The organism is Cupriavidus nantongensis (genome assembly GCF_001598055.1).
GTDB classification, from domain to species: Bacteria; Pseudomonadota; Gammaproteobacteria; order Burkholderiales; family Burkholderiaceae; genus Cupriavidus; species Cupriavidus nantongensis.
This window is the reverse complement of sequence record NZ_CP014845.1, coordinates 2,105,012-2,330,994: the sequence shown is the minus strand read 5'-3', so window position 1 is coordinate 2,330,994 and position 225,983 is coordinate 2,105,012. Positions and strand designations below refer to the sequence as shown.

The 225,983-nt window shown below is 68.2% G+C and carries 197 protein-coding genes and 2 pseudogenes (2 of these 199 running past the window's edge); 110 read left to right on the top strand and 89 right to left on the bottom strand.

The genetic code is table 11. The annotated features are described in order from the left end of the window. From A2G96_RS31300 to A2G96_RS31275, 6 genes are all read left to right on the top strand, one after another. A protein-coding gene (locus A2G96_RS31300) for a helix-turn-helix transcriptional regulator (protein WP_062803982.1) crosses the window boundary here: on the top strand, positions 1-85 show its 3' end. It extends 896 nt beyond the left edge of the window; only the last 85 of its 981 coding nucleotides appear in the window; its start codon lies beyond the left edge, outside the window; it ends in the stop codon at positions 83-85. An 85-nt stretch (positions 86-170) separates the two neighbouring features. Beyond that, positions 171-1,124 (top strand): glycosyltransferase family 2 protein, encoded by a 954-nt coding sequence (locus tag A2G96_RS31295; RefSeq protein ID WP_062803981.1) that lies wholly within the window; start codon positions 171-173, stop codon positions 1,122-1,124. 107 nt (positions 1,125-1,231) lie between these two features. Then, complete coding sequence (gene gmd, locus A2G96_RS31290; RefSeq protein ID WP_174549337.1) at positions 1,232-2,440, top strand: GDP-mannose 4,6-dehydratase; 1,209 nt, start codon at positions 1,232-1,234, stop codon at positions 2,438-2,440. 28 nt (positions 2,441-2,468) lie between these two features. After that, positions 2,469-3,461 carry a GDP-L-fucose synthase family protein gene (locus tag A2G96_RS31285; protein ID WP_062803980.1) on the top strand — a complete coding sequence of 331 codons (993 nt, stop codon included), beginning with the start codon at positions 2,469-2,471 and terminating at the stop codon, positions 3,459-3,461. Between the two features lie 22 nt (positions 3,462-3,483). Next, positions 3,484-4,734, top strand: a complete 1,251-nt coding sequence (locus tag A2G96_RS31280) for a glycosyltransferase WbuB (RefSeq protein ID WP_062803979.1) — start codon at positions 3,484-3,486, stop codon at positions 4,732-4,734. 41 nt (positions 4,735-4,775) lie between these two features. Next, entirely contained in the window at positions 4,776-5,555 is a 780-nt protein-coding gene (locus A2G96_RS31275; RefSeq protein ID WP_062803978.1) for a class I SAM-dependent methyltransferase, read from the top strand. 71 nt (positions 5,556-5,626) lie between these two features. Here the strand turns inward: A2G96_RS31275 and A2G96_RS31270 are convergent, their stop codons facing one another. From A2G96_RS31270 to A2G96_RS31250, 5 genes are all read right to left on the bottom strand, one after another. Further along, a complete protein-coding gene (locus tag A2G96_RS31270; RefSeq protein WP_062803977.1) occupies positions 5,627-6,844 on the bottom strand; it encodes a glycosyltransferase in 1,218 nt (405 codons plus the stop codon). 124 nt (positions 6,845-6,968) lie between these two features. Then, positions 6,969-8,345, bottom strand: a complete 1,377-nt coding sequence (locus tag A2G96_RS31265; RefSeq protein WP_062803976.1) for a hypothetical protein — start codon at positions 8,343-8,345, stop codon at positions 6,969-6,971. Next, positions 8,339-9,529, bottom strand: a complete 1,191-nt coding sequence (locus A2G96_RS31260; protein WP_062803975.1) for a glycosyltransferase — start codon at positions 9,527-9,529, stop codon at positions 8,339-8,341. The genes A2G96_RS31265 and A2G96_RS31260 overlap by 7 nt, the downstream gene beginning before the upstream one ends. Beyond that, entirely contained in the window at positions 9,526-10,791 is a 1,266-nt protein-coding gene (locus tag A2G96_RS31255) for a hypothetical protein (RefSeq protein WP_062803974.1), read from the bottom strand. Before A2G96_RS31255 ends, A2G96_RS31260 begins: the two co-directional genes overlap by 4 nt. After that, a complete protein-coding gene (locus tag A2G96_RS31250) occupies positions 10,788-11,996 on the bottom strand; it encodes a glycosyltransferase (protein ID WP_062803973.1) in 1,209 nt (402 codons plus the stop codon). The genes A2G96_RS31255 and A2G96_RS31250 overlap by 4 nt, the downstream gene beginning before the upstream one ends. A gap of 282 nt (positions 11,997-12,278) precedes the next feature. Between A2G96_RS31250 and A2G96_RS31245 the strand changes: the two genes are divergently transcribed. Continuing rightward, positions 12,279-13,004, top strand: a complete 726-nt coding sequence (locus A2G96_RS31245) for a polysaccharide deacetylase family protein (protein ID WP_150124295.1) — start codon at positions 12,279-12,281, stop codon at positions 13,002-13,004. On the opposite strand, the gene A2G96_RS31240 is transcribed toward A2G96_RS31245, so the two are convergent. After that, positions 13,001-14,125, bottom strand: a complete 1,125-nt coding sequence (locus A2G96_RS31240) for a glycosyltransferase family 4 protein (protein ID WP_062803972.1) — start codon at positions 14,123-14,125, stop codon at positions 13,001-13,003. The two genes, A2G96_RS31245 and A2G96_RS31240, sit on opposite strands and share 4 nt — an antisense overlap. 236 nt (positions 14,126-14,361) lie before the next feature. Between A2G96_RS31240 and A2G96_RS31235 the strand changes: the two genes are divergently transcribed. The 4 genes from A2G96_RS31235 to A2G96_RS31220 all read left to right on the top strand — a co-directional run bounded on the left by A2G96_RS31235 (position 14,362) and on the right by A2G96_RS31220 (position 19,021). After that, entirely contained in the window at positions 14,362-14,916 is a 555-nt protein-coding gene (locus A2G96_RS31235; protein WP_062803971.1) for an LbetaH domain-containing protein, read from the top strand. 242 nt (positions 14,917-15,158) lie between these two features. Then, complete coding sequence (locus A2G96_RS31230; RefSeq protein ID WP_470290498.1) at positions 15,159-16,268, top strand: polysaccharide biosynthesis/export family protein; 1,110 nt, start codon at positions 15,159-15,161, stop codon at positions 16,266-16,268. 3 nt (positions 16,269-16,271) lie between these two features. After that, positions 16,272-16,775: an arsenate reductase/protein-tyrosine-phosphatase family protein gene (locus A2G96_RS31225; RefSeq protein WP_082819171.1), complete on the top strand. Its 504-nt coding sequence runs from the start codon at positions 16,272-16,274 to the stop codon at positions 16,773-16,775. After that, positions 16,772-19,021: a polysaccharide biosynthesis tyrosine autokinase gene (locus A2G96_RS31220; RefSeq protein WP_062803970.1), complete on the top strand. Its 2,250-nt coding sequence runs from the start codon at positions 16,772-16,774 to the stop codon at positions 19,019-19,021. The genes A2G96_RS31225 and A2G96_RS31220 overlap by 4 nt, the downstream gene beginning before the upstream one ends. A 471-nt stretch (positions 19,022-19,492) precedes the next feature. On the opposite strand, the gene A2G96_RS31215 is transcribed toward A2G96_RS31220, so the two are convergent. The 4 genes from A2G96_RS31215 to A2G96_RS31200 form a co-directional block, all read right to left on the bottom strand. Next, on the bottom strand, positions 19,493-20,752 hold the full coding sequence (locus A2G96_RS31215) for an IS256 family transposase (protein WP_062803969.1): 1,260 nt from the start codon (positions 20,750-20,752) through the stop codon (positions 19,493-19,495). Positions 20,753-21,208: 456 nt separating this feature from the next. Beyond that, complete coding sequence (locus tag A2G96_RS31210) at positions 21,209-23,047, bottom strand: alpha/beta hydrolase family protein (RefSeq protein WP_150124294.1); 1,839 nt, start codon at positions 23,045-23,047, stop codon at positions 21,209-21,211. Between the two features lie 119 nt (positions 23,048-23,166). Then, positions 23,167-25,509 (bottom strand): polysaccharide biosynthesis tyrosine autokinase, encoded by a 2,343-nt coding sequence (locus A2G96_RS31205; protein ID WP_062803967.1) that lies wholly within the window; start codon positions 25,507-25,509, stop codon positions 23,167-23,169. A 111-nt stretch (positions 25,510-25,620) separates the two neighbouring features. Then, a complete protein-coding gene (locus A2G96_RS31200; RefSeq protein WP_410170663.1) occupies positions 25,621-27,195 on the bottom strand; it encodes a mannose-1-phosphate guanylyltransferase/mannose-6-phosphate isomerase in 1,575 nt (524 codons plus the stop codon). Between the two features lie 365 nt (positions 27,196-27,560). On the opposite strand from A2G96_RS31200, the gene A2G96_RS31190 reads away from it, so the two are divergent. After that, on the top strand, positions 27,561-28,634 hold the full coding sequence (locus tag A2G96_RS31190) for a DUF1839 family protein (protein WP_062803965.1): 1,074 nt from the start codon (positions 27,561-27,563) through the stop codon (positions 28,632-28,634). A gap of 76 nt (positions 28,635-28,710) precedes the next feature. Here A2G96_RS31190 and A2G96_RS31185 read toward each other — a convergent pair whose 3' ends face one another. The 9 genes from A2G96_RS31185 to A2G96_RS31145 form a co-directional block, all read right to left on the bottom strand. Then, the gene (locus tag A2G96_RS31185) at positions 28,711-29,433 is read right to left on the bottom strand and encodes a Crp/Fnr family transcriptional regulator (protein ID WP_012354880.1); all 723 of its coding nucleotides are present in this window, start codon (positions 29,431-29,433) and stop codon (positions 28,711-28,713) included. A gap of 608 nt (positions 29,434-30,041) precedes the next feature. Continuing rightward, on the bottom strand, positions 30,042-31,022 hold the full coding sequence (locus A2G96_RS31180) for a DUF1839 family protein (RefSeq protein WP_062803964.1): 981 nt from the start codon (positions 31,020-31,022) through the stop codon (positions 30,042-30,044). After that, on the bottom strand, positions 31,023-32,024 hold the full coding sequence (locus tag A2G96_RS31175; RefSeq protein ID WP_062803963.1) for an amino acid--[acyl-carrier-protein] ligase: 1,002 nt from the start codon (positions 32,022-32,024) through the stop codon (positions 31,023-31,025). A gap of 75 nt (positions 32,025-32,099) precedes the next feature. Beyond that, complete coding sequence (locus A2G96_RS31170) at positions 32,100-32,351, bottom strand: acyl carrier protein (RefSeq protein WP_062803962.1); 252 nt, start codon at positions 32,349-32,351, stop codon at positions 32,100-32,102. Positions 32,352-32,461: 110 nt separating this feature from the next. Further along, on the bottom strand, positions 32,462-33,865 hold the full coding sequence (locus A2G96_RS31165; RefSeq protein WP_062803961.1) for an undecaprenyl-phosphate glucose phosphotransferase: 1,404 nt from the start codon (positions 33,863-33,865) through the stop codon (positions 32,462-32,464). A gap of 112 nt (positions 33,866-33,977) precedes the next feature. Continuing rightward, positions 33,978-34,643, bottom strand: coding sequence for a phosphatase PAP2 family protein (locus A2G96_RS31160; RefSeq protein ID WP_062803960.1), 666 nt, complete (start codon positions 34,641-34,643; stop codon positions 33,978-33,980). Between the two features lie 465 nt (positions 34,644-35,108). Next, on the bottom strand, positions 35,109-35,423 hold the full coding sequence (locus A2G96_RS31155) for a hypothetical protein (protein ID WP_062803959.1): 315 nt from the start codon (positions 35,421-35,423) through the stop codon (positions 35,109-35,111). Between the two features lie 95 nt (positions 35,424-35,518). Next, the gene (locus tag A2G96_RS31150) at positions 35,519-36,064 is read right to left on the bottom strand and encodes a helix-turn-helix domain-containing protein (RefSeq protein WP_062803958.1); all 546 of its coding nucleotides are present in this window, start codon (positions 36,062-36,064) and stop codon (positions 35,519-35,521) included. Positions 36,065-36,303: 239 nt separating this feature from the next. Beyond that, positions 36,304-37,173: a helix-turn-helix transcriptional regulator gene (locus A2G96_RS31145; RefSeq protein WP_062803957.1), complete on the bottom strand. Its 870-nt coding sequence runs from the start codon at positions 37,171-37,173 to the stop codon at positions 36,304-36,306. A 531-nt stretch (positions 37,174-37,704) separates the two neighbouring features. Between A2G96_RS31145 and A2G96_RS31140 the strand changes: the two genes are divergently transcribed. Beyond that, on the top strand, positions 37,705-39,306 hold the full coding sequence (locus A2G96_RS31140) for a phage integrase family protein (protein WP_062803956.1): 1,602 nt from the start codon (positions 37,705-37,707) through the stop codon (positions 39,304-39,306). A 114-nt stretch (positions 39,307-39,420) separates the two neighbouring features. Here A2G96_RS31140 and A2G96_RS31135 read toward each other — a convergent pair whose 3' ends face one another. After that, a complete protein-coding gene (locus A2G96_RS31135) occupies positions 39,421-40,437 on the bottom strand; it encodes a ParB/RepB/Spo0J family partition protein (protein ID WP_062803955.1) in 1,017 nt (338 codons plus the stop codon). Positions 40,438-40,439: 2 nt separating this feature from the next. Further along, on the bottom strand, positions 40,440-41,099 hold the full coding sequence (locus A2G96_RS31130; RefSeq protein WP_012354867.1) for an AAA family ATPase: 660 nt from the start codon (positions 41,097-41,099) through the stop codon (positions 40,440-40,442). Positions 41,100-41,476: 377 nt separating this feature from the next. On the opposite strand from A2G96_RS31130, the gene A2G96_RS31125 reads away from it, so the two are divergent. Continuing rightward, complete coding sequence (locus tag A2G96_RS31125; protein WP_006159056.1) at positions 41,477-41,680, top strand: cold-shock protein; 204 nt, start codon at positions 41,477-41,479, stop codon at positions 41,678-41,680. A gap of 115 nt (positions 41,681-41,795) precedes the next feature. Here A2G96_RS31125 and A2G96_RS31120 read toward each other — a convergent pair whose 3' ends face one another. Both A2G96_RS31120 and A2G96_RS31115 read right to left on the bottom strand, forming a co-directional pair. After that, positions 41,796-42,890, bottom strand: a complete 1,095-nt coding sequence (locus tag A2G96_RS31120; RefSeq protein ID WP_012354866.1) for a replication protein RepA — start codon at positions 42,888-42,890, stop codon at positions 41,796-41,798. A 1,522-nt stretch (positions 42,891-44,412) separates the two neighbouring features. Further along, positions 44,413-44,616, bottom strand: a complete 204-nt coding sequence (locus A2G96_RS31115) for a cold-shock protein (RefSeq protein ID WP_010811149.1) — start codon at positions 44,614-44,616, stop codon at positions 44,413-44,415. A gap of 428 nt (positions 44,617-45,044) precedes the next feature. Here A2G96_RS31115 and A2G96_RS31110 point away from each other — a divergent pair, with 428 nt between their 5' ends. From A2G96_RS31110 to A2G96_RS31100, 3 genes are all read left to right on the top strand, one after another. Beyond that, positions 45,045-46,409, top strand: a complete 1,365-nt coding sequence (locus A2G96_RS31110; protein WP_062803954.1) for an NCS2 family permease — start codon at positions 45,045-45,047, stop codon at positions 46,407-46,409. Between the two features lie 701 nt (positions 46,410-47,110). Continuing rightward, positions 47,111-47,581 carry a hypothetical protein gene (locus tag A2G96_RS31105; RefSeq protein ID WP_062803953.1) on the top strand — a complete coding sequence of 157 codons (471 nt, stop codon included), beginning with the start codon at positions 47,111-47,113 and terminating at the stop codon, positions 47,579-47,581. A gap of 125 nt (positions 47,582-47,706) precedes the next feature. Continuing rightward, the gene (locus A2G96_RS31100; RefSeq protein WP_062803952.1) at positions 47,707-49,074 is read left to right on the top strand and encodes a sigma-54 dependent transcriptional regulator; all 1,368 of its coding nucleotides are present in this window, start codon (positions 47,707-47,709) and stop codon (positions 49,072-49,074) included. A gap of 120 nt (positions 49,075-49,194) precedes the next feature. Here A2G96_RS31100 and A2G96_RS31095 read toward each other — a convergent pair whose 3' ends face one another. The 3 genes from A2G96_RS31095 to A2G96_RS31085 form a co-directional block, all read right to left on the bottom strand. Continuing rightward, positions 49,195-49,602: a hypothetical protein gene (locus tag A2G96_RS31095; RefSeq protein ID WP_231909713.1), complete on the bottom strand. Its 408-nt coding sequence runs from the start codon at positions 49,600-49,602 to the stop codon at positions 49,195-49,197. A 100-nt stretch (positions 49,603-49,702) separates the two neighbouring features. After that, complete coding sequence (locus A2G96_RS31090; RefSeq protein ID WP_231909712.1) at positions 49,703-49,924, bottom strand: hypothetical protein; 222 nt, start codon at positions 49,922-49,924, stop codon at positions 49,703-49,705. Positions 49,925-50,349: 425 nt separating this feature from the next. Next, positions 50,350-50,547: a hypothetical protein gene (locus tag A2G96_RS31085; protein ID WP_231909711.1), complete on the bottom strand. Its 198-nt coding sequence runs from the start codon at positions 50,545-50,547 to the stop codon at positions 50,350-50,352. A 250-nt stretch (positions 50,548-50,797) separates the two neighbouring features. On the opposite strand from A2G96_RS31085, the gene A2G96_RS31080 reads away from it, so the two are divergent. Together A2G96_RS31080 and A2G96_RS31075 are read left to right on the top strand one after the other, a co-directional pair. Beyond that, the gene (locus A2G96_RS31080) at positions 50,798-51,721 is read left to right on the top strand and encodes a YihY/virulence factor BrkB family protein (protein WP_062804229.1); all 924 of its coding nucleotides are present in this window, start codon (positions 50,798-50,800) and stop codon (positions 51,719-51,721) included. A gap of 194 nt (positions 51,722-51,915) precedes the next feature. Further along, positions 51,916-53,517, top strand: a complete 1,602-nt coding sequence (locus A2G96_RS31075; protein WP_062803948.1) for a peptide chain release factor 3 — start codon at positions 51,916-51,918, stop codon at positions 53,515-53,517. A gap of 85 nt (positions 53,518-53,602) precedes the next feature. Here the strand turns inward: A2G96_RS31075 and A2G96_RS31070 are convergent, their stop codons facing one another. Next, entirely contained in the window at positions 53,603-55,795 is a 2,193-nt protein-coding gene (locus tag A2G96_RS31070; RefSeq protein ID WP_062803947.1) for a TonB-dependent receptor family protein, read from the bottom strand. A 322-nt stretch (positions 55,796-56,117) separates the two neighbouring features. On the opposite strand from A2G96_RS31070, the gene A2G96_RS31065 reads away from it, so the two are divergent. From A2G96_RS31065 to A2G96_RS31055, 3 genes are all read left to right on the top strand, one after another. Next, a complete protein-coding gene (locus A2G96_RS31065) occupies positions 56,118-57,365 on the top strand; it encodes an MFS transporter (RefSeq protein ID WP_062803946.1) in 1,248 nt (415 codons plus the stop codon). Positions 57,366-57,559: 194 nt separating this feature from the next. Continuing rightward, on the top strand, positions 57,560-58,438 hold the full coding sequence (locus tag A2G96_RS31060; RefSeq protein WP_062803945.1) for a helix-turn-helix domain-containing protein: 879 nt from the start codon (positions 57,560-57,562) through the stop codon (positions 58,436-58,438). 320 nt (positions 58,439-58,758) lie between these two features. Next, positions 58,759-59,718: a mechanosensitive ion channel family protein gene (locus A2G96_RS31055; protein ID WP_062803944.1), complete on the top strand. Its 960-nt coding sequence runs from the start codon at positions 58,759-58,761 to the stop codon at positions 59,716-59,718. Here the strand turns inward: A2G96_RS31055 and edd are convergent. Continuing rightward, positions 59,715-61,562, bottom strand: a complete 1,848-nt coding sequence (gene edd / locus A2G96_RS31050; protein ID WP_062803943.1) for a phosphogluconate dehydratase — start codon at positions 61,560-61,562, stop codon at positions 59,715-59,717. The two genes, A2G96_RS31055 and edd, sit on opposite strands and share 4 nt — an antisense overlap. Positions 61,563-61,779: 217 nt before the next feature. Here edd and zwf point away from each other — a divergent pair, with 217 nt between their 5' ends. The 6 genes from zwf to A2G96_RS31020 all read left to right on the top strand — a co-directional run bounded on the left by zwf (position 61,780) and on the right by A2G96_RS31020 (position 67,875). Further along, positions 61,780-63,237 carry a glucose-6-phosphate dehydrogenase gene (gene zwf, locus A2G96_RS31045; protein ID WP_062803942.1) on the top strand — a complete coding sequence of 486 codons (1,458 nt, stop codon included), beginning with the start codon at positions 61,780-61,782 and terminating at the stop codon, positions 63,235-63,237. A gap of 33 nt (positions 63,238-63,270) precedes the next feature. Beyond that, positions 63,271-63,951 (top strand): 6-phosphogluconolactonase, encoded by a 681-nt coding sequence (pgl, locus tag A2G96_RS31040; RefSeq protein ID WP_062803941.1) that lies wholly within the window; start codon positions 63,271-63,273, stop codon positions 63,949-63,951. 55 nt (positions 63,952-64,006) lie between these two features. Further along, complete coding sequence (gene glk, locus A2G96_RS31035) at positions 64,007-65,020, top strand: glucokinase (RefSeq protein WP_062803940.1); 1,014 nt, start codon at positions 64,007-64,009, stop codon at positions 65,018-65,020. Positions 65,021-65,022: 2 nt separating this feature from the next. Beyond that, positions 65,023-65,736: a response regulator gene (locus A2G96_RS31030; protein ID WP_062803939.1), complete on the top strand. Its 714-nt coding sequence runs from the start codon at positions 65,023-65,025 to the stop codon at positions 65,734-65,736. Then, the gene (locus A2G96_RS31025) at positions 65,736-67,061 is read left to right on the top strand and encodes a sensor histidine kinase (protein ID WP_062803938.1); all 1,326 of its coding nucleotides are present in this window, start codon (positions 65,736-65,738) and stop codon (positions 67,059-67,061) included. The genes A2G96_RS31030 and A2G96_RS31025 overlap by 1 nt, the downstream gene beginning before the upstream one ends. Positions 67,062-67,419: 358 nt before the next feature. Next, positions 67,420-67,875 carry a YccF domain-containing protein gene (locus tag A2G96_RS31020; RefSeq protein ID WP_062803937.1) on the top strand — a complete coding sequence of 152 codons (456 nt, stop codon included), beginning with the start codon at positions 67,420-67,422 and terminating at the stop codon, positions 67,873-67,875. 4 nt (positions 67,876-67,879) lie between these two features. Here the strand turns inward: A2G96_RS31020 and A2G96_RS31015 are convergent, their stop codons facing one another. From A2G96_RS31015 to A2G96_RS31005, 3 genes are read right to left on the bottom strand one after another with little or no spacing between them, the layout of a single operon-like run. After that, complete coding sequence (locus A2G96_RS31015) at positions 67,880-68,353, bottom strand: MarR family winged helix-turn-helix transcriptional regulator (RefSeq protein WP_062803936.1); 474 nt, start codon at positions 68,351-68,353, stop codon at positions 67,880-67,882. Beyond that, the gene (locus A2G96_RS31010; RefSeq protein WP_062803935.1) at positions 68,350-68,577 is read right to left on the bottom strand and encodes a hypothetical protein; all 228 of its coding nucleotides are present in this window, start codon (positions 68,575-68,577) and stop codon (positions 68,350-68,352) included. The genes A2G96_RS31015 and A2G96_RS31010 overlap by 4 nt, the downstream gene beginning before the upstream one ends. Next, positions 68,567-70,255 carry an FAD-dependent oxidoreductase gene (locus A2G96_RS31005; RefSeq protein ID WP_062803934.1) on the bottom strand — a complete coding sequence of 563 codons (1,689 nt, stop codon included), beginning with the start codon at positions 70,253-70,255 and terminating at the stop codon, positions 68,567-68,569. The genes A2G96_RS31010 and A2G96_RS31005 overlap by 11 nt, the downstream gene beginning before the upstream one ends. A gap of 201 nt (positions 70,256-70,456) precedes the next feature. Here A2G96_RS31005 and A2G96_RS31000 point away from each other — a divergent pair, with 201 nt between their 5' ends. From A2G96_RS31000 to A2G96_RS30990, 3 genes are all read left to right on the top strand, one after another. Next, positions 70,457-72,238, top strand: a complete 1,782-nt coding sequence (locus tag A2G96_RS31000; RefSeq protein WP_062803933.1) for an OPT/YSL family transporter — start codon at positions 70,457-70,459, stop codon at positions 72,236-72,238. A 129-nt stretch (positions 72,239-72,367) separates the two neighbouring features. Continuing rightward, positions 72,368-73,525, top strand: a complete 1,158-nt coding sequence (locus A2G96_RS30995; RefSeq protein WP_062803932.1) for an acyl-CoA dehydrogenase family protein — start codon at positions 72,368-72,370, stop codon at positions 73,523-73,525. A 30-nt stretch (positions 73,526-73,555) separates the two neighbouring features. Continuing rightward, the gene (locus A2G96_RS30990) at positions 73,556-74,128 is read left to right on the top strand and encodes a hypothetical protein (protein WP_062803931.1); all 573 of its coding nucleotides are present in this window, start codon (positions 73,556-73,558) and stop codon (positions 74,126-74,128) included. A 120-nt stretch (positions 74,129-74,248) separates the two neighbouring features. Here A2G96_RS30990 and A2G96_RS30985 read toward each other — a convergent pair whose 3' ends face one another. Then, positions 74,249-74,623 (bottom strand): hypothetical protein, encoded by a 375-nt coding sequence (locus A2G96_RS30985; RefSeq protein WP_012357073.1) that lies wholly within the window; start codon positions 74,621-74,623, stop codon positions 74,249-74,251. Positions 74,624-74,765: 142 nt separating this feature from the next. Then, entirely contained in the window at positions 74,766-77,639 is a 2,874-nt protein-coding gene (locus A2G96_RS30980; RefSeq protein WP_179949072.1) for a M16 family metallopeptidase, read from the bottom strand. 119 nt (positions 77,640-77,758) lie between these two features. Between A2G96_RS30980 and A2G96_RS30975 the strand changes: the two genes are divergently transcribed. The 3 genes from A2G96_RS30975 to thpR are packed head-to-tail and all read left to right on the top strand — an operon-like array spanning position 77,759 to position 80,345. Then, the gene (locus tag A2G96_RS30975) at positions 77,759-79,240 is read left to right on the top strand and encodes an AlkA N-terminal domain-containing protein (RefSeq protein WP_062803930.1); all 1,482 of its coding nucleotides are present in this window, start codon (positions 77,759-77,761) and stop codon (positions 79,238-79,240) included. Then, positions 79,237-79,737 (top strand): methylated-DNA--[protein]-cysteine S-methyltransferase, encoded by a 501-nt coding sequence (locus tag A2G96_RS30970; RefSeq protein ID WP_062803929.1) that lies wholly within the window; start codon positions 79,237-79,239, stop codon positions 79,735-79,737. The genes A2G96_RS30975 and A2G96_RS30970 overlap by 4 nt, the downstream gene beginning before the upstream one ends. Positions 79,738-79,763: 26 nt before the next feature. Then, complete coding sequence (gene thpR, locus A2G96_RS30965) at positions 79,764-80,345, top strand: RNA 2',3'-cyclic phosphodiesterase (protein WP_062803928.1); 582 nt, start codon at positions 79,764-79,766, stop codon at positions 80,343-80,345. On the opposite strand, the gene A2G96_RS30960 is transcribed toward thpR, so the two are convergent. Then, positions 80,329-80,952 carry a LysE family translocator gene (locus A2G96_RS30960; RefSeq protein WP_062803927.1) on the bottom strand — a complete coding sequence of 208 codons (624 nt, stop codon included), beginning with the start codon at positions 80,950-80,952 and terminating at the stop codon, positions 80,329-80,331. The two genes, thpR and A2G96_RS30960, sit on opposite strands and share 17 nt — an antisense overlap. A 131-nt stretch (positions 80,953-81,083) precedes the next feature. Between A2G96_RS30960 and A2G96_RS30955 the strand changes: the two genes are divergently transcribed. The 3 genes from A2G96_RS30955 (at position 81,084) to A2G96_RS30945 (ending at position 84,199) form a co-directional block, all read left to right on the top strand. After that, positions 81,084-81,965 carry a LysR family transcriptional regulator gene (locus A2G96_RS30955; RefSeq protein ID WP_062803926.1) on the top strand — a complete coding sequence of 294 codons (882 nt, stop codon included), beginning with the start codon at positions 81,084-81,086 and terminating at the stop codon, positions 81,963-81,965. A gap of 194 nt (positions 81,966-82,159) precedes the next feature. Further along, positions 82,160-82,939: a flagellar brake protein gene (locus tag A2G96_RS30950; RefSeq protein ID WP_062803925.1), complete on the top strand. Its 780-nt coding sequence runs from the start codon at positions 82,160-82,162 to the stop codon at positions 82,937-82,939. An 84-nt stretch (positions 82,940-83,023) separates the two neighbouring features. Continuing rightward, positions 83,024-84,199, top strand: coding sequence for an NAD(P)/FAD-dependent oxidoreductase (locus A2G96_RS30945; protein ID WP_062803924.1), 1,176 nt, complete (start codon positions 83,024-83,026; stop codon positions 84,197-84,199). A gap of 25 nt (positions 84,200-84,224) precedes the next feature. Here A2G96_RS30945 and A2G96_RS30940 read toward each other — a convergent pair whose 3' ends face one another. The 4 genes from A2G96_RS30940 to A2G96_RS30925 form a co-directional block, all read right to left on the bottom strand. Then, entirely contained in the window at positions 84,225-85,073 is an 849-nt protein-coding gene (locus A2G96_RS30940) for an IclR family transcriptional regulator domain-containing protein (protein ID WP_062803923.1), read from the bottom strand. A 93-nt stretch (positions 85,074-85,166) separates the two neighbouring features. Next, positions 85,167-85,592, bottom strand: a complete 426-nt coding sequence (locus tag A2G96_RS30935; protein WP_062803922.1) for a DUF6691 family protein — start codon at positions 85,590-85,592, stop codon at positions 85,167-85,169. A 3-nt stretch (positions 85,593-85,595) separates the two neighbouring features. Next, complete coding sequence (locus A2G96_RS30930; RefSeq protein WP_062803921.1) at positions 85,596-86,030, bottom strand: YeeE/YedE family protein; 435 nt, start codon at positions 86,028-86,030, stop codon at positions 85,596-85,598. Between the two features lie 241 nt (positions 86,031-86,271). Beyond that, entirely contained in the window at positions 86,272-88,614 is a 2,343-nt protein-coding gene (locus A2G96_RS30925; protein ID WP_062803920.1) for a patatin-like phospholipase family protein, read from the bottom strand. A 256-nt stretch (positions 88,615-88,870) separates the two neighbouring features. On the opposite strand from A2G96_RS30925, the gene A2G96_RS32960 reads away from it, so the two are divergent. The 3 genes from A2G96_RS32960 to A2G96_RS30915 all read left to right on the top strand — a co-directional run bounded on the left by A2G96_RS32960 (position 88,871) and on the right by A2G96_RS30915 (position 91,282). Further along, the gene (locus tag A2G96_RS32960; RefSeq protein WP_082819168.1) at positions 88,871-89,095 is read left to right on the top strand and encodes an oxidoreductase-like domain-containing protein; all 225 of its coding nucleotides are present in this window, start codon (positions 88,871-88,873) and stop codon (positions 89,093-89,095) included. Between the two features lie 23 nt (positions 89,096-89,118). Beyond that, positions 89,119-89,982, top strand: a complete 864-nt coding sequence (locus A2G96_RS30920) for an NAD-dependent protein deacetylase (RefSeq protein ID WP_062803919.1) — start codon at positions 89,119-89,121, stop codon at positions 89,980-89,982. Between the two features lie 382 nt (positions 89,983-90,364). After that, entirely contained in the window at positions 90,365-91,282 is a 918-nt protein-coding gene (locus A2G96_RS30915; RefSeq protein ID WP_062803918.1) for a DMT family transporter, read from the top strand. Between the two features lie 43 nt (positions 91,283-91,325). Here A2G96_RS30915 and A2G96_RS30910 read toward each other — a convergent pair whose 3' ends face one another. The 3 genes from A2G96_RS30910 to A2G96_RS30900 form a co-directional block, all read right to left on the bottom strand. Next, on the bottom strand, positions 91,326-91,880 hold the full coding sequence (locus A2G96_RS30910; protein ID WP_082819195.1) for a DUF1439 domain-containing protein: 555 nt from the start codon (positions 91,878-91,880) through the stop codon (positions 91,326-91,328). Between the two features lie 102 nt (positions 91,881-91,982). Beyond that, positions 91,983-92,186 (bottom strand): SlyX family protein, encoded by a 204-nt coding sequence (locus tag A2G96_RS30905; RefSeq protein ID WP_018005787.1) that lies wholly within the window; start codon positions 92,184-92,186, stop codon positions 91,983-91,985. Between the two features lie 94 nt (positions 92,187-92,280). Further along, positions 92,281-92,706 carry a VOC family protein gene (locus A2G96_RS30900; protein ID WP_012357054.1) on the bottom strand — a complete coding sequence of 142 codons (426 nt, stop codon included), beginning with the start codon at positions 92,704-92,706 and terminating at the stop codon, positions 92,281-92,283. Between the two features lie 228 nt (positions 92,707-92,934). On the opposite strand from A2G96_RS30900, the gene A2G96_RS30895 reads away from it, so the two are divergent. Then, on the top strand, positions 92,935-93,882 hold the full coding sequence (locus A2G96_RS30895; RefSeq protein ID WP_062803916.1) for a LysR family transcriptional regulator: 948 nt from the start codon (positions 92,935-92,937) through the stop codon (positions 93,880-93,882). A gap of 15 nt (positions 93,883-93,897) precedes the next feature. Here the strand turns inward: A2G96_RS30895 and A2G96_RS30890 are convergent, their stop codons facing one another. Genes A2G96_RS30890 through A2G96_RS30880 form a run of 3 tightly spaced genes read right to left on the bottom strand, consistent with a single transcriptional unit; the run spans position 93,898 to position 96,855 of the window. Beyond that, positions 93,898-94,674: an enoyl-CoA hydratase gene (locus tag A2G96_RS30890; RefSeq protein ID WP_062803915.1), complete on the bottom strand. Its 777-nt coding sequence runs from the start codon at positions 94,672-94,674 to the stop codon at positions 93,898-93,900. A 15-nt stretch (positions 94,675-94,689) separates the two neighbouring features. Next, positions 94,690-95,649: a Bug family tripartite tricarboxylate transporter substrate binding protein gene (locus A2G96_RS30885; RefSeq protein WP_062803914.1), complete on the bottom strand. Its 960-nt coding sequence runs from the start codon at positions 95,647-95,649 to the stop codon at positions 94,690-94,692. Between the two features lie 42 nt (positions 95,650-95,691). Further along, the gene (locus A2G96_RS30880) at positions 95,692-96,855 is read right to left on the bottom strand and encodes a CaiB/BaiF CoA transferase family protein (RefSeq protein WP_062803913.1); all 1,164 of its coding nucleotides are present in this window, start codon (positions 96,853-96,855) and stop codon (positions 95,692-95,694) included. A gap of 335 nt (positions 96,856-97,190) precedes the next feature. Between A2G96_RS30880 and argG the strand changes: the two genes are divergently transcribed. After that, entirely contained in the window at positions 97,191-98,516 is a 1,326-nt protein-coding gene (argG, locus tag A2G96_RS30875; RefSeq protein ID WP_012357049.1) for an argininosuccinate synthase, read from the top strand. 170 nt (positions 98,517-98,686) lie between these two features. On the opposite strand, the gene A2G96_RS30870 is transcribed toward argG, so the two are convergent. The 4 genes from A2G96_RS30870 to A2G96_RS30855 all read right to left on the bottom strand — a co-directional run bounded on the left by A2G96_RS30870 (position 98,687) and on the right by A2G96_RS30855 (position 102,525). Then, positions 98,687-99,583, bottom strand: a complete 897-nt coding sequence (locus A2G96_RS30870; protein WP_062803912.1) for a hypothetical protein — start codon at positions 99,581-99,583, stop codon at positions 98,687-98,689. Beyond that, positions 99,583-100,662, bottom strand: a complete 1,080-nt coding sequence (locus A2G96_RS30865; protein ID WP_062803911.1) for a hypothetical protein — start codon at positions 100,660-100,662, stop codon at positions 99,583-99,585. Before A2G96_RS30865 ends, A2G96_RS30870 begins: the two co-directional genes overlap by 1 nt. 325 nt (positions 100,663-100,987) lie before the next feature. After that, the gene (locus A2G96_RS30860; RefSeq protein WP_062803910.1) at positions 100,988-102,130 is read right to left on the bottom strand and encodes an oxidoreductase; all 1,143 of its coding nucleotides are present in this window, start codon (positions 102,128-102,130) and stop codon (positions 100,988-100,990) included. Beyond that, positions 102,127-102,525: a RidA family protein gene (locus A2G96_RS30855; protein WP_062803909.1), complete on the bottom strand. Its 399-nt coding sequence runs from the start codon at positions 102,523-102,525 to the stop codon at positions 102,127-102,129. Before A2G96_RS30855 ends, A2G96_RS30860 begins: the two co-directional genes overlap by 4 nt. Positions 102,526-102,680: 155 nt before the next feature. Here A2G96_RS30855 and A2G96_RS30850 point away from each other — a divergent pair, with 155 nt between their 5' ends. From A2G96_RS30850 to A2G96_RS30840, 3 genes are all read left to right on the top strand, one after another. After that, positions 102,681-103,568: a LysR substrate-binding domain-containing protein gene (locus A2G96_RS30850; RefSeq protein ID WP_062803908.1), complete on the top strand. Its 888-nt coding sequence runs from the start codon at positions 102,681-102,683 to the stop codon at positions 103,566-103,568. A gap of 65 nt (positions 103,569-103,633) precedes the next feature. Then, positions 103,634-104,590, top strand: a complete 957-nt coding sequence (gene pip, locus A2G96_RS30845; protein ID WP_062803907.1) for a prolyl aminopeptidase — start codon at positions 103,634-103,636, stop codon at positions 104,588-104,590. Between the two features lie 30 nt (positions 104,591-104,620). Next, on the top strand, positions 104,621-105,274 hold the full coding sequence (locus tag A2G96_RS30840) for a glutathione S-transferase family protein (protein ID WP_062803906.1): 654 nt from the start codon (positions 104,621-104,623) through the stop codon (positions 105,272-105,274). Here the strand turns inward: A2G96_RS30840 and A2G96_RS30835 are convergent. Continuing rightward, positions 105,232-106,539 (bottom strand): SGNH/GDSL hydrolase family protein, encoded by a 1,308-nt coding sequence (locus tag A2G96_RS30835; RefSeq protein ID WP_062803905.1) that lies wholly within the window; start codon positions 106,537-106,539, stop codon positions 105,232-105,234. The genes A2G96_RS30840 and A2G96_RS30835 overlap by 43 nt on opposite strands. 134 nt (positions 106,540-106,673) lie before the next feature. Between A2G96_RS30835 and A2G96_RS30830 the strand changes: the two genes are divergently transcribed. After that, positions 106,674-107,579 (top strand): LysR family transcriptional regulator, encoded by a 906-nt coding sequence (locus A2G96_RS30830; RefSeq protein WP_062803904.1) that lies wholly within the window; start codon positions 106,674-106,676, stop codon positions 107,577-107,579. Positions 107,580-107,610: 31 nt separating this feature from the next. Here A2G96_RS30830 and fabG read toward each other — a convergent pair whose 3' ends face one another. The 3 genes from fabG to A2G96_RS30815 form a co-directional block, all read right to left on the bottom strand. Continuing rightward, positions 107,611-108,342 (bottom strand): 3-oxoacyl-ACP reductase FabG, encoded by a 732-nt coding sequence (gene fabG / locus A2G96_RS30825; RefSeq protein ID WP_062803903.1) that lies wholly within the window; start codon positions 108,340-108,342, stop codon positions 107,611-107,613. A 58-nt stretch (positions 108,343-108,400) separates the two neighbouring features. Continuing rightward, complete coding sequence (locus tag A2G96_RS30820) at positions 108,401-109,630, bottom strand: NAD(P)/FAD-dependent oxidoreductase (RefSeq protein ID WP_062803902.1); 1,230 nt, start codon at positions 109,628-109,630, stop codon at positions 108,401-108,403. Between the two features lie 145 nt (positions 109,631-109,775). After that, entirely contained in the window at positions 109,776-111,092 is a 1,317-nt protein-coding gene (locus A2G96_RS30815; protein ID WP_062804228.1) for an MFS transporter, read from the bottom strand. Positions 111,093-111,256: 164 nt separating this feature from the next. Here A2G96_RS30815 and cyoA point away from each other — a divergent pair, with 164 nt between their 5' ends. From cyoA to A2G96_RS30780, 7 genes are all read left to right on the top strand, one after another. Beyond that, positions 111,257-112,273: a ubiquinol oxidase subunit II gene (gene cyoA, locus A2G96_RS30810; RefSeq protein WP_062803901.1), complete on the top strand. Its 1,017-nt coding sequence runs from the start codon at positions 111,257-111,259 to the stop codon at positions 112,271-112,273. A 94-nt stretch (positions 112,274-112,367) separates the two neighbouring features. Further along, positions 112,368-114,371, top strand: coding sequence for a cytochrome o ubiquinol oxidase subunit I (gene cyoB / locus A2G96_RS30805; protein ID WP_062803900.1), 2,004 nt, complete (start codon positions 112,368-112,370; stop codon positions 114,369-114,371). After that, the gene (gene cyoC / locus A2G96_RS30800; protein WP_062803899.1) at positions 114,364-115,047 is read left to right on the top strand and encodes a cytochrome o ubiquinol oxidase subunit III; all 684 of its coding nucleotides are present in this window, start codon (positions 114,364-114,366) and stop codon (positions 115,045-115,047) included. Before cyoB ends, cyoC begins: the two co-directional genes overlap by 8 nt. Further along, the gene (cyoD, locus tag A2G96_RS30795; RefSeq protein WP_062803898.1) at positions 115,044-115,439 is read left to right on the top strand and encodes a cytochrome o ubiquinol oxidase subunit IV; all 396 of its coding nucleotides are present in this window, start codon (positions 115,044-115,046) and stop codon (positions 115,437-115,439) included. The genes cyoC and cyoD overlap by 4 nt, the downstream gene beginning before the upstream one ends. Beyond that, on the top strand, positions 115,436-116,254 hold the full coding sequence (locus tag A2G96_RS30790; RefSeq protein WP_082819167.1) for an SURF1 family protein: 819 nt from the start codon (positions 115,436-115,438) through the stop codon (positions 116,252-116,254). Before cyoD ends, A2G96_RS30790 begins: the two co-directional genes overlap by 4 nt. Before the next feature lie 65 nt (positions 116,255-116,319). After that, positions 116,320-117,357, top strand: coding sequence for an aldo/keto reductase (locus A2G96_RS30785; protein WP_062803897.1), 1,038 nt, complete (start codon positions 116,320-116,322; stop codon positions 117,355-117,357). Between the two features lie 227 nt (positions 117,358-117,584). Further along, complete coding sequence (locus tag A2G96_RS30780) at positions 117,585-120,860, top strand: transglycosylase domain-containing protein (RefSeq protein ID WP_062803896.1); 3,276 nt, start codon at positions 117,585-117,587, stop codon at positions 120,858-120,860. Here the strand turns inward: A2G96_RS30780 and A2G96_RS30775 are convergent. Both A2G96_RS30775 and A2G96_RS30770 read right to left on the bottom strand, forming a co-directional pair. Further along, positions 120,833-121,084 carry a GlsB/YeaQ/YmgE family stress response membrane protein gene (locus A2G96_RS30775; protein WP_062803895.1) on the bottom strand — a complete coding sequence of 84 codons (252 nt, stop codon included), beginning with the start codon at positions 121,082-121,084 and terminating at the stop codon, positions 120,833-120,835. The genes A2G96_RS30780 and A2G96_RS30775 overlap by 28 nt on opposite strands. 124 nt (positions 121,085-121,208) lie before the next feature. Continuing rightward, a complete protein-coding gene (locus A2G96_RS30770) occupies positions 121,209-122,762 on the bottom strand; it encodes a methyl-accepting chemotaxis protein (RefSeq protein ID WP_062803894.1) in 1,554 nt (517 codons plus the stop codon). Positions 122,763-123,126: 364 nt separating this feature from the next. Here A2G96_RS30770 and chrA point away from each other — a divergent pair, with 364 nt between their 5' ends. The 7 genes from chrA to A2G96_RS30735 all read left to right on the top strand — a co-directional run bounded on the left by chrA (position 123,127) and on the right by A2G96_RS30735 (position 131,857). Continuing rightward, positions 123,127-124,350, top strand: a complete 1,224-nt coding sequence (gene chrA / locus A2G96_RS30765) for a chromate efflux transporter (RefSeq protein ID WP_062803893.1) — start codon at positions 123,127-123,129, stop codon at positions 124,348-124,350. 227 nt (positions 124,351-124,577) lie between these two features. Continuing rightward, complete coding sequence (locus A2G96_RS30760) at positions 124,578-125,234, top strand: PepSY-associated TM helix domain-containing protein (RefSeq protein ID WP_062803892.1); 657 nt, start codon at positions 124,578-124,580, stop codon at positions 125,232-125,234. Between the two features lie 57 nt (positions 125,235-125,291). Then, entirely contained in the window at positions 125,292-125,816 is a 525-nt protein-coding gene (locus tag A2G96_RS30755) for a DUF2271 domain-containing protein (RefSeq protein ID WP_062804226.1), read from the top strand. A gap of 18 nt (positions 125,817-125,834) precedes the next feature. Further along, the gene (locus A2G96_RS30750; protein WP_062803891.1) at positions 125,835-126,674 is read left to right on the top strand and encodes a DUF4198 domain-containing protein; all 840 of its coding nucleotides are present in this window, start codon (positions 125,835-125,837) and stop codon (positions 126,672-126,674) included. A 14-nt stretch (positions 126,675-126,688) separates the two neighbouring features. Then, positions 126,689-127,705 carry an FAD:protein FMN transferase gene (locus A2G96_RS30745; RefSeq protein ID WP_231909709.1) on the top strand — a complete coding sequence of 339 codons (1,017 nt, stop codon included), beginning with the start codon at positions 126,689-126,691 and terminating at the stop codon, positions 127,703-127,705. Further along, complete coding sequence (locus A2G96_RS30740) at positions 127,702-129,312, top strand: sulfite reductase subunit alpha (protein WP_174549335.1); 1,611 nt, start codon at positions 127,702-127,704, stop codon at positions 129,310-129,312. The genes A2G96_RS30745 and A2G96_RS30740 overlap by 4 nt, the downstream gene beginning before the upstream one ends. A gap of 121 nt (positions 129,313-129,433) precedes the next feature. Next, a complete protein-coding gene (locus A2G96_RS30735) occupies positions 129,434-131,857 on the top strand; it encodes a penicillin acylase family protein (RefSeq protein WP_062803889.1) in 2,424 nt (807 codons plus the stop codon). Positions 131,858-132,077: 220 nt separating this feature from the next. Here the strand turns inward: A2G96_RS30735 and A2G96_RS30730 are convergent, their stop codons facing one another. Further along, positions 132,078-132,755: a type 1 glutamine amidotransferase domain-containing protein gene (locus tag A2G96_RS30730; RefSeq protein ID WP_062804224.1), complete on the bottom strand. Its 678-nt coding sequence runs from the start codon at positions 132,753-132,755 to the stop codon at positions 132,078-132,080. A gap of 98 nt (positions 132,756-132,853) precedes the next feature. Between A2G96_RS30730 and A2G96_RS30725 the strand changes: the two genes are divergently transcribed. Further along, the gene (locus tag A2G96_RS30725; RefSeq protein ID WP_231909708.1) at positions 132,854-133,828 is read left to right on the top strand and encodes a LysR family transcriptional regulator; all 975 of its coding nucleotides are present in this window, start codon (positions 132,854-132,856) and stop codon (positions 133,826-133,828) included. Here the strand turns inward: A2G96_RS30725 and A2G96_RS30720 are convergent. Together A2G96_RS30720 and A2G96_RS30715 are read right to left on the bottom strand one after the other, a co-directional pair. Then, positions 133,815-134,507: an SDR family NAD(P)-dependent oxidoreductase gene (locus A2G96_RS30720; RefSeq protein WP_062803887.1), complete on the bottom strand. Its 693-nt coding sequence runs from the start codon at positions 134,505-134,507 to the stop codon at positions 133,815-133,817. The two genes, A2G96_RS30725 and A2G96_RS30720, sit on opposite strands and share 14 nt — an antisense overlap. A gap of 182 nt (positions 134,508-134,689) precedes the next feature. After that, positions 134,690-135,640 carry a LysR family transcriptional regulator gene (locus A2G96_RS30715; RefSeq protein ID WP_062803886.1) on the bottom strand — a complete coding sequence of 317 codons (951 nt, stop codon included), beginning with the start codon at positions 135,638-135,640 and terminating at the stop codon, positions 134,690-134,692. A gap of 217 nt (positions 135,641-135,857) precedes the next feature. Between A2G96_RS30715 and A2G96_RS30710 the strand changes: the two genes are divergently transcribed. The 4 genes from A2G96_RS30710 to A2G96_RS30695 all read left to right on the top strand — a co-directional run bounded on the left by A2G96_RS30710 (position 135,858) and on the right by A2G96_RS30695 (position 139,498). Beyond that, positions 135,858-136,805 carry a hydroxymethylglutaryl-CoA lyase gene (locus A2G96_RS30710; RefSeq protein ID WP_062803885.1) on the top strand — a complete coding sequence of 316 codons (948 nt, stop codon included), beginning with the start codon at positions 135,858-135,860 and terminating at the stop codon, positions 136,803-136,805. 8 nt (positions 136,806-136,813) lie between these two features. Next, positions 136,814-137,977, top strand: a complete 1,164-nt coding sequence (locus tag A2G96_RS30705) for a CaiB/BaiF CoA transferase family protein (protein ID WP_062803884.1) — start codon at positions 136,814-136,816, stop codon at positions 137,975-137,977. 74 nt (positions 137,978-138,051) lie between these two features. Continuing rightward, positions 138,052-139,041 carry a Bug family tripartite tricarboxylate transporter substrate binding protein gene (locus tag A2G96_RS30700; RefSeq protein ID WP_062803883.1) on the top strand — a complete coding sequence of 330 codons (990 nt, stop codon included), beginning with the start codon at positions 138,052-138,054 and terminating at the stop codon, positions 139,039-139,041. Positions 139,042-139,117: 76 nt separating this feature from the next. Next, positions 139,118-139,498, top strand: coding sequence for a DUF427 domain-containing protein (locus A2G96_RS30695; RefSeq protein ID WP_062803882.1), 381 nt, complete (start codon positions 139,118-139,120; stop codon positions 139,496-139,498). Between the two features lie 3 nt (positions 139,499-139,501). Here the strand turns inward: A2G96_RS30695 and A2G96_RS30690 are convergent, their stop codons facing one another. From A2G96_RS30690 to A2G96_RS30660, 7 genes are all read right to left on the bottom strand, one after another. Then, positions 139,502-139,852: a hypothetical protein gene (locus tag A2G96_RS30690; RefSeq protein ID WP_062803881.1), complete on the bottom strand. Its 351-nt coding sequence runs from the start codon at positions 139,850-139,852 to the stop codon at positions 139,502-139,504. A 5-nt stretch (positions 139,853-139,857) separates the two neighbouring features. Next, entirely contained in the window at positions 139,858-140,277 is a 420-nt protein-coding gene (locus tag A2G96_RS30685) for a cupin domain-containing protein (protein ID WP_062803880.1), read from the bottom strand. Between the two features lie 101 nt (positions 140,278-140,378). Continuing rightward, positions 140,379-141,209, bottom strand: coding sequence for a GntR family transcriptional regulator (locus tag A2G96_RS30680; protein WP_062803879.1), 831 nt, complete (start codon positions 141,207-141,209; stop codon positions 140,379-140,381). Between the two features lie 91 nt (positions 141,210-141,300). Then, complete coding sequence (gene puuE, locus A2G96_RS30675; RefSeq protein WP_062803878.1) at positions 141,301-142,290, bottom strand: allantoinase PuuE; 990 nt, start codon at positions 142,288-142,290, stop codon at positions 141,301-141,303. A 38-nt stretch (positions 142,291-142,328) separates the two neighbouring features. Next, positions 142,329-143,063: an aspartate/glutamate racemase family protein gene (locus A2G96_RS30670; RefSeq protein WP_018005616.1), complete on the bottom strand. Its 735-nt coding sequence runs from the start codon at positions 143,061-143,063 to the stop codon at positions 142,329-142,331. 55 nt (positions 143,064-143,118) lie between these two features. Further along, positions 143,119-144,642, bottom strand: coding sequence for an NCS1 family nucleobase:cation symporter-1 (locus tag A2G96_RS30665; RefSeq protein WP_062803877.1), 1,524 nt, complete (start codon positions 144,640-144,642; stop codon positions 143,119-143,121). 762 nt (positions 144,643-145,404) lie between these two features. After that, positions 145,405-147,567 (bottom strand): TonB-dependent siderophore receptor, encoded by a 2,163-nt coding sequence (locus tag A2G96_RS30660; protein ID WP_062803876.1) that lies wholly within the window; start codon positions 147,565-147,567, stop codon positions 145,405-145,407. Positions 147,568-147,924: 357 nt separating this feature from the next. Between A2G96_RS30660 and A2G96_RS30655 the strand changes: the two genes are divergently transcribed. Both A2G96_RS30655 and A2G96_RS30650 read left to right on the top strand, forming a co-directional pair. Further along, the gene (locus A2G96_RS30655; protein ID WP_062803875.1) at positions 147,925-148,479 is read left to right on the top strand and encodes a cupin domain-containing protein; all 555 of its coding nucleotides are present in this window, start codon (positions 147,925-147,927) and stop codon (positions 148,477-148,479) included. 126 nt (positions 148,480-148,605) lie between these two features. Beyond that, on the top strand, positions 148,606-149,526 hold the full coding sequence (locus A2G96_RS30650; RefSeq protein ID WP_062803874.1) for a dioxygenase family protein: 921 nt from the start codon (positions 148,606-148,608) through the stop codon (positions 149,524-149,526). 67 nt (positions 149,527-149,593) lie between these two features. Here A2G96_RS30650 and A2G96_RS30645 read toward each other — a convergent pair whose 3' ends face one another. The 6 genes from A2G96_RS30645 to A2G96_RS30620 all read right to left on the bottom strand — a co-directional run bounded on the left by A2G96_RS30645 (position 149,594) and on the right by A2G96_RS30620 (position 155,321). Next, positions 149,594-150,775, bottom strand: coding sequence for an alpha/beta hydrolase family protein (locus A2G96_RS30645; RefSeq protein ID WP_062803873.1), 1,182 nt, complete (start codon positions 150,773-150,775; stop codon positions 149,594-149,596). 155 nt (positions 150,776-150,930) lie between these two features. After that, positions 150,931-151,512 carry a VOC family protein gene (locus A2G96_RS30640; protein WP_062803872.1) on the bottom strand — a complete coding sequence of 194 codons (582 nt, stop codon included), beginning with the start codon at positions 151,510-151,512 and terminating at the stop codon, positions 150,931-150,933. Positions 151,513-151,526: 14 nt separating this feature from the next. Next, positions 151,527-152,027 carry a ribonuclease E activity regulator RraA gene (rraA, locus tag A2G96_RS30635; RefSeq protein WP_062803871.1) on the bottom strand — a complete coding sequence of 167 codons (501 nt, stop codon included), beginning with the start codon at positions 152,025-152,027 and terminating at the stop codon, positions 151,527-151,529. A gap of 66 nt (positions 152,028-152,093) precedes the next feature. Continuing rightward, positions 152,094-153,077: a Bug family tripartite tricarboxylate transporter substrate binding protein gene (locus tag A2G96_RS30630; protein WP_062803870.1), complete on the bottom strand. Its 984-nt coding sequence runs from the start codon at positions 153,075-153,077 to the stop codon at positions 152,094-152,096. Positions 153,078-153,249: 172 nt separating this feature from the next. Beyond that, positions 153,250-154,284 carry a porin gene (locus tag A2G96_RS30625; RefSeq protein WP_082819164.1) on the bottom strand — a complete coding sequence of 345 codons (1,035 nt, stop codon included), beginning with the start codon at positions 154,282-154,284 and terminating at the stop codon, positions 153,250-153,252. Between the two features lie 98 nt (positions 154,285-154,382). Next, positions 154,383-155,321 (bottom strand): fumarylacetoacetate hydrolase family protein, encoded by a 939-nt coding sequence (locus A2G96_RS30620; RefSeq protein WP_062803868.1) that lies wholly within the window; start codon positions 155,319-155,321, stop codon positions 154,383-154,385. Positions 155,322-155,616: 295 nt separating this feature from the next. On the opposite strand from A2G96_RS30620, the gene A2G96_RS34210 reads away from it, so the two are divergent. From A2G96_RS34210 to A2G96_RS30595, 5 genes are all read left to right on the top strand, one after another. Then, positions 155,617-156,162, top strand: coding sequence for a cupin domain-containing protein (locus tag A2G96_RS34210; RefSeq protein WP_062803867.1), 546 nt, complete (start codon positions 155,617-155,619; stop codon positions 156,160-156,162). Positions 156,163-156,303: 141 nt separating this feature from the next. Beyond that, positions 156,304-157,509 carry an acetamidase/formamidase family protein gene (locus tag A2G96_RS30610; protein WP_062803866.1) on the top strand — a complete coding sequence of 402 codons (1,206 nt, stop codon included), beginning with the start codon at positions 156,304-156,306 and terminating at the stop codon, positions 157,507-157,509. A gap of 87 nt (positions 157,510-157,596) precedes the next feature. After that, complete coding sequence (locus A2G96_RS30605) at positions 157,597-158,874, top strand: MFS transporter (RefSeq protein ID WP_231909707.1); 1,278 nt, start codon at positions 157,597-157,599, stop codon at positions 158,872-158,874. 54 nt (positions 158,875-158,928) lie between these two features. Continuing rightward, the gene (locus A2G96_RS30600; protein WP_062803864.1) at positions 158,929-159,399 is read left to right on the top strand and encodes a GlcG/HbpS family heme-binding protein; all 471 of its coding nucleotides are present in this window, start codon (positions 158,929-158,931) and stop codon (positions 159,397-159,399) included. Between the two features lie 33 nt (positions 159,400-159,432). After that, positions 159,433-160,053: a glutathione S-transferase family protein gene (locus A2G96_RS30595; RefSeq protein WP_062803863.1), complete on the top strand. Its 621-nt coding sequence runs from the start codon at positions 159,433-159,435 to the stop codon at positions 160,051-160,053. 3 nt (positions 160,054-160,056) lie between these two features. Here A2G96_RS30595 and A2G96_RS30590 read toward each other — a convergent pair whose 3' ends face one another. The 5 genes from A2G96_RS30590 to A2G96_RS30570 all read right to left on the bottom strand — a co-directional run bounded on the left by A2G96_RS30590 (position 160,057) and on the right by A2G96_RS30570 (position 164,980). Further along, the gene (locus A2G96_RS30590) at positions 160,057-160,911 is read right to left on the bottom strand and encodes a helix-turn-helix domain-containing protein (protein ID WP_062803862.1); all 855 of its coding nucleotides are present in this window, start codon (positions 160,909-160,911) and stop codon (positions 160,057-160,059) included. 156 nt (positions 160,912-161,067) lie between these two features. Further along, entirely contained in the window at positions 161,068-161,559 is a 492-nt protein-coding gene (locus tag A2G96_RS30585; RefSeq protein WP_062803861.1) for an Lrp/AsnC family transcriptional regulator, read from the bottom strand. A 28-nt stretch (positions 161,560-161,587) separates the two neighbouring features. Beyond that, complete coding sequence (locus tag A2G96_RS30580) at positions 161,588-162,793, bottom strand: CaiB/BaiF CoA transferase family protein (protein ID WP_062803860.1); 1,206 nt, start codon at positions 162,791-162,793, stop codon at positions 161,588-161,590. Continuing rightward, the gene (locus tag A2G96_RS30575; RefSeq protein ID WP_062803859.1) at positions 162,790-163,584 is read right to left on the bottom strand and encodes a citryl-CoA lyase; all 795 of its coding nucleotides are present in this window, start codon (positions 163,582-163,584) and stop codon (positions 162,790-162,792) included. Before A2G96_RS30575 ends, A2G96_RS30580 begins: the two co-directional genes overlap by 4 nt. Positions 163,585-163,630: 46 nt before the next feature. Beyond that, positions 163,631-164,980 carry an MFS transporter gene (locus tag A2G96_RS30570; RefSeq protein WP_062803858.1) on the bottom strand — a complete coding sequence of 450 codons (1,350 nt, stop codon included), beginning with the start codon at positions 164,978-164,980 and terminating at the stop codon, positions 163,631-163,633. 283 nt (positions 164,981-165,263) lie between these two features. Here A2G96_RS30570 and A2G96_RS30565 point away from each other — a divergent pair, with 283 nt between their 5' ends. After that, positions 165,264-165,935, top strand: a complete 672-nt coding sequence (locus A2G96_RS30565; RefSeq protein ID WP_062804223.1) for a GntR family transcriptional regulator — start codon at positions 165,264-165,266, stop codon at positions 165,933-165,935. A 216-nt stretch (positions 165,936-166,151) separates the two neighbouring features. Continuing rightward, positions 166,152-168,848, top strand: coding sequence for an alpha-ketoglutarate dehydrogenase (mdeB, locus tag A2G96_RS30560; protein ID WP_062803857.1), 2,697 nt, complete (start codon positions 166,152-166,154; stop codon positions 168,846-168,848). A 40-nt stretch (positions 168,849-168,888) separates the two neighbouring features. Here the strand turns inward: mdeB and A2G96_RS30555 are convergent, their stop codons facing one another. The 3 genes from A2G96_RS30555 to A2G96_RS34345 form a co-directional block, all read right to left on the bottom strand. Further along, complete coding sequence (locus A2G96_RS30555) at positions 168,889-169,566, bottom strand: hydrolase (RefSeq protein WP_062803856.1); 678 nt, start codon at positions 169,564-169,566, stop codon at positions 168,889-168,891. A gap of 277 nt (positions 169,567-169,843) precedes the next feature. Beyond that, complete coding sequence (locus A2G96_RS30550; protein ID WP_062803855.1) at positions 169,844-171,250, bottom strand: alginate export family protein; 1,407 nt, start codon at positions 171,248-171,250, stop codon at positions 169,844-169,846. A gap of 73 nt (positions 171,251-171,323) precedes the next feature. Next, the gene (locus tag A2G96_RS34345; RefSeq protein WP_470290497.1) at positions 171,324-172,202 is read right to left on the bottom strand and encodes a fatty acid desaturase family protein; all 879 of its coding nucleotides are present in this window, start codon (positions 172,200-172,202) and stop codon (positions 171,324-171,326) included. 100 nt (positions 172,203-172,302) lie between these two features. Between A2G96_RS34345 and A2G96_RS34490 the strand changes: the two genes are divergently transcribed. Then, positions 172,303-172,377: a twin-arginine translocation signal domain-containing protein gene (locus A2G96_RS34490; RefSeq protein ID WP_082819192.1), complete on the top strand. Its 75-nt coding sequence runs from the start codon at positions 172,303-172,305 to the stop codon at positions 172,375-172,377. 223 nt (positions 172,378-172,600) lie between these two features. On the opposite strand, the gene A2G96_RS30540 is transcribed toward A2G96_RS34490, so the two are convergent. Then, positions 172,601-173,779 carry a CaiB/BaiF CoA transferase family protein gene (locus A2G96_RS30540; RefSeq protein ID WP_062803854.1) on the bottom strand — a complete coding sequence of 393 codons (1,179 nt, stop codon included), beginning with the start codon at positions 173,777-173,779 and terminating at the stop codon, positions 172,601-172,603. 70 nt (positions 173,780-173,849) lie between these two features. On the opposite strand from A2G96_RS30540, the gene A2G96_RS30535 reads away from it, so the two are divergent. From A2G96_RS30535 to A2G96_RS30455, 17 genes are all read left to right on the top strand, one after another. Further along, on the top strand, positions 173,850-174,698 hold the full coding sequence (locus A2G96_RS30535; protein ID WP_062803853.1) for a hypothetical protein: 849 nt from the start codon (positions 173,850-173,852) through the stop codon (positions 174,696-174,698). 138 nt (positions 174,699-174,836) lie between these two features. After that, on the top strand, positions 174,837-175,262 hold the full coding sequence (locus A2G96_RS30530; RefSeq protein WP_062803852.1) for a cupin domain-containing protein: 426 nt from the start codon (positions 174,837-174,839) through the stop codon (positions 175,260-175,262). Positions 175,263-175,425: 163 nt separating this feature from the next. Continuing rightward, complete coding sequence (locus tag A2G96_RS30525) at positions 175,426-176,358, top strand: LysR family transcriptional regulator (RefSeq protein ID WP_062803851.1); 933 nt, start codon at positions 175,426-175,428, stop codon at positions 176,356-176,358. 156 nt (positions 176,359-176,514) lie between these two features. After that, on the top strand, positions 176,515-177,444 hold the full coding sequence (locus A2G96_RS30520; RefSeq protein ID WP_062803850.1) for a LysR family transcriptional regulator: 930 nt from the start codon (positions 176,515-176,517) through the stop codon (positions 177,442-177,444). Between the two features lie 116 nt (positions 177,445-177,560). Further along, the gene (locus A2G96_RS30515) at positions 177,561-178,046 is read left to right on the top strand and encodes a cupin domain-containing protein (RefSeq protein ID WP_062803849.1); all 486 of its coding nucleotides are present in this window, start codon (positions 177,561-177,563) and stop codon (positions 178,044-178,046) included. Between the two features lie 42 nt (positions 178,047-178,088). Then, on the top strand, positions 178,089-179,117 hold the full coding sequence (locus A2G96_RS30510; RefSeq protein WP_062803848.1) for a hypothetical protein: 1,029 nt from the start codon (positions 178,089-178,091) through the stop codon (positions 179,115-179,117). 44 nt (positions 179,118-179,161) lie between these two features. Beyond that, on the top strand, positions 179,162-180,625 hold the full coding sequence (locus A2G96_RS30505) for an aldehyde dehydrogenase family protein (RefSeq protein WP_062803847.1): 1,464 nt from the start codon (positions 179,162-179,164) through the stop codon (positions 180,623-180,625). Positions 180,626-180,633: 8 nt separating this feature from the next. Next, positions 180,634-181,701 (top strand): maleylacetate reductase, encoded by a 1,068-nt coding sequence (locus A2G96_RS30500; RefSeq protein WP_062803846.1) that lies wholly within the window; start codon positions 180,634-180,636, stop codon positions 181,699-181,701. A 32-nt stretch (positions 181,702-181,733) separates the two neighbouring features. Then, complete coding sequence (locus A2G96_RS30495) at positions 181,734-182,606, top strand: intradiol ring-cleavage dioxygenase (RefSeq protein ID WP_062803845.1); 873 nt, start codon at positions 181,734-181,736, stop codon at positions 182,604-182,606. 14 nt (positions 182,607-182,620) lie between these two features. Then, the gene (locus tag A2G96_RS30490; protein ID WP_062803844.1) at positions 182,621-182,932 is read left to right on the top strand and encodes a YciI family protein; all 312 of its coding nucleotides are present in this window, start codon (positions 182,621-182,623) and stop codon (positions 182,930-182,932) included. A 9-nt stretch (positions 182,933-182,941) separates the two neighbouring features. Then, the gene (locus A2G96_RS30485; protein ID WP_062803843.1) at positions 182,942-183,271 is read left to right on the top strand and encodes a Rieske (2Fe-2S) protein; all 330 of its coding nucleotides are present in this window, start codon (positions 182,942-182,944) and stop codon (positions 183,269-183,271) included. Between the two features lie 134 nt (positions 183,272-183,405). Continuing rightward, a complete protein-coding gene (locus tag A2G96_RS30480) occupies positions 183,406-184,695 on the top strand; it encodes an ABC transporter substrate-binding protein (RefSeq protein WP_062803842.1) in 1,290 nt (429 codons plus the stop codon). Positions 184,696-184,720: 25 nt separating this feature from the next. After that, positions 184,721-185,443, top strand: a complete 723-nt coding sequence (locus A2G96_RS30475) for an ABC transporter ATP-binding protein (RefSeq protein ID WP_062803841.1) — start codon at positions 184,721-184,723, stop codon at positions 185,441-185,443. After that, on the top strand, positions 185,440-186,153 hold the full coding sequence (locus tag A2G96_RS30470; protein WP_335340557.1) for an ABC transporter ATP-binding protein: 714 nt from the start codon (positions 185,440-185,442) through the stop codon (positions 186,151-186,153). Before A2G96_RS30475 ends, A2G96_RS30470 begins: the two co-directional genes overlap by 4 nt. Then, the gene (locus tag A2G96_RS30465) at positions 186,150-187,016 is read left to right on the top strand and encodes a branched-chain amino acid ABC transporter permease (protein WP_062803839.1); all 867 of its coding nucleotides are present in this window, start codon (positions 186,150-186,152) and stop codon (positions 187,014-187,016) included. Before A2G96_RS30470 ends, A2G96_RS30465 begins: the two co-directional genes overlap by 4 nt. 33 nt (positions 187,017-187,049) lie before the next feature. Next, positions 187,050-188,150, top strand: coding sequence for a branched-chain amino acid ABC transporter permease (locus tag A2G96_RS30460; RefSeq protein WP_082819162.1), 1,101 nt, complete (start codon positions 187,050-187,052; stop codon positions 188,148-188,150). A gap of 54 nt (positions 188,151-188,204) precedes the next feature. Then, positions 188,205-189,314 carry a porin gene (locus A2G96_RS30455; RefSeq protein WP_062803838.1) on the top strand — a complete coding sequence of 370 codons (1,110 nt, stop codon included), beginning with the start codon at positions 188,205-188,207 and terminating at the stop codon, positions 189,312-189,314. Positions 189,315-189,416: 102 nt separating this feature from the next. Here A2G96_RS30455 and A2G96_RS30450 read toward each other — a convergent pair whose 3' ends face one another. Further along, complete coding sequence (locus tag A2G96_RS30450; RefSeq protein ID WP_062803837.1) at positions 189,417-191,093, bottom strand: amidohydrolase; 1,677 nt, start codon at positions 191,091-191,093, stop codon at positions 189,417-189,419. A gap of 68 nt (positions 191,094-191,161) precedes the next feature. Beyond that, positions 191,162-192,694: an amino acid permease gene (locus A2G96_RS30445; protein ID WP_062803836.1), complete on the bottom strand. Its 1,533-nt coding sequence runs from the start codon at positions 192,692-192,694 to the stop codon at positions 191,162-191,164. A gap of 481 nt (positions 192,695-193,175) precedes the next feature. Between A2G96_RS30445 and A2G96_RS30440 the strand changes: the two genes are divergently transcribed. Both A2G96_RS30440 and A2G96_RS30435 read left to right on the top strand, forming a co-directional pair. Continuing rightward, positions 193,176-194,852 carry a phospholipase D family protein gene (locus tag A2G96_RS30440; protein WP_062803835.1) on the top strand — a complete coding sequence of 559 codons (1,677 nt, stop codon included), beginning with the start codon at positions 193,176-193,178 and terminating at the stop codon, positions 194,850-194,852. An 89-nt stretch (positions 194,853-194,941) separates the two neighbouring features. Continuing rightward, complete coding sequence (locus A2G96_RS30435; RefSeq protein WP_062803834.1) at positions 194,942-196,027, top strand: Zn-dependent alcohol dehydrogenase; 1,086 nt, start codon at positions 194,942-194,944, stop codon at positions 196,025-196,027. Between the two features lie 47 nt (positions 196,028-196,074). On the opposite strand, the gene A2G96_RS30430 is transcribed toward A2G96_RS30435, so the two are convergent. After that, complete coding sequence (locus A2G96_RS30430; RefSeq protein ID WP_062803833.1) at positions 196,075-196,581, bottom strand: DUF6630 family protein; 507 nt, start codon at positions 196,579-196,581, stop codon at positions 196,075-196,077. 26 nt (positions 196,582-196,607) lie between these two features. Next, entirely contained in the window at positions 196,608-197,297 is a 690-nt protein-coding gene (locus A2G96_RS30425; protein ID WP_062803832.1) for an ArsR/SmtB family transcription factor, read from the bottom strand. Positions 197,298-197,598: 301 nt separating this feature from the next. On the opposite strand from A2G96_RS30425, the gene A2G96_RS33950 reads away from it, so the two are divergent. Beyond that, positions 197,599-197,832 (top strand): HAD domain-containing protein, encoded by a 234-nt coding sequence (locus tag A2G96_RS33950; RefSeq protein WP_231909764.1) that lies wholly within the window; start codon positions 197,599-197,601, stop codon positions 197,830-197,832. A gap of 9 nt (positions 197,833-197,841) precedes the next feature. Here the strand turns inward: A2G96_RS33950 and A2G96_RS30420 are convergent, their stop codons facing one another. Beyond that, on the bottom strand, positions 197,842-198,750 hold the full coding sequence (locus A2G96_RS30420; protein WP_062803831.1) for a helix-turn-helix domain-containing protein: 909 nt from the start codon (positions 198,748-198,750) through the stop codon (positions 197,842-197,844). 127 nt (positions 198,751-198,877) lie between these two features. Here A2G96_RS30420 and pobA point away from each other — a divergent pair, with 127 nt between their 5' ends. The 4 genes and pseudogenes from pobA to A2G96_RS32930 all read left to right on the top strand — a co-directional run. Continuing rightward, positions 198,878-200,047 (top strand): 4-hydroxybenzoate 3-monooxygenase, encoded by a 1,170-nt coding sequence (gene pobA, locus A2G96_RS30415; RefSeq protein WP_062803830.1) that lies wholly within the window; start codon positions 198,878-198,880, stop codon positions 200,045-200,047. Between the two features lie 208 nt (positions 200,048-200,255). After that, complete coding sequence (locus A2G96_RS30410) at positions 200,256-202,922, top strand: LuxR C-terminal-related transcriptional regulator (protein WP_167354407.1); 2,667 nt, start codon at positions 200,256-200,258, stop codon at positions 202,920-202,922. A gap of 300 nt (positions 202,923-203,222) precedes the next feature. After that, on the top strand, positions 203,223-203,960 hold the full coding sequence (locus A2G96_RS32935; RefSeq protein ID WP_082819160.1) for an OmpW/AlkL family protein: 738 nt from the start codon (positions 203,223-203,225) through the stop codon (positions 203,958-203,960). Between the two features lie 127 nt (positions 203,961-204,087). After that, positions 204,088-204,376, top strand: a pseudogene (locus tag A2G96_RS32930) (transposase); the annotation flags it as partial. On the opposite strand, the gene pntB reads toward A2G96_RS32930, so the two are convergent. The 5 genes and pseudogenes from pntB to A2G96_RS30390 form a co-directional block, all read right to left on the bottom strand. Next, on the bottom strand, positions 204,366-205,784 hold the full coding sequence (gene pntB, locus A2G96_RS30405) for a Re/Si-specific NAD(P)(+) transhydrogenase subunit beta (protein WP_062803828.1): 1,419 nt from the start codon (positions 205,782-205,784) through the stop codon (positions 204,366-204,368). The pseudogene A2G96_RS32930 and the gene pntB sit on opposite strands and share 11 nt — an antisense overlap. Positions 205,785-205,806: 22 nt before the next feature. Further along, positions 205,807-207,414 (bottom strand): Re/Si-specific NAD(P)(+) transhydrogenase subunit alpha, encoded by a 1,608-nt coding sequence (locus A2G96_RS30400; RefSeq protein ID WP_062803827.1) that lies wholly within the window; start codon positions 207,412-207,414, stop codon positions 205,807-205,809. 426 nt (positions 207,415-207,840) lie between these two features. Further along, a complete protein-coding gene (locus tag A2G96_RS30395) occupies positions 207,841-209,607 on the bottom strand; it encodes an acyl-CoA dehydrogenase (protein ID WP_470290496.1) in 1,767 nt (588 codons plus the stop codon). 40 nt (positions 209,608-209,647) lie between these two features. Continuing rightward, positions 209,648-209,734 (bottom strand): annotated as a pseudogene (locus tag A2G96_RS34485) (hypothetical protein); the annotation flags it as partial. A 424-nt stretch (positions 209,735-210,158) separates the two neighbouring features. Then, positions 210,159-212,804, bottom strand: a complete 2,646-nt coding sequence (locus A2G96_RS30390; protein ID WP_197672312.1) for a LuxR C-terminal-related transcriptional regulator — start codon at positions 212,802-212,804, stop codon at positions 210,159-210,161. Positions 212,805-213,749: 945 nt separating this feature from the next. On the opposite strand from A2G96_RS30390, the gene A2G96_RS30385 reads away from it, so the two are divergent. The 11 genes in view from A2G96_RS30385 to A2G96_RS30335 are tightly spaced (at most 45 nt apart) and all read left to right on the top strand, a layout consistent with a single transcriptional unit that may run on beyond the window. After that, positions 213,750-214,451 (top strand): DUF1302 family protein, encoded by a 702-nt coding sequence (locus A2G96_RS30385; RefSeq protein WP_062803824.1) that lies wholly within the window; start codon positions 213,750-213,752, stop codon positions 214,449-214,451. A 44-nt stretch (positions 214,452-214,495) separates the two neighbouring features. Further along, complete coding sequence (locus tag A2G96_RS30380) at positions 214,496-215,614, top strand: saccharopine dehydrogenase family protein (protein WP_062803823.1); 1,119 nt, start codon at positions 214,496-214,498, stop codon at positions 215,612-215,614. 45 nt (positions 215,615-215,659) lie between these two features. After that, positions 215,660-216,496 carry an enoyl-CoA hydratase/isomerase family protein gene (locus A2G96_RS30375; RefSeq protein ID WP_197672311.1) on the top strand — a complete coding sequence of 279 codons (837 nt, stop codon included), beginning with the start codon at positions 215,660-215,662 and terminating at the stop codon, positions 216,494-216,496. After that, positions 216,493-218,289 carry an acyl-CoA dehydrogenase family protein gene (locus A2G96_RS30370; RefSeq protein WP_062803821.1) on the top strand — a complete coding sequence of 599 codons (1,797 nt, stop codon included), beginning with the start codon at positions 216,493-216,495 and terminating at the stop codon, positions 218,287-218,289. Before A2G96_RS30375 ends, A2G96_RS30370 begins: the two co-directional genes overlap by 4 nt. Positions 218,290-218,309: 20 nt before the next feature. Beyond that, on the top strand, positions 218,310-219,059 hold the full coding sequence (locus A2G96_RS30365) for an electron transfer flavoprotein subunit beta/FixA family protein (RefSeq protein ID WP_062803820.1): 750 nt from the start codon (positions 218,310-218,312) through the stop codon (positions 219,057-219,059). An 11-nt stretch (positions 219,060-219,070) separates the two neighbouring features. Next, positions 219,071-220,030 (top strand): electron transfer flavoprotein subunit alpha/FixB family protein, encoded by a 960-nt coding sequence (locus A2G96_RS30360; protein ID WP_062803819.1) that lies wholly within the window; start codon positions 219,071-219,073, stop codon positions 220,028-220,030. After that, entirely contained in the window at positions 220,027-220,485 is a 459-nt protein-coding gene (locus A2G96_RS30355) for a GFA family protein (RefSeq protein ID WP_062803818.1), read from the top strand. The genes A2G96_RS30360 and A2G96_RS30355 overlap by 4 nt, the downstream gene beginning before the upstream one ends. A 2-nt stretch (positions 220,486-220,487) precedes the next feature. Beyond that, complete coding sequence (locus tag A2G96_RS30350; RefSeq protein WP_062803817.1) at positions 220,488-221,771, top strand: acyl-CoA dehydrogenase family protein; 1,284 nt, start codon at positions 220,488-220,490, stop codon at positions 221,769-221,771. A 33-nt stretch (positions 221,772-221,804) separates the two neighbouring features. Beyond that, on the top strand, positions 221,805-223,361 hold the full coding sequence (locus A2G96_RS30345; RefSeq protein WP_062803816.1) for an AMP-binding protein: 1,557 nt from the start codon (positions 221,805-221,807) through the stop codon (positions 223,359-223,361). Positions 223,362-223,380: 19 nt separating this feature from the next. Then, complete coding sequence (locus A2G96_RS30340) at positions 223,381-224,619, top strand: thiolase family protein (protein WP_062803815.1); 1,239 nt, start codon at positions 223,381-223,383, stop codon at positions 224,617-224,619. Positions 224,620-224,628: 9 nt separating this feature from the next. Then, positions 224,629-225,983, top strand: partial view of an FAD-dependent oxidoreductase gene (locus tag A2G96_RS30335; RefSeq protein ID WP_062803814.1) — the 5' portion only. 775 nt of this gene lie beyond the right edge of the window; 1,355 of the gene's 2,130 nt are visible here — the first part of the coding sequence; it begins with the start codon at positions 224,629-224,631; its stop codon lies beyond the right edge, outside the window.

The following is a 225,983-nucleotide window of genomic DNA, read 5'->3' as shown; positions in this document are numbered from 1 at the left end:
ACGCATCACGCGCGAAACCAATGGCGCCGGGGTGGCGCCAAGGCGCAACGAACCGCCGTGCCAGGCGGTCCGGCAGGCGGTCTGAGGCCGGCCTGAGAGTTTTGCCGCGCGCCGCGCCCGCACAGACGGGCCGGCGCCATCCCGGCGCTTGCCGGACGGGAGGGGTCATCATGCAAGCCAGCACGTTCTTGCCCAGCTTTTCCGTGTGCGTCAGCACGCGCGACCATCCGGACGGACTGCGCCGGACCCTGCAGTCGATCGCGGCGTCGACCATGCCGCCGCACCAGCTGATCGTCTGCGACGACAGCAGCCACGACGCCACGCGCGCGCTGATGCGCGACGCCTACCCCGACATCCCCTGCCTGGACGGTCCCCGCCGCGGCGCCGCCGCCAGCCGCAACCGCCTGCTGCGCGCGGCCACCGGCACGCACGTGCTGTTTCTGGACGACCACGCCACGCTGGGCCAGACCTTCCTGCAGCAGATGGGCGAGCGCCTTGCCGACGACTTCATCTACCGGGTCGCCGCGGGCGGCAATGCCGATGCGCTGGTGCTGACCGGCACGGCGCTGTGCGCGGGCGAATGCCTGCGGCCGCAGCGCGAGGATTTCCTCGGGCAGCCGCTGCGCCAGCCGCCGCGCCGGGCCGCGCGGGCGCGGCCGCTGTGCGCGGTGGTGCTGTCCAGCACGGTGTTCCCGCGCGCGCTGCTGGAGCGGCTGCCGTTCGACGAGAGCCTCGATGCCGATTACGACGTCGCCGACCTGACCGGGCGCGCGGTCTACGGCTGCGGCTGCCGCATCGAACTGGTGCCGAGCGCGATCAACCAGCTGCATGCGCAGCGCCCGGCCCCATGCAGCGGCAGCCCGGCCGCCGATGCCGCGCGCATGGTCACCATGCTGCATCGGTACGGGCGCAGCCAGCACCGCCACGACAAGGCGGCGCTGTTCCTGATGCTGGCGCTGCCGCACAACCTGGGCCAGCACCTGCATCGCAGCGGCTGGCGCGGCGTGGCGCCGTTCTGGGCCACCACGCGCCTGCTGTGGCAGCACTTGCGGCTTGCGCCGGGCCATCAAGGCAGCGCAGAACGCGCCCGCGCCGAGGTCACCGCGCCGATGCCGCGCACCTGATCCGTTGCGGTGCGCCCACACCGCCAACCGCCGTTGTGTGGGGTAGCAGACGGTGCAGTGCTGCAGCGCGGCGCTACAGTCGCCCCACTTGCTAACGGATCAGAGTCATGGGCGCAAACGAGCTGGACACACTCGGTCATGTCACCACCACCGGGCCGGAGCGGGCCGCGCCGCGCGGGCGCAACGGCATCCGGCGCGCGCTGATCACCGGCATCACCGGGCAGGACGGCTCGTACCTGTGCGAGCTGCTGCTGGGCAAGGGCTATGAAGTCCACGGCATCAAGCGGCGCAGCTCGCTGTTCAACACCGAGCGCATCGACCACCTGTACCAGGATCCGCAGGCCCAGGAGCGCCGGCTGATCCTGCACCACGGCGACATGACCGACACCGCCAGCCTGGTGCGCGTGGTGCAGCAGTCGCAGCCGGACGAGATCTACAACCTCGCCGCGCAGAGCCACGTGCAGGTCTCGTTCGAAGAGCCCGAATACACCGCCAACACCGACGCCATCGGCACGCTGCGCCTGCTCGAGGCGATTCGCATCCTCGGCATGGAAAAGCTCACGCGCTTCTACCAGGCCTCGACCTCCGAACTCTACGGGCTGGTGCAGGAGATCCCGCAAAAGGAAACCACGCCGTTCTATCCGCGCAGCCCGTATGCCGCGGCCAAGCTCTATGCCTACTGGATCACGGTGAACTACCGCGAGGCCTATGGCATGTACGCCTGCAACGGCATCCTGTTCAACCATGAAAGCCCGGTGCGCGGCGAGACCTTCGTCACCCGCAAGATCACGCGCGCGATCGCGCGCATCGCGCTGGGGCTGCAGGAAACGCTGTACCTGGGCAACCTGTCGGCGCTGCGCGACTGGGGCCATGCGCGCGACTACGTCGAGATGCAGTGGCTGATGCTGCAGCAGCCGGCGGCCGAGGACTTCGTCATCGCCAGCGGCGAGCAGCACAGCGTGCGCGAGTTCGTACAGCGCGCGGCGCGCGAACTGGGCATCACCATCACCTTCCACGGCAGCGGCGTCGACGAGGTCGGCATCGTCGAGCATGTCGATCCGCCCGCGCGCGGCGGCATCGCGCCGGCATGCAAGCCGGGCGAGATCGTGGTGCGGGTCGATCCGCGCTACTTCCGGCCGACCGAAGTGGAAACGCTGCTCGGCGATGCCAGCCGTGCGCGCGAGCGCCTGGGCTGGAGCCCGCGCATCGGCTTTGCCGAACTGGTCCGGGAAATGATCGAGGCCGACTACGCCGCGGCGCGCCGCGACGCGCTGGTCAGGCTGGCCGGTTTCCAGGCCTTCAACCATCTTGAGTAGCCGCGTGCACGGCCACCGCGAGGACCCCATGAACCAGGCCCTGGCAACGCGCCCGCGCATCTTTGTCGCCGGCCATCGCGGCATGGTCGGTTCGGCCATCGAGCGCGCGCTGCGCGCGCACGGCGGCGCCGACCTCGTCACGCGCACGCACGCCGAGCTGGACCTGTGCGACCAGGCCAGGGTACAGGCGTTCTTCGCCAGCCAGCGCATCGACGCGGTCTACCTGGCGGCGGCGCGGGTCGGGGGCATCCATGCCAACAATACCTACCCGGCCGAGTTCATCCACCAGAACCTGGCCATCGCCACCAACGTGATTCATGCCGCGTGGCAGGCCGGCGTGCGGCGGCTGCTGTTTCTGGGATCGAGCTGCATCTACCCGCGCCTGGCGCCGCAGCCGATGCGCGAAACCGCGCTGCTGACCGGGGCGCTGGAGCCGACCAACGCGCCCTACGCCATCGCCAAGATCGCCGGCATCATGCTGTGCGACAGCTACAACCGCCAGTACGGCACCGATTACCGCTGCGTGATGCCGACCAACCTCTATGGGCCCGGCGACAACTACCACCCCGACAACAGCCATGTGATCCCGGGACTGGTGCGCCGCTTCCACGACGCCCGCCTGGCCGGCAGCGCGCGCGTGCCGGTGTGGGGCACCGGCACGCCCCTGCGCGAATTCCTGCATGCGGACGACCTGGCGCGTGCCTGCCTGCATGTGATGGCGCTGCCCGCACCGGCCTACCGCGAGGCCGCGCCCGCGGGCTTCCTCAACGTCGGCAGCGACGACGAGATCTCGATCGGCGCGCTCGCGGCACTGGTGGCGCAGGTCACCGGCTATCGCGGCGAGATTGCCTTCGAAACCGACAAGCCCGACGGCACGCCGCGCAAGCGGCTCGACAGCAGCGCCATCATGCGCACCGGCTGGCGCCCGCGCATTGCGCTGCGCGACGGCCTGCGCAGCGTCTACGAAGACGCCTGCCGCACCGGCACCTTGCCGGGCGGCATCGCGGCCGCGCTGGCCTGACCCGAACGCGCGCGGAGCGGCCATGAAGATCCTGATCTACTGCCAGAACTACGCGCCCGAACTGACCGGCATCGGCAAGTACACCGGCGAGCAGGCGCAATGGCTGGCCGCGCGCGGGCACGAGGTGCGCGTGATCTGCGCCCCGCCGTACTACCCCGCATGGCGCGTCAGCGACGGCTACAGCGCCTGGCGCTATGCGCGCGAGACACATGGCGGCGTAACGGTCTACCGCGCGCCGGTGTGGGTGCCGCGCAAGCCGTCCGGGCTGCTGCGCATCCTGCACCTGATGAGCTTTGCGCTGAGCAGCGTGCCGTGCATGGCGGCGCAGCTGCGCTGGCGCCCCGACGTGATCTTCGCGGTCGAGCCCACGCTGATGTGCAGCCCGGCGGCGCTGCTGCTGGGCAGCTGCACGCGTGCGCGCACCTGGCTGCATGTGCAGGACCTGGAGGTCGATGCCGCGTTCGCGCTGGGCGTACTGCGCCATCCGCTGCTGCGCCGGCTGGCCACGCGCATCGAGCGCGCGCTGACCACGCGCTACCAGCGCGTCTCGACCATCTCGCAGGCGATGGCGGACGCGCTGCGCGCCAAGGGCGTCAGCCCCGCGCGCCTGCAGCTGCTGCCCAACTGGGCCGACCTGAACGAGGCCCCGGCCGACGCGGCGCAGGCGTTCCGGCACGGCCTGGGCATTCCCGCCGATGCGGTGGTCGCGCTGTACGCCGGCAACATGGGCAACAAGCAGGGCCTGGAAGTGCTGGCCGATGCCGCGCAGGCGCTGCAGGGCCACCCGCGCATCCACCTGGTGCTGTGCGGCGACGGCAGCGGCCGCGCCGCGCTGCAGGCACGTTGCGCCGGCCTGGCGCGCGTGCATTTCCTGGCGCTGCAGCCGCAAGCGCGGTTCCACGCGATGATGGCGGCCGCCGACATGCACCTGCTGCCACAGCGCGCCGATGCCGCCGACCTGGTGATGCCGTCCAAGCTCACCGGCATGCTGGCAAGCCGGCGCGCGGTCATTGCCACCGCGCAGCCCGATACCGAGCTGGGCCGGCTGGTGGCGCGCGTGGGCGTGCTGGTGCCGCCCGGCGACGCCAGCGCGCTGGCGCACGCCATTGCCACCCTCGCCTGCCAGCCGCAGCGGCGCGCCATGCATGCCGCCGCGGGCCGCGCCTGGGCCGAAGCCCATCTCGGCCGCGACGCGGTGCTGGCGCAACTGGAATCCGCACTGCAGGCACTGGTATCGCCGCCTGCCGCGCAAGACGCCTCCGCAGTGGCCTGAGCGCCGCCGCGGTCCACCCAACGCCCAAGGGGGAACCCGCCATGAGTCCAAATACCGCGACCACGCACCCCGCGCTGGTGCAACGCCTGATGCGAACCATCAAACCCCTGGTGCCGGCCTGGCTGCGCACCTACTACCACGTGCGCCGCGAGCAGCAGCATGACGCGCGCTACGGCGCCAAGCCGCCGGGCGAAGTGTTCTCGGACGTCTACCACAGCAGCCTGTGGGGCGAGGCCGACGAGCCGGGCTTCTACAGCGGCACCGGCTCGCACGATCCGCGCATCGTCGAGCCCTATGCCGAGGCGGTCACCGCGCTGCTGCGCGAGCTGCCGCGCAAGCCCGACGTGGTCGACCTGGGCTGCGGCGACTTCCATATCGGCAGCCGCATCCGCCCGGCCTGCGCGCGCTATGTGGCGTGCGACGTGGTGGCGCCGCTGATCGCGGCCAACCGCGCGCGCTACGCCCATCTCGACGTGGATTTCCGCTGCCTCGACATTGCCGGCGACGAGCTGCCCGCGGGCGACGTGGTGTTCCTGCGCCAGGTGCTGCAGCACCTGGACAACGACCGGATCGCGCGCGTGCTGGCCAAGCTGCACCGCTACCAGGTGCTGGTGCTGACCGAACACCTGCCGCTGGCGCCGGATTTTCCGCCCAACGCCAAGAAGCGGCTGGGGGCCTCGACGCGGCTGGCGCGCATGGTGCCGAGCGGCGTGGTGCTGACCGCGCCGCCGTTCAACCTGAAACCGGTACGCAGCCGCGTGCTGTGCGAGGTGCGCGAAGGCGCGGGCGTGATCCAGACCGTCGCCTACACCCTGCATTGAGCCGCGCCCGCGCAACGGCTGCGTTGTGCGGGCCTGCCCCGGCCCCCGGACTTTCCTGATTTCGACTGGTCTCAGCTGGCCTCGGCCGTCGCGGTGGCCGGGACCGGCGCCAGCGCGGCCAGGTAGATGGCCTCGTACTGGTCCAGCGCGCGATCCGCGGAGAAATGCCGCGCCCACGCCAGCGAGTCGACGCAGAGCTGGTCGAGCCGCGCCTGCGGCCACGACAGCAAATCCAGCAGCACGCCCACGTTGCGCCGGGCCCAGTCCTGCGCCTCGCCTGGTTCCATCGGCTCGACCAGCAGCGCCAGCCCGCCACCGATCTCCTGCATCGGCGCGCGCGCCGTGGTCAGCACCGGGATGCCGCACGCCATGGCCTCGATCACCGGCCAGCCGAAGCCCTCTTCCAGGCTCGGGAACAGCAGCCCTCCCGCAAGCGCATAGGCAGCGTGTACCGCCGCGGTGGACATGCCCTCCAGGAAGCGCACCTTGCCGCCCAGCCGCTCGGCGGCGTCGGCCAGCTCGCGCATGGCGGGGGTCGGCTCGGGGCCGATCATCCACAGCGGGCGCGGCGCCGCGGCGGCGCCGGTGCCGCCGCCCGCGCTGGTGGCTTCGCAATAGGCGTGGTATAGCGCCAGCACGCCTTCGCGGTTCTTGTACCACTGGTTGCCGCCGATATGGACCAGCATGCCGGGCTCGATCCCGTCGATGCCGGCCACGCGCAGCATGCGCATCGCGACATCCGGCGCGAGCGGGCGGAACGGGTAGTTGAGGCCGTTGTGCACCACCCGCACGCGCGGCCTTTGCCCCGGATGCAGGCGCAGCAGGTCGTGCGCGGTCTTCTCCGACACCGCGACAAAGTTCCGCCCCAGCCCGATGCCGCGCAGGATCAGTGCCTGGTAGAGCCGCCCGCTGGCCGACAGCTGGCGCCCCGGAAACTCTCCCGCGGCGGTGCGCTGCGCGATGAAGTCGTGGCAGTGGATCACATGCGGGCGCCGGTGCAGCAGCCACATCCACATGCCCAGCGAATGGTCGGTCAGCACCGCCAGCGCGCCGGCGCCCTCGCGCCGCAGCCGCCACCACGCCCACGCCGGGAACAACAGGTACTGGTCGACATAGCCGAGCCACTTGCGCAGGCCCGGGCGCGTCGACAGCCGCACCAGCACGGCGGGCGGGGTCCACAGCTGGACTTCGTGGCCGCGCTCGCGCATGCCCTCGCGGATCATGGCCGCGAAGCGGTCCATGCTGTGGCTGCCGAAAAAGGCGGGATGACCGAACAGGATAAGCCTCATATTGCCTTTCTTCGCGGATCGATGTGGATGTCCGGTGTGGTTGCCCGATGCGGTTGCCCGATGCGGTTGCCCGATGTGGTTGCCCGATGTGGTTGCCAGAGGGTGCGTGGACCGCAGCCGGCCGCTAGCGCGCGTGTCGTCGCCGCGACCGCGCGCGCTGGTTCGCGCCGCTCAGCCGCCCCTGCCGCTCCAGCCGCGTGACCGCCATGGTGAAGCCGACAAAGAGAAAGCCCAGCACGTTGGCGGTCAGCTGCCCGATCAGCGACCACGTCAGCAGGCACAGCGTGCTCACCAGCCACAGCAGGATGGCAAAGCAGCTGCCGGTGCGGCGCGCCGCGCCGATGGCAAGCCACATGCCGGCCACGCACACGGCGAACTTCAGCGCCACGTACAGGTAGCCCAGCAGGCCGGCCTCTTCGATGGTGCGCCCGGTCTCGGTCTCGGACAGCATGAAGGTGATTTCGCCGCGCTCGAGATAGCTGGCCAGGTTGCTGCCGCGCCCGAGCCCCGCGCCCAGCAGCGTGGGCTTGGCGTAAGCCTCGCTCTCGCCCAGGAACATGGTGCCGACGCGGTCGCCGAAGTCTTCGTCTTCGGCGGCGTCGTGGAAGCGCTGCACCGTGCTTTCGACCGACGCGCTGAATACCACCATGGCCACCGCCCCGATCAGCACCGCCACGCCGACCCAGACCAGCACGCGGCGCCTGGCCACGGTGCGCCCGAACATCAGCGTACACAGCGCCGCCACCGCGAACAGGCCCGGCAGCAGCAGCACGGTGGCGCGCGAACCGCTCACCAGCACGCTCACCAGCAGGCTGCCCAGCACCACCAGCGCATACAGCCAGTGCCGCTTGCCCTCGCCGCCGAGCACGTATTGCAGCGCGATCGGCATGGTGATCGCCAGGAAGGTGGTGTAGCCCAGCGTGAACGAGAACGTGCCGGTGGTGCGCACGATGTCGCCGACCATCATGAAGACCCGGTCCTCGTCGCCGTCGACCTGCCGGTTCAGGAAGCTGCCGGGCGGCAGGAAGTGCTGCAGCACCACCAGCGGCGCCATCAGCACCATCAGCACCAGCGTGGTCTTGCAGATCGCGGCAACGTCCTCGGGCTCGAGCAGCAGCGCCGCGGCCACGCCGAACCACACATAGAGCAGCCAGAAGCGCAGCCCGACTAGCAAGATGGCGAGGGTGCCGTCGCCGGCGATGGTCTGCACCAGCCCCCATGCCAGCACCACCGCGCTCCACAGCAGCAGCAGCCGCATCGCCGGCCGCGCTGGCGTGAAGCCGCCATAGCGCATCGCGTAGTAGATGCCATAGACCGCCAGCAGGTCGCGCAGCAGCACCAGCGGCAGGCTCAGCGAGCCCGCCACCCACTTGCGCGCCGCGCCTTCCAGCACGGCCACCAGGAATACCAGCAGGAACACGGTGCCGAAGGTGGTGCGCGCCTGCCGGCGGATGCGCGCGCGCGCCGGCGGCGCCAGGGGTGCGGCGGAGTGGCTCAGCATAGCGTCGCGATGGTTGCGACCGCGGCGCGGCGATACCTGGCCCAGGTGTACTTCTCCCCGGCCAGGCTCGCGTACGGGCGCGCCTCGTCCAGGCTGGCGCGTACCGTGGCAAGCTCCAGCATGCGGTCATACAAGGATTGCGCGCTGACCTGGACGACCCAGCCCGCGCGCGGGAATTCCTGCAGGATCTCCTTGGCCCCGACCCGCTCCGACACTAGCGCCGGCGTGCCGCAGGCAAGCGCCTCGGCCACCACCATGCCGAACGAGTCGAAGCGCGACGGCAGCACCAGGCAATCGGCGTCGGCCAGCTGCTGGTACAGCGCCGGCTGCGGCAGCGCGCCCAGCAGCGTGACCCCGGGTGTCGACGCCAGCGCCGCGGCCAGCGCCGGCTCGGCACCGCCGCCTGCCACCGCGAGCTCGGCCTCGGGCACGCGTGCGCGCACCATGGCAAAGGCCTGCTGCAGCAGGTCGACCGCCTTGAGCGTGGTCAGCCCGCCGGCATACAGGAAGCGCGTGCCGGCGCGCGTGCGCCGGCGCTGCACGTCGCCGGGCAGGCTGGCGCCGAGCAGGATCGGCCTGAGCTTGGCCTCCGGCACGCCGGCCTGCGCATAGGTCTGCGCGGCGAATTCGGAGCAGGTGATGACCAGGTCTGCCAGTTCGACCTCGCGGTCCTTGCGCGCGTCGATGCAGGCCAGGTAGGGGTCGGGCTGCAGCCCCAGCAGGGCCGCGGCCGTGGCGCGATGCACCGCGGGCGCGTCGAGCACGCAGCGCGCGCCGATGCGGCGCGCCGCCTCGAAGGTCTGCATCGCCGAGTTCTCGTAGGCCACCACCACGTCGGGGCGCAGCGCCTCGACGCGCCGCGCCGCCCAGGCATCGAACAGGTGGAACACGCGGTGCGCATAGGCCGACTGCGACATGCGCAGATAGCGGTTGAGCCCGACGCGGCGATGCAGCCCCACCTTGAGCATGGCCGGGAAGCACAGCGGATGGCGGCGCAGGGCCCGCGGGATGCCGACCTCGCGAACCTTGGCGGCAAGCGCCGGCGGCAGCCACCACGGCACCGGCTCGCCCGGCCCGCGCACCGGCACGCCCGACCAGTACTGGCACAGCAATCCCTGCTCGTGCAGCGCCTGCGCCATCTGGTGCGAATGCTGCAGGCCGGGGTGGGTGACCAGGACCTTCATGGGCGCCCCCCGTCGACACTCAGCACCGGCGGCGGCAGCAGCCGCCCGGCGCGGATCGCGCCCGCCAGTTCGCACAGCACCGCGGCGCCAAGCCCCGAAGCCAGGCCGGCCTCGAACCACAGCACGCCGCGCAGCGTGGTCAGGTCGAGCAGGTGGGGCGCGACCAGGCACCAGGCGATCACCACCGGCACCTGCATGTAGTTGAAGTGGTTCAGGCCGCGGTTGGCCAGCAGTTCCCAGGCGACGCCGGCAATGCTGTAGGCGCCGGCGCCCAGGCAGGCGATCAGCAGCTCCGAGGTCAGTCCGGCGTAGTTGGAGCCAACCAGGCGCAGCAGCAGCTCGGGCCACAACCAGGCCAGCAGCACCAGCGTGCCGGCCGGCAGCGAACCCAGCAGCAGCCAGCCCAGGTACTGGCGCAGCACGTGCTCGCGCGCCTGCGCGAAGCGCGGCACGACATACGCGCCCACCACGATGCTGACCGGCACCAGCAGCTGGCCGATGCGCGACAGCGCGCCGATCGCCGCGGTCTGGCTGACCGCGCCGTAGAACGCAACGATGCCGAAGGCGAACTGCGACTGCAGGCAGTAGAACGCGTCCATCGGAATCTGGCGGCGCGTGATGGCGCGGATCGAACGCTGGTCCTCGGGCACCGGCTCGCCCGCCTGCGCCGGCAATTCGCGGCGCAGCCAGCGGCGCACGAACGGCACGCGCAAGCCGGCGAAGAGCGTATTGACCAGGCTGGCGGCCAGCGCGCTCTGCAGCCCCAGCACGTAGACGCCCCATGACAGCAGCAGCCGCGCGCCCGACAGGCTGGCATCGAGCGCCTGCAGCGCCGGCGCGCGGTTGGCGAACAGCAGCACCTGGTCCACCACGCGCGACTGCATGTCGAAATACCACATCGTCAGCAGCGTCAGCAGCAACGCGGCAATCAACGCCAGCGAGGCATGGTTGCGGTACATCAGCACGCCGGCGACGATCAGCAGCGGCGGCAGCAGGAACGCCGAGATGCGCTTGCGCTGCGCCAGCGCGGCGCGCGTGGCCTGCGCCGCGCGCTCGCGGTCGGGCCAGGTGCGCCCGAGGATGGCATTCAGCCCGAAATGGATGCCGCCCTTGGTGATGATCGACATGGCGCCGACGATGGCGCCGGTGACGGTATAGATCGCGTAGTCGCCGACGCTGAGCCAGTGCGCCAGCAGCAGGCCGGTGATGGCGCCGAGCCCCTGCGACAGCACCGCGAAGACGAAGATGCGCAGCGCTTTCATGGGGTGCCGCCCCGCGTGGCGCTGCGGGCAGCTGCATCGGCGGCGGGCGCCGGCACCGGCCGCTCGCCCAGGATGTCGAGCAGCCGCTGCGCGCTCTGGCGCACCTCGAAGCGGCGCTGGAAGCAAGCCTGCGCCTGCACCCGCATGCGCGCCTGCGCAATGGGATCGGCCTGCAGCCACTGGCGCAGGCACGCGCCAGTGCCCTCGGCGGTATCGGCGCCGGCCAGCCCGGCCCCATCGGCAACGATTTCACGCCAGATGTTGACCTTATCTGAAATCAGCACCGGCACGCCGCAGCCCAGCGCCTCGGCCACGGCCACGCCAAAGTTCTCCTGGTGCGACGGCAGCGTGAAGACTTCGGCCGCGTGATAAGCGCCCCACTTCAGGTCGCCCGACAGCATGCCGGTCCAGCTGAGCCGCTGCGCCAGCCCCAGGCGTTCGGCCTGGCGCACCAGCCGCTCGCGCAGCGCCGCCTCCACTGGCCCCGCCAGCACCAGCTGCAGCCGCGGGTCGGCACCGGCCACGCCGGCAAAGGCTTCGACCAGCAGGTCGCAGCCCTTCTTTTCGTGGATCCGGCCGAGAAACAGCACGATGCGCTTGCCGCGCAGCGCCGGAAACGCAGCGAAGAACGCCTCGCGCAACGGCTCGGCCGCGGTGGGTGGCTGCGCGGTGCCGTACCCGGCCACCAGCTCGCGGCAACGATAGGGCCAGAACGCGTTGCGCGAACGCCGCTGCTCTTCCTCGCAGGTGAACAGCACCGCGCGCGCGCCGCGCAGCACCCAGTACTCGCCCAGCAGCCAGTACAGGCTCTTCTTGAGGTGCTTGAGCGGATAGCGCTCGCGGAACCACGGATCGAGCATGCCGTGGGTGTAGACGAAGTACGGTACCTCGCTGCCGCGCAGCGCAAGGCAGGTGGCAAGCGCGTGGAACTGCCACAGGCCTTCGACCAGCACTGCGTCGTAGTCGGCCGCATGGGCGCGCAGCCACGCCAGCATCCTGGGGTTGAAGCCGTATTTGCTCGAGGCGGGGCCCAGTGCGACCACGTTCATCTCGCTGGCGCGCACGAACGGTGCGTCCGGGGCATCGCCGCAGCAGACGTCGACCTCGGCGCCGCGTTCGCGCAGCGGCTGGCGCAATTGGCGGATGCCTTCGATGGGCCCGCCTCCGGCGGGGTCGATGGAGGGTATGACGTGCAGCAATCTCATGGTGCAGGGCGATCTCCGGAATCCGCGCGTCGTGCCCGCTGGGTGCCTGGCACTGGTTCCCCGGCTGGCGCCAATGGCAAGCGGGGCCATACGTCCTCGTGCCCGCAGCATGAGCCAGCGCGCCTGCGGCCTCTGTTCGCTGCCACACACCCGCGCGGGTCCGTCGCGGCGCCGTAGCGGCGCTGCCAGGCCAATGTGGACCAGCGCACCGAGCCGGCCCCCGCAGCGCACCAGAATGGTCTGCACTGGCGCCATCCGCATGGCGCGCACCCGGTCCCTGCCATGCCGATTCCGATCCTGATGTACCACCAGATCGACGCGCCGCCGCCACGCCGCTCGCCCGGGCGCGGGCTGTGGGTGCCGCCCGCGCGCTTTCGCCGCCAGATGCGGCTGATGCACCGGCTGGGCTATCGCGGCCTGAGCATGCGCGACCTGATGCCCTACCTGCACGGCGAGCGCAGCGGCAAGGTGTTCGGCATCACCTTCGACGACGGCTTCCGCAACGTGTTCGAGCACGCCATGCCCGCGCTGGATGCGCTCGGCTTCACCGCCACCAATTACTTTGTCTCGCGCCAGCTGTCGGGCAGCAACGTGTGGGACCGGGATCTTGGCATCCGCCCCGCGGCGCTGATGAGCGTGGCGCAGATGCGCGCCTGGCACCAGCGCGGGCATGAGGTCGGCTCGCATACGCTGGACCATGTCGACCTGCGCCGCATGGCGCCGCACGAGGCGCGCCGGCAGATCGCCGCGTCCAAGGACGAGCTGGAGCAGTGGCTGGGCGTGCCGGTGACGGCGTTCTGCTATCCCTATGGCAGCCAGGACGCCGCGCATCGGGACATGGTGCGCGAGGCGGGCTACGCCAACGCCACCATCACCGCGCGCGGGCTGGCCCGCGCCAGCGACGACCCGTTCGGCCTGCCCCGCATCAGCGTTTATTGCGGCACCGGCATATTGGGCTTCCTGCGCAAATGCCTGACCGCGCACGAGGACCGCTGGCGCGAAGCCTAGCGGCCAGCCTCTGAACCCTGCTGCTCGGTGTTGAACGGTACCGGCTCGCGCGGCTCGCTGGGATGCTGGGTGAAGCGCGCGATGGCCTCGGCATAGCGCTGCGCCACCGCCTTGCGTTCATGCTCGCGCAGGAACTGGCGCGTGCCGGCTTCATCCCGGCGCGACGCGCCGGCCAGCACCGCGGCCATGGCCGCGTGCAGCGGCTCGGGCGCCGGCTCGACCACCCAGCCGAAGTCGCCGACCGCTTCGGGCAGGCCGCCGCGCTGGCTGACGATCACTTCGCAGCCCGCCGCCAGCCCTTCCAGCGCGACGATGCCGAACGACTCATAGCCCAGCGACGGCGCCACCAGGCATCGATGCCGGCCCAGCAGTGCGGCCACGCCGGCGGCGCACTGGCAGCCGGTAAAGTGCACCGCGCCCGCGCAGCCAAGCCCGTCGGCCAGCCGCGCCAGCGCCTCGCGCTCGGGCCCGTCGCCGACGATGGTGAGGCGCGCATGCGGCTGGCGCGCGTGCAGGCGCGCGAAGCTGCGCACCAGCACATCCACGCCTTTTTCGGACACCAGCCGCCCGACGAAGATGAAGCTTCCCGGCGGCCGGGCCTCCGGGGGCGGCGCCGCCGCGAACAGTTCGTCGCGGTAGCCGTTGTGGATCACCAGCGGCTGGCCCGGCAGCCAGCTGGCCAGGTAGTGGCTGACGCAGATGCCGTCGTAGAAGCGCGACAGCCAGCGCTTGATCGCGCCGGTCCAGGTGCCGCGCGAGTGGCCGTGGACCACGTAGGGGCCGTGGTGCGTCAGCACGATGCGCCGGCGCAGCGCGCTGGCCAGCATCACGTCGTAAAAAGTCAGGCCCACGAACAGCACGCGCCGGTGGCGCAGCAGGGCGCGCGCCAGCTGCAGCTTGCCGCTGACCCGCGTCACGGCGAACGGGAAGTGGGTGGCGTCGCCCGGCGCGGCCGGCGTGCGCGTGGCCACTTCGACCGGATAGCCCAGGTCCGCCAGCCCGGTCGCCAGTTCCTCGGCGAAGCGCTCCATGCCGCCGATCAATGGATGGAAGGGGGCGCTGTAGATCAGGATGCTGGGCAGCGGCGCAGGCGTCTCGCGCAGCTGCGAGGGTTGCATCATCGCGTCATGGCTCCGGTCGCACCGCGAGCAAGCAGGCCTGTGCCCGCGGTGTCCTGCCTGCAGCATGCGCCAGCAGCGGGTGCCGTTCCGTGCGCTGGCGCACCTGTGTGGAGCGTGATGGCGGCAACGGCAAGCCCGACGGTCTGTTGCCCGGTTTCTGTGGCGCGGCGCACCGATGCGCGGGGCGGCTTCGCGCGAGCATCGCCGCAATGTCCGCCGTCCCGCAAACGCTCCGTATGATCATCCAGCACACCCACCGCACCTCCGGCCCGTCGTTTTCGCTGTCCAACCGTGTGCGCCGGCAGCTATGGAACTGGGTATGGCTGTGGCTGTTCCGCCCCAGCCTGCGCCCGATGCATGCCTGGCGCGCCGCACTGCTGCGGCTGTTCGGCGCGCGCCTCGGCCGCGATGCGCGGGTCTATCCCGCGGCACGGATCTGGGCGCCGTGGAACCTGGTGATGGGCGAGCACACCGCCGTCGCCGACGGCGTGACCCTCTACAACATCAGTCCGATCACGCTGGGCGACTACGCCATCGTGTCACAAGGCTCGCACTTGTGCACGGGCTCGCACGATTACAACAGCGAAACCTTCCAGCTGATCGCGTCGCCGATCACGCTGGAGCGCCATGTGTGGGTATGCGCCGAAGCGTTCATCTCGCCGGGCGTGACCTTGCCCGAAGGCGTGGTGATCGCGCCGCGCACGGTCGTCACCAAGCCGCTGCGCGAGGCCTGGACGGTATATGGCGGCACGCCCGCGCGGCCCATCGGCCAGCGCCGTCCGCAGCCATGAGCGAGGCACCGGACCGCATGGCCGCGGCGCATTCGACCAGTGCGCGCCAGGCCACCCAGGGCGCCCGCGTCAGTGTGCGAGAGCGCACCGATTCACGCTACCCGCCGCCCTAGGCTGGGAGCATCGGGGGCCTGCCGTCCAAGCGCGGACCCAGCCTAATACGCAGGAGCAATGTCGTGGAAACCAGTCAATGCCGCACCGCTTGCCCTATCGATCGCACCCGCCGCTCGCGCCAGCGCTCGCTGCCGGGCCTGTGCGCCGTGCTCGGCGCCGCCCTGCTGCTGGGGGGCTGCGCCGCATCGCCCGGGATGCACTTCAGCCCCAGCGCGAACGTCGATGCGGTCGGCCCGGACGCCAAGCCGGACATCACGCCGATCACCATGGACCTGGTGCGCGAGCTGCGCGCCAAGAGCAAGCCCACCAACGACCGCGTCGAAGAGCTGTTCGCCACGCCCAAGCCCTATGTGATCGGCCCCGGCGACATCATCTCGGTGGTGGTGTGGGACCACCCCGAACTGGTGTTCCCGACGCAGACCTACAGCATCGGCGCGGGCTTCGAGGTGCCGGCTTCCACCGGCGGCTCCAACATGCCGGGCTATGTGGTCAGTCCCAATGGCGACATCCAGTTCCCGTATGCCGGCGTGATGAAGGTCTCCGGCAAGACCGCCAACCAGGTCCGCGATGAAATGGCGCGCGTGCTCTCGCGCGTGGTGCGCAATCCGCAGATGACGGTGCGCGTGCTGGGCTTTCGCAGCCAGCGCGTCTATGTCGACGGCGAGGTGCGCACGCCCGGCATGCTCGCCATCGACGACGCGCCGATGACGCTGGTCGAGGCGCTCAACCGCGCCGGCGGCGTGCTCAACAACACCGGCGACAACAGCCGCGTGCGCGTGACCCGCGGCGAGCGCAGCTGGTACGTGAATATCCCGGCGATGCTGGCCAAGGGCGTCGATCCGTCGCGCATCCTGCTGCGCTCGGGCGACATCGTGCGGGTGGAGCAGCGCGAGGACAGCAAGGTCTTCGTCACCGGCGAAGTGGTGCGGCCAACCTCGCTGCTGATGCGCAACGGGCGCATGACGCTGAACGAGGCGCTGGGCGATGCCGGCGGCGTGAATCCCAACTCGGCCAATGCCGAGCAGATCTACGTGATCCGCAAGACCGCCAACGATGCGCCCAAGGTCTACCACCTCGACGGCACCTCGCCGGTGGCGCTGGCGATCGCCGAGGGCTTCGAGCTGGAGCCCAAGGACGTGGTCTACGTCGATGCGCGCGAGGTGGTGCGGTGGAGCCGTGTCATGAGCCTGCTGGTCAGCCCGATCGTGGGCGTCAACAGCCTCACTACGCGGCCCTGAACCATGCTGCAGGCGCCGCTCGTGATCCCCGATGAAGCCGCAATGATCCGCTCGATCCTGGTGGTGTGCCTGGGCAACCGCTGCCGCAGTCCGATGGCCGCCGACCTGCTGCGCCAGGCCCTGCCCGACTGCCACATCAGCTCGGCCGGGCTCGCGCCGCCGGTCGGCGCCGGTGCCGATCCGCGCGTGATCCGGCTGCTGGCCAAGGACGGCCTCGACCTGGCCGCGCACCGCGCGCGCGAGCTTGACGACGACATGGTCGACGACGCCGACCTGGTGCTGGTGATGGACAGCGAGCAGCGCGAATGGCTGGAGCAGCGCTTCCCGCGCGCGCGCGGCAAGACCTTCCGCCTGTGCGAGGCCGCGCAGGCGGATATTCCTGATCCCTACGGCGGCTCGCAGGCGATGTTCCTGATCGTGCTGGGGCTGATCCGCGAGGGCGTGCAGGCATGGACGGCACAGATTCAATCCGAAGCACAGGCAACCCGCTACGGGGAGGCAACATGAGCAACATCAAGAACCTGCGTGACTACGAGGCCCAGGCTGCGGAAGGCGAGGAGCCGTCGTCCGACCTGACTTCGTATGTCGACGTGCTGATCCGCTACCGCTGGACCTTCCTCGCGGTCGCCGCGGCGGTAATGGCAGTCGGGCTGCTGTTCGCGTTGCTGTCCAAGCCGGTCTACCGCGCCGACATCCTGGTGCAGGTAGAGGACCAGAACAGCGGCAACGTCAACAACAACAACAAGCCTACCGCGACCGTGTCACCGGTCTACGACGCCAGGCCCGCCCCTTCGACCGAGATCGAGCTGCTGCGCTCGCGCATGGTGGTGGGCAAGGCGGTCGACGCGTTGCAGCTCGACATATCCGCATCGCCGTACTACTTCCCGGTGATCGGCGCGGCCGTAGCGGGCTTCAACCGCGAGCTGTCGCAGCCGGGCCTGTTCGGCAAGGGCGGCTATGCATGGGGCAGCGAAGCGATCGCGGTATCGCGCCTGGAAGTGCCGCCGGCAATGGAGCGCCGGCTGATCACCGTGACCGCAATGGGCAACGACAAGTACCGGCTGGCCTTCGCCAGCGACGATGCCGTGGCCGAAGGCAGCGTCGGCGTGCCGCTGACGGTGGCGACCCGCAGCGGCAAGGTCACGATCGAGGTAAGCCAGCTCGAAGGCCGTCCCGGTGCGGTGTTCCATGTCTCGCGCGTGCCGCGCGCGGTGGCCATTGCCGACCTGCAGAGCCAGCTGATGATCACCGAGCGCGGCAAGCAGAGCGGCGTGATCGGCGTGGCGCTGGAGGGCACTTCGGCAGAGAAGACCGCCGCCATCCTGAACGAGATCGGCAACGAGTATGTCGAGCAGAACCTGCGCCGCAAGGCCGCCGAGGCCGAGAAGTCGCTGGCCTTCCTGGAAGCGCAGCTGCCGCAGCTCAAGCAGCAGCTGGAAAGCGCCGAGTCGCGCTACAACGCCATGCGCAACCAGCGCGGCACCATCGACCTGAACGAAGAATCGCGGCTGGTGCTGGCGCAGTCCGTGGCCGCCCAGACCAAGCTGGCGGACCTGCGCCAGCGGCGCCAGGAACTGATTGCGCGCTTCACCCCCAACCATCCGGCGATCGAGATCATGGACAAGCAGATCGCCGACGTGAACGCCGAGATCGGCACCGTCGGCGGCAAGATCCAGCGGCTGCCGGATATCGAGCAGAACGTGCTGCGGCTGATGCGCGACGTCCGGGTCAGCACCGAGATGTACCAGTCGCTGCTGAACGACGTGCAGCAGCTCAGGCTGGTCAAGGCCAGCAAGATCGGCACGGCGCGGCTGGTGGACCCGGCCGAGGTGCCGATCCGCCCGGTCAAGCCCAACCGCAAGCTGATCGCCGCGGCCTCGGTGCTGCTGGGCCTTTTGGCCGGCACGGCGGTGGTGGTGCTGCGCCGGCTGTTCGACGGCGGCGTCGCCGATGCGGACGAGATCGAGCGCGAGACCGGCATGACGGTGTACGCGACGGTGCCCTACAGCGCAGCGCAGTCGCGCCTGCGCGGCGGGCCCGACATCGACAAGCTGCTCGCCAGGCGCATGCCGGACGACCCGGCGGTGGAAAGCCTGCGCAGCTTCCGCACCTCGCTGCAGTTTGCGCTGCTCAACAGCGACAGCAACAACGTGGTGGTGATCACAGGGCCAGCGCCGGAAGTGGGCAAGTCCTTTATCTCGGCCAACTTCGCCACGGTGCTGGCCACCGCCGGGCGCCGCGTGGTGCTGGTCGACGCCGACCTGCGCCGCGGCGGGCTCAACCACCATTTCGGCAAGCCGCGCGTGCCGGGGCTGACCGAGCTGCTGACCGGCACGCCGCTGGAGCAGGTACTGCAGCGCGACGTGGTGCCGGGACTCGACTTCATCGCCACCGGCTCGGAACCGCCGCTGGCCGCCGACCTGCTGCAGACGCGCGGCATGGATACGCTGCTGGCCACGCTCAGGAACCGCTACGACGTGGTGCTGCTCGACACCCCGCCGGTGCTGGCCACATCCGACGCCGGCGTGCTGGCGACCAAGGCCGGGGCGGTGTTCCTGGTGGCGCGCGCCGATGCCAGCACGGCATCAGAACTCAAGGCCACGCGGCGCGCGATCGTGCAGGCGGGGAGTGATATCAAGGGGGTGATTTTCAATGGCCTGAAGGTGGAGGGGCGGTGGTATCGGGCGCATTATCACTTTGGGAAGTATCGGTATATGAATCAGTATGGGGGGGCTAGTTCTAAGAGGGCTTGAGGTGCGGTCGTTTTGCCGCTCTCTTTTGAGTTGGGCGCTGTTGGTGACATGCTGTCGGCCTTTGAACCGCGTGGTTCCGCCCTGCTGGGCGGGTCACTTTTTGGCCGAGCCCCAAAAAGTAACCAAAAAACGCGTCGCCTAAGCGGCTGGCTAAGGCGGCATTGGTGGTTCCAGCGGTGGTGACTTGCGGCCCTGTGGTTGGTGGTTCCACCCTGCTGACGCTACCTGGAGGTGCCTGGCGTTCGGGGTCGGATGGACGAACCCGACTTTAGGTCGGTGGCCGCCTGCTAACGGCGTCATTGGTGGGACGCCTTCGGCTGCGCTACGCGCACGCCCTATCTCAGGTCTGCTGCTCTGGCACGGAGTGCGTCGCTGCGCTCGCACGCGCAATCGCGGACGGGCCTGTCAGCGTTTTTGTGTTCAGGGCAGTTAAAGGCTCACCGTCGACGTAACCGGTGAGCCAGCATTATCTCAGTGATGCGGGTGGGTAAAGCGTTCCTCATAGAGAATCGCGAACTGGTTCATGGCAGCTTTCCAGTCATGCGTTGAGCTGCCCCACTTGCCGGTGATGTTGCGCAGGGCCAGCCATAGCAGCTTCGTTGCCGCCTCGTCACTGGGGAAGTGCCCCCGCGTCTTGATGATCTTACGTAGTTGCGCGTTGATGCTCTCGATCGCGTTCGTCGTGTAGATGATCTTGCGGATCGCCGGCGGAAACGTAAAGAACGGGATCACCTGATCCCAGGCGCGACGCCAGGACGCGGCGATCGGGGGGTACTTCTTAGCCCATTCGCTCTGCTCGAATGCCGCCAATTCGGCCAGCGCCGCCTCAACAGTGGGCGCGGTGTACACGGGCTTAAGCGCCGCAGCCACGGCCCGGCGCTCTTTCCAACCGGCGTAGCTCAAGCTGTTTCGGATCAGATGCACGATGCAGGTCTGTAGCGTCGTGGCCGGGAACACCGCATTCAGGGCCTGTTCCATGCCCTTGAGCCCGTCGGTCACTGCAATCAGGATGTCCTGCGTGCCACGGGTCTTCAGGTCGTTGAACACCCTCATCCAGAACTTGGCGCCTTCGGTGCTCTCGATCCACAGGCCCAGGATGTCGCGCGTCCCGTCGGGCAGCACGCCCAAGGCCAGATAGACGGCCTTGTTGCGTACCACGCCGTCCTCGCGCATCTTGACCCGCAGCGCGTCGAAGAACACCACCGGGTACATCGCCTCCAGCGGGCGGGCTTGCCAGGTGGTGACTTCGTCCATGACCGCATCGGTGACCGAACTGATGAATTCTGGCGACACCTCGGTGCCGTACTGCTCGCCCAGAAAAGCCTGGATCTCGCGCACGGTCATGCCGCGGGCGTACATGGCCACGATCTTGTCGTCGAACCCGGTGAAGCGCCGCTCGTGCTTGGGAATCAGGATCGGATCGAAGCTGCCGTCGCGGTCGCGCGGTATGTCCACTCGCAGCGGCCCGTCCTCGGTCAAAACCGTCTTAGCGCTCTTTCCATTGCGTTGATTGGCTGTGCCGGCTGGTCGCTCAGCGCCAGCCGGGTAACCCAGATGATGGCCGAGCTCGGCGCCCAACGCCCGCTCGATCAGGGCCTTCTTGAATGCCATTGAGGCGTCCTGCACGGCCTCGGCAGTCATCGGACCCTTTACGAAATGGGCGATCAGATCCTCGGGAATGGTCGGCAGCTCACGATCGGCGGCCTGGCTCGTCTTGTTTCTACTTGGCATGACATGCTCCTTGGCGACATGTTATGCCCTAAACACAAAATTTCTGACAGGCCCTCGCGGACGAGCCCAAAGGGTTCTCGCCTCCCGCTTGCTTTCCCCCTCTTCCGCGCGCGGGTCCTTGACCTGCGATACTGCCTGCGAAGCAGCCGCAGGCGTCCCCGCGATATCGCCAGCAGCAGGCTGCCTACACCCTGTTGGGATCGTTCAAAAGTGGGTGATCGCAGGCACCGCCCCTGACTCACATAGCGTTAGCAGGCTCGAACGGGCACCCACGCCAAACGGAAATCACCACCGCCCGAACCACCAACGCCGCGGAATTGATTGCCAGCCGCTTAGGCGACGCGTTTTTTGGTTACTTTTTGGCGCTCGGCCAAAAAGTGACCCGCCCAGCAGGGCGGAACCACGCGGTTCAAAAGCCGACAGCATGTCACCAACAGCGCCCACACCGAATAAACCTCAACACACCTTAACCGCAGCCCGCGGCAACCCCTCCCCCACCGCCTCCATCGCCGCCAGCGTCCCCGCCACATGCCTCACCACCTGGTCACAAAAAACCTGCCTCCCCCCCGCCAGAAACAACGCATGATCCATACACCCGTGCCGATGCACGGTGATATGCGTGAACGCCGCCAGCGCTTCCAGGTCTCTGCCAAAGCGCAGCTGGGCCTCATCGAGCCCCATGTCCTCCGACCCGTACAGCATGTCTGTCCGCACCCCGCGCTCGTTCAGGCTGCGCATCGCGGCCCGTGCGTAAGCCGTGGCTGAGGCCAGGTCTTCGCCGCCGCGCAGCCGCGTCAGGCGGAATGCCACGCGCTCGGTGGCGTGCCGGTATGCATGGCGCGCCATGGCCGCGGCGAGCGGGGCGATCCGTACCTGCCCCTGCAACACCCGCTGCCAGTTGCCGCCGCGGCGCGCGGCGGAGAGCCAGCCCTGCCACGAGCGCGCGCCCCTGCCCGCGTTCCGGTCGTCGGCGCGGTCCCAGCGGAATTTCACCAGGTTGGCCAGCACCAGGCCGTTCACGCCGGCGTTGGCCAGCGCGGCGTGCAGGCTCAGGAACGCGCCGGAGCACACCCCCGCCAGCACGATGCAGCGGAAGCCGCGCGCGCGCATCCAGTCGACCGCGGCGCTTACGTCCGCGCGCGGGCCGGGCGAGTAGATCTTTGGAATGCTCATGCTGCGTGGCGCGCGCGGGCTGTCGCCGAGCGCGGATACGTCCAGCCGCAGCGACGCCACGCCCTGCCTTGCCAGCCGGCGCGCCAGCGTGACGAACATGCGGCCATCGCCGACATGATGGTTGCCGCCGGTATTCGGGAAGATCACCGCGACCGGCGCGGCGGCCGCGTCGGGCGGCATGCACAGGATGCCGAACTGGCGCCGCGCGTTGAGCCAGACCGATTCTTCGACCACGCCATCAACCGCCACGCGCAGCGACGCCGCACCGGCAGCGCCGGGCAGGTGACGCCGCGCGGTCGGCCGTACTGCCGGCAGTGCGGCCGACCGCGGCGCCGACGCAACCGGCACCGGCGCCAGCCACTGCACCAGTCGCCGCCACGTCTGCGCCGGCACCCCGGCAAACTCTGCCGATTGCATCATGTCGGCATAGTCGGTGAATCCGGCCGTATCGACCTGCGCGCCGCCGTCGGTGTAGTACTGCGCCAGCGCGCCGGCCGCGGAGGCGGTGCCCGGCCACGGGTCGAGCACCAGCACGCGCGGCGCGGGGCAGTTGGTGCCGCGGTCGAGCCGCAGCGCCTCGAGGTCGCGCACGGTGTCGGCGCTGAAGCGGAAGGCCAGCACGTCGATCGCACCAGCCGGCGGCGGCGGCGGGGTTTCGGTCGGACCGACGCTGTTGAGCCAGTTCAGATGCAGTGCGCGCAGCTCGCGCAGGTAGGCGCGGCCGTTGACCACGGGCGCGAGCAGCACCAGCGCGGCGACGCCGCCCTGCCATGCCGGGTGCGAGCGCATCGCCTCGGCGGCCTGCACCGCCAGGCTGGCGCCGGCGCGCAGCCCGCACAGCACGATGCGCTCGGCGCCGGCAAGCGCGCGCAGCTGCGCGGCCGCGGCGACGATGCTCGCGGCGGCGCGGCCGACGAAATGCGGCGCGTCGCAGGCGCCGGCGGAGTCGCCGGTGCAGGGATAGTCGAAGCGCAGCGCCGGCATGCCGGCCGCGGCGAGGTCGTCGGCAAGATGCCGCCATGCCCGGTGCGACCACATGGCCTCGTGGCCCAGCGGGGCGCACAGCACCACCCCGGTCTTTCCTTGTGCCTCGTGCAGCCAGCCGGCACAGCCTTCAAACATAAGCCGCCTCATGTCGCCTCCTGGCGAGCGGATGGCCAGCCGCCGAGCCGGTAGAGCCAGACCCGCATATGCACGCAGAAACGGGTACGCTCGGCTGCGCTGCCTGCTTCCGCGCCCCCTTATTCTTTTTTCTCTTCGCGGTGCAGCGCCTGTCCGATCCGGCGCGAGATCGGCGCCGTCGCCGGCATGCCGAGGTAAGGATTGACGCTGCTGAACTCAGCCCGGTTGCTGCGCTTGGCGACCACGCAGTTGAGGACGCCGCCCAGCAGGCGCGCATCGGCCCGTTGCAGCCGCTTGAGCGTTTCATCGACCTGGCCGGGCAGCGTCGTGTCGGCACGCAGCACCACCAGGGTCGAACCGGCCAGGTTCGCGACCAGGCTGGCATCGGCCACCGCCAGCACCGGCGGCGTGTCGATCAGCACCAGGTCGAAGCGGGCCGCGCACTGGCGCAGCGCTTCGGCCATGCCCGGGCGCATCAGCAGTTCGGAAGGATTCGGCGGCGGCAAACCCGCCGGCAGGATCGACAGGCCGTTGACCACCGTGGGCCGCACCGCGGCGGACAGCGGCACGTGCCCGGTCAGCAGTTCGGCCAGGCCGGATTCGGCGGGCTGGTCGAACCAGCTCGCCACGCGGCCGCGGCGCAGGTCGGCGTCGATCAGCAGCACGCGCTGGCCGGCCTCGGCGAACAGCACGGCCAGGTTCACCGATGCAAAGGTCTTGCCCGCGCCGGGGGCCGGGCTGGTGACGGCGATGACATGGTCGGGCGCGCTGCGCAGCGCGAAATGCACCGCGGCGCGGATATTGCGCAGCCCTTCCACCGCGAGCGAGTGCGGCGCGTTGCGCGCCAGCAGGAACTGGTCGTGCAGGCCCAGCCGCAGCATGCGCTCGGCGCTGTCGTCGTCTTCCAGCGCGGACACGTCGATCACCGCGCTCGACGGCCGCGGCCGCTCCAGGCGCGCCGACGGCGGCGCGGCGTAGCCCGCGGCCACGCCCAGCAGGGCCTTGGCCGACACCATGCGCTCGAGCGCGGCCTGTTCGCGGCTGAAGGCAATGTCGCCGAGCATGGTGATGCCGAGCTTGTCCTCGGCGTCATTGGCGCTGGCCACGGTGGGGCGCACGCGCTGGCGCAGCGTCAGCGCCCCGGCCGCCAGCAGCATGCCCAGCACGCCGCCGCCCGCGGCCGGCGTCCACGGTCCCATGCCGACCGGCACGGTGGGGGTGAGCGCGTTGTCGACGATGCGCACCTGCCCGGTACGATCGAGCTGCGCCAGCGACAGCTGCTCGACCTTGTTGCGCAGCGTCATGTACATGTCTTCGGCGACCTTGACGTCGCGCGTCAACGCCACCGATTCACGCTCGGACGCCGACAGGTTCTGCATGCGCGCGTCCATCTCCTGGCGCTCGCGCGTGAGCTGCTGGATCTGGCTGTCGACGGTGCGGACCTCGTTGGCTTCGGTGGTGAAGCGCTGCAGCAGCTTGGTGCGCTCCAGCCGCAGCAGCGCGATCTGGCGCTGGTATTCCATGCTGCCGTTCAGGTACGACTGCACGTCCTGGCTCGGCGCCAGCGAGCCCGAGCGCGAGCGGTAGCGCGTCAGCGCGCTCTCGGCGCGCTCGAGTTCGGCCTTCACGCGCGGCAGCTCGCCCGACAGGAAGGCCAGCGTCGCGGCGGTGTCGTCCTGGCGCTGCTCGGCCTGGCCCTTGATATAGGAATCGGCAATGCCGTTGACCAGCGCCGCCGCGGTGGCGGGGTCGCGGTTCTGCCAGCTGATGCGCAGCGTGGTGGCGTCGCTCGATTCGCTGTCGACGCGCAGCTCGCGCGTGACGGCATCGACGGTCAGCGTCAGGTCGCGCCGCGTGACCAGGAAGCGCGTGCCCGGGCGCGCCTCGATCCGCCCCACCAGCATCGAGATGCCGCCGGCCTCGGCCACCTGGCCGGCGCGGCCCTCGACCTGCGCGTCCGGCCCGCTCAGCCGGAAGCCGTTGTCGGGCAGGATCTCCAGCGTCAGCGGCACGTTCAGCAGCCGCGCCGGCACGTTCAGGCGCTCCACCGCCACGCGCTCTCCGCCCCATGCATAGCCCAGCTCCGCCGGCCACGGCCCGCGCAGCTTGCCGGGCTCGGCGAAGTGGTTGACCAGGCTGCCCAGCAGCGGCGCGCGCAGCGGCTGGATCTCGATGTCCAGGTGCAGGCGCTCGACCACCGGGCCGACCACGGCGCGGCTCTTCAGCATGCCCAGGTCGAGCTGCGGGGTGGCCGTGCGCCCGGCGGCGTCGCGGGTCTGCACCTGCACCAGCGACTTGGCGCGATACAGGTCAGGCGTGGACAGCCACGCCAGCCAGGCAAGGGCCGCGCCGGTGACCCCGGCGGCAAGGATCCAGCCTGCGTGGTCCAGCAGCACGCGCGCGTTCGCGCCGCTGCGCGGCGACACCTGGTCGGGTACCGGTACGGCTCCGGCAAATGACATTCTGCTCACGACTTCTCTCCCGCCAAACGCTGCCTCACGCCAATCACGCAGCAGCCGGTGCGTGCCCGCGCGCCTGCCGGCGCCCGGGCGCATGCACTGGCCGCCGACCCCTTACTTGCGCCCGTAGTTGTCTTCGAACCTCACGATGTCGTCCTCGCCCAGGTAGGCGCCCGACTGCACCTCGATGATCTCCAGCGGCGTCTTGCCCGGGTTCTCGAGCCGGTGCAGCGTGCCGATGGGGATATAGGTCGACTGGTTTTCCGAAAGAATGCTGATGTTGTCGCCGCAGGTCACGCGCGCGGTGCCGCGCACCACCACCCAGTGCTCGGCGCGGTGGTAGTGCATCTGCAGCGACAGGCTGGCGCCGGGCTCGACCACGATGCGCTTGACCTGGAAGCGGTCGCCGCGATCGATCGAGTCATAGCAGCCCCACGGCCGGCGCACCTTGCGATGATTTACCACTTCATTGCCATGCTCGGAACGGATGCGCTGGACGATGTTCTTCACGTCCTGCACATGGGCCTTGTCCACCACCAGCACCGCATCGGCGGTTTCGACCACCACCACGTCCTGCACGCCGACGCACGCGATCAGGCGGCCTTCGGAATGCGCCAGGCACGAGCTCGCGCCGTCGAACAGCACGCGGCCGCGCCCGGCATTGCCGCTGGCGTCCTTGGGCGCGATATCCCAGATCGCCGCCCACGAGCCCACATCCGACCAGCCCGCGTCCAGCGGCACCAGCATGCCGGCGATATCCGGCAGGGTCTCGAGCTTCTCCATCACGGCGTAGTCGATCGAGTCCGACGGGCACGCGTGGAACGCTTCCTTGCCCAGGCACAGCACCTCGCCGGCGCAGGCGGCGTGTTCGCTCGCCGCATAGGCGGCGCGGCATTGACGCGCCATCTCGGGCTGCAGCTCGGCTACCGCGCGCAGCCACACCGAGGCGCGCACCACGAAGATGCCGCTGTTCCACCAGAATTCGCCCGACTCGACATAGTGCTTGGCCAGCTCCAGGTGCGGCTTCTCGACGAAGCGGTCCAGCATGAAGGCGCCCTGGTCGGCGCCGCCGGCCGCGCGGATGTAGCCGAAGCCGGTCTCGGGCGCCACCGGCTTCACGCCCAGCGTGACGATGGCACCGTGGTCCGCATGGTGGATCGCGGTGGCGATGGCCTCGCGGAACGACGCGACGTCGGCCACGCTGTGGTCGGCCGGCGTCACCACCAGCACCGCATCGCCGCCCTCGCCCGCAGCCGCGAGCGCATGCAGCGCGGCCACCGTCAGCGCCGGCGCGGTATTGCGCCCGCACGGCTCGGACAGCACGCGCGCCGGCTTGCCGGCGCGCTTCATCATGTCGGTGATCATGAAGCGGTGCTCTTCACCGCAGACCACGATCTGCGCCGCTTCCATGCCATCGGGGCGGCCCGCGAGCGCGGCCACGCCGGCGAGGCGGTTGGCCGTGGCTTCCAGCAGCGTGTCTTCGGCGATCAGGTTCAGCAGCTGCTTGGGGAACTGCTCGCGCGACAGCGGCCACAGGCGCGTACCGGCGCCGCCGGCAAGGATCACCGGCTGCACCACCGGCAGCGCGGCGCCATGTACCGCCCTGTCGCCCAGCCCTTGCAGCGCTGCATGGATTTCGCCGTTGACCGGCGGCGGCGTCTGGTTCTCTTCCCGGGTCCGAATTCGCATCATGCCTCCTGGCGTGTCGGATGTTCCAAGCGTCCCGTGCTTCCTGCGCGTGAGGCCCGGCGCTGCGCAACCACCGCGACGGTCTCGCAGAAACGGGTACGCACGGCAGCGGTCCCTGACCGCCATGACGGGGATGCCAGCCAGTCTAGGCAGGCGTCCTGGCGCAATCTGTTCGATTCCGCACACGCTACTTGCGCCGCCGCGGCAGGCCGCGCGCACGCGCGCCGCGCTGGCCTGCGATCGCGCGCGCTTTGTTGGAGAACGCACCGATAGCCGCGGCCGCCGGCGTTGCAATACAGTGGGCCGTGCAGGCGCAGCGCCTGCCTTTGCGGCCCGGCGGCATGCGCGCACTGCGGAGGAACGACATGGAGCGGGCGGTGGCAACGACGGCAGCAATCCGGGCAACCACGGCCACCGACCGCGGCGGCTACCACTACACGCGCCAGCTGCCGTGCCACGTGGCCAGGCCGCTGCAGCGCTCGCTGCACGACGAGGCCGCGATCTGGCAGCAGAGCAATTGCTACATGGACCTGTGGATCGAGCTGCTGTATGGCTGGGGGCTCGACCCGCGCGCGGCGCTGGCGTTCACCGTGACGCAGGACTACGAGGGCGATCATTTCACCTTCTTCAAGTACCCGCCGGCGGACCTCGAGCTGCTGTACGGCACGGTGGTGCAGGAGATGGCGGTCTACGACACGCTGCAGGCCCACCTGGTCGAACAGGTCGGGCGCGGCCATACCGTGCTGGTCGAGGTGGACTGCTTCTACCTGCCCAACACGCGCGCCACCGCCTACCGCCAGGCGCACGCGAAGACGTCCGTCGCCATCGACCGGATCGACCCCGCTGCGCAGCAGCTGTCCTACTATCACGGCGTTGGCTACCACACCGCCGCCGATGAGGACTACCGCGGGCTGCTGCGCCTGACGCCCGAGCTGCGCGACGGCAACATCCTGTTCCCGTACGCCGAATGCGCCAAGCGCGTGCGCGCGCCGCTGCGGGAAGCGCACGCGGCCGACGCCGCCGCGGCGCTGATGCGCCGCCACCTGGGCCGCCGCCCCGCGCAGAACCCGGTCACGCGCTGGCGCGCCGACTTCGACCAGCATGTCGCGGTGATCCTGGCGCGCGGCGATGCCTACTTCCACCTCTACGGCTTCAACCTGCCGCGCCAGCTGGGGGCGAATTTCGAGATGCTGCATCACTGCCTCGCTTGGTTCGGCGAGCATGGTTACGATGTGCCCGCGCACGTCGCACGGGCGGCCAACAGCATCGCCGCGGAAAGCAAGGTGCTGCAGTTCCGCCTGGCGCGGGCCATGGCGCGCGGCCGCGCGGACCGCTGCAGCGAATGCCTGGACACCATGGAGTCCGCTTATGAAACGGTCATCGCCGGCCTGCTGTCATCGTTCGGCGCCGCCGATCCCGCACAGCCGGCCTGCGCCTGACGCCAGCGGCAAGCGCCGCCAACGTTGCCAGCACCGCGGGCGCACGGCGCCTGCCGTGCCGCGCGCCCGTCGCGCTTCAGGCGTGGGCCAGCGCGGGCAGCAGGCGGTCGTACTCGCGCTTGACCAGCTTGTAGCATTCGCAGGAATGCTTCTCGAGCCCGCAGTGATCGAGGATGGTGATATGGCCGCGGCTGTGGTGGATCAGCCCCAGGTTTTCCAGCTTCCCGGCGGCTTCGGTCACGCCTTCGCGGCGCACGCCCAGCATATTGGCGATGACCTGCTGGGTGATCACCAGCTCGTTGGAATTCATGCGGTCGCGCGCCAGCAGCAGCCAGCGGCACAGCTGCTTGTTCAGCGAATGGTGGCGGTTGCAGGCCGCGGTCTGCGCGATCTGCGTCAGCACCGCCTGCACATACAGCAGCGTGACGCGCTGCAGGGTCGGCAGGTAGGACAGCTCGGCACGCAGCGCGCGCGCGGGAATGCGGTAGGCGAAGCCCGGGCTGCGCACTTCGACGCGGCTGGGCATGGTATCGCCGCCCGTCACCACCGGAATGCCGACCAGGCCTTCATTGCCGACCGCGGCAAACTCGACCGTGGCGCCGTCCTCGAGCAGCGACAGCAGCGACACCACCGACGTGGTCGGGAAATACACATGGACGATGCGCTGGCTGGTATCAGTCAGCAGTTCGCCGGCACGCAGCCGGACCAGTTCAAAGTGGCGCGACAGCGTTTCCCATTCCTGCCGCGGCAGGGCATTGAGCAGATGATTGACATGCAGGTCCGACCGTTGCGTGATCATGGTGATTCTCCCCGTTGACCCGGGACCGGCACTGGGCCGCCGCTCGCGCACTGGCTGCGTGGTGCAAAGCCCGGCTGTACCGCTCCACCCGTGACTGATGCTTACCGACTTGTTGACACTGCGCATGACTGACTGACTTGACGACGGCCGCCATCCGCCTTGCTTCCCGACGCGCAAGCCCTGCGGTGCGCTGTGTGCCTGCCTCGTCGTGTGACTGTATTAAGTGCTATGGCGCACTGAAGCGACAGTAGGCTGACGGTTGGTACTCGTTCATCCTTTGGTTGGTTGGTAGCAGGCCGGCGTGGCGCTTGCGGCTGGCGGCGAATGCAAGTCGCACGGCGCTGGCATGCCGGCGCCAGGTCAACGCCGGACCGGCAGCGACACGCTGCCAGGCTAGTCATGACAACGGAGAAACCGGCCTGCAGTGACGGCCGGTGGGGCCTGTACGCCTTATGTGCGCGAGGCGTCGTGGCTGGCGGATCGGTCGGCATTGATGGCGTAGATCTCGCCCGAAGGGATGGCGCCGGACGCCGCGGCCGGGCCGCTCTCATGCATCAGGCGGAGGCGGTGCGGCGAGCGTCGCCGCGCCGCACGCGCCTGCGTCACGCTCACGCCACGCTTGCGCCGAAATGTGAGGCCAGCGCCGGCACCGTGCCCTGGTAGGCCTGCTCGAGCTGGTCCAGGCAGTCCTGGCAGGGATCCGACTTGCGGCTGATCACCGCGCGCATCAGCCGGAACTGCATCACCATGGCTTCGGAGGCCATGGTGTAGCAGGCCTCGCCGATGCAATCGGGCAGCGAGTGCCCGTGCAGCACCAGCCAGCGCAGGTAGCGCCCGAGCAGCTCGAAATTGGCGCCCAGCTGGCGCAGCACGCTGGCCGCATAGACCTGGAAGTTGGGCTCGCCGCGCGCCATCAGGTGCTCGAGATGCCCGGGGAACGCCATGCGGAACACGCTGATCGGGTTGTGCTGCGGACGGCGCGACAGGTGGTGGCGCAGCAGTTCCAGCGAAGTTCGCATCAGCGCGGCATCGGTCAGCGCGGCAAAGCGCCGCCGTGCCACCGACGCATGCGGAAACGCCGCCACCTCGCCGTAGCCCACCGTCGCCGGGCGGAAGATTGCGGCATAGTCCTCGCCGCTGGCGGTGTGGTAGCCGTCGCCATGGAAGTAGCCGACGGCGGCCGCCTCGGGCACCAGCACGTCGATGCCGATGCACGAGCGCATATGCTGGCGGCGATAGGTGCCGGCCGGCTGCGGCAGCTGGTAGCTGTCGACCTCCAGCAGCACCACGTTGCCGCGCGCGGTCTGGGTGGCCACATGCGCCTCGAGCCGGTCATACATCGACAGCTCGTGCGTGACGATGCCGTACAGGCGCTCGAGGTCGTTGGCGGGGAAGGCCGACAGTGTGAACTGGTCGCCCTCGAAATCCTGCGCCACGGTGAACGGCAGCGCGGCAATGGGTTCCAGGTCCCAGCCCTGCAGCAGCTCGACCCACAGGTCGATCTGCTGGTTCGCATGGGACCAGACCGGATTGCCGCCATGCCAGGTGGAGCGGCCTGCGCGAACCCTGGCCCTGCCGTCGCCGTACATTTACCCCCCCCACAGCGTGTCGCGGACGGTCTGGGGCCAGCGTGCCGGATCCAGCCCGTGGTGGCGCAGCAGCGCCAGCGCCATGCGCTCGACGCCGATGCCGACACAGCCCGTATGCGCAGTGGCGCCGTCCGCGCTGCGCAGGTCCCACATATGGCCGAAGTGGTCCATGTGGTAGTTGAAGCTCATGCACGCCGAAGGCGGCGCGCCGTCGTTGATCGGAATCAGCAGTTCGAACTTGAGCCTGAACTCGCGCTGGCTTTCGGCGACCAGCTTGCCGCCGCGCCCGAAGAACGGATCGTTGGCGACGTCGATCTCCACCGGCAGCTGCAGCGCCGTCGCCAGCTCGGGCACGCGCTCGAGCCACTGCTCGCGGAACGCCGCGATGCGCTGCGGCGTGCCCAGGCAGACATACTCGCGCTGGCGGAACAGCTGCATGCGGGTCGGCTCGAGCGAGGACTCATGGCGAAAGCAGTACGACATCACGTCGACCACCTTGCCGCCCTCGGGCAGCGGGCCGCGCCGCGCGATCACCGGGTAGACCGGATAGCACGCCGCCGGGGTCAGCACCACGCCGGTCGGCTGCTGCTGGTCGGTCCAGTCGCTCTTGTCTTCCAGCCGCGCCAGCAGGCGGCGATGGCCCTTGTCGTCGCCGCAGAAGCTGTGGACGGTGCCCGCCAGCTGCGGAAAGCTCTTCATGTAGCCGCTGGTCTCGAAATCCGCCTGGCCCATCGCCGGCGGGAAGTGCAGCGTTTCCGCGCCCAGGCCGCGCCCCAGGTGCGTCATGACGTTGTTCATGCCTTCGCAGATCGATTCGAAGGTGGTGTTGCGACCATACAGGCCAGGCACGCCGGTCGGGATCATCAGGCCCTCGGCCACCAGCTGCTCGAGGAAGGTGGGGCCCGATGCGTGCGGCGCCGGCTTGCCGCGTCGCGTGGCGGGGTCCGGCTCGGCCGCGGCGCCGCCCTGGGCGGTGCCGTCGGTCAGGGGATGGAGGTCCATGCGATCTCCCTCAGGAACGATCGGCCAGCAACGGACTGGCGGTGTTGGTCGGAACATGGCGGCCCGGGCGGGGGATCATGCCGCCTCCTGCTGCTGCCGGATCTGCTCGACCGCGGCGGCCAGCGAATCGACGCTGCGGAACAGCTGGCGCGTCAGCATATGGTCCGGGATCTCGATGTCGAAAGCGTTCTCGAGCGCGAGCATCACGTGCACGGTGGCCAGCGACGACAGGCCGGCGGCATACAGGTCATCGCTGTCTGCCAGCTCGTCGAGCGGCACGTCGAGCCGGGCAACTTCGCCCAGGATGCTGCGTATGGTTGCTTTCATGGATCACCTCCGGTTTTATGCGTGCGGCCTATTGCACGCTTAACAGGCTGCGGCTTCGGTACGTTTGCGCACCAATCCGTGCGCCCCCCGGGTACCGCCGCAGCCGCGCCTCAATACGCACTGGCGCCGGTCCAGCCGTGCAGCGCGGTGCGCAGGATGATCTGCAGGTCGAGCTGAAACGACCAGTGCTGGATGTAGTAGATGTCGAACTCGATACGCCGGCGCATCTTCTCGACGGTATCGGTCTGGCCGCGCAGGCCGTTGATCTGGGCCCAGCCGGTGATGCCGGGCTTGACCCGGTGCCGCAGCATGTAGCGGTCGATCAGCTCCTTGTAGAGCTCGTTGTGCTCCATCGCATGGGGACGCGGGCCCACCACCGACATCTCGCCGCGCAGCACGTTGAAGAACTGCGGCAGCTCGTCCAGGCTGGTGCGGCGCAGGAAGGCGCCGACCCGCGTCACGCGCGCATCGCCGCGTACCGCCTGGGTCACGCCCACGTCGGCGTGCTTGCGCATGGTGCGGAACTTGAAGACATCGAACGGGCGCCCGTCCATGCCCAGCCGCCGCTGCCGGAACAGCACCGGCCCGGGCGACGACAGCTTCACCAGCACCGCCACCACCAGCAGCACCGGCGCCAGCCCGACCAGCGCGGCCAGCGCGAAGGCGCGGTCGAAGCTGGCCTTGAGCAGGCCGGTGATGCCCGACACCGGCGGGCTGTTCAGGTCGATCACGGGCAGGCCGAGGAACTCGCTGAAGCGGTGGCCGAGCAGCTCCACCGACATCACGTCGGGGATCCAGCGAATGTCGATCAGCTCGTTGCGGAACTGGCGCACCACGTCGTACAGGTCGCGGCACGCCACCATCGGCAGCGTCAGCCAGATCTCCCTGACCGCCTGGCTGCGCACGAACAGGTTGACCTCCTCCATCGTTCGCAGCGACACCACGCCGTCGGGCACCGCGATCGGCTCTTCATGGTAGATGCCGACCACACGATAGCCCGCGGCGCGGATCTGGTCGACGCGCAGATACATCTCGCGCCCAAGCGGCCCGTAGCCAAAGATCACCACGCGCTTGGCGTTGATGCCCTGCTCGCGCACATTGCCCAGCATGCGGAACATGACGGCGCGCACCCCGGCCAGCGCCAGCAGGCTGGAACCGAACCAGCCCAGCGACCAGACCCGCGACACCGCGGCGATCTGGTGCATCAGGAACGCCGTCATCAGCCCGACGATGAACACCGTGGCCCACGCGGCGAGCAGGCGCAGCACCAGCGCCGCACGGCTGCGGCCGCGCCACGATTCATAGATGCCGAAGGCGGGAAACACCGCCAGCACCCCGATCGAACACAGCGCGGCAAGAAAGCCGTGCACCGGCGCCGCGCCGCGGATGCCCTCCGGAAAGTACAGCGCGCCGATCATCACCGCGCAGGCGCCGACCAGCACCGCATCGGCCAGCCGGTACAACAAGTGCAGCGCCGTGTGGCGCTCTGCCGCAAAGGTCGAACTGGATGCCATGGCTGCCCACCGCGAATGCAATGCTCGATGCAGCGATGGTTGCCGAGCGGCCCGCCAGTGTCTGTTGGCGGGCGCACACAGCCCCGGGGCGGAGAAGTCGGTGCGGTTGTGCTCAGCCGGGCCCGGAGCGCACTGCGGCGTGCATCGTGGCGTACGCGGGCGCGCGCCCGTGCATGGCCCATTCGCCGCGCTGGAAGGGGCGGTCGCGCCCGGACAGCAGCATGGCAAGCTGCTGGATCAGCCCGTGCGAGGCGCCCACGGTGCCGGTCATCGGCATCACCAGCGCGGTGGCCAGCACCACGCTCGCCAGCACCATCGCCAGCGGTCCGTGCGGCGTGGTGCGCCGCAGAATGAACGGCAGGCTCACGCACAGGCCCACGCCCAGGCCGCCCGCCACCTCCGACACCGAGTGCGCGTGCAGCGCCAGCCGCGACACCCCCACCAGCAACGCCAGCGCCACGCCCGCGGCCGCCGCCAGCCAGCCCAGGCGCCGCCGCGCGGCCGGCACCGCCAGGTAGAGCAGCACCGGCAGCACCGACGCCGCCATCATCGCGTGGCCGGAGAAGCCGGTGAAGTTCAGCGCCGCACTGCCGATGCCCCAGCCCATGAACGCGAGCTTGGATGCCAGCACCAGCAGCGCGGCCGTGGCGAACGCCAGCGCCCAGTGGCGCGCGCTGCCGGGCGCGCCGCGCCAGTACAGCCACAACGCCAGGAACACGGCGCAAGGCAGCAGGTATGCGGATTCACCGAACAGGGAAACGAGATGCCAGTGGCTCATGGGCGGGCGCAAGCGGTAAGCGTCAGGGTCTGGTGGCGCAGCGTACCACCGCGCCGCGCGCGGCGGCATCGGCCGCCTGGTCCAGCGCCGCACGCACGCGCAGCGCGGCACCGGCCTGCGCCGCTCAGGGTGCAGACAGGTTGAGAGTGCATGACCGCATTGGCCGTCTGGTGGATAGAGAGTCTTTGCGCAATTCGATATGTTCAATCGGGATCGCTGCCCTTGCATCACCGGGGCAGCGTTTTCAAAGCCCGCATGGTCCCCCGGTCGGCGGGCTTCTTTTTTCCCGGCCGGGAAGGCATCGTCGCGACGGTGGCGGCAACGGCGAGAGCGTGCGGCCCGCGCACAATGCGGCCGCACGATGCAGCCGCACGATGCAGCCGCACGATTCGGCCCGCACAAACGCACAGCGGCACCGGGCGCTCGCGCCGGGTGCCGCTGCACAACCGCTGCGCGTGCCTGGGTTCAGCTCACCAGTGACGGCGGCACGCGGTGCCGATGCTGCGCGATGATCAGCGCCTTGAGGCTCTCCACGCGCAGCAAGGCTTCGCGCTCGCCGGCCGCGCGCGCGGCATCGGCGGCGGCCAGCTCGCAATCGAACTGGCGCCCGTGCAGTTCTCCCCGGTACAGCAGCGGCTCGTCGCTGCCGGCAGCGCCATCCGCGCCGCAACCTGCCTCATGATGGGCGGCGAGCCTGATCTCGAAGCAGCACGCCCACTTTCCCCGGCCCTCGCGCACCGCAAAGCCGCGCACGACGAGGAACTCCAGTCCGGCCTCCATACGACCCCCTTCTTCCCGGGACGGCCAGCCTGCGCATGAGGGCCAGCTTCTGCCTCCGGGCGAATCAAGCATAGGCCATCAGCAATATTGCGCCCTCATCCGGTGGTTGTAGGAGGGGTCGCACAAAGGAGGGAGGGCGCGGGCGAGCGGCCCGCGCCCAGCGACAGCGCCATGCGCGGGAAACACTGCCCGCCGGCCCACACCAGCGCGGTGGCCGCGCACACCAGCTCCACCGCCGCGGGCAAGGCAAGGCAGCCGCTGGCGCCGAGCAGCGCGGCATGCAGGATCAGCGCGGGATCGAGGCGATCGGACAACACCAGCCAGCGCCGCGGCGCCAGGCGCGTGTGCAGCTGGTCCAGCCATGCGCGGGGATCGCCATCGAGGCCGCTGCAATCGATCACGGCGATATCCGCGGGATCGTGCGGCAATTGCGCACCGGCATGCGCAGGCGTCTGGCTCGGGACGGTCGGAGGCTTATGCGTTGCGGTCTGCGCGGGTACAGCCGGGGTCGGCGCATGAGCGGAGGTTTGCAGCCATTGCGGCGTGCGGCAGTTGATCGGCTTGGGCAGGTCGAGCGCGTGCAGGCGTCGTGCCAGCACCCGGCTCATCATTTCATTGCTGGCGATCAGGTAGGTCGGCATGGACTCGGTCCGGCGGCAACCCGGGCGGCCAGGGCAGCGGCCGCGCGGTCGGAGCCGGGCCTGCGGGCGGCCCGGCGGGGAAGGCATCGCACCAGCGCCAACCGCCGGCGTCGGTCGGTGCGGATGTCTTCCCTCAGAAGGTAGCAAGCCACCGCCACCCCTGCCTCATGCTTTTGGCGGAGCATCGCGCAGCAGAAGGATGAGGCGCGCGGCCGGCATCGCCCGTGCGCGCCAGCCGCTCATGCCGCCTGGCCTACGGGCGCCGGCATACGCGCCGGCTGCAGCGCCGGCATGCGCGCCGGCGCTGCAGCCGGCTCCGGTCCCGCCCAGTTGAGCGTGGCCCCCCGTTGCAGCGCCACGTAGACCGCTTCGCCCTTGTTGCGCACATGGAGGCGCTGATACAGGGTGCAGGCGTGCGTCTTGGCCGTGGCGATCGAGATATTCAGCATGCGGCTGACGGTCTTGATCGGATAGCCGCGCGCCAGCAATGCCAGCACTTCGTACTGGCGCTCGGTGATGTTGAGCAGGTGCGCGCCGGCCGATGGCGTTTCGTACCCGGTGGCGTGGGCGGGGAACTGGCGTTGCGCCACCGGTGCCGCGCTGTCGTGGCCGGTATCGCCCACGCCGGGGCGCAGCGTCACCACCGGGACATCGCCGGCAGCCGCCGGCGCGAGGCGTGCCGCAGCGGCGTCCGTGCCGGCGTGCCGGCCGGGCAATGGCTGGCTCGACGCCGGGAAGCACTCGCCGCCCGCCAGCACCAGCCGCACCGCCGCATCCAGCGCGTCGGCGCTGCAATGCTTGGGCACGCAGCCGCGCACCGGCTCCGGCAGTCCGACCTCGGGCAGCGCCGGCATCGCGTGCTCGCTGAGGACCAGTACCCGTTGTGGCTGCAGCCGCTGGCACAGTTCTTCCAGCATGGGCCAGCCGCTGGCCTGGTCGGACGGCAGTCCGTAGACCATCAGGTCGGCATCGTTGAGCCACAGGTCGGAATCGATGGGCGCCAGCGGATCGATGTCCAGCAGGTCGTCGTCGAGGTGTGCTTGGGCCAGCAGGTGGCGCAGACCCAGGCGCAGGAGGGGGTGAGGCTCGATCAAGAGGATGGTGGCCATGGCCGCTCTCTTATTATTGCGGCAAGCCCGGACCCCGCGAAAATCCGTGCCTGCTTGTCGGACGTGCCCCGCTATCCTGCGGTTGCACCTCCCTACGATCCGCCAGTGCTCCGGAGACGCCGTACAGCCTTCCCGTCTGGCTGCAGGTCGTCCTTTTTCCTGGAGATAACGGATCGCCCCGGTGTGCGTGTGAAACGCTTCTGTTGCAAGAGCCTTAGATTCGGCTGAAGTCTGATCTAAGCATTTATAACTCCTGAGCTGCAGCATATGAAACGTGCCCCGCGAATGCAAGGTAATGGTGCGCTGCAGCGGGTAATCCCCAACTGACGCTTTGCGCCACGGCCCGGCCGGTCTGGATACCGGCTGATTGCAGCATATGGGCGAAACCTTGCTGGCAGGCCTGTGCATCTTGCGCCATCGCGCATAAAATTATCGGCATTGCGTTTTGCTGTGCATTTCGGGCCGGACGATTTCTGCCTCGTCCCGGGTGCCTTATAAATCAATAAGTTAGCGATACTGCGCAAGCTGCCGATGATTCCTGCCGCGCCCTCTGTCAGCCTGACCCGAAGCGAGTTCGCCGCCGTGCGCGCCTATGTCCAGGGCATGCCGGCCGCAATGGTGGTCCCCCGCTATCTCGCCAACGACACCGACGACGACGACGCCGGCACCGAATCGGCGCTGCGCATCCTGCTGGGCTTGCGCGACCGCATGGTCCAGCTCGCCCACCTGCACGGGCGCGCGGACCTGGCCGAACTGCTGCTGGCCGGCCCCGGGCGCTCGAACCGCGGCATGGACCGTCGGGTCGACGCGCTTGGCGAACTCGAAAGACTGGGCACGGCGGCGCCGCAGGTCCAGCACAGTGTGGAACTGTGGTTTGCTCCGGCACTGGCGCGGCGTCTGCGCAAAGCCGGAATAGTGACGCTCAAGTCTCTTCTGGATGTTGCCAATCAGCGCGGGACCGCCTGGTGGCGAGCCGTGCCGCGCATTGGCGCTCTCGCCGGCAGCGCCATCAACCGGTGGCTCGGCGAGCATCGCACGGTCTTCAAGGGCGCGGATGGCGCGCCATTGCTGCACGCGCACGTCGGCAACCGCGCGTCGCTGCAACCGGCGGCACTGGGTCCGGCGCTGCGCCAGCCGTTGCCGCTCGAGTGGCTGAGCGAGTCGCCGGCGGCTGCCGGCCCCGGCGACGCCTGTCCGTACAGCGATGGCGTAACGGCAGTCAAGGCGTGGCTGCGCGCTACCACCGACGGCCACGGCAGCACCTTTGCCGCGTATCGCAAGGAGGCAGAGCGGCTGTTGCTGTGGGCGGCGATCGAGCGCAGCAAGGGGCTGTCGCAGCTGAACCTGGACGACCGCCGGGCCTACCTGGCGTTCCTGGCCAGCCCCGAACCCGCCAGCCGCTGGTGCGGGCCGCGCGCGCCGCGCCACCAGGCAGCGTGGCGTCCGCTGACGGGCCCGCTGGGCCCGGCCAGCCAGCGCCACAGCCTGCGCGTGCTGGCCGCGTTGTTCCGGTGGATGCACGATAACGGCTACGCTTGCGCGGCGCGCTGGCCGGCGCAGCTTGGGGCCGAAATGGCGACGGCGGCGGACGCGGTGGCGGCTATACCGTCGCCTCGCGCGTCGCTGCCGGAAGACAGCGTCGCCGCCTTCCTGTCATGGCTGAGATTGCAAGCCGAAGCCAGCGACGGCCAGCGCTACCGCGCCGCGTACGCGGCCATCCTGCTGTTGCGAGAGCGAGGGCTCGGTCTGGACCAGCTGTCATCGGCAACGCTGCGATCGCTCTGCGCATCTGTGTCTGCCGGCGGCATGGCCGTCGCATCGGGCAACCTCGACAAGGATAAGGACGCGTTCCGCCCGGGGAGCGGGCTTGCGCCCGCGACGCGGTTGGCGCTGGCGCGGCACTGGCAGGACCGCAATCTGGAATGGGAGGATCCAGGCATGGAGGACGCGTGCCTGATCGGCCCGGCGACCGCACCGCCCACCGGGCGTGCGCGCCGCAAGCGCGCGGCACAACCGCTGGGCGGCTATTCGGTGCGCGGCCTGCATGCCCTGCTTGCGGCCATCCTGGAACGCTATCGAAAGCGTGGCGATCCGGCATTCGCGGCGCGTTCGCCGCGCGACCTGATGGCCTGAAAGCTAAAAATAAAAAGGGGCAGTTGTCGCCACTGCCCTTTTTTCTGCATTCGCTAGGCATCTCGGTGCCGGCGACACCGCGGACACAATCTGGCGGCCGCCCGTTTCAGCGATTCAAAGCAACGTCTTGTCGAGTCCGAAGCGGGACTTCAAGGCTTCAACCAGGGCCTCGCGCGCACTGCGGTCGGTCAGCTGCACGTCCAGCATCACGCGCCCGGAATCCCATTCCTTGATGGTACCGAGCAGCTGCCCGCTGTCGGTGCGGATCTTGTACTGGCGGCTGATTTCCTTGACCTTGCGCGCCTTGCCCTCCTGCGCCTGCTTGCGGATTGCTTCGACCTCGCGGCTGGACAGCCCGTCGTGGATGATGCGCCCCGCCAGTTCGCGGGTCCGCTCTTCGCCCGCCAGCTTGAAGTACAGCGTCAGCTCATAGCCAGCGGCAATGCCGATCGCGCTGGGGCATTCGCGCATCACGCCGAGCACCGACTCCGGCAGGCGCAGCAACGCAAGCGTCTTGTTCACCGTGCCGGCGGAAATGCCGGTCAACTCGCAGATCTCCTCTTCCTTCTGGACCTTGCCCTCATCGAGCAGCTGGCGCCAGGCAATGGCATTGTCGAGCGCGGACTGGTCCGAGCGCTGCTCGTTCAGCATGAACGACAGCCGGTAGAAGTCCAGGTCGCTCAGGTCGTTCTCGACAAAACATTCCATTTCAAGCTTGCCGGCGGATGCCAGGGCGCGCTTGCGGTAATGACCGTCGATCAGGATGTAGTGGCCTGGTCGCGCAGGATCCGGCGCCGCCAGGCCCGGGGTCTTCTGGCCATGCGTGGCGATCGACGCGGCGCGCTCCTGCACCACCGCCGGATCGTAGATGCGACGAGCATTCAGTGGGTTGTCATGCAGCTGCGCCAGCGGAATCCGGATCAGCTGCCGGCCCGCGGCGACGTCGTCGAGACTTTCAGCGCTGAAAGCGGGCGACGTTTCGGCAGCCCCCCTGCCCTGCAGCAGGCCGTTGGGATGCTGGGAAATAGCCGCTTCCGCCCGAGCGAAGCGGTCCATCGTATCGTTCCGGCTCTTCTCGGCCGCCATGCCGGCGAGCATGCCGGCTTTCAGGCTTTTTAGTTTGGTAGCCATGCCTATTGCTCAATCAAAGACAACACTTCATCGACCATCATGTCGACCTCCTGAACCGCCTCGCGCGCGCCGGCCACGCCATGGACGGTACAGCCGATCGCCTGGCATTCGCGGAACGCCGAACGCGAGCCGATCATCGAATTCAACAGCGGGACATCGCCATCATCGCCAAGGATTTCAATCGCCTGGCGCGCAATCGACACCCGACGCTGGACCATATTGGCCATGACCCGGATCAGCAGCGATTCGTTCTGTACCTGGGCATGCTGAGCCAGCGTCTTGGCGGCCACCGCCGCCCAAAGGTCCGGCGGGGACGGCACGACGGGAATGATGGCCAGGTCGGAAATCAGCAACGCGCTGGATGGCGCTGCCGAATGGACTGCCGGCGGGCAATCCACAACGATGTAGTCGTAATCCTGGACGAATTTGCGGACCTCGCGGTGCATGGCGCCGCCGGATGGTGCCAGCCCGATGACCGAAGCGGGAAATGGCCGCTCGTCGCTGGCCTGCGCCGCCCACCGGGTGGCGGTCCCTTGCTCGTCCATATCGACCAGCATCGAGCGCGCGCCGCGCAAGCCCAGCGTGCCGGCAAGGTGCATGCTGACCGTCGTCTTGCCGCAACCGCCTTTCTGGTTGAAGACCGTAATGATTTTGGCTGGCACTGCGACCTCTCTTTCAGCGCTGAAAGCGCGGTTGATTCTTAAGGCGCAACTGTAGCCAAAAGCAGGTGACGTATCAACCGTTTTCCAATTTAACAAATATTGTGTTTCAAGCCGGTGGGCGCCGGACTGCCCATAAATCATGGGAAATCAGGCAAGTCGGTAAAATTGCTTGAAAATCGGACCGGAATGTGCCTAAAGTATCTGTAGTGCGCATTACGCCGCACATGACACCGTAATCCAAAGTGGTTATGATGCGCGCTACAGTCGAGTCAAGTCGTGTCACCTCGTCGGCTTCCGTTCGGTATCTACGAGAACTCAACGTGCTTGAACGGTTGTTTGCGTTGTGTACAAGAACTTGCTTCGAAAAGGAAATTCCTATGGCAACCGGTACGGTCAAGTGGTTCAACGAGACCAAGGGCTTTGGCTTCATTACCCCGGACGACGGTGGTGCAGATCTGTTCGCGCACTTCTCGGAAATCCAGGGTTCGGGCTTCAAGACCCTGAAGGACGGGCAGCGCGTGACGTTTGAAGTCAAGCAAGGCCCGAAGGGCCTGCAGGCTTCGGCAATCAAGCCGGCCTGATCCCAGCCTCGGCTGGGCTCTCACCCGCCGCGACGCGTTCGCAGCGGGCAACAAAAAAGGCAAGCGTTTCACGCTTGCCTTTTTTGCGTCCGGGCGTGCCTGCGCGCGGGCGGCGTCAGCCCAGCTTGCGCACGCTGGTGCGCGATGGCTGCAGGATCAGCGCCTTGGACGAGTCCGCGTCCACCTTGGCACCGGGGTAGACCACCAGCACGTCTTTCAACGCCTTGCGGAACAGCGCGCGGAACTTGCGTTCGCTTTCGGTTTCCGTGCCGAACTGCATCTGCAGCGCTTCCCAGGGGATCTCGGTGCGACGCTGGATCGTGAAGAACCGGTAGGTCAGCCACGAATACACGTCGAGCGCGAACGGCGACTGCTTGAGCGCCTTGAGCGCGCGCATGTCCACCGGCACCGGCCGGTTGACCAGCTCGTTGAAGAACGGCTCGGACAGCACCACGAAGCTCTCGAACATCGAGCCCTGGCCGGGCTGCATCGGATCCCACCAGGTCGACAGCTGGTCGGCCAGCAGGTAGCCCACGCGATCGATCGACAGCGGCTCGTGGTTGGGGTTCTGGTTCTGGCTCGGCGTCGACTTGTTCTGGACGATGGCAATGGTCGCCGAGAACAGCCGGATCATCTGCTGGCGCACCAGCGTCATGGTGCCGCGCTTGCCCCCGGTGGCCATCGGGATGCCGAGGTTGTACATGAACTCCGACAACGAGTTGCCAAGCGAGATACGCCGGTCTTCCACCGTGCCGGTGAATTCGCCGCGCTTTTTCTTCGCCATGATCTCCTTGCCGATCCAGGCCAGCATCAGGCGCGGATAGGAGCCATACGGGTATCCCAGCGACACCGTCTCCGACACCAGCTTCTGGCGGCCGTTGGCGGCTCGCTCGGAGCGTTGCTGCGTGAAATAGCCCGGCTGGATCATCAGCGAGATATTGCCGCTGGTGCGGGTCCAGACCGGCGGCGCGCCCTTGGGCGCGCGATAGGGCAGCGTAACCTGGACGCTGGCGCGGCTGAGGAAGCCAACCTCACCACTTTGCCAGGCGTCTTCGCGCTCCATGGCCTGTGCTTCGTCGAACAGGCGCTGGAATTTCTCGGACGGAACCAGGTTGTTCTCGTTGCCGGGAACAATGATGCGGGAGGGCTCGGCGTCCAGGTCGAGGACGCTTCGATCCCCCGTGGCGGCCGGGGAGCGTTTGATGGGCATAGTGGCTTGCTTCGGATTACCCGCCTTTGTACTCGAAGCCGCAAAGCTTGTCACGCAGAAACAGGTACACAAGCCACCGCATTGCCCGCGGGGTTCTTGCGAGCCGGGAGGATCTAATGGCTGGTCGCATGGTGGCGGACGGTGGGCAACCCGGCAGGGTTGTCCACGGTTCGCCAGCCATCAGCTACCAGTAAACGATACCGATACGGGTTAACTACTTGTAAACCGTATACGTGAAGCCAAGCCCATTGATTCGTAAGGGGAAATCAACGCCCCGCGAACCCGATTCTGCGGCGATCCGTACCCGATTCAGCGAAGGGCCGAACCCGTATCTGCGACCATCCGAACCTGTATCTGCGGCCGGCGCGAACCGGATTCTGCGGGGATAACCGCCGTCGCCCACAGGCTTCTCCACAGGCAAGATCCCGCAAAGCGTACCCGATTCTGCGAGATTTCTGGCCGCCGGGCGCGCTGGGCGGCCGGTTCCCGCCCAAAACGGTGGATAACTGAACCGTCAGAGGGTTATCCCCGCAGAAACAAGTTCGCGCCCCAGTGCACAACCGGTATCACTAACCGCGCCCCCGTACCCATTTCTGCGAAAACCCCTGCCAAAGCGTACCTGTTTCTGCGGCGTACCCATTTCTGCGACCCGGTCCTCGCGGCTGGCTTCGCCGTTGAGCGTACCTGTTTCTGCGCACGCGGAGGATGATGCGGCCGAACAAGCCGTACCTGTTTCTGCGTCGATTCCGGCTCGGGCGAGAACGGACCTTCCACCAAGTTTCCATTATACATCGGCTTTACATAGAAAGCTAGTACTCACACCCACCGTATACGTGATGCATATAGGCTTTGCTGCGGCGTACCCGTTTCTGCGACCCTGTCGAAAGGTGTCCTGGCGTGCGCGGCTTGCACAATGGCGCTGCTGCATCGGTGCGTACCCGTTTCTGCGAAGGCCCTTACCGGCCAACCGGCGCAAGTCCGTACCCGTTTCTGCGAACGGCTGGCTTGAGGAGCGTCCGGGGCCGGCTTCTGCGTCGCAACACGGTGCGTACCTGTTTCTGCGGCGGCTCGCCGGGGCCTGGGATGTGGATAGGCCAGGGTCTGGACGGCGTGGGGAAGCGCAGAGAGGGCGCAAAAAATTTTTGTCGCGTACCCGTTTCTGCGTAGCCAACGGACGCGTGGGAGGAGGCGGGGAGCCAACACGTACCCGTTTCTGCGAACCTATTCGCTGGCAGGGACGAGGCTCAGGGGGATGGTGCGTACCTGTTTCTGCGTGCACCGGCCAAGCGCCAGTCGCACTGCCCCGCAGCATCGCGTACCCGTTTCTGCGAAGCGGGGCGACGCAGCGACGAGCTGCGCCCCATCAGGCCGAAGTGCGAGAAAAGACGAGAAAGCGGCGGGGCGAAGGGGAGGGCAAACCGACACCGCACCGCGATGCGGCGGCAGAAAACAAAAAACCCCGCCAGGGGCGGGGTTCTTACGCTGTACGGCGCACACCAGGTGCGCCGTTGGCGGTCAACGCTTACAGCGGGGTGATGTTCGCGGCCTGCAGGCCCTTCGGGCCATTCTTGACTTCGAACTGCACGCGCTGGTTTTCCTGCAGCGACTTGAAGCCGTCGGCACGGATTTCCGAGAAGTGAGCGAAGAGGTCGTCACCACCTGCGTCCGGCTTGATGAAGCCGAAGCCCTTGGCGTCATTGAACCACTTGACGATACCGGTTTGCATGATTTGCTTTCCAGAAAAAGGACAAAAAAGATCGCATGACGAACACGCCATCCGACACGGGGAACTCAAGGAAAGGACACCATGGACAACCGAAGTACCAGACGGTGGCTAACGAATGAACTGTTGCCTCGTCGCTTGAATCTAGGCGCGTTTATACGGGGGATTGCCGCCAGCGTCAAGATGGGGACGGCCCCCATGGCCGGGCTTGCCGGGGGCGCCCCAGGACTGGCCTGCCGCGTGCGCGTCGTGGGATCATCACGCCTTTTGCATGTTGCTTATTCGTGCCCGCCGTGACAGGGCCGGGCCGGGCGGTACAGAGTACGCTTGCCCATCGGGGCAGCGCGGCCGCATGCCCGGTCCCACCGGCACCGCTACTGACCCACGGGTCGAAGTTGCCGCGGACACGATAAGACACCAGGAGACCATTCATGTCGATGCCGGATCCCGCTTCCAAGCCGGGCACGTCCACCCCCGCAGCGGCCCACGCCGCGCCATCGCTGCTCGAGCGGGTATTCAGGCTGCGCGAGCACCAGACCGATGTCCGCACCGAGATCCTGGCCGGCATCACCACGTTCCTGACGATGGCGTACATCATCTTCGTCAACCCCTCCATCCTCGGCGATGCCGGCATGCCCAAGGACGCGGTGTTCGTCGCCACCTGCGTGGCCGCGGCGATCGGCACGCTGATCATGGGCTTCTACGCCAACTATCCGATCGCGATGGCGCCCGGCATGGGCCTGAACGCTTATTTTGCGTACACGGTGGTCAAGGGCATGGGCTTCCCATGGGAGGCGGCGCTGGGTGCGGTCTTTATCTCCGGCTGCCTGTTCCTGCTGGTGACACTGTTCCGCGTGCGCGAGATGATCGTCAATGGCATTCCGCATTCGATCCGCGTGGCGATCACCGCGGGCATTGGCCTGTTCCTGGCCATCGTTGCGCTGAAGAACGCCGGCATCGTCACTGCGAGCCCGGCCACGCTGGTGACCATCGGTGACCTGCACCAGCCTTCGGCGGTGCTGGCCATCGTCGGCTTCTTCGTGATCGTCGCGCTGGACCACCTGCGCGTGAAGGGTGCCATCCTGATCGGCATTCTGCTCACCACGCTGCTGAGCTTCGCCTTCGCCGGCAACACCTTCCACGGTGTCTTTTCCGCGCCGCCGTCGCTGAGCCCGACGCTGCTCAAGCTCGATATCACCGCGGCCTTGTCGATCGGCATCATCAACGTGGTGCTGGTGTTCTTCCTGGTCGAACTGTTCGATGCGACCGGCACGCTGATGGGCGTGGCCAACCGCGCGGGACTGCTCAAGGCCGGCAAGATGGACCGGCTCAACAAGGCGCTGATGGCCGACAGCACCGCCATCATGGCGGGCTCGTTCCTGGGCACGTCGTCCACCACCGCGTATATCGAAAGCGCCTCGGGCGTGCAGGCGGGCGGACGTACCGGCCTGACCGCGGTGACGGTGGCCGTGCTGTTTCTCGCGGCACTGTTTATCGCGCCGCTGGCGGGGACGGTGCCCGCCTATGCCACCGCGCCGGCGCTGCTGTATGTGTCGTGCCTGATGTTGCGCGAGCTGCTGGAGATCGACTGGAACGACGTCACCGAGGTGGTGCCCGCGGTGATGACGGCGCTGGGCATGCCCTTCACCTATTCCGTCGCCAACGGCGTGGCGTTCGGCTTTATCAGCTATGCCGCGCTCAAGCTGCTGACCGGACGCGCGCGCAGCGTGCCCGTGATGGTGTGGATCATCGCAGCCGTGTTTATCTTCAAGTTCTATTACCTCCCGGGGCACTGAATCGCACGCGTGGGTCAACGACAAGTCTCGTCTGCAGGCGGCCCCAGGGCCGCCTTTTTTATCGCCGTGATGCCACGCATCGCAGTTCGCACGAGGCTGCAGCGTACCCGATTCTGCGTGCGACCGACGCCGCAAGGCTCGTCAGGCGTACCCGATTCTGCGTGCCGGCCGGGGCGGCCGATACCTCGACGGTGCATAAGCGATTCATGCGCGATTCATCGCCATGGCATGCGCATGTCCCTGCCGCAGTGGGGTGTCGGAGCGTACCCGTTTCTGCGTAGTATTTCCGCGCCATACGCACGCACATGGCGCGCTGCGGCGTGCCGCGGCCAGCGTTTTCGCATGTGTGCGCGAGGGCTCATACCAATGGATGAGATTGGCTGTAAGTCACCCACACGGGGCTGGACAAACCGTCGCAAATGCACTGAACTATAGGCGTGGCAAAGAGGGGCGCGGCAAGCGCCCCTTCTTGACTCCGGTGTATGCGGCAGTGGGCCGGAGCCACGCCGGAAGCGCGTCGGCGCAATGCGCCAGGACGGCAGCGCTTTCGCGACAGAGACCGTCAAGATCGATGACGGCGCCGTCCACAATCCGGGAGCGTGCGGACAACATGCGCGCCACGCAGACAAGAAAATTCCAAGACTGAAAAGTGGTAAACGTAGACGTGCAGTGCCGGGGGATGTTGTTCAACGGGGATAATCATGACCGCAGGAGAGATCCGGCGACCCGTCATCGGGCCTGTCAGGGAGTCCAGTAACCGATCCATCCGATCTATGCATCCAGCCTGGGCCGCCGTGGGGGAGGCTGAAGGCGAGGTGCCCGCCAAACGCGCCGTGAGCGAAGCGGCCACCGCGGATGTTGCAGCCCTGCTTGCCGAAGACAGCGAACTCAGCGACAGCGCCCGTGCGGCGGTGTCCAACCTGCTGCGTCGCCATCGGCTGCTCGAAGGGGAACTGGCGCGCCAGCGCACGCTGCTGCAGGAATGGATCCTGAGCCAGCTGACCTACAAGGCGCTCTACTACCAATACTCCGGCCAGTCGCCGCAGGCGCCTCGCGTGGAGTTGATGCGCGAAAAGGAGGCCGTGCGGCGGCGCATCCGCGAGCAGCTCCAGCCGGGGGCGGATTACCTTGCCGCGCCTGATGAATCCACCCGCAGTCTGTCCAGCTCGTGACCCCGACGTCGACCGCGGGCGCATGCCCGCAGCCAGTTCAGCCCCACCGTCCGCCTCGGACGCGCGCCGCTGCGGCGGCCACGGGTGCCGGCACCAAGAACAAGCCTAACGTCCGGGAGATCGTGATGGACCGACTGTGCAAGGCGTCACGCACTGCACAGCTCGTGGTCGTGTCGCGTCATGAAGATTTTGGTTTCGACCCTGCCGTGATCGGCACGGAATGGGAAATCCGCCGCGTCGCGCAGGTGCGCGATGCCGAGCGCGCGGTACGCGCCTGCCCACCCACGGCTGGCGTGATCGACCTGCAGTCCGACTACAGCGAGGCCGAGTTCGCGCAGCTGGAACAGGCGCTGCAGTACCTGCATATCACCTGGGTGGCGATCACCTCCGACGCGATGCTGGCCAACGAGCGCGTGCGGCGGATGATCCGCGACTATTGCGTCGACTACGTGCGCCTGCCGTTCTCGATGCCGGAGCTGCTGTACACGCTGCGGCATGCGCGCGGCATGGCGTCGCTGCACGGCACGCGCCCGCAGGAAAGCGCGTCGCGCGGCACCATGATCGGCGAATGCGCGGCGATGCGGGCGATGTTCCGCTCGCTCGCCAAGGTGGCGCACAACGAAGCGCCGGTGTTTATCTCGGGCGAGTCCGGCACCGGCAAGGAACTGGCCGCGCAGGCGATCCACGATGCCTCGAGCCGGCGCAAGGGCCCGTTCATCGCCATCAACTGCGGCGCCATTCCCTCGCACCTGGTGCAGTCAGAGCTGTTCGGCTATGAGAAGGGCGCGTTTACCGGGGCCAACCAGCGCAAGATCGGCTGGATCGAACAGGCCCAGGGCGGCACGCTGTTTCTCGACGAAATCGGCGACCTGCCGCTTGAAAGCCAGGTGGCGCTGCTGCGCTTCCTGCAGCAGGGCACGATCACGCGGCTGGGCGGCCATCAGTCGATCCCGCTGAACCTGCGCATCATCTCGGCCACGCACGTAGACCTGGTCGCGGCGCAGGGCGACGGGCGCTTCCGTTCCGACCTGTTCCACCGGCTGTGCGTGCTGACGCTGTCGATCCCGGCGCTGCGCGAGCGTGGCGAGGACATCCTGCTGCTGGCCAATGCGGTGCTGGCCGAGCATGGCCACGAGGCGCACCGTCGCATCCGCGGGTTCTCCGCGTGCGCGACGCAGGCGATGATGCAGTACGCCTGGCCGGGCAATGTGCGCGAACTGATCAACCGCGTGCGCCGCGCCATCGTGATGACCGACAACCGCAAGATCACCGCCGAAGACCTGCAGCTGCACAACGGCGCCGAGCTGCCGCGCAAGACCCTCGATGCGATCCGCGAAGAGGCCGAGCGCGAAGCGATCCGCACCGTGATGGCCAGCCACGGCTTTCACGTGGTGCCGGCCGCGCGCGAGCTCAACGTGTCGCGCGTGACCCTGTACCGGCTCATGCACAAGCACAACATCCGTGTGGAGAGCCACGCCTCGGCGGGGGAATAAAGGCAGTCAGCGGCGTCGGTGCGAGCCGGTTGCCGGCACGGCCACGACAGGCGCCGGCGGGAAAGGGGAACCGGCGACGTCCGCTCGCCGGTTCCGCCTTTCCCCGTGCCGGCCGGCACGTCAGCGCACTGCCCGCGGCCTTGCGGTTCCCTTCCCGTCCGCGAACCCGTCCGCGAACCCGCCACCACCTGCCTGCGCAGGCGCGGTGGCGAGGTTCATGCTGATCTTGCCGCGCGAGCGCCGCGGCGGCTCGCAGGCATCCTGCGCAGGTCCCGGCACGATGTCGCGGCGGCGCTGGCCGTCGCGTGCGTGCCGCGCGGGCGGCGCCAGCGCTTCGCTGCCCGTCAGGTCCGGATCCAGCCGCAGTTCTCCCCAGGCCCAGCCGAAGCCGCGCACATAGATGTCATGACTGACCGCGGCGTGGCTGTTCGCATCGTCCGCGTCAGGGCGGTCGAACCACGCGTAGCTGGCCGCCGCCGCGCTGCCCGAGCCAATCGCCAGCGCCGTGGCGAGCATTGCAGCTTTCATGGTCGGCATCTCCCTGTGGAAAAAAAGTGCCCGCCGGGGGACGGAACACTAATCCGCGCGGTCACGCTGGCTCGCGTGCCCGCTTGTTCTTTTCAGCCCGTCATGCGCGTCGCTTGCCGGCGTGGCGGCGGCATGCCGGACTGACTTGCGCCGGCCTGCGGGTCGCCACGCACGCCATGCCATGCGCGCTGAGCGCGACCTGCACCCGCGCGCGCGGATAGGGCAGCAGCGGCGCCGACACCAGGTCCGTCTCAGACGGCGGCGGGCCGGCCAGGCGGTATGCGCGCCGGCGCGCCGTCATGCGGGAAGGCGGGTGACGCATGGGGTGATCTCCAGCACGACAAAGGGTTTGACGGAACCGGCGCAGGCTTGCACGGTGCGCCCTGGCCAACTCAGAGCGACAAGTGTGCCAAGGGCCGCAAACGCTTGTGCCAGGCGGCCTAGCGAGCGGTCCCTGCAGTGCGGGCGCGCCATTGCGCCGCGGCGCCGGACCGATCGGTTTCGCCATTGCAACGCGGTGCGCAAGCGCCTCGGCGGCGCAGGCATGCGCCCGGGGCCGCTCGCGCGCACAGGACGGCGCTTTGCCGTGTGCGCGACGCGTAGTACTACGGCCTCGCAGTCCGTTGCACGGTTGAAACTGGCCTTACATCAGTCCTGCATGCGAGTAACCGCGATGCATCGCGCCAGCATCGCGCCATGGTGTATGGCCACGCAGAAACGGGTACGCGCCGGGGGCGGCGCGCGCGGTCAACGGGGCTGGCCCGAGTTGCCAGAGGGATTGGCGGGGCTGGACGGTGTCGCGGCAGGCGCCGCCGAGGGCATGGCGCCCGACGCGGTGCCGGAGATGGGCTTGGGTCCGGGCTGGCTGCGCTCGCAGCCGGCGCAGCCGAGCACGGCGATGATTGCCAGCACGGCCGCCGGGCGTGCGCGGAGGTTGCAGGTCACGGGTGCCTCCTTGCGCCGGCGCGCGGGCAACGGATGCGCCGGCAGGTATGCCTGCTCTTACTGTAGCAGGCTGCCCGCGGCGTGCCGCGCCCTGCCCGCCTTGGGCAAGCGGCGCAATGCGCAGTATGATGAACGCAGCGCCGGCCGCGCGGGCGGGCGCAACGCACCCCGCGGTCCCCGCGCCGGATCGCGCCAGCACCAGACCGTGACCGACAACACCGAACCCTCCTCTTCGTCTGCCGCCGAAGGCGTGCCGCCGCCGCGCCGGCACCGCCCGCACTGGCTGCCCGACCGCCACACCGGCGCGCGCACGCTGCGCGTGGTCAGCGCCGCCGTCACCTCGTGGTTCGCGCACCGCGCCGCCAGCAAGGGCGCGGCGCTGTCCTTCTACATGCTGTTCTCGCTGGCGCCGATCCTGGTGCTGGTGATCTCGATCGCCGGCCTGTTCTTCGGCGCCGAGGCGGCGCGCGGCGAGATCTTCGCGCAGCTCGAAGGGCTGGTCGGCGATCAGGGCGCCGCCGCCATCGAGGGCATCCTGGCCGCGACGCACCGCGCCGGCGGCAGCGGAATGGCCGCGCTGATCGCGACCGGCATCCTGTTCGTCGGCGCCACCAGCGCCTTTGCCGAACTCAAAAGCAGCCTCGACGACATCTGGCACGTGCCGGTGCCCGACACCGCCGGCTGGCGCCAGTTGCTGCGCACGCGCCTGCTGTCGTTCAGCCTGGTGCTGGTGCTGGCCTTCATGCTGCTGGTGTCGCTGATCGTCAATGCGGCGCTTGCGGTGGTCGAGCGCATCTGGGGCCAGCTGTGGACGCAGTCGTGGTTTGCGCCGGTGGCCGAAGTCATCTCCTCGCTGTTCTCGTTCGCGGTGGTGACGGCGCTGTTCGCGGTGATCTTCAAGATGCTGCCCAATGCGCGCATCGCCTGGCGCGACGTCACCATGGGCGCGGTCATCACCGCGCTGCTGTTTTCGATCGGCAAGCGGCTGATCGGGCTGTACCTGGGCAACAGTGCCGTGGCCTCATCGTATGGCGCGGCCGGGTCGGTGGTGGCGCTGATGCTGTGGGTGTATTACTCGGCACAGATCTTTTTCTTCGGCGCCGAGCTGACGCGCCAGTACGCGCTGCAGTTCGGCAGCCTGCGCGGCAAGCCGGCGGACAAGCTGGCCGAGTAACAGTGGTGCGCGGCGCGGGCGCTGGTCGACCGGCGACAACGCAAATCCCGTAGCGGCGCCCAAACCGGTAAAATAACGCCCCATTCCCTTCGCGTGCCCGCAGGGCCCGGCCCTGCGGCCGCCCGCGGCGCTGCCGGTCCTGGTTCCGGCCACCGCCGGGCCATCCCAATATTTCCCAGTCTGATTCCGCTGCCGTGAGCTCGCTCGTTCCTGAAATTGCGCGTCGTCGCACCTTCGCCATCATCTCCCACCCCGACGCGGGCAAGACCACCCTGACCGAAAAGCTGCTGTGGTTCGGCGGCGCGATCCAGGTCGCGGGCGAAGTGCGGGCGCGCAAGGCCGACCGCCATGCCACCTCGGACTGGATGGAGCTGGAAAAGCAGCGCGGCATCTCGGTGACCTCGTCGGTGATGCAGTTTCCGTACCGGCGCGACAGCGCGGACGGCAAGGCGCAGGAGAACATCGTCAACCTGCTCGACACCCCGGGCCACGAGGACTTCTCCGAAGACACCTACCGCACGCTGACGGCGGTGGACTCGGCGGTGATGGTGATCGACTCGGTCAACGGCGTCGAAGCGCAGACGATCAAGCTGCTGAACGTCTGCCGGCTGCGCGACACCCCCATCCTGACCTTCATCAACAAGCTCGACCGCGAAGGCCGCTCGCCGATCGAACTGCTCGATGAAATCGAGGACGTGCTGCAGATCCAGTGCGCGCCGATGACCTGGCCGATCGGCATGGGCAAGGCCTTCCGCGGCGTCTACCACCTGATCGACGACAAGGTGCAGCTGTTCGACCCGCACGGCGACAAGGGCACGTCCGCGATCCTGGATGGCCTGGACAATCCGGAACTGGACCGCATCCTCGGCAGCCAGGCCGAAGAGCTGCGCGTCGAAATCGAGCTGGTGCGCGGGGCCTCGCACACCTTCGACAAGGAGGCCTTCCTCAACGGCAAGCAGACGCCCGTGTACTTCGGCTCGGCCATCAACAACTTCGGCGTGCAGTCGCTGCTGGATGCACTGTGCGAGCTGTCGCCGCCGCCGCTGGCGCGCAATACGGATTCGCGCGTGGTCGAGCCGCAGGAACCCAAGTTCACCGGCTTCGTGTTCAAGATCCAGGCCAATATGGATCCGCGCCACCGCGACCGCATTGCCTTCGTGCGCGTGTGCTCGGGCCGCTTCGAGCGTGGCATGAAGCTGCTGCACGTGTCGGCGGGCAAGACCGTGGCAATCAACAACGCCATCACTTTCATGGCGCAGGACCGCAACACCACCGAAGAGGCCTACGCCGGCGACATCATCGGCGTGCCCAACCACGGCACCATTCGCCTGGGCGATGTCTTCACCGAGGGCGAGCCGCTCAAGTTCACCGGCATCCCGTCGTTCGCGCCGGAATTCTTCCGCCGCGCGCGCCTGAACAACCCGCTCAAGGTCAAGCAGCTGCAGAAGGGCCTGCAGCAGCTGGCCGAAGAGGGCGCCACGCAGATGTTCCGCCCGCTCGCGTCCAACGACCTGGTGCTGGGTGCCGTGGGCATCCTGCAGTTCGACGTGGTTGCGCACCGGCTCGAGCATGAGTACGGCGTCGACGCCATCTTCGAATCGCATGAATGCGCCACCGCGCGCTGGCTCAAGGGCACGCCGGCCGAGATCGAGAAACTGATCGCCAAGGCCGGGCACAACGTGGCGCTCGACGGTGCCGGCGACCATGTCTACCTGGCGCCGAGCATGGTCAACCTGCGCCTGACGCAGGAACGGTTCCCGGAGCTGCAGTTCCTGGAAACGCGCGAGATCGTCTGATCGTCGCGCCCGTGCAAAGCAAAACGGCTCGCCATGGCGAGCCGTTTTGCTGTTCTGAGATTTTGCCTGGCGCTTTTCCAGCCAATCAATACGCCAGCGACGCCTGGATATAGAACGTCCGCGGCATGCCCACATACTTGCCCGCATTGTTGTCGGTCGAGCGCGTGAAATAGCGCTTGTCGAACACGTTCTTCACGCCCACCGCCAGCTTCAGGTTCTGCGCCGCCTTGCCGAAGTCATAGCCCACGCGCAGGTTCATCAGCGCATAGCCCGGGATATCGCCGAGCGCACCGTTGGCGCTTTCCGCGGTCTGGTAGGTGGTTGACGTGCTCGGGTCGCCCGGCGAATGCTGCCTGGACTGCGCAAAGCCGTCGACATTGAACGACCAGCGGTTGCGCGCGTAGCGCATGCCCACCGTGGCCACATGGCGCGAATAGAACGGCAGGTCGCGCCCGGCGAAGTTGCCCTGGTTGTAGGTGGCTTCTGTGTAGGTGTAGGTGGCGTAGGCCGACAGCCCCATCAGCGCCTTGTCGAGCGCGCCGAAGTCATAGCGCAGCGACGATTCCACGCCGCGATGGGTGGTGGCGCCGAGGTTGGTCCATGCATCCGGCGCGCCGCCGGTGCCGCCGCGCAGCTGCAGCTCGTCGTCGAAGTCGATGTTGAACAGCGTCAGCTCGCCACCCCAGCCATTGGCGTTGAAGTGCGTGCCGAGCTCGTAGGTCTTGGCCTTTTCCGGCGTCAGCCCGTTGGTTGTCTGCGCGATCTGGAAATACTGCAGCGGGCCGAACGACACCCCGGCGTTGGCGAACAGCTTCCACTGGTCGCTGACGTGGTACATCACCGCCAGCGACGGCAGCGGCTCGTTGGAAGACACGTCGCGGCGCACACCGCTGAAGTTGTCGGTCACGTACGAGCGGATGAACTCGTAGCGCAGGCCGGGAGTGATGGTCCAGTTGCCGACGTTGATGGTGTCGTCGAGATAGACCGCGTTGGCGGTGGTGCCGCCGGTGCGCCACTGGTAGACCGGCGAGGGCAGCGTGGTGGCATCGACCGAACCCGGCACATAGAAGGCGGTGCGCGATGCCTGCTCGTCGCTGGCTTCGCGCAGGAAGCGGTAGCCCACGCTTACCTCGTGGCTCATGCTTTCGCCGCGGAACAGCTGCGAGTAGCGCGGCTCGATCGCGAAGGTGTGGTAGTTGCGCGGGGCCGCGGTCAGGCGGCGCCGGCCGGCCTGCGCGCCGGTGCCTTCCTGCTCGATATTGCTGCCGCGGAAGCTGTCGGTGTAGTACGTCAGCACCTCGAACTTGCGGTCGGCGTCGTTGTGGCTGTATTTCAGGCTGAAATCGTGGCGCCGGCCGCTGAAGTTGTCATAGGGGCGCACCGACTGGAACGGGTCGGCGGCGTACTGCCCCGGCGTCAGGCCGCCCGGCATGCCAGCCGTGCCTTCGTAGTAGTGGAACGCGGCGCTGAGCGAGTCGGTCTTCGAGATCCGGTACGCCCCTTTGAGCAGCAGGTCGTCGATGTTGACGTGGTCGTTGCTGGCGCGATAGCCGTTGCCGTGGATGCCCGAGTACAGCAGCGCGCCGCCCAGCCCTTGCTCGTTGGTGCCGCCGATGAATGCGGTCGGGTTGGTCTTGACGTTGCCGCCGTGGCTGTAGATGTCGGTCGAGACCGAGGCATCGGCGGCGAAGGCCGTCGGGATCGGGCGCGTCACGAAGTTGATGATGCCGCCCACGTTCTGCGGGCCGTAGCGCACCGAGCCCGCGCCGCGCACCACGTCGATGGTCTCGAGGTTGCCCAGCGACAGCGGCGCCATCGACAGCTGCGGCTGGCCGTACGGCGCCACCGCCAGCGGGACGCCGTCCATCAGGATGGTCGAGCGCGGCGACAGCCGCGAAGCCAGCCCGCGCACGCCCACGTTGAGCGAGACATCGCTGCCGCCGGTGCCATTGTTCTCCTGCACCTGCACGCCCGGAATGCGGCGCAGCACTTCCCGCACGTTGTTGGCGCCGGCTTCGGCAAAGGTCTCGCGGTCGACGATGGTGCGCGCGCCGGGATGCTCCAGCACCTTGGCCTCGTTGGCGTTTTCCAGCCAGTTGCCGACCACGGTGACCGTGTTCAGCGTGGCTTCGGCAGCGGCGCCGGGGGTGGCCTTGGCGGCAGGGGCGACGGGCGTTGCGGAATCCGGTTCGGCGGCGTGGGCCGGCATCGCGGCGAGATGGGCAAACAGCAGGGCGGCGCCGATGGCACCCCCGGTCAGGCGGAAAGCGGGCTGCAAGGTGAGGTTCCTGGGGAGAGCGGCGCGTCCCGCTGCGCCGGAAGCGGTGGTCCGGACGGTCGCGCCAATGGGCGGGGATTATAAATACGAGTGATTCTCAAAAGCGAGAAGCCCTGCGTTGCATCGCGGGCGCGTGTCGCGTCTCTGCATCATTGTGCTGACAACGAGGCAGCATTCGCGCTTCATTCGGCACATTTGGAAAGCCGCGTGTGCAGGCGTGGGCATCTGCATGCAGCAATTAAGCGTACGCTTTAGAATCTGCCCTTTGCGCACGGCGAACCCACTACCCGGGCGCAAGCTCCGCTCCCTTCCTGCCCCATCCATGTCTTCCCCTGCCACCGTTCCGGCTGCCGAGCCGGACAGCGTTTTCCGTGATTCCGTGTTTCGCCGCTACTGGTTCGCGCGGCTGTGCACCACCATCGGCTACCAGATCTTTACCGTGGCGGTGGGCTGGCAGATGTACGACCTGACGCGCGACCCGCTGATGCTGGGCATGGTCGGGCTGGTGCAGTTCCTGCCGTCGGTGGCGCTGATCCTGATGTCGGGCCACGTGGCGGACCGCTTCGACCGGCGCCGCATCGTGCGCACCTGCCAGTCGCTGGAGGCGCTGCTGGCCGCCGGCATGGCCGCCGCCAGCCTGGGCGGGTGGATCGACAGCCACCACATCTTTGTCTTCGTCGCGCTGATCGGCGCCACGCGGGCGTTCGAGAACCCCACGCTGCAGGCCTTGCTGCCCAGCGTGGTCACGCCGCGCCAGCTGCCGCGCGCGGTGGCGCTGGCCAGCTCGGCGGGGCAGGCCGCCATCATCATCGGGCCGGCCATCGGCGGCTTCGCCTATGTCGCCGGCCCGGGGGTGGTGTACACGCTGAGCGCGACGCTGTTTGCGATCGCCGCGCTGCTGGTGGGCGGCATCACGCTGCGCCAGGCGGCGCAGCGGCTGACCGCGCCGGTCAGCGTGCGCACCGTCTTTGCCGGGTTTGCCTATATCCGCAGCCGCCCGGTGCTGCTGGGCGCGATCTCGCTGGACATGGTGGCGGTGCTGCTGGGCGGCGCCGCGGCGCTGTTGCCGATCTACGCGCGCGACATCCTGCATACCGGACCGTGGGGGCTGGGGCTGCTGCGCTCGTCCCCGGCCATCGGCGCGCTGGCGATGGCGCTGTGGCTGGCGCGCCATCCGCTGAACCGGCGCGCCGGACGCGTGATGTTCGCCGCGGTGGCGGTGTTCGGCGTCGCCACGGTGGTGTTCGGGGTCTCGACCTGGCTGCCGCTCTCGATGGCGGCACTGGTGGTGCTGGGCGCTTCGGACATGATCAGCGTGGTGGTGCGCTCGACGCTGGTCCAGCTCGATACGCCCGACGATATGCGCGGGCGCGTCGGTGCCGTCAATTCGGTGTTTATCGGCGCTTCCAACCAGCTCGGCGAGTTCGAGTCCGGCGTCACCGCCGCGCTGTTCGGCCCGGTAGGCGCGGTGGTCCTGGGCGGGGTCGGCACGCTGCTGGTGGTGGCCGTGTGGATGCGCTTGTTCCCGGCGCTGGCGGCGCGCGACAAGCTGCATGAACAGCCGGCGTGAATTGGGTGCGAGCCGTGCGCAAGCCCGCGTGGCGACAGCCGGAGCGTACCCGTTTCTGCGTGCCCGGCGGGTGGCGCTGACGGCGGTATAGTGATGCCTCGCGCGCCAACTTTCGTCGCTGAAAGTTGTGCCCGATATTGCCACCCGCAGCGCTGCCCGCATCGTCGCCTGCATCCGACCACGCCTTGCGTCCCATGACCTTGCCGACCGATCCGCTCGAGCGCCACGCGGTGTTCGCCGCGCTCAGCGGCTCGCGCGCTTCGCTGGAGCGCGCGGCGGCGCTGGGCGATGGCCTGGGCGTGGCGCTGTGGCGCAACCGGAACGACAGCACCGGCTATGCGCGGCCCGGCCACCACACCATGTCGGTCTACCTGCAGGGCGGCCACGCCACCTACCGGCGCGACCAGCCCGGCAACAAGGGCGCGCCGGGCAGGCTATGCCTGTTGCCGGCCGACCATGAGTCGCGCTGGCATGTCGGCGGCCCGCAGCGCTTCCTGCATCTGTATTTCCGTCCCGAAACCCTGGCCTGGCATTGCGTGCGCCTGCTCGACCGCGAACCGCGCTCGGTGGCCCTGCGCGACCTGACCTTTGCCGACGATCCGCGCCTGCATGCCCTGAGCCAGCGGCTTGCCGCGCTCGACTGGCGCTTGCCCGAGGCCCGCATGGCCGGCAATGCGCTCGCGCACGAGGCGCTCAGCCACCTGGTGCTGAACCACGCCGGCCGCGCCGCCCCGGCCGACTGGCGCGGTGGCTTGTCGGCGCAGGCCCGGCGGACCGTGCGCGACTGGATCGAAAGCCATCCCGACAGCAACCCGACGCTGGGCGAACTGGCGGCCATGGCGGGGCTGTCGGAATTCCACTTCGCGCGCATGTTCCGCGTCTCGTTCGGCATGCCGCCGCATGCCTGGGTGCTGCAGACCCGCCTGGAGCGGGCGCAACGGCTGCTGGCCGATCCGCGCCGCCCGCTGCATGAAGTCGCCGCGCGCGCCGGGTTTGCCTCCGCCAGCCACCTCAGCCGCCGTTTCCAGGCCGCGTTCGGCGTCACGCCCGGCGCCTGGCGCGCGGGCGCGTAGCGTTCACGCGCTTGCGGGCGGTCCGGCGCCAGCCGTTGCGGCGCAAGGCCTGGCGCCGACTTTCCACGAATCAGGGCCAGGTCGCGGGAACCCGCTTCTGCTTCGCTTGTCCCCTCCTATGTGCCGTGATTCCGGCTTTGTCGGTGATCGTCTGACATCTTGCATTCAATGTTCATCAATTTGTCAAGCGTGAACCTCCATCGAGGGGTTCCGGCAAGGTGGTCCGAGCATCGCCACGGCACGCAGAAACGGGTACGCATCGCCGCCCCAAGGCAGCACCGTCGACAACCCTGACAACAACCGCAAACGGAGCCGCTCCCATGGATCTGAACTTTATCGATGCCGACCAGCTCGAGGCGGGCTGGTCTTACCTGGTCCGCTTCGCCATCAACCAGGGCATGAACTGCCTGGCGGCGATCCTGATCCTGATGATCGGCTGGTGGCTGTCGGGCCGCGTCGGCACCGCGGCACGGGGCGCGCTCAGCCGCACCCATGTCGATGCCACCATGCGCCCGCTGCTGGCCAATGCGCTGCAATGGATGGTGCGCGTGCTGACCATCGTGCTGGTGCTGTCGCAGTTCGGCGTGCAGACCGCCAGCATCATCGCCATGCTGGGCGCGGCCGGCCTGGCGATCGGGCTGGCGCTGCAAGGCACGCTGCAGAACATTGCCGCCGGCATCATGCTGGTGCTGCTGCGCCCGTTCCGCGTGGGCCAGTACATCGACGCGCAGGGCGTGGCCGGCACCGTGCGCGAGACCGGGCTGTTCATGACCGAGCTGACCACCTTCGACGGCGTCTGCCTGCGCGTGCCCAACGGCAAGCTGTGGGGCAGCGCTATCACCAACTACAGCGAGAACGCGACGCGGCGCGCCGACATCGAGGCCACGGTAACCTTCGACAGCGACGTGCAGCGCAGCCTGGAAGCGCTGCGCGCGATGCTGGCGCGCGAGCCGAGGCTGCTGGCCGAGCCCGTCCCCGAAACCATGGTGGTCAACTACACCCAGCAGGGCATTACGCTGAACGTGCGCTACTGGACCTCGAACGACGATTACTGGAACGTGCGCTTCGCTTTCTACGAGCGCATCAAGCAGGTGCTGGAGCAGGCCGGCAGCAAGCTGGCGGTGCCGATCCAGGAACTGCACGTGCCGGGCGCGTCGTCGGTGCCGGGCGTGGTGAAGGTGGCCGACAGCGCGCCGTCGGCAGCGTCGCGGCCGGCCGCGCCGCAGTCGCACCAGCCATCGCAGCAGCCGACGCGCCAGCCCGTGCGCCAACCGGGCTAGCCGCGCGCGTCCTGCGCCTCGCCCTCATCCGAAAACAGCGTGCAGGCGCCGCTTTCGGCCGTGCTGACCTGGCAGCGGAAGGTTGCGAACAGGTCGCGGCCGACGCCGTGGCGATTGGCGCTCAGGTCCGGGCGCGCCGGCGTGCGCGCCTGCCATTCGTCGTCGGGCACCAGCACGTCGAGCGTGCCGGTGGTCGCGTCGACACGCATCATGTCGCCGCTGCGCACGCGCGCGATCGCGCCGCCGCGCAGCGCTTCCGGGCAGACGTGGATGGCGGCCGGGACCTTGCCCGATGCGCCCGACATGCGTCCGTCGGTCACCAGTGCCACATGAAAGCCGCGGTCCTGCAGCACCGTCAGCGTGGGCGTGAGCTTGTGCAGCTCCGGCATGCCGCACGATGCCGGGCCCTGCCAGGGCAGCACCGCAACGAAGTCGCGCTCGAGCTCGCCGCGCTTGAAGGCGTGCAGCACATCGTCCTGATGCTCGAACACGATCGCCGGCGCCTGCACCACCTGGTGCTCGGGCTTGACCGCCGAGGTCTTGATCACCGCGCGGCCCAGCTTGCCGTCGAGCAGCTTGATGCCGCCGTCCGGCGCAAAGGGCGCGTCGGCGGCGCGCACGATGCTGTCATCGAGCGGCGCGGCCGGGCCGTCGATCCACGTCAGCTGGCCGTCGCGCAGCACCGGCTCGCGCGTGTAGTCCTGCAGGCCCCGGCCGACGATGGTGGTGACGTCGTCGTGCAGCAGGCCCAGCGCGAGCAGGCCGCGGATCACCACCGCCAGCCCGCCGGCGGCCTGGAACTGGTTCACGTCGGCCTTGCCGTTCGGGTACACGCGCGCCAGCAGCGGCACCACCGCCGACAGCTCATCGAAATCGTCCCAGCTCAGCACGATGCCGGCCACGCGCGCCATCGCGATCAGGTGCAGCGTATGGTTGGTGGAGCCGCCGGTGGCGAGCAGCCCGACGATGCCGTTGACGAAGGCGCGCTCGTCCAGCACCTCGGCCACTGGCGTATAGCGCTCGCCGCCATGCACCAGCTTCAGCGCCTGGCGCGCGGCCTCGCGCGTCAGCGCTTCGCGCAGCGGCGTGTTGGGATTGACGAAGGCTGTGCCCGGCAGATGCAGGCCCATCATTTCCATCAGCATCTGGTTGGAGTTGGCGGTGCCGTAGAAGGTGCAGGTGCCGGGTCCGTGGTAGGAGCGGGTCTCGGCCTCGAGCAGTTCCTTGCGGCCGATCTTGCCTTCGGCGTAGAGCTGCCGCGTGTGCGCCTTCTCGTCGTTGCTGATGCCGGTGGTCATCGGCCCGCCGGGCACGAACACCGCGGGCAGGTGGCCGAAGGACAGCGCGCCCATCACCAGCCCGGGCACGATCTTGTCGCACACGCCCAGGTACAGCGCGCCATCGAACATCTGGTGCGACAGCGCCACCGCCGTGGCCAGCGCAATCACGTCGCGCGAGAACAGCGACAGGTCCATGCCGTCCTGGCCCTGCGTAACGCCGTCGCACATCGCCGGCGTGCCGCCGGCAAACTGCGCGGTGCCGCCGGCCTCGAGCGCGGCTTCCTTGAGCCATTGCGGGAACGCCGCCAGCGGCTGGTGCGCCGACAGCATGTCGTTGTAGGCCGAGACGATGGCCAGGTTGGGCCGCTCGTCGGCCTTCAGCCGGATCTTGGCGGCGTCCGGCATGGCGGCTACCGCGTGGGCGAGGTTGGTACAGGAAAGCTGCGCGCGTTCGACCTTGTGCCCGGCCATGGCGCGGGTGCGGTCAAGATACGCCTGGCGCGAGGCGGTGCTGCGGGAGACGATGCGGGCGGTGACCCGCTCGAGCACTGGATGACGTGGCATGGGGTTCTCCTGCGGGGGAGCTTTCAGCCTAGCGCACTTTGCCGGGGCCTGCACGGTAGCGGGCGCCTGATGGCCCGCCCGCGGCCTGCGCCAACCACGCAGAAATGGGTACGCTTGCCTCGCCAAGCCGTAGCAACTCACGTAAACTGGCCGCTACCCGGCCGGCCATCGCGCGCTGGCCGCGACAACTCGAATCGTCAAGGAGCGCAGGGTGAGCATGCCTGATTTCGACATGGTGCTGTTCGGCGGCACCGGCGACCTGGCGCGGCGCAAGCTGCTGCCGTCCCTGTTCGATGCGCACCACGCCGGGCTGCTGCATCCGGCCGCACGCATCCTCGCCACCGGCAGCCAACCGATGTCGAGCGCGGACTACATCGCCTCGCTGGAACAGAGCGTGCGGCCCGCGCTGGCCCATGCGCCGCCCGAGTCATGGGACAGGTTCTGCGCACGCATCGTCTACGTGCAGGCCGATGCACGCGTGCCGGCGCATTTCGATGCGCTGGCCGAGCAGCTGCTGTCGCGCAAGCCCGAGGTGGTGGTGTGCTATCTCGCCACCGCCCCGCATCTGTTCGTGTCCATCTGCGAGCAGCTGGCGCGCACCGGCCTGAACACACGCCACGCGCCCAACGTGCGCATCGTGCTGGAAAAGCCGCTGGGCCACGACCTGGAATCGAACGAGGCCATCAACTCGGCGGTGGCGAAATTCTTTGCCGAAGAGCAGATCTATCGCATCGACCATTACCTGGGCAAGGAGTCGGTGCAGAACCTGATGGCGATCCGCTTTGGCAACGCGCTGTTCGAGCCGCTGTGGCGCCGCGAGTGGGTACAGGACGTGCAGATCACCATCGCCGAAGAACTGGGCGTGGAAACGCGCGGCGATTTCTACGACCGCACCGGCGCGCTGCGCGACATGGTGCAGAACCACCTGCTGCAGCTGCTGTGCATGGTGGCGATGGAGCCCCCGGCCAGCCTCAGCGAAGACGCCATCCGCGACGAGAAGATCAAGATCCTGAAAGCGCTCCGGCCGATCACGCCGCAGGACGTGGCCGAGAAAACCGTGCGCGGCCAGTACCGCTCCGGCGCGATCGGCGGCAAGCCGGTGCCCGGCTACCTCGAGGAAGAAGGCATCGCGCCCGACAGCCGTACCGAGACCTTTGTCGCGATCAAGGCCGAGATCGCCAACTGGCGCTGGGAAGGGGTGCCGTTCTACCTGCGCACCGGCAAGCGCATGCAGTCGCGCGTGGCCGAGATCGTGATCCACTTCCGCGACGTGCCGCACGCAATCTTCCCGCGGCCGCTGACGCAGTCGCCGCAGAACCGGCTGGTGATCCAGCTGCAGCCCGAGGAAAGCATCCGCCTGTACTGCCTGGTCAAGCAGCCCGGCGATACGCTGGAGCTGACGCCCACCTCGCTCGACCTGGACTTCGCCAACTCGTTCAAGGTGCGCCGCGCCGGCGCCTATGAACGGCTGCTGCTGGACGTGATCCGTGGCCGGCTGGGCCTGTTCGTGCGCCGCGACGAGCAGGTGCAGGCATGGCGCTGGGTCGAGCCGATCATCGATACCTGGGAAGCCAGCACGGTCCCGCCCAAGCCCTATACCGCCGGCACCTGGGGGCCGGCGGCGTCGTCGGCGCTGATGTCGCGCGACGGCGGCCTGTGGCACGAGGAAGCCTGAGCCATCGGCTCGCACACTGCAAAGGAAGCCGCCATGCGCCTGTTCGAACATCCCACGCCGATGGACCAGGCCGAGGCCCTGGCGATCTCGATCGGCAATGCGCTGGAGCTCGCCGTGCGCGTCAGGGGCTGGGCGGTGCTGGCGGTCTCGGGCGGGCGCTCGCCGGTGGCGATGTTCGAGCGGCTGCGCCACCGGCATGTGCGCTGGGACGCGGTGACCATCACGCTGGTCGACGAACGCGTGGTGCCGCCCGACCACGCAGACAGCAACGCCGCGCTGGTGCGTGCCCACCTTTTGCGCGAGGCCGCGGCCAGCGCCGCCTTCGTGCCGCTGATTGCCGACGCGCAGGACGCCGCCGCGCCCGCGCAGGCGGTGGCGCGCGCCAACGCCGCGTTCCGCCAGCCCGACGTGGTGGTGCTGGGCATGGGCGAGGACGGGCATACCGCCTCGCTGTTCCCGGATGCGCCCGAACTGCAGGGTGCGTTGAGCGAGCGGCAGCCGGGCTACGTCATTACCCACCCATCGGTGGCGCCGCATGCGCGCATCACGCTGAACCTGGCCGCGCTGCTGGCCGCCGAGCGCGTGTTCCTGTCGGTCTCCGGCGCGGCCAAGGCCGCGGTGCTGGAGCGCGCGCTGCAGGGCCCCACGCCGTCGTTGCCGGTGAGCCTGGTGCTGTCGCAACACCGGCACGGGCTTGACGTGTTCAAGACCTGACCGCCCCGACGGTCCCACTTGCCCCACCTTTGCGCGAGGAACGAGATCCGCTGCCATGGCCACTACCGCATCCTTCTCCGCTGACTTTCCCCGCCTGCTCGGCGATGTAGGCGGCACCAACGTGCGTTTCGCGCTGGAGACCGCGCCGATGCGGATCGGGCAGGTGACGGCGCTGAAGGTGGTCGATTTCCCGTCGCTGGAGGCCGCGCTGCGCCAGTACCTCGACGGCCTCGCCGGCGCGGGCCAGCCCACGCCGCGGCACGCCGCGATCGGCCTGGCCAATCCGGTGACCGGCGACCAGGTCCGGCTGACCAACCACAACTGGACCTTCTCGATCGACGGCATGCGGCGCGCGCTGGGGCTGCAGACACTGGTGGCCATCAACGACTTCACCGCGCTGGCGCTGGCCCTGCCGCACCTGCCCGCCGACGGCCTGGTGCAGGTGCGCGCCGGCACCGCGGTGCGCACCGCGCCGCTGGCGCTGGTCGGGCCCGGCACCGGCCTGGGCGTTTCCGGGCTGGTGCCGGCGCCGGGCGGGCAGGCCGTGGCGCTGGCCGGCGAAGGCGGCCATATCGAGCTGATGCCCGACACCGACGACGAATGGATCGCGTGGCGCGCGGCCCGGCGCAACGTCGGCCGGGTCTCGGCCGAGCGCCTGCTGAGCGGCAGCGGCCTGTCGCATATCCATGCCGCGCTGGCCGCAGAAACGGGTACGCTTTTGCTCGCGCCGCTGCAGCCGGCGCAGGTCACCGCGGGCGCGTTCGAGCGCAACGACCCGCTGTGCCAGCGCGCCATGGCGGTGTTCTTCGGGCTGCTGGGCTCGGTCGCGGCCGATATCGCGCTGGTGATCGGCGCGCGCGGCGGGGTCTATCTGGGCGGCGGCATCCTGCCGCGCTTCGTGCCGGCGCTGCAGGATTCGGTGTTCGCCGAGCGCTTTGTCGCCAAGGGCCGCATGCGCGGCTGGCTCGAGGCGGTGCCGGTCCATGTCATCACCGCCAGCCATCCGGCATTGGCAGGGCTGGCGCAGGCGCTGGCCGAACGCCTCGGCGGCGCGGGCGGGAACGCCTAGCCATGCGCGTACTGCTGGTCGAAGACGACGCCATGATCGGCGAGAGCGTCAAGCTGGCGCTGCGCCAGGAAGGCTTTGCCGTCGATTGGGTGCGCGACGGCGAGGCGGGCCTGTCCGCAGCCACCACCGCGGCGGACGGCCAGGCGTGCTACGACCTGATCCTGCTCGACCTGGGACTGCCGCGCCGCCCCGGCCTGGAAGTGCTGCGCGCGCTGCGGGCACGCGGCGTGCCCACGCCGGTGCTGATCCTGACCGCGCGCGACGCCGTTGCCGACCGTGTCGCGGGCCTCAATGCCGGTGCCGACGATTACCTGGTCAAGCCCTTCGACCTGCAGGAGCTGGCCGCGCGCATGCACGCACTGGCACGCCGCGCCGCCGGGCGCGCCGAACCGCTGGTCACCTACGGCGAGATCGTGCTCAACCCCGCCACGCGCGAAGCTACCTGCCGCGGCGAACCGGTGCGGCTGTCGGCGCGCGAGTTCGCGCTGCTGTCGGCGCTGATGGCGCGCCCGGGCAAGGTGTGGTCGGTGCCGCAGCTGCAGGAGCGGCTCTATGGCTGGGACGACGAGGTCGGCAGCAATACCGTCGAGGTCTATATCCACGCGCTGCGCAAGAAGTTCGGCGCGGCGCTGATCCGCAATATCCGCGGCGTGGGCTATGTGGTGCCGCGCCTGGACAGCGAAGCGGCCGCGGATGGCGATGGGGAGGGCCGCTGATGCGCTCGATCCAGCGAACGTTGCTGGCTTGGCTGGCGGCCGGCCTGGTGGCCGGCATCGCCATCGCCACCGCGCTGATCTACGGGCAGGCGCGGCAGGAGGCCAACGCGCTGTTCGACTACCAGATGAAGCAGATGGCCGCGGCGCTGCCCAGCCAGTTCCCCAACCCGTTGGCGCCGCCCTTCGTCGGCGTGCCCGGCGACCTGGCCCATGCCAACGAGGATGTGGTGATCCATATCTGGGACGGTTCCGGGCGCAGCCTGTACCTGTCGCACTCGCATCCGGCGCTGCCCGCGCGCGCCGAGCTGGGGTTCTCCAACGTGACCACGCAGCAGGGCGAATGGCGGCTGTACAGCATGCAGCTTGGGGCCGCGGTGGTGCAGATCGCGCAGCCGATGAGCGCGCGCCGCACGCTGGCCGCGCGCATGGCGCTGCGCACCGTGGCGCCGCTGCTGCTGTTGCTGCCGCTGCTGGGCTGGCTGGTGTGGATGGCGGTGGGTCGTGGCCTGCGCCCGCTGCGAGAGATCGCCACCGAGGTGCGCGCGCGTGACGCCAACACGCTGGCGCCGCTGGCGGTGCGCCCGATGCCCGACGAGATCGCGCCGCTGAGCGCGGCGCTGAACCAGCTGCTGGCGCGGCTCTCGCATGCCATCGACACCCAACGCGCCTTCGTCGCCGATGCCGCGCACGCGCTGCGCACGCCGTTGACCGCACTGCAGCTGCAGGCACAACTGGTCGAGCGCGCCGACGACGGCGCCGCGCGCGACGAAGCCATCGCCAAGCTGCGCCAGGGGCTGGAGCGGCTGACCCACCTGGTGATCCAGCTGCTGACGCTGGCGCGGCAGGAACCGGGTGCGGCCGTGCCTCCGCACGAACCGGTGGAGCTGCATCAACTGGCCGCCGCCGTGGTCGCCGAGATGGCCCAGGCCGCGCTCGATCGCGACATCGACCTGGGCCTGGACGGCAGCGCCGACGCCACCCCCGCCGTGGTGCGCGGCGACGCCGATGCGTTGCGCATCCTGCTGACCAACCTGCTGGACAACGCGCTCGCCTACATCCCCGCCGGCGGCCGCATCGACGTCGCGGTGCGGCGCACTGCCGACGCCCGCAACGTCGAACTGGTGGTCAGCGACAACGGACCGGGCATCCCGGCCCAAGAACGCGCGCGCGTGTTCGACCGCTTCTATCGCGTCGCCGATGCACCGACCGGCGGCAGCGGCCTGGGTCTCGCCATCGTCGCCGAGATCGCGCAGTCGCACGGCGCGCGGGTGGTGCTGGAGGATGCGGGCCCGGGCTTGCGGGTCAAGGTGGTGTTTCCGGTTTAGCCTGCGTCGGCAAACATCGCGCCCTGACCATTGCGCAACTGCCTGAAGCGCGAGTGCAAACCCCGTTTTTCTTCTGCTCTGCGCAAGGCTTGCCACAAGCGACAACCTATCGATCGACACGCAGAAACGGGTACGCTTTGCGCCCGCAGGCCGGGCAGGCGACGCGGTTGCGTGGGTTGGCTAGCCAGCCAAAACAGGCGTTTTAGCCGGTCCGCAGGCGCCGAGGCATGGCTTTGACTGGCCCCGCCGCAGCACGCAGAAACGGGTACGCTTTTGCTGCGCAAGCCCTCTGGCGCCATGCCGGCGCGACGCCATTGCGTATCATGCGTGTTCCTCTCCTCAATGGTGCAACGACAGCATGCGCGCGATCGGCAACTTCCTCTGGTTCATCCTTGGCGGCGTGGTGATGGGCCTGGCCTGGTGGCTGGCAGGGCTGCTGGCCTTCATTTCGATCATCGGCATTCCCTGGGGCAAGGCCTGCTTCGTGATCGGCGGCTTCACCTTCTTTCCGTTCGGCAAGCAGGCCATCAGCCGGCGCGAACTGACCGGGCGCGACGATGTCGGCACCGGTGCGTTCGGGCTGGTGGGCAATGTGCTGTGGTTTGTCTTTGCCGGCGTGTGGCTGGCCATCGGCCACGTGATGGCGGCGGTGGCCAACTTCGTCACCATCATCGGCATCCCGTTCGCGATCCAGCACCTGAAGCTGGCCGGCATTGCGCTGGCGCCGATCGGACAGACCGTGGTCAGCAACGAGATCGCGGAGGCCGCGCGCCGCGACGGCGCCCGCGCGCACGTGGACAACCTGCGCCGCTGAGCGTTCAGGCGTCCGCGTCGTCGTCGGGGCCTTCCGCGTCTTGCTGGCCGGCGTGCGCCACCAGCCGGTCGAGCAGGCTGCCCAGCAGCGCCTGCTCGTCTTCGCTCAGGCAGCCGAAGATCTCTTCATTGCGCCGGGCGATCATGGCGATCGCCTGCCGGTACAGCGGCTTGCCCTGCGCGGTCAGCGACAGCACCACGCCGCGCCCGTCGGCCGCGCTGGCTTCCTTGCTGACCAGCCCGCGCGCCACCAGCGCTTGTGCCGAGCGGCTGGCCTGGCCCTTGGTCAGGTTGGCGCGCTGCGCCAGGGCGTTGACCGACAGCGGCGCGAAGGCGCCGATCGCCGCCAGGCAGCGCCCCTCGCTGAGCAGCAGCCCGCATTGCTCCAGGTAGGCGGCGGCGCTGTCCTTGTCGCTGAGCTTGTTGACCTGGTGCAGGCGGTAGGTCAGGAACTGTTCGAGGCGTGGCAGTGGCTTCATGGCGTTTCCGATTCGGGCGTCGGCATTGTAGAGCCCCCGGGCCCCTCTTGCCGGCTGCGCGCCTCGGCCTCGTCGATCAGCGCCAGCACCGGCGCCAGTGCTGGCTGGCGGCTCATCAGGCCCAGGCACACCATCGCCAGCAGCAGCGGCGCACGCGCTTCGCCGGTGCGGCCCATGGCTGCGCACAGTCGGGTATAGGCCTGGTCGAGGTCTTCAGCTTGCATGGCGGGCTCCGGTTTGCAGCAGGGGGGCGAGGGTGGTGCGCACGGCGTCCCATGACGGTTTGCGCCAGCGTGCCAGCACATAGCCATCGGGACGGACCAGGTACAGCGTGCCGGGGTTTGCGCCATAGCGGGCGTGGGCCTGGCCGTCGACATCCGCCAGCGCGCCGGCGCCGGCCGGGGCGCCGCTGACGACTTCAAACGCGTGCAGGGCTTGCGGATGTTCCCGCGTGAGCGCTGCCAGCGGCTCGGGCAGTGCAGCTCGATCGGCGCCATGCCCGAACCAGAGCAGCGTGAAGCGCTGCCCGAAGCATTGCGTCAGATGCCGGATGCCGTCCGGCCCGTCCACGCGCAGATCCGACGCGGGCACGCCCGGTGCCGCGCCCGGACAGTCGCTGCCGAAGTCGCTGGGACCGTTCAGCGCCGATTCGATATAGGCAACCGGTGCCGACTGGCGCGGATTGATCAGCGAACGCACAGCAGGCTCGAATGACGCCAGTCGCAGCGTGGCCTCGCGCATCAGCTTGAAGGCGAAGTCGGGCGGCGCCATGAACTCGGTGCTCTTGGCGCCGTAGGCAAGGTTCTGGCGCGTGGCGTGCAGGCGCTCGGCGGAGTAGGTATCGAGCAGGCTGTCCGCGGCCTGGCCGCGCAGCACCCAGGCCAGCTTCCACGCCAGGTTGCCGGCATCGTCCAGCCCCGAATTGAGCCCGCGCACGCCGAAGATCGGCACCAGGTGCGCGGCGTCGCCGGCGAACAGCACGCGGCCATGGCGGTAGTCCTGCAAGGTCAGGCACTTGGCGTTGTACATCGAGATCCACAGCGGCCGCCACGGCTCGGTCTCGCCGATCATGTCGAGGTGGCTCTGCACGCGCGGCAGCACGTTCTCGGGTTTGACCGCCTCGTCGGGGTCTTCGTCGTCGCGGATCTGGTAGTCGATGCGCCAGACGTCGTCGGGCTGCCGGTGCATCAGCAGGGTCGAGCCGGGATTGGAGGGCGGGTCGAACCAGGCCAGCCGCTCCACCTCGCGCCGCGTCTTCTGCACGATATCGACGATCACGTAGCGGCCTTCGTACTGCGTGCCTTCCATGCGCAGGCCCAGCTGCTCGCGCACCGTGCTGCGTCCGCCGTCGCACGCCACCAGCCATTGCGCATCGACTTCCACCACGCCGTCGCCGGTCTCGATCTCGGCGACCACGCCGCCGGCGTGCTGGCGCAGCGTCCGCAGGCGCGCGCCGAAGCGCACGTCGGCAGGCGACGCGCCGCGCAGCGCGGCATCGTGGGCGAAGGCCTCCAGGTAGTACTGCTGGATGTTGACCATCGGCGCAAAGCGCTCGCCCGGCTCGCTCGGCATCTGGAAATGCAGCACTTGCGTGTCGCGGTAGTAGCTGCGCCCGCCGACCCAGGGCAGGCCGGTCTCGACCATGGCCCGGTCGGCGCCGGCCCAGCCCAGGATTTCCAGCGAGCGCCGCGCCATGCAGATCGCACGGCTGCCGGCGCAGTAGCCGTCGTCGGCTTCCACCGCCAGCGCGGCAATGCCCTGGCGCGCCAGCAGTGCGGCCAGGGTCAGGCCGACCGGGCCGCCGCCGGCAATCAGCACCGGGATGCGCTGCGGCCAGGGACGGGACGAATCGGGCGGTGGTGCCGGCGGCACCGGCAGGTGAGGTGCGTGGAAGTCGGGCATGACGGGCGATGGTCTGTGCAGGGTGGTTGTGGGCGCAACTATATCGGCTATATAGTTGCGTACGAAACTAGTGTAAACCCCTCCGGCCGGGACCGGCACTGCGGTAGCGCAAACCCGCCGCAACCGCCGCGGCCCGCTTGGGCGTTTGTGCTTCGCCTATGCTTCGCAACAGGCACACTGTTCCGCTGAAGGCACCGCGCCATGCCCGTCCTGCCCTCCGATGCCGCGCCGCGCGTGGCCTGGCTGCCAGCGCCCGGCAGCTGGCAATACCACCTGATGCTGGGCGCGGCCGGCATGCTGGTGCTGGGGCCGTTGGGTGGTGTCGCCGCCGCATACATGAATTTCTCGCTGAGCTTCTTTGTCGGCGGGCAGGTGCTGGCGGGCATCCTGGGCTCGGTGGTGACGGCCGGCTATGGCGCGTCCGGCCGCCACGGCGCCAACTACATCCAGACCGCGGCGGCGTCGGTGGCGGGCATGGGCGGCATGGCGGTGGTGCTGCAGGCGATGGCGTGGCTCGGCATGGCGCAGCCGCCGCTGTGGCAACTGGTGCTGTACCTGCTGTGCATCGGCATGTTCGGGGTGGGCGTGGGCATGCTGTACACGCCGTTGCTGGTGGACCGCATGCAGCTGACGTTTCCGTCGGGGCTGGCGGTGGCCAACATCCTGCGCGCGCTGACCGATGCGGCGCTGCTGCGGCGCTCGGTGGCGCGGCTCGGCGGCGGCATGGCGCTGGGGCTGGCGAGCGGGCTGGGGGCCGGGCGCGTGCCGTGGCTGGCCGCGCTGGACCTGTCCGCGGCCACCTTCGGCGCTGGCATGATCGTCGGCGCGCGCGTGGGCGTTGCCGCGCTGGTAGGCGGGCTGGCCGGCTGGGCCATGACGCCGTGGTTTGTCGACGCCGGCTGGCTGGCGCCGGGCGAGCCGTACCGCAAGGCCACCTTCCTGGTGGCGCTGGGCATGATCATGGGCGCGGCCGTGGTCGACCTGGCGCAGCTGCTGGTGCAGGCATGCCGGCGCTGGCGGGCTGGGCCCCAGCCGCAGCCGGGCGCACCGCGGCGCGGGCCGGGCATGGGCTGGGTCGCGGCCTGGGCGCTGCTGTGGGGCGCGGCCACGGTGGCGGCGGGCGTGGTGTGGTTCGGACAGCCGCTGGTCTTCCAGCTGATTGCCGTGCTGCTGGTGCTGGTGTTCGCGCTGGTCAACGGCATCTCGGTCGGCATGGTCGACCAGAACCCGATCTCATCGGCGTTCGTGCTGTCGGTGATCCTGATGGCGGCCGCCGGCCTGCGCGCGCCGCAGGTCGGGCTGATCGCGGCCACGGTGCTGCTGGTGGCCACCGCCGAAGCCAGCGACATGCAGCAGGACCGCTCCACCGGCTGGCGCCTGGGCAGCGACCGCATGGTGCAATTCGGCTACCAGGTGGCGGGCATCGTGGTCGGCGCCCTGGTCGCGGTGGCGATGGCGCGGCTGTTCCTGCAGGCCTATCCGGTGCTGGCGCTGGACCAGACCAGCCTGCCGGCCGACCAGCAGCCGGCGCGCTGGACCTCGGCCATGACCTACAAGATCGTGGGCGTGCTCCATGGCCTGTCGCAGGATCGCGCCGCCCAATACGTGGCAGTCGCGTCGGGGCTGGCGCTCGGGCTGGTCACGGCGCTGTTGCGCCGCGCGATCCTGGGCCATCCTGCCTGGCAGCGCTTTGCGCGTTCCGGACGGCGCGGACAGGCCGCGGATTTCGTGCTGGATGCGGTGATCCTGCCTTCGCCCTATGCGTCGTCGTTCGGCGGTTTCGTCAACCTGGCGGCGGCGGCATGGATGGCCGCCGGCGGCGTGCTGGCCAGCGCGGGAGCCGCGCTCGGTGCCGCCGGGACGCGCCGGCAAGGCTTGCCGCGCGACATGAACACCGCGTCGCTGCTGGGCGGAGGGTTGATTGCGGGCGATGCGCTGGCTGCGCTGGCCATCGGCATGGCCGGCTTGCTGTCCGTCAGCTGAGAGGGCCGGGGCGGCCGATTGTCAAATTATGTTGACGCTTCTGTCCAAGATCCAATGGATTGTCAAATCGCGCCACCGGCGTACCATAGGCGGCCACACTGCCGTACTGGCTTGACCCGGAGAATCACCATGGCCCTAGACCAAGAATCCTTTGCCCTGCTGCGCGCCTCGGTGCAGCGCTTCATCGACGAACGCCTGAAGCCGGCCGAAGACACGCTGGAGGAAACCGACGACGTGCCGGCCGAGATCGTCGCCGACATGAAGGAGATGGGGCTGTTCGGCATCTCCATCCCCGAGAACTACGGCGGCATCGGCCTGTCGATGTCGCAGGAATGCGATGTGGTGTACGACCTCGGCCACACCGCTTTCGCCTTCCGCTCGGTCTTCGGCACCAACGTCGGCATCGGCTCGCAGGGCATCCTGATGGATGGCACCGAGGAACAGAAGCAGCAGTACCTGCCGCGCATCGCCAGCGGCGAGATGATCATCTCGTTCGCGCTGACCGAGCCCAACGCCGGCTCCGACGCGGCCTCGCTGCAGACCAAGGCGGAACTGGACGGCGACCACTACGTCATCAACGGCACCAAGCGCTTCATTACCAACGCGCCGCGCGCGGGCGCCTTTACGCTGATGGCGCGCACCGGCGGCCCGGGCGCCGGCGGCATTTCGTCGTTCATCGTGCCGGCCGACACCCCGGGCATCTCGCTGGGCAAGCCGGACAAGAAGATGGGCCAGCGCGGCACCAAGACCTGCGACGTGGTGCTCGAGAACGTGCGCGTGCCCGCCGCCAACATCATCGGCGGCGTGCCGGGCGTGGGCTTCAAGACCGCCATGAAGGTGCTCGACCGCGGCCGCCTGCACCTGTCGGCGCTGGCTTGCGGCATGGCGCACCGGTTGATCACCGACGCCGTGGCGTATGCCAAGGAGCGCAAGCAGTTCGGCCGCCCGATCGGCGACTTCCAGCTGATCCAGGCGATGCTGGCCGACAGCCAGGCCGAGCTCTACGCGGGCCTGTCGATGGTGCGCGACTGCGCCCAGCGCTACGATGCCAAGCCCGCCGGCAAGAGCGATCCGGAAGTCAGCATGCTGGCCTCGTGCACCAAGATGTTCTGTACCGAGATGGTGGGCCGCGTCGCCGACCGCGCGGTGCAGATCCACGGCGGCGCCGGCTATATCGCCGAATACAAGGCCGAACGCTTCTACCGCGATGTGCGTCTGCTGCGCCTGTACGAAGGCACCACGCAGATCCAGCAGATGATCATCGCCAAGCACCTGCTGCGCGACTGACCCCCAACGGCCCGCGTGGCAGGAGTCGACATGGACACGATGCAGTATCGCGGGCGCGACGGTGCGCCGCAGGCAGGACAGGATGACGGCGCGCCGCACCGGCTGCGCGCGGTGGTGGCGACTTATCGCCCCACGCTGCAGGCATACACGCTGGCGGTGTCGCCGGCCGAGCTGATGGCGCTCTGCGCGCTGCCGGCACAGCTGGCGGCCAGCGTTGGCGCCGCCTCGGATCCGCGCGTGCAGGCGCACCTGGCGCGGCTGCGCGCCGAGGTGCAGGGCAGCGGCATCGCCTTGCCCGGCGCGATCGTGGTGGCGGTCAGCGGCGGCCGCATGCAGTGCGAGTGCGACCACCTGTTCACGCTTACGCTGCAGCCGCGCCATGGCGACCGCCTGATCGTGATCGACGGCTACGAGCGGCTGCTGGCGCTGGCGCATGGCGAGCGCCGCCAGTGCAAGACGCTGGTGTCGGCAGTGCTGTGGCGCACCGCGCTGGAGGCCGCCGCGACGGCACCGGCCGACGATGCCGCCAACGACATCATCGACGCGCCGGTGGCGCAGTCATGCGCGGCGCGCTGGGCCAACGCGACGCGGGTCTGGCATTGATCCGCGTGCCTGGCGTAGCCGGCGTGACCGGCACAACGTAACGGAAGCCGCCTGCAGGGCGGCTTCTTTATTTTCTGGTGAACGCAGGCGCGCTTGGGACGCTACGGTCGCTCAAGCCGCTTACTGCGGCCACACGCCATCGACCTCGCGCAGCAGGTGGCCGGCGAGAATATAGTCCCCGAGCCGCGTGGCCTTGGCTTCGAGGTCGAGCAGTTCATGGTCCGCCAGCGTGCCGAGATCGAACTGGCAATAGAGATTGCGTTGACGGAATGTGGCCTTGGGTTTGGCCAGCCCTTCGATCAGGGCTTCGCGGGAACGGACGGCGATGCTTTCTTGTCCGCGATATTGCACCTTGATACCGCGCTTTTCTCCGAGCCTGCCGAGTTCGACGGCGTCCTGCCATCCGGTCTCGTAGTCCAGCTCAAGCGCCAGCACGCCTTCCGAGGCCAGAAGCCTGAGCGCTTCTGCCTTGCTGCCAGCTCGCACGATTGACATCCACACCTCTTGTATCGACTTATACTGTACGAATATACAGTCAACCCGGGGTCGGGGCAAGGGCCTGGCGCCCGCGCTGACCGCGCTCGCGCATGGCGCCACCGCGCGGGGAGTATGGTTGCCGATCGATGTCAGGCACATGTCAGAGGCGCGGGGGTGGCCTGCCGCCGGCTGCGTCGTTGCGGCCTCCTTCGTTGCTGGTTTCGTTGGCGCCGTCGGCGGGCGTGCCCGCTGCCTGGCCGCTTGCGCCTCCCTGCGCCGCCGCGCCGGCGAAGTTGCCGGCAAAATCGCCGGCATAGGCGCGCGACAGCGTGCCCGGCTGCATGTAGCGGCGGATGGCGGCGTTGACGGCGTCAGGGGTGGCGTCGCGCAGGCGTTGTTCCAGTTCCGCGGTAAAGGCCATGGTGCGGCCCAGGTAGAGTTGGCTGGCCAGCGCGCCGGCCAGCGCGGCGTCGTTGCTGCGGCTGACCATGCCCTGCTGCAGCAGGCCGCTGACGGCCTCGGCCAGTTCCTGCGCGGTAATGCCGTCGCGCACCAGCCGCTCCAGTTCCTCGCTGACGGCGCGCTGCACCCGCGCCAGGCTCTGCGGCGCATATTGCGCGCGCACGCCGAAGCGGCCGGCGCGGTCGAGCGCGCCCACCTGCACCCAGCTGCTGGCGCCATAGCTCATGCCTTCGCGCTGGCGCAGCCGGTCCGCCAGCCGGCTGCGCAGGCTGGCGCCGCCCAGCACGCGGTTGGCAATCATCATCAGCGCATAGTCGGGCGCATCGTTGGTCAGGTCGATCGGCGCGGTGGCCAGGTACACGGCGTTGGCCTTGCCGGGCGTGGACAGCGTGAACTCGGCGGGCGGGATCGGCACGAACGGACGGTCGACGCGCGCATACGGCTGCGGCGCGGTCCAGTCGCCAAACAATGCCGCCGCCTGCGCCGCGGCAGTCGCGCCATCGAAATCGCCGACCAGGCTCAGTTGCGCATGCGCCGCGCCGTAGAAGCGGGCATGGAAGTCGCGCACCTGCGCCAGCGTGGCCGCGCGCAGGTCGGCAACATTCTCGGCGATGGTGCGCGCATGGCGCGGGTCGCCGGCGGGGTAGGGGTCGCCGTGCCGGCCCAGCGCATTGGATGCCAGCACGCCGGGTTCGCGCTGCACGCTTTCGAGCTCGGCGATGCTGGTCTGGCGCAGGGTCTCGAACTCGGCCTCGGGAAAGGTCGGCGCGCGCAGCAGGTCGCGCAACAGCGCCAGCAGCTCCGGCAGGTGCGCGCGGCGGGTCTCGAAGCTGACCGTCACCTGCTCCGGGCCGCCCGCGATGCCGACGCGCGCGCGCAGCGCCTCGATGCGGTCGGCAATCTGCTGGCGGTCCATGCCGGCGCTGCCGCGGCGCAGCATCGCGGCGGTCAGCGCGCCCACCGTGGTCAGCCCCTGCAGGCTCTGCGCGTCGCCCATGCGCAGCACCAGCACCCCGTGCACCACTTCCCCCCGCGCGGGCTTGGGCAGCAGCGCCAGCTGCATGCCGTTGGGGAGGGTCTGGCGCGTGGTATGGGCTTCGATGTTGGCGGGGCTGGGATCGAATGCCGCCACCGTGGCCAGCGCCGGCCGGCCCTGGTAGCCCTTGACCATGGCCGCGATGTCGGGCACCGCCGGCACCTGCGCGCGCTGCGGTTGCTCGGCCGGCAGGAACACGCCCAGGGTGCGGTTCGAGGCCTGGAAGTAGTTCAGCGCCACGCGCTGCACGTCGGCCAGCGTGGTGGTCTCGATGCGGTCGCGTGCCAGGAAGAACAGGCGCCAGTCGCCCTTGGCGATGGCCTCGGACAGCGCAATCCCGAGCGCGCCGGGATCGTTCATGTAATGCTCGTAGGCGTTGCGCATGCGCACGCGCGCGCGCTCCAGCTCGGCCTCGGTCACGGGCGCTTCGGCAAAGCCCTCGATCTGCGTGATCAGGCCCGCGCGCGCGGCCGCGAGCGGCTGGTCTTTCGACGCCTGCGCCATGAACAGCAGCGCGCCGGGGTCCTTCATCGCATAGAACGCGCTGCCGATCGACGTAGCCTGGCCGCGCTCCACCAGCGCCTTGTACAGCCGGCCGCCGGGGGTGTCGCCCAGGATGATGGTCAGCAGCGACAGCGCGGTGGTGTCGGGGTGCGCGCCGGGGCTGACATGGTATTGCGCGGCCACCAGGCGCGTGTCGCCCGGGCGCATCACTACCAGTTCGCGCGCGCCTTCCTGCGCGGGCTCGATGGTGGGTTCCGGGGGCAGCACGCGCTGCGGGCGCGGAATCGGCCCGAAATAGCGCTCGATGCGGGCCAGCGTGGCGGCGGGATCGAACTTGCCCGCCACCACCAGCACCGCGTTGTCGGGCTGGTAATAGCGGCGGTAGAACGCGCGCAGATTGTCGAGGCTGACGTTCTCCACGTCGCTGCGCGCGCCGATCGGGGCCTTGCCGTAGTTGTGCCAGCGATAGGCGGCGGCCATGGTCTGCTGCATCAGCATGCGCCCGGGGCTGTTCTCGCCCATCTCCATCTCGTTGCGCACCACTGTCATCTCGCTGTCGAGGTCGGCGCGCGCGATCACGCTGTTGACCATGCGGTCGGCCTCCATGCGCAGCGCCCAGTCGAGGTTGTCGTCGCTGGCGGTGAAGGTTTCGAAGTAGTTGGTACGGTCCTGCGCGGTGGTGCCGTTGACGCTCATGCCGCGCCGCGCGAACTCGCCCGGGATGGTCTTGCCCGGCAGCGACGGCGTGCCCTTGAACAGCAGGTGTTCGAGCAAATGCGCCATGCCGGTCTCGCCGTAGTTCTCGTGGCGGCTGCCGACCAGGTAGGTGATGTTGACGGTGGTGGTGGGCTTGGCGGCATCGGGTGCCAGCACGATGCGCAGGCCGTTGGGCAGGCGGTGTTCGGTAATGCCTTCGACCGACGCCACCTGTACTGCCTTCACCGCCTGCACGGGCGCCGTCGAAGGCTGCGCCAGCGCCGGCGGGCAGGCCAGCGTGGCAAGCAGTGACAGGTGCAGGGCGGTGCGGCGCATGGGGTCTCCGATGGGAAAGACAAGGGCAGGGCAACTGTGCCCCAACCGATCCCCGCGCGCCAGAGGGAAATGTCCGAAACCAGCGGATGCGCGCCGGCATCTGGCGGTAGCATGCCGTCATGAACCTCGATCCCGATACCTGCTACAAGGCCGTGGCCTCGCACGACCGCCGCTTCGACGGGCGCTTCTACGTGGGGGTCTCGTCGACCGGCGTGTATTGCCGCCCCGTGTGCGCGGTACGCACCCCCAAGCGCGAGAACTGCTCGTTCTATGAAAGCGCCGCCGCGGCCGAGAAGCATGGCTTCCGCCCGTGCCTGCGCTGCCGCCCGGAACTGGCGCCGGGGCATGGCCTGGCCGATATTTCCGGCCGGCTGGCGCAGGCCGCCGCGATGCTGATCGACGAAGGCTTCATGGCCGACGGCAGCGTGGCCGCGCTGGCGGCGCGCATCGGCGTGACCGAGCGCCACCTGCGGCGGCTGTTCGACGCGCAGTTCGGCGTGTCGGTGCTGGAGTACGCGCAGACCCAGCGGCTGCTGCTGGCCAAGCGGCTTCTGGCGGACACCGCGCTGCCGGTGACGGACGTGGCGCTGGCGGCGGGCTTCGGCAGCGTGCGCCGCTTCAACGATGTGCTCAAGACCCGCTACGGCCTGACGCCGCTGGCGCTGCGCCGGCGTGCCGCCGACGGCGTGGCCGACCGGCTGGTGTTCGAGCTGGGCTACCGCCCGCCCTTTGCCTGGGACGCATGGCTGCGCTTTCTCGCCACGCGCGCGGTCGACGGCATCGAAGCCATCCGCGACGGCGCCTACCTGCGCACGTTGCGGGTCGAAGCCAGTGGCGCCTCCCACCTCGGCTGGGTAAGCATCGAGCATGTGCCGCGCCGGCTGGTGCTGCGCGTGACGCTGTCGGCGTCGCTGGCGCGCGTGATTCCGCAAGCGCTGGGCAAGGTGCGCCGGCTGTGCGACCTGGGCTGCCGTCCCGACGTGGTGGACCGCCACCTGGGCGAGCTGGCCGAGGCGATGCCGGGCGTGCGCCTGCCGGGCTGCGTCGATGGCTTCGAGATCGCGGTGCGCGCGGTGGTCGGGCAGGTGATTTCGGTAGTGCAGGCGCGGCGCATCCTGGCCGCGCTGGCACAGCGCGCCGGGCAGGCGCTGGACGGCGCGCCGCCGGACGGCCTGCGCTACACCTTCCCGAGCGCGGCCGCGCTGGCGGCGTTGCCCGAGGCTGCGCTGCGCGAGGCCGGCGTGTCGCCGGGCAAGACCCGCACGCTGCAGGCGCTGTCGCGCCGTGTGGCCGACGGCACGCTGGCGCTCGACCCGCATGCGGCGCCGGAGCAGGCGGTGGCGGCGCTGCGCGAGATCGACGGCATCGGCGACTGGACCGCGCAGTATGTCGCCATGCGCGCGCTGGGCTGGCCCGATGCTTTTCCCGGCACCGACTATGCGCTGCGCAAGGTGCTCGGCGTCAGCACCGTGCGCGCCATGCACGAACGCACCGCGCAATGGGCGCCGTGGCGGGCCTACGCCGCGATCCACCTGTGGCATCGCTATGAAGCGATGAAGGACACGCCGCCGGCCACGGCGCAACCGGAGACCCTCCCATGACCAGCTATCGCCATATCGACAGTCCGCTGGGCACCGTGCTGCTGCGCGCGCGCGACGGGCACCTGACCGGCGTCTTCTTCGCGGGCCAGAAGTACCATCCCGCCGGCATTGCCGACAGCCGCGAGGTGCCTGCGGCCGACGCCTCGGTGCTGGACCGCGCCGCCGCCGAGCTGGCCGAGTATTTTGCCGGCCGCCGCGACAGCTTTACCGTGCCGGTGCGCTTTGCCGGCAGCCCGTTCCAGCAGCGCGTGTGGCAGGCGCTGCTGGAAATTCCGTGCGGCGCCACCGCTTCGTACGGCGAACTGGCGCGCACGCTCGGGCTGCCGCCCACGCATGCGCGCGCGGTGGGTGGCGCGGTCGGCCGCAATCCGCTGTCGGTGATCGTGCCCTGCCATCGCGTGCTGGGCAGCGCCGGCGCGCTGACCGGCTATGCCGGCGGCATCGAGCGCAAGCGCGCCCTGCTGCGGCGCGAGGGCATCGCCGCCGCGACCGGCTGAGGCCGGCTGACACCGACCGCGCAGCGATGGCACGCCTGTTCATCGCGGTGGAAGTGCCGCCCGCGCAGGCGGCGGGGCTGTTGTCGATGCTGCCTGCCGTGCCCGGCGTGCGCGCCGCGACGCCCGCGCAGGTCCACCTGACCCTGCACTTCCTCGGCGAAGGCCTGGGCGAGGCGGCACAGGCTGCCGACAAGCTTGATATCGCGCTCGCGGCGCTGCGCACCCCCGCGTTCACGCTGCAGGCCTATGGCACCGGCCGCTTCCGCAGCGGCTCGGGATCAGTGCTGTGGGCTGGCCTCGCGCCCGGTCCCGGACTCGACGCGCTGCGCGCCTTGCACGCCGAGGTCGGGCAGGCACTGGCGGACGCCGCCGGCTTCCCGCCGGAGCGGCGCCGCTTCCATCCTCACGTCACCCTGGCCCGCTGCAAGCCGACCGTGCCCGAGAGCGCGCTGCGCGCGTGGCTCGATGCGCACCGCACGCTGGCCAGCGCGCCGTGGCGCGTCGCGCGGCTGGTGTTGTTCGAAAGCCGGCTCGGTCCGCAGGGCCCGCAACACCTGCTGCGCCAGGCATGGCCGCTGGCGGGGCCAGGCCCTACGCCAGGTTGCTGAAGCCCAGCGCCACGCCCAGCCCGCACAGGGCCGAGCCGATGGCGCGATCCAGCAGCCGCTGGCGCCGCAGCATGGCCGCGCGCAGCGCTGGCGCGGTGAACACCCACGCCACCACGCTGAACCACCCCAGGTGCGCCACCGACATGAATCCGCCATAGGCCCACTGCACCGATGCCGGGGTGTGGGCGTCCACCACCTGCGTGTAGGTGCTGACGACGAACAGCGTGGTCTTCGGGTTCAGCGCATTGGTCAGGAAACCCATGCGCAGCGCTGCCAGCGGGGTCAGCGCGCGGGCGCCGTGCAGGTCTACCTTCAGCGCGTCGCGCCGACGCAGCGTCTGCAGGCCGATCCAGATCAGGTAGACGGCGCCCAGCGCCTTCACCACCGTCAGCACGCCATGCGCGTGCGCCATCAGCAGCGACACTCCGAACATCGTATAGAGCACATGCACCTGCACGCCCAGCGCGATGCCGAGCGCGCTGAGCAGGCCGGCGCGGCGGCCGTACAGGTAGCTGTTGCGGGTGACCATGGCGAAGTCCGGGCCGGGACTGATCACGGCCAGCACGGTCACGGTGGCGACCGCCAGGGATTCGGCGAGAGGGGGCATGTTGCGTCAGGATATGTTGTGTTTTAGGGCCGATCCCACTCCTCGGGATCAAAGCGTACCCAATTCTGCGTGCCGCAAAGCGCCCCCACAACCGATATATACTCGCGCGATTCCATGAGAAAAACTGACCGATGCACTGGCTGGGATGGATCCGATTCTTCGAGGCTGCGGCGCGGCACGAGAGCTTTGCGCGCGCGGCGGAGGAGCTGCACCTGACCCATGGCGCGGTCAGCCGGCAGATCCGCCAGCTGGAGGACACCCTCGGCGTGGCGCTGTTCGAGCGGCGCAACCGCGGCGTGTTCCTGACGGAGGCGGGGCGCTCGCTGTTTGCGGCGGCGACGCAGTCGATGGAAGGACTGGCCGCCGCGGCCGCGCGCATCCGCACGCAGCCGGCGGGGCGGGCGCTGGTGCTGTCGTGCGAGCCGACCATCGCCATGCGCTGGCTGATCCCGCGGCTGCCGCGCTTTGCCGCGCGCCATCCCGACATTCCGCTGCACCTGATGGCGGCGGGCGGGCCGATCGACTTCGCGCGCAGCGGCGCGGACCTGGCGCTGCGGCGCAATGACTTTGCCTTCGATGCGCGCTGGCATGCGCGCGAGGTGGTGCAGGAACGCGTGGGTCCGGTGTGCCGGCCTCAGGCCGCCGAGGATGCCGCGGTGGCGCCGCTGCGGTTGCACACGCGCACGCGGCCCCAAGCCTGGCAGCGCTGGCAGGCGACGTGCCCCGATGACGCGGGCCGCCTGCGCCTGGACGGCGACGCCTGGTACGAGCATTTCTATCTGAGCCTGCAGGCTGCCGCCGCAGGCCTGGGCTGGGCCATGGCTTCGCAGCTGATGGCTGCCGACGAGATCGCCGACGGCCGGCTGGCGGCGCCGTTCGGCTTTGCGGCCGACGGCTCGGCCTACCACCTGCTGTCGCCCGCGCCGTTCGAGCACGACACGCGTCGGCTGGCCCTGCTGGCATGGCTGCGCGAATGCGCGCTGGCGACGCTCGCACCCCCTCCAGAGGCCTGAAAGCCAACGTCAGCGCTACCCCCCGGAAGTCTGTCCTCAAGTTCTGCCACAGATTTACCGAAGTGAGATCATCGGTCTTGCCGGCCAATGGTGCAGGCGCTTAACATGCGGCGCGCGGCCGGCAGGCCGGTACCGCCGACGGGCTCCCGGCTGGTCCGCGGCTGTGCCATAGCCGTCGCTCCCAGCCCTTCCAGATGTTGCGTGAACCTATGAACCAGCATGACGCCCCCGGGCCCGCCGATCACGACGCCGAACCAGGCGCCGAAGCCGACCCGGCGGACGACCGCTATCGCCTGACCCACAACTCGCAGATCGGCACGGTGCTGCGTGACCTGGCGTGGCAGAAGTGCATGCTGAGCGTGCGCACCCGCACCGCGCACCAGTTCGTCACCTCGATCCTGCATGTCGACCCGGTCAACCGCACCTTCGTGTTCGACTGGTGCAACGCCGAGCCCGAACGGATGTCGCTGATGACCTCCGACGAGAACGCGTTCTCCGGGCTGCTGCGCGGCGTGCCGGTCAACTTCGTGGTCGGCCAGCCGGCGGCCACGCGCTATGAAGACGGCCCCGCCTTCGTCGTCGAGTTTCCGGACAAGCTCTATCACTTCCAGCGTCGGCGCCATTTCCGCGCGCGCACGCTGGTGACCAAGGGCTACCGCTGCGAGATGTCGATGCCGGACAAGACCGTGCTGGGCCTCGATATCGCCGACCTGTCGCTGTCCGGCGTCGGCCTGCGCTCGAAGAGCGTTACCGCCGAGCACCTGCCGGTGGGGACCACGGTGGCGAAGTGCCGGCTGGACTTCCGCGAGCTGGGCAAGCTGGAGGTCGACATGCAGGTGGTCGGCCACTGGCTGGTGGGCCACGACGACAGCGCCATCCACCACTTTGGCTGCGCCTTCGTCAATCCGGACGGGCGCATGGAGAACTTCCTGCAGCGGCTGGTGTTCGCGCTCGAACTGGCGCACCGCGGCTGAGGCGCCGCCCCGGACCCGGCGCGGTACGCATCCGGTTTACGCTACATTGCCCGCCAGTTCGCATGACACGGGAGGCGCACGGCAATGGTCCACAGCGATCCGGCTCCGGCCGGCGGCAAGCAGTTTTCGGCTGACTACCTCGTCATCGGCGCCGGCATTGCCGGGGCTTCGGTGGCGTACTGGCTGGCGCGCGCGGGCAGCGTGATCGTGCTCGAGCGCGAGGCGCAGCCGGGCTACCACGCCACCGGCCGTTCGGCCGCGCTCTACCTGGAAAGCTACGGCACGCCGCAGGTGCGCGGCCTGACCATGGCCAGCCGCGCCTTCCTCGATGCCCCGCCGGCGGGGTTTGCCGACCATCCGGTGCTGTCGCCGCGCGGCGCCATGATGCTGGCGCGCCCGGGCGAACAGGACCAGCTCGACGCGCACTGGCAGGTGCTGGCCGGCATGGGGGCACGGGCACAGCGGCTGGACCAGGCCGGCGCGTGCGCGCTGGTGCCGGTGCTGCGGCCGGAACTGGTGCTGGGCGCGGTGCTGGAGCCCGATGCCGCCGACATGGACGTGCATGCCCTGCACCAGGGCTACCTGCGCGGCGTGCGCCATCACGGCGGCGTGATCGCCTGCGGCGCCGAGGCCGAAGTGATAGAGCGGCGCGACGGCCTATGGCACGTCCATGCCGGCGCCGACCTCTACCGCGCGCCGGTGCTGGTCAACGCGGCGGGCGCATGGTGCGACGTGGTCGCGGCGCGCGCGGGCGTGGCGCCGGTGGGGCTGCAGCCATGCCGGCGTTCGGCCTTCGTCTTTGCTCCGCCCGACGGCATCGATGTTTCGCGCTGGCCGATGTTCTACGGCTTCGACGAAACCTGGTACGTCAAGCCCGATGCCGGCATGCTGCTCGGCTCGCCGGCCAATGCCGACCCGGTGCCGCCGCACGACGTGCAGCCCGAGGAGCTGGACATTGCCATGGGCATCCACCAGATCGAGGCCGCGACCACGCTGACGATCCGCCGCCCCGCGCGGACCTGGGCCGGACTGCGCTCGTTTGTTGCCGACGGCGACCTGGTGGGCGGGTTCGATCCCGACGCGGAGGGCTTCTTCTGGGTGGCGGCGCAAGGCGGCTATGGCATCCAGACCTCGGCGGCGATGGGCGAGGCCTGCGCCGCGCTGGCGCAGGGCCGGCCGCTGCCGGCGCATATCGCCGACCACGGCGTGACTGCCGCCATGCTCAGTCCCGCACGGCTGCGCGCACAGGCGGGCCGGTAAGCCCGGCCCCGGCCAGCGGCAGGATTCAGGAGCCGATCATCCGGCCGATTGCCGCGGCGGCTTCGCGCATCGGCGCCAGCAGCCGCGTGATCATGTCCGCTTCGGACACGCGCGCGGCGCGCACGCTCACGCTCAGCCCCGCCAGCACGATGCCCGAGGCCGAGCGCACCGGCACCGCCATGGCACGCAGGCCCGGCTCCAGTTCTTCGTCGACGATCACGTAGTCCACTTCGCGGGCGCGCTCGAAGCAGGCTTCCAGTTCCTGCCGCGAGACCTTGGTCTGCAGCGTGCGCGGGCGCAGCTCGGCATGCTCGAAGAAGCCGTCCAGCACCGTGGCGGGCTGGTGCGCCAGCAACAGCCGGCCGTTGGAGGTGCAGTAGGCCGGCAGGCGGCTGCCCATGCCGAGCGAATAGTTCAGCACGCGCTGCACTTCGGAGCGCACCAGGTAGAGGATGTCGGTGCCGTCCAGGATCGCCAGCGTGCAGGTCTCGTGGATGCGCGCGCTCAGGTTGTCCAGGATCGGCTGTGCCAGCGACACCAGCGAGGTCGACGAGAAGTACGCGTGCCCCAGGTGCAGCACGCGCGGGCGCAGCGCGAACTGCCCGTCCTGCTGGCTGACATAGCCCAGTTGCTCCAGCGTGTACAGGCAGCGCCGCACCGACGCGCGCGACAGTTGGGTCCGCTGGGCCACCTGCGAGATCGTCAGCGGGCGCTTGCGCTCGGAAAACGCTTCCAGCACGGTCAGCCCGCGCGCCAGCGACAGCATGAAATTGGGATCGCCGGCAAAGCTGGCGAGCAGGTCGGCCTGGGGCCGGGCAACGCGGACGGTGTCGGCCTGGGCATGGCCAAGACCGATGGGGCGGAGGACATCCATGGGAGGCTGGGGTGGTCTACGGTCGTTCGATAATCGCGCAATGTTAAACCGCTCCGGCGTCGCGGGCCAGCATTCATTGCATGCTGCGCTGCGTCAATGGCGGCGCCGGGCCAGCGCTTCGGCCGCTTCGAACAGCGCCATGCCAGCGATCATCGCCGCGACAAAGCCCCAGGCCTTGGCATAGCCCGCACCCAGCGCGACCAGCGCCGGGCCCGGGCAAAAGCCCGCCAGGCCCCAGCCGATGCCGAAGGCGGCACTGCCCAGCAGCAGCCTCGGCGTGACCGCGGCCAGCGCCGGCCACTGCATCGGCAGCCCCAGCCACGAGCGCTGGCGCCGGCGCGCCAGTGCAAACGCCACCACGCCGACCCCGATCGCGCCGGCCATGACGAAGGCAAGCGACGGGTCCCACGTTCCGGCAAGGTCGAGAAAGCCCAGCACCTTGGCCGGATTGGCCATGCCGGACAAGATCAGGCCGATGCCGAACACCAGCCCGGCCAGCAACGACAGCAGCATGCCCATGCTTCAGCCTCCCAGCACGTGGCGCTGCACCAGCACCGTCAGGAAGCCGGCCGCCATGAAGGTCACGGTGGCCGCCAGCGAACGTACCGATCCGCGCGACAGGCCGCATACGCCATGGCCGCTGGTGCAGCCGCCGGCATAGCGTGTGCCCACGCCGACCAGCAGCCCGGCCACCAGCACCTCGGTCCAGCCTGCGTCGATGCGTGCCGCGGGCATGGCATCGAAGGCGATGGCCAGCCATGGCGACAGCAGCAGCCCGACGACGAAGGCGGCGCGCCATGCGGTGTCGCCATGCGGCAGCCGCAGCAGGCCGCCGACGATGCCGCTGATGCCGGCGATGCGGCCCAGGCCTAGGATCATCAGCGCCGCCGCGAGGCCGATGACAAGCCCGCCGGCCAGCGAAAGCCACGGCGTGAAATGCTGGAAGTCGATCTGCATAAAGGGGCGCGCGCGGGATGGTGGCGCGGAGAACGGCCGCAAGTGCAGCCCAAGGCAGCGATTATAGGCGCGCCATCGTCGGCCACGCGTCCATAAAAAAGTCGCCGCTGGGGAAGCGGCGACCGGGGAAGGTTGTCATTCAAGAGGGGGTCTTGGTGACAGGGAAAAGTATAGACATTTGAATTAAGACATTACATACAACTTTGGAGGGGTATGGGGAGACGCACATTGCCGCGGCGCGTCAGAACGGTTTGCCCAGGTACAGGTAGAAGCTGAAGACGCCGGCCGCGGCGCGGCCATAGGCCAGGTACAGCGGGCCGAGCGGGCTGTCGAGCGCCAGGAACAGTGAGCCGGACTTGAGCAGCCCGGTCGGGCTGCCCGGCACCAGCGGGTCGCCCACGCGCCCGGCTTCCAGCGAGAAGCCGGCGTAGACGCCCTGTAGCAGCGTCTGCCGCGCCAGCTTGTTGTAGTACACCAGCCGCGCAAACTGCAGGTTGCCGCCCATTAGCTGCCCGGTCGCGTAGCCGGACTGCTGCAGGAAGCCGCCCCACTGGAACAGGTCGTAATTCGGCAGCGGCTTGCCGCCGGGATTGCCGCCGACCTTGAAGCCGAACGACAGCGTATGGTCGCCGAACGAATGGGCATAGATGCCGTCGGCCTGCGCCTTGATATAAGCCCGGTCGGCGCCGAGCCCCGGTTGCGAGGCATAGATGCGCACCCCGCCCGCATAGCCGAAGCGCGGGAAGTCGACGCTGTCGAGCTGGTCGAAGAACAGCCGGCCGGTAATGGCCCCGCGCCGGATACTGCCCGGGCCCGGTGCCAGCGCCGCCGGGCCGGTGCTGAGCGTGGCATGCTCCGAGCCCGTCTGCACGCCGACGCGCAGCTCGCCGTACTTGGTGAACTGGCTGCCGACGTCGAGCGCCAGGTCGAAGCGGCGCACGTCGTAGGTGGCGATGCGCGTGCTGCCCTGGAACACATTGACCGGGCGCCGCTCGAGCTCGATGCGCGGCGCGATAAAGAAGAACTGGCGCGTGTCCAGCGGCTGGTAGAACTCGCTGCTCAGCGCCGAGGTCTGGCCCACCTGCGCGTCGGTGCGCCATTCCGCCCCCAGCGCATTGAGCCAGGTGCGCCGGTAGCTGCCAACCAGGTTGAAATACGCATCGCCGCGGAAATCCGAACTCAGGCCCAGGCCGAAACGCAGGTAGTCGGGACCCCACGATTTTTCCACGGCGTTGACCGTCAGCACGCGCCGGCCCGGCTCTTCCAGGATGCCGTAGTTGACGTGCTCGAAGTCGCCGGTGCCGAACAGGCGGCGCATGTCCTGGTCCAGCGCGGCCTGGTCGATCGGCTCGCCCGGCCGGGTCTGCATCACCGCGGTGGCATAGTCTGGGTTGACGCGATGCAGCGGCGCCAGCCGGATCTCGTCGACGGGACGGGTGTCGGGCGGCTGCACCGCCTGCTGGACCGCGCGCAGCTCGGCATACTGCGCCGGCGGCAGCGCCAGCGGCGCGAGCCGGTCGGCGACCTTGCGCGCGGCGGCCTCGCCGATCGGGATGGTGGTCGGCAGGTGGTCGAAGTCGGTCGCGGAGAAGTCCCCCAGCGCGGGCTCGATCAGCACGTCGGTGGGACGCAGCGAGGCCAGCGACGCGCGCACGTTCTGCTCGGTCAGGATGTTCAGCATCTGGCCGGTCACGCCGATCACCGAGGTCAGCGCCTCGCGCTTCATCAGCGGCGTGCCCAGGTTCACGGCGATGACGATGTCGGCGCCCATGTTGCGCGCCACGCCCACCGGCAGGTTGTCGGTCAGCCCGCCGTCGACCAGCAGTCGGCCCTCGTATTCCGCCGGCGCCACCGCCCCCGGCACCGACATGCTGGCGCGCATCACGTTGGCCAGCTCGCCCTGGCTGAACACTACCGGCGTGCCCGCCACCAGGTCGGTCGCCACCGCGCGGTACGGGATCGGCAGGCGGTCGAAGTCGCGGAAGCCCGGGGTCCTGGCCAGCTGGCGCAGCACCGTTTCCAGCTGCACGCCCGAGACCGCGCCCTTGGGCAGCAGCACGCCGCTCGCCTGCAGGCCGATCTCCGGCGTGAGCAGGTTGGTGAAGTCGTCCTGCTTGCGGCGCACGGTCAGGTCCTGGCGCGGCGGCCGCTCCTTGAAGAGCTTGTCGGTGCTCAGGCCGCCCACCAGCCGCTCCATCTCGGCGGGCCCCATGCCGGTGGCATAGGCGCCGCCGACCAGCGACCCCATGCTGGTGCCGGCGATGCAGTCGACCGGGATGCGCATCTCCTCCAGCACCTTGAGCACGCCGATATGCGCGGCGCCGCGCGCGCCGCCGCCCGACAGCACCAGGCAGATGCGCGGGCGGCCCGCCGCGGCAGGCCGGGCGTGGGCGGGGACGGCCGGGGTGGCGGGGGTGGTGGCGGCACCGGCGTCTGGCCCGGGCGCCGGGTGCTCCGCGGCCGTTGCGGCCGTCGCGGCGCCTACAGCCGGCGCGGCCAGCGCCGCCAGCGCGGCCAGCGCGATGGCGGCGAGCAGGCGCTTCGTGCCGGCGTGGCGCATGCGTTGGTGTGGGGCTGCCTTCATGGCTCGATCGGGGTCGCAGTCCGTAGCGTGGCCGGTTTGCCCGGGCGGGAAGTCCGGCCATCTTCCGGCAAAACATGGCGTGCAGGCCCCTGTGCGCGCCGGCCGCCAAAACAATTCAACATGCGGCTCGGAAGCGTTCAGATCGGCTTGGGGCGCTGCGAGCGGCCACGGGGCCGCGGGGCAGCGGCGGGCGTGCCGGAATATACTGGGGGCTGGTCTGCCATGGCGCCGCGCGCCCGATCCGCAAGTGTCTCAAGTGTCCCCCGAAGTCCCCGTCGTCCCCGTCGCCGGTTCCTCGCTTACCCCTGACGATCCCCGCCCTGAGCCGCCGGAGCGGCCCGCCGACGGCGAGTGCTGCGGCTCAGGCTGCGATCCCTGCATCTTCGATTACTACTACCAGGAGATGGACCGCTACCGCGAGGCGCTGCGGGCATGGGAAGCGCGCCAGGCGGCGCGCCATGCCGAGGATCCGGCCGCTTGAGCACACCCGTGAGCGTCCCCGTCATGCAGCCATCGCAGCCCTCCCCGGCAGCCGCGGCGGCGCTGTTCGATTTCGTGCGGCGCCACCCGCGCCTGTTCGTGCTGACCGGCGCCGGCATCAGCACCGATTCCGGCATTCCCGGCTACCGCGACGCGCGCGGCCAGTGGCAGCGCTCGCCGCCGATCACGCTGCAGGCCTTTCTCGGCTCGCACGCCGGGCGCCAGCGCTACTGGGCGCGCAGCATGCTCGGCTGGCCGCTGGCGGGGCAGGCGCGGCCCAACGATGCGCACCACGCGCTGGCGCGGCTCGGTGAACAGGGCCGGATCACGGCGCTGGTCACGCAGAATGTCGACGGCCTGCACCAGCGCGCCGGCAGCCAGGGCGTGATCGAACTGCACGGCAGCCTGGCCAGCGCCATCTGCCTGGACTGCGGCGCCAGCCACGACCGCGCCGGCCTGCAGGACTGGCTGGTGTCCCGCAACGCCGCACTGCGCGACGTGATCGCGCCGCCCGCCGCCGATGGCGACGTGCATTTCGAATCGCCGCTGTTCGCGCAGTTCCAGGTGCCCGATTGCGGCCATTGCGGCGGCATCCTCAAGCCTGACGTGGTGTTCTTCGGCGAATCCGTGCCGCGCGCGCGTGTCGACGCCGCGCGCGCGGCGCTGGCAGCCGCGGATGCGATGCTGGTGGTGGGCTCGTCGCTGATGGTTTATTCCGGCTACCGCTTCTGCGTCTGGGCCGGCCAGATGGGCAAGCCGGTGGCCGCGCTCAACCTGGGCACCACGCGTGCCGATGCCATGCTGGCGCTGAAGGTCGAGGCCGGCTGCGCGCCGGCGCTGCAGGCACTGGTGTCGCGGCTGGAGCAGGACACTGCAGGATCCCGTTGACGCGAGCGCCGTGCAGGCATAGCATCGCCACACCAATTGGATCGACGCCGGTCGATCTTTCTTCAAGGCTTCCGCTTTCCACTATGACCGCAGACCGCCAACGCCCCGTCATCGCCGTGCCTCCGGGCCGCGCGTTGCCGTGCCCGCGTCGCCAGCCTGCGTTCACATCTGTCGCGCCGCCGCCGCCGTTCTCCGGCGGTGCACACCCGCCGCCGCCGCGCGGCTGACGGGCACGCGCCCCAGCCCTTCTCGTCTCCGGTAATCCCGCCTTCGTGCGCCCGCGCGCACGGCCGCCGCACGCCCGTGCGCGCTGTCGCCGTGCCGTGGCCGCCTGCCGATGCGCGTCGCCGGAGCCCGCCAAGCTGACGACAGATGACAAGCCATGAACCACCAAGAAGATTGCGCGGCGCGCTTCGACGCCGCGCGCGACACGCTTACCACGCGCACCACGCGCGCCACATCCGCCGCCCTCTGGGCCACGCCGCTGTTCGTGCTGCTATGGAGCAGCGGCGCCATCGCCGCCCGGCTGGCGCTCGACCACGCCACCCCGTTCGCCCTGCTGACCTTGCGCTTCGCGCTGGTCTGCGCCGTGCTGGGCGCGCTCGGCCTGGCACGCAAGCGCCTGCTGCCGCCGCGCGGCGAGCGGCTGCACACGGCCGCCACGGGCCTGCTGCTGATCGGCGGCTACGCGGTCTTTTACTTTCTGGCGCTGGACCACGGCATGACGCCCGGCGTGCTGGCCACGGTGCTGGGCGCGCAGCCGATGCTGACGCTGCTGCTGACCGAGCGCCGCGCCAGCGCCGCGCGCCTGGGCGGCCTGGCGCTGGCATTCGCCGGGCTGGCCATGGTCGTCGCCGACAGCCTGCTGCTGGCCCGGCTGTCGCCGGCCGGGGTGCTGTGCGCGCTGGCCTCGCTGGCCAGCATGACTGTCGGCGCCATCCTGCAGAAGCGCAGCCCACGCGCCACCGCCGAAGTGCTGCCGCTGCAGTACGGCGCAAGCCTGGCGGCGTGCCTGCTGTGCCTGCCGTTCCAGCCCTTCGCCTTCGAAGCCTCGCTGGCGTTCGCCGCGCCGCTGCTATGGCTGGCGCTGGGGATTTCGATCGGCGCGACGCTGCTGTTCTATCGCCTGATCCATGCCGGCAACCTGGTTAACGTGACCAGCCTGTTCTACCTGGTGCCGGCGGGCACCGCGGCGCTCGACTATCTGCTGCTGGGCAACCGCATGGCGCCGCTGGCGCTGGCGGGGATGGGAGCGGTGCTGGCGGGGTTGGGGGTGGTGTTCCGGGGCACCAAGGGTTGATGCCGAGGTAGGGTGGGGGAGGGAGGCAGCCCGAAGGCCGAGCCTACCGCTGCTTCACCTCCACCCGCACCTCATCCTTGCCAACCGTAATCGCCCCCGGCTCCACCTCCTTGCCCCCCACGCGCAGCTCTTCCGGCTTGAAGGTATAGATCGGATAGTCCTTCAGCAGCTGCTGCGCGACCACGGCGCCGATGGCGTTGAGCTGTTCGCGATAGGGCCCCATGCCGGCGACTTCGACCTGCTGCACGGTGGGGTTGTCGAGCAGTACCGCGCGCCGGGCCGGGTCATAGCGGATGCCGCTGTTCAGGGCCAGCTTGCCGTCGACCGGCGGCGAAGGCAGCAGCGCGTTGATCAGGCGTGCGTCGACGTGGGTGGTGATGCGGTTGCTGGCTTCATCCAGCACCAGCCGCGGATGGCTGAGCTGGACGCTGACGACTTCGGCGTAGCGCAGCGTCGCGGGAAAGCGCTTGTCGAGTTCGGTCTGCAGTTCCTGGCGGGTCAGGGAATACTCGCCGGTCCAGATGTTGTAGCCGGCCAGGGCCGGCGCGGCGCCGGCGATGCAGGCGGCGGCAAGGAGCAGGGAGGGCGTCAGGCGCATGTGGCGGAGCGGGCGCGCCATGGCACGGCGCGGCAAGTGGGATCAGCCTGTCAGACCGCGTGGCCGGGGGTCGCGTTCCGTCACATTGGCCAAGGGTGCGGCTCAGTAATGCGGCGGGATTTCCTGCAGGGGGTCGGCTTCGGCCGCGGTGGTGGCGGCGCTGCGCACCTGCTGGTACAGCGCGCGGAACTGCTCCTGCAGCAGGTCGATCTGCTGCTGCTGGCGCGCCACGGTGCTGTTCAGGGTATCGAGCAGGTCTTCCTGGAAGGCGAGCTTGATTTCGAGTTCGTTGATGCGATCGTCCATGGCTAGGTTTCTCCGGCGGGCGGCGCGCATTGTAAACCCATCGCCGGGCTGTGGCCCGAAGCGCGCGCCGCTGGCCGGGAACCTGCGGACTGACTTACTTGGGCGCGGTCAGCAGCATCCACATGATGCCGAAACGGTCGGCGACCATGCCGAACTGCTCGGCGAAGAAGGTCTTGTCCAGCGGCATCAGCACCTGGCCGCCTTCCTTCAGGCCGTTGAAGGCCTTCTCGACCCCGGCCTTGTCGGGAAAGGTGATGGCCAGGCCGAAGCCCTGGAACGCGGGCTGGTTCGAGCACTGCCCGTCGGAGGCCAGGATGATGCTGTCGCCGACCTGGAATTCCAGGTGCATGACCTTGTCCTGCGCGCCCGCGCCGGGCTGGCAGCCTTCGCCGCCCTTGCCGGCGTCGGGGTTGTCGGCAAAGGTCATGCGGGCGTTGACCTTGGCGCCAAGAGTCTGCTTGTAGAACTCGACCGCTTCATCGCAACGGCCTTCGAAAAACAGATAGGGCTGGACTTGCATGACAACTCCTTTGAAGGGGCGGCCTGTGGGGATGTCGGGCCGCGGGGGAATTCGGCATGGCGTTCACGCTTTGTGTACGCCGTCCACAATACCTTAGCAAAGAAAATGGACGGCGTCCACATCGATTGCGCGATCGAATGCACGATCGGCGCGGGAGTGCGGCCGGCGCGGTGCACTAGAATGGCCCGCTAGACCCGTTTCGACTACCGCGGCCCGAATGGAGTTGCCTTGCGTTACGAATTGACCGACCTGCGCCTGTTCCAGGCCATTGCCGATGCGCAAAGCCTGTCGGGGGGCGCTTCGGCCACCCACATCACCGCGTCGGCGGCGAGCTACCGGCTGAAGAACCTCGAGCACGCCATGGGCACGCCGTTGTTCGTGCGCAGCGCGCGCGGCATGGAGCTGACGCCGGCCGGCGAAACCCTGCTGGTCCATGTGCGCGAACTGCTGCTGGGCGTGGAGCGCATGCATGGCGAAGTCGGGCGCTTCTCCGCCGGGCTGAAGGGCAATATCCGGCTGCTGGCCAACAGCAGCTCGCTCAACGGCTTCATCATCCCCAGCGTCAGCCGCTTCCTGCTGGCCAATCCGGACGTGAACATCGACCTGGAGGAGCGCGCCAGCCAGGCGATCCTGGCCGCGGTGGCGGCGCATGAAGCCGATGTCGGCATCCTGGCGGGAGATTTCCATACCGGCGACGAGGCCGCCGGCGTGCGCTCGGTGCGCTACGCGCGCGACGAACTGATCCTGGTGATGGCAGCGGACCACCCGCTCGCGCGCGAGCCGGAGGTGCGCTTCGGCGCGGCGCTGGCGTTCGACTTTGTCTGCATGAGCCGCACCAGCAGCAATTTCCTGTTCCTGCGCGAGATGGCGCAGCGCGCGGGCAAGGGCCCGAACGTGCGCCTGCATGCGCACAGCTTCGATGCGGTGCTGTCGCTGGCCGAGGCCGGCGTCGGCGTGGCGCTGGTGCCGCGCAGCGTGGCGGCGCAGGCGCTGCGCGAGGCGCGCGTGGCCGGGGTGCGGCTGGCAGAACCGTGGGCCTTGCGCGAACTGAATCTGATCGTGCGCGCCGACGGCAAGCTGCCGGCATTTGCCGAGGCCTTCGCGCAGTTTTTGCTCAACGATCCGCGTGTGGTGGCCACGCGCGAAGGCGGCGCCGTGGCGGCCACGGCGCCGTAGCCTTCCGTTCCTGCTTCAGCGCTTGCGGTTCAGGAAGGTGGCCATGTGCTGCTGCGGCTCGCCGGTGTCGAAAGCGCTGCCGAACTCGGCCACGCTGTTGCCGATCGAGATTTCCAGCGGCGCGTCTTCCCACTCGCGCAGCAGGCGCTTCTGCTGGCGCACCGCGACCGGGCCGAAGCCGGCCAGCAGCGCGGCCACGCGCTCGACTTCCTGGTCCAGTTCGGCCAGCGGCACCACGCGGTTGACCAGGCCCCACTGCAGCGCTTCGGCGGCGTCGGAGATCTCGCCGGTCAGCAACATCCATGCGGTGCGCGCATTGCCAATCAGGCGCGGCATCAGCGCGGCGTGGATCACCGACGGGATGCCGACCTTCACCTCGGGCATGCCCAGCTGCGCGGTGTCGGCGGCGATGCGCAGGTCGCACGCCAGCGCCAGTTCCAGCCCGCCGCCCAGGCACCAGCCCGGCATGCGCGCGATCACCGGCACCGGCAGGTGGCGCACCGCATCGCACAGGCGGCGCAGGCCGCTGATAAAGGCCTCGGCGCTGGCGCGGTCGAGCGCGGCCATCTCCTTGATGTCGGCACCGCCGATAAAGCCCTTGTCGCCGGTGCCGCGCAGCACCAGCACGCGCAGCGCGTCGTGGGCGGCCAGCGCCTCGATCGCACGCGTGAGCGAGGCGATCACCGGCGTGCTCAGGATATTGAGCGAGCCCGCCTCGCGGATGGTGACGGTGGCAATGCCGCGCGCGTCGATCTCGACGCCGGCGTGCGGTTCCTGCTGAAGTGCGCTCATGTCGGTCCTCGTGTCTTACTGGAGCTTGGTGAAGTGGATGGCCTCGACCACCTGCTTCCAGTGCGCGTTCTGCCCACGGATCAGGTCGCCAAAGGCCTTGCGCGAAGTCGGTGCCGGGATCGCGCCCTGTTTCTCGATCGCGGCGATCACCTCGGGCTCGGCCAGCACCTTACGCACGGCGTCGTTGAGCTGGTCGAGGATGGCGGCGGGCGTGCCCGCCGGCGCGCCCAGGCCGAACCACGACGGGTTGTTCATCGCCGGCAGCCCTGCCTCGGCATAGGTGGGCACGTTGGGCAGCACCTTCAGGCGCTGCTTCGCGGCCACCGCCAGCGGCTTGAGACGGCCACCCTGGATCAGCCCGGACGACGACGGGATATTGTCGAACACCACCTGGATCTGCCCGGCGACCGCATCGTTGAGCGCCGGGCCCAGGCCCTTGTACGGCACGTGCAGCATGCGCGTGCCGGTGGCGTTCATGAAGAGCTCGCCGTTCATGTGGCTGAGGCCGCCGTTGCCGGACGAGCCGAACGAATACTTGCCGGGATTGGCCTTGAGCTGCTTGATAAACGACGCCAGGTCCGCGGCCGGGAAGGCGGGATTGACCACCAGCACGTTGGGCACGTCGGCCAGGTTGCTGATCGGCGCGAAGTCCTTGACCGGGTCGTAGGCGGTCTTCAGGTAGACGTTGGGGTTGACCGCGTGCGAGCTTTCCACCTCCATCACCAGCGTGTAGCCGTCGGCCGGCTGCTTGGCGGCGTAGGCGCTGCCGACCGCGCCGCCGGCGCCGGGGCGGTTCTCGATCACGACGGGCTGGCCCAGCACCGGGCCCAGGCGGGTGCCGACGATGCGGGCAATGATGTCGGTGGTGCCGCCGGCGGCGTAGGGCACGATCAGCTTGATCGGCCGCTCGGGATAGGCGGCGTGCGCGCTGCTGGCAATGCCGAGCAGGGCCATGGCGAAAAGGGTGGGTTTCATCGGGTGTCTCCGGGTCGGGGTTATCGGTGTAGTGAAGGGCGGTCAGCGCGGCGGGCTGTGCTCGCCCAGCAGCGGCGGCGGCGCCGGCGGGGCGTCGTGGCCGGCCAGCATCGGGTTGCGCACCATTGGCACGCGGCCCATCACGGGGTGCTCGGCCACCTGCATCAGCTTGCGGTGCTGTACTTGCGGATGGGCGAAGACTTCGTCCATGGTGTGGATCGGGCCCCAGGGCACGCCCGCCGCATCGAAGGCCTCGGTCCAGGCGGCGCGGGTGCGGGTGGGGAAGAGTTCGGTCAATTGCGCGCGCAGGGCGTCCAGGTGTTCGATGCGCGCGGAATTGGTGGCGTAGCGCGGATCCTGCGCAAGCGCCGGGATGCCGGCCACGGCGCAGAAGCGCGCGAACTGGCCGTCGTTGCCGATTGCCAGGATCAGGTGGCCATCGGCGCAGCGGAACACTTCATACGGCGCGCAGTTGGGATGGGCGTTGCCGCTGCGCTGCGGGTTCTGGCCCGACACCAGGTAGTTGGCGGCCTGGTTGGCGTTCATCGCCACGGCCACGTCGAGCAGCGCGATGTCCAGGTGCGCGCCCGCGCCGGTCGCCTGGCGCTGGTACAGCGCGGCCAGCACCGCGGAGGTGGCATACATGCCGGTGCTCAGGTCGACCACCGCGACGCCGGTGCGCAGCGGGCCGGCACCGGGCGTGCCGTCGGGCTGGCCGGTGTAGCTCATCAGCCCGCCCATGCCCTGGAACACGTAGTCGTAGCCGGGCTTGTCGGCCATCGGCCCGCTCTGGCCGAAGCCGGTGATCGACAGGTAGACCAGGCGCGGGTTGATCGCCTTGAGCGTATCGTAGTCCAGCCCGTAGCGGCGCAGCGTGCCGACCTTGTAGTTCTCGACCAGCACGTCGGCCGTGCGCGCCAGCTCGCGCACCTGCGCCGCGCCCTCGGGCGTGCCGTAGTCGATCGCAACCGAACGCTTGCCGCGGTTGCAGCAGATGAAGTAGCCGGACATGCGCGGATCGCCCTCGGTGCCGGCCGGTGCGTCGAGGTAGGGCGGCCCCCAGCCGCGGGTATCGTCGCCGCGCTCGGGGTGTTCGACCTTGGTCACCTCGGCGCCCAGGTCGGCCAGGTTCTGGGTACACCAGGGACCGGCCAGGATGCGCGACAAATCCAGGACCCGGATGCCTTCCAGGGCGCGATGCAGCATGACGACTCCGCTTTCCGATAACAGTGCGGCGCAGTATAGGGAGGGGTATCGGAGCGGGCCAGTCGATAGTTTTGAAAGGCGCGTTCGCCGGATTTGAACGGCGCAGCGGCGCTCCGGCATCGGTCTGGCCGGCGCGCGTGCAGGTGGCGCCGGCGCCCCCACCTGCCCCCGCGTTTGGCGCGTGGGCGCTGCCGTGTCACAATTCGCGTTTGGCACTGACTCGGCACGTGACTCGGCCGGCCGCGTCGCCGTGCTTCCCGCCGCCCCCCGGCCGCTTGCGGCCGACGCAGTGGAAGCCCGTCCAAGAGCCGACAAATTCACATTGATTTCTGGCGATGACTACCATCCTGCAGCACATTCCTACCGGCCAGCGCGTCGGTATCGCCTTCTCCGGCGGCCTTGACACCAGCGCGGCACTCCTCTGGATGCGCCAGAAGGGCGCCGTCCCCTACGCCTACACCGCCAACCTGGGCCAGCCCGACGAACCTGACTACGACGACATCCCGCGCCGCGCCAAGGCCTACGGCGCCGAGGAAGCGCGCCTGGTCGACTGCCGCGCGCAGCTGGTGGCCGAGGGCATCGCCGCGCTGCAGTGCGGTGCCTTCCATATTTCCACCGCCGGCATCACCTATTTCAACACCACCCCGATCGGCCGCGCCGTCACCGGCACCATGCTGGTCGCCGCGATGAAGGAAGACGGCGTCAACATCTGGGGCGACGGCAGCACCTTCAAGGGCAACGACATCGAGCGCTTCTACCGCTACGGCCTGCTGACCAACCCCGGCCTGCAGATCTACAAGCCGTGGCTGGACCAGCAGTTCATCGACGAACTGGGCGGCCGCGCCGAGATGTCCGAGTTCATGCGCCAGAACGGCTTCGACTACAAGATGTCCGCCGAGAAGGCGTACTCGACCGACTCCAACATGCTGGGCGCGACCCACGAGGCCAAGGACCTGGAGCACCTCGATTCGGGCATTCGCATCGTGCAGCCAATCATGGGCGTGCAGTTCTGGCGCGATGATGTCGAAGTCAAGCGCGAGGAAGTCACGGTGCGCTTCGAGGAAGGCCAGCCGGTGGCGCTGAACGGCCAGACCTTCGCCAATGCCGTCGACCTGTTCATGGAAGCCAACCGCATCGGCGGGCGCCATGGCCTGGGCATGAGCGACCAGATCGAGAACCGCATCATCGAGGCCAAGAGCCGCGGCATCTATGAAGCCCCCGGCCTGGCGCTGCTGTTCATCGCCTACGAGCGCCTGATCACCGGCATCCACAACGAAGACACCATCGAGCAGTACCGCGACAACGGCCGCCGCCTGGGCCGCCTGCTGTACCAGGGCCGCTGGTTCGACCCGCAGGCCATCATGCTGCGCGAGACCGCCCAGCGCTGGGTCGCCGGCGCCATCACCGGCGAGGTCACCATCGAGCTGCGCCGCGGCAACGACTACTCGATCCTGAACACCACCTCGCCCAACCTGACCTACAAGCCGGAACGGCTGACCATGGAGAAGGGCGAGTCGATGTTCACGCCGCTGGACCGCATCGGCCAGCTGACCATGCGCACGCTCGATATCGTCGATACGCGCGAGAAGCTGCAGACGTATGCCAAGACCGGCCTGCTGTCGACCCAGGTCAGCGCTTCGCTGCCGAAGCTGGAAGACTGAGCTTTGCGCTTCCCCGCCTGACGGCGGGACCGCCAGAAACCGGCACCTCAGGGTGCCGGTTTTTTTTGTCTCGGCGTTTTCTCGACCTGTCACGTAATGTCAAGCGAACGTCCCGGAATATCAAACTGCTGCGTGTTGCGCGTTATGGCCGCTGCGCGCGGTTGCGCTCCTTATCCGATTCGGACAAGGAGTTGTTCGATCACGTCGCAGGCCTGCCGCTGACGCAATATCCGCGCCTCACGTTGCTCTGGCTCGTCGCCTTCGCCCAGCTCGAACTTGGCGACCGACACCGGACCGTCCTTGCGATAGCCTTCGGCTTTTTCGTCGCTGGCGAAGCGGCTGCGCAGGATCGCCAGCGAGGCTTCGAGGACGGCACCGTGCTTGCCGTTGCGCTCCTTCTGAAACGCTGCCGCCACGGCGTCCGGTCCCTCGGTTGCGTGTTCGATGCAATAGATCAGGTCGTGCGCGTCCTTGCGTTCAAAGCGCTGGTCGAAGGCGAACGACTTCAGGCAGGTAAAGCTGACGAGGTTGGCATGCTTGATGTGTTCCGTCACGATGCCATTGCCGCCGAGGAGCTCAGCCTGGATCTCGGTAACTTGGTGAAGGTCAAAAACAATGGACGAATATGGGATGTTCAGTGCTGAGATCGTGCCTTCGGTCGGCAATGGCTGCACCTTGCCGCCAGCGATGTCCGGTGCATCCGCCAGCAGTTCCAGCACCATCAACGCGCCATGTGCGGTGCGTGTCTGCCAACGCCAGGAAAGCCTTGCACCGGCGCTGTTCTCGGCCCGCTCGAACCCCATTTTCTTGAGGTTGTCTTCGAGCGTGTGATAAGCCTCGGTATCAGTCAGGATTTGCAGGTCGATCACAAGGTCCACGTCCAGCGTGCCGGCGTGCGCCGGCACCACCGGAGGCCGCGCGGAAACGAGATATCGCGGCGTGAGTCCCCCGATCAGGTAGACAGATTCCTTCCACGGCCCGAGCCCGCGCAGCAGTGTTACGAGGACGCGTTCGCAGTCCGCCGTGTACTGGTCGCTGTAGCCATCGAACGTCGCGGGTTTTGCCATCAGAATCCGATCCTTTCCTTGCGCAAGTGCTCGGCCATTTCCTTGGCGCGGCCTTCACCGCGCAAGAGGTCGAGATAGACCTGGACCGGGCTGGACAGCCAGATTCCCCCGACGTTTTGCCGAAACAGCAGTTCTCCCGCCGATTTCGCTTCGATGACCGCTAGGTTCGCCCCTTCATCGACAATGCGCGCACCCAACTCGGCCATTGACGTTGCGGCACTGGTGCCGGGTAGCAGCCGCAATCGCACCTGCGAGATGCCGGACAGGAAGGGGGCATAACGCTGTGCAGCGGCTTCGTAGCTCACCGCGTAAGCGACCTGATGCGTATCGAACAACTGGCCGAGCCGTTCAATCAGTGCCTCGGATTTCAATCCAGGCACAAAGTATCGGCGCAGCCCTGGCGCACGATGCGTGACAAGCTGCTTCGCCCAGGCATCGAGCAACGCACCGGGTTCGCGCAGATGCCGCTCCTTGCCTGGCCCCTGCCCTCGCGAAACTAGCCAGTCGAACCGCTCCAGCTCACTGAGTACGTCCGAGACTGTAGACGGCGCCACCTGCGCCCGCTCGGCCATTTCGGTAACACCAAACCATTCCTTGTGATGGATCAGCAGGGCGGACAAAACCTGGGCGCGCCGACCGGAGAAGAGCGACCGCACCGACTTTTCTAAAGTCTTCGGAGCCGGCTTGTCGATGTAGACGTAGGCACCAGCGGCCGGCAGGAACAAGCTTCCGCCACTATCGAAGTAGCCGATGCGCTCGGCTCTGAGCAGTTCTTTCGCTCCCGGGGACAGGGACTCGGCGATCAGCAGGTGCTGTACATCGGCGGAATGTCCGTGCGGCAGCGACTTCCACTGCCACAACGCCTGCCGCACGTCGCGCGGAAAGACTGACTTCCTTGCCTCAACCAGCAAGAGAATGGTTTTGCCGGCGACGTGAAGATCGATCTGCGCATCGACGCGACCTGCGGCTTGAACAGCAGTTTCCGATCGAGCCAGCTCGGCATGCACGTCCGGCAGCTCCCGGAGTGACTCCAGGAGCTGTCCGATCAGAGCTTGGTCGACGAGGGGCGATTCTGGCATGAGCGCTTATTTGCTGTTCAGCGAATAATCCCACTATACCGAATATGTGGCGGTGGATATTCGCTGTTCAGCGAATATCCCCGAAAGTGCGACAGGCCTGACTTGCCACCAAATCAATTGTGAAGTGCCCGCCATGCCGACACGCTGCGCCCGAAGCGCCCGCTGAGACCCCGACCAGCGAAGTGCAGCTCGGCGCCTGCGTGGCGCTGCTGGAAGGCGCCGCGCAGGCCTCGGCCTGCGGCCAGCGCCTTCACGCGCTGGTTCTCGGCGCAGTTCGGCACCGCGCCAGCCAACTGGCGCAGGGATCGCGCAGGGCGGTAAGGCATCAGCCGGCCAATGGCACCGGGACTGCCGGTGCGGCTTCGCGCAGCGCCAGTTCCGCGTCCTTGATGCCGGCCAGGGGCGCCAGCACAGCCGCATCGAACGGCCGCACCGGTTGTCCCGCGCGCACCCGCGCCGGCCAGTCGGGATTCGCCAGTGCGCCGCGTCCGAGCGCGACCAGCGTCGCGCCTTGTTCGAGCATCGCGGCCGCGCGCGCCGGCTCCGCGAGGTTGCCGTTGGCGACGATGGCCAGCCCCGGCGCCGCGCGCCGCGCGTGCTGCACCAGCGAGGCATCGCTGCCGGCGAAGGCGGGCTGCCAGGCTTCGTGCTCGGTCACATGAAGGTAGTCGACGCCGCTTGCCGCAATGCCGGCAAACACCGCGGCTGCGCCCTCTGTGCCTTCGGGCCACTGGTACGTAAAGTCATTGACCTTGGCCTGCGAGATGCGCACGCCGACGATGGCATCGGTCCCCACCGCGGCGCGCACCGCGCGGATCGTCTCCAGCATCAGCCGCATGCGCTGCGCGATGCCGCCGCCCCAGTCATCCTGGCGCACGTTGGTATGGCCGTTGAGGAACTGGTCGAGCAGATAGCCGTTGGCGCCGTGGATTTCCACGCCGTCGAAGCCGGCTGCGCACGCCAGCCGCGCCGCCTGCGCAAAGCCGTCGATGGCCTGCAGGATCTCGGCCTCGTCCATCGCGCGCGGCATGCGGAAAGCGCCCGTGCCGCCGTACGCGGTCAGCTGCCGGCCCCTGGGCCGCACGGCCGAAGGCCCTACCGTATCGTCGCGGAAGCGGTTGGCCTGCGACAGCGCCCCCGCATGCATCAGCTGCGCGACCATGCGCCCGCCGGCCTGGTGCACCGCGTGCACGATCCCGCGCCAGCCCTGCGCCTGCTGCGCGTCGGTCAGTCCCGGCTGGCCGGCATAGCCCTGCGCATAGGCGCGGTCGGTATAGATGCCCTCGCTGACGATCAGGCCAAAGCCGCCGCGGGCAAAGCCCTCGTAGTAGCGGCGCATGGCATCGGTGGGGACGCCGGTGTCGGTGGCGCTGATGCGCGTCATCGGGGCCACCACCAGGCGGTTGCGCAGCGGCACGCCGCTCAGCGCCGGCGTATCGAACAGCGAAGGCGCGGCGGGCGTGATCATTGCGCGTCCTCCGTGGCCAGCGCGATGGCTTCGATCTCGATCATCGCGTCCGGCGAATACAGCGCCGAGACTTCGACGATGGTATCGGCCGGATAGGGCGCGGAAAACCACTTGCGCCGCAGCGCGACGATCTTCGGGAAGTACTCCATCGACGTCAGGAAGATCGTCACCTTGGCCACGCGATCCAGCCCCGAGCCGCCCGCCTGCAGGGCGCGCCTGAGGTTGCGGAAGGCCTGCTCGGCCTGCGCGTCGAAGTCGCCGCGGCCGACGATGGTGCCATCGTCGCCGACGCCGGCCTGGCCGGAAACGAACAGCAGGCCGCCGGCGCGGATGGCTTGCGACAGCAGGTAGGGGGCATAGGGATCGGGCTGGGTGTGGACTTGTTCGAGGTGCATCGCTGACTCCGGTAATGATTAAGTAAAATTCATCTTGCTGTCGGCTGCCCGCCTTGCAGGCCAGCCGATGTGACAAGTATCGGAGCCGGCATCGACCCATACAAATGGTCGCTTCTCAGTCGATGCATGAAACAGACTCATCCATTGGAGCCACCTTGCGCAAACTGCCGCCCCTCGGCGCCCTGCGCGCCTTCGAAGCCGCCGCCCGCCGCGCCAGCTTCAAGCACGCCGCCGACGAACTGCACGTCACGCCGACGGCGATCAGCCACCAGATCCGAGCGCTGGAAGACAGCCTGGGCGTGAAGCTGTTCGAACGGCAGACCCGCAAGGTGCGCCTGACGGCGGCCGGGCATCAGCTGTTCCCCGCGGTGCGGGACGGCCTCGACGGCATGGAGCGCGCGGTACAGGCGGTGCAGCGCAGCGGCCGTCCGCACGTGGCCACGCTGACGTCGACGGTGGCGTTCATGGCCAGGCGGCTCGCACCGCTCGCCGGGCAGTTCCGCGCCGCGCATCCCGACTGGACCCTGCGCCTCGATGCGTCGGACCAGATCGTCGACCTGGACCACGATGCCGACGCGGCGATCCGCTACGGCAGCGGCAGCTATCCGGGCCTGGTGACTGAGCCGCTGTTCCGCGACCGCTTCGCGCCGGTCTGCAGCCCCGCCCTGAAACTGGCATCCATGCAGGACCTGACACACGCCACGCTGGTCCACTTCGAGTGGGGCGCCGCCGCGCGCGATGACGCGCGCGCGCCGGTCTGGCGCCACTGGCTGACGCAGGCCGGCGTCGAGGTGGCCGATCCGCAGGCCGGCCTGCGCTTTACCGACGAGATCCACGCGGTGCAGGCCACCATCGCCGGGCAGGGCGTGGGTCTGCTCAGCCTGACGCTGGTGGCGGAAGAACTCGCGTCGGGGGCGCTGGTGCAGCCTTTTGAACTGGCGCTGGAGAGCTTTCGGTATGACCTGGTCTACAGCGAGCGGGCGGCGGAGCGGCCGGCTACGCGGTTGCTGCGGGATTGGGTGATGGGGGTGTTTGCGCGGTAGCCTTGGCACAGCCCAAGGTGATCACCGCCGGCGTACACTGTGCCTCCCGAATCCGGAGACCACCCATGCCCGCCCTGCGCACCCTCTACCCCGAAATCGAGCCCTACGAAACCGGCACGCTGGATGTCGGCGACGGGCATGTCGTCTACTACGAGCGCGTGGGCACGCCCGGCGCCAAGCCGGCGGTGTTCCTGCATGGCGGGCCTGGCGGCGGCATATCGCCGGATCACCGGCGGCTGTTCGATCCGGCGCGCTATGACGTGCTGCTGTTCGACCAGCGCGGCTGCGGGCGCTCGACCCCGCATGCGGAGCTGGAGGCCAACACCACCTGGCACCTGGTCGACGATATCGAGCGGCTGCGCGTGCTGGCGGGGGTGGAGCGCTGGCTGGTGTTCGGCGGCTCGTGGGGTTCGACGCTGGCGCTGGCCTATGCGCAGAAGCACCCGCAGCGCGTGAGCGAGCTGGTGCTGCGCGGCATCTACACGGTGTCGCAGGCGGAACTGGACTGGTATTACCAGTACGGCGTGTCCGAGATGTTCCCCGACAAGTGGGCGCGCTTCCAGGCGCCGGTGCCGGAAGCGGAGCGCGGCAACATGATGGCGGCCTACCGCAGGCTGCTGACCGGCCCGGACCGCGACAAGCAGGTAGAGGCGGCACGCGCCTGGAGCGTGTGGGAGGGCGAGACCATCACGCTGCTGCCAGATGCGGGCAACAGCGCCAAACATGACGACGGGCACTTCGCCCTGGCCTTCGCCCGGCTGGAAAACCATTACTTTACCCACCGCTGCTGGCTGGAAGAGGGGCAGCTGCTGCGCGACGCGCACAAGCTGGCCAACATCCCCGGCGTGATCGTGCACGGCCGCTATGACATGCCGTGCCCGGTGCGCTATGCCTACGCGCTGCACCAGGCGTGGCCGCAGGCGCAGTTCCACCTGGTCGAAGGCGCCGGCCATGCGTGGACCGAGCCGGGCATCATGGACCAGCTGATTGCCGCGACCGATCAATTTGCGGCGCAGCGCTAGCCGCGCGCGGACCATCACCGGAGAGCAGCGATGGAGCTATACGCGCACCCGTTTTCGTCCTATTGCCAGAAGGTCCTCGTGGCGTTGTACGAGAACGCGATTCCCTTCGATTTCCACATGCTGTCGCCCGACCATGCGCAGCACATGGACGAACTCGGCAAGCGCTGGCCGCTGCGGCGCATGCCGCTGCTGGTCGATGGCGGCCGTTCGGTGTTCGAGTCCAGCATCATCATCGAATACCTGGACCAGCACCATCGCGGCCCCGTGCGCTGGCTGCCGGAGCCGCCCGATGCCGCGCTGAAGGTGCGCCTGCTCGACCGCTTCTTCGACCAGTACGTGATGACGCCGATGCAGCGCATCGTGGCCGACTACCTGCGTCCCGCGGCGAACCGCGATCCCCATGGCGTGGCCGAGTATCGCAAGCTGCTGGACTCGGCCTATGCATGGCTGCAGACCGAACTGGCGGCGCGGCAATGGGCCGCGGGCGATGCCTTCACGCTGGCGGACTGTGCCGCCGCGCCGTCGCTGTTCTATGCGGACTGGGTGCAGCCGATTCCGGAGTCATGCGGCAACGTGCGCGCGTATCGCCAGCGGCTGCTGGCGCGGCCGTCGTTTGCGCGCGCGGTGGACGAGGCGCGGCCCTATCGCCCGCTGTTCCCGCCGGGCGCACCGGACCGCGACTGACCGGCAAGGGCAGGCAGGCTCAGGTCGAACTGCGCCGCCATGGCGCGATAGCCGGCATCGCCCGGATGCAAGTGGTCGCCGCTGTCGAAAGCCGGCAGCAGCGCCTGCGGGCGCGCCGGATCACGCACCGCGGCGTCGAAATCGACCACCGCATCGAACGCGCCGCCATGGCGGATCCAGTCGTTGACTGCCAGCCGCACGGCTTCCTTGCCCGGGCTGTCATAGCCGCGGATCGGCGTATCGCGCAAGGCGCCGGCAAAGGGCGTGATGGTGGCGCCGATCACGCGCACGCCGCGTGCATGCGCACGGGCGATCAGGCGCCGGTAGCCCTCGATCAGTTCTTCGGCCTGCGGCACGGCGTCGTGCGGCGCGAAGGTCGAGCCCGGCCAGGCGATATCGTTGATGCCGATGGCCGCGATCACGGTGCGGACATGGGCTTGGCTCAGCACGTCGCGATCCAGCCGTGCCAGTACGGACACCCCCATGCCGTCGCGCAACAGCCGGCCGCCGGAGATGCCGGCGTTGAGCACGGCCACACCGTCGCTGGCCAGCCGCTGCGCCAAGAAGTCCGGCCAGCGCCGGTCGGTGTCGGGGGTGGAGCCGTTGCCTTCGGTGATCGAATCGCCGATCGCAACCACGGCGCCCGCGCCCGCCGGCGCTTCGACTTGCACCTCGCTCACCAGGACGCGCGCGTTGAACGTCTGCGGCGCAGCCAGCACGGCTTGCGCGGTCGCATTGCCCGCAGCCAGCCACGCGGTCTGGCGGCCATCCCAATGGAACGATTCGATCGCGGTGCGCTGCGGCAGGTGAAGGCTGAGCGCGAGTTCTTCCAATGCGGGCGTATCGAGGGCGATTGCATCGCTTGCCACGGACTGCCCAGCAGGGATCGTCACCGTCGCGCTACCGCTGAAGGTCACGGCGCGGTTGCCGGCGAGGTCGATGCGGCCGCCGCCGGCGTGGGGTGCCAACTGCGCCGCGCCGATCACAAGCGGTTGCCGGCCATAGGGGTTTGACAGCACCACGCGCAGCCATCGCCCGCCCACGCTCAGCCGCACCACCTGGCGCACCGTCTGGTCCGTCAGCACCGAGGGCACACCGGTAGGCAGCGGCAGGGCACCCGGTTGCCACACCGGCTGCTGGCTCGCCATCCAGCTGGTCAGCCAGGCACGGTCTTGCAACGGGCTGGCGAGCGCTGCACTGCTGGCGACGGCGGCGGCAAGGGTCGCTGCCGCGACGCGGCGCAGGAAACGTAGCTTGGAAATCATGGGTTGGTCCTGTCAGGTGGGCCGGCAACGTTGCCGGCATGGGACCAAAGTTAGGCCATTCCCCTCATGCCAGGTAGCCGGCAAAATGGCATATTGCTCATTCCAATTCGGAATGACGAAAGACAAGGAGCGGCATGGACACCATCCGGGCAATGCAGGTCTTCGTGCGCGCGGTGGAGCTGGGCAGCCTGTCGGCGGTGGCGCGCGAGCAGCAGTCGACGCAGCCGACCATCAGCAAGATCGTGGCCGCGCTGGAGCGCGACCTGGGCGTGCGGCTGCTGGCGCGCAGCACCACCAGCCTGTTGCCGACCGAGGCCGGTCGGCGCTTCTACGAGCGCGCGCGGCGCGTGCTGGACGAATACGGCGAAGCCGTCAGCGACGCACGTGGCGTATCGGACCAGCCTTCGGGCCGCGTGCGCGTGAGCGCGCCCGCCAGCTTGGGCGTGCTGCGGCTCAATGCGCTGGTGCTGGCGTTCCAGCAGCGCTATCCGGAGGTCGAGGTGGAATTGCTGTTCGACGACCGCTTCGTCGACCTGGTCGAAGCCGGGGTCGACGTGGCGGTGCGCCTCGGCGCCACGCTGCCGCCGCATGTGGTGGCGCGCCGTATCGCGGTGTCGCAGCGCCTGCTGGTGGCATCGCCGGACTACCTGGCGCGGCATCCGCGGATCCGGCAGCCGTCGGACCTGGCGCGCCACCAGATCCTGCGCTTTACCTGGCTCGCCAGCGGCGACGACATCGTGCTCGACGGTCCGGGCGGGCAGGTGCTGGTGAGCGCGCCGTGCCGCTACCGCGTCAATAACTCGCTGGCGATGCGCGAGAGCTTTCTGGCCGGCGCCGGCTTCGGTATGACGCCGGCTTGGCTGGTGCAGGACTTGCTGGACAGCGGCGCGCTGCGGCGGGTGCTGCCGCGCTGGCAAGGTCCGGCGCAGGAAGCGTTCCTGGTCTGTCCGACGCGGCGCTACCAGCCGGCGCCGGTGCGGGTGCTGCTGGAGTTCCTGGCCAGCGAAATCGCGGCGCTGCCGGGATTCACGGCGGTTTGATGGTGCAGCGGCCGGTGCATCGGCCGGCGCATCAGCCGAACATCCCGCCGTTGACCGAGATCACCTGGCGCGTGATATAGCCCGCATCGGGCGACAGCAGGAAGGCCACGGTGGCGGCGACTTCCTCGGGCGTGCCCATGCGCCGCGCCGGAATCAGCCGCAGCGCTTCGTCGCGCACGTGCGGCTCGACCATGTCGGTGTCGATCAGGCCCGGTGCGACGCAGTTGACGGTGATGGCGCGCTTGGCCAGCTCGATCGCCAGCGCCTTGGTGGCGCCGATGATGCCGGCCTTGGCCGCGCTGTAGTTGGCCTGGCCGCGGTTGCCGACCAGCCCGGACACCGACGACAGGGTGACGATGCGGCCCGGCTGGCGGCGCTGCACCATCGGCATCACCACCGGGTTGAGCACGTTGTAGAAGGCATCGAGGTTGGTGTGCACCACCTCGTCCCATTCGGCGCCGGTCATGGCCGGGAAGGCGGCATCGCGTGCCAGGCCGGCGTTGCAGACCACGCCGTAGTAGCAGCCATGCGCGGCGATATCGGTCAGCAGCGCGCCGGCGGCGTCTTCGCGCCGGGACACATCGAAGCACAGCACGCGTGACTTGCGCCCGCATGCGCGCACGGCGTCGGCGACCGAGTCGGCCTCGTCGCGACGCGAGCGGCAATGCACCACCACGTCATAGCCGTCGCGGGCCAGCCGCAGCGCAATGGCGCGGCCGATGCCGCGCGACGAACCCGTGACCAGCACGGTCGGATGGCTCATGGTTGTTGTCCTTGCAGAACCGCCCGCGCCAAGGCAGGCTGGCATACGGTGAGTCGCATCAGACCTTGCAGAACTCTTCCAGCACCGCCAGCCGGCGGCGCGGCTCGGCGACGAAGGGATTGTCGCGGTCCCACGCATAGCCGGCCAGGATCGCCGCGATCATGTCGCGGATTTCCGAGGTGGCGTTGGGATGGAAGATCAGCTTCTGGAAACGCCCTTCGTACCAGGCTTCGACAAACACGCGGAAGCAATCGACGCCGGCCTTGAGGGGCCGCGCGAACTCATGCTCCCAGTCCACCGCTTCGCCGCGCAGCTGGCGCACCAGGCATTGCGCCGCCAGGCTCGCCGACTTGAAGGCAATGGTCACGCCGGACGAGAACACCGGGTCGAGGAACTCGCCGGCATTGCCGAGCAGCGCATAGCCGTTGCCCCACAGCGACTTCACGTTGGCCGAATAGCCCGCGATCTGGCGCGCCGGCGTGTCCCATTGCGCGTCGGCCAGCAATGCGGCCAGGCCGGGCTCTTCCGCGACCAGCGCCTGCAGTCGCTCGGTCTCGGTGCCGGTGTAGCGGTCCAGGAACGCCTTCTCGGCCACCACGCCCTGCGAGCAGCGCCCGTCCGAGAACGGGATGGTCCAGTACCAGACGTCCTGGTGCTGCGGATGCACGCTGATCAGGATCTTGTTGCGGTCAAAGGTGCCGGTCGGGATGCGGTCTTCCACATGCGTGAAGATCGCGCTGCGTACCGGAAAGCCCGACGGCGTTTCCAGCTGCAGCAGGCGCGGCAGGATGCGGCCGAAGCCGGAGGCATCGAGCAGGAACTTCGCGCGCACGTTGTACTGGCTGCCATCAGGCGCGCGCACGGTGACTTCCGGCTGCGCACCGCTGACATCGACGTTCTCCACCACATGCGAGAAACGCACCTCGGCACCCTGGCGCTCGGCCTCGCGGATCAGCACGTGGTCGAACTGCGCGCGTTGCACCTGGTAAGTGGTGCCCCAGCCGGGCGAATACTTCTGTCGGAAGTCGAACGCGGTGCGCTGTGTGCCGCGCGCGAACGCGGCGCCGTTTTTGTACTGGAAGCCGGCTTCCACCACCGCGCGCAGCATGCCCGCTTCCTCCAGATAAGCCATGCTTTGCGGCAGCAGGCTTTCGCCGATGGAAAAGCGCGGGAAGGTTTCTTTCTCGATCACCAGCACCGGAATCCCGTGCTTGCGCAGCAGGCCAGCAGCGACCGAGCCCGCAGGCCCTGCGCCGATGATGACGACGTCCGTGGTTTCCGTTTTCATAAGCTTCGGTTCCGGCATCACATCCGGAACGACGGGATTTTGGCGGGCGTCAATTGTACTCAGAACGCTGCCGGGCGCCGGCAAAACCGGCCCCCGGGCACTGTGCGCGACTTACGGCGATAGCAGCGCAGTCGCGCTGTGCCTGTCAGACATGCGTTCCCAACGCCCGGTTGATCCGCAGCGCCAGCAACGTGCAGGCGACGCCGGACAGCAGGTAGCCGCTGACCGCGACCAGGCCGAATTCCGCCGACAGCCCCAGCGCCACCAGCGGCGCGAAGCCGGCGCCGAACAGCCACGCCATGTCGGTGGTCAGCGCCGCGCCGGTGTAGCGGAAGCGCCGCTCGAAGTTGGAGGTCACGGCGCCCGCGGCCTGTCCGTAGGACAGGCCGAGCAGGCCGAAGCCGAGCAGGATGAACAGGTCCTGCGCCAGCGGGCCGCCGCCCATCAGCCACGGAGCGAACAGGCTGAAGATGCCGATCAGGATGGCCATCAGCGCCAGCGTGGTGCGGCGCCCGATGCGGTCCGCGATCACGCCCGAGACGATGGTGCCGAGGATGCCGATGAAGGCGCCGGCGATCTGCACCGCCAGCACGTCGGTAACCGGCTGCGAGCCGTTGAGCGCAACCCACGACAGCGGAAACACCGTCACCAGGTGGAACAGCGCAAAGCTGGCCAGCGCGGCGAATGCGCCCAGCAGCAGGTTGTAGCCCTGCTTCCTGACGATCTCGCTGGTGCTGATGGGCTCGAGCTCGTCCTCGTCCAGCAGCTGCGTGTATTCGTGCGTCACCACCAGCCGCAGGCGCGCGAACAGCGCCACCACGTTGATCGCAAACGCGACATAGAACGGATAGCGCCAGCCCCACGCCAGGAACTCGTGCGGCTCGAGGCTGAGGTTGAGGAACAGGAACAGCGCACCGGCGACGATAAAGCCGGTGGGCGCGCCCAGCTGCCCCAGCATCGCGTACCAGCCGCGCCGCTGCGCGGGCGCGTTCAGCGCCAGCAATGACGGCAGCCCGTCCCACGAGCCGCCGAAGGCCACGCCCTGCAGCGTGCGGAACACCGCCAGCAGCACGATCGCGGCCGGGCCGAGCGCGGCATAGCCGGGCAGGAAGGCGATGCCGACGGTGGCGGTGCCCAGCAGGAACAGCGACACGGTCAGCTTGACGCCCCGGCCCCAGCGGCGCTGGATGCCCATGAACAGCGCGGTGCCGAAGGGCCGGCCGATAAAGGCCAGCGCGAAAATGGCGAAGGCGTAAAGCAACGCGTCGAGCCGGTCGGCGAACGGAAAGTAGACCGCAGGGAACACCAGCACCGAGGCAATGCCGTAGACGAAGAAATCGAAGTACTCGGAGGCGCGGCCGATCACCACGCCGGTGGCGATTTCCGCGGGCGCGACATGCGCGGCGCCGGGCGCGGGAGGTGCTGTAGGAGACGCCCGGTGCTGGTGGGTCGCGGTGGTCATCGGCATACCTCCCGTGTCTGTGGGCGAGGGCGCTGCAAATTGCACCATGAAGAATGGCACTTGAGCGCCTACACTGCCATAGTTGCTCAGACCAGTCTAAGTCACTTGCGCCGCGGCGTACAAATGGCGCGGGCCCGAAAGCTATGCGATCTTCCGGTCAGACAATGTCCATGCACCGCCCGATCCGCTGGTTATTGCTGGCAGTCGTGCTGCCAGTCCTGCTGTCGCTGGCCGGCTGCAACGCCGTGCTGCTGTCGCCGGCCGGCGATCTTGCGGTCCGGCAACGTGACCTGATCATCATTTCCACCGGGCTGATGCTGCTGATCATCGTGCCGGTGATCGTGCTGACGCTGGTGTTCGCGTGGCGCTACCGCGCCGCCAACGCCGACGCGCACTACAACCCCGACTGGGACCACTCCACGGTGCTGGAGCTGCTGATCTGGTCGGCGCCGCTGCTGATCATCATCGCGCTCGGGGCCATCACCTGGGTCAGCACCCACAAGCTCGACCCCTACCAGCCGCTGACCCGGCTCGATGAAAGCCGCCCGCTGCCGCCTGGCACGCAGCCGCTGACGGTGGAGGTGGTGGCGATGGACTGGAAGTGGCTGTTCGTCTACCCGGAGCAGGGCATCGCCACCGTCAACGAGCTGGCCGCCCCGGTCGACCGGCCGATCCGCTTCAAGATCACGTCCACCACCATGATGAATTCGTTCTTCATCCCCGCGCTGGCCGGCCAGGTCTACGCCATGCCGGGCATGGAAACGCGCCTGCATGCGGTGGTCAACCGACCGGGCGTCTACGAGGGCTTCTCCGCCAACTACAGCGGCGCGGGGTTTTCGCACATGCGCTTCCGCTTCCATGGACTGAGCGACGATGACTTCGGCCGCTGGGTGCAGACCGTGCGGGCCGCCGGCGCGCCGCTGAGCCGGGCCACCTACACGCAGCTCGCGCAGCCCAGCGAACGCGAGCCGGTGCGGCGCTACGGCAGCGTCGACGCGAACCTGTTCGATGCCATCGTGAACCGTTGCGTGCAGGCCGGGCAGGTCTGCCAGAAAGACCTGATGGCGCGCGATGCGCAGCGCGCCGCGGGCCTGGGCGCCGCCGTCTGCACGGCCAGCAACACGCAGGCCGAACCGCTGTTCGGGACCGGCGCGGCCGGTGCCGGCGAGGTGCTGCGCTAGCGCGCCTGCGCTGGTGCAGGCGCTGCGCAGGCCGGTGCGCAAGGCCGTGCGAATGACCGTGAGCTAGAACGCCGTTGTTGTCCTGGAGATCCACATGCCGGAGCGATCCGAACTCGCCACGCAACTCTTCGGCCGCCTCAGCTGGGAGGCCATCCCGCTGCACGAGCCGATCCTGATCGCCACCTTCGCGGTGGTGGCGCTGGGCGGGCTGGCGCTGGCCGGCGGCGTCACGTACTACGGCAAGTGGGGCTACCTGTGGCGCGAGTGGTTCACCAGCATCGACCACAAGCGCATCGGCATCATGTACATGATCCTCGGCATCGTGATGCTGCTGCGCGGCTTTGCCGACGCCATCATGATGCGCATCCAGCAGGCCATTGCCTTCGGCGACAACCTGGGCTACCTGCCGCCGCACCACTATGACCAGATCTTCACCGCGCACGGCGTGATCATGATCTTCTTCGTCGCCATGCCGCTGGTCACCGGCCTGATGAACTTTGTCGTGCCGCTGCAGATCGGCGCGCGCGACGTGGCGTTCCCGTTCCTGAACAACTTCAGCTTCTGGATGACAGTGGGCGGCGCGGTGCTGGTGATGATGTCGCTGTTCGTCGGCGAGTTCGCGCGCACCGGCTGGCTCGCCTATCCGCCGCTGTCCGGCATCCTGCAGAGCCCGGACGTGGGCGTGGATTACTACCTGTGGTCGTTGCAGGTGGCGGGGGTGGGCACGCTGTTGTCAGGCATCAACCTGCTGGTCACCATCGTCAAGATGCGCGCGCCCGGCATGACGCTGATGCGCATGCCGATCTTCACCTGGACCGCGCTGTGCACCAACGTGCTGATTATCGCCGCGTTCCCGGTGCTGACCGCGGCGCTGGCGATGCTGGCGGTCGACCGCTACCTGGGCATGAACTTCTTCACCAGCGACCTTGGCGGCAGCGCCATGATGTACGTGAACCTGATCTGGATCTGGGGCCACCCCGAGGTCTACATCCTGATCCTGCCGGTGTTCGGCGTGTTCTCCGAGGTGGTCGCCACCTTCTGCCGCAAGCGCCTGTTCGGCTATGCCTCGATGGTCTACGCCACGGTGGTGATCACGGTGCTGTCGTACCTGGTGTGGCTGCATCACTTCTTCACGATGGGCTCGGGCGCCAGCGTGAACTCGTTCTTCGGCATCACCACCATGATCATCTCGATCCCCACCGGGGCCAAGCTGTTCAACTGGCTCTTCACCATGTACCACGGGCGCATCCGCTTCGAGGTGCCGATGCTGTGGACCGTGGGCTTCATGGTGACGTTCGTGATCGGCGGCATGACCGGCGTGCTGCTGGCGGTGCCGCCCGCGGATTTCTCGCTGCACAACAGCCTGTTCCTGGTCGCGCATTTCCATAACGTGATCATCGGCGGCGTGCTGTTCGGGCTGATGGCCGGCATCACCTACTGGTTCCCCAAGGCCTTCGGCTACCAGCTGGATCCGTTCTGGGGCAAGTGCTCGTTCTGGTTCTGGCTGGTCGGCTTCTACGTGGCGTTCATGCCGCTCTACGTGCTCGGGCTGATGGGGGTGACCCGGCGCGTCAGCCATTTCGAGGACCACTCGCTGCAGATCTGGTTCCAGCTGGCTGGCGTGGGCGCGCTGCTGATTGCGCTGGGGATCGGCTGCTTCCTGGTGCAGCTGGTGGTGAGCTACCTGCGCCGCGAGTCGCTGCGCGATGTCACCGGCGATCCCTGGGACGGCCGCACGCTGGAGTGGTCGACTTCTTCGCCGCCGCCGCCGTACAACTTTGCCTTCACGCCGCTGGTGCATGACAACGACGCCTGGTGGCAGATGAAGGCGCACGGCTACCAGCGGCCCGAGCACGGCTTCATCCCGATCCATATGCCCAAGAACACCGGCGCGGGGATCATCCTGGCCGCACTGAGCACGCTGTGCGGCTTCGCGCTGATCTGGCATATCTGGTGGCTGGCGGCGCTGGCCTTCGCCGCCACGCTGGTCACGGCGATCGGCCATACCTTCAACTACCGGCGCGATTTCTACATCCCGGCCGAAACGGTCCACCGCACCGAGGCAGAGCGCAGCGCGCTGCTGGCCAGCCATGGCTGATACCTTCGCTCCCCCCTTTACCGCCGAGGGCGCGCGCCCGCACGAGGCCCCGCCGCAGCGCGCGCCCGCGCCTGCGCAGCCGGCCGAGCTGCGCTTCTACCTGACCGAGGAATACCACGTGCCCAACGGCACGATGCTCGGTTTCTGGCTCTACCTGATGAGCGACTGCCTGATCTTTGCGTGCCTGTTCGCCGCCTACGGCGTGCTGGGCCGCAACTACGCGGGCGGGCCGTCCGGCGCGGAGCTGTTCGACCTGCCGCTGGTGGCGCTGAACACCTCGTTCCTGCTGCTGTCGTCGATCACCTATGGCTTCGCCATGCTGGAGACGCAGCGCGGCCGGCTGGGGCCGACGCAGGGCTGGCTCGCGGTGACCGGCCTGCTGGGCGCGGCCTTCCTCGCGGTCGAGATCTACGAGTTCGCGCACCTGGTCGGCGAGGGCGCCGGGCCGCAGCGCAGCGGCTTTTTGACCTCGTTCTTCGCGCTGGTCGGCACCCACGGGCTGCATGTGACCTTCGGCATCGTGTGGCTGGTCACGCTGGTGGTGCAGCTGCGCCGCCACGGGCTGATCCCCGAGAACAAGCGGCGCCTGATGTGCCTGTCGATGTTCTGGCACTTCCTCGACGTGGTCTGGATCGGCGTCTTTACCTTTGTCTACCTGATGGGAGTGCTGCCATGAGCGCGCACGACGACACGCTGCCGGCCCACGGTCATGGACACGATCACGGCCACGGTGAAAGCGAAATCCATATCTCGCTCGGCGGCTACGTGACCGGCTTCGTGCTGTCGGTGATCCTGACCGCGATTCCGTTCTGGCTGGTGATGGGCAAGGTGTTCGAACAGTCCAGCACCACCGCGATGGTGCTGCTGGCGCTGGGCGCGGTGCAGATCGTGGTGCACATGGTCTACTTCCTGCACCTGAACGCCAGGTCCGAGGGAGGCTGGAACATGCTGGCGCTGATCTTCACGCTGGTGCTGGTGGTGATCACGCTGACCGGCACGCTATGGGTGATGTTCCACCTGAATTCCAATATGATGCCGGGCATGCATACCACCAAGACCCTGCCTTGACCGGTTCCACCGACGACCGCGCGCCGGTCGAAAAATTGCGCACCGCCCACGCCAGCCAAGGCGCCCCCGAATCCCCGCGCCCGCTGTCGACCGTCTGGCTGACCGCACTGGCCCTGTTCGCCGCGGCGGCCATCGCCGGCCTGGTGGCGCTGGGCAACTGGCAGGTCGAGCGCCGCGCCTGGAAGCTCGGCCTGATCGCCCAGGTGGCCGAGCGCGTCCATGCGCCGCCGGTGGCGGCGCCCGCGCCGGCGCAGTGGGCGGGACTGACCAAGGCCAATGCCGAATACCGGCGCGTGCGCGCCAGCGGCACCTTCGTCGACGAGCGCCAGACCCTGGTGCAGGCGGTGACCGAGCAGGGCGGCGGCTACTGGGTGATGACGCCGCTGCGGCTGGCCGACGGCAGCACCGTGCTGGTCAACCGCGGTTTCGTCGCCGAGCCGTACCGCACGCGCGTGGCGCCCGCCGGCAGCGGCCCCGCCGAAGTGGTCGGCCTGCTGCGCATGAGCGAGCCCGGCACCGGCCTGCTGCGCCACAATGACGCGGCGCGCGACCAGTGGTTTTCGCGCGACGTGGCGGCGATCGCCGCGCACCGCGGGCTGGGGCAGGTCGCGCCGTATTTCATCGACGCCGCGGCGGTGCCGCCGCCGGCCGGGGCGGATCCCAAGGCCTGGCCCGTGGGCGGGCTGACGGTGACGGCCTTTACCAACAACCACCTCGGCTACGCGCTGACCTGGTACGGGCTGGCGCTGATGGTGGCGGCCGCCGCGGCCTACGTGGGGCGCGAGGAATACCGCAAGCGCCGCGCGCGCCGCTGACGCCGCGCCGGCAAGCCCGGCCGGCTGGCGGCACAATGTGGGCTGTCCCATCCCAAGGAGCCGCCATGCCAGACCTCTCCATGCCGTACCGCCGCCTCGGCGCCAGCAACCTGCGCGTCTCGGCGCTGTGCCTCGGCACCATGATGTTCGCCGACCAGACCGACGAGGCCGAGGCCGGCCGCATCGTGGCCAGCGCGCGCGACCACGGCGTGAACTTCATCGATACCGCGGACGTGTACAGCAAGGGCGCGTCCGAGCAGATGGTGGGGCGCCTGCTGACCGCCGACCGCCACGACTGGGTGCTGGCCACCAAGCTCGGCAACGCCATGCAGGCCGCGCCCAACCACGGCCACTACTCGCGCGTGTGGATCACGCGCGCGGTCGAGGACAGCCTGCACCGGCTGGCGACCGACTACATCGACATCCTCTACCTGCATCGCGACTATCCCGGCGCCAACCTGGAAGAGCCGGTGCGCGCCATGGACGACCTGGTGCGCAGCGGCAAGATCCGCTACTGGGCGGTGTCGAACTTCCGCGGCTGGCGCATCGCCGAGATCGTGCGGCTGTGCGCCGAGCTGGGCGTGCCGCGCCCGGTCGCGTGCCAGCCCTACTACAACCTGCTGAACCGGCTGCCGGAGGTCGAGATCCTGCCCGCGTGCGAGCACTACGGCCTGGGCGTGGTGCCCTACAGCCCAGTTGCGCGCGGCGTGCTGACCGGCAAGTACGCGCCCGGCCAGGCGCCGGCCGAGGGCACGCGCGCGGGCCGCGCCGACCGCCGCATGATGGAGACCGAGTTCCGCGAGGAATCGCTGGTCATTGCGCAGCAGCTCAAGACCCATGCCGAAGCGCGCGGGCTGACGCCGGGCCAGTTCGCCACCGCCTGGGTGCTGGCCAACCCGATCATCTCGTCGGTGATCGCCGGCCCGCGCACGCTGGCCCAGTTCGAGGATTACTTCGGCGCGCTCGGTGCCGCGATCACGCCGGAGGAAGAGGCCATGATCGATGCGCTGGTGTCGCCGGGCCATGCCTCGACGCCGGGCTACAACGATCCGGGCTATCCCCTGATCGGCAGGCCGGTCGGGCGCACGGCGGCTGGCCGATAATCCGCGGCGCCTTTCGGACGCACGGGAAGTGGCGCAGGCGCTGCCTGAGGTGACGCCCGCCTGCAACGGCACGCGACGCCCACGCGTGCTTGATGCACACGGGCGCGACTCCTACTAATATCAATACACGCGGGCGCGCAACAGCGCGCACCGCGAAAACATCGCGCTTCGAGCCGGCGCATGGAGGAATTCGCGCGCTGCGCCGGCCCACCGAGGAAGCCCCAAACGTGTCGAGTCGTGGCTGGATTTTCGCTGGCTTGGCGGTCGCCCTCACGGGCGGCGCCTATGTCGTGTATAGCGTTGTCGCAAGCGAGGTGCGCAACTCGCACTGGCAGGCGCGGCTGATCGGCAGCCTGGGCCAGCGGCTGACGTTCGAGATCCAGCCGGGAGCCAGCGACAGCATCCGCTTCCCGCATTCCGGACCCTATGACGCCCGCATGGGCTACGGCAGGCTGCCGCTGTTCGCGCAGCGGCTGGAGCAGCGCGGCTACGTGCCTGCCGAACAGGCGCGCATGTCGCCCGACATGGTGCGCCTGATCGACGAAGGGCTGTTCACGCCGTATCGCGAGAAGAACCAGGCGGGCCTGCTGCTGCGCGACTGCAACGGCCTGACGCTGGCGTTCGAGCGCTACCCGCAACGCCAGTACGCCGATTTCGGCGCGGTGCCGCCGGTGCTGGTAAGCGCGTTGTTGTACGTCGAGAACCAGGGCCTGCTCAATCCGGAATACCCCAACATGAATCCGGCGCTGGACTGGCGCCGGCTGTCGCGCGCGGTGCTGGACCAGATGATCCGCCTGGCCGACAAGTCGCACGATGCGCCCGGCGGCAGCACGCTGGCGACGCAGATCGAGAAATACCGGCATTCGCCCGAGGGCCGCACCACCTCGATCCCCGAGAAATTCCGGCAAATGGCGTCGGCATCGCTGCGCGCCTACCTCGATGGCCCCGACACGCAGCGCGCGCGCGAGCGCATCGTGGTCGACTACCTGAACACGGTGCCGCTGTCGGCGCGCGCCGGCTTCGGCGAGATCAACGGCATCGGCGATGCGCTGTGGGTCTGGTACGGCGAGGATTTCAGCGAGGTCAACCGGCTGCTCAAGGAGATGGACCAGCGCGCGCCGGACCCGCGCCAGGCGCAGGCGTTCAAGCGGGCGCTGTCGCTGATCATCTCGCAGCGCCGCCCGTCGTACCACCTGCGCCGCGACGACACCAACCTGGACGCGCTGACCGGCAGCTACCTGCGCCTGATGGCGGCCAACAACATCATCACCGCCGAACTGCGCGACGCGGCGCTGGCGCAGCCGCTGGACAAGGCGTCGGCGCCGCAGCGCCCGCCGCAGGAGCCCTTTGTCACGCGCAAGGCCGTCAACCGCGTGCGCGCCGACATCGGCCGGCTGACCGGCGTCGAGAGCCGCTACGACATGGACCGGCTCGACCTGACCGTGGACAGCACCATCAACCGCGAGGCCCAGCGCATCGTCGTCGACACGCTGCAGCGCGTCAACAACAAGGCCGACGCGCGCGCCATGGGCCTGTATGGCCACAACCTGCTGCGCGACCACGATGATCCGTCGAAGCTGATGGCCAGCTTCACGCTGTACGAGCGCGTCGGCAATGCCAGCGTGGTGCGGATCCAGGCCGACAATATCGACCAGCCGTTCGACATCAACAGCGGCGCGCGCCTGAACCTGGGCTCCACCGCCAAGCTGCGCACGCTGGTGACCTACCTCGAGATCATCAGCGAACTGCACGCGCGTTATGCCGGCATGACCAGCGCCGAGCTGGCCGCGGTGCCGCTGGCGCGCCAGGACGCGCTCAGCCGCTGGGCGGTCGACTACCTGGCCAAGGCGCGCAAGCCGGCCGAGCGCGAGCTGATGCCGATGCTCGAGGCGGCGATGGAGCGCAAGTATGCGGGCGGTGCCGGCGAGGCCTTCTACACCGGCGGCGGCCTGCAGAGCTTCACCAACTTCGAGCGCGAGTCAGGCCTGCGCAACCTGACCGTGCGCACCGCGTTCCAGCATTCGGTCAACCTGGTGTTCATCCGCATGATGCGCGACATCGTGCGCTACGAGACCTTCCACGCCAACCCCGACATCGGCAACCTGCTCGAGGACCGCGACGCGCCGGGCCGGCGCGCCTACCTGGAGCGCTTTGCCGACCAGGAGGGCAGCGCCTACATGACCAACTTCTACCAGCGCTACCGCGGCAAGACCTCCGAGCAGCGGCTGGCCACGCTGCTGGGGCGGGTGCGCATGACCACGCCGCACCTGAACGCGGTGCGCATGTCGGTGACGCTGCTGAGCGCGCGGCCCGCGCTGGACGAGGACAGCTATATCCGCATCATGCGCGCGCGCCTGGGCGACAAGCAGCTGGCCAAGGAAGACCTGCCGGCGCTGTACCGCAAGTACGGCAAGGACAAGTTCAACCTGAACGACCGCGGCTACCTGTCGCGGGTGCATCCGCTGGAACTGTGGATGGTGGAATACCTGGACCAGCATCCCGACGCGACGCTGCCGGAGATCCTGCGCGCCAGCACCGCCGAGCGCCAGGAGGTGTACAAGTGGCTGTTCAAGACGCGCAGCAAGGCCGGCCAGGATAACCGCATCCGCACGCTGCTGGAGCAGGACGCCTTCAAGCGCATCGCGCGGCGCTGGCAGCGGCTGGGCTATCCGTTCGACTCGCTGACGCCGTCGTATGCCAGCGCCATCGGCGCTGCCGGCGACCGCCCCGCGGCGCTGGCCGAGCTGGCCGGCATCCTGCTGTCAGGCGGCGTGGTTACGCAGAACTCGGCGGTGCGCAGCCTGGCGTTCGCCGACGGCACCCCGTACGCCACCCGCTACGTGCTGCAGCCGGGCCCGGGCAAGCGCGTGCTGCCGGCCGAGGTGGCCGAGCTGGCGCGCCGTTCGATGCTGGATGTGGTCGAGCGCGGTACCGCCAAGTCGATCCGCGGCGCGTTCACGGTGCCGGGGCGCGAGGGCGCGACCCTGGCCGTGGCCGGCAAGACCGGCACCGGCGACCAGCGCTTCCAGGTCTACGGGCCGGGCGGGCGGCTGATCTCGTCGCGCTCGGTGAACCGGTCGGCGACCTTCGTGTTCACGCTGGGCGAGCGCTTCTTCGGCACCGTGGTGGTCAATGTGCGCGAACCGTACGCGGCGCGCTACAGCTTTACCAGCGCGCTGGCGGTGCGGGTGCTGCGGGCGATCGCGCCGCAGGTGTCGGCGATGGCGCCGGGCGGCGACCGCGCGCTGCTGCGTTGCCGCGACGCGGCCCCGGGCCTGCGCGCGCCGCTGGCGCCGACCATGGCGGCGCCGGGCGACGGCATGCCCGGCACGGTCCTGGCCGAGGGCCTGGGCGCGGGACTGGAAGCCGCGCTGCAGGCGCCGGCGCGGCAAGAGGTGGCCGCGATGCCGCCGCCGGCCCCGCCGCAGGTGCCGGGCCTGGCCGACAACGACGCGGCCGGCGTGCGCCGCGCCAGTCAGGCCTTGCGGCGCACCATGCCGTAGATGACCAGCAGCACGATCGCGCCGATGACCGACGCGACCCAGCCCGCGGGCTCGCCCGGCTGGTACCAGCCCAGCGCGCGGCCGACATAGCCCGCGACCACCGAGCCCAGGATGCCCAGGATGATGGTCATGATCCAGCCCAGCTTGTCGTCGCCGGGCTTTACCGCCCTGGCGATCAGGCCGACGATAAGGCCAACGAACACGGTGCCAATGAATGCCATCATGGTGCGCTCCTGTCAGTGGTCTGCGGTAACGGTCTGATGCACTGGGCCGGCCGCCTGTGCGGCCGGCTTCGCTTCATCATACACGCAGGGCGCGGCAGGCGGATGGCGCCCGCGGCGACGCAGCTCAGGCGGCCAGGCGGAACTGCCCGACGGCGCGGTGCAGCGCCTCGGCCTGGTCTTCCAGCGACGCAGCCGCGGCCGCCGCCTGTTCCACCAGCGCGGCGTTCTGCTGCGCCATCTGGTCCATCTGAGACACCGCCTGGTTGACCTGCTCGATGCCGCCGGTCTGCTCCTCGGTGGCGGCGCGCATTTCGCCCATCAGGTCGGTCACGCGCTTGACCGCATCGACGATCTCGTCCATCGCCTTGCCGGCGTTCTCGACCAGCACCGCGCCGTCCTCGACGCGCTGGGCCGAGTTGCCGATCAGCGCCTTAATCTCCTTGGCCGCGGTGGCGCTGCGCTGTGCCAGCGTGCGCACCTCGCCGGCCACCACCGCGAAGCCGCGGCCCTGGTCGCCGGCGCGGGCCGCCTCGACCGCAGCGTTGAGCGCCAGGATATTGGTCTGGAAGGCGATGCCCTCGATCACGCCGATGATGTCGACCACCTTGCCCGAGGCGCTCTTGATCTCGCCCATGGTGTCCACCACCTGGCTGACGATGGCGCCGCCGCGCACGGCGATGTCCGATGCGCCCTCGGCCAGGTGGCTGGCCTGGCGCGCGTTCTCCGCGCTCTGGCGCACGGTGCTGGTGAGCTGCTCCATGCTGGCGGCGGTTTCCTGCAGCGACGCGGCCTGCTCCTCGCTGCGGCGCGACAGGTCGGCATTGCCCGCGGCAATCTGCTTGGCCGCGCCGGCAATCGAATCGGCCGAGCCACGGATGCTGCCGATCGCGCCGGTCAGGCGCGCCTGCATGCGGTGCATGGCATGGAGCACGCTGTCCTGGTCGCCGGCGCGTAGCTGGACCTGGCTGGCGAGATCGCCTTCGGCAATACGCCCGGCGATCTGCGCGGTGGTGGCCGGCTCGCCGCCCAGCTGGCGCTGCAGGCTGGCCGCGACCCGCACCATCACCAGCGACATCAGCGCGCCCACCGCCAGCAGCAGGCCCATCGCTTTCCACAGCTCGTCGCGGAACGCCGCCTCGATGTCGTCCAGGTACAGTCCGGCGATGAAGTTCCAGTCCCAGGGGCGGAAGTTGGCGACGTAGCTCAGCTTGGGCTGCGGCGCCTGCGCGCCCGGCTTGGGCCACAGGTATTCGACGAAGCCCTTGCCCGGGCCCTTGCCGATCGCGGCGATGTCGCGGAACAGGTAGACCCCGTTCGGATCCTTCATGCCCTCCATCGCCTTGCCGTTCATCTCCGGCTTGAACGGGTGCATCAGCACCACGGTGTCGGAGCGCATCAGCGTGAAATAGCCGTCCGCGCCGAAGCGCATCGCGCGCACGCGCTCGATCGCCTGCTGCTTCGCTTCCTCGGCCGGCATCTTGCCGGCCTTGGCCAGGGCTTCGTACTCGGCCACCACCGAGACCGCGGTGTCGGTGACGTGGGCCAGGTCGAGCCGGCGCTCCTCCATGCGCAGCGTGCGGATGTGCCACGCGTTCCACAGCGTGATGCCAAGCAGGCAGACCCAGCTCAGCACCAGCGGCAACAGCAGTTTTTTCTTCAGGCTCAGGTTGTGCAGCATCGCTTCCACTCCTCCATCTTCTTCGCGCTTTACGCTTCTCATCGGTGATGCGCATCGCCGTGCCAGCGGGGTGGCGCGTATGGGCCGGCTTGCAGGGAACCTTGGCCGACGGCGCATGCGTCTGCGGCATAACGGCGTAAAACGGACGTAACTTGATTGAGGTAGGTCCGCCATACTGGCAGTGTGGTTGTTTGGTTTCAAAAGCCCTGTGGACGTTGTGCGCTGTGCAGCGCTTCGTTCGTGCCGTTGGGCGCGAGCGCGTGCTTCCGCCTTCGCTTTGTCACCCCGCGCCGGCAAAATCGGTCAGAATCTGCGCTGTCCTGCGCACGCCTCCCCACGCTTCCGTTTGCCCGCAAACCGCCCCATGGCCTCCTTGCCCAGCCCCTCCGACGACACCCGCGGCCACGACGGCCCGCTTGCGGTGTTCCTGATCTTCCTGCGGCTCGGCCTGACCTCGTTCGGCGGCCCGGTGGCCCACCTGGCGTATTTCCGCGAGGAACTGGTGCGCCGGCGCGGCTGGCTCAGCGAGGCGGCCTATGCCGACGTGGTGGCGCTGTGCCAGTGCCTGCCCGGACCGGCCAGCAGCCAGACCGGCATCGCGCTGGGGCTGGCGCGCGCCGGCTACGGCGGCGCGCTGGCGGCATGGGTGGGCTTCACGCTGCCATCCGCGGTGATCATGATCGGGTTCGCGCTGGGGGTGACCCACTACGGCATGGCCGCGGCGCCGGGCGTGCTGCACGGGCTGAAGCTGGTGGCGGTGGCGGTGGTGGCGCAGGCGGTGTGGGGCATGGCCCGGACGCTGTGTGTCGGCCCGGTGCGCATCGCCATCATGCTGGTGGCCGCCGGCACCGTGCTGGCGTGGCCGGGGCCGTGGGCGCAGGTGGCGCTGATGGCCGCCGCCGCGGTGGCCGGCATGGCCCTGTTGCGGCCGGCGCTGGGCGGCGCGCATGAACCGCTGCGCCTGCCGGTAACGCATCGCGGCGGCGTGCTCGCGCTGGCGCTGTTTGCCGTGCTGCTGGCCGGCCTGCCGCTGCTGGCGCAGTGGGCCGCAGATCCGGCCGTGCGCGTGTTCGACGCCTTTTACCGTGCCGGCGCGCTGGTGTTCGGCGGCGGACACGTGGTGCTGCCGCTGCTGGATGCGGCCGTGGTGACGCCCGGCTGGGTCGGCAAGGAAGCCTTCCTGGCCGGCTACGGCGCGGCGCAGGCGATGCCGGGGCCGCTGTTTACGTTCGCCGCCTTCCTCGGCGCGGCCATGCAGAGCCCGCCCACCGGCGTGGCCGGCGGACTGCTGTGCACGCTGGCCATCTTCCTGCCCGGTGCGCTGCTGGTGCTGGGCGCGCTGCCGTTCTGGGAAAGCCTGCGCCGCAACCAGCGCGCCCAGGCGGCGCTGGCCGGCATCAACGCCGGCGTGGTCGGGCTGCTGCTGGCGGCGCTGTGGCATCCGGTCTGGACCAGCGCGGTGCAGGGCCCGCTGGACATCGTGCTGGTGGCGCTGGCACTGGTGGCGATGATGCGCTGGAAGTTGCCGCCGTGGCTGGTGGTGGTGGCCAGCGGCGTGGCGGGGTGGGCGGTGGCCGCGGTGGTTTGAGGGGCCTGGCGAACGCGGCTTGACGTTGTAATGCACTGTAATCCGCCCCGCCCGCCCACCGTTTGCGCTTTCAAATGCGAACGATTATCCTTCTCTCTTCCGCGCCTCCTTGTGCCGGCCATGGCACATACTGACGCCATGTAAGCGTTCCAGGGGGCGCTCCAGCTACCCGTATCCAGGCAAGACCGGGCGTGGCCAGACCAGACCGCGCCTGCCGACCCACCGCAATGACCGACACCCAGCCGGCCGCCGGCCAGCAGCGCCGTGCCTTCTGGCTCAAGCATCTCCACCAGTGGCACTGGATCAGTTCCGCGATCTGCCTGGTCGGGATGCTGCTGTTCGCGGTCACCGGCTTCACGCTGAACCACGCCGGCCAGATCGAGGCCAGGCCCGCCGTGCAGACGCGGCAGGCGACGCTGCCTGCGCGCGTGCTGGACAAGGTCCGGGCCGCGGCCCCGGCCGCCGGGGCGCAGTCAGGCGAGACCCGGGCGCCCGTGCCGGCGGTGCTGGCCGACTGGCTGGCACAGGCGCTGGATATCGACGCCAGCGGGCGCGAGGCGGAATGGTCCGCCGACGAAATCTACGTGGCGCTGCCGCGCCCGGGCGGCGACGCCTGGGTCAGCATCGCGCTCGACAGCGGCGAGGCGCAGTACGAGAACACCTCGCGCGGGGCCATCTCCTACCTGAACGACCTGCACAAGGGCCGCAATACCGGCGCCGCGTGGAGCCTGTTCCTGGACGCGTTCGCGCTGGCGTGCCTGGTGTTCTGCGTGACCGGCCTGTTCCTGCTCAAGCTGCATGCGGGCGGGCGCGTGGCGACCTGGCCGCTGGTCGGGCTCGGGCTGGTGGTGCCGCTGCTGCTGGCGATCCTGTTTATCCATTGATCGGTGGCGTTCGAGCCGATCTGCTTCCTGCATCTCACTGACGAGGTTTTCTCCGATATGCGCCGACTGCTCTCCGTCTCCCTGACCGGCATGGCCGCCGTGCCGCTGGCCGGCCCCGCGCTGGCCGCGGACCTGAACGTCAAGGTCGATATCCCGCGCCTGACCGTGGCCGAGTACCACCGGCCTTACGTGGCGATGTGGGTCGAGCGCGCCGACCAGAGCCCGGTGCAGACCCTGGCGGTCTGGTACGACGGCAAGCTCAAGGACGGCGAGGGCACCAAGTGGCTCAAGGACATGCGCCAGTGGTGGCGCAAGGCCGGCCGCGACCTGCACATGCCGGCCGACGGCATCTCCGGCGCCACGCGCGCGCCGGGCGAGCACAGCGTCAGCTTCAGCGACGGCAAGGCGCCGCTGGGCAAGCTGCCCGCCGGCAACTACCAGCTGGTGGTGGAAGCCGCGCGTGAAGTGGGCGGGCGCGAGTTGCTGCGCGTGCCCTTCACGTGGCCGCCGCAATCCGCACAGACCGCCCGCGCCAAGGGCGAACACGAACTCGGCGGCGTCACCGTCGACCTGAAGCCTTAACCTTCCCGGAGCCCGACCATGAAACCTTCCCTGATGTCCGCCGCATCTTCCCGCGTCGCGGTGCGCGCCGCCGTGCTGGCGCTGGCCGCGCTCGCGCCGCTGGCCGCGCACGCGCACCGCCAGTGGCTGCTGCCGTCGGCCACCGTGCTGTCCGGCAGCGATCCGTGGGTGACCGTCGACGCCGCGGTCTCGAACGACCTGTTCTACTTCGAGCACGTGCCGATGCGGCTCGACAACCTGCAGGTGACCGCGCCCGACGGCAGCGCGGTCAAGGCGCAGAACGCGGCCACCGGCAAGTACCGCAGCACCTTCGACCTGCACCTGACCCAGCCCGGCACGTATCGCGTGGCGGTGGTCAACAACGGCCTGTTCGCCAGCTACAAGGTCGACGGCCAGCCCAAGCGCTGGCGCGGCAGCGCCGAGAACTTCGCCGGCGCGATCCCGGCCAACGCGCAGGACCTGCAGGTCACGCAGGCCGAGGGCCGCATCGAATCGTTCGTTACCGCCGGCAAACCCAGCGACAAGGGCCTGCGCATCGTCGGCCGCGGCCTGGAGCTGGCGCCGATCACGCACCCGAACGATTTGGTCGCCGGCGACACCGCCAGCTTCCGCTTGCTGCTCGACGGCAAACCCGCCAGCAACCTGAAGGTGGCGGTGGTGCCGGGCGGCATCCGCTACCGTGACCAGCTGCAGGAGTTCAGCGCCACCACTGACGCCGACGGCAAGTTCAGCGTCAAGTGGCCGGCCCCGGGCATGTACTGGATGGAAGCCGAGGTCAAGGACGACAAGACCACCTTCAAGCAGGCCAGGTCGCGCCGCGCCGTCTATGCGGTGACGGTGGAAGTGCTGCCGCAATAAGCCGGTTGCACGGCGTGAACCGCGTCCTGGTACCCGTTGCGCTGAGCGCGCCGCCCAGCCCGCCCGCCGCCGGAGCGCGCCTGCAGCGCTGGGGCGGGCCCACCATGGGCACGAGCTGGTCGGTGGCGGCGCTGCTGGCGCCGGATGCGGATGCCGGCGCCGCCGGTGCCATCGGCGCCGGCATCCAGGCCGTGCTCGCGCGCGTGATCGCGCAGATGAGCAACTGGGAAGCGGATTCCGACCTGAGCCGGTTCAACCGCGCGCCGGCGGGCAGCTGGCACGCCTTGCCGGCAGACTGCTTCGCGGTGCTGCAGGCCGCCTTGCAGGTGGCACGCGACAGCGGCGGCGCCTATGACCCGAGCGCGGGTCCGCTGGTCGACCTGTGGGGATTCGGCCCGGCCCCGGCGCGCCAGGCGCCGCCGTCGCCCGACGACGTGCAGGCCGCGCGCGGCCGTTGCGGCTGGGCCCGCATCGAAGTCGATGCCGCCGGCGCGCGCGTCCGCCAGCCGGGCGGGGTGGCGCTGGACTTCTGTGCCATCGCCAAGGGCTTCGCCGTCGACGCGGTGGCGCGCTACCTGTGCGAACAGGGGCTGGACCATCACCTCACCGAGATCGGCGGCGAACTGCGCGGCCATGGCGTCAAGCCCGATGGCATGCCGTGGTGGGTCGCGCTGGAAGCGCCGCCGGGGCCGGGCAGTGATGCCGCGCAGCACACGCTGGTCGCGCTGCACGGGCTGTCGGTAGCCACCTCTGGCGACTACCGGCGCTACTTTGATAGCGAAGGCCGCCGCTATGCCCATACCATCGATCCGCGCACCGGCTACCCGGCGAGCCACGCACTGGCGTCGGTCACGGTGATCCATCCGCAGTGCATGCTGGCCGATGCACTGTCCACCGCGCTGACCGTGCTGGGCCCCGACGCCGGCATGGCGCACGCGCGTCGCCATGGCATTGCCGCACGCTTCCTGGTGCGCACCGCGGACGGTTTTCTCGAACATCTTTCACCGGCGTTTGCCGCGATGCTGGCATGAACGGCCGCACCGTGTCGTCCGCCATCGCCGGCGCGGGCTGGCTGGCCGTCGCCGGCGGCGTGGCGTTGTCCGTGCTCGGGCCGTCGCGCATGGCCATGGCCGCCGGCGTGGTTGCCGCGTACGCGGGCTTCTGCGGCGCGGTGGTGGCCCATCACCGCCAGCGGCGCGCGCGGGTGGCGGCGCTGGCCGGCACGGAAGACGGCGCGACACTGGTGGTCTATGCCAGCCAGACCGGGTTTGCCGAGCAGCTGGCGCTGCAGACCGCTACCGCGCTGCAGGGCGCGGGCATGCCGGTGCAGCTGCTGTCGCTGGCCGCGGTCGATGGGCGGCGCCTGCAAGCGTGCCGCCAGGCCTTGTTCGTGGTCAGCACCACCGGCGAGGGCGATGCCCCCGACAGCGCCTCGGGTTTTGCCCGCCGCCTGCTGGCCGGCGCCGATGGCCTGCACCGGCTGCGCTACGGCATCCTCGCCCTTGGCGACAGCAGCTACGCGCGCTTCTGCGCCTTCGGTCATGCGCTGGAAGGCTGGCTGCAGCGCCAGCGCGCGCAGCCGCTGTTCGACCTGATCGAAGTCGACAACGGCGACGCCGGCGCGCTGCGCCACTGGCAGAACCACCTGTCGGCACTGAGCGGCGGCGCCGAGATCGCCGACTGGGAACGTCCGCGCTATCAACACTGGCGGCTGGCGCAGCGCCATCATCTAAATCCCGGCAGCCAGGGTGCGCCGGCCTTCCATCTGGTGCTGTCGCCCCCGGACGGCGCGGCGCCCGACTGGCAGGCCGGCGACATCGCCGAGATCGGACCTTGCCGCGCGCCGTCCGAAGTCGACCGGCTGCTGGCGCAGCTTGGCCTGGATGGCGCCACCCCGGTGCGCTGCGATGGCGCCGACACCACCCTGGCCGCGGCCCTGGCCACGCGCCTGCCGCTGCCCGCACCGCACCTTGCCGCGATGCAGGGCGTCGCGCCGCAGCAGCTGGTCGATGCGCTGGCGCCGCTGCCGCACCGCGAATATTCGATCGCCTCGCTGCCGCGCGACGGCCAGCTAGAACTGCTGGTGCGCCAGACCCGCCACGACGATGGCGAAGGCGGCAGCCGGCTCGGCCTGGCCTCGGGCTGGCTGACCGAGCACGCCGCGCTGGGCAGCCGCATCGCGCTGCGCATCCGCACCAATCGCAGCTTCCATCCGCCGGCGGACGAGCGGCCGCTGATTCTGGTCGGCAACGGCACCGGGCTGGCCGGGCTGCGGGCCCAGCTCAAGGCGCGCGCCGCGGCCGGGCGGCGGCGCAACTGGCTGCTGTTCGGCGAGCGCTCGGCGCAGCACGACGCCTTCTTTGCCGGGGAACTGGCCGGCTGGCTGGCAGATGGCACGCTGGCGCGCGTGGACCATGCGTGGTCGCGCGACGGCAACGCGCCGCGCTACGTGCAAGACGCGCTGCGCCTGCAGGCGGATGGCGTGCGGCAATGGGTGGCCGACGGCGCGGCCATCTATGTCTGCGGCAGCCTGCAGGGCATGGCCGGCGGTGTCCATGACACGCTGGCCGGGATCCTGGGCGAGGATACGCTGCGCCGCCTGGCCGACGAAGGCCGCTACCGGCGCGACGTCTACTGAGCCTGCGGCACGCCACGCGGCGTGCGGAGATCGGCCGCGGCACTCGCGCCGCGGCCGGCCATGCACTATCTTCGGTGTGAACTGCAAGACATCTGCAGCCATCACAACACGAGGAGACCTGATGTTACGCACCCCCCGCCGCCTGGCCGCAGCGCTGGCGCTGCTCGCCGCCATCCCGGCCGCCATGGCTGAAGCGCCTGCCCGCCAGCAGACCTTTGCCGTACCCGGACTCGAAAAACCCGCCAGCGTGCTGGTCGACCGCTGGGGCGTGCCGCATATCTATGCCGGCACGCTCTACGACGCCTTCTATGCGCAGGGCTTCATGGCCGCGCGCGACCGCCTGTGGCAGATCGACCTGTGGCGCAAGCGCGGGCTCGGCGAGATGGCCAAAGACTTCGGTCCGGCCTATGCCGACGGCGACCGCATGGCGCGCGCGGTGCTGTTCCGCGGCGACATGTACCGCGAATGGCTGGCCTACGGCAGCGACGCCAAGCGCGTGGCCGAGGCCTTTGTCGCGGGGGTGAACGCCTACGTGGCGCTGACCGAGCAGAAGCCCGAGCTGCTGCCGCCGGAGTTCCGCAAGCTCGACTACAAGCCGGCGCGCTGGCAGGCCGAAGACATCGTGCGCATCCGCCACCACGGCCTGACGCTGAACTTCACCGGCGAGATCGACCGCGCCCGCCTCTACTGCGAGGCCAAAACGCAGGCCGCGCGCGCCGACTGGCTGCGCCGCGAACTCGACCCGCAGATCGAAACCAAACTCAACCCCGGCATCGACCCCTGCACCGTGCCCGCGGCCGAACTGCGCCGCGCCTACGAACTGGCCACCGCCGCAGCGCGTTTCCCGAAGGAAGCCTGGGGCGACGCGCGCGCCGCCGCCATCCCGCTCGACCAGCTCTACGCCACGGTCGATGCCAACAGCGATACCGGCCGCAGCCTGGGCTCGAACAACTGGGTCATCGGCGGCAAGCGCACCACCACCGGCCGGCCGATCCTGGCCAACGATCCGCACCGCTCGCACGGCGCGCCCAGCCTGCGCTACATCAGCCACCTGAATGCGCCGGGAATGTCGGTGATCGGCGCCGGCGAGCCGTTCCTGCCGGGCATCTCGATCGGCCACAACGGCACCATCGCCTTTGGCCTGACGCGCTTCTACATGGACCAGGAAGACCTGTACGGCTACGAGCTGAACCCGGCCAACCCGCGCGAATACAAGTACAAGGGCCGCTGGGAGCCGATCGAGACCATCACCGAAGAGATCGTGGTCAAGGGCGAACCCGCGCCGCGCAAGGTCACGCTCGACTTCACCCGCCACGGCCCGGTGCTGGTGTCCGGGTCCGGGCATGCGTGGGCGCTGCGCGCCGCGTGGCTGGACTACGGCATGGCGCCGTACTTCGGTTCGATGGACTACATGCGCGCGCGCAACTGGGACCAGTTCCGCGCCGCCATGAACCGCTGGGGCGCGCCGGGCGAGAACCAGGTCTATGCCGACACCAGCGGCAATATCGGCTGGATCCCGGGCGGGCTGACCGTCAAGCGTCCCAACTGGGACGGCCTGACGCCGGTGGCCGGCGATGGCCGCTATGAATGGGCCGGCTACCGCAACATGGACGAGCTGCCGTGGGCCTACAACCCCGCGCCGGGCTATATCGTCACCGCCAATGAAAACAACATCCCGCCCGAGCACCCGGCCGCGAAGCTGGGCGTGGGCTACGAGTGGAGCGACAGCTCGCGCGCGCGCCGGCTGAAGGCGGTGGTAGGCGCGAATCCGCGCAGCTCGGTGCAGGATTCGATGGCGTGGCAGAACGACACCGTGTCGCTGCCGGCGCAGCGCGTGGTCGCGCTGCTGCAGGAGGTGCGCAGCGACGACCCGCAGCTGGCCCGCGGCCTTGAATTGCTGCGTGGCTGGAACGGCAACGAGCGCGCCGACAGCGCTGCCGCGGCGCTGTTCGAAGTCTGGTTCAGCAAGCACCTGCGCCAGGCCGTGGTGCGCGCCGCGCTGCCGCCCGAAGCCGCGCGCCTGGTCGGCGCCGGCGACGCCGCGCGCGTGGTCGCGGTGCTGGAGCAGCCAGGCCCGTGGATGCCGCTGGAGCGGCGCAATGCGGTGATGCTGGAATCGCTGAAGGCCGCCATGGCCGAAGTCGAGTCCAAACTGGGGCCGGACCCGCGCGCCTGGCAATGGGGCAAGCTCCACACCGCCGTGTTCACGCATCCGCTGGACCCGATCCTGAGCGATGCAGAACGCCAGCAGTTCAACGTCAACGCCGGCCCGATCGGCGGCTCGGCCTTCACGCCGATGAACACCAGCTACCGCAATACGGATTTCCGGCTGACCGCGGGCGCGTCGTTCCGCATGGTGCTCGATGTCGGCAACTGGGACGCCTCGCGCGTGATCAATACGCCGGGGCAGTCGGGCAATCCGGCCAGCCCGCATTACCGTGACCTGGCGCCGCTGTGGGCCAAGGGGGAGTATTTCCCGCTGGTCTATACGCGCAAGGCGGTGGAGAAGGCGAGCCGGGAGCGGGTGGAGCTGGTGCCGCAGTGATGCGGGCCTGATCGACGCTTTGCACCTTTAGCCGCTTGCCACAGCTGACACCACCGGGCAAAGGCTCCCCTCTCCCGCGCGCGGGAGAGGGGTGGGGGAGAGGGCCGGAGCCTCCACGAAGTTGCGCGCGTCAATATTGCCAGCGCCTGCCCTCTCCCCCGGCCCCTCTCCCGCAAGCGGGCGAGGGGAGCAAACCGGCAGGAGCGTGAATCCGCAGGCCTTACTTCAACAACCCCAACACCGCCTCCGCCCCCGCCTCCGACGACGCCGGGTTCTGCCCCGTCACCAGGCGCCCGGCCACCGCCACGTGGCTGGCCCAGTCATCGCCGCGCGTAAACCGCCCGCCGCTGGCCTTGAGCACATCCTCCACCAGGAACGGCACCACCTCGGTCAACTGCACCGCCGCTTCCTCGCTGTTGGTAAAGCCCGTGACTTCCTTGCCTTGCACCAGCGGCTGACCATCCGCGCCCTTGACGTGCCGCAGCACCCCCGGCGCATGGCATACCGCACCCACCGGCTTGCCCAGCCGGTCGAACTGCTCGATCAGCGCGATCGAACGCTTGTCTTCCGCCAGGTCCCACAGCGGGCCATGCCCGCCGGGATAGAACACCGCGTCGAAGTCCTCGGCCTTCACCTGGTCCAGCGTCAGTGTGCTGGCCAACGCCTGCTGCGCGGCGGCATCGCTGCGAAAGCGCCGCGTCGCATCGGTCTGCGCATCCGGGTCGTCGCTCTTGGGGTCGATCGGCGGCTGCCCGCCCTTGGGCGAGGCCAGCGTGATGTCGGCGCCGGCGTCCCTGAAGACGTAGTAGGGCGCGGCGAATTCCTCCAGCCAGAAGCCGGTCTTCTTGCCGGTATTGCCGAGCTGGTCATGCGAGGTCAGCACCATCAGGATGTTCATGTTCATGCTCCGGTTTGCGTCCATCGGTCGGCCGGGGCAGCCCCGGCATTGGCAACATCCTACGCAGCTGGCTATGATTCGAAAACTTCGAATCTTCGATGCCTGCCATCCAAAAAATGAATATCGCCGGCAAGGACCTGAACCTGCTCTACGTCTTCCATGTGCTGTACCAGGAAGGCAACGCCTCGCGCGCGGCGGCGCGCATGGCACTGAGCCAGCCGGCGCTGAGCCACAAGCTCAACCGGCTGCGCGACGAACTGGGCGACCCGCTGTTCGTGCGCGCGCCGCGCGGCCTGACGCCGACGCCGCGCGCGCATGCGCTGGCGCCGCAGGTGCAGCGGCTGGTGGCGGACCTGGATGCGTTCTACGACGCCTGCGACGGCCGCGATTTCCTGGCACGCAGCGAGGCCGTCCACATCTACACCACCGACTACATGGAGCAGTTGCTGCTGCCGGCGCTGTTGCCGCGGCTGCGCCGCGATGCGCCCGGCGTGGTGCTGGTCACGCACAACACGCGCGGCGAGCTGCCGCGCGAGGAACTGGAGAAGGGCACCTGCGACCTGGCGATCGCCGGCTTCTACGAGAACCTGCCCGACACCTTCCACCAGCAGCGGCTGGGCAGCGAGGACTTCGTGGTGCTGGCCTCGCGCACCAACGCACGCATCGCGCGCGGCCTGGACCTGGACGCGTTCCTGGCGTGCGAGCACCTGCTGACCACGCTGACCGGCGACCTCAACGGCGTGGTCGATCGCGCGCTGGCGCGGCTGGGACACCGGCGCACGGTGGTGGCGGGTTTGTCGAGCTTCCTGGCGCCGAGCCGGCTGGTGCGCGGCTCGGCGCTGTTGCTGACCTGCCTGCGCTCGGTCGCGCAGGAAGCGGTGGCGCGCGACCCGGACCTGGTGATGCTGCCGGTCCCGTTCGCGCTGCCGCGGGTCGACCTGATGCAGATCTGGCACGCGCGCACCGATGCCGACCGGCTGCGGCGCTGGCTGCGCCAGCAGATCCAGGAAGCGGCCAGCGCCATCGGCGCGGCCGCACCCGCGGCGCGCCGGCCGCGCGTCAGGCGCGGTTGACCACCGGCAGCAGCGCGCCGTGCACGGCGCGTGCCGCGTCCGAGGCCAGGAACACGATCACGTCCGCCAACGCGTCCAGCCCGACCCAGCGGGAGCTGTCTGCATCCGGCATGGCCTGGCGGTTCTCGGGCGTGTCGAGGATGCTGGGCAGCACCGCGTTGACGCGGATGCCCTGGTCGCGCAGCTCGGCCGACATCGATTCAGTGACGCGCGCCAGCGCATCCTTGGAGGCGCAGTAGGCGCCCATCTGCGCCAGCCCGCGCGCCGCCGAATTGGCGCCGACGTTGACGATGGCGCCGCCACCCCCGGCCAGCATGTGCGGCACCACCGCGCGCGCCATGTTCAGCACCGTGCCCACGTTCATGTCGAACAGACGGTTCCAGTCGGCCGCGCTGGTCTCGTGGATGCCCGTGCCCATGGCAAAGCCGCCGGCGAGGTTGCACACCACGTCGATGCGCCCGCATGCCTGCACGGCCTGGTCGATGGCCTGGCCGAGACTGTTCGCATCGAGCAGGTCGGCCTGCAGCGCGAGGTGCCCGCTGCCGGCCTCGGGCAGCGGTGCGTCATGGCGGTCCAGCAGCACCACGCGCGCGCCTGCCTGCGCAAAGGCGTGCGCGACCGCCCGCCCGAGGTTGCCGCGTGCGCCGGTGACCAGTACGTTCTTGCCGTTGAAGTTCATTTGCGTGCTCCTGCGCCGTGGCGGCGCGCATTGTCGTGATTCAGGCTTCGCCCGGCCTTTGCTATCCAACCATCGTGGCCGGCGGCGAAAAACGCAAGCCAGTCTACGCAACGGCACGCAACATAAGCTTGCGAAAACGCCTCGGGGTAACCCTCGAAACGCACAGGAAGTTGCGCGGCGGCTTACCGCCTGCGCCGTGCCCGGGCCGGCGCAGGCACGGCGCCCGCGGCCTCCTTCGCCGCGGCGTCCTCCAGGAACTGCACCAGCAACTGCGCCGCGGGCGACAGCAGCGAAAAGTCGCGGCAGCAGATCGCAAAGCGCCGTCGCGCCCAGGCGTCGCGGAGCGGGATCACGCGCAGGCCGAAGGCCGTGGCGACCAGCGTGGCGATTTCGGCCGGGATGATGACGATGCCCAGTTCCGCGCGCACGCAGCGCAGCGCAGCGTCGAAGGTCGACACCACGGCCCGATGCGCCATGCGGCGGCCAAGGATTGCGGCATAGCGCGTCAGCATGATCTGCACCGCGGTCTGCGCCGGCATGGCGATCTGGTCGTAGTCCAGCGTGTCTTCGAACCGGCAGCTGTCCGCGCGCGCCAGCGGATGCCCGGCATAGACCACGGCGGCGAGGTGGTCGGCGCGGTAGGGGCGGGTCTGGAAGCCCTCCAGGTCCGCGGCGTCCCAGCAGATGCCCAGCGGCGCGGTGCCGTCGCGCAGCGCGCGCACCACTTCGCTGCTCAGGCTTTCCTCGATGGTCACGCGTACGTCGCGGTGCGCCGGCAACTGCATGAAGGCGGCGATGTCGTCCGGCAGCGATTCCGCCATGGTCGATACCGTGGCCAACAGCCGCACCTGCCCGCGCACGCCCGAGCCGTAGTCAGCCATGTCGCGCGTGACGCGGTCGGCCGCGGCCAGCATGGCGCGCGCATGCGCCAGCACGATCTCGCCTGCAGGCGTGGGGATGACGCCGCGGCGGCGGCGTTCCAGCAGCGTGGCGCCGACGGTTTCCTCCAGCTGCGCCAGGCGCTTGCTGATGGCGGAAGCGACGATGTGTTCCTGCTCGCCGGCGCGCGCCATATTGCGGGTTTCGCAGACGGCGACGAACAGGCGCAGCGTGGTGAGGTCGAGGTCTCGCATGGTTGGGGGCGTCAGTGTTTCCGGATGGGAATGCTACGCCGCTTGTCGGCCCGGTGACGTCGCTTTATGGGAAATCCCGAAGCCGGAGCAGGTCAGCCCGGTGACTTTCCGTTCCGGAATGTATGGCTTCGCCAATCATCGTTTCAGCTTTGCCGCAGAAACTCTTAGAGTTTTCCCATCGCCCCACCGAAGGACGTCCCAACCGTCCCGGAGAACCATGAGCCATCCTTTCCCCAGCCGCGCCGTGATCCGCGAAGTCGGTCTGCGCGACGGTCTGCAGAGCATCCGCACCATCCTCCCCACCGCCAGCAAGCTCGCATGGATCCGCGGCGCCCACGCCGCCGGCCTGCGCGAGCTGGAAGTCGGCTCGTTCGTCCCCGCGCGCCTGCTGCCGCAACTGGCCGATACCGCCGAGCTGGTCGCGTTCGCGCGCACGCTGCCGGGCCTGTTCACCTCGGTGCTGGTGCCGAACCTGCGCGGCGCGCAGGACGCGCTCGACAGCGGCGCCGACCTGATGATCGTGCCGCTGTCGGCCAGCCATGCGCACAGCCTGGCCAACCTGCGCAAGACGCCCGATGAAGTCGTTGCCGAAGTGGCGCGCATCCGCGCCGCGCGCGATGCCAGCGGCGCGAAGACGCTGATCGAAGGCGGCGTCGGCACCGCATTCGGCTGCACGCTGCAGGGCCATGTCGATGCGGAAGAAGTGCTGCGGCTGATGCAGGCGCTGCTCGATGCCGGCGCTGACCGCGTCAGCCTGGCCGATACCGTCGGCTATGCCGATCCGCGCATGGTGCGCGAACTGTTCGCGCGTGCCGTCGATATCGCCGGCGACCGCTTCTGGTGCGGCCATTTCCACGACACGCGCGGGCTCGGGCTGGCCAATGCCTGTGCCGCGCTCGACGCCGGCGTGACCCGCTTCGACGCGTGCCTGGCCGGCATCGGCGGCTGCCCGCATGCGCCCGGCGCCAGCGGCAACGTGGCCACCGAAGACCTGGCCTACCTGCTCGGCAGCATGGGCATCGAGACCGGCATCGATATCGGGCGCCTGCTGGCGCTGCGCGAAGACGTGGCCGGCTGGTTGCGCGACGAGACCCTGCACGGCACGCTGTGGCGCGCCGGGCTGCCCAAGACCTACGCGGCCCGCCCCGTGGCCACCGCTGCCTGAGACCAGAGATGACCCAAGACAACAGCAACTCCCTGCCGCTTGCCGGCGTGCGCGTGGTCGAATTCACGCACATGGTGATGGGCCCCACCTGCGGCATGATCCTGGCCGACCTGGGCGCCGAGGTGATCAAGGTCGAACCGCCTGGCGGCGACAAGACCCGCAACCTGCCGGGGCTGGGCATCGGCTTCTTCCGCGCCTTCAACCGCAACAAGAAGAGCGTGGTGCTCGACATCACCACCGATGCAGGCCGCGCCGCCGCCGCCGAACTGGCCGGCCAGAGCGACATCCTGCTGGAGAACTTCCGCCCCGGCCTGATGCAGAAGCTGGGGCTGGACTACGCCACGCTGTCGCGCGACTACCCGCACCTGATCTACGTCTCGCACAAGGGCTTCCTGCCCGGTCCGTACGAGCACCGGCTGGCGCTGGATGAAGTGGTGCAGATGATGGGCGGGCTGTCCTACATGACCGGCCCGAGCGGACGGCCGCTGCGCGCCGGCACTTCGGTCAACGACATCATGGGCGGCATGTTCGGCGCCATCGGCGTGCTGGCCGCGCTGCGCGAGCGCGACCGTACCGGCAAGGGGCAGGAAATCCAGAGCGCGCTGTTCGAGAACTGCGTGTTCCTGGCCTCGCAGCACATGCAGCAATTCGCCATGACCGGCGAGCCGCCGCCGCCGATGCCGTCGCGCGTGTCGGCGTGGAGCGTGTATGACGTGTTCACGCTGGCGCAGGACGAGCAGCTCTTTATCGGCGCGGTCAGCGACAAGCAGTTCGTCACGCTGTGCCGCGTGCTCGAGCATCCGGAACTGATCGACAAGCCGGAGTACGCCAGCAATGCCGCGCGCGTGGCAGTGCGTCCGCAACTGCTGGAAGAACTCGGTGCGATCCTGCGCCACCATCGCTCCGCGGACCTGGCGCCGAAGCTCGAAGCCGCAGGCATTCCCTATGCGCCGATCGTGCGCCCGGACCAGTTGCTCGACGACCCGCACCTGCTGGCCAGCGGCGGGCTGGTGCCGATGCAGGCCGATGACGGCTCGACCACGCCCACGGTGCTGCTGCCGCTGCTGATGGGCGGCCGCCGCCCCGGCGTGCGCGGCCCGCTGCCCCGCGCCGGCGAGCACAACGAAGAGATCCTGGCGCGGCTCGGCAAAGACCGCCGCGCAAGCGCCTGAGGGCTATGCCGCGGCACAGCGGCACCACACAGCGGCACCATCTAAGCCCCACGATAACGATACGGAGACAAAGCATGCAACGTCGCACCCTGCTCAAGTCCGCGCTGGCACTTTCCGCCACGCTCGCGACCACCCTCGCCGTCCCCGGCCTCGAAGCGCTGGCCCAGGGCGGATCGGGCAAGCCCGTGCGCCTGATCCTGCCGATCAGCGCCGGCTCCGGCGTCGACAACATCGCGCGCGCCGCGGGCCCGGCGCTCGGCAAGGCCTTCGGCCAGCCGGTGGTGATCGAGAACCTGCCCGGCGCCGGCGGCATCACCGGCGCCGCCGCGGTGGTCAAGGCGCAGCCCGACGGCAGCACGCTCGGGCTGGTGTCGAACAACCACGTGATCAACCCCAGCGTGTTCCGCACCATGCCGTTCGATGCCATCCGGGACGTGACCCCGATCAGCGTGATCGGCACCACGCCGCTGGTGCTGGTGGTCAATCCCAAGGTGCCGGCGAAGAACGTGAAGGAACTGGTGGCGCTGCTCAAGGCGAAGCCCGACAGCTACAACTACGCCTCGTCGGGCAACGGCACCATCATCCACCTGGCGGGAGAGATGTTCCTGGACGAAGCGGGCGTCACGGCACGCCATGTGCCGTACAAGGGCACCGGCCCGATGGTCAACGACCTGCTGGCCGGACAGGTGGAAATGGGCGTGGTCGCGCTCAACGCGGTGGCGCCGCACCTGAAGGCAGGCACGCTGCGCGCGATCGGCCTGTGCGGCGACAAGCGCAGCGCCGCCGCGCCGGACATCGCCACCATCGCCGAACAGGGGTTGCCGGGCTACAACGTCGCCGGCTGGTTCGCCGTTATCGGCCCGGCCGGCATGCCGGCGGCGGAAGTCAAGCGCACGCACGATGCCTTTGCCAAAGCCTTCACCTCGCCCGAAGTGCTGGAAGCGATGAAGAAGCAGGGCACCGTGATCGAGCCCGGCACGCCCGAGGCCGCCGCCGCGTTCTTCCGCAGCGAAGCCGCACGCTATGCCGCGCTGGTGAAGAAGGCGAACGTCAAGGCCGAATGACGACCCTGCAGGCTGCGCGCCAGGCGCCTAGAATGGCCGGCAGCCACCGTGGCAATGCCCTGCAGGAGTGACGACCATGACCGACAAGCCCGTCAGGATCCCCGGCCCCGACCATCCCATCACCATCACGCCGACCGCCGGCAGGGTGGTGGTCAGGGTGGCCGGCATTACGATTGCCGACAGCGATGCGGCGCTGACCCTGCAGGAGGCAAGCTATGCGCCGGTGCAGTACATCCCGCGCCAACATGTCGACATGGCGCGGCTCGAGCGCAGCGCGCATGCCACCTACTGCCCGTACAAGGGCGACTGCAGCTACTTCTCCATTCCGGCCGGCGGCGAGCGCGGGCGCAATGCGGTCTGGAGTTATGAAGCGCCGTATGCCGCCGTTGCGGCGATCGGTGCGTACCTGTCGTTTTATCCCGACCGTGTAGACAGTATCGAAATCATCGGGCCGTAAGGGCTATGGTTCGAGCGCCGCATCGATCATCGCCGCGGCCAGGCCAATTACCAGTGCAATGGCCGAGGCGATAAAGCAGCGCACCGTCTTGCGATACTCCGGCACCGCATCGTCCTCGACGCGCAGCGCGCGGAACAGCGCGACGATCTGCAGCACCACCGCGGCCAGCAGCGACACCGCCGCCAGCAGCGAACGCCAGTCCCATTCGCCCGGGCTTTCGAAGCCCCAGAAGCGCCAGAACCCCAGCGAAAAGCCCAGCAGCACGGTGATGGCGGTGATGATGCCCTGGCGATAACCGGTGGGCACCACCTGCGGGGCCGGCCTGGAGGATGCCGCTGGCTCGGGCGTGGTCATGCGCTTTAACCCGGCGCCACCGGCAGCTGCACCACGGCCAGCGTGGCGTCGGCAGTGCCGACCACCTTGCTGGCATGGCCCTTGCCGGTAGTGTCTTCGAGCAGCAGCCCGCTGCCTGTCGGCAGGGCCCGGCGTTCGCCATCGCTCGCCTCGAATTCCATTGCGCCGCCCAGCACGAAGATCCACATGCGCAGCGGCGACGGGTGTGGTTCGCCAACCCAGCCAGCGGGCACGACCAGGAACCCTTGCCGGGCGGCTTCCTCCAGTGGCGATACCCAGAACGCGCGCGCGGGGGGCGCGAACAGGCGCTCGGTGACGGCAACGGCAAGCGGCGCGAAGTGCGACTCGCCGGCCGCATCCGCATACAGCCGCGCGAACGCCAGCGGCGCCCGCCCCGTGGCGGCGGGCGGCTCGATGGTGGCCATGATGAACCTCCCTGCGGCGCATTGGCGCGCCGCCTTGTCATGCAGCCAGTCTAGGCTGCCGGACGCGGAGTGCAATGCCGGCTGGGGCGCAGGGTAGGGGTCTAGCCCTTGCTGAAGATGCTGTAGAAGTCCGGCGCGCCGCTGTCCGGCATGCTCAGGTCAAGCGAGCCTTCGATGTGTTCCAGGTGTTCCGCCATCAGCGCGCTGGCGCGCGCGGCATCGCGCTGTTCGATCGCGTCGATCAGCTGCCGGTGCTCGTGCTCCGCGCAGGCGGGAGCGCCGGGACGGTCGTACAGCGTGATGATCAGGCAGGTCAGCGACACCATCTCGCGGATCAGCTTTTCGAGGATGGCGTTGCCGGCCATCTCGGCCAGCAGGATATGGAACTCGCCCGACAGGCGGATCATTGCCGCGCGGTCGCCACGGGCGCGCGCGTTGTCTTCTTCCATGGCATGGCGGCGCAAGCTTCGCACCTTGGCGGGCGTGGCGCGTTGTGCCAGTTCGGCGGCCAGCGCGGGCTCGACCACGCGGCGCGCCTGGAACACCTCGCGCGCTTCGTCCACGCTCGGGCTGGAGACGAAGGCGCCGCGGTTGGGCACCAGCGTCACCAGCTTCTCGTGCGCCAGGCGCGCAAACACCTGGCGGATGCGCGCCCGGCTGGCGCCGGTCACTTCGCACAGCCGCTCCTCGACCAGCTTGGTGCCCGCCAGCAGGCGGTGCTCCATGATGGCGTAGAGCAGGCTCAGGTAGATCGCCTCGGTGGCCGATGCCTCGCTGGCGGCGCCTTCCTGGCCGGGCTCGTCGTCCGGGGCGGCATTGGCTGCGGCTTTGGGCACGGCCTTGGGGGCGGCCTTGGGGGAGGCCTTGGTGGCCGCCCGACGCGGGGTTTTGGCGGCGGCGCCGGGCGCCGCCTTCTTCGATGTGGTTGCCATATCAGGGTACGGACATTCAGCCTGTCGCCCGAACTGGCGACGAAACACGGCTATATCGTACACAACTATGGCGACAGCGAGGCCACGGGGGTCAGGCCGGGGCGGTTTCCCTGCAGGCCGCGCGCGCTTTGGCAGCGGCGTCGCTGGCCTGGAACGGATGCACCTGCGCCCAGTGCCGCGCGATATCGACACGGCGGCAGATCCACACCTGGTCGTGCCCTTGCACGTAGTCGAGGAAGCGCTGCAGCGCGCGGAAACGGCCCGGGCGGCCGAGCAGGCGGCAGTGCATGCCGATCGACAGCATCTTGGGGCTGTCCTGGCCGCTCGGGTCGCCTTCGTCGTACAGCACGTCGAACGCATCCTTCAGGTACTGGAAGAACTGCTCGCCGGTGTTGAAGCCCTGCGGCGTGGCGAAGCGCATGTCGTTCGAATCCAGCGTGTATGGCACCACCAGGTGCGGCTTCTTCTCGCCGCCGGTGACCTCGACCTCGGTCCAGAACGGCAGGTCGTCGCCGTAGTAGTCGGAGTCGTACAGGAAGCCGCCGTGCTCGACCACCAGGCGCCGCGTGTTGGGGCTGTCGCGGCCGGTGTACCAGCCCAGCGGCAGCTCGCCGGTCAGCTCCTTGATGATCTGCATGCCGATGCGCATGTGCTCGCGCTCGGTGGCTTCGTCGATGTTCTGGTAGTGGATCCAGCGCCAGCCGTGGCAGGCGATCTCGTGGCCCAGCTCGACGAAGGCGCGGGTCAGTTCCGGATGGCGCTGCAGCGCCATCGATACGCCGAAGATGGTCAGCGGCAGGCCGCGCTTTTCGAACTCGCGCAGGATGCGCCAGACGCCGGCGCGCGAGCCGTATTCGTAGATGCCCTCCATGCTCATGTGGCGGTCGGGGTAGGCCGCGGCACCGACGATCTCGGACAGGAACTGCTCGGAGGCGGCGTCGCCGTGCAGCACGCAGTTCTCGCCGCCTTCTTCGTAGTTGAGCACGAACTGCACGGCGATGCGCGCGCCGCCCGGCCAGCGGGCGTGCGGCGGGCGGGCGCCGTAACCGGTCAGATCGCGGGGATAGCGGGACTGGAGCATGGTGGTGGAAGCGGACAAAGTGCGGGAAGACATGGGGTTCAGTTCAGGGCATAGGGGGCCAGCATGCCGGCATAGGCCTTGGGCAGCGGCCGCGCCCAATCGCCGCGCTTGCTGGTGCCCAGGCGCACCGAGACCAGCGCCTCGGCCAGCTTGACCGCGCACGACACACCGTCGATCACCGGCGCGCCGATGGCGTCGGCAATCTCGTCGCACAGGTCGGTCATGCCGGCGCAGCCCAGCACGATGCATTCGCTGCGGTCTTCGGCCAACGCCACGCGGCAGGCCTCGGTGATGATGCGGCGCGCATCGGAGCCGGGGCGCTCCAGCTCCAGCACCGGCAGGTCGCAGGCGCGCACGTTGTTGCAGAAGCGCTTCATGCCGTAGCGCTCGGCCAGGTGCCAGGCGATATTGCAGGTGCGCGCCAGCGTGGTGACCACGCTGAAACTGCTGCCGACCACGCTGGCCATGTGCATGGCGGCCTCGGCGATGCCGATCACCGGCCCGCGCGCCACTTCGCGCGCGGCGTACAGGCCCGGGTCGCCGAAGCAGGCGATGACGTAGCCATCGACGCCTTCCTGCTCGCCGGCCAGGATCTCGTCGAGGATGCCCGGCACCGACAGGGCCTCGTCATAGTGGCTTTCGATCGAAGCCGGGCCCATGCGCGGGCTGACCGCGCTGATGCGCGTGCCGGGCGCCGCCACGGCGGCGGCGCACTGGCCGATCTTGTCGGTCATGCTCTGGGTGGTATTGGGGTTGATGATCTTCAGCTTCATGGATGCGGCTCGGTTCGGTGCGATCGAATTCGTGCAGTGGACATAGAGGGTGGAATCAGGCCTGGCTCGCGGCGCGTGTGCCGAGGTGCCCCGGCATCATGCGCGGCGCCAGCTGCCGGTACAGCACCAGCGCAATGCCCATGCCGATAAACCAGCTGTAGTTGGCCGCCGCCTGCCAGGCCGGCACCACCACGCACAGGATCGGGATGATGGCCGCGGGAATCATGGTGGCCACCGCCGCCGGGTTGAAGCCGTTGCGGTACCAGTAGCGGCCGCGCGGGTTCAGCGTGTACAGGTCATCCACCTCGACATGCTGGCGCCGCACCAGGTAGTAGTCGGCAATCAGGATGCCGAACAGCGGGCCGATGAAGGCGCCCAGCACGTCCAGCGTGTAGTGGATCACCTGCGGGTTGTTGTACAGGTTCCACGGCGTGATGAAGATCGAAGCCACCGCGGCGATCATGCCGCCGGTGCGCCAGCTGATGTGCTTGGGCGACACGTTGGAGAAGTCGAACGCCGGCGAGACGAAGTTGGCGACGATATTGATGCCGATGGTCGCGGTCATGAAGGTGAAGGCGCCCAGCAGCATGGCGAAGGTGCTGTCGATATGGCTGACGGTCTCGACCGGGTCGGTGATCAGCTTGCCGAACACCGGCAGCGTGGCCGAGGTGGTGATCACGGTCAGCAGCGAGAAGCCCAGGAAGTTGACCGGCAGGCCCCAGAAGTTGCCGCGCCTGACCGACTTGAAGTCCTTGGCGTAGCGCGAGAAGTCGCCGAAGTTCAGCATCGGGCCGGAGAAGTACGACACCACCAGCGCAATCGCGCTCAGCATCACCGGCACCGCTTCCCAGCCGGTGTACTTGACGAAGCTCAGCGTGAAGTTGACGTTCTCCCAGCCGGCCTTGTTCACCAGCCAGATCGCCAGCACGATCATCACCACGTACACCGCCGGGCCGGCCCAATCGATGAACTTGCGGATAGTCTCCATGCCGGTCCAGAACACCAGCGCCTGCAGCACCCACAGCACCATGAACGCGGCCCAGCCGAGCGCCGACAAGCCGGCGAAGCCATGCAGTTTGACGTCGGCATACGGTGCCAGTCCCGGGAAGAAGTGCAGCGCCAGCACCAGGAAGGCGCTCGACGCGAGATAGGTCTGGATGCCGTACCACGCCACCGCGATCAGCCCGCGGATGATGGCCGGGATATTGGCGCCGAGCACGCCGAACGAGGCCCGGCAGATCACCGGATAAGGCGTGCCGGTCACCTGGCTGGGCTTGGCCACCAGGTTGCAGAAGTACTGCACGATGACGATGCCCACCAGCAGCGACACCAGGACCTGCCAGCTGGTCAGCCCCAGCGCGAACAGGCTGCCCGCGGTGATATAGCCGCCGACGCTGTGCACGTCGGACATCCAGAACGCAAAGATGTTGTAGGTGCCCCAGGTCTGCTTGCGCAACGGGGCCAGGTCCTCGTTGGTCAGGCGTTCGTCATAGCTGGGCTTGATCAGGGCATTGCCGTGTGCGGCATGCCCGCCCTGCGCCGGCGCTGCGTCGGCGGGTGTTGCGGTGGTTTGCATCATCTGAGTCTCCTGGCAGATGTGTGTCTTGACGATAGGCGACGCGCGGCCCTTTGGGGCTCTGTGCGGCGCGCCCGGGGGAGGGTGTTTGTGTGTCTACTAAATTGTCTACAAAATTGATTGAGTGTGTAGACGATGTTGTAGATCACGGATTTGTGATTGTCAACATTCGTTTTCCCGGAAGGTGGGAAGCGGGGACTGTGAGTAGCGGGGTTTGATGCGGGTGACTTCGTGGATGCTCCGGCCCTCACCCCCGGCCCTTCTCCCGCAGGCGGGGAGCAAGCAGGCGGAAGGGAAAAGTCCTTTGGGCTCGCCAGCGATAGCGCGTGCGAGCGCAGCGACGCACTCCGTGCCAGAGCAGTAGACCTGAGATAGGGAGCGCGCGCTGCGCAGCCGAAGGCGTCCCACCGATAGCGCCAGCAGCAGGCTGCCTACACCCTGTTGGGATCGTTCAAAAGTGGGTGATCGAAGGCACTGCCCCTGACTCACATGGCGTAGCAGGGTCGAACGGGCAACCACGCCCAAACGGAAATCACCACCGCCCGAACCACCAACACCGTGGAATTGATTGCCAGCCGCACAGGCGACGCGTTTCTTGCCTACTTCTTGGCGCTCGGCCAAGAAGTAGGTCGCCGGCTGCGCCGGCGAAACAGCCACGCCAGCCAAGCACGACAACCCATCCAACCGCCCCACCCCAAGCACAACATGAACCAACAAAAAACCCGCTCCGAAGAGCGGGTCCTGTTGCGCGCATCCGGCAAAACTTCAATACGCGATCTTCGCCGTCAAACTGATGCTGCGCGGATCCGCCGGCTGGATGTAGTTCTCGTACTGGAAGCCCCAGTACCGCTTGTTGGTCACGTTGTTTAGCGCAGCCCGCAGCGTCAGGTCCTTGCCCGCAACCCGCGTGCTGTAGCTGGCGCCGAGGTTGAACACCGTGTAACCGCCGGCGTCGAGCGTATTGCCGGCATTGAGCTTGGTGCTGCCGGTGTATTTCCCATCGACGCCAACACGCAGTCCCGGCACGAACGGCACGCGGTAGCTGACACGTCCGGCCATGATAAAGCCGGGCGCCCCGGCCACGCGGTTGCCGCTGTTGGCCACGCCGTTGTCGTAGTACGAATCGAGATACATCGCGCTGGCGCCGAATTCCCATTGCGAGCCCAGGCGATACACCCCCGCCAGTTCCAGCCCCTGGTAGATCGAGGTGCCATCCTGCCGGCGCGTCGGCACGCCGCCGCTGATGCTGTCGTACTCGGCGCCGCGCTCGATGCGGAAGGCGGCCGCGGTTGCGCTCCACTTGGCCTGGTCGGCCTTGACGCCGATTTCATACTGCTTGCTTCGGATTGGGCTCAGCAGCTGGCGCGCGTTGGTGTAGCCGTCCGGCACGATCGAGCCCGGCTCCAGCGCCTCGACATAGCTGGCATAGACCGTGGCCGTGGGCACCGGCTTGAACATCAACGCCAGCGTCGGCGTGACCACGCCGTTCTTGCTGTAGCTGGAGGTGACCGGCACATAGCCGTTCTGCTCGAAGTTGGTCACGCGCAGGCCGGCCAGCACCGACCAGCGCTCGCTCAGCTGCACGGTATCGCTGGCGAACACCGACTTCTGCGTGATGTCGCTGTTGCGCACCTTGTTGAAGGCGGTCGAGCTGTAATACGTATTGGTGTTGGGCGCGAAGATATTGCCGGTGCCGATGACCGCGCCGAAGCCGTTGTTGTCATAGCGGTCGATCTGCTTCTGCCACGACAGGCCGGCCACCAATTGATGCCCGAACGGGCCGGTGCGGAACTTGCCCTCCAGCATCGCCTGCCATTGCCCCACCTGCTGGTTCTGCGCGGTGTCGTAGCGCTGGTCGGTGTAGTCGCCGGCCTGGTTCAGCAGGTTGTAGGTGCTTTCATTGCGGCTGCGGTTGACCTTGGTGAAGCTGTAGCTGGTGCTGACCGCCCAGTCCGGATTGATCTGGTAGCGCAGGCCGGTGCTGTACAGCTGCAGGTTGGTGTTCAGGTGCTGGTCGGCGCCGGCGAAGTTGAGGATGCGCCCGGACACCGCGCCCGGCAGCGCCGTATCGCCATAGCTCCACAGGCTGAACGACGGCATCTGGCCGGTGGCGCGGCGGTCCTGGTAGATCGAATCGAAGGTCCAGGTCAGGTCTTTGGTCAGGCGCGCGTCCAGGCCCAGCGACACGCTGTCGCGCCGGATGTTGCGCGCGTTGTAGGGCGTGCCTTCCTCATGCGTCGCGTTCAGGCGGTAGCCGAACATATTGTCCGGGCCGGCGCGGCCGCCCACGTCGATGTGCTCGCTCCAGACATTGGCGGCGCGGTAGCCCAGCTCGAACGACGCGGTGAAGGTGTCGGTCGGCTTCTTGGTGACGTAGTTGACTATGCCGCCCGGCGTGGCGAAGCCGTACATGAAGCCCGGCAGCCCTTTGAGCAGCTCCACCTGCTCCATGTGCTCGTACGGCAGCGTGATGCCGTAGGCGATGAACGGCAGCCCGTTGATCTTGAAGCCGTTCTGCCAGTCGATCTGCAGGCCGCGCACGCTCAGGTAGCTGGACCAGCTGTTGTAGCCGTTGCCGTTGTCGCTGACCGACGCGTCCATGGTGAACACGTCGCCGAGCTTGGCCACCTGGCGCTCGGCCAGGTCTTCGCCGGTGACGATGGTGGTGGAGTAGGGCGTGTCCAGCTGCGTGCGCGAACCCAGTGCGCCGGTGCTGGCCTTTTTCTCAAGCTGCAGGCCGGAGTCGTCCACTGCCGACGCGCTCACGGTCACCGCCGGCAGCGACGCCGCATCGGCCGGCGCCGCCGCTTGCTGCGCCAGCGCGGCCGTCGACGGAAAGCCGGCGAGCACGGCAAGTTGCGCCAGCACGGCGAAATGGCGGGGTTGGCGTGCGCGCGCACGCGCGGCGCGAAGGACTTGGCAGCTCATAGGGAACAGCAGGAAGACAGGCAGGCCTGTATATGAATGTAAATACAAATGCGAATAATTCGTATTTAAGAAAAGACCGAATGATGCCCATCCCGCGGGTGCGGCGTCAAGGCGCAAGGTTTGGGCGTCGTGGTGAAAGCAACGACGCGCGGTGCGGGCTTTGGCGGCAAGCATGGCCCGTTGAAAGGCCGGAATTCCGACCCGGCGCAGGCAGCGGCCCGGCGCAAAACCCGATACCGGATTGTTATGGCGCCCGGCGAAAAATGATGTTGGACTTGCCTGTGAGCGGTTCATAAAGTTGCACGAACAGAGGCGAACGCCTCTCGTTTTCCCAACTTCATGACACCGAGGAGCAATATGGATCCGACCCCACAGGAAATGGAAGCCACCCGCATCGCGCGCTGGGGCAAGGTCAAGCCTTACGGCGAGACCTTTATCGAAAGCCGCCTGCCCGGGATGAAGAAGAACATCTACAAGATCATGAATCGCGGCGTGCTCGAGAACAAAGGCGTCGAGCCGGCGATCCCGGGCAATCACCGCTTTGGCGTGACCTTCATCGAAATCCCGGTCGGGCAGGGCGCCAGCCTGCATGCGCACAAGACCGAGGAAGTGTTCTGCCCGCTGAACGGCCAGATGGAAGTGATCTGGGGCGAGAAGGGCCAGTATTCGCTGATGCTGAACCAGTGGGATGTGATCTCGTGCCCGATCGGCGTGATGCGCGGGTTCCGCAACCCCAACGACCACGCGCTGGTGGTCTACTCTGTGGTGGGCGGCACCGACGAAGAATGCGGCCGCATCGCCTGGCATCCGGACGTGGTCAAGGCAGCCGAGTCCACCGGCCTGGTCTACGGCGACGACGGCTACATCAAGGAAAGCGGGTCGGACCCGGCGCAGCCGCGCTCCGAAGGCTGACGACGTCCGCGGCGACCCGGACGCGTGGTCAACGAGCAGGCGCCTGCGGCATGCAGCGGGGCGTCACATCGACGCCCCGCTCCGCGCCAGATTCCATCCCCACTTCCCTCAGGAGCTGACCACACCATGACTTCTGCTTCCGTAGCCCGCGCAAGCGCCGCTTCCGCTGCGGCTTCCCAATCGATTCCCGCCACCCCCGAGGCGCTGCTGGAAGCCGTGCTCAAGGCCAATGCCGGCACTGCCGACGCGCGTACCCGCACCATTCTCGATGCGCTGATCCGGCATGCGCATGCGTTCGCGTCGGAGGTGCAGCTGACTTATGAAGAACTCCACGCCGGCCTGGACTTCATGGTCCGCATCGGCCAGGCTACCGGACCGAAGAAGCACGAGGGCATCCTGCTCGCGGATATCCTTGGGCTCGCCACGCTGGTGCTGCTGATGGATGCCAAGGCCGTGCTGGCCGCCGGCGGCACCGAGCCCGCGCTGATCGGCCCGTTCTGGCGCGCCAACCAGCCGGTGCGGCCCAACGGCGCGCATATCGCCACCCCTGACACTACCGGCGACCCGCTGACGGTGCGCGGCCGTGTGGTGTCGATCGACGGCACGCCCATCGCCGGCGCGCGCATCGAGACCTGGCAGGCCGCGCCGAGCGGCCTGTACGAGAACCAGGACGAGCACCAGGAAGACATGAACCTGCGTGCCGTGTTCGAGACCGACGCCGAAGGGCGCTTCTGGTTCGACAGCGTGCGGCCGTCGGGCTATGGCGTGCCGATCGACGGCCCCTGCGGCGAACTGCTGAAGCTGCAGAACCGCGACCACATGCGCCCGGCGCACCTGCACTTCATCGCCATCGCGCCGGGGCACAAGGTGCTGACCACGCAGATCTTCGATGCGCTGGACCCGTATGCCTTCAGCGATGCAGCGTTTGGCGCCGTGGGTTCCCTGCTGCGCGATTTCGAGCCGGATGGCAACGGCGGCTTCCGCCTGGATGTCGAGCTGAAGCTGGAGCCGGGCGAGACGCGCCTGCCCAAGCCGCCGCTGCCGTGATCCTTGCTGGCTTGCGCCGAAAACGCAAAGCGGCGGCCAGGTGCCGCCGCTTTGCCGCTTTGCTGGGTTATGCGCCAACCTTGCGCCCGGACCACCCTGCCACGATCTCAAGGCACTGCCGCATTTGCTCGGGCTGCTCGAGGTAGTAATGCGTGGCGCCTTCGATGCGCACGAATTCCTTGTCGGCGGTTGCCAGTGCCTCGAACACCTGCGGGTTGTGCGTGGCGGGCACCGCGTCGTCGGCGCCGTTCTCGATCTGCAGCACCGGCGTATGCCGTATGCGCGCCGCATTCACCGGGCCCTTGATGTTGGAATGGTCATACGACCATTGCGAGAGCCAGCTGCGCAGGGTCGAATAACGCGCCAGGCCCACCGGTCCCGAGTTGACCACGCGCGGATCGCCCAGATAGCACCAGTCCGCCTTGCGCCCGTTCGGGTCGATGCTGGTATCGCGCCAGCGCACATCGCACATGGTGCGATGCACGACGAAGCCGCGCTCCAGTTCCGTGCCGTTGCGTTTCAGCCGGGCCAGCATGTCGATGGCCCAGTCGCTGATGCGGCGGTTGCGTGCGCGTTGTGCCTGGCGGAAGCGTGCGATGAATTCCGTGGTGTACGCCGGCTGATGCGGACAGCGCGGGTCGTAGATATCGAATTCCAGTTCGCGCCGGTCGGGATCGAGTTCGTCGGTGACGGACGGGTCCAGCCACTCGGTCAGGGTCTCGGGCCGGCTCAGGTGGGCGGCGACGAAGATCAGCGCATCGGCCGGCATCAGGCGCGCCTGCGTCAGGTCGTACGGATCGCCGGCGGGCGTGTGCGTAATCGTTGGCTGCTCTGCCTGGGCCTGGTAGAACAGCGACAGCGCGCCTCCGCCCGACCAGCCCACCAGCACCACCTTCTGATAGCCGAGCACCTCGCGCGCATGGCGGATATAGGCGCCAAGGTCGAACGCCACCTTTTCCATGATCAGCGCGGTATCGTTCCTGGCGTAGCGGCTGCCGGCGCACAGCACATGCATGCCCGCTTGCGCCAGCGCGGCCGGCATCGGCATCAGCTGCAGCGTGGACGACGGGTGCATGAACAGGTAGACCACGCTGGACCGGGCGCCGCGCGGCACCAGCCGCTGCCCTTCCAGGAAGGTATAGCCCTGGCTGCCGGCAAAGCCGTAGGTCTCGGCCATGCCGGCCGGCTCCTGGAACTGGATGATGACCGGCAGCCGGTCGAACTCGTATTTGCGTGAGAGGTCAGGCATTGCGCATCTCGTGTGTGGTTCTGAATGGGAAGGGGGACGCCTGCGTGCGGATGTCTGCGCAAGCCGTGCAAGCATTGGCAGTCGCGGCCGCAGACAGGCGCCCATCGTCAATGGGCGCCACTGCCGGCCGGCGGGTGACTAGCGGCGTGGTGTGTTCAGCGGGATCCGGGCCCTTGCGCCGCCTGGCGCTGCTGCCGCGCCCTGGCCTTCTCCGCGACCCATTCCGCGCATTGGCGATGGGCGCTCGCGCGCGCTGCGCGGGCGTAGTCGGGGTCGCCGGCTGGCGTGGTCAGCTCGAGCCGTATGCCGTTGGGGTCGAAGAAGTAGATCGACTCAAGGAAATGATGGTCGGTCACGCCCAGCACTTCGACGCCGGCGGCGCGCAGCCGGTGGCAGGCCTGCAGCAGGTCTTCACGCGAGGCGACGCGCAGCGCCAGATGGTTGACCCACGGCGGGGTGTTCGGCGAAGGCAGCGCCGCCTGGTCGTCGCCCAGGTCGAAGAAGGCGATGCAGCCGCCGTCCTGCATCTCGAAGAACAGATGCGCATACGGGCAGCGTTCGCCGGTGCTGGGCACCACATCGGCGCGGACCATGTGGATCAGCGGCAAGCCCAGCAAGTCTTCATAGAAGTGGCGCGTCTCCTCGGCATCGCGGCAGCGCCAGGCGAAGTGGTGCAGGCCGTGTACCGGCACGCCGATGCCGGGCAACGGCGGCTCATGTTGATTGGGCACGGACATTGGCGTCTCCACGATCAGTAGTCCTGCGGCCCGCCCGCGCGGATCGGCTGCGGGCTGATCAGCACGGCGTCCGCGTCGCAATAGACCCAGTCGCCCGGCCGGAACGTCACGTTGCCGAAGTTCAGCGGGATGTCGTCGGCGGCGCCGGGCTGTTCGGCCGCATTGCGCAGCGCCGTGGTGCCCAGCGCCTTGACGCCGATATCGATGCCGTTGACGGCCTTGCTGTCGCGGATCACGCCGTGGATCACCAGGCCGGCCCATCCGTTGGCTGAAGCCAGCGCGGCGAGCCGGTCGCCAAAGACGCCAATGCGCAGCGAGCCGCCCACGTCGACCACCAGCACGCGCCCGGCGCCGGGCGCGGATAGCTGGCGCAGCACGGGCCGATGGTCCTCCTGCACGCGCAGGGTCGCGCATGGTCCTGAAAACTGCTCGCGCAGGCCGAAGCTGCGGAACTGCAGCTGGCAGACAAACGTGGTGTCGGGATGCTCGTCGGAAAGATCGCTGGTAGAGAACATGATCGTCAGGATGGGAGGGGATCGGGATGAGCAGGCGCAAGCAGCGCTGTAGCAAGGCCGCTGCGCCTAGTTGAGTGTGATGCCGGCCTTCTTCACCACCTCGCCGTATCTTGCATAGTCGTGGTGGATCTGCCGGCCGAAGTCTTCCGGTGTGTTGCCGACCGGGGCAATGCCCAGGTCGAGCATCTTGCTGCGCGTTTCCGGCTGGTCCAGCACCTTGCGGATTTCCTGCTGCAGGCGGGTCACGACAGCGGCGGGCGAGCCCGCCGGCGCAAGGATGCCTACCCAGGAATCGACGCTGAAGTTCCTGACCCCCGATTCCATCAGGGTCGGCACCTCGGGCAGCGAGGCGACGCGATGGCTGCCGGTCACCGCAATCGCGCGGACCTGGCCGTTCTTCACATACTGCGACACGCTCGCGACGGCCGTGCACAGCACCGGCAACGAGCCGCCGAGCACGTCGGTCAGCGCCTGCGAGCCGCCCTTGTAGGCGATGTGCTGCAGCGGGATGCCGGCCTGTTCGCGCAACAGCTCGCCGGCGAGATGGCAGGTGGTGCCGGTGCCGGAACTGCCGAACGGCAGTCCGCCGCCCTTGCTGGTGCGCGCGTACGCCACCAGTTCATTGAAGGTCTTGGCCGGTACGGCCGGGCTGGTCACGAAGATCAGCGTGGCATCGCCGATCTTGGTCACCGGCGCGAAGTCCTTCAGCACATCGAAGCGCGGCCGGGTAATGTGCGTGCCGGTCACGAGCGCGCCGTCGAAGCCCAGCAGCAGCGTGTAGCCGTCGGCACCGGACCTGGCCACGATCTCGGCGCCGATATTGCCCGAGGCGCCGGGACGGTTGTCGACGACCACGTTCTGGCCCAGCGACTGGCCCAGCTTGTTGGCCAGCAGGCGCGCGGTGGCGTCGGTAACGCCGCCGGGAACGAACGGCACCACCAGGCGGATGGGGCGGCTCGGATATTCCTGTGCGCCCGCCATGGCGGGCACTGCAGCGAGTATCGTCGCGGCGATGCCCAACAGGCCGGAGAGGATGTTCGGATAGCGCATGCGGTCTCCTGTCGAATTATCGTTCTGATGGTGGCGATACCACGCTGCGATCCATTCTAAGTAGCGGGGCGCGGCAGCATGTGCCGTTTGCATGGGCGATGCACCGGGCAAAGCGTGGATCGTTCCGCCTTGCCCGGCTTCGGGCGGCACGATGTGCCGCGCGCGGGCGGACTCAGAACTTGTGCCGCAGCCCTACGCCAAAGGTGTTGCCGGTGCCGGCGGTGGTCAGCTTGTCGTAGAGATAGTTGGCATAGACGTCGGTACGCTTGGACAGGTCATAGCTATAGCCGATCGCTGCCGTAGTGCGGTTGAAGTCATCCTGGATGCGGCGGTCGTTTTTGGTCCACGCGTAGCTGGCATTGAGCCGGCCCGGTCCGATCGGAGCCGAGATCCCGGCCTGGTAGGTATAGGTCCGCACTTCGGAGCGCCCGTTCTTCGTCATGTTGAAGGTGCCGAACAGCTTCAGCACCTTGAAGTCGTACGAAGCCCCCGTGAACAGCACCTTCTGGCTCGGCTCCAGCGCGGTGATGGCCGCGCCGGTCTTGGTGTGGTTGCCGCCCACGGCCAGGTCGAGCGGGCCGTTCTGGTAGCGGATCATGGCGCCCATGTTGTTGGTGCCATTGTTGGTCGCGGCCTCGCCCAGTCCATACATCAGCTGGAAGCTCAGCCCGCCAAAGCTCGGCGACAGGTAGCGCACCGCGTTGCTCCAGCCGGTATCGCCATGGATCAGGCGCCCGAAGGACGGGATCCAGTTCTGCACGTTCAGTGGCGAGAAGCGCGTCGAGCCGGCAAAGGGATTGAACTGCCCGGTCAGATAGAGCATGGGCGTGGAATTCCTGCCGATGCGCAGCTCGCCGAACTTGTTCGACGACAGGCCGACATAGGCGTTGCGTGCAAACATCGAGTCGGTCGGGCTGCGGCCCATCTCACCGGTGTCGGGACGAAAAAAGCTCTCGACGGCGAACACGGTGCTCAGGCCGCCGCCGAGGTCTTCTTCGCCGCCGAAGCCCCAGAACGGCGTGGTTTCGCCCCCGTTGTCGAGCTGCCAGGAACTGCGCGGCGCGCCGCTCGGCTTGACGCTGCCGACGTAGGTGTCGATCAGCCCATAGAGCCGCACTCCCCCGGCGTTTGCGGTGGCCGACGCCCCGAGCCCGGCGAGCAATGCAAGGGTCAGGCTGTGCTTCAGGCAATGACGTGCTTCCAACATCTTCTCCTCCACTTTCTCTTGTTATGAATGCGAAAAAGGAACACGACCGGCGCACAGGCACACAGCGCCGTGGGGCAGCAGGCAAGTGCCGCTTGCGGCTAGCGTTGGGCTCCCGGATGCGCTTCGTCCCCGACCACCGGGTTGCGCAGGATGCCCAGGCCGTCGATCTCCACCTCGACCACGTCGCCGGCACGCATGTGGACCAGCCCCGGCACCTTGAACAGGCCGTACTGGCGCGACAGGTCGCGGCCGGCCACGTCGTCGGGCTGCGGCTTGAGTGCGCCCGGCGTGCCCATCGCAATCAGGTCGCCGGGCCGCAGGTTGTAGCCCTGGCTCAGGTAGCTGATCACCCGGGCGACGCCGCACAGCATGTCGTCGAGCCGCGCGCGCTGGCGCACCACGCCGTTCAGGCGGGTCTGCACCGTGTGGGTGGCGGGATCGCCGAACTCGTCGGCGGTCATCAGCCAGGGCCCGTACGAACCCGAGGCTTCAAAGTTCTTGCCCAGGCCGAACTGGCGGTTGTGCACCTGGTACTCGCGCACCGAGCCTTCGTTGACGCAGGTGTACCCGGCCACGTGCTCCAGCGCGCGCTGCTCGGGGATGTAGCGTCCGGGCTTGCCGATGACGACCCCCAGTTCCCCTTCGTAATCGAACGCGCGCGCAACGGCTTCGGGCGGCGCCACGACCGCCTCGCCGGCACCGACATAGGAGGCCGGCGTGCGCAGGAAGAGATGCGGATAGTCGCCGTTGGTCTGCAGCCCGGTCTCGGCCAGGTGGCTCTTGAAGTTCAGCGCCAGCGCCCACATGGCATTGGGGCGCTCGAGAAACGGCTTGAGCCGGACCGAGTCCAGCGCGCGCTGGCCCACTGCGCCGGCCGCGGCATCGCGCAGGCGGGCGAGGCCGTGCTCGCTTTCCAGGATCGCGATCAGGCTGGAGGGCAGCTCCGGGGCGATCTCCGCGACCGCGACGAAATGCGTGGGGCTGGTGACGACGCCAAGCGCGGTAGCGTTGCCGTCCGCATAAGCAATGATCTTCATGTTGTGGGCTGGTGCATGCGGGTCGAAGGAAGGCGGAGGCCGGGATCGCGTGTTTGCGAGCCGGCAGCCCGCCGCCGTTGAGGACCCAGCGTAAGCGCGCAGCGCTCAATCGACGTGACCGGATAGCCCGCAGGTTTAACCGGCAGTCCAAAAATTTCGTGCGCGCGTGTCGGGCCCGGGCGCGCATGGCCGGTTAGGTCCTAGACTCGCGCTGCATCAGAAGCGGGCAGGCGATGGCGGGATCAGCCGATGCCAGTCCGGCATGCCAACAGTGCGACGCTCCAGGAGACAAGCCATGAAGACGGTCAGGCGGGTGGTGACAGGGTTGCAGCGCGGCAAGGCGGTGATCGCCTCCGACATCGAAGTGCCCGAACGCGCGCCGGCGCTTGCGGGCGGCGTGACCACGGTGCCGCTGTGGGGCGCGGCGGCAGCGCCCGCCGTGCCGAATCCGGGCGAACCGTCGGCAGCGCCGGCATTCTCGCCGCCGCCGGGCGGCTATCACTTCTCGGTCTTCAGCGTGCCGCCGCTGGCGGAGGTCCTGCGCGCGCAGCCGCCGGCCGATCCGGAACGGGCCAGGGAAGAGATGGAGCGGGACATTCCCGGGCTGCTGGAGCTGATGGACCCGGAGGTGCCGGGCATGCATGCGACTACGTCGATCGACTTCGTCGTGGTGCTGAGCGGAGCCATCACGCTCGAGCTCGACGGTGGCGTCGCGACCAACCTGCAGGCGGGCGATACGGTGGTGCAGAACGGGGTGCGCCATCGCTGGCTGAACCACGGGACCGAACGCGCCTGGCTTGCCGCCGTGGTGCTCGGCGCACGCGGCGCGGCGGCGCTCTGAAAATCGGACGATCTGATAAGCGGGGCGACGCGCCGGGCAGCGGCTGCCGCACCGCCGCAGTTATCGTGGAACCGATCGCCACGTGCGACCGCAACGCCGGAACCGGCAGCGTTCGGCCGGGCAAACCTTGGGGGAAAGCAAGTGACCACAGAGACAACCGATTTCGGCCAGATCGATGGCTCGGATGACGCCATCCGCCGGCTTGCGGCCGGGCTCAGCCGGCGCGGCATGCTGAAGTTTGCCGGCATCGGCGCGGCGTCGATGCTGGCGGGCGCGCGCGCCCACGCCGCATCGTCCCACGCAGCCGAGGGCGAGGGCGGCCACGTGCGCGTGTTCGACCCGAACCAGCATGGCAAGGTCCACACGCTGCGCTCCACGCCGCAGACGGTGCGCGTCGGCGAGATGGACCCGGCGGTGCCGCCGGTGCTCGAGATCGAATCGGGCGATGTCGTGCATTACCCCGACACGTGGGTGCACTGGGGCAATGAAGCGAAGTACGGCATGTCGTTTGCCGAGCGCAACGTGGTGCGCAAGCGCTATCCGCAGGGGCCGCAATCGCTGGTCGGCCCGGTCAGCATCAAAGGGGCAATGCCGGGCGATGTGGTCGAGTGCAGGATGCTGCGTCTGCGGCCGATCGACTGGGGCTGGAATTCGACGGTCAAGGGCATGGGGGCGTTGCCGGGGGATTTCCAGGAACCGTACCTGCATTACTTCCGCTTCGACGCCGAGCGGCGCTTCGCGGAATTCGCGCCCGGCGTGCGCATCCCGCTGGCGCCGGCGCAGGGCGCGATCGCAGCGCAGCCGGCCGGCGACAAGCCGACCAGCGCGTTGTTGCTGGGCGCCAATGGCGGCAATCTGTCGCTGCCGGCACTGGTCGAAGGCACCGCGCTGTTCGTGTCGGTGCAGGTGCCCGGCGCCCGGATGTGGACCGGCGACTCGAACGCCGCGCAGGGCGACGGCGCGGTCAACCAGACCGGCATCGAAACCGCGATGGAAGACCTGCGCATCCAGTACGTGCTGCACAAGCGCATCGCGCTGAGCGCGCCGGTGGCCGAAACGCCGACGCACTGGATCGTGCTGGGCTCGGGGTCAAGCCTGGAAGACGCGCTCACCGCCGGGCTGAGGCAGATGATCGGCTGGGTCAGCGCGGCGACCGGGCTGTCCTGGCACGACGTGTATGCGCTTTGCAGCATCGAAGGCGGCTTCCGCGTGACGCAGTACGCCAACCAGACCCAGAGCAACTACCGCTTCCAGTCGCCCAAGGTGGTGCAGGCCATGCTGCCGAAGCGCATCTTCAGCGCGGCGCGGCAGGCGCAGATATCGCAATCCCTGCGCGGCGGGGCCTAGTGCTTGCCAACGGGCCTGCAGTGCATCGCAGGCATTTTTCCTTGCCTCCTTCAATGCCCGCTACCAATGCCCGATAAGCCCGGGCGCATGACCATGGTCTCTCTTCAACCTGAAATCCGCGCCGAGCAAGCGGACGTTGCACCTGCAGCAGACATCGTGCAGCGGCTGCCCTGGCGCGTCTACGTGCTGTGCGGGCTGGTGGCCTTCCTCGACGGCTTCGATACCCAGTCCGTCGGTCCCGCGGCCGATTCCATGGCGGCGTCGATCGGCATCGACATCCAGGCCTTCGGCCCGCTCTTCAGTGCCTCGCAGATCGGCTTCCTGATCGGTGCCGTGACCTTCAGCGCGCTGGGCGACCGCTTTGGCCGCAAGCGGCTGCTGGTGGCCGGGACGATGCTGATCGCGCTCAGTTCGCTCGGCACCGCGCTGGCGGCTTCGTACAGCCAGTTGCTGCTGATCCGCATCCTGGCCGGCATCGGCCTGGGAGGGGTGGCGCCCAACTTCATCAGCCTGGCGTCGGAGTTCACGCCGCCCGCGCTGCGCGCGCGGGTGGTCACGCTGCTGTGGGCGGCGGTGCCGATCGGCGGCATGGCGGGCTCGTTCCTGAGCGCCTTCACGCTGGAGCGGTTCGGCTGGCAGGCGATCTTCCTGCTGGGCGGGGCGGCGCCGCTGCTGCTGGTGCCGGTGCTGGCGTGGCTGCTGCCGGAATCGCGCGAGGTGCGGCGCAGCGCCACGCCCGATGCCGGCGGCGCGCAGCGCGTGGCGCCGCTGCGCACGCTGCTCGGCGAGGGCCGCGGCACGGCCACGCTGTGGCTGTGGCTGGCCTGCTGGATGACCTGGACGGTGCTGGTGGTGGTGGGCGTGTGGACCCCGGCATTGCTGCAGCGGGCCGGCTGGAGCCTGTCGATGGCCGCATCGATGCTGGGCCTGCTCAACGCCGGCGGCGTCGCCGGTACGGTGCTGATCGGCGCCGCGCTGCGCTACGTGTCGCCGCAACGCGCGCTGATGGTGGCGCTGACGGCGGCGGCCGCATCGATCGCTTGCATTGGGGCGCTGGCGCACAGCTTCGCTGCCGTCGCCATCGCGGCCACCCTGGCCGGATTCTTCTCTTCCGCCGCGGGCGGGTCGTTGCTGGCACTGTCGGCAAGCCTCTATCCGGAGCGCGTGCGCGCCACGGGTGTCGGCTGGTCGATGGGGGTGGCGCGCATCGGCGCGGTGCTGGGGCCGGTCGGCGTCGGCCTGCTGGTCGGATGGCAGTGGCCGCCGGCCAGCATCTATGCCGCGATCGCGCTGCCGGCCGCCGTGGCCGCGGTGGCGGTATTGCTGCTGAGCCGCACCGCGACTTTCCGCACGGCGATCCGCTAGCCAACATGCCGCGATAGCTGGAAAGACTTCAAGACGTTGAAACACGAGAGACCCATGGACACCGAACAACATCCCAATTGCCTCACGCTGATCAGCTACCGCCAGGCCAGCCAGATCCTTGAAAGCGCCATGCGGCAGGCGCAAGCCCATGGCAGCGCACTGAGCTTTGTCGTGATCGACAGCGCCGGGCACCTGGTTGCCGCCGCGCGCATGGACGGCGCGCCCTTTGTCACGATGGAAGTGGCGCGCGGCAAGGCCTTTGCCTGCGTGGCCACCGGCGGGCAGTCGGGGCGCGCGCTGCGCCAGCGCTATGTGGACCATCCGATGGTGTGGGGCAATATCGCCTCGCTGGGATACGGCGCGCCGCTGCTGCCTGCGATCGGCTCGCTGCCGGTCTGGGTCGACGCAACGCTGATCGGAGCTGTGGCGGCAAGCGGCGGCCAGGCCGAGCTCGAGGAAGAGACGCTGACGCGCGCGATCGAGTCGATCGGCGGCTCGGTGACGCCGCCCGTGCGCGCGCAATAGCGCGCATCGCCATCACCATCGCAAGGAGGATCGATGCTGATTGTCTGGGGCCACCGTGGCTCGCCCAACGTGCAGAAGGTGCTGTGGGCCTGCGAGGAGCTGGGCCTGCACTATGTCCTGAAGGAGACCGGCGGTGCCGCCGGCGGCACGGATACGCCCGAATACCTGGCCAGGAATCCGAACGGTCGCGTGCCGACGCTCGAAGACGACGGCCATGCCATCTGGGAGTCGCATGCCATCCTACGCTACCTGGCTGCCAGGGATCCGCACGGGCGGCTGACCTCGGACGACCTGCGCGTGCGCGCCACCATCGATCAATGGATGGACTGGCAGTGCGCGCACCTGGCGCCGGCCGTGCGCGCGCTGGCGGTGCTCGTCGTCAAGCCGCGCAGTACGCCGCCCACCGCGCAGGAAATCGAGGCCGCGCGCGACGGCATCGTGGCGCTGCTGCGCCTGGCCGACCGCGCGCTCGGGCGGCGCGACTATTTCGCGGGCCAGCGCTTCACCATTGCCGATATCCCGCTCGCAATCAGCTACAACCTCTGGAAGATCATGGAGCCGGCGTGCGCACAGTTTCCGGCGCTGGACGCGTGGTACGCCCGCATCGGCCAGCGCGCTGCCTTCTCGCCGATGACGGGGCAGCGGCGCGTCTAGCGTTCACTGCCGCTCCAGCAGCGCGACATCGGTCGCGCGCCGGCGGAATTCGCTCGGCGACAGCGCCATGTGCCGGGTGAAGAAGCGCGTGAAGTTGCTGTGGGTGCCGAAGCCGAGTTCGTCGGCCAGGTCGGTCAGCGGCCGGTCGGTGGTGGCAAGCCAGCGCGTGGCGATGCCCAGGCGCAGGCTGTCGATGTAGTGCCGCGGCGAAACCCCGGTACAGCGGCTGAACTGCGCAAAGAAATGCGAGCGCGAGATGCCGGCCGAGCGCGTAATGTCGCCGACCTTCGGATTCTCGGCAGCGTGTTCGTGGATATAGGCAATGGCCTTGCGGATGCGGCGGTCGCTCGGCCGCGCATGGCGCAGCGCCGCGCCCGCGGCATCGAGCTTCGCATAGTGCCGCACCACCGTGTCCACCACCGCCTTCAGGCGATCCTCGCACAGCCCGGGCGATGCCAGCGAGCGCATCGAGATCGCGGCCACCAGCAGCTTTACGGTTTCGCGCAACTCGTCGACCCGCGCGACCCGCGGCGCGGGAAACAGGTGATCGAGGTGCGGCGCGGTGTGCGGGAATTCGCTCGCGAGCCAGCAGGGGTTCAGGAACAGCGACAGGATCGTGGCGGGACCGTTGTCGCTGGGATGCTTGGCGTGCACCACCCACGGATTGAGCAGGACCACCGAGTCGTCGTCGACCGACAGCGAAGCCTCGCCCGACTGCAAGGTGGTATCCGCGCCGCTGAGCTTGATGATGACGTTGAACTCGCGATGGGCGTGCTCGACAATGGGCTGCTCGGTGGTGTTGATCGTGGCACGCCCGAACTCGCCCTGAAGAATCTGCGCCGGGTACCGCTCTGCCATCTGCTGCTCCTGTTGGTTCAGTCGTTCGGCCCGCCTGCGCAGGGCAACCGCCCCGCGATCCTGCTGCGGCCGGCATGGCCGACGTGAATGTACCGGGGGAGTGTGGCGGGCAACAATTGGGGTTGCTGCGGAGACCGCGGCAAAGCGCGCGTGCGGCTAGCGTCCCTGCTTCTTCTGCACCGGCTCGGGCAGCGGCAGCGCGGTCTGGTACTTCACCTGCTTGAGCGCAAAACTGGAGCGGATGCTGGCCACGCCGGCCAGCCGCGTCAGCTTGTCGACGATAAAGTGCTCGAGCGCCTGTACTTCGGACACCAGCACCCGGATCAGGTAATCGGAATCCCCGCTCATCAGGTAGCACTCCATCACCTGCGGCAGCGCCAGCACGGCGCGCTCGAACGATTCCAGCCCGGCGCGCGTCTGCTTCTCCAGGCTGACCTGGATAAACACGTTGACGTTGAGGCCAAGCTTGCGCGGATCCAGCAGCGTGACATGCTTGCTGATCAGCCCTGACTGCTTCAGCGCGCGCACGCGCGCCAGGCAAGGCGATGGCGACAGGTTGACGCGCGCGGCCAGCTCCACGTTGGTGAGGCTGGCGTCGCGCTGAAGCTCGGACAGTATCCTGAGGTCGATTTTGTCGAGTTCGATCATGGGGGGATCATGGTTGACCGCAACCGCCTCAGCCGGGCGTAGTGCCGGCGGGCTGCCGGTGATAGTCGACGACGGTGCGCGAAGCGAGCAGCTGCTCGATACGTGCCGCGTCGAAGCCGGCCTCGCGCAGCAGTTCGACCGAGTGCTCGCCGAATGCGGGCGGCACGCGGAAGCCGCTGCCGTTGTCGCCATCGTAGCGGATGGCGCGGTTGGCCGCACGCACCGCGCCATACTCGGGATGCTCCATCTGATAGAAGATGCCGAGGTGGCGCACCTGCGCATCGTCTTCGAGTTCGTCGAGGCGCAGCTCCGGCGCCGCCGGCACATCATGCTGCTGCAGCCGCGCCATCCAGGTGTCGCGATCGGCGGTGGCGAACACGGCGCCGAGTTCGGCGGCAATGGCGTCATAGCCCTGCACGCGGCTCATGCGGTCGGGATAGGCCTGCGCCAGGTCCGGGCGCTCGATCGCGTCGAGCAGGCTTTGCCAGAACTTCTCCGGCGACGACAGGTGAATCCCGATGCGGCGCCCGCACCGGCACGTGACCAGGTACGACTGCGATTTCGACGCGCGGCTGAAGAACTCCGGCGCGCTGCCATAGGCAGACAACTGCCCCAGCGGCTCGGTCGCCAGCGCGATCATCGCTTCGAGCATGGACACCTCTACCTTGCGGCCGCGCCCGGTGGTGGCGCGCTCCACCAGCGCTCCGAGGATGCCGATGCAGGCGTAGACGCCGGAAATGGTGTCGGACACCGGCGGCCCGGGCACGCGCGCATCGGTGCCGCGATGGAACATCGACATCCAGCCGGACAGCGCCTGCCCGACGTTGTCGAACGCGGGGCGATCCGCGTAGGGGCCGTCGGCGCCAAAGCCCGTGATCGAGCAATGCACCAGCCGCGGATTGACCTGGTGCAGGTGTTCCGCGTCCAGCCCCAGCTTGGTGTCGCTGCCGGGCCGCATGTTCAGCAGCAGGACATCGGCGTCGCGCAGCAGTTGCTGCAGCACTTCGCGGCCATCGGGCGTGGCGAAGTCGAGCGCCAGCGAGCGCTTGTTGCGGTTATGGGATTGGAAATGCCCGGCATACATGCCGCCGTCGAAGGTGCGGAACGGGTCGACCACCCGGGGCGATTCGATCTTGATGACCTCGGCGCCGAGCTCGCCCAGCAATTGCGCGGCCAGCGGCGCGGTGATGAAGCGGCCGATCTCGATAACGCGGATGTTCTGCAGGATTTTCATTGCGGCTCCTTCGGCACGAGGTGCGACGATGCTTCTTCTTCGGTGCGCACCCATAGCGTATTGGCGATGGGGTGTTCGATTTCCTCGGCCAGGTGGCCGAGCAGGCCGACTGCGCGGCTTACCACCGCCAGTCCGCGGCACAGCTTCCACGACAGGCCGAGTTCGGAGGCGATGGCGCCGATGGCACCGGTCGCGTTCACGGGCAGCTGGCCGGGCTTGCCGAAGGCGCGCTCGGCCTCTTGCGAGATCGCCTGCATCAGCGCGACATAGGGTCCGGCCAGGCCGTTTTCCTCGGCGATGGCGAACAGCCGGACGGCCCGCGGGTCGACCGGCTTGTGCACGGGGTGGCCGATGCCGGGCACCGGCAGCCGTTGCTGGCGATGCTGCTGCACGATGCGCGCGGCGGTCCCGGCCACGTCGTATTCGCGGGCCGTGCCCAGGGGCAGCGCCTCCTGCAGCAGGCGCGCCGCGCCTTCGGCCGTGCCGGCGAAGGTGGTGCCCATGCCGCACAGGCCGGCGGCGATCGCGGCCTGCATCGATTCCGGTGCGCCCAGGTAGGTCAGCCGTGCCACCATCGCCGAAGGCGTCATGCCGTGCTCCACCAGCACTGCCAGGATGGCGTTGAATACCGTCGACTCGGCGGCGTCCGGCTTCCTGCCGGTGACCTCGAGAAAGGCGAAGTCACCCAGCGCGAGCTGGCCCAGAACGTCCTGGCACAAGTCCAGTCCGCGCACCGTGATGCGGTCGGCCGTGCTCCAGCCCATGTCCGATCGCAAGGCTTGTGTTCCCATGGTGTCTCCTGTCTGAAAACGTTGGCGGGCCGGAAGGCATCCGCGCTCAGCGCCGCGGCGCGTCGGCCGAGACGATGGCGCGCGGCAGCAGCAGGATCAGCGCGCAGCACAACAGCAGGCAGGCACCGAGCACGTAGGTGCCGCTGTTGACACTGCCCGTGACGTTCTTGGCGACATTGGTGATCATGGCGCCGGTGATGCCGGCCAGGCTGCCGACCGAGTTGATCATGGCCAGCCCAGCCGCGGCCGCCGCGCCGGTGAGCGCTCGCCCCGAGAAGATCCAGAACAGCGGCGCCACGCCCAGGATGCCCGCTGCGGCGACCGAGATCAGCAGCAGCGACAGCCCCAGCTGGCTGGCAAAGGCAGCGCTCAGGATCAGGCCGATGCCGGCGCACCCCGCCGGAATGGCGGCATGCAGGCGGCGTTCGCCGGTGCGGTGCGAGTGCATGGCATTGGCGACGATGAATGCGCCCGCTACCACGTATGGCAGCGCGGACAGCAGGCCGACGTGGTAGACGTTGTCGAGGCCGGTCGCCTGGATGATCGACGGCAGCCAGAACGAGAGGCCGTAGAAGCCGGTGTTCATGGTCAGCAGGATCGCGCACAGCAGCCAGATCACCGGGCTTTTCAGCGCCGCGCCGAAGTTATGGGCCTTGTGCGCGTTCTCGGTGGCCAGGTTGCGCTGGATCAGCGCCTTTTCCTCGGCGCTCAGCCAGCGCGCCTTGTCGACCGAATCGGTCAGGCAGGTCAGCACCACGATGCCCAGGATCACTGCGGGCAGGCCCTCGATCAGCAGCATCCATTGCCAGCCGCGATGGCCCAGCGTGTCCTGCATGTTCTGCAGGATCCAGCCTGATACCGGCCCGCCGATGCAAAGGCTCAACGGCAGCGCGAACATAAAGCCGGCCAGCACGCGGTTCTGCTTGTGCGACGGGAACCACTGGTTCAGGTACAGCACGACGCCGGGGAAGAAGCCCGCTTCGCATACGCCCAGCAAGAAGCGCAGCACATAGAACACGTTCGCCGGCGTGGTGTGGAACAGCGTGGCCAGCGGCCCGATATACATCATCGAGATCGAGACGATGCCCCAGCTGATCATGATCCGCGAGATCCAGCGGCGCGCGCCGACGCGGTGCAGGATCAGGTTGCTCGGCATCTCGAACAGCACGTAGCCCCAGAACAGCATGCTGGCCGCCAGCGCATAGACGTTGTCGGTCAGGTCGAGGTCGCCGAGCATCTGCAGCTTGGCGAAGCCGATATTGACGCGGTCCAGGTAAGAGACCACGTAGCAGACGAAGAACAGCGGCACGGTGCGCCAGAACACCTTGTCGTAGGCGGACTTCTCGAGATCGGGCAACACCGCCTCGATCGGGCTTTGCTGGATGCTTGCGGTCATCAGTGTCTCCGTTGTGTCTCGAGGCCGGCTTGTCGTATCGCCCGCTCTTTTGCTCGACGTTAATGTAGGACAATTCAAGTCGGCGCGCGGCTGTCGTATGGGATGACGATACGCCGCGTGAAGCGGAAAGACGCCAGCGGTGTCGTTCGACAAGCGAAAGCCGCCGGCACATCATGTAGCGGAAACGCAGCTTGGGTTTGCAGTAGCGCTACGATGTTGTAGGACAATAATGTTCGCCAGCGTCGGATACAATCAGGGTTATCGCGAGCACAGCCCCTTTCCCATGACCAATCCCTCCGCACCGCCACGCAACACGCTCGAATATGTGGTCGATACGCTCCGGCAGGCCATCCTCAGCGGACGCCTGGTGCCGGGCCAGCGCCTGGTCGAGGCCGACCTGACGCGCGAGCTCGGCGTCAGCCGCGGTCCGGTGCGCGAATCGTTCCGCCGGCTGTCGGCAGAAGGGCTGGTCGAGAGCATCCCGAACCAGACCACCATGGTCAGGCGCTACACGCACGCCGAGATGAAAGAGCTGTTCGAGATACGTGCCGAACTCGAAGCGCTGGCGGCGCGGCGCACGGCCGGGCGCATGGACGAAGCCTGCGTGCGCGAGCGCTTCCTGAACGCGACCCGGCCGATCTGGGAAGACCACCATGGCATCAGCCCGGCGGCCTACTTCGAAGAGAACCGCCGCTTCCACCAGGCCATCGCCGACGAGTGCGGCAATGCGCAGCTGACGGATTTCATCGGCCGCCTGCAATTGCCGATGATCATGTTCCAGCTTGGCAATGCCATCCACGGCGAAGCCTTGCAGGAGTCGGTCAACGAGCACCGCCTGATCGCGCAGGCCATCGTCAGCGGCGATGCCGACAAGTCGGCACAGCTGATGCGCGAACACCTCAGGCGCGCCAGCGACTTCATCGACCGCCTGCCGGCGGATTCCTTCAGGCGGTAAGCGCGGCGGCGGGCAACGGCGCCATCGCGCCTGCCCCCGCGCCTGCCCCCGCGCCGGCATGCGCTGCGGGTGAATCGCGCGTGCCGCAGCATCGTTGCGCGTGAATCGCGCTTGCCGCAGCGTCATATGCCGTCACCCGCAACCTGCGCGTGGAAAGTCGGCACCTCGTGCCGCAGGCCTCTCCATAGAATAAAAAAAAGCCTACGGAGACCTTCCATGACCAACCTCGCCTCCCCTCATTCCCGCCTGCTCGCGCTGGCCGCGCGGCAGCACGATGACGATCCCCAGGAAACGCAGGAATGGCTGGAGGCGCTGGAAGCCGTGGTGGCGCAATGCGGGCAGCAACGCGCGCGCTACCTGCTGGGGCGGCTGCTCGATGTCGCGCCCGGGCTCGGGGTATCGACGCCCGCGCAGGGCAATACGCCATACGTCAACACCATCCCGGTCGAGCGGCAGCTGCCTTATCCCGGCGATGCCGCCATGGAGGAGCGCATCACCGCCATCGTGCGCTGGAATGCGCTGGCCATGGTGGTGCGCGCCAACAAGGCCTATGGCGAGCTGGGCGGCCATATTTCCAGCTATGCCTCGGCCGCCGATATCTTCGAAGTCGGCTTCAATCATTTCTTCCGCGGCGCCGACGCCGGCAACGGTGGCGACCTGGTCTATTTCCAGCCGCACTCGGCGCCCGGGGTGTACGCGCGCGCCTACCTGGAAGGGCGCCTGTCCGAGGCGCAACTGGACAATTTCCGTCGCGAGTCCGATGGCAAGGGGCTGTGCTCGTATCCGCATCCGTGGCTGATGCCTGACTTCTGGCAGTTCCCGACCGGCTCGATGGGCTTGGGGCCGATCCAGGCGGTGTACCAGGCGCGCTTCATGCGCTACCTGGAGCATCGCGGGCTGCAGGCGACTTCGGGCCGCCACGTCTGGGGCGTGTTCGGCGACGGCGAAATGGACGAGCCCGAATCGATCGCCGCGATTCCGCTGGCCGCGCGCGAGAAGCTCGACAACCTCACCTTCGTCATCAACTGCAACCTCCAGCGCCTGGACGGCCCGGTGCGCGGCAACGGCCAGATCGTGCAGGAACTGGAGGCGCTGTTCCGCGGCGCCGGCTGGAACGTGATCAAGGTGCTGTGGGGCAGCGCATGGGATCCGATCTTCGCGCGCGACCACAGCGGTGCGCTGCTGCGCGCCTTCGCCGCCACCATGGACGGCCAGTTCCAGACCTACAAGGCCAAGGACGGGCACTACGGGCGCAGCCACTTCTTTGGCCAGAACGAAGAACTGAAGGCGCTGGTTGCGCACATGACCCCGGAGGAAGTGGCCGCGCTCAATCGCGGCGGCCATGACCTGCGCAAGCTGTATGCGGCCTTTGCCGCGGCGCGCGACCACAAGGGCCAGCCCACCGTGATCCTGGCCAAGACCGTCAAGGGCTATGGCATGGGCGATGCGGGGCAGGCGCAGAACACCACGCACCAGCAGAAGAAGCTCGACCTCGATGCACTGAAGGCATTCCGCAGCCGCTTCGGGCTGGACCTGTCCGATGCCGACCTCGAAGCGATGCGCTTCTATCGGCCGGCCGACGACAGTCTGGAGCTGCGTTACCTGCAGGCACGCCGCGCCGCGCTGGGCGGCTACCTGCCCGCGCGCCGCTGCCGCGCCGACGCCGTGCCGGTGCCGCCGCTGGCGCAGTACGGGCAGTTCGCCGTCAACGCCGGCCAGAAGGAAATGTCGACCACCATGGCGATGGTGCGCATGCTGACCGCGCTGCTCAAGGACAAGACGCTGGGCCCGCGCGTGGTGCCGATCGTCGCCGACGAGGCGCGCACCTTCGGCATGGCCAGCCTGTTCCGCCAGGTCGGCATCTATTCGTCGCAGGGCCAGCTGTACGAGCCCGAAGACGCCGGCTCGATGCTGTACTACCGCGAGGACGTCAGTGGCCAGATCCTGGAGGAGGGCATCACCGAAGCCGGCGCGATGTCGTCGTGGATCGCCGCCGGCACCGCGTACAGCACCCATGGCACCGCCATGCTGCCGCTCTACATCTATTACTCGATGTTCGGCTTCCAGCGCATCGGCGACCTGGTCTGGGCCGCCGGCGACCAGCGCGCGCGCGGCTTCCTGGTCGGCGCCACCGCGGGGCGCACCACGCTCTCCGGCGAAGGCCTGCAGCACCAGGACGGCACCAGCCATGTCATCGCCGCGACCATTCCCAACTGCCGCGCCTATGATCCGGCCTACGCCTACGAGCTGGCGGTGATCGTCGACGCCGGCATGCGCGCGATGATGGAGCGGCAGGAAGACGTCTTCTACTACCTGACCGTGATGAACGAGAACTACGCGCAGCCGTCGATGCCGGCCGGCGTGGAGCACGACATCGTGCGCGGCATGTACCGGCTCGCGCAAACCGAGGGGGGCGGGCGCGGCAAGGTGCGGCTGCTGGGCAGCGGCGCGATCCTGCGCGAGGTCGAAGCCGCGGCGCGCATGCTGGCCGAGGACTGGCAGGTCGACAGCGACGTGTTCAGCGTGACCAGCTTTTCCGAACTCGAGCGCGAAGCGCGCGAGGTGGCGCGGCAACGCCTGCACCAGCCCCACGCCGACATCGCGCCCAGCCATGTGGAGCAATTGCTGGCCGGCAATGCCCCGGTGGTGGCCGCCACCGACTACGTGCGCGCCTATCCGCAACTGATTGCCCCTTATGTGCAGGCGCCGTACACCGTGCTGGGCACCGACGGCTATGGCCGCAGCGACAACCGGCCGTCGCTGCGCCGCTTCTTCGAGGTGGATCGCGCCTATGTGTGCGTGGCGGCGCTGCGGGCGCTGGCGTCGCAGGGCACGGTGCCCGTCGAACTGGTGGCACAGGCGCTGGCACGCTACGGCATCGACGCCGGCAAGCCGGCGCCGTCGATGCAGTGAGAGGGCGCGGCGCGCATTGCGCGCGCCGCGCACGCCTCTGTCAGCGCGCCGAGTCCAGGACTTCGCCGTCCTTCTGCACCGCCTGTGCCTTCATGTAGCTTTCGATCAGCAGCTGGTACGCCGGGAAGATCTTGGTGTAGATCTCGGCCCATTGCTGCGCGTCGTCGCGATGCCAGGTGCGTTGCAGCTCGGATGCGACGGCGGCCGTATCCATCGGCACCACACCGGCCTGCACCACGCGCGCCAGCGTGATCTCCTGCGCCATCTTCGAGTACGTGCCAGAGGCATCGACCACGGCAAAGACCCGGTAGCCGTCGGCCACCGCGCTGATCGACGGGAACGCCATGCACACGCTGGTAATGGTGCCGGCGATGATCAGGCTCTTCTTGCCGGTGGCTTCCACCGCGGCGACGAAGTCGGGGTTGTCCCACGCGTTGATCTCGCCCTTGCGCGCCACATATTTGGCATGCGGCGCGTTCTCGTGGATCTCCGGGATCAGCGGACCATTCGGGCCTTGCGGCACCGACGCCGTGGTGATGACCGGCAGCTTGGACAACGTCGCCATCTTGGCCAGCGCCGCGGCGCGCAGGCGCAGTTCCGGCATCGGCATGTCGCCCACGGTCTGGAACAGGCCGCTCTGGTGGTCGATCAGCAGCATGGCCGTATCGTCGGGATCGATGGCCGGTCGCTTGCCGTTGAAGTTCGCAGGGCTGCTCATGGTGGATCTCCTTTGGAAGAGGGGATGCGTCAACGTCGGCTGAAGGGATGACTGCCGCTGGCTGGTCCCGGCATCGGGGACATCGCGTGCTCGCGCGGGTGAGATTGAATCTAGGAGGTCGGCGCGCAATCCGCAACCATTCAGCCGCACTGCAGTCGAGGGCATACTGCCCTGCATGGCGATGGCGGTCGATACCGAATGCTGATGGCGACCGAATAAAAAAGTGATTGGATCTGGTCGCCGGCTCGGCATAACGTTGTGGATTCGGAAGGCGCGCTCAGAACGTATAAGCCGCCGACAGGTACGTGAAATTGGTATTGCGCCCACCCGCCGTGCGCAGCACCGGCGCTACCTCCACATGCACCAGCCCGGCATTGACGGTGACATGGCGATCCACCTGCCAGAACACGTCGAAGGCGAGCTGGCTGCCGGTGTAGCGGCCGGGACGGCCCGCGGTGCCGGCGATGGGGACGGCGGCGGCGGTATAGACCGCATCGCCGGTGGTCTGGCGCCAGATGAAGTCCCACGACACCGTCAGGCGCAGCGATGCGGTGGGCCTGAGCGTCAGCGACGGCTGCAGGTCCACCACGTTGGAGGCGCCGACCAATCCGGCCTGGTTGAAGTAGGCCAGCTTGGGGAAGAGCCCGCCATAGGTGCCGAGCCGGCCGTCGGCCGGATCCTTGTCGCCGCTGCCGGCGGTGGCCTTGATGCCGGCGCGCGCTTTCCATCCGCCGATGGCGAAGGCATAGCCCGTATCGGTCGAGAAGCCCCAGGCGCGCAGGTCTTGCCGGCCGAAGCTGCCGAACTGCGCCAGCGCCTCCCAATCCCAGTCCCAATTGCCGAGGCTGCCGAAAACGCGCCCGCCCACGGAATGGCGGCGCTCCACGCCCGCGCCGATGCTGTACAGCGCGCGGCTGTTCTCGAAGCCCAGGTAGTACAGGTCCACGCCCGATGCCGGCACGAAGCTGCGCGGCAATGTCGTGTACACGCCCCAGAAGCCCTGCGCATGATTGGGGTGGTCATCGAAGTTGCCGGCCTTGAGCAGCACGGGCCGGGTGGCGAAGGCGTCGATGCGGACGTCGCTGGCCTGCCCGCCGAGGCGCACGCCGTCGAAGGCGCGGCGCACGTTCGGCGCGTCGCGCACCGACACCAGCCGCTGCGCGCCGAACGCCATTTCCTGCCGGCCCACGCGCAGGTTGGGATCGGCCGCCGCGTTGCCGGACAGCGGCAGGCGCGCGTCGACAAAGGCCTGCTGCAGGTCCAGCCGGTCTTCATACGGCGGCACGCCCAGATCCTTGCCTGCGGCAAGGTGATTGCCCAACTGGATGAAGGCGCGCAAGCGTTCGCCGGCATGCAGGTCGGCGTGCAACAGGATGCGATGCAGCAGGTAGCCGTCGGCGTCTGGGCCCGGCGTGCCGAAATTCGGTGCCGAATAGTGCTCGAAGCGTTCGCGGATCTCGCCGCCCAGGCTCAGGTAGGTATCGGGCGCGCCGAGTGGGATGTACTTGATGGGATCCCACCGATCGCGGCGCGTCGCGTCAGCGCCGGCGCGCTGCAGGTAGCGGTAGTCCTCCTCGTAGCGCAGGGGCTTGTAGGCAGGCGCGCCATCTGCTGCCGGCGCCTGCGCCAGCGCGTTGGCCGACACGGCGAACAAGGCGAGCGCAAGCGCGGGATGACGGGCCAAGGGGATGCTCGCTGCGTTAGGTTTGGCTGCGGTCTGGCTTTGTTTCGACATCCGGGGCCGCGCCACCGACCCTTCAAGCCAACATAGCACGCCGCGCCGGCAACGCAAGCCGGATCCCGCCAGGTTGATGCCCCGGCGCGCGCAGTGCGGCTATTGTTTTGATGCGGCCACGCGCAGCATCGCCAGGTAGCCCGGCTTGATCTCGAGCCTGGCATCGAGCCCCCTTGCCTGCAGCAACTGGTGCAGGCGTGCCAGCCGGTAGCACGGCACGGACGCCATCATGTGATGCTCGGCGTGGTAGTTCACCCAATACGGCGCCAGCAGCGCGTTCGATCCAGCCGGCCCGGGTGGTGCGCGCCACACGCCACGCATCACCCGCGGGCAGCACCGAGTGTTCGGCAATATTGCGGATGCGCGTGACGGCCTGGAACCAGGTCAGCAGCGGCAGCAGCCACAGCAACGGGTAGAGCCACCAGAACCCGGCCGCGGCCAGTGCCGCCAGCATGATCGCGTTGACCAGCAGCGGACGGCCGAGCCTGGCCAGGAATGTGGCCCGCCGCTCGCCCACCGGCATGCCGGCGGTGCCGGCGGCGCCGCGCAGCTGTGCCAGGCGCTGCCTGAGCCCGGTGCGCCCGCTGAGGTCGCGCAGCAGCTTGCGCCGCAGGCTGGCGCGCGTGGTCGGGAAGGGCGCCGACAGCGGCAGGTCGGGATCGCGTTCGGTCTGGGCGTGGGCGTGATGCTGCAGATGGTAGCGGCGATAGGCCAGTGTTTCGGCGCCGACCGGATAGGCGCACAGCCACTGGCTGAGCCACAGGTTGAGCTTGCCGTTGACCGCCAGGCCGCCGTGCGCGCCTTCGTGCATCAGGATGGCAAGCCCGAGCTGGCGCGAGCCGATCACCATGATCGCCAGCACGATGGTGAGGGGGTTGGGCAGCAGGGCCACCAGTGCCATCATCGCGGCGATGGTGGCCCAGCAATGGGCAATCATGCCGATGCCGCGCCAGGTTGAGCGGGCGCGGACTTGCGCGATCTCGTCCGGGCTCAGGTAGGGCGTGAGGTTGACGCGGCGGTCGGCGCTGTCGCGGTCTGGAGCAGGGGCTGCGTGCATGGGTCTTCCTGTGTGCTGAGGTCCGAGCTGGCGAATGCCGTTCGGTCAAGGTATCGAGTCCTGACGTCATTCCCGCGCAGGCGGGAATCCAGCGTCGTTCACATCCCCTTCGGGGATAAAGTCGCCAGCTTCCCGCCTGCGCGGGAACGACGGTGGTTCGGTGAATGGCATTGGCCAAGCGGGCGCTTATTGCGCCGGACCCTGCCGTCGATGTCGTACCGCAATGTCCGGAATGCCATGGTCTACCTCTGCGCGATGTGTGCCGTGCCGTTGGCCAGCGCGGCATCGATCTGTGGTGGGGTGAAGCCGAAATGCGCCAGTACGGCACGGGTATGCTCGCCAAGCGCCGGTGCCGGGCCGGGTGGCTGCTGCCGGGTGTGGTTGAAGCGGGCAACCGGCAGTGGCAGCGTGGTAGGCCCGGTGCTGGCGTGGTGGTGCGTGGCCAGGAACTGGTCGGCGGCAAGCTGTTCATGGCTGCCCAACTGCGGCGAGGTCCGGGCGATGCCGCAAGGCACGCCGGCCGCGCGCAGCCTTGCCACGGCCTCGTCCGTGGTGAGCGCGGCCAGCGCCTTGCCGCCGAGTTCGCGCAGCGCGTCCCAGTGCCGAAAGCGCGAGGGCATGTCGCAGAAGCGCGGGTCGTCGAGCAAGGCCGGCACCGCGAGCGCCTGGGCCCAGCCTTCGAACTCCGCCTGCGACAGCATCACGATCACCACCCAGCCGTCGCGGGTGGCCCAGGGGCGGTAGACCGTGGCGAGCATCGACGGCGGCGGCGCCATCCGGAAGGTCTCGCGCGCATGCACGTCGACCCAGCCAAAGGCGACGGCGGCCTCGAGCATGGACAAGTCGACCACGCTGCCGTGCCCGCTGTGGGCGCGCTCGAACAGCGCGGCGCTTACCGCCTGCGCGGCATACAGGCCGGCGATCTTGTCGCAGATGTACTGCGGCAGCAGGTGCGGCACGCCGTTGTCGTCGCGCATCGCCATGCCGGACTCGGCCTGCAGGATGGGGTCGTACGCGCGCTCGCCGCGGCACGGCCCGTCCTGGCCGAAGCCGCTGATGCGGGCAATCACCAGGCCCGGATTGCGCGCGTGCAGCACCGCCACGCCCAACCCGAGCCGGTCCATCACGCCCGGACGGAAGTTATGGATCAGCACGTCGGCGCTGCCGGCCAGCTGCATGAGCATCGCGACGCCGCCGTCCTTGCCCAGGTCCAGCCCCACCGACTCCTTGCCGCTGTGCAGGAACGCATGTGCGGAACTGAACTGCGGCGCCGCGATGACGCCGAGCATGCGCGCGCGGTCGCCTTCGGGCGGTTCGACCTTGATCACGCGCGCTCCTTGCTGGGCCAGCAGCTGGGTCGCGAAAGGCCCGGCGACAACGCTTGTAAGATCGATGATGGTCAGACCGTCCAGCGGGCGCATGGGGCTTGTCCGGTGATGGTGATGTGGCAAACTATAGAAAACGATGCAAAAATCTGCAACATTGAATTCCATGCCGAAGTCTGCCGCAATCGGCAGCGACCTGCCCCCCATCAGCGCGGGCACGCTGATTCTCGACCTGGTGTCGACGCATCCCGGCCGGGTCTATTCGGCCGCGGAACTGTCGCTGGCGGGTACAGCGTTCGGCATCGAGGCCACCGGCATGCGCACCGCCATGGCGCGGCTGAAGGCCGACGGGCGCCTGCAGCAGACCGGGCGGGGCGCCTACGTGCTGGGCCCGGAAAGCATGGCCCTGCAACAGCGCCTGGTGGCGTGGCGCAGCGTGGCCGAGCGCCGCGAGCCCTGGCGCGGCGCGTGGCTGCTGGCCTTTGCCAGCGCGCGCGAGCGCGCCGACCGAGCCGCCTGGCGACGCACGCTGCAGGCGCTGGACTTCGACGGGTTCAAGGAAGCCGAGCCGAACCTGTTCGTGCGCCCGGACAACCTGCGCGGCGGGGCCGAGCAGGCCCGCGTGCGGCTGGCCGAGCTGCAGCATGCGCCCACGTTGCTGGTGGTCAGTGCGCGTGATCTCGACGCGGCGCGGGACAAGCGCTTCCGGCGGCTGTGGCAGACCGCAAGAATGACGCGCGAGCACCTGGCGATGGCGGCTGCGCTGGAGCGCTACGGCACGGCAGTGGCAACGCTGCCCGACGCCCCCGCAGCGGCGCTGACGCTGCAGGCCGGGCGCGAGGCCGTGCGGCGGATCGTGCATGACCCCCTGCTGCCCGACGAGCTGTGCAGCATCGAGGCGCTGCAGACCCTGATCGCGGCGATGGACCGGTTCGACACGCTGGGCCGGGCGGTGTGGCGCAGGTTCCTGGCACAGGCCGCGGTCACGGGCGCGGGCGGACTGAGGGCGGACTGAGCGCGGACTGAGCGCGGCAGGCGCGTCGGCCGGTGCTTGCACCAGCGCAGGCCTGCGGACTATCCTCGCCACGATCGTTCAATACGCCCGCACGGCGCACGCGTATCCTCAACCGTCAACTTCTGAACGGAGAGAACCATGTCCCCATCCGCTATCCATTCCAGCGCACCGGCCGGCCGCGGCCAGTGCCAGAGCATTGACCTGATCGGCAAGATCGCCCGGATCGACGGGCACTGGCAGCCGCGCGTCGTCGCGGAAATGAACGACTACCAGTTCAAGGTAGTGAAGGTCGAAGGCGAATTCGAGTGGCACCGGCATGCCGACACCGACGAAACCTTCATCGTGCTCGAAGGCGAGTTGCGCATCGATTTCCGGCAGGGGCCGGCGGGCGACGGTTCGATCGTGCTGCGGGCCGGCCAGATGGCGGTGGTGCCGAAGGGCGTCGAGCACAAGCCCCGTGCCGACGCGGAAGTGAAGCTGCTGCTGATCGAGCCGCGCGGCGTGGCGAACACGGGCGACGGTCCGGCGGGAGCGCGCACGGTCGAAAACGACCAGTGGATTTAGCGCATCGCCGCGCAGCAAGCCGCGCGACAAGGGCCGCCCGTCCCGGTTGCCGCCAGGACGCGTCCGCAGTAACCTCTGTCCTGTCGAGCCGGCCCATCACCCGGCCATCCCACAGAGGAGCCCCCATCATGCCGGCAGCGCCGGGCACCAAGGCTGCCACGCCATGAGCATGCCACGAACCACGCTCGAACAATGGCGCGTGGTGCAGGCCATTGTCGAACACGGCAGCTACGCGCAGGCGGCCGAGGCGCTGCATCGCAGCCAGTCGTCGGTCAGCTACATGGTCGCGCGCCTGCAGGAACAACTCGGCGTGGAGCTGTTTTCGATGGAAGGCCGCAAGGCGCGGCTGACCGAAAACGGCGCGGCGCTGCTGGCGCGCGCCAATGAACTGCTGGGCGATGCCTATCGCCTCGAACAGCTTGCCGAAAATCTCCAGAGGGGCTGGGAAGCCGAAGTACGCCTGGCGGTGGATGCCGCGCTGCCTGCCGAACTGCTGTTGTCGGCGCTGAAGGCCTTCGCGCGACTGGCGCCGCAGACGCGCGTGCATGTCACCGAGGTGGTGCTGTCCGGTGCCGACCAGGCCTTGCTGCAGCGGCAGGTCGGGCTGGCGGTCGGCACGCGCATACCGACCGGACACTTCGGCGAGCGCCTGCTGGACATTCCCTTCGTCGCCGTTGCGCACCCGGCGCATCCGCTGCACCAGCTCGGCCGCGAGCTGACCGCCGAAGACCTGAGCCGCGAAATGCAGGTGGTGCTGCGCGACTCGGGCCAGGCCAACCCGCGCGACGACGGCTGGCTCGGCGCCACGCTGCGCTGGACCGTCAGCCATATGGAAGCCATGCGCATGCTGGTGGCGGGCGGTCTCGGCTTTGCCTGGCTGCCTGAACACCTGGTCGCCGACGGCGCGCGGGCGGGCACGCTGCTGCCGCTGCCGCTGCGCGAAGGCCGCATCCGGCACGTGCCGCTGTTCCTGATCCACAGCCAGCCCGACGTCTCAGGTCCGGCACTGCGCCACCTTGCCGGCGTCCTGGCCAAGGCTGCCGGCGCATACCTTGGCCATCACACCGTCTCCACCGCTGCCCCCAACATCGGCTAATCCGATCGGATTGCTCGGATTTTCGGATCAATGGGCGCACAGGCGCGCCCTACCATTCGGAAATCACGAATAAGGACCGCAATCCGCGCCGGTTCGCCCTTGCCTTGCACGGGACGCGTCCAGACAAGGTGGCCGCACGCCGCCAACGGAGACAACATGAACCACTTCCTCGCCATCGAGGCCTTCGTGCGCGTGGCGGAAGCCAGCAGCTTCGCCGAGGCGGCGCGCCAGCTTGGCGTGGCCGGATCGATCGTGACCAGCCGGGTCCAGCAGCTTGAAAAATTCATCGGCGCGCCGCTGTTCCACCGCAGCACCCGGCATGTGCGGCTGTCCGAGATCGGCGAAGCCTACTACAAGGAGTGCGCCGAGGCGGTGTCGCAGCTCAACAGCCTGACCGACCAGATGCGCGACCTCAATGGCACGCCAACGGGCCGGCTGCGCATCCAGATGCTGCCCGGCTATGCCATCGGGCATTTCGGCGCGCTGCTGCATGACTTCACCCAGCGCTATCCCGGCATCCAGCTCGACATCATCGTCAATGACCGCGTGGTCGATCCGGTCGAAGAGGGCTTCGACGTGGCCTTCCAGATCTTCCCGCCAATTTCCGGCGCACTGATCGAGAAGCGCCTGTTCCCGGTCCGGCGCCTGTTCTGCGCCACGCCGGATTACCTGCAGCGGCGCGGCACGCCGGTGGTACCGGCCGACCTGCTGACCCATACAACGGCGCTCTACGCGGGCTATCCGTCGCGCAACCGCTGGGTCTTCACGCGCGGGGAGGAATCCGTGACGCTGGAACTGCCGGGCCAGGTGCGTTCCAACTCGGTGCACCTGCTGCGCGACTATGCGGTCTCTGGCGCCTGCATCGTGTGCCTGCCCACGCTGGTCGCCAGTGAACACCTCCAGAGCGGTCAACTGGTGCCGGTGCTGACCGACTACACGCTGGCGCCATTTTCGTTTGCCGCGGTCTATCCCGCCACCCAGCGCCAGGCCGTCAAGGTGCGCATGCTGGTGGATTTCCTGGTGGAGCGCCTGGCAGGGGATCCCGCCTGGGATATGCCGCTGCTTGCGCGCGGCTGGGTCCACTGAGGCGGATTATTCGGGAACGGCGAAGGGCGCATTCGCCGTCCCGGCCATTGTTGTGGCGGTGCGATAGCACCTATCGTAGTCGCAACAAACGATTAACGACCGCAGGAGACAAGGCCATGAAGCCCACCTTCAAAACCCACTTCGGATCCCTTGCCGATTACAACAAGGGCAACATCGAAGTCACCCAGGGCGATGCCCGCCACTACGTGTTTTCCAATGTGTTCGAGGTGGCTGCGAAGTCCGCGCCGTATGAGCGCGTGGTGGTCGGCAAGAATCTCGAGTACGTGATCGAAACCCTGCGCGCCGAAGGCCAGTCGCCGTGGTTTGCCTGCGCGCATGACGAGTTCGTGATCGCGCTGGATGGCGAGGTGCGGGTCGATTTCGTCGCGCTGGACCAGTCGCTGGCGCAGGTCGACGGCGCCGTGCTGACGGAGCCCGCCGGCCGCGCGATGGGCTACGTGGTGCTGCGCCAGGGCCATCAGAGCCTGCTGCCCGCGGGCTGCGCCTACCGGTTCGGCACCGTCGAGGCTTGCACGCTGATCCTGCAAGGCAAGCTCGGCGCGCTTTCCGTCCAGAAGTGGGCGGAAATCTGCCTGCACTGACCTGCCCATCGCCAACGCACCCCAAATTCCAGGAGCCACCTCATGGCCATGCTCGACCTCGCAGACAAGCCCGAAACCGCCACCAGCTACGCCGCCGACAAGGTACAAGCCAGCGCGGCCGACCCCGTCACCGGCTATCGCACCTTCACGCTCGGTGCCTTCCGGTTTTCACGCGACGCGTATTTCGCCACCATCCAGTGGCCGTCGCACGGCCAGACCCGCACCCATGCCATGCCTGCCGACGCCTTCCTGCGCGCCATGATGCGCGACGTGGCGTGGGGCTTCTTCTACGGCTGGGTGAACTTCGATCATGTGTTCGGCACGCGCAACCATTACGGCAAGGTCGATGTGTACGCCGGCGCGTTCAACGGCGTGATGAAGGAGGCGGGCGTCGACTACACCGAGACCTTCGAGACGCCGCTGATCATGGCGACCTTCAAGGCCATCCTGCACGACTGGACCAACGCCGGCTTCGATCCCTTCGCCGCGCCGGAAGAGACCGGCTCGGCCTTTGGCCCCAAGCACGGCGAGAACGCCGGGGCGATCGAGCGCACGCGCATCGCCACGCGCCGCATGCCGGGCCTGCCCGACGACTCGCCGCTGCGCGACGACCTGCCCGTCAACCGGGCCTTCCTCGACGTGCCGCAGGACGAGCCCACGGTGCACTGCGAGCCGGGCTTCGAAGGTCAGCTGCATGCGTTCAACCTGTTCAAGTACCTGTCGCGCTCGGACGTGACCTGGAACCCGTCGGTGACTTCGGTGTGCGGCCAGAGCCTGTTCTGCCCCACCACCGAGGAATACATCCTGCCGGTGTTCCACGGCAACGACCGCGTCGAATGGTTCCTGCAATTGTCGGACGAGATCATCTGGGACATCGGCGACAAGAACACCGGCGCGCCGCGTGCCCGCATCACCATGCGTGCCGGCGACATCTGCGCGATGCCGGCCGACATCCGCCACCAGGGCTATTCGACCAAGCGCTCGATGCTGCTGGTGTGGGAGAACGCCACGCCGAACCTGCCCCGGCGCTATGAAAGCGGCGAGCTGAAGCCGTACCCGGTGGACTTCTGAGATCCGCCCCGCCCGGCCCACGACACCACGAATCCCATCGCATCATGCAGAACAAACTCTTCATCAACGGCCGCTTTGTCGACGCGCTTGCCGGCGGCACCATCGACGTGCTGAATCCGCACGACGGCAGCCGCATCACCGCCATCGCCGCGGCCGAGGCGGCCGACGTCGACGCCGCGGTGGACGCCGCGCGCCGCGCCTTCCCGGCGTGGTCGCGCATGGCCGCCGCCGAGCGCGGCCGCCTGCTGCTGAAGCTGGCCGATGCCATCGAGGCCCACACCGAGGAACTGGCGCAGCTGGAATCGCTGGACACCGGCCATCCCATCCGCGATTCCCGCGCGCTCGACGTGCCGCGCACGGCCGCCTGCTTCCGCTACTTCGGCGGCATGGCAGACAAGCTGCAGGGATCGGTGATCCCCGTCGAGGCGGGCTTCCTCAACTACGTGCAACGTGCGCCCATCGGCGTGGTCGGCCAGATCGTGCCGTGGAACTTCCCGCTGATGTTCACCAGCTGGAAGATGGGTCCCGCGCTGGCCGCCGGCAATACCGTGGTGATCAAGCCGTCGGAACTGACGCCGCTGTCGTCGCTGCGCATTGCCGAGCTGATGGCCGAAGTCGGCTTTCCGGCCGGCGTGGTCAACATGGTGCCGGGTTACGGGCATACCGCCGGGCAGCGTCTCGCCGAGCATCCTGGCGTGGGCAAGATCGCGTTCACCGGGTCCACCGCGACGGGACGGCGCATCGTCGCGGCCTCGCAGGGCAACCTCAAGCGAGTGCAGCTCGAGCTCGGCGGCAAGGGCGCCAACATCGTGTTCGACGATGCCGACCTCGATGCGGCCATCAACGGCGCCGCGTGGGCGATCTTCCATAACCAGGGCCAGGCCTGCATCGCCGGTTCGCGGCTGGTACTGCACGAGCGCATCGCCGATGCCTTCCTCGAGCGCTTTGGCGCGCTGGCGGCGTCGATCCGCCTGGGCAACCCGCTCGACCCGGAAACCGAAATGGGCCCGCTGACCTCGGCGCAGCATCGCGACAAGGTGCTGTCCTACGCCGGCGTGGCGCGCGAGCAGGGCGGGCGGGTGCTGACCGGCGGCAAGGCGCCGGCGCTGGCGGGGCTGGAGAAGGGCTATTACGTCGAGCCGACCATCGTCGAAGCGAAGCCGCACGACCGCGTGGCGCAGGAAGAAGTGTTCGGTCCCTTCGTCACCGTGCTGCGCTTCGGCAGCGATGACGAAGCGCTGGCCATCGCCAATGCCACCGAGTACGGCCTTGGCAGCGGCCTGTGGACGCGCGACCTGAGCCGTGCCCACAAGCTGGCCCACAGCATCGATGCCGGCATGTGCTGGATCAACTGCTACAAGCGCGTCAACCCGGGCAGCCCGTTCGGCGGCGTCGGCCAGTCCGGCTATGGCCGTGAAATGGGCTTCGAGGCCATGCACGACTACACCGAGGCACGTTCGGTGTGGGTCAATGTCGACGCCACCGTGCCGCCGCACTTCAAGCGCTGAGTCACGCCATGCAGGCTTTTGTCTACCAGTCGGCGCCGTCGCGCGTCGTGTTCGGCGCGGGCGCGCTGGCGCAGCTGCCGGACGAGGTCGAGCGGCTGGGCGCGCGGCGCGCGCTGGTGCTGACCACGCCCGAACAGCGCGGCCTGGGCGAGCGCGTGGCCGCGCTGCTGGGCGACCGCGCCGCCGGCGTCCATGCCGAGGCGGTGATGCATGTGCCGATCGAGGTCGCACGCGCCGCGCGCGCAGCGGCGGCGCGGCTCGGCGCGGATTGCTACGTAGCGGTCGGCGGCGGGTCCACCATCGGGCTGGGCAAGGCCATCGCGCTGGAATCCGCGCAACCCATCATCGCCGTTCCCACCACCTATGCGGGGTCGGAAGTCACACCGATCTACGGCCTTACCGAAGGCCGGCGCAAGACCACCGGGCGCGATGCGCGCGTGCTGCCGCGCACGGTACTTTACGACGCGGAACTCACGCTGACGCTGCCCGCGGAGATATCGGCCGCTTCCGGCATGAATGCCATGGCCCATGCGGTCGAAGCGCTGTACGCGCGCGACGCGAACCCGATCATCAGCCTGATGGCCGTGGAATCGATCCGCGCGCTGGCGCAGGCACTGCCGGCGGTGGTGCGCCGCGCGGACGACATCACGGCGCGCGGGCAGGCGCTGTACGGCGCCTGGCTCGCCGGCGTCTGCCTGGGCAACGTCGGCATGGCGCTGCACCACAAGCTCTGCCATACGCTGGGCGGTACCTTCAACCTGCCGCATGCGCAAACGCATGCCGCGATGCTGCCGCACACCGCGCACTACAACCACCGCGCCGCGCCGCAGGCGCTGCAGCGCGTGGCCCGCGCGCTGGGCGGCGAACAGGCCGACGACGCCGGCCCCTTGCTGTACCGCCTCAACCAGGCGCTGGGCATCCCGGCCGCCCTGTCGGCGCTCGGCATGCCGGAAGCCGGCCTGGACGAGGCCGCCGCGCTGGCCTGCGCCAACCCCTACGACAACCCGGCGCCGGTGGAACATGCGCCGATCCTAGCCCTGCTGGGCCGCGCCTGGCGTGGCGAGACGCCGGCCTGAGCCGCGCCGCAAAAAAACACAGGAAGACCGCCGTGGAGATCAAGCATACCGACGCCGAGGCCGCCATCACCGAGCAGGTGGTGGCGCGCCTCGCCGATACCCCCGACGCGCGCCTGAAGGTGCTGATGCAGGCGCTGGTGCGCCACCTGCACGCCTATGTGCGCGAGGTCGAGCCAACCGAGGAGGAATGGTTCGCCGCGATCCGGTTCCTGACCGAGACCGGCAAGATGTGCGATGGGCTGGTGCGGCAGGAATTCATCCTGCTCTCCGACACGCTGGGGGTGTCGATGCTGGTCGATGCGATCAACCACCGCCAGGCCAGCGGCGCGACCGAGACCACCGTGTTCGGGCCGTTCTACATCCCGGGCATGCCCGAGCGCGGATGCGGCGAGAACATGGCGGAAACTCCCGGCACGCCGGCGCTGGTGCACGGCTATGTCCGCGCCACCGACGGCACGCCGGTGGCCGGCGCCGTGCTCGACATCTGGCAGACCGCCGAAAACGGCATGTACTCGGGGCAGGACCCCGGGCAGCCCGCCGGCAACCTGCGTGGCCGCTATCGCACCGATGCCGAAGGCTACTACGCCATCCGCACCATCGTGCCGGTCAGCTACCCGGTCCCGGCCGACGGCCCGGTCGGACGCATGCTGCAAGCCACCGGCCGCCATCCGTGGCGGCCCGCGCACCTGCATTTCATGGTCGATGCGCCCGGACACCGCAAGCTGGTCACGCACCTGTTCAACCAGGGCGACCCGTACCTGCAGTCGGATGTGGTGTTCGGCGTCAAGCCATCGCTGCAGGTTGCCTACGAAGCGCGCCCGGCCACCGACGCGTTGGCGAGCCGGTTCGGCATCGACGGCCCGTTCCGCGAAGCGCGCTACGACTTCGTGCTGGCGTCACGATAACCGCGGAGAACGCCATGTCACGCTATTACGCCATCTTCGCCACCGACAAGCCCGGCATGAGCGCGGTGCGCGAGCGGGTGCGCCCGGCGCACCGGGCCTACCTGCGCAGCGCCGACCGCCACCGTGTGTTGGTGCGGCTGGGCGGCCCGACCCTGGATGTGTCGGACGATGCCATGAACGGCACGCTGCTCGTCATCGAGGCCGAGCATATCGAGGACGTCGAGCGCTTTCTGCACGGCGATCCCTACATGCATGCCGGATTGTTCGAACGCGTCGAGGTGCGCCCATGGGACTGGAGCCTGGGCAATCCGGAGCGCAGGGTCTAGGAGGACGCCATGGACACCGTTCTGCTGTGCCGGCTCGATGCGGTGCCGGATGGCGGTGCCTGCGTGGCAAGCACCGGCCGCTCCGACGATGTGGTGGTGGTGCGCCGCGGGCAGCGCGCATGGGCCTACCTCAACCGCTGTCCGCATTTCTCGGTATGCCTCGATTACGAGCCCGGTGACGTGCTGACCTACGACGCACAGGTGCTGATGTGCGCGCACCACAGCGCCCTGTTCCGTTTCGAAGACGGCCATTGCATCGAAGGACCGTGCGCCGGCGCCGCGCTGACCCCGGTCGCGGTACAGGTGGTCGACGGCGAAGTCCGATGCTGGTCCCCCTGACGGCCTAGCCGCCCCGGCGCCACACGCCATTCATCGACAAGCAGCAAGAGGCGCAATGCCTTGCAGGACGGCAGCGGTTGCACCGGTGCCGCGGGGAGCGTTTTTTTCACAACAACGACAGGAGACAGGACACCATGGCCGAGCACTCATTCCATCGCAGGCGCCGCACCCTGGTTCAAATCGCGGCGGGCGGCGCGCTGGCCGCCACCACGCCATGGCTTTCGCCGCTGGCACGCGCGGCCGGCGGCCGCGCCCTGAAGATCGGTTTCGTCTCGCCGCAGACCGGGCCGCTGGCACCGTTCGGCGAGGCCGACCGCTTCATCGTCCAGCAGATGCAGGCGGCGTTGAAGGACGGCATCGAGATCCGGGGCAAGCGCTTCCCCGTCAGCATCGTGGTCAAGGACAGCCAGTCCAACCCCAACCGCGCCGGTGAAGTGGCGAGCGACCTGATCCTGAAGGACAAGGTGGACATCATGCTGGTTTCCGGAACGCCGGAGACCGCCAACCCCGTGTGCGATGCCTGCGAACTGAACGAGACTCCGTGCGTGTCGACCGTGGTGCCATGGCAACCCTGGTTCTTCGGGCGCAAGGGCGACCCGAAGAAGGGCTTCAACTTTACCTATCACTTCTTCTGGGGCCTGGAGGATGTGATCGGGGTCTATACCGCGATGTGGCAATCGGTGCAGACCAACAAGTCGGTCGGCGCACTGTTCCCCAACGACGGCGATGGCAATGCCTGGGGCGATGGCAAGGTCGGCTTTCCTCCGGTGCTGTCCCTGAAGGGCTTCGCGCTCAGGGATCCGGGCCGCTTCCAGAGCATGACGCAGGATTTCTCCGCGCAGATCGCCGCCTTCCGCCAGGCCGGCGCGCAGATCGTCACGGGCGTGGTGATTCCGCCGGATGCCAGGAACTTCCTGGTGCAGGCGCGCCAGCAGGGATTCCGCCCCAAGGTCATCTCGATCGGCAAGGCGCTGTTGTTCCCCGGGGCGATCGAGGCGCTGGGCGATCTGGGCGACGGGCTGTCCACGGAGGTGTGGTGGTCGCCGTCGCATCCGTTCAAGTCTTCGCTGACGGGGCAGTCGGCGCAGCAGCTTGCCGGCGCCTACGAGAAGGCCACCAACAAGCAATGGACGCAACCGCTCGGCTTCGCCCATGCGCTGTTCGAGATTGCGGTGGACGTGCTCAGGCGTACCAAGGACATCGATTCCAATCTCGCCGTGCGCGACGCGCTGGCCGCGACCCGGCTCGACACCATCGTCGGCAACGTGGCATGGGGCACGGGGCCGGTGAAGAACGTGGCCAAGACTCCGCTGGCCGGCGGCCAGTGGGTGAAGGGCCAGAAGCACAAGTTCGACCTGGTCATCGTCAACAACCAGTTCGCGCCCGCGGTGCCGGTCGGCGCCCCGCTCAAGCTCATCGGCTGATGCGGTCCGCCGCGGAGACACCATCATGAGCTTCGTTCTGGAACTGGCGCGGGTATCCAAGCGCTTTGGCGCGCTGACGGTCACCGACGACATCAGCTTTGCCGTCAGGCCGGGCGAGACCTACGGCATCCTCGGTCCCAACGGCGCCGGCAAGACCACGCTGTTCAACCTGATCAGCGGCGACCTCCGCCCGGACTCGGGCAAGGTCTCGTTTGACGGCGCCGACATCGCCCACTTGCCGCCGCACCGCCGTTGCGTCGCGGGCATCGGCCGCTCCTACCAGGTGCCGCGGCCCTTCGGCGGCATGACGGTCTTCGAGAACCTGCTGGTAGGCGCAACCTTCGGCGGCGCCCGTCGGGAACAGGAAGCCTACGACCTTTGCGTGCAGGTGCTGGCGCGCACCGGCCTCGGCAAGAAGGCCAACCAGCTGGCGGGCGGCCTCACGCTGCTGGACCGCAAGCGGCTCGAGCTGGCGCGCGCGCTGGCGACGCAGCCGCGGCTGCTGTTGCTGGACGAGATCGCGGGCGGCCTGACCGAGGCCGAGACCCACGCGCTGATCGACGAGATCCGGCAGGTCAAGGCCAGCGGCATCACCATCGTCTGGATCGAGCATGTCATGCATGCCCTGCTGGCCGTGGCCGACCGGCTGCTGGTGATCAACTTCGGCCGCAAGATCGCCGAAGGCGCGCCGGCCACGGTGCTGGAGGACGCCGAAGTCCGCCGCGTCTATCTCGGACTGGAGGCATGACCATGCAGCCACTGTTGCAGACCACGCGCCTGGCCGCCGGCTATGGCGACTTCCAGGCGTTGTTCGGCATCGATGTCGAGGTGGGCGCCGGCGAGGTCGTCGCGCTGATCGGCGCCAACGGCGCCGGCAAATCCACCTTCTTGAAGACGATCGCCGGCTTGCTGCGGCCGACCGCGGGCCAGATCCAGTACCAGGGCGTGCCGATGGCCGGGATGCCTGCCGCGCAGATTGTCGGCAAGGGCATCGCGCTGGTGCCCGAGGGGCGGCGGCTGTTCAGCAGCCTGAGCGTCGAGGAGAACCTGCTGATCGGCGCCTGGAGCGGCCGGCCCGGACGCTGGAACCTGGACACGGTACTTGACCTGTTTCCCGCGCTGCGCCAGCGCCGGCATCACGCGGCCACGGCGCTGTCGGGCGGGCAGCAGCAGATGGTCGCGATCGGCCGCGCGCTGATGAGCAACCCCGCGCTGTTGATGTGCGACGAGCTCTCGCTGGGGCTGGCGCCGGTGATCGTGCGCGAGATCTACGCGGCGCTGCCGGCCATCGTTGCCGGTGGCATGAGCGCCATCATCGTCGAGCAGGACGTGCGGCTGGCGCGGCAGGTGTCATCGCGCTTCTACTGCTTCCAGGAGGGCCGGGTCTCGCTCGCCGGCGCCTCCGCGGAAGTGTCGGACGCTGCCATCGCACAGGCGTACTTTGGAGTCGAGGCATGAACACGCTACTCAATATCCTGATCCAGGGCGTGCTGCTCGGCGCGCTCTACGCACTCTTCGCCATGGGCCAGTCGCTGGTGTTCGGCGTGATGCGGCTGACCAATATCGCCCACGGCGATTTCATCGTGCTGCTGGCGTTCCTGCTGTTCGCGCTGACCGCCATCGCCAGGCTGCCGCTGGCGGTCGCCATCGTGCTGCTGGTGGTGATCGCATTCGTTGCCGGCTACCTGTTGCAGTACACGGTGCTGAATCGTGTCAGCAGCCGCGATCCGCTGCCATCGCTGATGGTGACCTTCGGGTTGTCGATCGTGATCCAGAACGTGCTGCAGGAGCTGTTCTCGGCCGATCCGCGCTCGGTCGCCAGCGGTGGCTTCGAATCGCAGAGCCTGCTGCTGCCCGGCGGCATCAGCGTGGGCTACCTGCCGCTGCTGACGCTCGCGGCCACCGTCGCCATCACGCTGGCATTGCAGTGGCTGTTCGGCCGCACCGCGCTCGGACGCGCGTTCCGCGCGACCTCGGACGACCGCGAGGCGGTGCAGCTGATGGGCGTCTCGCACCGCCGCACCTATGCGCTGGCGATGGCCATCGCCTTCGTGCTGGTGGCGGTGGCGGCGGCGCTCTACGCGATGCGTACATCGGTATCGCCGGCCGATGGACCCGGCCTGCTGCTCTACGCCTTCGAGGCCGTGATCATCGGCGGCATGGGCTCGTTCTGGGGCACCTTGCTCGGCGGCATGGCGCTCGGCGTGGCCCAGCAGGCCGGCTTTTACTTCGACCCTGGCTGGGGCATCTGGCTGGGACACGTGATGTTCCTCGCGGTGCTGGTTGCCAGACCCCAGGGCTTCATGCCCAGGACCGCATAGGGGACCGAGATGGAAAATCCTGTGACGACTGCCATGACGGACCAACCCGCGTTCACGGTGCAGCGCGGCACGTACGCCAGCAGGGTGGCGCTGCTGTTGCTGCTGCTGGCGGCGCTTGCCGTTGCCAGCGCGCCCTACTGGGCCGGCCGCGATACCATGCGCGACTTCACCCAGATGGCGTCCTACCTGCTGTTTGCCCTGATGTGGAACCTGCTGGCGGGCTACGGCGGCATGGTCTCGATCGGCCAGCAGGCATTCTTCGGCATCGGCGGCTATGCCATGCTGGTGCTGGCCAATGTGTGCGGCGTGTCGCCGTTCCTGGCGGTACCGCTCGGCGCGGCGGTGGCGGTGCTGGTGGCGCTGCCGGTGTCGCGTATCGCGTTCCGGCTGGAGGGCGGGTATTTCGCGGTGGGCACCTGGGTCATCGCCGAAGTGTTCCGGCTGGGCATGGCCAATGTGTCGGCACTGGGCGGCGGCTCCGGCACCAGCCTGACGGCGCTGCAGGGCATTCCGCGCGCCACGCGCGAGTCATTGACGCTGTGGCTCGCGCTGGCCGCGGTGGTGGGTGGCATTGCCTTGCTCTATGCGTTCCTGCGCGCCAGGCCCGGGCTCGCCCTTGCCGCCATGCGCGACAACGCCGTCGCCGCCGCCAGCCAGGGTGTGGATGTGCGACGGGCGCGGCTCACCGTGTACCTGGTCGCCGCCGGCGGCACCGCATTCGCCGGCGCGCTCTACTTCCTGGGCAACCTGCGGATCTCGCCCGATGCCGCCTTCTCGGTCAACTGGACCGCGTTCGGCATCTTCATCGTGCTGATCGGCGGCATCGGCACGCTCGAGGGTCCCATCATCGGCGCGCTGATCTTCTTCGTGCTGAACAAGTTCCTGTCGGACTACGGCACCTGGTACCTGATCGGGCTGGGCGTCGTGGCGATCGTCGTTGCGCTTTACTTCCCCCAGGGCATCTGGGGCTATGTGTCGAAGCGCTTCGGCCTGCAGTTGTTTCCGGTAGGAAGGCGGGTGGTGTTCACGGACCCGGGTCCGGCGCACGCCGCCTCGCCGCAAGCCGGCGTGTCCGGCACGGTAACGGTCCATGGCACGCCGCAGCCGCCGTCCGCGCGCGAGGTCGCCTCGTAGCGCGGCACGGCACCAGCAAGCATCAGAACCAAAAAAATAGAATCCGGAGGAAACATGAAGACATCGACGGCACTGCCAGCGTGCCTGGTCGCCGCCATGCTGCCCGCGCTGGCAAGCGCGCAGAGCAGCGTCACCCTGTCGGGCGTGATCGACGGGGGCATCACCTACGTCAACAACCAGCACGGCGGCGCTGCCACGCTGCTCGACAGCGGCGTGCTCGCGCCCAACCTGCTGACCTTCAAGGGCACCGAAGACCTGGGCGGCGGCACCAAGGCGCTGTTCGAGCTGACTTCGCAGTTCGAGCTGAGCGACGGCAGCACCATTCCCGGTGCAGGGCAGATCTTCAACCGCACCGCGCTGGTCGGCTTGTCCAGCGAGAAGTTCGGCACGCTGACCGTGGGCAACCAGTATGACTTCATGTTCGAGTCGCTGACGGTCCGGCGCTTTGACGGCGCCTTCCTGTTCGGCGGCCTCTACGATTTCCGGCAAGGCCCCTTCTCGGCACTGGGCGTGCCGAACAACCCGACCGGCTCGTTCGACTTCGACCGCATGGCGGGCGCCACGCGCGTCGCCGACTCGGTCAAGTACCGCTCGCCCGAGATCAGCCACTTCAGCTTCGGCGCGCTGTACGGGTTCGGCGAGACGCCCGGATCGGTGGCATCGAACGCCACCATGAGCTTCGGCGCCAACTACGAGAACGGCCCGCTCGGGGTGGGCGCGGCCTACGTGGACGTCAAATACCCGCAGCTCGGCAATGGCCACGACAGCATCCGCAACGTGGGCGTGGGGGCGCACTACCAGTTCCCGTCGGTGCTGGCGATGCTGCTCTACACCAACACCCGGAACACCGCGACAGGGGCCAGGATCAACGTGTACAAGGCCGGCGCGCTGTGGAACATCTCCGGGCCGTGGGCGGCCGGACTGGACTATGCCTACATGCAGGGCAATGAAGCGCTGCAGAACAACAAGGCGCACCAGGTCGCCGCGGCGCTGCAATACCATTTTTCCAGGCGCACCACCGCATATGTCGAAGGCATCTACCAGCGGGCCAGTGGCGATGGACCGGTCACGCGTGCGTGGATCAATGGCCTGTTGCAGCCGGATGGTGCGGCCAGCAACCGGTCGCAGACGCTGGCGCGGGTCGGCCTGCTGGTGAAGTTCTAGCGCGCCGAACCCGGGCCAAAAAAACGCGGCACCTGACCGGTGCCGCGCTTGTCACCACGCCGCCTGCCCGCGCGGGCAAGAACCCCGGCGCCGTGCTGCTGCTTACTGCTTGCCGTCCTTCGCGTACACGCGCTCGCCGGCCACCCACGTCTGCAGCACCTGCGTCTTCCAGATATCGGCGGGCTTGACCTTGAACAGGTCCTGGTCGACCAGGATAAAGTCCGCCCACTTGCCCGGCTCGAGCGAGCCCAGCGTCTTCTCCTGGTGCTGGGCGTAGGCCGCGTCCAGCGTGAAGGCGCGGAAGGCCTGGGGCAGGGTCATGGCTTCCTCCGCATGCCAGCCCTTGATCGGACGGCCTTCATGGTCGGTGCGGGTGACCGCCGCGTGCAGGCCGTAGAACGGGTTGGCCGATTCCACCGGGAAGTCCGAACCGCCCGCGATCACGGTGCCTTGCCTGAGCAGCGTCTGCCAGGCGTAGGCGCCCTTGATGCGGTCCTTGCCGACACGGTCTTCGGCCATGTTCATGTCGCTGGTCGCGTGCGTGGGCTGCATCGACGCGATCAGGTCGAGCGACTTGAAGCGCGGGATGTCCGGCAGCGCGATCACCTGTGCGTGCTCGACGCGGTTGCGCAGCTCGCGCCCGCCCACGTCCTTGTACGCGGCTTCCATGGCGTCCAGCACCTGGTGGTTGGTGGCGTCGCCGATGGCGTGGATATTGACCTGGTAGCCGGCCTTGATCGCGGTCTTGACCGCGGCCTGCATCGCGGCATCGCTCATGAACAGCAGGCCGCTGTGCACATGGTCGTCCGAGTACGGTGCCATCAGCGCCGCGCCGCGGCTGCCGAGGGCGCCGTCGCCGTACAGCTTGACCGCGCGCAGGTAGTAGCGGTCGTTGCCGTAGCCCGACAGCGGCCCCTTGGCCGACAGCGCCTTGAAGTCGTCGCCGGTGTCGCGGATCATGCCGTAGATGCGGGTGGTCAGCTTGCCCTGGTCGGCGAACTCGCGGTAGATGCGGTCTTCGGCAACGGTCACGCCGGCGTCGCCGGCGGCGGTCAGGCCGAGCGCGTTCATGTGCGCCAGCGCAGCGGCCAGCGCGGCGCGGCGGTCGTCGTCGCTGTACGGCGGGATCACGTTGTTGACCAGCGCCATGGCCTTGTCGACCAGCACGCCGGTGGGGTTGCCGCTGGCATCGCGCTCGATGCGCCCGCCGGCCGGATCCCTGGTGTCGCGCGTGATGCCGGCGGCCTGCAGTGCCTTGGTGTTCAGCCACGCGGCGTGGCCGTCGACGCGCACCAGCCGCACCGGGCGGTCCGACACCGCGGCGTCGAGCTCGGCCGCGGTCGGGAAGCGGCCCAGCTTCCAGTTCACCTGGTTCCAGCCATAGCCCAGCAGCCACTTGCGCTGCGGGTTCTTGTCGCCATAGGCGCGGATCATGCCCTGCGCCTCGGCCAGCGTGCGCGTGCCCGACAGCGAGATCTCGGTGGTCTTGAAGCCCAGGCGGAACACGTGGCCGTGGGCATCGATCAGGCCCGGCAGCAGGGTCTTGCCCTGGCCGTCGATGCGCTGCGCGCCCGGATACTGCGCACGCAGGGCCGCGGCGTCGCCGGTGGCCAGCACCTTGCCCTGGTCGAATACCAGCCCGGTGAAGCGGGTGACCTTGTCCTGCTGCAGGGTATAGCCCTGCACCGATTCCACCAGCGTGGGCGCGGCGTGCGCGGGCAGGCCCAGGGCCATGCCGGCGCCAAGCGCCAGCAGGCTGATGCGGATTGCTTTCTTCAAAGCGATGCTCCTTGTTGTTGTGCTTTTTTGCTTGTGACTGCGGATTGCCAGGCGCCCGGGAACGGCGCCTATTCACCGGCCGCCGGCACGGCGGAGCGCGTTACGGCGGCATCGCGGGCCGGCAGCGCGGGGAATTTCATTTCGGCATAGGGCACGAAGCGCGTCTTGCGCGCGATGCGGTAGCCCAGCCAGATCAGCAGGAAGATCGGAATGCCGATGTAGGTAGCGGCCACGCTGACCCAGTCGATCTTGCCGCTGGTAAAGGCCTGGTAGTTCTGGCCCAGCGTCACGACCAGGCACAGCGCGAAGGCAAAGATCGGCCCGTAGGGAAAGAACGGCGAGCGATACGGCAGCCGGTTCAGGTCATGCCCCTGCGCGACAAAGCCCTTGCGGAAGCGGTAATGGCTGACGGCGATGCCCAGCCAGGCGATGAAGCCCGTCATGCCCGACAGGTTCAGCAGCCACAGGTACACCGACTTGCTTTCGAACAGCGAGGTCAAGAAGCACAACGCGCCGACCGCGGTCGTGGCCAGCAGCGCCACCAGCGGCACGCCGTTGCGCGTCAGCCGGGCAAACACGCGCGGCGCGCGGCCCTCGGTGGCCAGGTTGTACAGCATGCGGGTCGACGCATACATGCCGGAGTTGCCCGCCGACAGCACCGCGGTCAGGATCACCGCGTTCATCACGCCGGCGGCAAAGGCCAGGCCCGCATGGCGGAACACCAGCGTGAACGGGCTTACGCCCACGGTCTGCACGTCGCTCTTGAGCAGGCTGGGGTCGGTGTAGGGAATCAGGATGCCGATGATCAGGATCGCCAGCACATAGAACAGCAGGATGCGCCAGAACACCTGGCGCACGGCGCGCGGGATGTTCTTCGCCGGATCGGCCGATTCGCCGGCGGCGACGCCGATCAGCTCGGTCCCCTGGAACGAGAAGCCGGCGATCATGGCCACGCCGATCAGCGCGGGCAGCCCGCCGACGAAGGGCGCATCGCCGGTGGTCAGGTTGGCCAGGCCGTGGCTGGCCGCCATGTCGCCGCGCAGGATGCCGAAGATCATCAGCGTGCCGATGCCGATAAAGGCCACCACCGTCACCACCTTGACCAGCGCGCACCAGTATTCGGCCTCGCCGAAGCCGCGCACCGAGATCGCATTGAGCGCGAACATCAGGCCCAGGAACAGCGCGCTCCACAGCACGCCGGGCGTGTCGGGGAACCAGTACTGCATCACCAGCTGCGCCGCGGCCAGCTCCACCGCGATGGTCACGGCCCAGTTGTACCAGTAGTTCCAGCCCAGCGCGAAGCCGAAGCCCTCGTCGACATAGCGCGCGCCATAGGTAGCGAACGAGCCCGACACCGGCATATAGGCCGCCAGCTCGCCCAGGCTGGTCATCAGGAAATAGACCATCGCGCCGATCAGGATGTAGGCGGCCAGCGCGCCGCCGGGCCCGGCCTGCGCGATGGTGGCGCCCGAGGCCACGAACAGCCCGGTGCCGATCGAGCCGCCGATGGCGATCATGGTGAGATGGCGGGCGCGCAGGGTGCGGCGCAGCGTGGGCGCGGAGGCGCCGGCGGAGGAAGGCTGGGAGGGTTGTGTCGACATCGGAATCCGATCTGGGCGCGCGCCGTGCGGGACAAGCCACGAAGGGACGCAAAGGGGCGCTAAGGCGCGCAACTATGCCGGCATCGCCGGGCGGCCGCAAGCTGCGCCAAGCCGCCAGCCGCGCGGGCGGCGACACATGCCGCAGGGCCTCCTCCCGGTGCTACCGGCCGGTATATTGGGCGGCATCATAAGAGAAATCGCTGTGCAGGGAAAGCCGCTGCCGCCTGCCCGGCACGGGCGCCCTGCGTCAAGTGCCGCACTCGCCGCCGGATGTCGTCCCGCGCCCGGCCCGCCCGACGCCCACGTTGCGGTGTAGGACAAACTCCCGGCGCGGACAGGAATGGCACCGCTGCCGGGGCCGGCGCGCGGGGTATATCTTGCGAGGTAGCAGGCGCTGCACGCCGGCCGGTGCGAGGACCCGGCCCATCAGCCCATCGCCCCATCCCCGTTCCTTCATTCACCGGCGCAGGGAGACTGACGGATGTTCCAGACGCACAGCCATGTTCCGTTCGACGCCCGGCGGCCGGTCGCCGCGGCGCGTGCCGGCGCCGGCTGGTGCCGGCGCGCGACCCGCCTGGCCGCGATCGCGCTGGCCGGCCTGATCGGCACCGCGGTGCTGGGCGGCTGCGCCAGCCTGCCGGCACAGGCGGAGCGCACCCCGTCGACCGCACCGGCCAACACCAGTGACACACCGCTCGGCAAGGTGCTGGCGCCGCGACTGGCCAAGCGCCCGGGCGAGTCGCTGTTCTACCCGCTGCAGTCCGGACCCGATGCGCTGGCCGCGCGGCTGGCGATGGCCCGTGCGGCGCAGCGCAGCCTGGACCTGCAGACCTATATCTTCGAGCCCACCGGCACCGGCGCGGCCGTGCTGGGCGACATCCTGGACGCGGCCGACCGCGGCGTGCGCGTGCGCATGCTGCTCGACGACCTGCATACCGGCGGCCTCGACAAGGTGCTGTCGGCGATCGATTCGCATCCCAATATCGAAGTGCGGCTGTTCAACCCGTTTGCCAACCGCAGCTTGCGCTGGCTGGAACTGCTGGTGAGCTTCAACCGGCTGGACCGGCGCATGCACAACAAGACGATGACGGTGGACAACCAGATCACGCTGCTGGGCGGGCGCAATGTCGGCGACGCGTATTTCTCGGCGCGCACCGACATGGACTTCAGCGACCTCGACGTGCTGGTGGCCGGGCCGGCGGTGCCGCAGGTGTCCGCGGTGTTCGACGAATACTGGAACGACGCGTCTTCCTATCCCGTGGTGGCGCTGATCCCCGCCGGCAAGGAAGCGCCGGTGGAAATGCGCAGCCTGCGCAAGCGGCTGGAGGCGCGCGGCGACCAGGCCGTGGCCAGCCCCTACGTGCAGGAGCTGCTGGACTCGGGCCTGGCCAGGGGGATCGAGAGCGGCCATATGCCTGGCTACTACGGCAAGGCCGTGGTGGTGTCCGACAAGGCGGCCAAGATCACCCACCAGACCCACGACGACCCGGGCCACGCCACCGCCCGGCTGGAGAAGATGATCAGCAGCGCGCAGAAAGAGGTGCTGCTGATCTCGCCCTACTTCGTGCCCGACGACGACGGCGAAGCCTGGCTGATCGCGCTGGCGCGGCGCGGCATCCGCGTGCGCATCCTGACCAACTCGTTCGCAGCCACCGACGTCAGCCCGGTACACGCGGGCTACGCGCCGCACCGCCAGGCGCTGGTGGCTGCCGGCATCGAGCTGTACGAGCTCAAGCCCAGTGCCTATGCCGAACTGGCCAACCGCGGCAAGGCCGCGCGCGGCTCGCGCTCGCGCGCGTGGCTGTCGTCCAGCCGGGCCAGCCTGCACGCCAAGAACTACATCGTCGACCGGCGCCTGGTCTTTATCGGCTCGCTCAACATGGATCCGCGCTCGGCCAAGCTGAATACCGAGATGGGCGTGGTGCTCGACAGCCCGACGCTGGCCGAGCGCATGACCCGGTCCACCGAAGACGGCCTGCTCGACATGGCTTACCGCGTCGGGCTGCAGACCGATGGCGACGGCAGCAACCCGCGCCTGACCTGGACCACGCGCGAGCAGGGGCAGCTGGTGGTCTACGACCGCGAGCCCGGCATGGGCCCGCTGCAACATCTGGGAATCGGCGTGCTGCGCGTGCTGCCGATCAAGGAGAAGCTTTAAAACGGGCGCGGTAGGCAGCCCGCGGCTTTCCTGAACCTCGGTTTGGGGGTATTTTTTCCGGCACCGTAGCTCCCCTCCGGAGGAATTCCATGAAAGCTGCAGTGCTGCATCAACCCAGGACGCCGCTGGTGATCGAAGACGTGGCCATCGGCAAGCCCGGACCGCGCGAAGTGCTGGTGCGCACCGCCGCCGTCGGCGTGTGCCACTCGGACCTGCACTTCGTCGACGGCGCCTACCCGCATCCCGTTCCTACCATCCCGGGTCACGAGGCCGCGGGCGTGGTCGAGCAGGTCGGCTCCGAAGTCCGCACCGTCAAGCCCGGCGACCACGTGATCACCTGCCTGTCGGCCTACTGCGGCCATTGCGAGCATTGCCTGACCGGCCACCTGTCGCTGTGCACCGAGCCCGATACCCGCCGCCGCGAAGACGAGGCGCCGCGCCTGCAGGCCGCCCATGGCAACGCCATGCACCAGTTCCTGAACCTGTCGGCCTTCGCCGAGCAGATGCTGATCCATGAGCACGCGCTGGTGGCGATCCGGCGCGACATGCCGCTGGACCGTGCCGCGCTGATCGGCTGCGCGGTCACCACCGGCATGGGCGCGGTGATCCATACCGCCAGGGTGCAGCCGGGCGAGACCGTCGCCGTGATCGGCTGCGGCGGCATCGGCCTGGCCACGGTCAACAGCGCCGCCATCGCCGGTGCGGGCCGCATCATCGCCATCGACCGGGTGCCCGGCAAGCTCGAGCTCGCCCGCAAGTTCGGCGCGACCGACGTGATCGACGCCAGCGAGGGCAACGTGCTGGACGCCGTGCGCACGCTTACCGGCGGCGGCGTGCACCATGCCTTCGAGGCCATCGGCCTGAAGGAAACCACCGAGCAGGCCTTTGCCATGCTGCGCCGCGGCGGCACTGCCACGGTCATCGGCATGATCGCGCCCGGCGTCAAGATCGAGCTGAAAGGCAGCGACTTCCTCGGCGAGAAACGCATCCAGGGCTCGCTGATGGGCTCCAACCGCTTCCCGGTGGACATGCCGCGCATGGTGGATTTCTACATGGCCGGCCGCCTGCACCTGGACGAGCTGATCGCGCAGCGGCTGCCGCTGGAACGCATCAACGATGCCTTCGACGAACTGCGCCGCGGCGAACTGGCGCGCTCGGTGATCCTGTTCGACTAGGCGCACGGCGCGGCCGGTGCGGGCGTGGTGCCCGCGCCGGCCGGCGTTCAGTAAGGCTGATCGGCGGGCCGCACCTCGAAGCGCAGGATCTCGGCCAGGTCCAGCATTTCTTCATCATCCTCGCTGCGCGTGATCCAGCCGGCGTAGGCGTCGCCGCCGGTATCCCAGTTCCACAGCGTATAGCCGGCCACGCGCAGCTGGTTGTGCGCCAGCTCCATCAGTTCCGGCACGCTGGTGCTCTCCAGGAAGGCTTCGTCCTCGGGGTCGTCGGTGCCCCAGTCTAGCTCCAGGTCCATGCGCTCGCACAGCTGGGTCAGGCAGCCGATAAAGGACTGCGCGTCCTTCCAGTCGACAAAGAACCCGGACTGCCAGTCGATGACCTCGCGGATCACCCACAGCAGTTCCGGTCCCTCGGTGTCGTCGTCCTCGGCATCGAGCAGGGCATCCTCGAACATCGCCATCTGGGCCGAGGTCTGGGCGCTGTCGCCAAGGTTGATCAGGGCGAAGAAACGCGCGATCGCGTCCTGCGTGTCGTCGTCCAGCGGTGTGGCCATGTTTTTTCTCCTGTTGCCGCGGCGCGCTAGGCCGCGATGCGGATGATCTCGCGTTGGCCCGCCGGTGTCACGCGCAGCGCGCGCGAGGTGCGCGTCGGCTCGACCCAGCCGCGCGCCAGCAGGCTGCCCAGCAGCGCCGCGCCCAGCGCGCCGCCCAGGTGTGGCTTGCGCTCGCTCCAGTCCGGACAGGTGCAGGCAAACTGCCGCCGCTTGCGGCGCGCCGCGTCCACATCCACGCCCAGCCGCGCCAGCGCCTGCGCGCCGTCGCCGCCGAGCTCGACCCGCGGCCCGTCCAGCACCAGCCAGCGCGCCTGCGTCATGCGCTCGAACAGCCCCACCGCCAGCTCGCCCGCCAGATGGTCATAGCAGGTGCGCGCCTGGCGCAGCGCCGGCGGCGCCGTGCGCGACACCGGCACCGCCCGCAGCCGCGGCGGCTGGCTCGCCAGCGACGCCGACGCCAGCGCCTCGATCGCCACGCCGATCTCCGGCGCCGCCAGCCGGTAGTAGCGGTTGCGCCCGCGCGTCTCCGCCACCAGCAGGCCGCCTTCGGACAAGCGCGCCAGATGCCCGCTGGTCGAAGACGCCGACAGGCCGGCAATCAACGCCAGCTCGCCGGCGGGCCGGGCGCTGCCATCCATCAGCGCCCACAGCATGGCGGCACGGCCGGGGTCGGCGAGCAGGCTGGCGAGGTGGCTGATGCCGGGGGTGTAATCCATGGTTTGGGGTGGGGTGAAGGGTTTGATGCGGAGTATAGGGCTACGCAGGGGCGAGGTGAGCGGTGCTAATTAAGTCCTTACAAGCAAATTAAGTTCTTACAAGCGAATTAAGTTCTTACAAAGAGACGTAATCAGCGCTGGGCGAGAAGCCGTGGCGGCGAACCAAAACGGTGCTGAAGAAAACTTAAGGTGGCGCCGACGGGTGGGATTGCGGGCGCCAGAGAGAAGGACTTGCCTTAAATCAGCCCCGCAGAGGAACCAAGGCCTGCGCGACTCCGTGTCAGAGAAAGCCCGGGCGGCGATGATTGTGTTTTTGGACTACGACGGTGTGTTGCATCCGGACGCCGCTTACTTGGTGAAAGGCCGTCCCGAGCTTCGCGCGACAGGAACACTATTCATGTGGGCCCCGATCCTTGAAGAGACTCTGGCACCGTATCCAGACGCTCAAATTGTCCTGTCCACTTCGTGGGTTCAGGTTCGGCGAATTCGGCGTTCCACATGGCCGAAGAGGTCTTCGCCGAGATGGATAAGCTAGCCTGAGCAATCAGCCGGCCGGCTCCCGGGCCGGCTGCACCGCGAACGCCGGCAGCCGCGCCCGCCCAGATTGCCGGAACTCCGTGGGCGCCTGTCCCACCAGCCGCGCGAAGAAGCGCGAGAAATACGCCGCATCGGCGAACCCGAGCGACAGCGCGATGTGCTTGATTTCCAGATCGCTGAAGAGCAGGTCGCGCTGCGCTTCGGCGAGCACGCGCGCGTGGATCATCTGCAGCGCTGACTGGCCCGAGGCCTGGCGGCACACGCGGTTGAGCTGCGTGGGCGTGATGCCGATCGCGCCGGCGTAGTAGCCGATCTCCTTGTGCTCGCGGTAGTCCGATTCCAGCAGTTGCTGGAAGTGCTGGAAGTGCCGCGCCGGGCGGCTGCTGCTGCGCGCGGCGGCCGGCTGGTCGGCATTGGCCAGCCGCGCGATGCCGGTCAGCACCAGCGTCAGCAGCGCCGACAGCGACGCCCCGCGCCAGGCCGACACGGCTTCCATTTCCCCGCGGAACAGCGCCAGCGCACCCGCCAGCGCATGGCCGCGCCGCACGCGGTCATGGCGCGGGTGCTCGAACAGCGGCAGCGCATCCGGCACGCCCGCCAGCAGCGTGCGCAGGTGGCTGTCGGTCATGGTGACGACCATGCCGTCGGTGTCCGGCGTAAACACGAAGCCGTGGATGTGCCGCGGCGGCATCGTCACCAGAGAGCCGCTGCGCAGCGGCTCGCGGCGCTCTTCGAGCAGGGCTTCGCCGCCGCTCGCGTGGATGTACAGAATTTGCAGGAAGCGCTCCTGCCGGTGGGGTTTGATCTCCCACCCGTGCAGGCCGCTGCGGGCGGCAATCGACTCGAAATGCAGCTGGTCCGACAGCGGCTCGGACGAATTCACGCCGTACAGGGCGTAGCTCGGGACAGGTCTCACGGGGGGCATCAGTGTTTACCAGCAATGTTCCGATTGTCCTGTCATTGGTTCGGTCTGTCCATTCCGTGGCGGGCGTGCCGCAACTATCGTTAGCGCCAGAAGATCGATACGGACAAGGAGACAAAACATGCGCACCCAGGTTGCCATCATCGGCGCCGGCCCCGCCGGCCTGCTGCTCGGCCAGTTGCTGGCCAGGGCGGGCATCGACAACATCATCGTCGAGCAACGCGGCCCGGAATACGTGCTGGGGCGCATCCGCGCCGGCATTCTCGAGAGCGTGACCGTCGATGCGCTGGAACGCGCGGGCGTGGCGGCGCGGCTGCATCAGGAAGGGCTGGTACACGACGGCATCGCGCTGTCGTTCGATGGCCAGCGGCATCACATCAACCTGCATGCGCTGGTGGGCCGCAGCGTGACCGTCTACGGCCAGACCGAGGTCACGCGCGACCTGATGGCGGCACGGCAGGACGCGGGCATCGCCACCATCTACGACGCGCAGGAAGTCAGCCTGCATGACTTCGATGGCGCAAGGCCGGTGGTCCGCTACCAAAAGGACGGCGTGGCACACGAGATCCACTGCGACTACATTGCCGGCTGCGACGGCTTCCACGGTGTCAGCCGCCAGAGCGTGCCGCGCGCCGCCACGCAGATCTTCGAGCGCGTCTATCCGTTCGGCTGGCTCGGCATGCTGTCGGACACGCCGCCGGTGGCGGATGAACTGGTCTACGCCAGCCACGAACGCGGCTTTGCGCTGTGCAGCATGCGCTCGCGCACGCGCAGCCGCTACTACGTACAGGTGCCGTCGAGCGAGCGGGTGGAGGACTGGTCCGATGAACGCTTCTGGGACGAACTGCGCCGCCGCCTCGATCCGCAGTCGGCGCAGTCGCTGGTGACGGGGCCGGGCATCGAGAAAAGCATCGCGCCGCTGCGCAGCTTTGTGTGCGAGCCGATGCGCTTCGGCAACCTGTTCCTGGCCGGCGATGCCGCGCATATCGTGCCGCCCACCGGCGCCAAGGGGTTGAACCTGGCCGCCAGCGACGTGCTGACCCTGGCCGACGGGCTGATTGCCGCGTACCGCCATGACGACCAGCGCGAGCTGGACGCCTACTCGGCGCGCTGCCTGCGCCGCATCTGGAAGGCCGAGCGCTTTTCATGGTGGCTGACTTCGCTGATGCATCGCTTCCCGGATGCGGATCCGTTCTCGCTGCGCATGCAGCGGGCCGAGCTCGATTACGTGGTTGGATCGGAAGCGGCGTGCCGCGTGCTGGCGGAGAACTATGTGGGGTTGCCTTACTGAACGGCCAAAACCGCGAGTGTTGTCTGCCCTTTCACATTTATGTGAGAGGGACGGGGGAGAGGGCAGGAGTCCGATATACGGGGATGTTCCAATGGATAGCGCCGTTGTCTCTTGGCAAAGTTACATGTTCGCATCCGATTCTGTCTCGACGAGAATGGGCTCTGAGAGACTCGATCCGCAACTCGTCTTAAAGACGACACCGCCGCGCATGAGCGATGTCCTGGTTCCGCGTGCGCGGCTGTCGCTGGATCGTATGGGGGTATCGCACAAGCCGGCAATTTTCGTTCAGGCGCCGGCGGGTTTCGGAAAGACTTCATTGCTGACCCAATGGCGGCGCAGTGCTCAGGCACGAGGCGCTGTTGTCGTCTGGCTGACGGCCGACGAATACGATGACGCGTTGCGTGTCGCGCGAGCCATAGGCGGTATGCTAGCAAGTGTGAAAGCCCAGCGGGGAGGGGAGTCTGCATTCCTCAGCGGGTTTCGCGGCCAGGACTCTGGCATCGAGGTGCTGACGGAATTGCTCGCGCAGATTTCCAATCTTCCTTTCGACGTCGTTGCCATCATCGACAACGTTGAGCGGGCTCGCGGCGATCGGCTACACGAGGCGTTGGGCTACCTGATTCGCAATGCACCCGCCAATTTCCAGGTCATCGTGAGTTCACGGTCGGGTACTGTGTTGGATATTCCGGAAATCGCCGACCAGAACATTGTTGCCCGCATTTCCAGTGGCGACTTGTCGTTCACCTACGACGAAACAATCTCCGTCATCGCCAAACACTTCGGCGACAAGGTCAGCATCGAGGGGGCGGGGCGACTACATGAGCAGACTGAGGGATGGCCGCTCGGCCTCCAACTCGTCATCGCCACGCTGAGAAAGAGTCTCGACGTACAGGCCGCAATCCGTGGCATATCCGCTCGCGCCGGAGATATCCAGCGGTACTTCGTCGAAAATCTTATCGACAGGCTCGCGCCGGATTTGTGCGGATTCCTGACGCGAATTTCGATCTTCGACTTGATTCACCCCGCGCTCTGTGCAGCCGTGTTTTCGGCCTACGACGTGGCCGATCTGCTAGGGCGTCTGGAGCGGGATACCCCAGTGTTCCTTCGTGCGGAAGGTTCGCAGTGGATGCGTATGCATGGTCTCGCACGCGACTTTCTCCTGACACGGTTCGATTCGCTGTCGGCCGAGGAGCGACGCCGCATTTCCGAACAAGCTTGCAAGTGGTTGGGCGAGCATCAGTTATATGAGGAAGCGGCGCGGCACGCATTACTCGCAGGGCAGGACGACGAGGCATATGCGCTGGCTGAACGAACGCTCTATCAGATCGGGTACCGCGGGAACATATCGGAGGTCCTGAAATGGATCGACAGGCTTCCGGCGGGGGAGCTTAAGCGGCGACAATCCTTGTGGACGGCCGCGGCGTGGTGCCTCGCGGTGACCAACAGGCGAGGCGAAGCCGAGCGGATCATCGATTACATCGTGTCGGAGCGCGGGGGCGATGGTGGGCAACGATTCGAGGCGACGCTCATCTCCGCCGTGGCCGCCAACTTCGACGATCAACCAGAACGCTTTCGGCAATCGATCGATCCGTGGATCGTCCAGGCTCCACCGGAGCTTGACGAGAAAACCGAGCGCATTTTCAAGAACGTACTCGGCTCGCTGAGCTTCCAGCAATACGAGATCGGCAAGGCGCGGCACATGTGGACCCAGGTCGCAAAATCGGTATCCAGCGACGCTGAAGACTATTCGAGCGGGTTCGCGGCGTTCGGGGTCGGATTGGCGTACTTATGGGAAGGTCAGTTTCGCATGGCTGAGCAACATCTGCGCGCGGCTCTCACGCGTTGCGAGCAGGATATGGGCCGCCGTAATCCGATTGCATGCATGATGGCAGCCGTCCTTGCCGCAACGCTGTGGGAGATGGGCGGCGCGCAGGAACCGCAAGCCATTCTTTCTTACCGACTTGACGTCATAGAGCGGGCAGGGGTTCCGGAAGCGATCATGCTCGCCTATCTCGCCCTGGCACGGCTTGCCGTGAATGCCGGACAGGAACCTCGTGCGCTTGAATACCTGGATTCAATGATCGTTTTGGGCGAAGCGCGTAGCATGCCGCGGCTGCAGATCTCCGGCCTCTGCGAGCAGATCCGGCTGCATACTCGGGCATGTCGTCCAGAAACGGTCGCAAGATTAAGTCGGAAGCTCGAGGCCATTTGCCAAGGGCCGCACGTCGCGAATCGCCCGGCAATCGAACCATGGGTCACGCTCCACGAGCGTCGGGCTTTCGCCTATCAAGCGCTGATGTTGCGCGAGTGGACGCAAGCGGTCGAGCATCTGACAAGTGCAGCCAGATGCGCTGACCTGATGGGGCTCGGACGCGACAGCGTCGAGATTAGATTGTTGCGTGCGGTCGCCCTGCAACATAGTACGAAAATCGATGTGTCGGATCTGTTCCGGGAGTCGCTGAGCTTGGCGAGAGCCAGCGGCATGGTCCGCACGCTGTTGGAGACTCATCCGGATGCGTTGATTGGTCTCAGAGAAATTTCCCAGCAGACCGACTTTCGTGTGAGCGATTTGCTCCACGCGCTTTCTGCGCCCGAGCACCCCGTCTCCGAGCAGCCCCTCAAAAAGGAAGTCGACAAAACGGCAAAGCGCAGTGGGGCCTATGCCGACGCTCTGCTGACGTCTAAGGAGCGTGAGATTTTGGGGCTGATGGCGGCGAACATGTCCAACAAGGAGATCGCCTTCGCCCTCGATATCGGCGCAGGAACTGTGAAGTGGCACGTCAAGAACATCTTCGCGAAGCTTGACGCCGGTAATCGCGCTCACGCTGTCAAGCGCGCTCACTTGCTCGGTATCGTCGACACGACCGCCAAGTAAGGGGCGCTGACGATCAGCGTTCGCCATCTTTTCACATTGGCTGGCCCTTCATCGGGTGTTGCGCTGCCTTCTGAGACGGCGTCGAACGCACTCGAGTGCCGTGCTCAATTCCTTCAAATTGGGTTGTCTCCTACCGGCCCCACCCTTCCTGGGAGGGGCCTATTCCGTATCTGCAGCATACAGTTTCTTCACAGTTCGTGCGGGTGCGGGCCATATGTCCGGAACGTCCAACATGAATTGGCAATCGCGTACGAACAACAAAAGAAAGCGTCGCGACTAAAACTAATATATGGAGACAGGATGAAGCGATGGAGATGTGTCCGGGCCATGGGCCTGGGTGGCGCGCTATTGGTTGGTGCAGTCAGCAATGGCGCGTACGCGCAGAGTGCGGGCGATAACGTCCTGAGTATAGGATGGGTGCACGGCACTCCCCAAACTGGCAGCGATCCCTTAACCGTGACAAGCATCGGTGGGATGTCCGTGCACGAGGTCCAGTCAGGTTCTGGTTTGGGTTCCCGTAGTGCTGATACCGTCGGATTTTTGATCGAGCATTACTTTACCGATCACATCGGATTGGCGTTTCTGGGAGGCTTTCCGGCCAAGACAGAAGTAGAAGGCCGGGGGACGCTCCACAACTATGGAGTACTGGGTAATGCGCGAACGTGGGCGCCCGAACTGACGGTGCGTTATCACTTTGGTGAGTCGGTGGATCGCTTTCGTCCGTTCGTTGGCGTCGGCGTGAACTACACGTGGTTTACCAACGCGCAAGTCACGAACGGCACATTCGTTACGGAAATCTTCGGACCCGGCAGTTCAGCAACGGCCTCAGCGTCGAGCTCGTGGAATCCCGCTTTTCAAGCCGGATTCGACTATCGAATCAGCAAGCATTGGTCGGCCGGCGCTTCACTTATGTACGTCCCGACCGACACCAATGTGACCCTTACCGGGCGCACGGCGAATGGCACGGTTATCGTCAGTCAAACCAAGTTGCGAATTCGCCCGCTTATGACCTTTCTCACGGTCTCGTACAAATTTTAGCGAACTGGGCTAGAAATTCGCAGGCAAAGCTGTGTCGGGACGGGGCTGCCGTTGGTTCGTCTGTTGATTTCCATCGAATCTTGACCCACCGTTTTCATCTGAATCTGGCCATCGACGCGCGCTAAGCGCGGTCGCGCCGGTCCCCCGGCGCTCAGGCTCGTCCATCCTAGGTGAACACCCCTCCAGGCGCGGCAACAAGGTGCTCAAACGAGCCTTGTTTCTCTCTGCGTTTGCGGCCTTGCGAGAACCGATCTCACGCGCCTCCTACACGCGCAAGATCCAGCAAGCGTCACAACCAAGCGCTCATCGCGCTGGCCAGACGTCCGCCCACAACGCTCGCTCCAGAAATGCATGGCCCGCTTGTTCTTACGATACGCACATATTGGAACGAAGCAGGCCTGCTGTTCAGCCCTTGAGCGCTCCCAGCGCCTCATCCAGCATCTTCTTGGCATCGCCAAACAGCATGCGGTTGTTCTCCTTGTAGAACAGCGGGTTGTCTACGCCCGCATAGCCCGAAGCCATCGATCGCTTCATTACGATCGATTGCTTTGCCTTCCAGACCTCCAGCACCGGCATGCCGGCGATGGGGCTGGTGGGATCTTCAGCCGCGCTGGGGTTCACTATGTCGTTGGCGCCGATCACCATGGCCACGTCGGCTTCTGGGAAGTCCTCGTTGATCTCGTCCATCTCCATCACGATGTCGTAGGGCACCTTGGCCTCGGCCAACAGCACATTCATATGGCCCGGCATGCGGCCGGCCACCGGATGGATGGCAAAGCGCACGTCCACGCCCTTTTCGCGCAGGGTCTTGGTGATCTCGTACACGGTGTGCTGGGCCTGGGCCACGGCCATGCCGTAGCCGGGCACGATGATCACGCTCTTGGCCTCGCGCAGCATCTCGGCAGTCTCCTGGGCGCTCACGGGCACCACCTCGCCTTGCGGCTCCGCGGCATCACCCCCGCCTGCGGGTTTCTTGACCGGTACGCCTGAGCCGAAGCCGCCCGCGATCACGCTGATGAAGTTGCGGTTCATCGCGTTGCACATGATGTACGACAGGATCGCGCCCGACGAACCCACGAGCGCGCCGGTGACGATCAGCAGGTCGTTGTTCAGCATGAAGCCCGTGGCTGCAGCCGCCCAGCCCGAGTAACTGTTGAGCATGGACACCACTACCGGCATGTCGGCGCCACCGATGGCCATGACCATGTGCACCCCAAACACCAGCGCGATCGCCGTCATCACGATCAGCGGTGTCATACCGGCTTGCACATCGTGGGCGCCAAGGAACTCCCGGCCGAACCAGATCACCATCAGCAGCGCAATCAGGTTGAGCCAATGGCGCGCAGGCAGCAGCAGTGGCTTACCACCGATGCGGCCCGCGAGCTTGCCGAAGGCGATCAGCGAGCCCGAGAAGGTAACTGCGCCGATGAGGATGCCGACGTAGATCTCCACCTCATGGATGAGCTTTTCCGCTCCCTGGAACGGCACCGAGGTGTCGACATAGCTGGCAAAGCCCACTAGGCAGGCCGCCAGGCCCACCAAGCTGTGCATGAGCGCGACCAGCTCGGGCATCTGGGTCATCTTCACGACCTTGGCTGCATACAAGCCGATGCCGCCGCCCACGACCAGCGCGACGATGATCCAGGCAAGGCCTGAGGGGCCGACGCGCGGGCCGAAGACCGTGGCCAGTACGGCCAGCGCCATGCCGATCATGCCGAGCAGGTTGCCGCGGCGCGAGGTTTCCGGGTTGGACAGGCCACCCAGGCTGAGAATGAAGAGAATGGCGGCGCCGAGATAGGCCACCGTGGCAAGACTTTGGGACATGGTTCGGTTCTCCTCGTTCTTCTTATTTGCGGAACATGGCAAGCATGCGGCGCGTCACGGCAAAGCCTCCGAACATGTTGACGGCGGTGAGCACCAGCGCGGCAAAGGCCAGCCAGCGAATCAGCCCGTCGGGCCGTCCGTCCATGCCCAGTTCCGGAGGTGCGATTTGCACCAGCGCGCCAATGGCGATGATGCTGGAGATGGCGTTGGTGACGCTCATCAGCGGCGTGTGCAGTGCGGGCGTGACGTTCCACACCACCATGTAGCCGATGAAGCAGGCCAGCACGAACACCGTGAAGTGGCCCAGGAACGCCGGAGGCGCAAAGGAGCCGATGGTCCACAACAACACGGCCGCGATGCCGAAGGTGATGGTGAGCGCCTTCGCGGGCATGGGCGCGCCGCTACCACGGCCGTGGCCCGATTTCTTCTCGACCACGGGGGCAGTTGCGGCCTTGGGCGCCGGCACAGGTGCAGCCTTGAGCGGCGGGGCCGGCCAGGTGATGGCGCCGTCCTTGATCACGGTGAGGCCACGGATCGCGTCGTCCTCCATGTTGACGACCGCCTGGCCATCCTTGGACTTGCACAGTTCCTCGGTCAGGCGCAGCAGATTGGTCGCGTACAGGGTGGACGATTGCTTGGCCAGGCGCGATGCCAGGTCCGTGTAGCCGATGATGGTCACGCCATGGCGCACCACGGCTTCGCCAGGCACGGTCAACTCGCAATTGCCGCCTTGCTCGGCGGCCATGTCCACGATCACGCTGCCGGACTTCATGCTCTGCACCATCTCGGCGGTGATGAGCTTGGGTGCGGGCTTGCCGGGGATCAGCGCGGTGGTGATGATGATGTCCGCATCCTTGGCCTGCTCTGCATACATCTTGCGTTGCGCGGCCTGGAAGCCCTCACTCATGACCTTGGCGTAGCCGCCGCCGCCCGAGCCGTCTTCCTCGTAGTCGACCTTGACGAACTCGCCGCCCAGCGACTTGACTTGGTCGGCCACCTCGGCACGCGTGTCATTAGCGCGCACGATGGCGCCCAGGTTGGCCGCCGTACCGATGGCCGCCAGGCCTGCCACGCCGGCACCGGCAATGAAGACCTTGGCCGGCGGCACCTTCCCTGCGGCCGTAATCTGGCCGTTGAAGTAACGGCCGAAAGCGCTGGCAGCTTCGATGACGGCACGGTAGCCGCTGACGCTCGCAGTGGAGGTCAGTGCGTCCATCTTCTGGGCGCGCGAGAGCGTGCGCGGCAGGCAGTCGATCGCAAGCACGGTCGCGTTCTTGGCGGCCAGTTGCTGCATCAGCTCAGGGTTCTGAGCAGGCCAGATGAAGTCGATCAGCGTGCAGTCTTCGCGCATCAGCGCCACTTCGTCACTGCTGGGCGGGCGTACCTTGAGCACGATGTCGGACGCGGCCCAGAGCTGCGCGGCGTCGTCAATGATCTCGGCCCCTGCCTTGTGGTAAGCATCGTCGCTGAAATTAGCGGCTTCGCCGGCGCCGGATTCAACCGCCACCTTGAAGCCGAGCTTGATGAGCTTTTCCACCACGTCGGGCACCGTGGCCACACGCTTTTCGCCGGGAAAGGTTTCCCGCGGCACGCCGATGCGCTGCGGAGCCAAACTCAGATTGGGCTGCATCAATGATTTCCTGGACTTGGGTGTTCAATAGGGGAACCGCAGAGTGCCGATTCTGTATGAAAGGCACTCGTCAGTTCGCGTACTCCGGAAAAGTTGCTCGATACACGATGAGCAACCGAGCTCTATCTTGGATGCTGAGGCCTACAACCATGTAGTCATTGGCACTCAGCACACTGGATTAATTTACAAGATGGTGCCTAAACGATCGCTGGACCAACATCTCTGCGAGGGCCCCTCGACGCCTGCGGGTGCTCATGGTAAGTGACCTCATCATATTTGCTGCGGGATGGATCATTTGCCAGAAAAATCGAAAGTTGCAGTGGTCTGACCGGTGGACTTCTCTGCAGCACTTCGCTCGGCCTTTCTTGAGAGCAATCTGCGTGTGGGGCGAGGCGCGCTACAGTCACGGTATGGATCCTGCTGCGCTCAGAATGCCTCGTCACCCATCGTCATTGCGCATTCACTGTGCATGGCGATCGACGACAGCCCCTCTGCTTGGGGTAGCACGTGGGCCGCATAGAAGCGCGCGCTCAAAAGCTTACGACGAAGGAAGGCGGCATGACCGTGGCCCTGTTCGAGATGGCGTTGCGCCGCCAGCGCCGCACGTGCCATCTGCCAGCCGCCGGCGACGATACCGCAGAGCCGCAGGAGCGGCACCGAGCCGGCAAGGACTTCGAGCGGCCTTTCCCGGTAGTTCGCGATTGCCCAGTTGGAGGCCTCCTGTAGTGCTGCTACTGCCTCGCGCAAGTTGGACGCGATATCCCGGAGCTCGCCATTCGCAGCGTCGTCCAATCGGTGCAGGACGAGCTGAATCTGCGACAGCCATGCCCGCAGCGCCGCACCCCCATCGCGCGCGAGTTTACGTTCAACCAGGTCGTGCGCCTGGACCGAAGTGGTACCTTCATAGATCGCCGCCACCCGCACATCGCGTAGCGGCTGCGAAGCGCCACTCTCCTCAATGTAGCCGAGGCCGCCGTGCACCTGGATCGAGGTCGAGGTCACCTCGATTGCGGTCTCCGACGCCCAACCCTTGAAGACCGGAATCATGAGGTCGACGAAGGCCTGGCGTTCGAGACGCACCTCCGGGTCGGAATGACGCTCGGCGAGATCCCGGGCACCAGCAAGCGCGTAGGCCACCGCACGCATGGCTTCAGTTTGGCTGCGCATCATCAGCAACATTCGACGTACATCGGGATGGCGGATGATGGGGACAGATTCCGTACCGCCGCCGGCCAGCTTGCCTTGCACACGCTCACGAGCATAGGCGAGGGCTTGCTGGTAGGCACGCTCGCTCATCGCTGTGCTTTCCTGGCCCACCGTGAAGCGGGCCGAATTCATCATGAAGAACATGGTTTGCAGACCCTTGTTCTCGGCGCCGAGGAGCCAGCCTACCGCGCCTTCGCCGCTACCCCCATAGACCATTGTGCAAGTCGGGCTGGCGTGATTGCCCAACTTGTGCTCAACGCCTGCGCATTTGACGTCGTTGTGCTGGCCTAGTCGGCCGTCCGCCTCCAGCAAGAATTTTGGGACCAGGAACAGCGAGATTCCTTTGGATCCCTCCGGCGCTCCAGGGATTCTGGCAAGGACCAAGTGGATGATGTTCTCGGTCAGATCATGCTCACCGTAGCTGATGAAGATCTTTTGTCCGAACAGCCTGTAAGTGCCGTCCGCTTGGGGCTCCGCGCGGGTTCGTAATGCGCCGACGTCGGAGCCGGCTTGCGGCTCCGTAAGGTTCATCGTGGCGGCCCACTGTCCAGTGACGAGCCTAGGGATGTACAGCGACTTCAGTGATTCGCTCGCGCCGGCGATCAAAGCCTTGACGGCGAATTCCGTGAGGTCTGGGCAATAGGCGAAGGCCTTGTTGGACGAGGTGAACATCTCGTGCACCGCCGTACAAAGCAAGGTTGGCAGGCCCTGACCGCCATACTCGGAAGGCAGCGAGATGTTGTTCCAGCCTGCCTCCACGAAGAGCTGGTATGCCGCGGCGAAGCCAGGGGCGGTGGTGACACCTTGCTCGCTCCAGCGCACGCCCGCGCGGTCGCCGACCGCGTCCAGCGGAGCCAAGACTTCCTTCGCGAAGCGGGCTGCCTCGTCGAGGATGGCGTCCGTCAGTTCTGGATCGGAAAGCGCTTCGGCGTCACTCAACTGGGCGACGCGTTCAATATCAGCTAGCTCCCGCAGCACGAAACGCATTTCCTCCAAAGGCGCGATGTACGGGTTCACGAATTTCTCCTCAAGCGGTGATCACTGCGGTTACGCCTGCGCGTTCCGCGATCTCTTCCACACGGGCGGCTGCGAAGCTCTTCTCCACAAAAAATGCGAGCGCCGCGTCCTAGATTTCCTGCGGACGGGCTTGCTTTCGTCGGCGGTGAGTCTGTCTCACGTAAGGCCTTTCCCGGCGCGGTTCATTTGTGCCTGGAGTCGAGCGACCCATGCCCAGAGCACCTATCCGAATTTCGGCGAGCCGAGGTATAGCCCGGGACGATGCCAGGAGATGCTAGCAAGGTGGCTTGCTGGTGGCCCCACCCTGTAGGGGTGGCGAGTAGGAGTAGATAGGGCGGAGGAGGTTCGCGCCAGCCTCAATGGCGTGTCAAAGATCGTGCGCTGGCATCAATCTGCCGCGCTGCTGTCCGCATCAATGCGAACTTGTTCGAAACCGTTAGGGGCTTTCACTTCTGGCTTCAGATCATAGTGGCGCGGCGTGGTTGGCTGGCGCTAGTGGCTCAGAACATTGAAAATCGTTGTCAATGCTCGAACAGCCCAAGCTGTCGCGCGCGCGCAAGTGCATGTTTGCGGCTACCGGCGTTGAGCTTGCTGAGCAAATTCTTCATGTGCCACTTGATCGTGTCTTCGCTCAAATCCATCGCTAGCGCGATTTCCTTATTGCTCAGGTTGCCGCTGAGCAACGACAGAATTTCCCTTTCCTTGGCGGTCAACAAGGCCGTAGCGCGGATCTGCTGCTGTTTCGCAGTGAGCGCAGGGGACGATTCACTTCGGTCCGGTGCTACTGACGAGCGCACACCGACGGCTTCAGCTCGTTCCCCCGCTTCACGCAGTAGCTGTAACATGCCGCCAGCCAGGGCCAGACTCATCCCTTCGGCCCGCACAGCAGATGCGTCTCCAGAGCCTTGGCGCCGTAGCGCTTCAGCGCGAAGGAGGCGAGACTCTACGGCATCCCGCCCGCGCTTCATGCTTGCCGCCAGTGCTGCTGCAGATTCGGCGGCCTCGAGTGCTCCGGCAATGGATGGAGTATTGTTCTTGGCCAGAAAGGCATATGCACGGCCGAGATCAGCGAGCAAGTCTGCCCAGGGTATGAGCGACGTGTCGCGGATTTGAGCGCAGCGGTCCCGAAGCAAGGTATCAAGTTGCGCGTTCAGTTCCAATACGGTCTCGGTTCGGCCGCGCCTTGCGTGCAGACGCACCAGCTCAAGCTGCGCAGTCGCTTGAAGACGTGGCATAGCCTGCGCTTGGCCGATGGCGTGAAGCGATTCGAGGAAATCCAGCGCTTGGTCTTGCCGGTCCTCCTGGTCAGCGATGCGTGCCAGTGTCGTATAGGCCGAAATTACTGCATCGGGCAGACCATGCCTTTTCAGCACGGCCAACCGCCCCGCCAACAGCCCAGCGATATCAGCGCTCCGTCCACATTCCCAACTGGCGTGCGCCAGGAGCGCCGCCAATAGGCACGTTACCGGATGGCAACGGCCCAAGCGCTCCTCCGCCCGGTTCAGCGCGGGTCGGAGATCGTGGTGGGCTAAAGCGAATCGGCCTTCCCACAAGTAGCTCAAACCTGTGATGTAGTCAGCGAATGCATAGGATACTGGCGAATACGTCTGCGTCCGATCCAGATTGGCGATGCGGCCCGATTCCAGCCGCGCCTGGTCTGGTTGTCCGCGGTACAAAGCGAGAAAGGCCTTGAGGTTGCAATGGACCGGCGTCGCTTCGGGCCGCGCTTCCGGCGGCGGTTCTGGCCACTTCTCAAGAATTGCCGCCAGACGGTCGGTGCGATCTGCAAATACCGCGGCAACGCCAGCGATTAGATGCGCTTCGAACCGCGCCTCGATCGAAAGTTCAGGTTGCGCAAGGATGAGATCGATAAGCGGTTGCGCCTCGGCATGTCGATCGCTCATGGCCAAGGCCCAGGCAACTGGAGTCCAGAATCCGGGGCGTTGCTGGAGTTCATCCGGGCGCAGGCGCTGATACCACGCCAGCACTGCGGCGCTCTTTCCCTGTGCGGTCATTTGATGACTGCTGCGTTCGATGAGGGAAATGGCGGTCTCGACATCCCCGGCAATAAAGGCGTGATGCGCTGCTTCCTCGTATAGTCCGTGATCGACATACCAGGCGCACGCTCGTTGCGACATGGCAAGTCGCTCGGCCTTAGGCAAATGGTTCAGGCGCTCGCGGAGGATCTCGCGGGCGAGTGGATGCATGCGCATCCAGTCGCTGTCTTCGGCTTGCAGCAACAGCGGCGTCTCGTCTCGCAGTCGTAGCAGTTCCGGCCCAAGGTCGCTGCGCTCGAGCACTGCCGGACACAGGTCGACATGAATCACATCGAAATCCGCCAGCCGTATCAACATATTGACGGCATCGGCTGGTTGTCGGTCGATCACGGCATCTACGAAATAGCGGCGGATGTCGGCCGTCGCAGCTCCGAACAGTCCTTCAAGATCGCCTCCGCGCTTGAGTGCGGCGACCGCCAACTGGACGCCCAAGGGCCAACCTTCAATCAACTCGTGAAGATGCACTCCAGCTTCCACGTCGCTCCCGCTCCCCATGGCGGCGGAAAGCACAGTCAGAGTTTCGTCTGGCCGGAAGCGCAAATCAGAGGCAGTCACGCGTGTGACCTTGGCCGTGCTCAGCGTTCCGCTGGCCACCAGTGCGCCCGTTGGCCGCGCGGCCAGTGCAATGTGCAAGTTAGCTGGTGCATTGCCCAGCAGATAGCTGAGGACTTCCCGGCGGGCGGGTGTGGGAAGGAGGTGGGTATCGTCTAGCAGCAATAGCACCTCGACCGATAGTTCCGCTATTTCGGCCAGCCATCCGGTCATGGCTTCCTGAGCGTCATCGCGCGCTTCGATCCACTCCACGACTGGATCTGCAAAACCTAGCTTTCCGCATGTTGACTGGGCCGAACGTGTAAGCCCGCGTACCAGGCGCAGGGGGTCATCGCGACTGTCGATCGTATACCAGAAGGCTATGCCTCCCCGTGCCAGCACTTCGCGACGCCATTGATTGAGTTGCGAGGTCTTGCCGAACCCTGCGGGCGCAAGCAAGACCGTCACGTGGGCCCCGTCGACTTCGAGGCGACTGAGTTGCAGACGCTCGCGATCCAAAAAGCGAGGAACGACGCGCGGCGCAGTGGCCTTGAGCAACAGCGCGGGATCTTGGCTCAACGTGCGGATAGCAGTCTCCTCAAACTCAGCTCTATTACCCCGAGACGCGCGCATGCCGAAGTTGTGCGGGGGTGCAGCGAGTGCGCCGCGCTGCAATGGGTCGTCGGGGAGGCTCGCAGACCATTAATTGTTTTTCGTCCGGCCGGTTGCGACACCGGACAGCCCGTCTCCGGCCGGTAGCCACCGAGAGCCTTATCAGATCGGCGTTAAAAAAGTATATCCGAGGGCGGGGAAACATAGAAGGGTGGACGCCTCCATTCCCACATGGTTCGGACGCCACTCATTCTTCAAGCATTTCAACGGGTGATGCCTCCACTCTGGATTGAAGCCACGTACCCCATTCCCTAAGCCGGGATTCCACCATCTGTCAGTCGGCACGCGCTCCAGGCTTGCTGGCAGAAGTGCAGCCCCGCAGTGCCTTGTTCCATGGGCGTCCATCCAGCCCCGCACCGAAGCGCGGACTCGCCCATTCGCTGTCCACACCCAGTTCGCATAAACGACGCGTTCCGCTCGACGTGAGCAGCCCCGTCGCGCCGCAGCAGGTTATGGGGAATTGGGTGCCTCCGTCCGGAACATTGCCGGGGCATTAATCCTCGTCCGCCGTTGCCGCACCCTCTGCTGCCCACCGGGAACTATGCCCGCTTTGTGTGTGTGCCAAGCAAGTAGGTCGCTCCCCGCGATTGAAACGTGCCGAACGGGCGACGGCGCTGGTTACCCTCTTACCACTCTTCTGGGGTGGGGTGGGACAGCCGCGTAAATCGTACCTTTCACTCAGCGTGCCGGATCGGGGTGTCACGGGCTGCGAGCCCTGCCGAATTCTGGAACTCGTCGCCTTGCAGAAAGACGACACCGGTGCGCGAATGATCGCGCACGGGCGTTCGACGGTGAGGTTCTCCTCAATCCGTTGACTACGTGACGAAAGCGCGACAAAAAAACTGGAGACATATGACCATGCGCCATGAAATGCCGCTGCCTAAGGTCGGGCTTTCTCGATTCACTTCGACGAAGCCTGTGGCCGCAGTGCAGGCCATCGGCACGGCCAGCCTCCTGGCCGCTTTCCCCGCAGTGCACGCTGCGGACGTGTCACCACCGGAAGAGGCGTCGGACACGCGCGTGACGTGGAACAACACTGCGCGCTATAGCGCAGTGTTTCTAACGCGCTCGCAGAATCCAGCGCTCCTGGGAAATGTGAACGCCGATGACGGCGACCGCAACTTCAATCGTGCTCTGCTCTCGAACCGCGTCGATTTGCCGGGCGAACTGGACGTGGTCACGTCCAGCGGCCTTGGCTTCCGCCTGAGCGCGCTGGGCCGGTATGACAGTGTCTACAACGAGCGCAACGACAACCCCGGGTTCGTCGGCGGCGCGGTGCCCACCAAGCTGTCCGTCGCGCCCGATCGGTTCACGGTCACGGCGAAGCGCTGGACAGATGCGGGCGCTCAGCGCCGAAACCACGGCCAGCGTCGACCAGGGGACGTTCGGCGTCGCCGTGGCGGGAGCATGACCTTACCGCGCTCACGGCTGGTCGAACAGTCTCGCGATCGCCTCCTTTCGGCCCAGGGACTCGCGCACGACCGGGTCCGCACCGACATGCCGCTACGTGGCCACTTCAACACCCTGGACGCTTTCCCGCGCGTCGATCTGTGACCCGACGCATGCGGCCTTCAATACCGTTTCATGGAGAACATAGCATGAGCAGCAACTACCCTGTGGTCATCTACGGCGCCAGCGGCTATACCGGCCGCCAAGTGGCCGAGTACCTGCGCGACTACCGCGTTCCCTTTGTCGCGGCCGGGCGCAACCGCGCCAGGATCGAGGAAGCCATGCGCTTGGTGCCCGGCATCGAGGACTGCACGTACGAGATCGCCGAGGTCGATCATGACGTGGAGTCGCTGGCCAAGCTGTTCCGCGGACGCCGCGTGGTCTGCAATACGGTGGGGCCATTCGCACGCCGCGCCAACACCGTCATCGAAGCGGCCCTGAAGGCCGGCATCCACTACCTCGACACGGCGGGCGAGCAGACTCATGTGGCGAAGGTGCGCGAGCGCTGGGACGCCGACTTCCGTAAGGCCGGCCTGCTGGTCGTGCCGTCGATGGCGTACATGTACGCCGTCAGCGAAATTTCGGCGCGCTTCGTCATGGACACCGAGGGGATCGACTCGCTCGACATGTTCATGTACGGCGTGGCGGTACCGACGCAGAACTCTGCCGAGAGCATCTTCGATGCGCAGATGCGCGACAAGGTGCGCTACCTCGCCGACAACGAGCTGGTCGAGTACAAGGACCTGGACGTGCAGAACGTTCTGCTGCCCTCGGGCGCGGTGGTGACGGGCACTCACTGGGGCGGCACGTCGAACCCGATCTGGTTCCATGGGGATCCGAGGGTGCGCAACTGCAAGATGACCGTCGCGATGTCCAACCAGGACCTGTACAAGCGGGTCCAGGAGTTGGAGCGTGGCTACAAGGTGCAGTTGCAATGGATTCCGGAAGAGCAGCTCGTGCCGCTGATGGACAAGCTGGCCGCGGACATGACGCCGGCCATGCCGCCGCGCGAGTCGCGTCATGTGCATCGCACGATCGACTGGACGCACGGCCGCGGTAACAACGTGGCCGCCAAGTGCACGATCTACGGCGTCGGGGGCTACTTGCAGACGGCCTGCCTGGAAGCCTATGCCGCGACGCGGCTGGCGCGCGGCCAGGTCGACATCGCCGGCTTCCGCTCGCCCTGTCAGGCGTTCGGCCATCGCGAACTGCACGCTGCGTTGCGCGCCCACGGACTCTCGAACATGAAGGTCGAGCGCATCGTCTGAGCGCCGCGGCCACCCGAACCCAAGGAGATGAACATGAGTGAATCATTGCTCGCCACCCGCGTCGATGGCGCGGTGATGCGCGTGTCGATCAAGAACCCCCCGGTGAACCTGCTGAACATCAGCATGGTGAAGGAACTGTTCGGCCTCGTCGGCCGCCTGACGGTCGACCCGTCGATCAAGGTGGTGGTGTTCGATAGCGCGGTGCCGGATTTCTTCATCGCGCACTTCGATGCCACCGAGTTTAAGACCGCGTCGACCGACCCGGCGGCCAGGGGCCGCTACGACGAGATCAACATCCTGCAGTCCCTGAGCACCTGCCTGGGCAACCTGCCGCAGATCACGATCGCCGAGGTTACCGGGGTGTGCCGCGGGGGCGGTCTCGACCTGGTCCTGGGCATGACGATGCGCTTTGCCAGCCGGTCGGCGCGCTTCTGCGCTCCCGAGACTAGCGTGGGCTTCCTGCCTTGCGGCGGCGGCATGACACGGCTGGCCATGATGTGCGGTCCGGCGCGTGCGCTGGAGGTGTCGCTGAGCGGCCGTGACTTCAGCGGGGAAGAGGCGCAGCAGTACGGCATCGTCAATCAGGCGCTGGCGGACGACGAACTGCGCGGCTACGTCGATAGCCTCGCGCGTCGCATCGCGCTGCGACCGGCATACGCGATCGCGTCTACCCGCGGCGTCATTAAGCGCGTGTTCGCGCCCATGGCCGATTCGCTGTTTGAAGGCTTCGCCGCCGAGAACGACGCGATGCGTGTGGCGATCCAGCAGGATTACATGCAGCGCGCCAATGAAGCCGTGGCCATGCAAGGCCAGACGCGGGAGAACGAGATCGACTTGCCCGCCACGATCCACCGCGTCCTCGCCTCGATGCAGACACCGTGAACTCATACCTCGTACCCCTTGAGGAAGCGCGCTTCGTGCTTCGCGAACTGGCGGACCTCGACCGCGTCGCACAACTGCCGAACGCCGAGAGCCTGGCCGATGCCGAGCTGACCGAATCGATCCTGACCGAAGCGTCGCGTCTGGCCGAAGGCATCCTGGAGCCTCTGAACGCGACTGGTGATCGCGATGGCGCGCGCTGGACAGCCGAAGGCGTGACGGTGACCCCGGGGTTCAAGGACGCGTACCGGCAGTTCATCGAGGGCGGCTGGAACCGCCTGTCGATGCCTACCGAATACGGCGGCCAGGGCATGCCCATGCTGCTGTCCGCCGCGGTGCGCGAGATCTTCGTCGGAGCCAACAAGGCCTTCTGCATGTGTCCCGGCCTGACCGATGCCGCGGTGCACGCGCTGATGCTGGGGGCCGACGACGCGCTGAAGGCGTACTACCTGCCCCGGCTCGTCAGCGGCGAGTGGGCCGCGACGATGAACCTCACCGAGCCGCAGGCCGGCTCGGACGTCGGCGCGCTGCGCACGCGGGCGGTGCCGGCTGCCGATGGCACCTACCGGGTATTCGGACAGAAGATCTTCATCAGTTTCGGCGACCAGGACCTAACGGACAACATCGTCCACCTCGTGCTCGCCCGCGTGGCCGGGGCGCCGGAAGGCTCCAGGGGCGTCTCGCTGTTCGTTGTGCCGAAGTTTCTGCCGCAGCAGGGCTGGCAGGGCGCGCGCAACGACGTGCAGTGCGCCGGCATAGAGCACAAGGTCGGCAACCACGGCAGCCCGACCTGCACGATGGTCTACGGCGCCGCTGGAGAGGGTGCGGTGGGATGGCTCGTCGGCGAGGAGAACAAGGGCTTGCAGACCATGTTCGTGATGATGAACCAGGCCCGCTTCATCGTCGGCATGGAGGGAGTGGCGCTGAGCGAGCGGGCCTATCGGCAGGCCCTCGCGTATGCCGGCGAGCGCTTGCAGGGACGCGCTGCAGAAGGGAGTGCGCAGCCGGTGCCGATCATCCGCCACCCCGATGTGCGGCGCATGCTGTTGTCGATGCGCAGCCAGACCGAGGCGATGCGCGCCTTGGGCTACGTGCTCGCGGGAGCGCTGGACCTGGCCGACGGTCATCCGGACCCGATGGTCCGCCAGGAGTACCAGGACTTCGTTGACCTGATGATTCCCATCTTCAAGGGCTGGGCGTCGGAGACGGCCGTTGAGGTGACTCGCACGTCGGTGCAGATCCACGGTGGCATGGGGTATGTCCTTGAGAGCGGCGCATCGCAGCCGCTGCGCGACGTGCTGATCGCCCCGATCTACGAAGGCACCACCGGGATTCAGGCCAACGACCTGATCGCCCGCAAGGTCTTGCGCGACGGTGGGGCATCGCTGAACCGCTGGCTGGAGCAAGTGGACCGCACGCAGACCGAGGCGGCGGCCCAGCCGGCGCTCGAGGACCTCGCATCGTCGCTGGGCGAGGCGGTCGCCTCCGTCCGGTTGGTCGCGCAATGGTTCGCGCAGGCCCATAGGGAGCGGCCGCTCGATGTGTTCGCTGCCGCCGTGCCGTTCCTCAAGCTCGCCGGGATCGTGGCCGGCGGATGGCTGATGGCCCGTGCCGCACTGGCCGCCAGCCGGCTGCTGGATGCTACAGACGCCAGCGAGAGCGAATCCTTCCTGCGGGGCAAGCTTGTCTCGGCCCGCTTCTATGCCGCGCACGTGCTGCCGCAGACTGGCGCACTGGCGGTGGCGGCGATGCAGGGCAGCGCGGCAACGCTTGACGAATGGGCGCTGAAGGTGTGACGAGTGGATCGGAGCGAACGATGAAGATTCTGGTAGCGGTGAAGCGGGTCGTCGATCACAACGTGAAAGTGCGCGCGAAGTCGGACGGATCGGGCGTGGACATCGCGAACGTGAAGATGTCGATGAACCCGTTCGATGAGATTGCGGTCGAGGAAGCCGTGCGCCTGAAGGAAGCCGGTGCAGCCGACGAAGTGGTCGCCGTGTCCTGTGGCCGTGCGCCATCGCAGGAGACGCTGCGCACGGCGATGGCGATCGGCGCCGATCGGGCCATCCTCGTCGAATCGAACGAGGAGTTGCAGCCGCTGGCCGTGGCCCGGCTGCTGGCGGCGATCGTGAAGCGCGAGCAGCCGCAACTGGTCTTGCTGGGCAAGCAGGCGATCGACGACGACTGCAACCAGACCGGCCAGATGCTCGCCGCGCTGGCGGACCTGCCGCAGGCCACGTTCGCGTCGAAGGTGTCGCTGGCCGACGGGTGGGCCACGGTGTCGCGTGAGGTGGATGGTGGCGCGGAGACGCTGTCCGTGGCGCTGCCGGCCGTGATCACAACCGACCTGCGGCTGAACGAGCCGCGCTACGTGACGCTGCCGAACATCATGAAGGCCAAGAAGAAGCCTCTGGAGGTTCTCCGCGCGGAAGAGCTCGAAGTTGATGTTCGTCCCAGGCTGCGAACGTTGCACGTGGAGGAGCCGCCTTCGCGCAGCGCGGGTGTGCGTGTGCCGGATGTGGCTGCGCTGGTGGCGCTGCTCAAGTCAGAAGCCAAGGTTCAGTGAAGGAGGTTCGAATGGCGATTCTGGTCATTGCCGATCACGACAACGCGTCGGTGCACGCGGCAACGTTGAGCACGCTCGCGGCCGCCGCACAGCTCGTGATGTTCACGGACAGTGAAGTGCACGTGCTGGTGGCGGGTGAGGGCTCGCGCAGTGCAGCCGAATCGGCGGCGCGCATTGGCGGCGTCTCCCGGGTGCTGCATGCCGAGGCGCCTCAGCTCGCGCAAGGTCTTGCGGAGAACGTGGAGGCGACGGTTCTCGCGGTGGCGGGGCAGTATACGCACCTGCTGTTTCCTGCCACGGCGCAAGGCAAGAACGTAGCGCCCCGGGTGGCGGCCAAGCTCGGCGTGGCACAAGTGAGCGACGTCATGGCCGTGCAGGACGCCACGACGTTCAAGCGCCCCATCTTCGCGGGCAACGTCATCGCGACGGTGCAGGCGTTGGATGACATCAAGGTGCTCACGGTGCGGTCCACGGGGTTCGATCCCGTGCCGGCGGCTGGCGGCGCTGCGCCCGTCGTGCAGATTGACGTTCCGCCCGACGCCGGCACCAGCCGGTTCGTGCGCCGCGACGTGACGAAACTCGACCGCCCCGAGCTGGCTTCGGCCTCCACCGTCGTCTCGGGCGGACGCGGGCTGGGCAGCGCAGAGAACTACCGCGCCGTGATGGAACCTCTTGCAGACGCGTTGAATGCCGCGCTCGGCGCATCGCGCGCCGCCGTCGATGCAGGCTACGTGTCCAACGACTACCAGGTAGGGCAAACCGGAAAGATCGTGGCGCCGCAGCTCTACGTGGCGGTCGGCATCTCCGGTGCCATTCAGCACCTCGCCGGCATGCGCGACAGCAAGGTGATTGTCGCGATCAACAAGGATCCGGAGGCGCCCATCTTCGGCGTGGCCGACTACGGGTTGGTAGACGACCTGTTCACAGCCGTGCCGCAACTCGTGTCATCACTGGAGACCACGACCAAATGAACAACCCATCAAGCCCTGTGAAGCTGCAAGGCGGCTGTGCCTGCGGCGACGTGCGCTACGAGTGCATGGCCGAGCCCGTCCTGTCACTGAATTGCCATTGCAGCGCCTGTCAACGCTACACCGGCACCGCGTATGCGTCTGTGCGCATCGTGCCCTCCGCGGCTTTCCGCTTCGTGCGCGGCGAGCTGCGCTATCACACATCGACCAGCAACGCCGGCCACACGGTGTCGCGTGGCTTTTGCCCCAACTGCGGCTCGCAAGTGCACGGCCGGATCGCCGAGAAGCCCGAGGTCGTGCTGATCGCGGCCGGCACGCTGGACGATGCGAGCGTCTATCCCCCTTCCATAGATGTTTTCACCAGCCGTGCGCAGCCGTGGGACGTGATGAACCCCGGTCTTGCGAAGTTCGAAGAGGGCATCCCTGCTGGCGGGCCGAGCACTCAAACCGCGGAGTAGACATGCTGATCCTGAAGAAAGAAGTGATCTTGCCGGATGCCGGCCTCACGGGCTTCGAAACACCGCTGTCCGAAGAGGAGCGCGCCATCCAGCACACGATGCATCGTTTCGCGAAGGACGTGTTGCGTCCGCTGGGCACCGAGCTCGACAAGATGACGGCCGAGCAGGTGGCCGCGCCCGGCTCGCCGTACTACTCGCTCTGGCCGGAGTTCGCGAAGCTGGGCTTCGAGCCGGCCGCGATGGCGTCGCTGCCGCCGGAGACGGCGTTGCGCATCGAATCGATGATCAGCGAAGAGCTCGGCTGGGGCGACAGCGGCCTGGCCGTCTCGATCGGGGCCGGGAGCATGGCCGTCGAGATAGCGTCCTCTTTGGGCAACAAGGAGTTGCTGGAACTGTCCATGGGTCGCATCGGTTGCTGGATCGGCACCAAGCCCGACTTCGGCAGCGACTTCCAGATCTTCGACATGCAGCGTGACTGGCCGGCAGGCGTGCCGGGCAACACGGGCAATCTGTGGGGCCAGGTCGGCAAGGACGAGATCGTCATCAACGGCCAAAGCTCCGCCTGGGTGTCTAACGGCGCGGTGGCGCAGGTAGCCGTCGCCTACATGAGCGCTGACTATGGCGACGGGCGGCTCGACAAGCAAGGACGGCCGTACGGCGTGGCCGCGATCGTTCCGCTCGACCTGCCCGGCGTGACCCGCGGCAAGCCCCTGGAGAAGATCGGCCAGCGCGCGCTGCCGCAGGGCGAGATCTACTTCGACAACGTGCGCATCCCCAAGCGCTTCGCGTTCGCGCTGAAGGACGACTACGACGGCAGCTTCGCGTCGGCCTGGTCGAATGCCGGCACGCACATGGCGCACATCTTCACCGGCGTCGCGCGCGCGGCGTTCGAGCATGCGCTGCAGTACTGCCACGAACGCCGGCAAGGGGGGCGGCTGCTGATCGACCACCAGCTGACCCGCTATCGCCTGGGCGACATGCTGCGCCGCATCGAGATGGCGCGCGCCACGGCGCGACGGGTGCAGGCGTTTGCCGCCCTGTCGCCCCGCACCCATCCCTATGTCACCGCTTCCGGCAAGGTGACGGTGACGGAGGAAGCGATGAAGGTGGTCCACGAGGCCTTCCAGCTGTTCGGCGGCGTTGGCACCACGCGCGAGTACCCGATCGAGAAGTTGTTCCGCGACACACGATCGGCGCTCATCGAAGACGGCGAGAACTACACCCTGACCATGCGCCTGGGCTTGCTGGCCCAGCAGCTGTACGCCGAAGGCTGGGCCAATCCCTGACCCCCGTATACGACATCGCACGAGTTCCACATCATGGCAGTTATCGACTACTTCGACCGCGGCTGGCGCCTGAACCCAACCGGCGCGGCCTACATCCAGGGCGAGCGCGCCTTCACCTATAACGAGGTGGGCGCGCTGTCCTGCCGCATCGCCAACAAGCTCCTGGCACTCCGGCTGCCGAAGGAAGCCAAGGGCGCGGTCTGGTCGGGCAACGACGTCACCGCGTGGACCTGCACGCTGGGCATCTGGCGCGCCAACAAGGCGTGGATCCCGATCAATCCCCGCAGCTCGGCGGAGGACAACCGCTACATCATCGACACCTTCGACTGCGAGATCCTGTTCTTTCAGAACGCCTATGCGTCCATCGTGGAGCCGATGCGCGACGCGCTGACGAAGGTCAAGCACTTGGTCTGTATCGATGCCGATCTGGCGTGGGCACCGTCGTTGGCTTCCTGGCTCGGCGATGCTTCGGCGGTCATGCCGGTCGTTCCGTACGAGATGGACGACGTCGTCATGCTGACGCCGACGGGCGGCACGACCGGCATGCCCAAGGGCGTGATGAACACGCATCGCAGCCTGCAGACCTTCCTCGGCTTCAACTTGACGGCTTGCACCTACCGGGATGGGGCGCGGCCGGTGAACCTGGCCATGGCGCCGATGACGCATGCGGCCGGTCTGTTGTCGGTGCCCTGCATCGCGCAAGGCGGCACGGTGGTGGTGCTCGCCAAGCCCGATCCCGCCGCACTGATCGAGAACGTGGCGCGGCACCGAGTGACGGAGTTCTTCCTGCCGCCCACGGTGATCTACCGGCTCCTGGAGGTGCCCGGCATTGCCGAAGCCGACTTCTCTTCGATGAAGTACCTGATGTATGGCGCGGCGCCGATGTCGGTGGAGAAACTCAAGAAGGCTATCGAGATCTTCGGGCCGGTCCTGATGGGTGGCTACGGTCAGACCGAGGCGCCGGCCGGCATCTCCATCCTGCGGCCCGACGAGCACATGGTGGGCGGGGCGTTGGCTTCCGACGAGCGCCTGTCGTCGGTGGGTCACACCAACCCGCTGGTGCGGGTCGAGATCATGGACGACGATGGCCGGATCGTGCCGGACGGCGAGACCGGCGAGATCTGCGTGCGCGGCGACATCGTGATGAAGGGCTATTACAAGGATCCCGAGAAGACCGCCGAAACCATCGTCGACGGCTGGCTGCACACCGGCGACATCGGCCACTTCGATGGCGAGCACCGGCTGCACATCACCGACCGCAAGAAGGACATGATCATAACGGGCGGCTTCAACGTCTATCCGAGCCAGGTCGAGCAGGTGCTGTGGTCGCACCCTGCAGTGCAGGACTGCGCCGTCATCGGCGTGCCCGACGAGAAGTGGGGCGAGGCCGTTAAGGCGGTCGTCGAGCTGAACCCCGGCCAGACGGTTAGCGCCGAGGAACTGATCGCCCTATGCAAAGAGCGCCTGGGCAGCGTGATGGCGCCAAAGTCGGTGGACTTCATCGCATCGTTGCCCCGCAGCCTGGCCGGCAAGGTGCTCAAGAAGGACCTGCGCCAGCAGTTCTGGCAGCAGGCCCAACGCAAGATCTGAATCCGAAGGAACCTCCGACATGAATGACATCTACATTGCCGGCATCGCGATGACCGTCTTCGGGCGACACCTGGAGCGCTCGCTGGACAACCTGGCCCAGGAGGCGCTGGATGGCGCCCTGAAGGATGCGGGCTGCCAGGTCAGCGACATCGGCACCGCCTTCTATGCCGGTGCGACCAACGGTTACCTGCAGGGCCAGATCCTGGTGCCCGGGCAGGTCGTGTTCGGCAAAATCGGCATCACGGGGATCCCGACGTTCAACGTCGAGGCCGCCTGCGCCTCCGGCAGCACGGCCTTCCACCTGGCGATCCAGTCCCTGCGCGCCGGCAGCACCGACGTGGCGCTGGCGCTCGGCGTCGAGAAGCTGAACGTCCCTGATAAGGCGAAGATGTTCAGCGTCTTCCAGGGCGGTTGGGACGTGAGCCGGGGCGAGCAGAACCTGGCCGACATGCTGGCGCTGGGCGCCGGCGTCGAAGTACCGCCAGGCTCCGAGTCGGACAAGCCGTACAGCGAAGTGATGCAGGTCTACGCATCGATGTGCCGCTACTACATGAAGACCTACGGCATCACGCAACGGCAGGTCGCCGCGGTGTGCGCGAAGAACCACAGCCACTCGGTGCACAACCCGTTCTCGCAGATCCGCAAGCCCTACACGATCGACGAGGTGCTCGCCGCGCCGCCGATCACCTATCCGCTGACGCTGCCGATGTGCGCGCCGGTGTCCGACGGCGCCTCGGCGGCCATCGTCTGCACGGAGGAGGGCCTCAAGCGCATCGGTGCCGACCCCCGCCGCTGCATAAAGGTGGCCGCCAGCGTGATGCGCAGCTTCACGCACCGCCGCATTGACCAGATCGAATTGGCCGCGGGCCGCCTGGCAGCGCAGCAGGCCTATGAGAGCGCGGGCGTCGGCCCTGACGACATCGACGTGGCCGAAGTGCACGACGCTTCGGCGATGGGCGAGATCCTGCAGGCCGAGAACCTGCAGTTCGTGGCGCCCGGCGAGGGCGGTCCGGCGGCCGAACGCGGCGAGTTCACGCACGGTGGCCGCCTGCCGATCAACGTCTCCGGAGGCCTGGAGTCCAAGGGCCATCCGCTTAGCGCCACCGGCATCGGCCAGCTCTATGAACTGGTGACCCAGCTGCGCGGCGAGGCCGGCGCCCGCCAGGTGGAAGGCGCCCGCATCGCGTTGCAGGAAAACGGCGGCGGCCTGGCGGCGATGGAGGAAGCCGTCGTAGCGGTCCACATCCTGACCAAGTGAGGCGCCACGATGCCGGACCACTTTGACAGGCCCCACGCCGATCACGACGGCGTTCGGGTGATCGCGCTGGCGCAGCCGCCGCTGAATGTGCTGTCGCTGGCAGTGCGCCGCCGTCTGGCTGACGACCTGCAGGCTGCGCTGGCCGACGACACCGTGCGGGCCATCGTGCTGGCCGGCGCCGGCACGGCCTTCTGCGGCGGCGGCGACATCGCCGAGTTCGACACGCAGGCCGTGCTGCTGGAGCCTGGACCGGGCACGCTGATGGCGCTGATCGAAGAAGGCCCGAAGCCGGTGGTGGCCGCGCTGCACGGCGTGGCACTGGGCGGTGGGCTGGAGCTCGCGATGGCTTGCCATGCCCGTGTCGCGCAAGCGCAGACTTCTGTCGGCCTGCCCGAGGTGCAACTGGGGATCGTGCCCGGCGCCGGCGGCACGCAGCGCCTGCCGCGGCTGGTCGGCCTCGAACTGGCGACCGACCTCATCGTGCACGGCCGCAAGCGCACCGCACGCCAGCTGGCCGACAGCGGCCTTTTCGATCGCGTCACCGACGAGGCGCCGCTGCCGGCGGCGATCGAGCTTGCGCGCCAGCTGGCGGAGGGTTCCGTGGCCTTGCGGCGTACCGGCCATCTGCCGGTGCGGATGGAGAACGCCGAGGCCTTCCTCGCGTTCGCGCGCGGAGCGGTTAAGGCGCGGCCCGAGCTGCTCGGGCCACAGGCCTGCCTGGACTGCCTGGAAGACGCCGTCACGCGGCCCTTCCAGGACGGTCTGGCGCGCGAGCTGGAACGCTTCCACCGGCTGCGCGCGACGCCGCAAAGTGAAGGCCTGCGCCATGCCTTCCTGTCTGAGCGCTTGGCGGCCAAGATCAGCGATCTCGCGCCGGGTGTGAAGCCGCGCACGGTGACCAGCACCGCGGTCATCGGTGGCGGCACCATGGGCACCGGCATCGCGATGAGCCTGGCCAATGCCGGGCTGGCGGTGACGCTGCTCGAACGCGACCCCGCCGCGCTGGATCGGGCGCTCGCGACGGTGCGCAAGACCTACGAGGACGCGCAGCGCCGCGGCAAGCTGGCCGCCGAAGAGGCCGCGCGCCGCATCGCGCTGGTCAGCGGGGCGCTGTCGTACGACGCGCTGCGCGACACCGATCTCCTCATCGAAGCGGTGTTCGAGGACATGGCGGTCAAGCGCCAGGTGTTCGAGCAGCTCGACGCGGTGGCCAAGCCCGGCGCGGTGCTTGCCACCAACACCTCGATGCTCGACGTCGACGAGATCGCCACCTTCACGCGCCGCCCGCAGGACGTGCTGGGGCTGCACTTCTTCAGCCCGGCGCACGTGATGCCGCTGCTCGAGGTAGTGCGCGGCGCGCAGAC

What these genes read in the sequence shown, in the direction of transcription:
- A2G96_RS34345 (WP_470290497.1), bottom strand. Translation starts at nt 172,202, where the DNA reads ATGGCACTGGTGGCCCTGCTGCCCAACCCCCTCACCATCGTGCTGGCG.
- A2G96_RS30730 (WP_062804224.1), bottom strand. Translation starts at nt 132,755, where the DNA reads ATGAACATCCTGATGGTGCTGACCTCGCATGACCAGCTCGGCAATACC.
- A2G96_RS30660 (WP_062803876.1), bottom strand. Translation starts at nt 147,567, where the DNA reads ATGAGCTGCCAAGTCCTTCGCGCCGCGCGTGCGCGCGCACGCCAACCC.
- A2G96_RS30395 (WP_470290496.1), bottom strand. Translation starts at nt 209,607, where the DNA reads ATGCGTTTCGTGCTGCGGGAGCTAGCTGATATTGAACGCGTCGCCCAG.
- A2G96_RS30600 (WP_062803864.1), top strand. Translation starts at nt 158,929, where the DNA reads ATGGACACCGAACAACATCCCAATTGCCTCACGCTGATCAGCTACCGC.
- A2G96_RS31255 (WP_062803974.1), bottom strand. Translation starts at nt 10,791, where the DNA reads ATGAAAGCGCTGCGCATCTTCGTCTTCGCGGTGCTGTCGCAGGGGCTC.
- A2G96_RS30930 (WP_062803921.1), bottom strand. Translation starts at nt 86,030, where the DNA reads ATGCAGATCGACTTCCAGCATTTCACGCCGTGGCTTTCGCTGGCCGGC.
- puuE (WP_062803878.1), bottom strand. Translation starts at nt 142,290, where the DNA reads ATGCTCCAGTCCCGCTATCCCCGCGATCTGACCGGTTACGGCGCCCGC.
- A2G96_RS30750 (WP_062803891.1), top strand. Translation starts at nt 125,835, where the DNA reads ATGAAACCTTCCCTGATGTCCGCCGCATCTTCCCGCGTCGCGGTGCGC.
- gmd (WP_174549337.1), top strand. Translation starts at nt 1,232, where the DNA reads ATGGGCGCAAACGAGCTGGACACACTCGGTCATGTCACCACCACCGGG.
- A2G96_RS31010 (WP_062803935.1), bottom strand. Translation starts at nt 68,577, where the DNA reads ATGCAAGCTGAAGACCTCGACCAGGCCTATACCCGACTGTGCGCAGCC.
- cyoC (WP_062803899.1), top strand. Translation starts at nt 114,364, where the DNA reads ATGGCTGATACCTTCGCTCCCCCCTTTACCGCCGAGGGCGCGCGCCCG.
- A2G96_RS30940 (WP_062803923.1), bottom strand. Translation starts at nt 85,073, where the DNA reads ATGGATGTCCTCCGCCCCATCGGTCTTGGCCATGCCCAGGCCGACACC.
- A2G96_RS34210 (WP_062803867.1), top strand. Translation starts at nt 155,617, where the DNA reads ATGAAGACGGTCAGGCGGGTGGTGACAGGGTTGCAGCGCGGCAAGGCG.
- A2G96_RS30925 (WP_062803920.1), bottom strand. Translation starts at nt 88,614, where the DNA reads ATGAAGGCAGCCCCACACCAACGCATGCGCCACGCCGGCACGAAGCGC.
- A2G96_RS31235 (WP_062803971.1), top strand. Translation starts at nt 14,362, where the DNA reads ATGATCATCCAGCACACCCACCGCACCTCCGGCCCGTCGTTTTCGCTG.
- A2G96_RS31190 (WP_062803965.1), top strand. Translation starts at nt 27,561, where the DNA reads ATGGAGCGGGCGGTGGCAACGACGGCAGCAATCCGGGCAACCACGGCC.
- thpR (WP_062803928.1), top strand. Translation starts at nt 79,764, where the DNA reads ATGGCACGCCTGTTCATCGCGGTGGAAGTGCCGCCCGCGCAGGCGGCG.
- A2G96_RS30740 (WP_174549335.1), top strand. Translation starts at nt 127,702, where the DNA reads ATGAACGGCCGCACCGTGTCGTCCGCCATCGCCGGCGCGGGCTGGCTG.
- A2G96_RS30580 (WP_062803860.1), bottom strand. Translation starts at nt 162,793, where the DNA reads ATGAAAATCCTGCAGAACATCCGCGTTATCGAGATCGGCCGCTTCATC.
- A2G96_RS30385 (WP_062803824.1), top strand. Translation starts at nt 213,750, where the DNA reads ATGACCATGCGCCATGAAATGCCGCTGCCTAAGGTCGGGCTTTCTCGA.
- A2G96_RS30460 (WP_082819162.1), top strand. Translation starts at nt 187,050, where the DNA reads ATGACGGACCAACCCGCGTTCACGGTGCAGCGCGGCACGTACGCCAGC.
- rraA (WP_062803871.1), bottom strand. Translation starts at nt 152,027, where the DNA reads ATGTTCTCTACCAGCGATCTTTCCGACGAGCATCCCGACACCACGTTT.
- A2G96_RS31095 (WP_231909713.1), bottom strand. Translation starts at nt 49,602, where the DNA reads ATGAAAGCTGCAATGCTCGCCACGGCGCTGGCGATTGGCTCGGGCAGC.
- A2G96_RS30690 (WP_062803881.1), bottom strand. Translation starts at nt 139,852, where the DNA reads ATGACCACGCCCGAGCCAGCGGCATCCTCCAGGCCGGCCCCGCAGGTG.
- A2G96_RS30900 (WP_012357054.1), bottom strand. Translation starts at nt 92,706, where the DNA reads ATGCAAGTCCAGCCCTATCTGTTTTTCGAAGGCCGTTGCGATGAAGCG.
- A2G96_RS30910 (WP_082819195.1), bottom strand. Translation starts at nt 91,880, where the DNA reads ATGCGCCTGACGCCCTCCCTGCTCCTTGCCGCCGCCTGCATCGCCGGC.
- A2G96_RS30645 (WP_062803873.1), bottom strand. Translation starts at nt 150,775, where the DNA reads ATGCCTGACCTCTCACGCAAATACGAGTTCGACCGGCTGCCGGTCATC.
- zwf (WP_062803942.1), top strand. Translation starts at nt 61,780, where the DNA reads ATGCCTGATTTCGACATGGTGCTGTTCGGCGGCACCGGCGACCTGGCG.
- A2G96_RS31295 (WP_062803981.1), top strand. Translation starts at nt 171, where the DNA reads ATGCAAGCCAGCACGTTCTTGCCCAGCTTTTCCGTGTGCGTCAGCACG.
- A2G96_RS30820 (WP_062803902.1), bottom strand. Translation starts at nt 109,630, where the DNA reads ATGAAAACGGAAACCACGGACGTCGTCATCATCGGCGCAGGGCCTGCG.
- A2G96_RS30625 (WP_082819164.1), bottom strand. Translation starts at nt 154,284, where the DNA reads ATGTTGGAAGCACGTCATTGCCTGAAGCACAGCCTGACCCTTGCATTG.
- A2G96_RS30530 (WP_062803852.1), top strand. Translation starts at nt 174,837, where the DNA reads ATGTCCCCATCCGCTATCCATTCCAGCGCACCGGCCGGCCGCGGCCAG.
- A2G96_RS31000 (WP_062803933.1), top strand. Translation starts at nt 70,457, where the DNA reads ATGCCCGTCCTGCCCTCCGATGCCGCGCCGCGCGTGGCCTGGCTGCCA.
- A2G96_RS30920 (WP_062803919.1), top strand. Translation starts at nt 89,119, where the DNA reads ATGCAGCCATCGCAGCCCTCCCCGGCAGCCGCGGCGGCGCTGTTCGAT.
- A2G96_RS30735 (WP_062803889.1), top strand. Translation starts at nt 129,434, where the DNA reads ATGTTACGCACCCCCCGCCGCCTGGCCGCAGCGCTGGCGCTGCTCGCC.
- A2G96_RS31155 (WP_062803959.1), bottom strand. Translation starts at nt 35,423, where the DNA reads ATGGAGGCCGGACTGGAGTTCCTCGTCGTGCGCGGCTTTGCGGTGCGC.
- glk (WP_062803940.1), top strand. Translation starts at nt 64,007, where the DNA reads ATGGCCACTACCGCATCCTTCTCCGCTGACTTTCCCCGCCTGCTCGGC.
- A2G96_RS30935 (WP_062803922.1), bottom strand. Translation starts at nt 85,592, where the DNA reads ATGGGCATGCTGCTGTCGTTGCTGGCCGGGCTGGTGTTCGGCATCGGC.
- A2G96_RS30770 (WP_062803894.1), bottom strand. Translation starts at nt 122,762, where the DNA reads ATGCTGCACAACCTGAGCCTGAAGAAAAAACTGCTGTTGCCGCTGGTG.
- A2G96_RS31185 (WP_012354880.1), bottom strand. Translation starts at nt 29,433, where the DNA reads ATGATCACGCAACGGTCGGACCTGCATGTCAATCATCTGCTCAATGCC.
- A2G96_RS30650 (WP_062803874.1), top strand. Translation starts at nt 148,606, where the DNA reads ATGACTTCTGCTTCCGTAGCCCGCGCAAGCGCCGCTTCCGCTGCGGCT.
- edd (WP_062803943.1), bottom strand. Translation starts at nt 61,562, where the DNA reads ATGCCACGTCATCCAGTGCTCGAGCGGGTCACCGCCCGCATCGTCTCC.
- A2G96_RS31200 (WP_410170663.1), bottom strand. Translation starts at nt 27,195, where the DNA reads ATGCGAATTCGGACCCGGGAAGAGAACCAGACGCCGCCGCCGGTCAAC.
- A2G96_RS30595 (WP_062803863.1), top strand. Translation starts at nt 159,433, where the DNA reads ATGCTGATTGTCTGGGGCCACCGTGGCTCGCCCAACGTGCAGAAGGTG.
- A2G96_RS31055 (WP_062803944.1), top strand. Translation starts at nt 58,759, where the DNA reads ATGGATCTGAACTTTATCGATGCCGACCAGCTCGAGGCGGGCTGGTCT.
- A2G96_RS31105 (WP_062803953.1), top strand. Translation starts at nt 47,111, where the DNA reads ATGACCGCAGGAGAGATCCGGCGACCCGTCATCGGGCCTGTCAGGGAG.
- A2G96_RS30835 (WP_062803905.1), bottom strand. Translation starts at nt 106,539, where the DNA reads ATGATTTCCAAGCTACGTTTCCTGCGCCGCGTCGCGGCAGCGACCCTT.
- A2G96_RS30480 (WP_062803842.1), top strand. Translation starts at nt 183,406, where the DNA reads ATGGCCGAGCACTCATTCCATCGCAGGCGCCGCACCCTGGTTCAAATC.
- A2G96_RS31135 (WP_062803955.1), bottom strand. Translation starts at nt 40,437, where the DNA reads ATGGCTACCAAACTAAAAAGCCTGAAAGCCGGCATGCTCGCCGGCATG.
- A2G96_RS30590 (WP_062803862.1), bottom strand. Translation starts at nt 160,911, where the DNA reads ATGGCAGAGCGGTACCCGGCGCAGATTCTTCAGGGCGAGTTCGGGCGT.
- A2G96_RS30640 (WP_062803872.1), bottom strand. Translation starts at nt 151,512, where the DNA reads ATGTCCGTGCCCAATCAACATGAGCCGCCGTTGCCCGGCATCGGCGTG.
- A2G96_RS31285 (WP_062803980.1), top strand. Translation starts at nt 2,469, where the DNA reads ATGAACCAGGCCCTGGCAACGCGCCCGCGCATCTTTGTCGCCGGCCAT.
- A2G96_RS30860 (WP_062803910.1), bottom strand. Translation starts at nt 102,130, where the DNA reads ATGATCACGCCCGCCGCGCCTTCGCTGTTCGATACGCCGGCGCTGAGC.
- A2G96_RS31240 (WP_062803972.1), bottom strand. Translation starts at nt 14,125, where the DNA reads ATGATGCAACCCTCGCAGCTGCGCGAGACGCCTGCGCCGCTGCCCAGC.
- A2G96_RS31090 (WP_231909712.1), bottom strand. Translation starts at nt 49,924, where the DNA reads ATGCGTCACCCGCCTTCCCGCATGACGGCGCGCCGGCGCGCATACCGC.
- A2G96_RS31020 (WP_062803937.1), top strand. Translation starts at nt 67,420, where the DNA reads ATGCGCGCGATCGGCAACTTCCTCTGGTTCATCCTTGGCGGCGTGGTG.
- A2G96_RS31280 (WP_062803979.1), top strand. Translation starts at nt 3,484, where the DNA reads ATGAAGATCCTGATCTACTGCCAGAACTACGCGCCCGAACTGACCGGC.
- fabG (WP_062803903.1), bottom strand. Translation starts at nt 108,342, where the DNA reads ATGAGCCATCCGACCGTGCTGGTCACGGGTTCGTCGCGCGGCATCGGC.
- A2G96_RS30680 (WP_062803879.1), bottom strand. Translation starts at nt 141,209, where the DNA reads ATGGCAACCACATCGAAGAAGGCGGCGCCCGGCGCCGCCGCCAAAACC.
- A2G96_RS30445 (WP_062803836.1), bottom strand. Translation starts at nt 192,694, where the DNA reads ATGTCGACACAACCCTCCCAGCCTTCCTCCGCCGGCGCCTCCGCGCCC.
- A2G96_RS31140 (WP_062803956.1), top strand. Translation starts at nt 37,705, where the DNA reads ATGATTCCTGCCGCGCCCTCTGTCAGCCTGACCCGAAGCGAGTTCGCC.
- A2G96_RS30985 (WP_012357073.1), bottom strand. Translation starts at nt 74,623, where the DNA reads ATGTCAATCGTGCGAGCTGGCAGCAAGGCAGAAGCGCTCAGGCTTCTG.
- A2G96_RS30685 (WP_062803880.1), bottom strand. Translation starts at nt 140,277, where the DNA reads ATGGCCACCATCGAGCCGCCCGCCGCCACGGGGCGGGCGCCGCTGGCG.
- A2G96_RS30555 (WP_062803856.1), bottom strand. Translation starts at nt 169,566, where the DNA reads ATGAGCAGCCCTGCGAACTTCAACGGCAAGCGACCGGCCATCGATCCC.
- A2G96_RS30970 (WP_062803929.1), top strand. Translation starts at nt 79,237, where the DNA reads ATGACCAGCTATCGCCATATCGACAGTCCGCTGGGCACCGTGCTGCTG.
- A2G96_RS31265 (WP_062803976.1), bottom strand. Translation starts at nt 8,345, where the DNA reads ATGCTGAGCCACTCCGCCGCACCCCTGGCGCCGCCGGCGCGCGCGCGC.
- A2G96_RS31115 (WP_010811149.1), bottom strand. Translation starts at nt 44,616, where the DNA reads ATGCAAACCGGTATCGTCAAGTGGTTCAATGACGCCAAGGGCTTCGGC.
- A2G96_RS30515 (WP_062803849.1), top strand. Translation starts at nt 177,561, where the DNA reads ATGAAGCCCACCTTCAAAACCCACTTCGGATCCCTTGCCGATTACAAC.
- A2G96_RS30815 (WP_062804228.1), bottom strand. Translation starts at nt 111,092, where the DNA reads ATGACCACCGCGACCCACCAGCACCGGGCGTCTCCTACAGCACCTCCC.
- A2G96_RS30505 (WP_062803847.1), top strand. Translation starts at nt 179,162, where the DNA reads ATGCAGAACAAACTCTTCATCAACGGCCGCTTTGTCGACGCGCTTGCC.
- A2G96_RS30620 (WP_062803868.1), bottom strand. Translation starts at nt 155,321, where the DNA reads ATGAAGATCATTGCTTATGCGGACGGCAACGCTACCGCGCTTGGCGTC.
- A2G96_RS30775 (WP_062803895.1), bottom strand. Translation starts at nt 121,084, where the DNA reads ATGATGGCATTCATTGGCACCGTGTTCGTTGGCCTTATCGTCGGCCTG.
- A2G96_RS31175 (WP_062803963.1), bottom strand. Translation starts at nt 32,024, where the DNA reads ATGGACCTCCATCCCCTGACCGACGGCACCGCCCAGGGCGGCGCCGCG.
- pntB (WP_062803828.1), bottom strand. Translation starts at nt 205,784, where the DNA reads ATGTCCCAAAGTCTTGCCACGGTGGCCTATCTCGGCGCCGCCATTCTC.
- A2G96_RS31030 (WP_062803939.1), top strand. Translation starts at nt 65,023, where the DNA reads ATGCGCGTACTGCTGGTCGAAGACGACGCCATGATCGGCGAGAGCGTC.
- A2G96_RS30705 (WP_062803884.1), top strand. Translation starts at nt 136,814, where the DNA reads ATGACCCAAGACAACAGCAACTCCCTGCCGCTTGCCGGCGTGCGCGTG.
- A2G96_RS31225 (WP_082819171.1), top strand. Translation starts at nt 16,272, where the DNA reads ATGCTGCAGGCGCCGCTCGTGATCCCCGATGAAGCCGCAATGATCCGC.
- A2G96_RS31125 (WP_006159056.1), top strand. Translation starts at nt 41,477, where the DNA reads ATGGCAACCGGTACGGTCAAGTGGTTCAACGAGACCAAGGGCTTTGGC.
- A2G96_RS30570 (WP_062803858.1), bottom strand. Translation starts at nt 164,980, where the DNA reads ATGACCGCAAGCATCCAGCAAAGCCCGATCGAGGCGGTGTTGCCCGAT.
- A2G96_RS30355 (WP_062803818.1), top strand. Translation starts at nt 220,027, where the DNA reads ATGAACAACCCATCAAGCCCTGTGAAGCTGCAAGGCGGCTGTGCCTGC.
- A2G96_RS30490 (WP_062803844.1), top strand. Translation starts at nt 182,621, where the DNA reads ATGTCACGCTATTACGCCATCTTCGCCACCGACAAGCCCGGCATGAGC.
- A2G96_RS31065 (WP_062803946.1), top strand. Translation starts at nt 56,118, where the DNA reads ATGTCTTCCCCTGCCACCGTTCCGGCTGCCGAGCCGGACAGCGTTTTC.
- A2G96_RS31110 (WP_062803954.1), top strand. Translation starts at nt 45,045, where the DNA reads ATGTCGATGCCGGATCCCGCTTCCAAGCCGGGCACGTCCACCCCCGCA.
- A2G96_RS31270 (WP_062803977.1), bottom strand. Translation starts at nt 6,844, where the DNA reads ATGAGGCTTATCCTGTTCGGTCATCCCGCCTTTTTCGGCAGCCACAGC.
- A2G96_RS30440 (WP_062803835.1), top strand. Translation starts at nt 193,176, where the DNA reads ATGTTCCAGACGCACAGCCATGTTCCGTTCGACGCCCGGCGGCCGGTC.
- A2G96_RS30905 (WP_018005787.1), bottom strand. Translation starts at nt 92,186, where the DNA reads ATGGACGATCGCATCAACGAACTCGAAATCAAGCTCGCCTTCCAGGAA.
- A2G96_RS31120 (WP_012354866.1), bottom strand. Translation starts at nt 42,890, where the DNA reads ATGCCCATCAAACGCTCCCCGGCCGCCACGGGGGATCGAAGCGTCCTC.
- A2G96_RS30585 (WP_062803861.1), bottom strand. Translation starts at nt 161,559, where the DNA reads ATGATCGAACTCGACAAAATCGACCTCAGGATACTGTCCGAGCTTCAG.
- A2G96_RS31160 (WP_062803960.1), bottom strand. Translation starts at nt 34,643, where the DNA reads ATGAGCCACTGGCATCTCGTTTCCCTGTTCGGTGAATCCGCATACCTG.
- A2G96_RS31210 (WP_150124294.1), bottom strand. Translation starts at nt 23,047, where the DNA reads ATGTTTGAAGGCTGTGCCGGCTGGCTGCACGAGGCACAAGGAAAGACC.
- A2G96_RS30720 (WP_062803887.1), bottom strand. Translation starts at nt 134,507, where the DNA reads ATGAACTTCAACGGCAAGAACGTACTGGTCACCGGCGCACGCGGCAAC.
- A2G96_RS30785 (WP_062803897.1), top strand. Translation starts at nt 116,320, where the DNA reads ATGCCAGACCTCTCCATGCCGTACCGCCGCCTCGGCGCCAGCAACCTG.
- A2G96_RS31245 (WP_150124295.1), top strand. Translation starts at nt 12,279, where the DNA reads ATGCCGATTCCGATCCTGATGTACCACCAGATCGACGCGCCGCCGCCA.
- A2G96_RS31165 (WP_062803961.1), bottom strand. Translation starts at nt 33,865, where the DNA reads ATGGCATCCAGTTCGACCTTTGCGGCAGAGCGCCACACGGCGCTGCAC.
- mdeB (WP_062803857.1), top strand. Translation starts at nt 166,152, where the DNA reads ATGACCAACCTCGCCTCCCCTCATTCCCGCCTGCTCGCGCTGGCCGCG.
- A2G96_RS30360 (WP_062803819.1), top strand. Translation starts at nt 219,071, where the DNA reads ATGGCGATTCTGGTCATTGCCGATCACGACAACGCGTCGGTGCACGCG.
- A2G96_RS30995 (WP_062803932.1), top strand. Translation starts at nt 72,368, where the DNA reads ATGGCCCTAGACCAAGAATCCTTTGCCCTGCTGCGCGCCTCGGTGCAG.
- A2G96_RS30520 (WP_062803850.1), top strand. Translation starts at nt 176,515, where the DNA reads ATGAACCACTTCCTCGCCATCGAGGCCTTCGTGCGCGTGGCGGAAGCC.
- A2G96_RS30840 (WP_062803906.1), top strand. Translation starts at nt 104,621, where the DNA reads ATGGAGCTATACGCGCACCCGTTTTCGTCCTATTGCCAGAAGGTCCTC.
- pobA (WP_062803830.1), top strand. Translation starts at nt 198,878, where the DNA reads ATGCGCACCCAGGTTGCCATCATCGGCGCCGGCCCCGCCGGCCTGCTG.
- A2G96_RS30865 (WP_062803911.1), bottom strand. Translation starts at nt 100,662, where the DNA reads ATGCCAGAATCGCCCCTCGTCGACCAAGCTCTGATCGGACAGCTCCTG.
- A2G96_RS30665 (WP_062803877.1), bottom strand. Translation starts at nt 144,642, where the DNA reads ATGATGCAAACCACCGCAACACCCGCCGACGCAGCGCCGGCGCAGGGC.
- A2G96_RS31205 (WP_062803967.1), bottom strand. Translation starts at nt 25,509, where the DNA reads ATGTCATTTGCCGGAGCCGTACCGGTACCCGACCAGGTGTCGCCGCGC.
- A2G96_RS30725 (WP_231909708.1), top strand. Translation starts at nt 132,854, where the DNA reads ATGCCTGCCATCCAAAAAATGAATATCGCCGGCAAGGACCTGAACCTG.
- cyoA (WP_062803901.1), top strand. Translation starts at nt 111,257, where the DNA reads ATGTCCATGCACCGCCCGATCCGCTGGTTATTGCTGGCAGTCGTGCTG.
- A2G96_RS30950 (WP_062803925.1), top strand. Translation starts at nt 82,160, where the DNA reads ATGTTGCGTGAACCTATGAACCAGCATGACGCCCCCGGGCCCGCCGAT.
- cyoD (WP_062803898.1), top strand. Translation starts at nt 115,044, where the DNA reads ATGAGCGCGCACGACGACACGCTGCCGGCCCACGGTCATGGACACGAT.
- A2G96_RS30565 (WP_062804223.1), top strand. Translation starts at nt 165,264, where the DNA reads ATGACCAATCCCTCCGCACCGCCACGCAACACGCTCGAATATGTGGTC.
- A2G96_RS31180 (WP_062803964.1), bottom strand. Translation starts at nt 31,022, where the DNA reads ATGTACGGCGACGGCAGGGCCAGGGTTCGCGCAGGCCGCTCCACCTGG.
- A2G96_RS30945 (WP_062803924.1), top strand. Translation starts at nt 83,024, where the DNA reads ATGGTCCACAGCGATCCGGCTCCGGCCGGCGGCAAGCAGTTTTCGGCT.
- A2G96_RS30345 (WP_062803816.1), top strand. Translation starts at nt 221,805, where the DNA reads ATGGCAGTTATCGACTACTTCGACCGCGGCTGGCGCCTGAACCCAACC.
- A2G96_RS30475 (WP_062803841.1), top strand. Translation starts at nt 184,721, where the DNA reads ATGAGCTTCGTTCTGGAACTGGCGCGGGTATCCAAGCGCTTTGGCGCG.
- A2G96_RS30915 (WP_062803918.1), top strand. Translation starts at nt 90,365, where the DNA reads ATGAACCACCAAGAAGATTGCGCGGCGCGCTTCGACGCCGCGCGCGAC.
- chrA (WP_062803893.1), top strand. Translation starts at nt 123,127, where the DNA reads ATGGCCTCCTTGCCCAGCCCCTCCGACGACACCCGCGGCCACGACGGC.
- A2G96_RS30885 (WP_062803914.1), bottom strand. Translation starts at nt 95,649, where the DNA reads ATGAAACCCACCCTTTTCGCCATGGCCCTGCTCGGCATTGCCAGCAGC.
- A2G96_RS30655 (WP_062803875.1), top strand. Translation starts at nt 147,925, where the DNA reads ATGGATCCGACCCCACAGGAAATGGAAGCCACCCGCATCGCGCGCTGG.
- A2G96_RS30380 (WP_062803823.1), top strand. Translation starts at nt 214,496, where the DNA reads ATGAGCAGCAACTACCCTGTGGTCATCTACGGCGCCAGCGGCTATACC.
- A2G96_RS31215 (WP_062803969.1), bottom strand. Translation starts at nt 20,752, where the DNA reads ATGCCAAGTAGAAACAAGACGAGCCAGGCCGCCGATCGTGAGCTGCCG.
- A2G96_RS30755 (WP_062804226.1), top strand. Translation starts at nt 125,292, where the DNA reads ATGCGCCGACTGCTCTCCGTCTCCCTGACCGGCATGGCCGCCGTGCCG.
- A2G96_RS30710 (WP_062803885.1), top strand. Translation starts at nt 135,858, where the DNA reads ATGAGCCATCCTTTCCCCAGCCGCGCCGTGATCCGCGAAGTCGGTCTG.
- A2G96_RS33950 (WP_231909764.1), top strand. Translation starts at nt 197,599, where the DNA reads ATGATTGTGTTTTTGGACTACGACGGTGTGTTGCATCCGGACGCCGCT.
- A2G96_RS30465 (WP_062803839.1), top strand. Translation starts at nt 186,150, where the DNA reads ATGAACACGCTACTCAATATCCTGATCCAGGGCGTGCTGCTCGGCGCG.
- A2G96_RS30855 (WP_062803909.1), bottom strand. Translation starts at nt 102,525, where the DNA reads ATGCACCTCGAACAAGTCCACACCCAGCCCGATCCCTATGCCCCCTAC.
- A2G96_RS30340 (WP_062803815.1), top strand. Translation starts at nt 223,381, where the DNA reads ATGAATGACATCTACATTGCCGGCATCGCGATGACCGTCTTCGGGCGA.
- A2G96_RS30960 (WP_062803927.1), bottom strand. Translation starts at nt 80,952, where the DNA reads ATGCCCCCTCTCGCCGAATCCCTGGCGGTCGCCACCGTGACCGTGCTG.
- A2G96_RS30470 (WP_335340557.1), top strand. Translation starts at nt 185,440, where the DNA reads ATGACCATGCAGCCACTGTTGCAGACCACGCGCCTGGCCGCCGGCTAT.
- A2G96_RS30880 (WP_062803913.1), bottom strand. Translation starts at nt 96,855, where the DNA reads ATGCTGCATCGCGCCCTGGAAGGCATCCGGGTCCTGGATTTGTCGCGC.
- A2G96_RS31150 (WP_062803958.1), bottom strand. Translation starts at nt 36,064, where the DNA reads ATGCCGACCTACCTGATCGCCAGCAATGAAATGATGAGCCGGGTGCTG.
- A2G96_RS30670 (WP_018005616.1), bottom strand. Translation starts at nt 143,063, where the DNA reads ATGAAGCTGAAGATCATCAACCCCAATACCACCCAGAGCATGACCGAC.
- A2G96_RS30400 (WP_062803827.1), bottom strand. Translation starts at nt 207,414, where the DNA reads ATGCAGCCCAATCTGAGTTTGGCTCCGCAGCGCATCGGCGTGCCGCGG.
- A2G96_RS30980 (WP_179949072.1), bottom strand. Translation starts at nt 77,639, where the DNA reads ATGCGCCGCACCGCCCTGCACCTGTCACTGCTTGCCACGCTGGCCTGC.
- A2G96_RS30535 (WP_062803853.1), top strand. Translation starts at nt 173,850, where the DNA reads ATGCCGAAGTCTGCCGCAATCGGCAGCGACCTGCCCCCCATCAGCGCG.
- A2G96_RS30630 (WP_062803870.1), bottom strand. Translation starts at nt 153,077, where the DNA reads ATGCGCTATCCGAACATCCTCTCCGGCCTGTTGGGCATCGCCGCGACG.
- argG (WP_012357049.1), top strand. Translation starts at nt 97,191, where the DNA reads ATGACTACCATCCTGCAGCACATTCCTACCGGCCAGCGCGTCGGTATC.
- pip (WP_062803907.1), top strand. Translation starts at nt 103,634, where the DNA reads ATGCCCGCCCTGCGCACCCTCTACCCCGAAATCGAGCCCTACGAAACC.
- A2G96_RS32935 (WP_082819160.1), top strand. Translation starts at nt 203,223, where the DNA reads ATGAAGCGATGGAGATGTGTCCGGGCCATGGGCCTGGGTGGCGCGCTA.
- A2G96_RS31220 (WP_062803970.1), top strand. Translation starts at nt 16,772, where the DNA reads ATGAGCAACATCAAGAACCTGCGTGACTACGAGGCCCAGGCTGCGGAA.
- A2G96_RS30425 (WP_062803832.1), bottom strand. Translation starts at nt 197,297, where the DNA reads ATGGATTACACCCCCGGCATCAGCCACCTCGCCAGCCTGCTCGCCGAC.
- A2G96_RS30540 (WP_062803854.1), bottom strand. Translation starts at nt 173,779, where the DNA reads ATGCGCCCGCTGGACGGTCTGACCATCATCGATCTTACAAGCGTTGTC.
- A2G96_RS31025 (WP_062803938.1), top strand. Translation starts at nt 65,736, where the DNA reads ATGCGCTCGATCCAGCGAACGTTGCTGGCTTGGCTGGCGGCCGGCCTG.
- A2G96_RS30890 (WP_062803915.1), bottom strand. Translation starts at nt 94,674, where the DNA reads ATGAGCGCACTTCAGCAGGAACCGCACGCCGGCGTCGAGATCGACGCG.
- A2G96_RS30700 (WP_062803883.1), top strand. Translation starts at nt 138,052, where the DNA reads ATGCAACGTCGCACCCTGCTCAAGTCCGCGCTGGCACTTTCCGCCACG.
- A2G96_RS30410 (WP_167354407.1), top strand. Translation starts at nt 200,256, where the DNA reads ATGAGCGATGTCCTGGTTCCGCGTGCGCGGCTGTCGCTGGATCGTATG.
- cyoB (WP_062803900.1), top strand. Translation starts at nt 112,368, where the DNA reads ATGCCGGAGCGATCCGAACTCGCCACGCAACTCTTCGGCCGCCTCAGC.
- A2G96_RS30500 (WP_062803846.1), top strand. Translation starts at nt 180,634, where the DNA reads ATGCAGGCTTTTGTCTACCAGTCGGCGCCGTCGCGCGTCGTGTTCGGC.
- A2G96_RS31145 (WP_062803957.1), bottom strand. Translation starts at nt 37,173, where the DNA reads ATGGCCACCATCCTCTTGATCGAGCCTCACCCCCTCCTGCGCCTGGGT.
- A2G96_RS31005 (WP_062803934.1), bottom strand. Translation starts at nt 70,255, where the DNA reads ATGCCCGACTTCCACGCACCTCACCTGCCGGTGCCGCCGGCACCACCG.
- A2G96_RS31100 (WP_062803952.1), top strand. Translation starts at nt 47,707, where the DNA reads ATGGACCGACTGTGCAAGGCGTCACGCACTGCACAGCTCGTGGTCGTG.
- A2G96_RS31250 (WP_062803973.1), bottom strand. Translation starts at nt 11,996, where the DNA reads ATGAGATTGCTGCACGTCATACCCTCCATCGACCCCGCCGGAGGCGGG.
- A2G96_RS30830 (WP_062803904.1), top strand. Translation starts at nt 106,674, where the DNA reads ATGGACACCATCCGGGCAATGCAGGTCTTCGTGCGCGCGGTGGAGCTG.
- A2G96_RS31260 (WP_062803975.1), bottom strand. Translation starts at nt 9,529, where the DNA reads ATGAAGGTCCTGGTCACCCACCCCGGCCTGCAGCATTCGCACCAGATG.
- A2G96_RS30695 (WP_062803882.1), top strand. Translation starts at nt 139,118, where the DNA reads ATGACCGACAAGCCCGTCAGGATCCCCGGCCCCGACCATCCCATCACC.
- A2G96_RS30525 (WP_062803851.1), top strand. Translation starts at nt 175,426, where the DNA reads ATGAGCATGCCACGAACCACGCTCGAACAATGGCGCGTGGTGCAGGCC.
- A2G96_RS30455 (WP_062803838.1), top strand. Translation starts at nt 188,205, where the DNA reads ATGAAGACATCGACGGCACTGCCAGCGTGCCTGGTCGCCGCCATGCTG.
- A2G96_RS31275 (WP_062803978.1), top strand. Translation starts at nt 4,776, where the DNA reads ATGAGTCCAAATACCGCGACCACGCACCCCGCGCTGGTGCAACGCCTG.
- A2G96_RS31060 (WP_062803945.1), top strand. Translation starts at nt 57,560, where the DNA reads ATGACCTTGCCGACCGATCCGCTCGAGCGCCACGCGGTGTTCGCCGCG.
- A2G96_RS30870 (WP_062803912.1), bottom strand. Translation starts at nt 99,583, where the DNA reads ATGGCAAAACCCGCGACGTTCGATGGCTACAGCGACCAGTACACGGCG.
- A2G96_RS30955 (WP_062803926.1), top strand. Translation starts at nt 81,084, where the DNA reads ATGCACTGGCTGGGATGGATCCGATTCTTCGAGGCTGCGGCGCGGCAC.
- A2G96_RS30485 (WP_062803843.1), top strand. Translation starts at nt 182,942, where the DNA reads ATGGACACCGTTCTGCTGTGCCGGCTCGATGCGGTGCCGGATGGCGGT.
- A2G96_RS30435 (WP_062803834.1), top strand. Translation starts at nt 194,942, where the DNA reads ATGAAAGCTGCAGTGCTGCATCAACCCAGGACGCCGCTGGTGATCGAA.
- A2G96_RS30575 (WP_062803859.1), bottom strand. Translation starts at nt 163,584, where the DNA reads ATGGGAACACAAGCCTTGCGATCGGACATGGGCTGGAGCACGGCCGAC.
- A2G96_RS30760 (WP_062803892.1), top strand. Translation starts at nt 124,578, where the DNA reads ATGACCGACACCCAGCCGGCCGCCGGCCAGCAGCGCCGTGCCTTCTGG.
- A2G96_RS30365 (WP_062803820.1), top strand. Translation starts at nt 218,310, where the DNA reads ATGAAGATTCTGGTAGCGGTGAAGCGGGTCGTCGATCACAACGTGAAA.
- A2G96_RS31015 (WP_062803936.1), bottom strand. Translation starts at nt 68,353, where the DNA reads ATGAAGCCACTGCCACGCCTCGAACAGTTCCTGACCTACCGCCTGCAC.
- A2G96_RS30975 (WP_062803930.1), top strand. Translation starts at nt 77,759, where the DNA reads ATGAACCTCGATCCCGATACCTGCTACAAGGCCGTGGCCTCGCACGAC.
- A2G96_RS30430 (WP_062803833.1), bottom strand. Translation starts at nt 196,581, where the DNA reads ATGGCCACACCGCTGGACGACGACACGCAGGACGCGATCGCGCGTTTC.
- A2G96_RS31170 (WP_062803962.1), bottom strand. Translation starts at nt 32,351, where the DNA reads ATGAAAGCAACCATACGCAGCATCCTGGGCGAAGTTGCCCGGCTCGAC.
- A2G96_RS30605 (WP_231909707.1), top strand. Translation starts at nt 157,597, where the DNA reads ATGACCATGGTCTCTCTTCAACCTGAAATCCGCGCCGAGCAAGCGGAC.
- pgl (WP_062803941.1), top strand. Translation starts at nt 63,271, where the DNA reads ATGCGCCTGTTCGAACATCCCACGCCGATGGACCAGGCCGAGGCCCTG.
- A2G96_RS30990 (WP_062803931.1), top strand. Translation starts at nt 73,556, where the DNA reads ATGGACACGATGCAGTATCGCGGGCGCGACGGTGCGCCGCAGGCAGGA.
- A2G96_RS30715 (WP_062803886.1), bottom strand. Translation starts at nt 135,640, where the DNA reads ATGCGAGACCTCGACCTCACCACGCTGCGCCTGTTCGTCGCCGTCTGC.
- A2G96_RS30350 (WP_062803817.1), top strand. Translation starts at nt 220,488, where the DNA reads ATGCTGATCCTGAAGAAAGAAGTGATCTTGCCGGATGCCGGCCTCACG.
- A2G96_RS30510 (WP_062803848.1), top strand. Translation starts at nt 178,089, where the DNA reads ATGGCCATGCTCGACCTCGCAGACAAGCCCGAAACCGCCACCAGCTAC.